188 protein-coding genes, 1 tRNA gene, 4 pseudogenes and 1 riboswitch are annotated in these 204,235 nt (G+C 54.8%); of the genes and pseudogenes, 139 read left to right on the top strand and 54 right to left on the bottom strand.

From position 1 onward, the window contains the following. Window positions 1-79 precede the first annotated feature (79 nt). Together FMM72_RS13905 and FMM72_RS13900 are read left to right on the top strand one after the other, a co-directional pair. Entirely contained in the window at window positions 80-823 is a 744-nt protein-coding gene (locus tag FMM72_RS13905) for a CAP domain-containing protein (RefSeq protein WP_162221758.1), read from the top strand. Between the two features lie 86 nt (window positions 824-909). Then, a complete protein-coding gene (locus FMM72_RS13900) occupies window positions 910-5,724 on the top strand; it encodes an MSCRAMM family protein (protein ID WP_162221757.1) in 4,815 nt (1,604 codons plus the stop codon). Window positions 5,725-5,746: 22 nt separating this feature from the next. Here the strand turns inward: FMM72_RS13900 and FMM72_RS13895 are convergent, their stop codons facing one another. Together FMM72_RS13895 and FMM72_RS13890 are read right to left on the bottom strand one after the other, a co-directional pair. Continuing rightward, window positions 5,747-6,139 (bottom strand): type II toxin-antitoxin system death-on-curing family toxin, encoded by a 393-nt coding sequence (locus tag FMM72_RS13895; RefSeq protein WP_162221756.1) that lies wholly within the window; start codon window positions 6,137-6,139, stop codon window positions 5,747-5,749. Continuing rightward, a complete protein-coding gene (locus tag FMM72_RS13890) occupies window positions 6,136-6,378 on the bottom strand; it encodes a type II toxin-antitoxin system prevent-host-death family antitoxin (RefSeq protein WP_162221755.1) in 243 nt (80 codons plus the stop codon). The genes FMM72_RS13895 and FMM72_RS13890 overlap by 4 nt, the downstream gene beginning before the upstream one ends. Window positions 6,379-6,465: 87 nt before the next feature. On the opposite strand from FMM72_RS13890, the gene FMM72_RS13885 reads away from it, so the two are divergent. The 14 genes and pseudogenes from FMM72_RS13885 (at window position 6,466) to FMM72_RS13810 (ending at window position 17,625) form a co-directional block, all read left to right on the top strand. Beyond that, entirely contained in the window at window positions 6,466-7,038 is a 573-nt protein-coding gene (locus FMM72_RS13885) for a hypothetical protein (RefSeq protein ID WP_162221754.1), read from the top strand. Then, complete coding sequence (locus FMM72_RS13880; RefSeq protein WP_162221753.1) at window positions 7,010-7,537, top strand: YodL domain-containing protein; 528 nt, start codon at window positions 7,010-7,012, stop codon at window positions 7,535-7,537. The genes FMM72_RS13885 and FMM72_RS13880 overlap by 29 nt, the downstream gene beginning before the upstream one ends. A 16-nt stretch (window positions 7,538-7,553) precedes the next feature. Beyond that, the gene (locus FMM72_RS13875) at window positions 7,554-7,892 is read left to right on the top strand and encodes a DUF3852 domain-containing protein (protein WP_162221766.1); all 339 of its coding nucleotides are present in this window, start codon (window positions 7,554-7,556) and stop codon (window positions 7,890-7,892) included. A gap of 21 nt (window positions 7,893-7,913) precedes the next feature. Next, on the top strand, window positions 7,914-8,489 hold the full coding sequence (locus FMM72_RS13870; RefSeq protein WP_162221752.1) for a hypothetical protein: 576 nt from the start codon (window positions 7,914-7,916) through the stop codon (window positions 8,487-8,489). A gap of 36 nt (window positions 8,490-8,525) precedes the next feature. After that, on the top strand, window positions 8,526-9,380 hold the full coding sequence (locus FMM72_RS13865) for a conjugal transfer protein TrbL family protein (protein WP_162221751.1): 855 nt from the start codon (window positions 8,526-8,528) through the stop codon (window positions 9,378-9,380). A gap of 13 nt (window positions 9,381-9,393) precedes the next feature. After that, a complete protein-coding gene (locus tag FMM72_RS13860) occupies window positions 9,394-9,729 on the top strand; it encodes a DUF4406 domain-containing protein (protein ID WP_162221750.1) in 336 nt (111 codons plus the stop codon). Beyond that, window positions 9,726-11,538 (top strand): annotated as a pseudogene (locus tag FMM72_RS17235) (DNA cytosine methyltransferase). Before FMM72_RS13860 ends, FMM72_RS17235 begins: the two are co-directional and overlap by 4 nt. 117 nt (window positions 11,539-11,655) lie before the next feature. Next, on the top strand, window positions 11,656-11,985 hold the full coding sequence (locus FMM72_RS13845; RefSeq protein WP_162221747.1) for a 4-oxalocrotonate tautomerase: 330 nt from the start codon (window positions 11,656-11,658) through the stop codon (window positions 11,983-11,985). 157 nt (window positions 11,986-12,142) lie between these two features. Next, the gene (locus FMM72_RS17000) at window positions 12,143-12,373 is read left to right on the top strand and encodes a hypothetical protein (protein ID WP_180322933.1); all 231 of its coding nucleotides are present in this window, start codon (window positions 12,143-12,145) and stop codon (window positions 12,371-12,373) included. A gap of 16 nt (window positions 12,374-12,389) precedes the next feature. After that, the gene (locus FMM72_RS13830; protein ID WP_306815400.1) at window positions 12,390-14,753 is read left to right on the top strand and encodes a VirB4 family type IV secretion system protein; all 2,364 of its coding nucleotides are present in this window, start codon (window positions 12,390-12,392) and stop codon (window positions 14,751-14,753) included. Next, window positions 14,753-15,541 carry a hypothetical protein gene (locus tag FMM72_RS13825; RefSeq protein ID WP_162221764.1) on the top strand — a complete coding sequence of 263 codons (789 nt, stop codon included), beginning with the start codon at window positions 14,753-14,755 and terminating at the stop codon, window positions 15,539-15,541. The genes FMM72_RS13830 and FMM72_RS13825 overlap by 1 nt, the downstream gene beginning before the upstream one ends. Window positions 15,542-15,556: 15 nt before the next feature. Next, window positions 15,557-16,648 carry a M23 family metallopeptidase gene (locus FMM72_RS13820; protein WP_162221746.1) on the top strand — a complete coding sequence of 364 codons (1,092 nt, stop codon included), beginning with the start codon at window positions 15,557-15,559 and terminating at the stop codon, window positions 16,646-16,648. 45 nt (window positions 16,649-16,693) lie between these two features. After that, the gene (locus FMM72_RS13815) at window positions 16,694-17,344 is read left to right on the top strand and encodes a hypothetical protein (protein WP_162221745.1); all 651 of its coding nucleotides are present in this window, start codon (window positions 16,694-16,696) and stop codon (window positions 17,342-17,344) included. A gap of 23 nt (window positions 17,345-17,367) precedes the next feature. After that, entirely contained in the window at window positions 17,368-17,625 is a 258-nt protein-coding gene (locus FMM72_RS13810) for a DUF6103 family protein (RefSeq protein ID WP_162221744.1), read from the top strand. A gap of 154 nt (window positions 17,626-17,779) precedes the next feature. Here FMM72_RS13810 and FMM72_RS13805 read toward each other — a convergent pair whose 3' ends face one another. Continuing rightward, window positions 17,780-17,995, bottom strand: a complete 216-nt coding sequence (locus tag FMM72_RS13805) for a hypothetical protein (protein ID WP_162221743.1) — start codon at window positions 17,993-17,995, stop codon at window positions 17,780-17,782. A gap of 196 nt (window positions 17,996-18,191) precedes the next feature. On the opposite strand from FMM72_RS13805, the gene FMM72_RS13800 reads away from it, so the two are divergent. Together FMM72_RS13800 and mobP3 are read left to right on the top strand one after the other, a co-directional pair. Further along, window positions 18,192-18,593, top strand: a complete 402-nt coding sequence (locus tag FMM72_RS13800; RefSeq protein ID WP_160209960.1) for a hypothetical protein — start codon at window positions 18,192-18,194, stop codon at window positions 18,591-18,593. A gap of 3 nt (window positions 18,594-18,596) precedes the next feature. Continuing rightward, window positions 18,597-20,549, top strand: a complete 1,953-nt coding sequence (gene mobP3 / locus FMM72_RS13795; RefSeq protein ID WP_162221742.1) for a MobP3 family relaxase — start codon at window positions 18,597-18,599, stop codon at window positions 20,547-20,549. On the opposite strand, the gene FMM72_RS13790 is transcribed toward mobP3, so the two are convergent. Next, complete coding sequence (locus tag FMM72_RS13790; protein ID WP_024731082.1) at window positions 20,546-21,568, bottom strand: PDDEXK nuclease domain-containing protein; 1,023 nt, start codon at window positions 21,566-21,568, stop codon at window positions 20,546-20,548. The two genes, mobP3 and FMM72_RS13790, sit on opposite strands and share 4 nt — an antisense overlap. Before the next feature lie 272 nt (window positions 21,569-21,840). Between FMM72_RS13790 and FMM72_RS13785 the strand changes: the two genes are divergently transcribed. The 3 genes from FMM72_RS13785 to FMM72_RS13775 are packed head-to-tail and all read left to right on the top strand — an operon-like array spanning window position 21,841 to window position 24,814. Beyond that, on the top strand, window positions 21,841-22,749 hold the full coding sequence (locus tag FMM72_RS13785; RefSeq protein ID WP_257431340.1) for a DUF3991 and toprim domain-containing protein: 909 nt from the start codon (window positions 21,841-21,843) through the stop codon (window positions 22,747-22,749). 10 nt (window positions 22,750-22,759) lie between these two features. Beyond that, window positions 22,760-24,535, top strand: coding sequence for a VirD4-like conjugal transfer protein, CD1115 family (locus tag FMM72_RS13780; protein WP_162221763.1), 1,776 nt, complete (start codon window positions 22,760-22,762; stop codon window positions 24,533-24,535). Between the two features lie 18 nt (window positions 24,536-24,553). Next, a complete protein-coding gene (locus tag FMM72_RS13775) occupies window positions 24,554-24,814 on the top strand; it encodes a helix-turn-helix domain-containing protein (RefSeq protein ID WP_024731080.1) in 261 nt (86 codons plus the stop codon). Window positions 24,815-25,005: 191 nt separating this feature from the next. Here the strand turns inward: FMM72_RS13775 and FMM72_RS13770 are convergent, their stop codons facing one another. After that, window positions 25,006-25,515: a hypothetical protein gene (locus FMM72_RS13770; RefSeq protein WP_162221741.1), complete on the bottom strand. Its 510-nt coding sequence runs from the start codon at window positions 25,513-25,515 to the stop codon at window positions 25,006-25,008. Between the two features lie 541 nt (window positions 25,516-26,056). Between FMM72_RS13770 and FMM72_RS13765 the strand changes: the two genes are divergently transcribed. The 39 genes and pseudogenes from FMM72_RS13765 (at window position 26,057) to FMM72_RS13585 (ending at window position 68,967) form a co-directional block, all read left to right on the top strand. After that, window positions 26,057-27,862, top strand: a complete 1,806-nt coding sequence (locus FMM72_RS13765; RefSeq protein WP_162221740.1) for a vWA domain-containing protein — start codon at window positions 26,057-26,059, stop codon at window positions 27,860-27,862. A gap of 47 nt (window positions 27,863-27,909) precedes the next feature. Continuing rightward, entirely contained in the window at window positions 27,910-30,096 is a 2,187-nt protein-coding gene (locus FMM72_RS13760) for a transcriptional regulator (RefSeq protein ID WP_160209955.1), read from the top strand. 63 nt (window positions 30,097-30,159) lie between these two features. Next, window positions 30,160-30,582, top strand: coding sequence for a hypothetical protein (locus FMM72_RS13755; protein ID WP_087303478.1), 423 nt, complete (start codon window positions 30,160-30,162; stop codon window positions 30,580-30,582). A 30-nt stretch (window positions 30,583-30,612) separates the two neighbouring features. Beyond that, window positions 30,613-31,032 carry a hypothetical protein gene (locus tag FMM72_RS13750; RefSeq protein WP_087303480.1) on the top strand — a complete coding sequence of 140 codons (420 nt, stop codon included), beginning with the start codon at window positions 30,613-30,615 and terminating at the stop codon, window positions 31,030-31,032. Window positions 31,033-31,129: 97 nt separating this feature from the next. Beyond that, window positions 31,130-31,543, top strand: a complete 414-nt coding sequence (locus tag FMM72_RS13745; protein ID WP_160209953.1) for a J domain-containing protein — start codon at window positions 31,130-31,132, stop codon at window positions 31,541-31,543. Between the two features lie 73 nt (window positions 31,544-31,616). Further along, complete coding sequence (locus tag FMM72_RS13740; protein WP_160209952.1) at window positions 31,617-32,099, top strand: hypothetical protein; 483 nt, start codon at window positions 31,617-31,619, stop codon at window positions 32,097-32,099. 19 nt (window positions 32,100-32,118) lie between these two features. After that, window positions 32,119-32,634, top strand: a complete 516-nt coding sequence (locus FMM72_RS13735; RefSeq protein ID WP_087303484.1) for an FHA domain-containing protein — start codon at window positions 32,119-32,121, stop codon at window positions 32,632-32,634. 12 nt (window positions 32,635-32,646) lie between these two features. Beyond that, on the top strand, window positions 32,647-33,486 hold the full coding sequence (locus FMM72_RS13730; RefSeq protein ID WP_087303486.1) for a PP2C family protein-serine/threonine phosphatase: 840 nt from the start codon (window positions 32,647-32,649) through the stop codon (window positions 33,484-33,486). Then, window positions 33,473-35,281 (top strand): PP2C family protein-serine/threonine phosphatase, encoded by a 1,809-nt coding sequence (locus FMM72_RS13725; RefSeq protein ID WP_087303488.1) that lies wholly within the window; start codon window positions 33,473-33,475, stop codon window positions 35,279-35,281. The genes FMM72_RS13730 and FMM72_RS13725 overlap by 14 nt, the downstream gene beginning before the upstream one ends. Window positions 35,282-35,305: 24 nt before the next feature. Next, complete coding sequence (locus tag FMM72_RS13720) at window positions 35,306-37,891, top strand: molecular chaperone (protein ID WP_162221739.1); 2,586 nt, start codon at window positions 35,306-35,308, stop codon at window positions 37,889-37,891. Window positions 37,892-37,908: 17 nt separating this feature from the next. Further along, complete coding sequence (locus tag FMM72_RS13715) at window positions 37,909-38,673, top strand: hypothetical protein (RefSeq protein ID WP_087303492.1); 765 nt, start codon at window positions 37,909-37,911, stop codon at window positions 38,671-38,673. A 15-nt stretch (window positions 38,674-38,688) separates the two neighbouring features. Next, window positions 38,689-39,204, top strand: coding sequence for an FHA domain-containing protein (locus tag FMM72_RS13710; RefSeq protein ID WP_162221738.1), 516 nt, complete (start codon window positions 38,689-38,691; stop codon window positions 39,202-39,204). A 68-nt stretch (window positions 39,205-39,272) separates the two neighbouring features. Then, window positions 39,273-40,484 (top strand): hypothetical protein, encoded by a 1,212-nt coding sequence (locus FMM72_RS13705; protein ID WP_162221737.1) that lies wholly within the window; start codon window positions 39,273-39,275, stop codon window positions 40,482-40,484. 20 nt (window positions 40,485-40,504) lie between these two features. Then, window positions 40,505-41,173, top strand: coding sequence for a hypothetical protein (locus FMM72_RS13700; protein WP_162221736.1), 669 nt, complete (start codon window positions 40,505-40,507; stop codon window positions 41,171-41,173). A 14-nt stretch (window positions 41,174-41,187) separates the two neighbouring features. Continuing rightward, the gene (locus FMM72_RS13695) at window positions 41,188-41,766 is read left to right on the top strand and encodes a hypothetical protein (protein ID WP_162221735.1); all 579 of its coding nucleotides are present in this window, start codon (window positions 41,188-41,190) and stop codon (window positions 41,764-41,766) included. A gap of 12 nt (window positions 41,767-41,778) precedes the next feature. Next, the gene (locus FMM72_RS13690; protein ID WP_162221734.1) at window positions 41,779-43,356 is read left to right on the top strand and encodes a hypothetical protein; all 1,578 of its coding nucleotides are present in this window, start codon (window positions 41,779-41,781) and stop codon (window positions 43,354-43,356) included. Beyond that, window positions 43,353-44,417 (top strand): hypothetical protein, encoded by a 1,065-nt coding sequence (locus FMM72_RS13685; protein ID WP_140400959.1) that lies wholly within the window; start codon window positions 43,353-43,355, stop codon window positions 44,415-44,417. Before FMM72_RS13690 ends, FMM72_RS13685 begins: the two co-directional genes overlap by 4 nt. 77 nt (window positions 44,418-44,494) lie before the next feature. After that, window positions 44,495-45,556, top strand: coding sequence for a hypothetical protein (locus FMM72_RS13680; protein WP_024731069.1), 1,062 nt, complete (start codon window positions 44,495-44,497; stop codon window positions 45,554-45,556). A gap of 21 nt (window positions 45,557-45,577) precedes the next feature. Next, window positions 45,578-46,957, top strand: coding sequence for a hypothetical protein (locus FMM72_RS13675; protein ID WP_162221733.1), 1,380 nt, complete (start codon window positions 45,578-45,580; stop codon window positions 46,955-46,957). A gap of 13 nt (window positions 46,958-46,970) precedes the next feature. Next, window positions 46,971-48,455 (top strand): hypothetical protein, encoded by a 1,485-nt coding sequence (locus FMM72_RS13670; protein ID WP_160209943.1) that lies wholly within the window; start codon window positions 46,971-46,973, stop codon window positions 48,453-48,455. 40 nt (window positions 48,456-48,495) lie between these two features. Then, a complete protein-coding gene (locus FMM72_RS13665) occupies window positions 48,496-49,059 on the top strand; it encodes a hypothetical protein (RefSeq protein ID WP_140400937.1) in 564 nt (187 codons plus the stop codon). Beyond that, window positions 49,056-50,435: a phage baseplate assembly protein V gene (locus FMM72_RS13660; protein WP_087303599.1), complete on the top strand. Its 1,380-nt coding sequence runs from the start codon at window positions 49,056-49,058 to the stop codon at window positions 50,433-50,435. The genes FMM72_RS13665 and FMM72_RS13660 overlap by 4 nt, the downstream gene beginning before the upstream one ends. 1 nt (window position 50,436) lies before the next feature. After that, the gene (locus tag FMM72_RS13655) at window positions 50,437-50,889 is read left to right on the top strand and encodes a hypothetical protein (RefSeq protein ID WP_087303600.1); all 453 of its coding nucleotides are present in this window, start codon (window positions 50,437-50,439) and stop codon (window positions 50,887-50,889) included. Between the two features lie 11 nt (window positions 50,890-50,900). Further along, window positions 50,901-52,553: a peptidoglycan DD-metalloendopeptidase family protein gene (locus tag FMM72_RS13650; protein WP_160209940.1), complete on the top strand. Its 1,653-nt coding sequence runs from the start codon at window positions 50,901-50,903 to the stop codon at window positions 52,551-52,553. A gap of 19 nt (window positions 52,554-52,572) precedes the next feature. Further along, complete coding sequence (locus FMM72_RS13645) at window positions 52,573-53,766, top strand: WG repeat-containing protein (protein WP_160209939.1); 1,194 nt, start codon at window positions 52,573-52,575, stop codon at window positions 53,764-53,766. 162 nt (window positions 53,767-53,928) lie between these two features. After that, entirely contained in the window at window positions 53,929-54,078 is a 150-nt protein-coding gene (locus FMM72_RS13640) for a hypothetical protein (protein WP_160209938.1), read from the top strand. A gap of 31 nt (window positions 54,079-54,109) precedes the next feature. Continuing rightward, entirely contained in the window at window positions 54,110-54,796 is a 687-nt protein-coding gene (locus tag FMM72_RS13635) for a hypothetical protein (RefSeq protein ID WP_162221732.1), read from the top strand. A 452-nt stretch (window positions 54,797-55,248) separates the two neighbouring features. Further along, window positions 55,249-55,785 carry a sigma-70 family RNA polymerase sigma factor gene (locus tag FMM72_RS13630; protein ID WP_162221731.1) on the top strand — a complete coding sequence of 179 codons (537 nt, stop codon included), beginning with the start codon at window positions 55,249-55,251 and terminating at the stop codon, window positions 55,783-55,785. A 497-nt stretch (window positions 55,786-56,282) separates the two neighbouring features. Then, the gene (locus tag FMM72_RS13625) at window positions 56,283-56,654 is read left to right on the top strand and encodes a type II toxin-antitoxin system PemK/MazF family toxin (protein ID WP_160209935.1); all 372 of its coding nucleotides are present in this window, start codon (window positions 56,283-56,285) and stop codon (window positions 56,652-56,654) included. 45 nt (window positions 56,655-56,699) lie between these two features. After that, window positions 56,700-56,864, top strand: a complete 165-nt coding sequence (locus tag FMM72_RS16995) for a hypothetical protein (protein WP_164488661.1) — start codon at window positions 56,700-56,702, stop codon at window positions 56,862-56,864. Between the two features lie 126 nt (window positions 56,865-56,990). Further along, the gene (locus tag FMM72_RS13620; RefSeq protein WP_243157817.1) at window positions 56,991-58,133 is read left to right on the top strand and encodes a recombinase family protein; all 1,143 of its coding nucleotides are present in this window, start codon (window positions 56,991-56,993) and stop codon (window positions 58,131-58,133) included. Window positions 58,134-58,276: 143 nt separating this feature from the next. Further along, window positions 58,277-58,582 (top strand): hypothetical protein, encoded by a 306-nt coding sequence (locus FMM72_RS17230; RefSeq protein WP_243151644.1) that lies wholly within the window; start codon window positions 58,277-58,279, stop codon window positions 58,580-58,582. Continuing rightward, complete coding sequence (locus FMM72_RS13615; RefSeq protein WP_162221730.1) at window positions 58,582-59,325, top strand: recombinase family protein; 744 nt, start codon at window positions 58,582-58,584, stop codon at window positions 59,323-59,325. The genes FMM72_RS17230 and FMM72_RS13615 overlap by 1 nt, the downstream gene beginning before the upstream one ends. Beyond that, window positions 59,322-60,962 (top strand): recombinase family protein, encoded by a 1,641-nt coding sequence (locus tag FMM72_RS13610; protein ID WP_160209933.1) that lies wholly within the window; start codon window positions 59,322-59,324, stop codon window positions 60,960-60,962. The genes FMM72_RS13615 and FMM72_RS13610 overlap by 4 nt, the downstream gene beginning before the upstream one ends. 207 nt (window positions 60,963-61,169) lie before the next feature. Further along, window positions 61,170-63,116 carry a DNA methyltransferase gene (locus tag FMM72_RS13605; RefSeq protein ID WP_162221729.1) on the top strand — a complete coding sequence of 649 codons (1,947 nt, stop codon included), beginning with the start codon at window positions 61,170-61,172 and terminating at the stop codon, window positions 63,114-63,116. A 13-nt stretch (window positions 63,117-63,129) separates the two neighbouring features. Then, window positions 63,130-66,249 (top strand): type III restriction-modification system endonuclease, encoded by a 3,120-nt coding sequence (locus tag FMM72_RS13600; protein ID WP_160209931.1) that lies wholly within the window; start codon window positions 63,130-63,132, stop codon window positions 66,247-66,249. Between the two features lie 256 nt (window positions 66,250-66,505). Then, window positions 66,506-66,892 (top strand): annotated as a pseudogene (locus FMM72_RS17620) (DUF1016 N-terminal domain-containing protein); the annotation flags it as partial. A 91-nt stretch (window positions 66,893-66,983) separates the two neighbouring features. Next, window positions 66,984-67,445 carry a low molecular weight protein-tyrosine-phosphatase gene (locus FMM72_RS13590; RefSeq protein WP_024731055.1) on the top strand — a complete coding sequence of 154 codons (462 nt, stop codon included), beginning with the start codon at window positions 66,984-66,986 and terminating at the stop codon, window positions 67,443-67,445. A 280-nt stretch (window positions 67,446-67,725) separates the two neighbouring features. Then, window positions 67,726-68,967, top strand: coding sequence for a HipA domain-containing protein (locus tag FMM72_RS13585; protein ID WP_243151642.1), 1,242 nt, complete (start codon window positions 67,726-67,728; stop codon window positions 68,965-68,967). 368 nt (window positions 68,968-69,335) lie between these two features. Here FMM72_RS13585 and FMM72_RS13580 read toward each other — a convergent pair whose 3' ends face one another. Then, on the bottom strand, window positions 69,336-69,860 hold the full coding sequence (locus FMM72_RS13580; protein ID WP_162221728.1) for a hypothetical protein: 525 nt from the start codon (window positions 69,858-69,860) through the stop codon (window positions 69,336-69,338). A gap of 259 nt (window positions 69,861-70,119) precedes the next feature. On the opposite strand from FMM72_RS13580, the gene FMM72_RS13575 reads away from it, so the two are divergent. After that, on the top strand, window positions 70,120-70,467 hold the full coding sequence (locus tag FMM72_RS13575; RefSeq protein ID WP_162221727.1) for a helix-turn-helix domain-containing protein: 348 nt from the start codon (window positions 70,120-70,122) through the stop codon (window positions 70,465-70,467). A 243-nt stretch (window positions 70,468-70,710) separates the two neighbouring features. Then, window positions 70,711-70,947 carry a helix-turn-helix domain-containing protein gene (locus FMM72_RS17225; protein WP_162221726.1) on the top strand — a complete coding sequence of 79 codons (237 nt, stop codon included), beginning with the start codon at window positions 70,711-70,713 and terminating at the stop codon, window positions 70,945-70,947. A 395-nt stretch (window positions 70,948-71,342) separates the two neighbouring features. Here the strand turns inward: FMM72_RS17225 and FMM72_RS13565 are convergent, their stop codons facing one another. From FMM72_RS13565 to FMM72_RS13555, 3 genes are all read right to left on the bottom strand, one after another. After that, window positions 71,343-71,591 carry a helix-turn-helix domain-containing protein gene (locus FMM72_RS13565; protein ID WP_162221725.1) on the bottom strand — a complete coding sequence of 83 codons (249 nt, stop codon included), beginning with the start codon at window positions 71,589-71,591 and terminating at the stop codon, window positions 71,343-71,345. 168 nt (window positions 71,592-71,759) lie between these two features. After that, entirely contained in the window at window positions 71,760-72,170 is a 411-nt protein-coding gene (locus FMM72_RS13560) for a hypothetical protein (protein WP_162221724.1), read from the bottom strand. 46 nt (window positions 72,171-72,216) lie between these two features. Further along, window positions 72,217-72,522 (bottom strand): helix-turn-helix domain-containing protein, encoded by a 306-nt coding sequence (locus FMM72_RS13555; protein WP_162221723.1) that lies wholly within the window; start codon window positions 72,520-72,522, stop codon window positions 72,217-72,219. An 823-nt stretch (window positions 72,523-73,345) separates the two neighbouring features. Here FMM72_RS13555 and FMM72_RS13550 point away from each other — a divergent pair. From FMM72_RS13550 to FMM72_RS13525, 6 genes are all read left to right on the top strand, one after another. Continuing rightward, entirely contained in the window at window positions 73,346-75,259 is a 1,914-nt protein-coding gene (locus FMM72_RS13550) for an NAD(+) synthase (protein WP_162221722.1), read from the top strand. A gap of 252 nt (window positions 75,260-75,511) precedes the next feature. Then, a complete protein-coding gene (rpoN, locus tag FMM72_RS13545) occupies window positions 75,512-76,855 on the top strand; it encodes an RNA polymerase factor sigma-54 (protein ID WP_162221721.1) in 1,344 nt (447 codons plus the stop codon). 101 nt (window positions 76,856-76,956) lie between these two features. Continuing rightward, window positions 76,957-78,102, top strand: a complete 1,146-nt coding sequence (locus FMM72_RS13540) for a hypothetical protein (RefSeq protein WP_162221720.1) — start codon at window positions 76,957-76,959, stop codon at window positions 78,100-78,102. A 78-nt stretch (window positions 78,103-78,180) separates the two neighbouring features. Continuing rightward, complete coding sequence (locus FMM72_RS13535) at window positions 78,181-79,410, top strand: FUSC family protein (protein ID WP_162221719.1); 1,230 nt, start codon at window positions 78,181-78,183, stop codon at window positions 79,408-79,410. A 389-nt stretch (window positions 79,411-79,799) separates the two neighbouring features. Continuing rightward, window positions 79,800-80,390 carry a hypothetical protein gene (locus FMM72_RS13530; protein ID WP_162221718.1) on the top strand — a complete coding sequence of 197 codons (591 nt, stop codon included), beginning with the start codon at window positions 79,800-79,802 and terminating at the stop codon, window positions 80,388-80,390. A gap of 225 nt (window positions 80,391-80,615) precedes the next feature. Beyond that, window positions 80,616-82,637 (top strand): methyl-accepting chemotaxis protein, encoded by a 2,022-nt coding sequence (locus tag FMM72_RS13525; RefSeq protein WP_162221717.1) that lies wholly within the window; start codon window positions 80,616-80,618, stop codon window positions 82,635-82,637. Window positions 82,638-82,688: 51 nt separating this feature from the next. Here FMM72_RS13525 and FMM72_RS13520 read toward each other — a convergent pair whose 3' ends face one another. Continuing rightward, complete coding sequence (locus tag FMM72_RS13520; RefSeq protein ID WP_160211001.1) at window positions 82,689-83,435, bottom strand: hypothetical protein; 747 nt, start codon at window positions 83,433-83,435, stop codon at window positions 82,689-82,691. A 201-nt stretch (window positions 83,436-83,636) separates the two neighbouring features. Between FMM72_RS13520 and FMM72_RS13515 the strand changes: the two genes are divergently transcribed. From FMM72_RS13515 to FMM72_RS13500, 4 genes are all read left to right on the top strand, one after another. Continuing rightward, complete coding sequence (locus tag FMM72_RS13515; protein WP_162221716.1) at window positions 83,637-84,785, top strand: aldo/keto reductase; 1,149 nt, start codon at window positions 83,637-83,639, stop codon at window positions 84,783-84,785. Window positions 84,786-84,882: 97 nt separating this feature from the next. Further along, window positions 84,883-85,389, top strand: a complete 507-nt coding sequence (locus FMM72_RS13510) for a flavodoxin family protein (protein ID WP_162221715.1) — start codon at window positions 84,883-84,885, stop codon at window positions 85,387-85,389. Next, the gene (locus FMM72_RS13505) at window positions 85,386-86,021 is read left to right on the top strand and encodes a hypothetical protein (RefSeq protein ID WP_160210998.1); all 636 of its coding nucleotides are present in this window, start codon (window positions 85,386-85,388) and stop codon (window positions 86,019-86,021) included. The genes FMM72_RS13510 and FMM72_RS13505 overlap by 4 nt, the downstream gene beginning before the upstream one ends. A gap of 149 nt (window positions 86,022-86,170) precedes the next feature. Beyond that, complete coding sequence (locus FMM72_RS13500; protein WP_162221714.1) at window positions 86,171-86,866, top strand: Crp/Fnr family transcriptional regulator; 696 nt, start codon at window positions 86,171-86,173, stop codon at window positions 86,864-86,866. A gap of 127 nt (window positions 86,867-86,993) precedes the next feature. Here the strand turns inward: FMM72_RS13500 and trxA are convergent, their stop codons facing one another. From trxA to FMM72_RS13485, 3 genes are all read right to left on the bottom strand, one after another. After that, window positions 86,994-87,305 (bottom strand): thioredoxin, encoded by a 312-nt coding sequence (gene trxA / locus FMM72_RS13495; protein ID WP_160210996.1) that lies wholly within the window; start codon window positions 87,303-87,305, stop codon window positions 86,994-86,996. Between the two features lie 484 nt (window positions 87,306-87,789). Then, entirely contained in the window at window positions 87,790-89,457 is a 1,668-nt protein-coding gene (locus FMM72_RS13490) for an FAD-dependent oxidoreductase (RefSeq protein ID WP_162221713.1), read from the bottom strand. Window positions 89,458-89,641: 184 nt separating this feature from the next. Then, window positions 89,642-90,220: a TetR/AcrR family transcriptional regulator gene (locus FMM72_RS13485; protein ID WP_162221712.1), complete on the bottom strand. Its 579-nt coding sequence runs from the start codon at window positions 90,218-90,220 to the stop codon at window positions 89,642-89,644. A gap of 201 nt (window positions 90,221-90,421) precedes the next feature. On the opposite strand from FMM72_RS13485, the gene FMM72_RS13480 reads away from it, so the two are divergent. Beyond that, on the top strand, window positions 90,422-93,640 hold the full coding sequence (locus FMM72_RS13480; protein WP_162221711.1) for a response regulator: 3,219 nt from the start codon (window positions 90,422-90,424) through the stop codon (window positions 93,638-93,640). Then, complete coding sequence (locus tag FMM72_RS13475) at window positions 93,633-94,736, top strand: HD-GYP domain-containing protein (protein ID WP_160208787.1); 1,104 nt, start codon at window positions 93,633-93,635, stop codon at window positions 94,734-94,736. Before FMM72_RS13480 ends, FMM72_RS13475 begins: the two co-directional genes overlap by 8 nt. A 115-nt stretch (window positions 94,737-94,851) precedes the next feature. Here FMM72_RS13475 and FMM72_RS16990 read toward each other — a convergent pair whose 3' ends face one another. Continuing rightward, window positions 94,852-95,076, bottom strand: a complete 225-nt coding sequence (locus FMM72_RS16990) for a hypothetical protein (protein WP_180322932.1) — start codon at window positions 95,074-95,076, stop codon at window positions 94,852-94,854. 338 nt (window positions 95,077-95,414) lie between these two features. Between FMM72_RS16990 and FMM72_RS13465 the strand changes: the two genes are divergently transcribed. From FMM72_RS13465 to FMM72_RS13450, 4 genes are all read left to right on the top strand, one after another. After that, the gene (locus FMM72_RS13465; protein WP_160208788.1) at window positions 95,415-95,624 is read left to right on the top strand and encodes a FeoA family protein; all 210 of its coding nucleotides are present in this window, start codon (window positions 95,415-95,417) and stop codon (window positions 95,622-95,624) included. A gap of 11 nt (window positions 95,625-95,635) precedes the next feature. Then, window positions 95,636-95,857 (top strand): FeoA family protein, encoded by a 222-nt coding sequence (locus tag FMM72_RS13460; RefSeq protein ID WP_160208789.1) that lies wholly within the window; start codon window positions 95,636-95,638, stop codon window positions 95,855-95,857. A gap of 105 nt (window positions 95,858-95,962) precedes the next feature. Then, a complete protein-coding gene (feoB, locus tag FMM72_RS13455) occupies window positions 95,963-98,122 on the top strand; it encodes a ferrous iron transport protein B (protein ID WP_162221710.1) in 2,160 nt (719 codons plus the stop codon). A 23-nt stretch (window positions 98,123-98,145) separates the two neighbouring features. Beyond that, window positions 98,146-98,313, top strand: coding sequence for a FeoB-associated Cys-rich membrane protein (locus tag FMM72_RS13450; RefSeq protein WP_162221709.1), 168 nt, complete (start codon window positions 98,146-98,148; stop codon window positions 98,311-98,313). A gap of 98 nt (window positions 98,314-98,411) precedes the next feature. Here FMM72_RS13450 and FMM72_RS13445 read toward each other — a convergent pair whose 3' ends face one another. Beyond that, window positions 98,412-98,618 (bottom strand): GNAT family N-acetyltransferase, encoded by a 207-nt coding sequence (locus tag FMM72_RS13445; RefSeq protein WP_180322931.1) that lies wholly within the window; start codon window positions 98,616-98,618, stop codon window positions 98,412-98,414. A 222-nt stretch (window positions 98,619-98,840) separates the two neighbouring features. On the opposite strand from FMM72_RS13445, the gene FMM72_RS13440 reads away from it, so the two are divergent. The 3 genes from FMM72_RS13440 to FMM72_RS13430 are packed head-to-tail and all read left to right on the top strand — an operon-like array spanning window position 98,841 to window position 102,269. Continuing rightward, window positions 98,841-100,604 carry a hypothetical protein gene (locus tag FMM72_RS13440; RefSeq protein ID WP_162221708.1) on the top strand — a complete coding sequence of 588 codons (1,764 nt, stop codon included), beginning with the start codon at window positions 98,841-98,843 and terminating at the stop codon, window positions 100,602-100,604. Between the two features lie 4 nt (window positions 100,605-100,608). Next, the gene (cobJ, locus tag FMM72_RS13435; protein WP_243157816.1) at window positions 100,609-101,358 is read left to right on the top strand and encodes a precorrin-3B C(17)-methyltransferase; all 750 of its coding nucleotides are present in this window, start codon (window positions 100,609-100,611) and stop codon (window positions 101,356-101,358) included. A gap of 32 nt (window positions 101,359-101,390) precedes the next feature. After that, window positions 101,391-102,269 (top strand): sirohydrochlorin cobaltochelatase, encoded by an 879-nt coding sequence (locus FMM72_RS13430; protein WP_162221706.1) that lies wholly within the window; start codon window positions 101,391-101,393, stop codon window positions 102,267-102,269. 186 nt (window positions 102,270-102,455) lie between these two features. Here the strand turns inward: FMM72_RS13430 and FMM72_RS13425 are convergent, their stop codons facing one another. Together FMM72_RS13425 and FMM72_RS13420 are read right to left on the bottom strand one after the other, a co-directional pair. Then, window positions 102,456-103,997, bottom strand: a complete 1,542-nt coding sequence (locus FMM72_RS13425) for a recombinase family protein (protein ID WP_162221705.1) — start codon at window positions 103,995-103,997, stop codon at window positions 102,456-102,458. Continuing rightward, a complete protein-coding gene (locus tag FMM72_RS13420) occupies window positions 103,994-104,137 on the bottom strand; it encodes a hypothetical protein (protein WP_160208797.1) in 144 nt (47 codons plus the stop codon). Before FMM72_RS13420 ends, FMM72_RS13425 begins: the two co-directional genes overlap by 4 nt. A gap of 661 nt (window positions 104,138-104,798) precedes the next feature. On the opposite strand from FMM72_RS13420, the gene FMM72_RS13415 reads away from it, so the two are divergent. The 4 genes from FMM72_RS13415 to lpdA all read left to right on the top strand — a co-directional run bounded on the left by FMM72_RS13415 (window position 104,799) and on the right by lpdA (window position 110,208). Beyond that, a complete protein-coding gene (locus FMM72_RS13415; protein ID WP_162221704.1) occupies window positions 104,799-105,797 on the top strand; it encodes an MBL fold metallo-hydrolase in 999 nt (332 codons plus the stop codon). A gap of 136 nt (window positions 105,798-105,933) precedes the next feature. After that, window positions 105,934-106,941 carry a UDP-glucose 4-epimerase GalE gene (gene galE / locus FMM72_RS13410; protein WP_162221703.1) on the top strand — a complete coding sequence of 336 codons (1,008 nt, stop codon included), beginning with the start codon at window positions 105,934-105,936 and terminating at the stop codon, window positions 106,939-106,941. Between the two features lie 146 nt (window positions 106,942-107,087). Further along, window positions 107,088-108,641 carry a cardiolipin synthase gene (gene cls, locus FMM72_RS13405; protein ID WP_160208800.1) on the top strand — a complete coding sequence of 518 codons (1,554 nt, stop codon included), beginning with the start codon at window positions 107,088-107,090 and terminating at the stop codon, window positions 108,639-108,641. Between the two features lie 160 nt (window positions 108,642-108,801). Beyond that, on the top strand, window positions 108,802-110,208 hold the full coding sequence (gene lpdA / locus FMM72_RS13400; protein ID WP_162221702.1) for a dihydrolipoyl dehydrogenase: 1,407 nt from the start codon (window positions 108,802-108,804) through the stop codon (window positions 110,206-110,208). Window positions 110,209-110,425: 217 nt separating this feature from the next. Here the strand turns inward: lpdA and FMM72_RS13395 are convergent, their stop codons facing one another. Beyond that, complete coding sequence (locus FMM72_RS13395) at window positions 110,426-110,992, bottom strand: uracil-DNA glycosylase (protein WP_162221701.1); 567 nt, start codon at window positions 110,990-110,992, stop codon at window positions 110,426-110,428. Between the two features lie 213 nt (window positions 110,993-111,205). On the opposite strand from FMM72_RS13395, the gene FMM72_RS13390 reads away from it, so the two are divergent. Continuing rightward, entirely contained in the window at window positions 111,206-111,778 is a 573-nt protein-coding gene (locus FMM72_RS13390) for a PduL/EutD family phosphate acyltransferase (RefSeq protein ID WP_024731002.1), read from the top strand. A 56-nt stretch (window positions 111,779-111,834) separates the two neighbouring features. On the opposite strand, the pseudogene FMM72_RS13385 reads toward FMM72_RS13390, so the two are convergent. Then, window positions 111,835-112,507 (bottom strand): annotated as a pseudogene (locus FMM72_RS13385) (CatB-related O-acetyltransferase). A gap of 300 nt (window positions 112,508-112,807) precedes the next feature. Here FMM72_RS13385 and FMM72_RS13380 point away from each other — a divergent pair. The 4 genes from FMM72_RS13380 to FMM72_RS13365 all read left to right on the top strand — a co-directional run bounded on the left by FMM72_RS13380 (window position 112,808) and on the right by FMM72_RS13365 (window position 117,267). Beyond that, entirely contained in the window at window positions 112,808-113,482 is a 675-nt protein-coding gene (locus tag FMM72_RS13380; protein ID WP_006873975.1) for a response regulator transcription factor, read from the top strand. Further along, entirely contained in the window at window positions 113,466-115,028 is a 1,563-nt protein-coding gene (locus FMM72_RS13375) for a sensor histidine kinase (RefSeq protein ID WP_162221700.1), read from the top strand. Before FMM72_RS13380 ends, FMM72_RS13375 begins: the two co-directional genes overlap by 17 nt. A gap of 179 nt (window positions 115,029-115,207) precedes the next feature. Further along, a complete protein-coding gene (locus tag FMM72_RS13370) occupies window positions 115,208-116,536 on the top strand; it encodes a sodium-dependent transporter (RefSeq protein ID WP_160208805.1) in 1,329 nt (442 codons plus the stop codon). After that, entirely contained in the window at window positions 116,536-117,267 is a 732-nt protein-coding gene (locus FMM72_RS13365; protein ID WP_160208806.1) for a DUF1638 domain-containing protein, read from the top strand. Before FMM72_RS13370 ends, FMM72_RS13365 begins: the two co-directional genes overlap by 1 nt. Window positions 117,268-117,431: 164 nt before the next feature. On the opposite strand, the gene FMM72_RS13360 is transcribed toward FMM72_RS13365, so the two are convergent. From FMM72_RS13360 to FMM72_RS13345, 4 genes are all read right to left on the bottom strand, one after another. Continuing rightward, the gene (locus tag FMM72_RS13360; RefSeq protein ID WP_160208807.1) at window positions 117,432-117,746 is read right to left on the bottom strand and encodes a hypothetical protein; all 315 of its coding nucleotides are present in this window, start codon (window positions 117,744-117,746) and stop codon (window positions 117,432-117,434) included. Between the two features lie 433 nt (window positions 117,747-118,179). Then, a complete protein-coding gene (locus FMM72_RS13355; protein ID WP_162221699.1) occupies window positions 118,180-120,432 on the bottom strand; it encodes a hypothetical protein in 2,253 nt (750 codons plus the stop codon). Then, on the bottom strand, window positions 120,407-121,306 hold the full coding sequence (locus FMM72_RS13350; RefSeq protein WP_162221698.1) for an ABC transporter ATP-binding protein: 900 nt from the start codon (window positions 121,304-121,306) through the stop codon (window positions 120,407-120,409). Before FMM72_RS13350 ends, FMM72_RS13355 begins: the two co-directional genes overlap by 26 nt. After that, window positions 121,303-121,674 (bottom strand): GntR family transcriptional regulator, encoded by a 372-nt coding sequence (locus tag FMM72_RS13345; protein WP_162221697.1) that lies wholly within the window; start codon window positions 121,672-121,674, stop codon window positions 121,303-121,305. The genes FMM72_RS13350 and FMM72_RS13345 overlap by 4 nt, the downstream gene beginning before the upstream one ends. A gap of 267 nt (window positions 121,675-121,941) precedes the next feature. Between FMM72_RS13345 and pyk the strand changes: the two genes are divergently transcribed. After that, window positions 121,942-123,741 (top strand): pyruvate kinase, encoded by a 1,800-nt coding sequence (pyk, locus tag FMM72_RS13340; protein ID WP_162221696.1) that lies wholly within the window; start codon window positions 121,942-121,944, stop codon window positions 123,739-123,741. 87 nt (window positions 123,742-123,828) lie between these two features. Further along, window positions 123,829-124,746, top strand: coding sequence for a class B sortase (locus FMM72_RS13335; protein ID WP_162221695.1), 918 nt, complete (start codon window positions 123,829-123,831; stop codon window positions 124,744-124,746). A gap of 75 nt (window positions 124,747-124,821) precedes the next feature. On the opposite strand, the gene FMM72_RS13330 is transcribed toward FMM72_RS13335, so the two are convergent. From FMM72_RS13330 to rsmA, 6 genes are all read right to left on the bottom strand, one after another. Continuing rightward, window positions 124,822-126,672 carry a YgiQ family radical SAM protein gene (locus tag FMM72_RS13330; protein ID WP_160208813.1) on the bottom strand — a complete coding sequence of 617 codons (1,851 nt, stop codon included), beginning with the start codon at window positions 126,670-126,672 and terminating at the stop codon, window positions 124,822-124,824. Window positions 126,673-126,738: 66 nt separating this feature from the next. Then, window positions 126,739-129,432 (bottom strand): FtsK/SpoIIIE family DNA translocase, encoded by a 2,694-nt coding sequence (locus FMM72_RS13325; protein ID WP_243157815.1) that lies wholly within the window; start codon window positions 129,430-129,432, stop codon window positions 126,739-126,741. Between the two features lie 78 nt (window positions 129,433-129,510). Continuing rightward, window positions 129,511-130,383, bottom strand: coding sequence for an undecaprenyl-diphosphate phosphatase (locus FMM72_RS13320; RefSeq protein ID WP_160208814.1), 873 nt, complete (start codon window positions 130,381-130,383; stop codon window positions 129,511-129,513). Between the two features lie 39 nt (window positions 130,384-130,422). Beyond that, the gene (locus tag FMM72_RS13315) at window positions 130,423-130,629 is read right to left on the bottom strand and encodes a YlzJ-like family protein (RefSeq protein WP_160208815.1); all 207 of its coding nucleotides are present in this window, start codon (window positions 130,627-130,629) and stop codon (window positions 130,423-130,425) included. Next, entirely contained in the window at window positions 130,626-131,348 is a 723-nt protein-coding gene (locus FMM72_RS13310; protein WP_160208816.1) for a ClpP family protease, read from the bottom strand. The genes FMM72_RS13315 and FMM72_RS13310 overlap by 4 nt, the downstream gene beginning before the upstream one ends. Window positions 131,349-131,689: 341 nt before the next feature. After that, window positions 131,690-132,547: a 16S rRNA (adenine(1518)-N(6)/adenine(1519)-N(6))-dimethyltransferase RsmA gene (gene rsmA / locus FMM72_RS13305; RefSeq protein ID WP_162221694.1), complete on the bottom strand. Its 858-nt coding sequence runs from the start codon at window positions 132,545-132,547 to the stop codon at window positions 131,690-131,692. A gap of 121 nt (window positions 132,548-132,668) precedes the next feature. Between rsmA and FMM72_RS13300 the strand changes: the two genes are divergently transcribed. Both FMM72_RS13300 and FMM72_RS13295 read left to right on the top strand, forming a co-directional pair. Further along, window positions 132,669-133,160 carry a deoxycytidylate deaminase gene (locus FMM72_RS13300; RefSeq protein WP_160208818.1) on the top strand — a complete coding sequence of 164 codons (492 nt, stop codon included), beginning with the start codon at window positions 132,669-132,671 and terminating at the stop codon, window positions 133,158-133,160. Window positions 133,161-133,169: 9 nt separating this feature from the next. Continuing rightward, a complete protein-coding gene (locus tag FMM72_RS13295; RefSeq protein ID WP_162221693.1) occupies window positions 133,170-133,661 on the top strand; it encodes a gamma carbonic anhydrase family protein in 492 nt (163 codons plus the stop codon). 47 nt (window positions 133,662-133,708) lie between these two features. Here the strand turns inward: FMM72_RS13295 and FMM72_RS13290 are convergent, their stop codons facing one another. The 6 genes from FMM72_RS13290 to ychF all read right to left on the bottom strand — a co-directional run bounded on the left by FMM72_RS13290 (window position 133,709) and on the right by ychF (window position 138,532). Continuing rightward, window positions 133,709-134,365, bottom strand: a complete 657-nt coding sequence (locus FMM72_RS13290; RefSeq protein ID WP_162221692.1) for a redox-sensing transcriptional repressor Rex — start codon at window positions 134,363-134,365, stop codon at window positions 133,709-133,711. A gap of 82 nt (window positions 134,366-134,447) precedes the next feature. Further along, the gene (locus tag FMM72_RS13285; RefSeq protein WP_162221691.1) at window positions 134,448-135,614 is read right to left on the bottom strand and encodes an isocitrate/isopropylmalate family dehydrogenase; all 1,167 of its coding nucleotides are present in this window, start codon (window positions 135,612-135,614) and stop codon (window positions 134,448-134,450) included. Window positions 135,615-135,710: 96 nt separating this feature from the next. Next, on the bottom strand, window positions 135,711-136,019 hold the full coding sequence (locus FMM72_RS13280) for an RNA polymerase sigma factor (protein ID WP_162221690.1): 309 nt from the start codon (window positions 136,017-136,019) through the stop codon (window positions 135,711-135,713). Then, the gene (locus FMM72_RS13275) at window positions 136,012-136,236 is read right to left on the bottom strand and encodes a hypothetical protein (RefSeq protein WP_160208838.1); all 225 of its coding nucleotides are present in this window, start codon (window positions 136,234-136,236) and stop codon (window positions 136,012-136,014) included. The genes FMM72_RS13280 and FMM72_RS13275 overlap by 8 nt, the downstream gene beginning before the upstream one ends. Window positions 136,237-136,758: 522 nt before the next feature. After that, window positions 136,759-137,481: an immunoglobulin-like domain-containing protein gene (locus FMM72_RS13270; protein WP_162221689.1), complete on the bottom strand. Its 723-nt coding sequence runs from the start codon at window positions 137,479-137,481 to the stop codon at window positions 136,759-136,761. After that, window positions 137,435-138,532 carry a redox-regulated ATPase YchF gene (gene ychF / locus FMM72_RS13265; RefSeq protein WP_162221688.1) on the bottom strand — a complete coding sequence of 366 codons (1,098 nt, stop codon included), beginning with the start codon at window positions 138,530-138,532 and terminating at the stop codon, window positions 137,435-137,437. The genes FMM72_RS13270 and ychF overlap by 47 nt, the downstream gene beginning before the upstream one ends. A gap of 354 nt (window positions 138,533-138,886) precedes the next feature. Here ychF and FMM72_RS13260 point away from each other — a divergent pair, with 354 nt between their 5' ends. The 5 genes from FMM72_RS13260 to FMM72_RS13240 all read left to right on the top strand — a co-directional run bounded on the left by FMM72_RS13260 (window position 138,887) and on the right by FMM72_RS13240 (window position 144,499). Beyond that, window positions 138,887-139,579, top strand: a complete 693-nt coding sequence (locus FMM72_RS13260) for a response regulator transcription factor (protein ID WP_160208841.1) — start codon at window positions 138,887-138,889, stop codon at window positions 139,577-139,579. A gap of 126 nt (window positions 139,580-139,705) precedes the next feature. Continuing rightward, entirely contained in the window at window positions 139,706-141,178 is a 1,473-nt protein-coding gene (locus tag FMM72_RS13255) for a sensor histidine kinase (RefSeq protein WP_160208842.1), read from the top strand. A 147-nt stretch (window positions 141,179-141,325) separates the two neighbouring features. Next, a complete protein-coding gene (locus FMM72_RS13250; protein WP_162221687.1) occupies window positions 141,326-142,912 on the top strand; it encodes a S1C family serine protease in 1,587 nt (528 codons plus the stop codon). 200 nt (window positions 142,913-143,112) lie between these two features. Then, on the top strand, window positions 143,113-143,547 hold the full coding sequence (locus FMM72_RS13245; RefSeq protein WP_160208844.1) for a hypothetical protein: 435 nt from the start codon (window positions 143,113-143,115) through the stop codon (window positions 143,545-143,547). A gap of 25 nt (window positions 143,548-143,572) precedes the next feature. After that, window positions 143,573-144,499, top strand: a complete 927-nt coding sequence (locus FMM72_RS13240; protein WP_162221686.1) for an alpha/beta fold hydrolase — start codon at window positions 143,573-143,575, stop codon at window positions 144,497-144,499. A gap of 392 nt (window positions 144,500-144,891) precedes the next feature. On the opposite strand, the gene FMM72_RS13235 is transcribed toward FMM72_RS13240, so the two are convergent. Both FMM72_RS13235 and cysK read right to left on the bottom strand, forming a co-directional pair. Next, on the bottom strand, window positions 144,892-145,356 hold the full coding sequence (locus FMM72_RS13235; RefSeq protein WP_160208846.1) for a hypothetical protein: 465 nt from the start codon (window positions 145,354-145,356) through the stop codon (window positions 144,892-144,894). Then, window positions 145,356-146,285 carry a cysteine synthase A gene (gene cysK, locus FMM72_RS13230; protein WP_160208847.1) on the bottom strand — a complete coding sequence of 310 codons (930 nt, stop codon included), beginning with the start codon at window positions 146,283-146,285 and terminating at the stop codon, window positions 145,356-145,358. Before cysK ends, FMM72_RS13235 begins: the two co-directional genes overlap by 1 nt. 207 nt (window positions 146,286-146,492) lie before the next feature. On the opposite strand from cysK, the gene ylxM reads away from it, so the two are divergent. The 23 genes from ylxM (at window position 146,493) to FMM72_RS17220 (ending at window position 169,016) form a co-directional block, all read left to right on the top strand. Beyond that, a complete protein-coding gene (gene ylxM, locus FMM72_RS13225; protein WP_162221685.1) occupies window positions 146,493-146,855 on the top strand; it encodes a YlxM family DNA-binding protein in 363 nt (120 codons plus the stop codon). 43 nt (window positions 146,856-146,898) lie between these two features. Continuing rightward, window positions 146,899-148,278, top strand: coding sequence for a signal recognition particle protein (gene ffh / locus FMM72_RS13220; RefSeq protein ID WP_160208849.1), 1,380 nt, complete (start codon window positions 146,899-146,901; stop codon window positions 148,276-148,278). Window positions 148,279-148,341: 63 nt separating this feature from the next. Further along, a complete protein-coding gene (gene rpsP / locus FMM72_RS13215) occupies window positions 148,342-148,584 on the top strand; it encodes a 30S ribosomal protein S16 (RefSeq protein WP_006873857.1) in 243 nt (80 codons plus the stop codon). A gap of 21 nt (window positions 148,585-148,605) precedes the next feature. Then, window positions 148,606-148,839, top strand: a complete 234-nt coding sequence (locus FMM72_RS13210; protein ID WP_160208850.1) for a KH domain-containing protein — start codon at window positions 148,606-148,608, stop codon at window positions 148,837-148,839. Window positions 148,840-148,915: 76 nt separating this feature from the next. Continuing rightward, window positions 148,916-149,428, top strand: coding sequence for a ribosome maturation factor RimM (gene rimM / locus FMM72_RS13205; protein WP_162221684.1), 513 nt, complete (start codon window positions 148,916-148,918; stop codon window positions 149,426-149,428). After that, window positions 149,424-150,185, top strand: a complete 762-nt coding sequence (gene trmD, locus FMM72_RS13200) for a tRNA (guanosine(37)-N1)-methyltransferase TrmD (protein WP_257431472.1) — start codon at window positions 149,424-149,426, stop codon at window positions 150,183-150,185. The genes rimM and trmD overlap by 5 nt, the downstream gene beginning before the upstream one ends. 307 nt (window positions 150,186-150,492) lie before the next feature. Then, window positions 150,493-150,756: an HPr family phosphocarrier protein gene (locus FMM72_RS13195; protein WP_006873852.1), complete on the top strand. Its 264-nt coding sequence runs from the start codon at window positions 150,493-150,495 to the stop codon at window positions 150,754-150,756. Between the two features lie 196 nt (window positions 150,757-150,952). Continuing rightward, a complete protein-coding gene (uvrC, locus tag FMM72_RS13190) occupies window positions 150,953-152,806 on the top strand; it encodes an excinuclease ABC subunit UvrC (protein WP_180322929.1) in 1,854 nt (617 codons plus the stop codon). A gap of 8 nt (window positions 152,807-152,814) precedes the next feature. Further along, entirely contained in the window at window positions 152,815-153,432 is a 618-nt protein-coding gene (gene rsmD, locus FMM72_RS13185) for a 16S rRNA (guanine(966)-N(2))-methyltransferase RsmD (RefSeq protein WP_257431395.1), read from the top strand. Between the two features lies 1 nt (window position 153,433). After that, window positions 153,434-153,946, top strand: a complete 513-nt coding sequence (gene coaD, locus FMM72_RS13180; RefSeq protein ID WP_160208938.1) for a pantetheine-phosphate adenylyltransferase — start codon at window positions 153,434-153,436, stop codon at window positions 153,944-153,946. A 15-nt stretch (window positions 153,947-153,961) separates the two neighbouring features. Continuing rightward, a complete protein-coding gene (locus tag FMM72_RS13175) occupies window positions 153,962-154,417 on the top strand; it encodes an ATPase (RefSeq protein ID WP_160208855.1) in 456 nt (151 codons plus the stop codon). Between the two features lie 1,752 nt (window positions 154,418-156,169). Beyond that, window positions 156,170-157,354: a recombinase RecA gene (gene recA / locus FMM72_RS13170; RefSeq protein ID WP_160208856.1), complete on the top strand. Its 1,185-nt coding sequence runs from the start codon at window positions 156,170-156,172 to the stop codon at window positions 157,352-157,354. Then, on the top strand, window positions 157,351-157,980 hold the full coding sequence (locus tag FMM72_RS13165) for a regulatory protein RecX (RefSeq protein WP_160208857.1): 630 nt from the start codon (window positions 157,351-157,353) through the stop codon (window positions 157,978-157,980). The genes recA and FMM72_RS13165 overlap by 4 nt, the downstream gene beginning before the upstream one ends. A gap of 68 nt (window positions 157,981-158,048) precedes the next feature. After that, on the top strand, window positions 158,049-159,374 hold the full coding sequence (rimO, locus tag FMM72_RS13160) for a 30S ribosomal protein S12 methylthiotransferase RimO (protein WP_162221682.1): 1,326 nt from the start codon (window positions 158,049-158,051) through the stop codon (window positions 159,372-159,374). Then, window positions 159,371-159,973 (top strand): CDP-diacylglycerol--glycerol-3-phosphate 3-phosphatidyltransferase, encoded by a 603-nt coding sequence (pgsA, locus tag FMM72_RS13155; protein WP_160208859.1) that lies wholly within the window; start codon window positions 159,371-159,373, stop codon window positions 159,971-159,973. The genes rimO and pgsA overlap by 4 nt, the downstream gene beginning before the upstream one ends. 101 nt (window positions 159,974-160,074) lie before the next feature. Continuing rightward, window positions 160,075-160,782, top strand: coding sequence for a hypothetical protein (locus tag FMM72_RS13150; protein ID WP_162221681.1), 708 nt, complete (start codon window positions 160,075-160,077; stop codon window positions 160,780-160,782). A 501-nt stretch (window positions 160,783-161,283) separates the two neighbouring features. Next, window positions 161,284-161,979, top strand: a complete 696-nt coding sequence (gene epsC, locus FMM72_RS13145; protein ID WP_180322928.1) for a serine O-acetyltransferase EpsC — start codon at window positions 161,284-161,286, stop codon at window positions 161,977-161,979. Between the two features lie 126 nt (window positions 161,980-162,105). Then, on the top strand, window positions 162,106-163,494 hold the full coding sequence (gene cysS / locus FMM72_RS13140; RefSeq protein WP_160208862.1) for a cysteine--tRNA ligase: 1,389 nt from the start codon (window positions 162,106-162,108) through the stop codon (window positions 163,492-163,494). A 153-nt stretch (window positions 163,495-163,647) separates the two neighbouring features. Further along, window positions 163,648-163,878 (top strand): helix-turn-helix domain-containing protein, encoded by a 231-nt coding sequence (locus FMM72_RS13135; protein WP_160208863.1) that lies wholly within the window; start codon window positions 163,648-163,650, stop codon window positions 163,876-163,878. Beyond that, window positions 163,875-165,959, top strand: coding sequence for a ComEC/Rec2 family competence protein (locus FMM72_RS13130; RefSeq protein WP_162221680.1), 2,085 nt, complete (start codon window positions 163,875-163,877; stop codon window positions 165,957-165,959). The genes FMM72_RS13135 and FMM72_RS13130 overlap by 4 nt, the downstream gene beginning before the upstream one ends. Next, the gene (gene holA, locus FMM72_RS13125) at window positions 165,956-166,996 is read left to right on the top strand and encodes a DNA polymerase III subunit delta (protein WP_162221679.1); all 1,041 of its coding nucleotides are present in this window, start codon (window positions 165,956-165,958) and stop codon (window positions 166,994-166,996) included. The genes FMM72_RS13130 and holA overlap by 4 nt, the downstream gene beginning before the upstream one ends. After that, window positions 166,990-167,658, top strand: a complete 669-nt coding sequence (locus tag FMM72_RS13120) for a toprim domain-containing protein (RefSeq protein ID WP_162221678.1) — start codon at window positions 166,990-166,992, stop codon at window positions 167,656-167,658. The genes holA and FMM72_RS13120 overlap by 7 nt, the downstream gene beginning before the upstream one ends. Window positions 167,659-167,681: 23 nt before the next feature. Then, window positions 167,682-169,016, top strand: coding sequence for an MBOAT family O-acyltransferase (locus FMM72_RS17220; RefSeq protein ID WP_160208867.1), 1,335 nt, complete (start codon window positions 167,682-167,684; stop codon window positions 169,014-169,016). On the opposite strand, the gene FMM72_RS13110 is transcribed toward FMM72_RS17220, so the two are convergent. After that, complete coding sequence (locus FMM72_RS13110; RefSeq protein WP_162221677.1) at window positions 169,013-169,255, bottom strand: hypothetical protein; 243 nt, start codon at window positions 169,253-169,255, stop codon at window positions 169,013-169,015. The two genes, FMM72_RS17220 and FMM72_RS13110, sit on opposite strands and share 4 nt — an antisense overlap. Between FMM72_RS13110 and FMM72_RS13105 the strand changes: the two genes are divergently transcribed. Further along, window positions 169,254-170,342: a DHHW family protein gene (locus tag FMM72_RS13105; protein ID WP_243157818.1), complete on the top strand. Its 1,089-nt coding sequence runs from the start codon at window positions 169,254-169,256 to the stop codon at window positions 170,340-170,342. The two genes, FMM72_RS13110 and FMM72_RS13105, sit on opposite strands and share 2 nt — an antisense overlap. A gap of 182 nt (window positions 170,343-170,524) precedes the next feature. Next, window positions 170,525-171,169: a hypothetical protein gene (locus FMM72_RS13100; RefSeq protein ID WP_162221675.1), complete on the top strand. Its 645-nt coding sequence runs from the start codon at window positions 170,525-170,527 to the stop codon at window positions 171,167-171,169. Window positions 171,170-171,352: 183 nt separating this feature from the next. Here FMM72_RS13100 and FMM72_RS13095 read toward each other — a convergent pair whose 3' ends face one another. The 8 genes from FMM72_RS13095 to FMM72_RS13060 form a co-directional block, all read right to left on the bottom strand. Next, a complete protein-coding gene (locus tag FMM72_RS13095; RefSeq protein WP_160208870.1) occupies window positions 171,353-172,339 on the bottom strand; it encodes an ABC transporter permease in 987 nt (328 codons plus the stop codon). Between the two features lie 3 nt (window positions 172,340-172,342). Then, a complete protein-coding gene (locus tag FMM72_RS13090) occupies window positions 172,343-173,860 on the bottom strand; it encodes a sugar ABC transporter ATP-binding protein (RefSeq protein WP_160208871.1) in 1,518 nt (505 codons plus the stop codon). A 135-nt stretch (window positions 173,861-173,995) separates the two neighbouring features. Then, entirely contained in the window at window positions 173,996-174,991 is a 996-nt protein-coding gene (locus FMM72_RS13085; protein ID WP_162221674.1) for a substrate-binding domain-containing protein, read from the bottom strand. Window positions 174,992-175,152: 161 nt separating this feature from the next. Beyond that, window positions 175,153-176,007: a class II fructose-1,6-bisphosphate aldolase gene (gene fba, locus FMM72_RS13080; protein ID WP_162221673.1), complete on the bottom strand. Its 855-nt coding sequence runs from the start codon at window positions 176,005-176,007 to the stop codon at window positions 175,153-175,155. 46 nt (window positions 176,008-176,053) lie between these two features. Continuing rightward, complete coding sequence (locus FMM72_RS13075; RefSeq protein WP_162221672.1) at window positions 176,054-176,983, bottom strand: 1-phosphofructokinase family hexose kinase; 930 nt, start codon at window positions 176,981-176,983, stop codon at window positions 176,054-176,056. 13 nt (window positions 176,984-176,996) lie between these two features. Continuing rightward, window positions 176,997-177,644 (bottom strand): dihydroxyacetone kinase subunit DhaL, encoded by a 648-nt coding sequence (dhaL, locus tag FMM72_RS13070; RefSeq protein ID WP_160208875.1) that lies wholly within the window; start codon window positions 177,642-177,644, stop codon window positions 176,997-176,999. Between the two features lie 5 nt (window positions 177,645-177,649). Continuing rightward, window positions 177,650-178,660, bottom strand: a complete 1,011-nt coding sequence (locus FMM72_RS13065; protein WP_160208876.1) for a dihydroxyacetone kinase subunit DhaK — start codon at window positions 178,658-178,660, stop codon at window positions 177,650-177,652. Next, window positions 178,657-179,463 carry a DeoR/GlpR family DNA-binding transcription regulator gene (locus tag FMM72_RS13060; RefSeq protein ID WP_160208877.1) on the bottom strand — a complete coding sequence of 269 codons (807 nt, stop codon included), beginning with the start codon at window positions 179,461-179,463 and terminating at the stop codon, window positions 178,657-178,659. Before FMM72_RS13060 ends, FMM72_RS13065 begins: the two co-directional genes overlap by 4 nt. A gap of 309 nt (window positions 179,464-179,772) precedes the next feature. Between FMM72_RS13060 and FMM72_RS13055 the strand changes: the two genes are divergently transcribed. Together FMM72_RS13055 and FMM72_RS13050 are read left to right on the top strand one after the other, a co-directional pair. Further along, on the top strand, window positions 179,773-180,267 hold the full coding sequence (locus FMM72_RS13055; RefSeq protein ID WP_160208878.1) for a DsbA family oxidoreductase: 495 nt from the start codon (window positions 179,773-179,775) through the stop codon (window positions 180,265-180,267). Beyond that, complete coding sequence (locus tag FMM72_RS13050; protein WP_162221671.1) at window positions 180,264-182,957, top strand: translation factor GTPase family protein; 2,694 nt, start codon at window positions 180,264-180,266, stop codon at window positions 182,955-182,957. Before FMM72_RS13055 ends, FMM72_RS13050 begins: the two co-directional genes overlap by 4 nt. A gap of 319 nt (window positions 182,958-183,276) precedes the next feature. Here the strand turns inward: FMM72_RS13050 and FMM72_RS13045 are convergent, their stop codons facing one another. The 6 genes from FMM72_RS13045 to deoC all read right to left on the bottom strand — a co-directional run bounded on the left by FMM72_RS13045 (window position 183,277) and on the right by deoC (window position 189,753). Beyond that, window positions 183,277-184,005, bottom strand: coding sequence for a nucleoside phosphorylase (locus FMM72_RS13045; protein ID WP_162221670.1), 729 nt, complete (start codon window positions 184,003-184,005; stop codon window positions 183,277-183,279). Between the two features lie 76 nt (window positions 184,006-184,081). Continuing rightward, window positions 184,082-185,035, bottom strand: a complete 954-nt coding sequence (locus tag FMM72_RS13040; RefSeq protein ID WP_160208881.1) for an ABC transporter permease — start codon at window positions 185,033-185,035, stop codon at window positions 184,082-184,084. Next, complete coding sequence (locus tag FMM72_RS13035; RefSeq protein ID WP_162221669.1) at window positions 185,032-186,147, bottom strand: ABC transporter permease; 1,116 nt, start codon at window positions 186,145-186,147, stop codon at window positions 185,032-185,034. Before FMM72_RS13035 ends, FMM72_RS13040 begins: the two co-directional genes overlap by 4 nt. Then, the gene (locus FMM72_RS13030; protein ID WP_160208883.1) at window positions 186,144-187,679 is read right to left on the bottom strand and encodes an ABC transporter ATP-binding protein; all 1,536 of its coding nucleotides are present in this window, start codon (window positions 187,677-187,679) and stop codon (window positions 186,144-186,146) included. The genes FMM72_RS13035 and FMM72_RS13030 overlap by 4 nt, the downstream gene beginning before the upstream one ends. 97 nt (window positions 187,680-187,776) lie before the next feature. Continuing rightward, window positions 187,777-188,943, bottom strand: a complete 1,167-nt coding sequence (locus tag FMM72_RS13025) for a BMP family lipoprotein (RefSeq protein ID WP_162221668.1) — start codon at window positions 188,941-188,943, stop codon at window positions 187,777-187,779. Between the two features lie 165 nt (window positions 188,944-189,108). Next, window positions 189,109-189,753: a deoxyribose-phosphate aldolase gene (deoC, locus tag FMM72_RS13020; protein WP_160208885.1), complete on the bottom strand. Its 645-nt coding sequence runs from the start codon at window positions 189,751-189,753 to the stop codon at window positions 189,109-189,111. Window positions 189,754-190,135: 382 nt separating this feature from the next. Between deoC and FMM72_RS13015 the strand changes: the two genes are divergently transcribed. The 3 genes from FMM72_RS13015 (at window position 190,136) to FMM72_RS13005 (ending at window position 193,944) form a co-directional block, all read left to right on the top strand. Continuing rightward, window positions 190,136-190,915, top strand: coding sequence for a DeoR/GlpR family DNA-binding transcription regulator (locus tag FMM72_RS13015; protein WP_160208886.1), 780 nt, complete (start codon window positions 190,136-190,138; stop codon window positions 190,913-190,915). Window positions 190,916-191,069: 154 nt separating this feature from the next. Next, complete coding sequence (locus tag FMM72_RS13010) at window positions 191,070-192,848, top strand: DUF342 domain-containing protein (RefSeq protein ID WP_162221667.1); 1,779 nt, start codon at window positions 191,070-191,072, stop codon at window positions 192,846-192,848. A gap of 379 nt (window positions 192,849-193,227) precedes the next feature. Next, window positions 193,228-193,944, top strand: coding sequence for a hypothetical protein (locus tag FMM72_RS13005; RefSeq protein WP_160208888.1), 717 nt, complete (start codon window positions 193,228-193,230; stop codon window positions 193,942-193,944). A gap of 78 nt (window positions 193,945-194,022) precedes the next feature. Here FMM72_RS13005 and FMM72_RS13000 read toward each other — a convergent pair whose 3' ends face one another. Then, window positions 194,023-195,147, bottom strand: a complete 1,125-nt coding sequence (locus FMM72_RS13000) for a hypothetical protein (RefSeq protein ID WP_162221666.1) — start codon at window positions 195,145-195,147, stop codon at window positions 194,023-194,025. A gap of 72 nt (window positions 195,148-195,219) precedes the next feature. Between FMM72_RS13000 and FMM72_RS12995 the strand changes: the two genes are divergently transcribed. Then, window positions 195,220-195,432, top strand: a complete 213-nt coding sequence (locus FMM72_RS12995; RefSeq protein ID WP_160208890.1) for a hypothetical protein — start codon at window positions 195,220-195,222, stop codon at window positions 195,430-195,432. Here FMM72_RS12995 and FMM72_RS12990 read toward each other — a convergent pair. Beyond that, window positions 195,421-195,507, bottom strand: a tRNA-Leu gene (locus FMM72_RS12990). The genes FMM72_RS12995 and FMM72_RS12990 overlap by 12 nt on opposite strands. Window positions 195,508-195,747: 240 nt before the next feature. Between FMM72_RS12990 and FMM72_RS12985 the strand changes: the two genes are divergently transcribed. From FMM72_RS12985 to FMM72_RS12945, 9 genes and pseudogenes are all read left to right on the top strand, one after another. Beyond that, window positions 195,748-196,536 carry a bactofilin family protein gene (locus FMM72_RS12985; RefSeq protein WP_162221665.1) on the top strand — a complete coding sequence of 263 codons (789 nt, stop codon included), beginning with the start codon at window positions 195,748-195,750 and terminating at the stop codon, window positions 196,534-196,536. A gap of 200 nt (window positions 196,537-196,736) precedes the next feature. Further along, window positions 196,737-196,964 (top strand): hypothetical protein, encoded by a 228-nt coding sequence (locus tag FMM72_RS12980; protein ID WP_160208892.1) that lies wholly within the window; start codon window positions 196,737-196,739, stop codon window positions 196,962-196,964. Between the two features lie 82 nt (window positions 196,965-197,046). After that, window positions 197,047-197,151: riboswitch (TPP riboswitch) on the top strand. A gap of 140 nt (window positions 197,152-197,291) precedes the next feature. Next, a complete protein-coding gene (gene thiC / locus FMM72_RS12975) occupies window positions 197,292-198,596 on the top strand; it encodes a phosphomethylpyrimidine synthase ThiC (protein WP_162221664.1) in 1,305 nt (434 codons plus the stop codon). Window positions 198,597-198,623: 27 nt separating this feature from the next. Continuing rightward, the gene (locus FMM72_RS12970; RefSeq protein WP_160208894.1) at window positions 198,624-198,983 is read left to right on the top strand and encodes a hypothetical protein; all 360 of its coding nucleotides are present in this window, start codon (window positions 198,624-198,626) and stop codon (window positions 198,981-198,983) included. A 286-nt stretch (window positions 198,984-199,269) separates the two neighbouring features. After that, a complete protein-coding gene (locus FMM72_RS12965) occupies window positions 199,270-199,644 on the top strand; it encodes a rhodanese-like domain-containing protein (protein WP_369883369.1) in 375 nt (124 codons plus the stop codon). 155 nt (window positions 199,645-199,799) lie between these two features. Further along, window positions 199,800-200,444 (top strand): AAA family ATPase, encoded by a 645-nt coding sequence (locus tag FMM72_RS12960; protein ID WP_180322934.1) that lies wholly within the window; start codon window positions 199,800-199,802, stop codon window positions 200,442-200,444. A 316-nt stretch (window positions 200,445-200,760) separates the two neighbouring features. Further along, window positions 200,761-201,957, top strand: a complete 1,197-nt coding sequence (locus FMM72_RS12955; protein ID WP_162221663.1) for a hypothetical protein — start codon at window positions 200,761-200,763, stop codon at window positions 201,955-201,957. Window positions 201,958-202,581: 624 nt separating this feature from the next. After that, entirely contained in the window at window positions 202,582-203,334 is a 753-nt protein-coding gene (locus FMM72_RS12950; RefSeq protein ID WP_160208896.1) for a hypothetical protein, read from the top strand. A 398-nt stretch (window positions 203,335-203,732) separates the two neighbouring features. Continuing rightward, window positions 203,733-204,235, top strand: a pseudogene (locus FMM72_RS12945) (hypothetical protein); the annotation flags it as partial.

Genomic DNA, 204,235 nt, shown 5'->3' with positions numbered 1-204,235 from the left:
TTTCTTTCTTGTTAGTTTTGGTGAATAGCTTTTTCTTGCCTTTGCTGATATCCTTTGTGACAAAGGGAGGTAATATCAAATGAAAAAGATATTTCAAACAATACTCGTTACTGCCATGCTGCTGGCCTGTACCGTCACCGCCCATGCCGCGCCCTCTGGATTGGAGGGGTATCCCGTCACCGTCGACGACTGGACGACCCCCGCCGTCTTCGCGGCTGGCAAGGACTGGCCCATCACCACCTGGTACCTCTACGCCGAGGATGGTACGGCGCTTGGGAGCATCCCGAACCGGACAGTGATGGAGCTTTCAAGGCAGCATCCCACCGGCAGCATCCAGTGGGAAACCTGGCTGGCGGAAGCCTTCAACGAGTACCGGCAGATCAGTGGCTTTGTACAGGACAGCAAAGCAGAGGGAAAAGAGCCGGTCATCGGGGTTGGCTCACTGATAGAATCCAAGGAGGGTTTCGATGCCGAAGCCCTTGCGCTGGAAGCCTTCAGCCTCATCAATGAAGCCAGGGCGGAAAACGGGCTGCATAAGGTGGAGCTGAACGAGGAGGCGATGGAGCTTGCCCGGATGCGGGCGCCTGAGCTGGAGGAACAATACAGCCACATCCGTCCGGACGGCAGCCGGATGTCGCGAACCTACCGGTGCGGAGAGATCATCAACCGCAGGGCCTCCACCCCGCAGATCGCGGTGGATTCCTGGCTGGACTCGCCGGCGCATCGGGAGATCATCCTGGATGAACGGTATAACAGCGCGGGGATCGCTTGCTGGAAGGGTGCGGACGGCGTCACCTACTGGTGCATGCTCTTCTACAAATAAATCACCAACCATATCAATCGCGGGCTCCCGAAAGGGAGCCCGTTTTTTGTTTCTACAGATATTTTTTCAGAAAGGAAATATGTACTATGTGGAAGAAAACAAGGCGGATTCTCAGCATGGTTCTTTCCATTGTAATGTTGCTGGGCATTATCCCCGTGCAGGCGTTGGCGGCAGCGACCATTGACGCTGGGGGGATGATCGCCCCGCAAGAGGTTTCGGATAGTACAGCGGAAACTCCCCCCGGCTCGGGGCTGACAGCGGGGCCTGGGACAGAACCCACGCCCGGCCCCTCCGCTGGGCCGGATGCCGCTCCTCCCGCTGAGAAATCGCCAGCGGAGGTCACAGACCCCGGTACACAGCCGGAGGAAGTGGAGGGAAATCCAGAGGAAGAATCCCCCGCCGAGCCGGCCATCGGAGAGCCGGACGAAGAAAAAAAGCCGGAGGAACTAAAGGACGATGGCCCCATCCACTGGCTCCAGCAGTACCAGCAAGCGGCGCTGGAAGCGTCCCGAAGCCCCATGCCGCGGTCACGTTCCAACAAAGCCGCAACCGGTTCCCCCTTCTACTCCATGATTGAATGGAGCGGCGGCAATCTGGAATTTGCCAATGGTGCCTTTTTAGGCAGCCCCATGCCGAAGATCTATCTGGATGGGGAAATCGCGTTCTGCGCCGAATGGAACGGACAGCACCCCTCCGGCGATTATGTCCAGTCGGGCGAGGGCAGCGACCCCGCCATCAAACAGATATTAGCCAATTATGACAATTCCGGCAAATCGAAGGCCGACTACGCGGCGACGCAGGCGGCGATCTGGGCCCACATCATGGGGACGTCGGTCAGCTCCTGGGGCGGCTGCCCTGGTGCGGCATCTGCGGATAAAATCATGAACGGCAGCGCCGATACTGGTAGCTTCAAGTACAATTATATCTCTTGGAAAGGAGGTACCCAGGACCTCATCACCTATAATATAGGAGAAAAACCCGATCCAAAACCGGATATCGACCCGGATGACTATCCGGAGGATGAATACCGCATCGAGGTAACGACCGACACCCAAACCGAAACGGAGGTGCGCAACCGCAAGAGCTATGAATACAGCGACGCGATTGGCCAGATCACCATCCGCAAGCACGACCAGGATGAAAAAAGTTTGGACGGGGCGCTGTTTGACATCGATGTAGCCTTTTCGGACGGCACCCACACCACTGTGGAAAACTGGGAGGTGGACAACGGAGCGAGATTGTTCACCTGGACGCATCCCAAGGACAACCATGATCCGGCAACGGTGACGGTGACCGAGGTGCGCCCGCCCCACGGCTATGAGATGGACCCCACCCCGCGGACGGCGATAGTGGCTCCCACCTACACCCGCGTCACCCATGTGGAGACCTGGACGGTGACGATTGTCACCGAGACCACCAGCTCCACCGTCATTGAGATCGCTTCCGGCGAGGTGGTGGCGGAGTCGGAATCCTCCTCCAGCGCGGAGACTGAGAGCGACCCCCAGGTGGAGGAATTTACCGACTTTATCGAGGGCGACAGAGAGACAACCATGACCTTTGTGAATACGGCCATGCCCTGTTCGCTCACCATCTATAAATATGAGACGGGTAAGAAATCGGTAGCACTGGAGGGCGCGTCCTTTCGTATCCGCTATGCCGACCCTCACGTCTCCGCCCAGGTTTGGACACAGACCACCGATAAAAACGGTGAGATCCGCATTTCACTCCCGGCCGAGGGCGCGCTGATCATCGAGGAGCTATCCGCTCCGGATGGGTATGTCATGGGCGCGAAAACTGCCTATGATGTGACGGTCGCCAAGGGGGAACACAAGGTGGTCGATATCCCCAATGACAAAAAGACCCAGCTTATCGCCGTCAAAAAGGACGCCCAGTCGGGGGAGCTTCTGGAGGGAGCCACCATCCAGGCAACCCTGCTGCGGGCTAATACGGAACCGTTTGAGGCGGGGCAGGTCTACACCCTCACCACCGGCAAGGACGGACGGGCGGTGTTCTCGAACCTGATTCCCGGCGAATACCGGGTAGAGGAAATCTCCCCACCCCCATTTTATCAGGGGACTGCCCTGGTCCACACCGTCAATATCCTGGAGGGCAACTCCGAACCGGTCAGCGTCCAGTTTGAAAATGAACCGTGGACAGGGCTGACCATCCGCAAGGTGGACGCCTCCAATGGCAAGGGGCTGGCGGGGGCTGTTTTCAAAATCTACCGCGGCAGCGCGGAGGATTCCAAAGCATACCTAGGCGATTGGGAATCGAGCGCAAACGGCAGCGTGGTGATCCAGGATTTAAAACCGGGCTATTATACCATTGTGGAATCCCAGGCGCCCTATGGATACCTGCTGGACGAGGAACACCGTGTCCAGACCATCGAGATCAAACCGGATGCGGTGAATGAAAACCTCACCGTCTTGTTCCAGAACCAGCCCCGTCCCAAGCTGCTCATCAAAAAAATTGACGGAGACACTGGCGCGCCGCTGGCTGGAGCTGTTTTCCGTGTGGCCCAGCGCGGGAGCCAGGAGTATACCGACGCCGTCACCGGCCCGGATGGGACCGCCCTGCTGGAGAATCTTGAGGTGGGCTGGTATCAGGTAAGCGAATTGCGAAGCCCAACCGATTACACCCCGGTAGGAACCCATTATGACATCGAGCTGGCGGCGGGTAAAACGTCGGAGCTGATTGTGCAAAACCGCAAGAAGCCCACCCTCACCATCGAGAAGATCGACAGCATGACCCTGCAGCCGTTGGATGGCGTTGTGTTTGAGGTGCGTATCAAAAACGGAAAGTCCCTCGGCCAGTTCACGACGGATGCAAGCGGCAGGATCATCGTTGAATCCCTGGAACCCGGCCAGATCTATGAGGTGCGTGAAGTAAGGGCTTTACCAGGTTACCTATCGGATGAAACCGTCCACGAAATTAAGCTGGATGAAAACGAGAACCCTGTCCTCAAGCTGAAGAATGTCCCGGAACACCCCATCCTCATCCAGAAGCGTGACGCGGTCACCGGCGAACCTATCCCCAACACCACCTTCCTGGTCACTCACTCGGACGGACGGCTGGTGGGTGAATTTACCACAGGGAAAAACGGCATGGCGACGGTGGCGGGGAAGGACGTTGTCCCCGGCTGGTACATCATCAAGGAGGCGCGGGCAAATCCCGCCTACATCACCAGTGATGAAACCAAGCTCATCGAACTGAAATATGAGACGCCCGCTGTTGTGGAGTTCTTCAACAAGCCCCGGACAGGGCTGCAGATCCGCAAGGTGGACAGCGTCACCGGCAATCCCATCCCCGATGTGGGCTTTTATATCGAGGAGATCGACGGCCGCGCCATTGGGACCTTTTATACGGATGACGCGGGCGTCATCAACCTGCCGGATCAGGAGGAAATTTGGGTGCGGGTGACCGAAACCAAGCCGGCCGGGGGCTACAAGCCCGATCCCACTCCAAAGACCATGCGGCTGGAATCCGGCAAGCTGAACGTTATGGAATGGCGCAATCAGCCTTGGCCCACCCTCAAAATCGTAAAGCTGGATGCGGAAACCAAACAGCCGATGGAGGGCGTCAAGATCCGTGTCTATGATAAATTCCATCGGGAGGCGGGAACCTTTACCACCAATAAGCTGGGCGAGATTCTCCTATCCGGCATCGACGGCGGCGAAACCCTCTACCTGCAGGAGATTGAAACCTTGAAAGGGTATCAGTTGGATGAAACTGTCCATGAGGTGACGCTGGAGTGGGGCAAGACCAGCGCGGTGGAACTGCTCAACAGGCCCCTCTCCACTTTGCGGCTCACCAAAATTGACAGCGAAACCGGGGAACCCATCTATGGCGCGGTGTTCAACCTGTATGACGCAAAAAACAATCTGCTGGGCGAATTTACCACCGGCCAGAACGGTGTGATCGAGTTCCCGCGGGAGCTGGCAGAGGGCAAATACAAACTAAAGGAGGTCAAGTGCGATGGGTATGTGGTGGACCCCACCATCCGCACTGTGGAGCTGAAATCAGGTGAAACCACCGAACTGACGGTGGAGAACCGCCCGATGAGAGGACAGATCCAGATCGTCAAAAAGGCCGGGGCGGACAATCCCATCACCAAGGACAAGGCGGGGGCGCTGCTGGAGGGCGCAGAATTTACCATCTACAACGACAAGCTGGAGGTAGTGGACACCATCACCACCGATTCCAGAGGCGTTGCCACCAGCAAGCCTCTGCCGCTGGCCACCTATGCCATCAAGGAAACCGCCAGCCCGGAGTATTACCTCACAGACGGGAAGGTGTTCTACGCCACTCTAAAGATCGCGGATGATCTGGTGCGGTTCGAGGTGCAAAACCAGCCTGCCGATGTAAATGTGACGGTGGAAAAGCGCGGCAACATGGAGGTGCTGGCCGGGGACATCATGTCCTATACTTTCTCCCAGATCAAAAACCATTCCAACGTGGCGTTGGAGGAATTCTACTGGCGGGATATGCTCCCCGACGAGGCGCGGCTGGGCAAGATCGTCACCGGGATCTGGTCGGAGCGGCTCACCTATTCGGTGGAGTACAAGACCAACCGGAAAAACCGCTGGCGCACTCTGGAGGACGGGCTCTCCAGCAAGGTGAGCTATACCCTTGACTGCAGCAGGGAAAGCCTGAAGCTGGCGGCGGATGAGTATGTCACCGAGATCCGGTTCAATTTCGGGACAGTGCAGCCGGGCTTCTGCGAGGAAACCGGCCCCACTATCTTTGTCACCACTCTCGCCAACCTGAAGGACGGATATCGCATCGTCAACCGCGCCGACGCGGGCGGCAGGACCGGTGAAGAATGGGTGATTGGGAAGGACAGCTGGATTACAGTGATCTGGAACAAGGACCGGGGAAATCTGCCCAAGACCGGCGTCTAGGACGCAAAAAAGCAGCGGCGGTTTAACCGTCGCTGCCCTGCAGTTTATGATGATTAATCCAGTTTAAAATCCCCTCATAGCCGAGGGAGCCATCCGCCACAGAAAACCCGAGCCGGATCAACTCCTGTTGGCTGTAGCGGATCTGCACCTGGTTTAAGCGCAGAGTCATCAGCATCACCAACATAGCGGTGCGCTTGTTCCCATCCAAAAACGGGTGGTTTTGCGTGATGGAGAAGGCAAGGCGGGCGGCACGCTGTTCCGGCGTGGGATAGGCTTCCTCATTGCCAAAGCCCTGTAGCACCCCATACAGGGCGGACTCCAACAATCCAAGATCCCGCGTCCCGGCAAGGCCGTCTGTGATGTTCAGCAGTTTTTCATGGAGCAGCAGGACTTCCTCCAATGTCAGATTGATCATTTCGCAAGCTCCCGGAACGCCTCAAGGTTTTCCGCAATGAGCGTATCCGCGGTTTTGCCGATGAGGGAACGGCGGTACTCCTGAAAGCTGTCATATTCCGAAAAATCCACCACAGCATAACGCGGCTTGTTGTTCTTTAGGATCACGGCCGCGCCCTGCTCGTCAACCAGCCGCGCGACCTTGGAAAAATTCTGGTTCGCCTCGGTCATGGCGACCAAAGCGTTGGTATTGATCATCATCGTTATCACCTCAAGAATAGTATACCCCAAATATAGGATAAATGCAACCTATAAAATCATCTTATTTTAAGCAGAGGAGGAGTGGATATGCCAACCATTCAAAACATCCTCCACATCCAGGGCGGCGGCGCAAAAGCCGCCGCCCTTTTGGATTTTATCGCGGATCGGAGGTATGGCCGGGGTTCCATCGATTTTAACCGGATCACCCCCATGCCGCCCTGGGTCTACCGCCAGCCCACCAATCAGGAGCTGCTCCGGCAGTACGGCGAGGAAAACTGCTCCCGCGGCTGGTGTCAACAAAACTGGGGCACAGCTCAGAACGCCTTGCGCCCAGAACGCTGGGCCAAGCGGTACGACGGCGGGGAAACCATCCGCTTCGACACCGAGGACAGCGATGTACGGGAGCTGATCCGAAAGCTCTCGCTGGTGTTTAAGGATCTGTATCTCGATTACCTCTGGGCCAGCGAGGATGTGGGGAACCATGTGGGGGCTGTGCAGTATAAGGACGGGGCCGCCCTCATTGAGTTCATCCCCACCCCGGCGACCAGGGCGGCCATTGAGAAATCGCTGGATATCCTGGGGGCGAAGGCGGCGGAATATGGCCTTGTCTATGATCCGGCATCCAACAACTATGAATACAAAGGAGGAGAGCGTTATTAAAGAGCGAAAACTGATCTATCAGGGCAGCGTCCCTATCGGTTATTTTGAAGAAGAATCGGCTGTGTTGGACAGCGACTTCATGGGATGTAACACTGGCAGGGAGCTGACCCTTGCGGGTGTTCCCATCCGGTGGCTGGATGGGATCGCCCGCACCCTCAAGGATGAGCTGGAGGGCCAGAGGAAAAAAGGCGGCAGGGTTTGTGTTTACCAGCTCATGTCCGGCGCCCCGCCGGAGCGGAAGTTCCTGCCCTACCGGCAGATAGAGGAACAGTACGGCGGCGCAGACCGGATGGATTACCACCTCATCTTTGATGGGATGGTGGAATATGACAGCCTGGGCAGTCTCTGTGAGCTGTTCAGCGTCAAAACGCCGCCCAAGGGCTACGTCGGACGGCCGCTGTCTATGTCGGATGTGATTGAAATCTATACCGGGGACGGTTCCATCCTCTACTATCTGGATGCGGAGGACACAGTTGAGATCCAGTGGAAGGAACACTGATAAAGAAATGGAGGAAATGAAGATGAACAAGAAGATAGCCTCACTGCTCTGTGCCGCGGGGTTAATGGTATCCCAGGCTGTCCCCGCGCTGGCTGCTCCCAGCGGGGATGTGTCCGGCGTGATTGAACAAACCTGGACCAGCGCCGCCACCCAGATCAAGACGGTAGTAAACAGTGTGGTGTTCCCTGCGCTGGACATGATCCTGGCGGTGCTGCTGTTTGTTAAGCTAGCGTCGGCTTACATGGATTACCGCAAGCATGGGCAGATGGAATGGGCGCCAGTGGCGATCCTTTTCGCGGGACTCATTTTTTCCCTGACCGCGCCCCAATATATTTGGAGCATCCTGGGGATTTAGACAAAGGAGGAAATGAAACAGATGAATCAGAAAAAACCGCTGCCCGGTGCGGGAAACCCCTTAATTGACGCGATAAACAGGGCGGAAGAAATCGATACCTGTACAGTGGGCTATGGTCCGTTTGGAATCGGCGTGGGCAGCGAGTTCCCTCTGGGAGTTGGGATGTTCCTGCGTGTGGAACCGGATCTTTATTACGGCACATATATCCCCGAGCCAGAACAACCGGAGACGTTTACTGCCCGTTTTACCGCCTATACCTTTGATAACACCGGCATAAGCTGGGGGCAGCGCCTCACCCAAGAGGAACACGACCGGCGGCAGCATATCCTTACAGCGGAGGAACTCGACCAGCTCGCCTGCTTGACAGACGACGCCCACGAACGGGAAATTATCCAGGCGATCAAAGAATTGACCTCGTTCCAAATAGAACTGAGCAAAGAAGAATACAAGCAGGCGGAGGACGCCGTCTATGACCGGACGGTGAAAGAGTCCGAGGAGGTTGACGAATCCCCGCAAAACGGCGAAAAGCCCGAGGACGCTCTCGAGATGGAGGAAACAGAGGAGGTGGGGCCGTCCTTCACCAATCTGAGCCTTTGAAAGAAGGCCAGAAAACCGTAAGGAGGTGATGCTTTTTTGTTCATATGGGATTTTGTGGCGGACACGGTGTTGGGACAGATCTTCGATTGGGTTTACGCCAGGATTGTGGAATTTCTCGGAGAGTTCTTCACCATGATGAACGGCATGGGGACCGAGCTGTTCGAGCTGGCCTGGGTGCAGGCAGTGGTGGAATTCTTCGGATATTTTGCCTGGGCGCTGTATGTGGTGGGGCTGGCAGTCGGTGTGTTTGAAGCGGCAGTGGAATATCAATCGGGCCGCGCCAGCGCCGTGCGGGATCTGGCGCTGGGATCGGTGAAAGGCTTTCTGGCTGTCAGCCTGTTCACCTCCATCCCAGTGGAGCTGTACAAGCTCTGTGTGGATCTGCAGGGAAGCTTGTCCAAGGATATCACAGGCGTGTCCCACATCGACGGGATCAGCAGTTATACCCAGGCGGCAATGGGGGCGCTTAATGGATACGGGACCTTTATTTCCCTGTTCCTGCTGATTCTCATGGGCTATGCGGTCATCAAGGTTTTTTTCGCAAACCTCAAACGCGGCGGCATCCTGCTCATCCAGATCGCGGTGGGGAGCCTGTATATGTTCAGCGTCCCGCGGGGGTATATGGACGGCTTTTACAGCTGGTGCAAGCAGGTGGCGGGGCTCTGCCTCACCGCTTTTTTACAGTCCACCATCCTGATTGCCGGGCTAATGGTTTTTAACCAAAACATGCTGTTGGGCTGCGGGCTTATGCTCTCAGCCTCTGAAATTCCCCAGATCGCCCAGCAATTCGGGCTGGATACCACTACGCGAGCGAACATCATGTCGGCGGTCTACGCCACCCAGACGGTGGTCAACCTCACCCGCAATCTGGTGACAGCCGCCGCGAAATAGAAGGAGTGATTTTTTGAAGCTGGTTTACATCGCCTCCCCCTTCGCGGGGGATGTGGAGCGGAACATTGAAAATGCCAGGGGCTACTGTCTCGAGGCGATGGAACAAGGTGTCACGCCAGTGGCTCCCCATTTAATCTATCCGCAGTTTCTGGATGATAACGATCCCGCCCAGCGCAACATGGGGATACGGGCAGGGCTGGAGCTGCTCTCCCGCTGCGATGAGCTGTGGGTATGTGGGCCGGAGATCTCAGCCGGGATGCAAAAGGAGATCCAGCTCGCAAAAGGGCTTGGCATCCCCATCCGGCAGATAGAGCCGGTCCAGCAGGCGGGACCGGCCTTGTCGCTGTGACGCTGGGCAGCCTCTTTGACGGGATCGGGGGATTCCCTCTGGCTGCTGTGCGTAACGGCATCACCCCTTTGTGGGCCAGTGAAATTGAAGCCTTCCCCATTGAGGTGACCAAGCTGCGTTTCCCTCAGATGCTCCATGTGGGGGATATCACCAAATTGGACGGGGCGAAGCTGCCGCCTGTGGATATCATCTGCGGGGGCAGCCCCTGCCAGGATTTATCAGTGGCCGGACAGCGCCGTGGGCTGGCCGGCGAACGTTCCGGCCTGTTCATGGAGCAGGTACGGATCGTAAAGGAGATGAGAAATGAAGATATCCGGCGCGGCCGAACAGCTCAGTTTATTCGGCCACGATTCTTATTGTGGGGAAATGTGCCGGGAGCCTTTTCCAGTGGAACGCCTAAGGGAGAGGACTTCCGCATTGTCCTCGAGGAGATCATCCGTATTAAAAACAGTTCCTGTTCAGTGCCTCGACCTAACACCGGGGCATGGGGACCTGCTGGGGCGGCCATATTGGGAGATGAATTCAGCCTGGCTTGGCGATGTATGGACGCTCAATTCTGGGGCGTCGCCCAGAGAAGAAAGAGGATCTTCCTTGTCGCAGATTTTGGAGGACTCGCCGCACCCCAAATATTATTTATCCCCGAGAGCCTGCATGGGTATCCTGCGCAGGGCGCAGGAACGAGGCAAGGAGCTGCCGGAGAAGCTGGAACAGGCGTTAATGCTGCAATCGGGCCTCATCCCACCCCATGATTGGGATAGGCTCAGAGAAACGCTTGCCTTTGCCGCCAACCAGAGAAACGAAGTACGTGATCTGCATGATGTGGCGGGCGCTTTGGGATCGCAGCCCGGTATGAAGCGGCAGCCCTTCATCGCCGGTTTTTCCGCAGGCGCGGGTTCCTCCGCCGGGAGCGTCGGCTATGGCGAAGAACTTGCTCCTACGCTGAAAGGGAGCGCCAGCGGAAACTGTATGCCCACTGTTCTCTGTCTCAACGACCAGGGTGGGCAGCAGATGGGAGTTTCCAAAGGGATCACCGAAACCCTGCGCGCACAGATGGAGGGGCATCCTCCATTGGTGCTCGCGTCACAGCAGGGCGGCGCTGACATAGGGGTTGGGATATGCCCGGCCATTACCGCTGCAGCCGGCATGAGTGGGGACGTTTGCGACCGCTCCCTGTGGGAGATAAAGGGAGCAAAAAGGAGCGGCAGTGGTCAAAATTTGGTGAGCGGCAGCGAACAACAAATTTTGGGTACCACAACAGGAAACAATCAGCCTGTATTGTTTGAAAACCACGGTGTGGATTCCAGATATACCGGGCCGCACAATGTTTCCCCCACCATCTCCGCGAGAGCCGGCACAGGGGGAAATAACCTTCCGCTGGTGGAGCAGGAACCCATCTATTGTATCACCGGAAACGCCATCGGCCGCCAGCCGCAAAACGGCGGGAACGGCATCGGGTATCAGGAGGATATCGCGTATACCCTGACTGCGACAGATCACCACGCAGTCTACAACCGCCAGCGGGTGGACATGTTCCAGGATGGCGATGTTGCCAGCACCCAAAGCGCGAGGCAGCACAAGGACGCCACCGACCTTGTCCTCGAACCGGCATCGGAACAATTTGCCGCGCGGCTCATCCGCCGCCTGACCCCACTGGAATGCGAACGGCTCCAGGGCTTCCCGGACGGCTGGACAGATATTCTCGGCGTGTCCGACTCTGCCCGGTACAAGGCGCTGGGCAATTCGGTAGCCATCCCCTGTGTGGAATACATCATGCGGGGTGTGGCTCTGGCGCTGCGGGCAGCTGGATAGGGTCTTGTTGGTTGTGCACTGGTTTCGTCCAAATCTTCGTTGGCTTTCGTGAATAGCTTTGTCATCCCCTTTGGAGTATGCTTGCTTTGTAATCAAACAGAGAAGGGAGAAGATCAAGTGGAAAACCGGCGAAACCTATGCGCACAGATTCCCGAGGAACTCCATGCGCGGGTGCGAAAGGAACAGGAGTCCCTGAACCTGACTCTCAGTCAATATGTGGAACAGCTCCTGACCGAATACTATGAACAGAAAGAAGGAAACAGCAAAATGAGCGAGAACACCAGAACCCTTGCATTCCAGATCCCGGAGGAACTGTTTAACCGAATCCAGAACTATCTGGCCGCCCAGCGGCAGCAGACCGGCCAAAAACTCACACAAAAGGCTTTCATCATCGGCCTCATCGAGCAGGCGCTGGAGGAGTGGAAGCATACACAGGATGAAAACTAAAACTACCGGAGACAGCCCCGCGCAAGCCGGGGCTGTTTCTGCTTTTGGGAGGTGATTCACTATCTATATATACCCCGACAACCTGAAAGCCGCCCCCACCCTGGGGCTGTGGCGGCTGTGGGATCTGGCGGCGGGCGGGCTGCTGGCTGTACTGGGTGTGGTGCTGTTCGTCTACGCCGGCTCCCTCCTCTTTGCCGCCATCGCCGCCCTGTATCTGTTTTTAACCATCCGCTTTGACGACGCCTGCATCCTGGATTTTCTCCGCAAAGCCGCCGTCTATTTCATCCTGCGGCCCCAGTCCTACCGCTGGGGCCGGAATACTTTGGAGGTGACGCATCATCAAAAGAAACAACCTGTTCAGAAAAGAGAAAAGCAGGCAAAGCGATAAAAATACCCGCAAGCTCATGAACATCCGAAAGATTACGGATCACAGCCTCGTCACCCTGCGCGGGGACGAGGTTGTTCTCTTTCTCATCCAGCCCACGAATGTGTCGGTGCTGTCCAGAGAGGGACTGAAAGCCCGGGTCAACGCTTTGATGCATGTCCTCAAGGGCTTCGCGGAGGTAGAGCTGCTCTGCCTCGGCTCCCGCGAGAGCTTTGAGCACAACAAGCGGTATCTGGCCGGGCGGATCGAGCGGGAGGAGTCCCCCGCCATCCGGCGTCTGCTGGAGCAGGACGCGCGCCATCTGGACGAGATCCAGAGCCGCGCCGCCACCGCGAGGGAGTTTGTCCTGCTTGTCCGCCCCCGCAACATCGGGGAACGGGAGCTCTACCCCTACCTGGGACGGCTGGAACGGCTCATCCGGGAGCAGCGGTTCTCGGTGCGGCGGGCGGGCTACGACGACCTCAAGCGTATCCTGGCAGTCTACTTCGCCCAGGACGTCATCAGCGAAGGATACGACGATTTCGACGGCCAGCGGTGGCTGTTCAAAAATGGGCAGAGCGACTATAAGGCCGCCAGCGTTATAGACGACGAGCAGGTGCTGCAAACCTTCCTTGACCTCATCGCCCCCTCCGCCGTCAGGTTTGAGGCGGACCGGTATCTGGTGGGCGGGAGCTGGCGGTGCGTCTGGGCGGTGCGGGGCTACCCCGCCTCCACCGAAGAACAGGCCATCCTCCAGCGGCTGGGGGAACGGGCGGGCGTCACCCTGCGCATTTACACCCGGCTGGTCACCCCCAGTGAGGAACGCAGAATCCTTCAGGCGGCGGACAAGGCCAACCGATATAAAAGCAGCAGCGCCGATATACAGCAGGTGGTGGAGGCCCAGAGCAATCTGGAGGATGTTTCCCACATGATCCGCGCCGCCCAGCGCAACCGGGAGCCGTTCTTCCACACCGCGGTCTACATCGAGCTGATTGCCCGCACCGAGCAGGACTTTACCGAGCTGCGGGACTGTGTGGAAACCGAGCTTGGCAGGGCGAAAATCAGCGTGGACAGGCTGTTCCTCTGCCAGCAGGAGGGGTTTCTCTCGGTGATGCCCTCCGGCTGGAATGTGTTTGGGGAACAGTTCGAGCGGATGCTCCCCGCCTCCAGCGTGGCCAATCTGTTCCCCTTTGCCTACACCGGCAAGACCGACCCTGGCGGCTTCTACATCGGGTATGACAAATACGGCAGCTCCATCATCACCGACCTGGACCGCCGCGCCCAGGACAAGAGCAACGCCAATTTTCTCATCCTCGGCAACTCCGGCCAGGGCAAAAGCCACCTTCTTAAGTTGCTGCTCATGAATATCCTCGAAAGCGGCAAACGGGTGTTGTGCCTCGATCCAGAGGGGGAGTACCGGGAGATTACCGAAAAGCTGGGCGGCAGCTACCTCGACCTGACCGGCGGCAGATACCGCATCAATGTGCTGGAGCCGCGGATGTGGTCGGCAGAGGAAAAGGAACCCGACCCCGAAGCCCCCGCCGCCTTTCAAAGCGGCTCGCTGCTCTCCCAGCACATCGCCTTTCTGCGGGACTTCTTCCGCAGCTACAAGCCCTTCACCGAAGCGGAGATCGACACCATCGAGATCATGCTGGGGCGGCTCTATGATAGCCGCGGGCTACGGGACGATACAGATTATTCCAAACTTTCATCACAGGACTATCCCATTCTCTCTGACCTCTACGATCTAATGGACGCGGAATACCGGCGTATCCGTAACGGCGCCGGCGGCAATGAGCTCTATACCCCGGAACTGCTGCGATCCGCCTGTTTGGGGTTGCATTCCATGTGTAAGGGGGCGGATTCCAAGTTCTTTAACGGTCACACCAACATCCGGGACTCCCGCCTCATCACCTTCGGGGTCAAGGATCTAATGGAGGGCGGCAAAAACATCAAGGACGCCATGCTGTTCAATGTGCTTTCCTACATGAACCACGCCCTGATCGCGGGCGGCAATACAGCGGGCATTTTTGAGGAGCTGCATGTGTTCCTCAGTAACCCAGTTGCCGTGTCCTATATCCGCAGCGCCATGAAACGGGTGCGCAAGCGGGACAGCCTGATTGGATTGGCCAGTCAGAACATCGAGGACTTCCTGCTGCCCGGTGTGGCCGAGATGACCAAGCCCCTGTTCTCCATCCCTGCCCACCACTTTTTATTCCATCCTGGTACCATTGACAAGCGGGGGTACATGGACGCTTTGCAGCTGGAGGAGACAGAGCATCAGCTCATCCTCGCCTGTCAGACCGGCTCCTGCCTCTACCGGTGCGGCGCCGAGCGGTACAACCTGGTGGTCAAGACGCCGGAACACAAACTGGAACTATACGGCTCGGGAGGAGGAAGATGATGAACATTGTAGGATACGGCGGCGGGACCAATTCCACCGCCATGATCATCGGACTCTATCAGCGGGGCGTCCCCATCGACCTGATCCTGTTTTCGGACACTGGTGGAGAGCAGCCCCACACCTATGAGTACCTGCCCATTATGGACAAATGGCTTAGGGAACATGGCCTTCCACCAATTACAATACTGGAATACATCGACCGAAATGGCGAGCGGCTGACGCTGGAGCAGGAGTGCCTGCGTTCTGGGAATCTGCCCGCCATCGCCTACGGCAACAAAGCCTGTTCCCTCAAGCACAAGGTTTCAACCCAGGAGAAGTTCTGTAACAACCATCCGGAATGTCGAAAGGTGTGGGAGGGCGGAGAGCGCGTTGTTAAATTTATCGGATTTGACGCTGGTGAGGAGCGACGCCGCACCCATGCCATTGTCTATGACGCCCAGGATAAGAAATATAAAAACGAATACCCCCTCATCGACTGGGGATGGTTCCGGGAGGACTGCATCGCGGCCATCCAACAGGAGGGCCTGCCTTTGCCTGGCAAGTCCTCCTGTTTCTTTTGCCCCAGCATGAAGCGCAGCGAGATCCGAACCCTCTACCACAACCATCGGGATCTGTATGAACGGGCTATCGCCATCGAGCGAAACGCAAAGCCAAATCTTGTCTCGATCAAAGGGCTGGGGCGCAGTTGGTCCTGGGAGGATTTTGTACAGGCGGACAAGGATCAGACAGCCTTTTGCGGGCTGTTCCCGGAAAACGACATGCCCTGCGGCTGTTATGACGGGGAGTGATGGAGGTGGTGCAGCTTGGCAAATCCCGCGCTCATCAAGGCCGCTGTCATGCTGGCGACCGACAAGCGGACCTGGAAGGCTCTTGCCGTCCTTCTGGCGGCGATCCTCACCCCCTTCATCCTGATTGTAATTGTGATCTGTTCCCTGCTCAGTGGGACGGCACGTCATAACAACACGGCGGTAGAGCTGACCTTTTACGGCGGCAGCATTCCCGCCGCCATGCCAGGGGAATACAGGGATTACATCACCGAGATGCGCGCCTGTTTTGCTTCTCTGGACAGCGCCATCGCGGACGTCGAATCAGAGATGGAGGATGGCGACAGCCTTGACTCCAACCGGGTCAAGGCTGTTTTCTATGCCCTTTATTTTGGTTCCGACCACCTGCGGCTGCGTTTTGCCGCCGCCAGAGAGTTTGTGGACTGCTTTGTTTATTATGAGGAATGTGTTCACCCAGCAGAGGAGGAAGATGAGGAGGACTATGTTCATCTGCGGGCCTATCCTATCAGCGATCTGCCCACGATCTATCGGAATGTGGGCGCTTACGCCGGGAGAGCTGTAACCCCAGATGATATGACGAACATCACCGAGATCTACCTGCGGGTGGTTTACCAAAACTTCGATGTGGGCGCGGATATGCCGCTGGAGGGCGGCAACGGCACCCATGACCTGATTGGTGAGATGACAAACGGCTCGGACGTCATTCCCTCTGAGGGGGGATTCGTCAGCCCGCTGGAGAATGGATGGCGGGACAAGGTAACCTCAGAATTTGGGTACCGGAACAATCCCACCGGCACGGGCAGCGAGGGACACACTGGGCTGGATATGGGGGTTCCCCTTGGCACGCCTGTGCGGGCGGTGAAGGATGGTCGGGTGCTGTTCGTCCGCTACAAACAAACCGGGTATGGGTATCATCTGGCCATTGACCACGGCGGCGGGCTGGTTACCCTCTACGCCCACTGTTCTGAAATTCTAGTGACCGAGGGACAGGAGGTGAAGGCTGGAGACATCATCGCCAGAAGCGGCAGCACTGGCAGAAGCACCGGGCCTCACCTGCATCTGGAGGTGATCCAGGACGGTGTGCCGCAGAACCCGAGAAACTATCTATAAGGATTCACGTTACCCCAAAGATCAATCGTTTGAATGAGGTGGACTATGAAGATTAAAGCTGGAATGGAACAGGAATATCAGACATTTTTGAATGAGAACAGCGTAAACGGCCACAGCGGTATCGTAGTCAGATACATGGAACGCTGGGCGGAAATGATGGAGGCTGAACTGGAGGCTGGCGCATCGCTCAAGGATATTGCAAAGCGCACCAGCTACGCAGCAAACACAGACCAGCTCTCGCTTTTCCAATACGGTATCGCGGTCAGTAAGCTTTCCCATTTTTGGTTATACGGCGAAGAACTGCAGTTGTGGCAGCGCCATCGGTATGACGAAGAACCCCAGAAATTATCTGGAACAGAAAACATCCCATCGGAAAATCCACACAAAGAGACACAGCCGCAAAGCAATACGTCTCTTAACGAGTTAAGCCAACAGGCGGTGGAAACCGTTGTGCAAAAGGGCCTTCTGGAAACCAAAAACGGCGGCTGGCATCTGGACCGCGCCGCGTTTCAGGAATTGACTGGGATCGGCCTGAGTACAGAGAAAGGGCGGGAACTGTTTTTTGACGCGCTGGACAAACGACCAGAGGTCATTTCCTGCTTTTACGACTGTGACTTCGGCGGGATTGGGATCGAGTTTGATCCCGCCTGCTGTCCAAATCTGGAGGAAACGGCTGGCATGGAAATCCGTCTGTAAAAATCAAAAGGAGGAAAGCGATTGTGAACAAGACAGAACTGACACTTTCCATTGAGGAGGAAAAGCTGGAGGCCATGACTTTCTGGCTGAAAAAGGAGAATGCCACCGTCCAGAAAAAGATGGACGAGGCACTCCGGGAGCTGTATGAGCAAACAGTCCCGGAGGCGGTGCGGGAGTATCTGGACCGCAAAGCCGTCCCCGCCAGGGATCGTCCCAGGCGGCCGGCCAGAAACACCGGCGATACCGGCAGGGACGGAGAAAAGGTCACAGGAATGAGGTGATAGCTGCTGAGGACCCAACGATTTGGAATCGAAATTGAGATGGCCGCCCTCGACCGGGTGGTAAGGGAAAACGGCCTCTCTTACACCGAATGTTGTTTTGAGCAACTTGAGGGAAAGACAGTGAAAAAGGAACCAACCACGCAGGATGGGTACATCATGCAGACCTGACAGACGGATACCCCGCCGCTGCCGCCTGTGCGCCCTGTGTGCCGCTGTCGGGCAGCGGGCTGCATCCCTGCCCCACCCGGTCGCGGCAACGCCCTGTCGGCGCTTTGTGCCCGAGGTTTGGAACGCGGTATTCGGACAGGATCACCCGCCTAACGGGGGTGATCCCAGGGGTTGAAAATCCAGCAGGATAAAGCGGCGGCATCACCGTCCCTCACACCGTCCCGCAACGCGGGCCGGGAATCCGCATGAACAGCGGCTTTGTGGGGATAGACGGTCCCTTGCTTCTGTGGCATGTCAAAAAGCGATTTGGCATCAAAGGCGGCATGGCCCTGCCGGAAAACCGCATGGCTGCACAGTTTTTAGGGGGTTTCAATGCGACATACAGGAGGAAAATCGATATGGAAGAAAAAATCCGCTTTCAGATGCGTATTTCACCGGAAACAGATCAAAAGATCAAAGCGGCGATCCCGCTTACAAACTGCCAGAGCCAGAATGAGTTTGTGGAGCAGGCTCTGCTCCATTACTGCGGCTGCCTGCAGGCGGCAGAGGCCGCTTCCATCCTCGCGCCGGAACTCGCCGCCGCCCTGCGCATGACGGTGCGGGACAGCGAGACGCACACCTGCCGCCTGCTCTTCAAGCTGGCGGTGGAGGTGGACATGATGATGCATGTGCTGGCCTCGGGGATGGAGATCGACCCGGCAGTGCTGGATAAGCTGCGCGGGAGATGTGTCCAAGAGGTAAAGTCCACCAACGGCGGGATCTCCTTCAAGGATGCGGTCAACTACCAGAACGGGCTGTAACAGATGCCCCGCCTCATCTTCAAGTGCCCGTACATCAAGGGCAGCGCGCAAAACGCGGCGCGGCGGGAGAACTATATCCGATACATCTCCACCAGGGAGGGCGTCGAGCCGGTTCGCCCGGAGAATGCAGACAACCCCGCAACGTCAAAACAGAAAGCGCTGCTCTCAAACCTGCTGCGGGATTTCCCGGACAGCCGGGGGATGTTCGAGTACGAGGACTATCGTGCGGCGCCCACCAGAGGCCATGCCTCGGAGCTGATCTGCCGGATCGTTGAAGAACATCTGCACCAGATGTCCGGTGGGGAAAAGTATCTGGACTACATCGCCAACCGCCCCCGCGCCGAGAAGCTGGGGGCGCACGGCCTGTTTACCGCCGGCGCAGATCCGCCGGCGCTGTCCCAGGTAGCGGAGGAGGTGTCCAACCACGCCGGAAATCTGTGGCTGCCCATCCTCTCCCTGCGTCGGGAGGACGCTGTCCGGCTCGGCTATGACAACGCCGAAAGCTGGAGACGGCTGCTCACCTCCTTTGCGCCGGAGATGGCCAAAGCTATGAAGATTCCGTTTCAGGATTTCCGTTGGTATGCCGCCTTTCACAACGAGAGCTACCACCCCCATGTGCATATGGTCTGCTACAGCGCAAAGCCCTCGGAGGGATTCCTCACCAAAGCTGGGATCGCGCAGATCCGCTCCCAGCTAGCGGGTGAGATATTCCGGCAGGAGCTGACCGCCGTCTATCGGGAACAGACCCATCGTAGAGACGAACTGGGAACGGCTGCAAGGGACGCACTGGAAGAACTCATCGGGCGGATGCAAACCGGCGCGGTGGAAGATGGGCAGCTTGGCCCGCTGCTGGAGCAGCTCTCGGAAAGGCTCTCCCACACCACCGGTAAAAAACAGTACGGCTATCTCAAGGCCCCGCTCAAAAAGCTGGTGGACGAGCTGGTGGACAAACTGGCACAAATCCCGCAGGTGGGAAAAGCCTATGCACTGTGGTATGAGCTGCGGGAGGAGGTGCTGCGCACCCACCGGGACAATCTACCGGAGAGGTTGCCCCTCTCAAGGCAGAAGGAGTTTAAACAGATCAAAAACATGGTCATCCAGGAGGCGGTGCGGCTGGGAGAGCTGTCTGCTGTTTTCCGTAGTGAGAAAATCTCAGACGAACCGGAGGACGACCCAGTTCCAAAGGGAGAGCAGCGTCTCTGGCGGCAGGCCGCCCGATACCGCGAGGCTAAGAAAATCCTTTATGATGGAGAAACGCCGCCCGAAGAAAAGCGGGCGGCATTGGCGAAGCTGGAGCAGCTCTATGACGGAGGCTTCTCTGTGGCGGCACATCTGCTGGGAAAGGCCTATCTGGATGGCGTTGGCGTCAAGGCCGATGAAAAAGCTGCCGAGCGGTGGTTTTATAAGGCGGCGGCGGCAGGCAACGGCTATTCCGAATACGCCCTTGGCAAGCTGCTGGAACAGCAGGAACGGTTCACCGAAGCGGCGGGGTGGCATCGGAAAGCGGCGGAGCAGAATAACCAATACGCGCAGTACCGTCTCGCCAAGCTGCTGCTCGATGGCGAAAAAGTTTCAAAGGACACGGAGAAAGCTGTCCGTCTGCTCACCGCTGCCGCAGGGCAGGATAACCAGTATGCGCAATATACGCTGGGCAAGCTGTATCTTCTCGGAAAAGAGATACCAAAAGACCGGGCGGCGGCGGTTTATTGGTTTACCCAGTCTGCGGAACAGGGCAGCGAGTACGCCAAATATTTTTTGAAGCATCTGGATGACTGGCGCAAGGCAGCCATTTCCCAAGGGGTGGGGCGGCTGCTGCACCATTTGGGAACTCTGTTCCGGCCGTCACCACCCGGCCCTGCCAATATCCCGCAGATCACTGACCGCAAGCTGCTGCGAAAGCTCAAAGCAAAGAAGCAGGCGATGGGGTTAAAATCAGGCGGGCAGCAGCAATATTAATCTTCTCTTTTTTGAAAGCCCTCCAATTTTAGTTCCCGGCGCAGTTCCTCCTCGGTGGGAAGATAGGTTTTATACTTGGATGTAAAAATTTGTGTATTCCCTTCCGGGAGAGTATATCGGACAACCGCGTCGTTCTTCTCGGCGCAGAGTACAATTCCAATTGGAGGATTGTCCCCCTCGTTCATCAGCTCCCGCGTATAGTAGTTGACGTACATCTGCATCTGCCCCAGATCCTGATGTGTCAGCGTATCCGTTTTCAGGTCAATCAGCACGAAGCATTTCAAGATATAGTTATAAAAAACCAGGTCGATAAAGAAGCTCTGGCCATCCAGCGTGAAACGCTTCTGCCGGGAGACAAACGAAAAGCCCCGGCCCAGCTCCAACAAAAACTGCTGCAGATGGTCGATCAGTGCCTGTTCCAGATCACTTTCATAAACATGGGTGTCCGGCTGGATCTGGAGGAACTCCATCACATAGGGATCCTTGATGATCTTTTCATATTCCGGCTTGGGCTCTGACGTTTGGATTTCAGCCGCCACCGGACCCTTATCCCGGCTCGCTAAAATGCGCTCGTAGAAAAGGGTGTGGATCTGGCGCTCCAGCTGCCGCACACTCCACGCGGACTTGGCGCACTCATCCAAATAAAATGTCCGTGCTCTTTCGTCCGGCACACGCATCAGAAGCCGGTAATGGGACCAACTCAATTCGCTACACAGTGTGTATCGAATTGGGAAAGCGTTATAAAACTGGCGCATATTCCGTAGGTTTTGGACGCTGAACCCCTTGCCAAATTCAGCGGTGAGCCGTTCGGAGAGATATTCCAACAGTCGGGCGCCGTATTCCGCACGGTCATTTTCTCCACAGGCGCGCTGGATCTGCTCCCCGATCTCCCAGTAGGCGATCACCATACTGGAATTGACGGCGGAAGCTATTTTGTGCTGCGCTGTTACAATGGAGCTGCGGATCGATTCGTAGGTCTGTTGGGACTCCGGCTCCAAACGGTTGATATCATTTCGCATGGGACTTCCTCCTGTGCGTTTTTTCTTCATTGTACACGGTTTTAAAAACGGATTCAATCTCAATTTACAGCGGCAAATTTTACATTTGCGGGAGCAGCGGATAGCATTGCTTGGACAGGGGTGCGCCATCGTGGCCATTATGTATCCCCAGAAGAAATCAAAAATCGGTGGGAGTACACGATCAAAAAATAGCAAGACACAGTATGAATATCAAAGTGGGGTGAAGAAATATAGGCGGGATCATCTACTATGGAAAATACACCAAGGACCAGGTGGAACGGGCCAACCAGATCGATCTAGAGGAGCTGCTGCGCCGAAACGGAGAACATCTTCTCCCATCCGGCAGAGAGAAGCGGTTGGGGAACGACCACAGTGTCACCGTCCGCGGGAACCAGTGGTTCGACCACGCTGCCGAACAGGGCGGGTACGCGCTCAGTTTTGTGCGCCGGCACTATGGGCTGAGTTTCTCAGAGGGGATGCGCCTGCTGCTGGGCGAGGATGGGCAGCGTCCCCTGCCTGTCGCAGAAGCCAAACCGAAACCGGAGCCGAAGCCTTTCGCGCTGCCAGAGTCCGCAGGAACAATGCGGCGGGTGTATGGGTACCTGCTGGGGCAGCGAAAGATCGACCGTGGAGTCCTCTCTGCATTTGTCAGAGCCAAGCTCATTTATGAGGACGTCCCATATCACAACGCCGTATTTGTCGGGTACGATGAACATGGCGTCCCCCGCCATGCCCACAAGCGCAGCACCAACAGCGAGGGAAAAGCCTTCCGCATCAATGTGGAGGGCTGCGATCCGGCATACAGCTTTCATTGGGTGGGTAAAAGTGAAAAGCTGTATGTGTTCGAGGCCCCCATCGACCTGCTCTCCTACATCTCCCTGCACCCGGAGGGCTGGCGGGAACACAGCTATGTGTCCCTCTGCGGGGTGGCGGAACATGCGATGGTTAGGCAACTGGAAGTCCAGCCATCAATCCGCGAGGTGTACCTCTGCCTGGACAACGACAAAGCAGGGCACAGCGCCTCAGAACGATTGACCGCCCGGCTCGATGAGCTGGGCGGTTATTCTGTCCAGCGGTTGTGTCCACAGCTGAAGGATTGGAACGATGACCTGAAAGAAGAAATCAAACAGCAGGAAACGTTTGAGCGGGAGCAGGAAGGAGGAATGAGCCTTGCCCTTTGATTTTTCTCAGATGGCCCCCCTGCTCTGGACAGTGGGCGGCATGGTGGCGGTGTTCGCCTTCATCGCGGTGTTTTCAGACAACACCGGCATCAACGGTATCAAATCCCGGCAAGTAGGCGACGGCCAGCACGGTACAGCGCGGTGGGCGACTAAAAAAGAGATGGAGAAAGCCTATCTCCATCTCCCCTTCCTGCCCGAACAGTGGCGCAAGGGCGAAAAACGGCCCAAAGAGCAGGGATTGGTGGTGGGCTCAGTGGTGGGCGGTCTGCCCTGGAAGCAAAAGACCACCGCCCTCATTGACACCGGCGACGTCCACTGCCTGATGATCGGCGCCTCCGGGGTGGGAAAAACAGCCCACTACCTTTATCCAAATCTGGAATATGCCTGCGCGTCCGGCGTCAGCTTTTTGGCAAGTGACACCAAGGGGGACGTCTACCGTAACTACGGTACCGTTGCGCGGGAGTGTTACGGCTACCAGGTATCGGTGATTGAACTGCGCAATCCCACCAGAAGCGATGGGGCGAACATGCTTCACCTCATCTCCAAGTACGCGGATCAATATCATGCGCACCCCGATGACCTCCGGGCAAGGGCAAAGATGGAGAAGTACGCCAAGATCTGCGCCAAGACCATCATTCAGGCGGGCGGTGAACAAAACTACGGCCAGAACACCTATTTTTATGACGCCGCGGAGGGGCTGCTGGCGTCGGTCATGATGTTGATCGCGGAGTTCTGCCCGCCCAAAGAACGGCATATCGTTTCAGTGTTCAAGCTCTTGCAGGATCTGCTTGCTCCCAGCAAGGTCAAGGGCAAAAACCACTTCCAACTGCTCATGGAACAGCTCCCACCGGAACACAAGGCGCGATGGATGGCGGGGGCGGCGCTCCACACCGGGGAGCAGGCAATGCTTTCCGTTCTCTCCACCGCTATGAGCCGTCTCAACGCCTTTCTGGATACCGAGCTGGAGCAGCTTCTCTGCTTTGACAGCGCCATCGACGCCGAGAGGTTCTGTGGGGGAAAAACCGCCCTGTTCATCGTCATGCCGGAGGAGGACCCCACCGCCTATTTTCTCGTGAGCCTCATCATCCAGCAGCTCTATCGGGAGCTAATGACAGTGGCAGATGAAAATGGCGGCAAACTTCCCCGGCGCTGCATCTTCTACTGTGACGAGTTCGGGACCATCCCAAAATTGGAGGGCGCGGAGATGCTCTTTTCCGCGGCCAGATCCCGCAGGCTGAGTATTGTCGCCATTGTGCAGGGCCTCATCCAGCTGGACAAAAACTACGGCAGAGAGGGCGCGCAGGTGATACGGGACAACTGCCAGCTCACCATCTTCGGCGGCTTCGCTCCCGGCAGCGAGACAGCAGAAACCCTCTCCAAAGATCTGGGAGAACAGACCGTCCTCTCCGGTTCGGTGAGCAAGGGCAAGGACAACAATTCCCGCAGCCTGCAGATGATGGGGCGGCGGTTGATGACCCCGGACGAGCTGAAAAGTATGCCCAAGGGCCAGTTTATCACCATGAAAACCGGGATGCACCCGATGAAAACCAAATTTGCTCTGTTCTTAAGGTGGGGTATCCGCTTTGGGAAGCAGTTTGAACTGCCGGAATATTCCGCCCGCAAGATACAGTATGCCGGGCGGGAGAAGCTGGCGGCGGCTATCGCCTATCGATACCCAAAGGCAAAGCCCAAACAGGAAATTGCGCCGGCTGCGGAATTGGCCGGGGAGCCGGTTCAAGAGTCCTTGGAAAAGCCTCCCCACAGGCGTCCGCCCCGCACCGACTAAATAAGAAGGAGGGAATCTTTGCGTAAGCTGGAACAAATCTATGAGGACGACGCGCTGTCCCACCGGGCAAAAGCCGTTTACATCTATCTGTACGGCCGGGCGGATCGGGAGGGAAAAAGCTGGCCCTCCCTCTCGACCATTTCCAAAGATCTTGCACTCTCCAAGTCCACCGTCAAGCGGGCTGTTGCCGATCTCAAGGCGGCTGGATATCTGGAAACGGAGCAGAGATGGCGGCGAAACGGCGGCAGGACCAGCCTGCTTTTTAAGCTGCTGAAATGATTGATGGCTGAAAAAATCACAGTCCACGCCAAGGGCGAATTGCGCCCTTGGGTGGACTGTGGTATGGGCCATTGTGAGCCGTGAAGTAGAACCATCCACCTGAAGATGTTTATACAGAGAAGAAACAAAGCCCTCCGTAAAAAGCAGAGCATCTTAAAGCCTGCATTCCTTTACCTGCCGCACTTCTCTTGTCAGTCCTCAATCGCACAGAAATTCTCGATCATCCGATAACGTTCCGGCAAAAAGAAGCGAGTTCCACCATCTATCCACATCATATACTTCCCATTCTTGCTCTTATAAAGCGGAACATCTCTCCCTGCTGAAAACCATGATGCTCCACTGAATATGGTACACGGATCAAGGCTCTCAAGATCCTCTGGTTTTAAGTCCTCCGTCCGATAAATATAAAAATATGCCGAGGGGCGTCCTCCCGGAAGGTCCGTTGCGTAACCTACAGCCTTGCGATTGTTCATACTTCCCGTTTTAAAGCTGCTAGCCAGCAGGGAAATCACGATGCAGCATACCGCTCTTTTTCCACTCTCTATCAGCGGCCGCGCCTTCAGCGCACACTGCCGGATACCCTCCCGAAGACCTCCCTGATGCTCCGCCGCATACCCGCTGATTTCATTCATAAGGCGAGGGAACTCCGCGTCTATCTGGGGCTGGATGCTCCTGATCATTTCCGCTTTTCTTTTATTCACCTCAGCGCCTCCCCACTGTCTTCTCTGTAATCATACTGATTTCCACTGTCAAAACACCAGAGGCCCGCCGCTCATAACCGCATCCGTTGCCAGCACTGGCTCGCTGGCGCCCCGGCACTCAGGCCGACGCACCCACCGCTGTGCCCGCCAGAATCCCCAGTGCAATTTTTCTCCAGTTAAACGTGACTTTCCGCAGCGCGGCCTCAAACTGTTTTAGTAGTTCAGCCTTAACTGTTTTGTAAAACACATATTTACAGTATCGTCAATTATACACTATAAACAATATATCTATTGAAAATTTATAAGTAATTATTCATAAAAATTGTTGATTTTTAGAATAATATGAAATAAAATATACCATATAAAGAAATAATTGGAAAACAACAAGCGCAATCATTAAAAAACAACAACGTCATACTCATCCAATAATATAGGTATCCTTTTTGTGCTGCCGTCTTTGGTTACCCGGTATTCCTGCTATCTGTTATTCAGTGTCTCCTGATTTTTTGTTGTTAGAAGAACCGTACTGGAGGGCAGGCAAATGAGAAGTAAAAAATGGATACAGCCCATTTGTATCGCGGTAATTTTACTTTTGACGATGGGCAGCATATCAGTAGAGGCAAAAGAAAAATTCAGGGATAAAGAAAAAGTTGTCCTGGTGGTAGATCTGAGCGGATCTATGGCGGAGATTAACCGTGAGTATGGGGTGGCTGACGCGTTAAAATTGGCTGGATATCTAGCTCCTGCGGGAACAGAAATTGCATTAATCGGTGTACATTCACAAGTAGCTGTGGAATCAGGATTTTTTGATCCATCTACTGTGGAGGGAATGGACGGATATTTAAATACGGTAAATACCTTGCCATATGGTGGAAATACCTGTCTTGGAGCAGGTTTGGAACGGGCGGTGGAGCTGCTGGACGCAGGGGGCCGGATTATACTGGTCGCAGATATATCAGAAGGTGGGCTGGTTCCGGCTGTGGAGCCTGGACTAAGCGAGTGGGCGGACCGGATCGATGCTCTCAATACAAAATGTAAGGAAAATGATATAAAAATAAAGCAGCTTGTATTCCACCAGCCAAAGACACAAAATCGATTGGGACAAGCCATACAATCTCTTTCAGCCCCGGATGAGATCAATGAAGTATCAGATGGAAACGAACTGACTGCATGTATGTATCAGGTTTTACGTTCATTTGGCGGGAGTATTGAAGATACGATCACAGTGGCCAGTGCTGACACAGATATGCAAAGTGTTCCAATTGAACTTTTAGGGGATCAGATTCCCCGTGTAAGGCTTTTTATTCCTCAAAATGTTTCTGTGCAGGCGTTTTATGCAGGTGCGGGTCTGGAAATACAAAAGGAAGACACATATACAGTTTTAGATTTGAGACGGCCGTCGAGGAAGGGGCTATCGCTCCAAATTGGTTCAGAGGGAAAAACTGAAATTCAATTGCTTATGGATTTAGACCTCGAAATGGAGGTTGACGTAGATTCAAGACTGGCGGGAGAACTTCCAGAAACGCAGACGACAACCGTTACAGTCAGGCTTTTTGATAATGCTACAGGGACGCCCTTCCCTGCTGCTGGCTATAGTGGGCAGCTTAAAACGACACTCCTTCTGTCAAAGCCAAATGGAGAAACATCTGAGGTGTCCTGTATGCTTACAGATGATGGAACCTTGACCGGTTTATTTGAACCAGATACATTTGGAATTTATCAAATAAGTGTGCAGATCTCCACACCACAGTTCACGCTTCCTGCTATTACAGCTGAAACACAGGTCCTGGATGTACGGCCGCCACTGCCAGCAGAACCCAAACAAAGGCTATCCGTTTTTATGGCGGCTATAATTGGCGCGGTTTTTATTATAGGCGCGGCTATTATAGCGGTTTGGCAAAAGCGCAGGAGGAATCATAATCCGAACATCAGCTTGCCTGAAGCGGGAGGCTTTTTTGGAAAAGTACAGATTTCTACTGTGAAATCCGGAAGTTCTGACGAAATACGGCCTTTTACTGTGGAATTAGACAGGTTCGGAAACTGCCGGGAAATTACGCTGAGAGAATTGTATGAAAGCTGCGGAATTGGATGTCCATTCCAGCAAGCTGGGCAGATTCGCATATTGCCGGGTGCGGATGAAACGTTGCGGGTTCAAAACCTGTCTGAAGGGAAAATCTTTTTTATGGGCCAGGAGCGGGGCTTTGGCCAGGAACTGCGGATCTATTATAACCAGAAATTCTATATTGTTTTGAAAGAAGGTTGCGAGGAAGTGGAAATTTATTTCCGTCAGATGGCTGGCTCTCGGGCAAAAGACAGCGCCAAAGCTCTCGCGGTCAGCGTGCGTTGATAAGAGCTTTTGCATAGACAGAGAAAAGAAAGGCGGCACGATGCGACATGGATTTGCAGCAAACAAATTTCACCATGCTTTGGGGTGTGGTAGACCCCGATCTCAAAGATTTGCTTACTTTGGTGGGCAACACGCGGGATTTGTCTGCGCTTCCGGATGAACAGATCGACGAGATTATGACGGCGTTATGTGTCAACAGTTATTCCGAGTTTGAGCGGAAGTTCCCGTTAAAGGCGTATGGCTTTTTTGATGCAGAGAATCAAAAGATGCACTTCCAGCTGAACCGACCGGAACATCTGCCGCCGGAATTTGTGACGGAATATCCATTGGATAGAAACTCTCCGACAATAGGTGTGCTGTTTGACATGATTGCTGCGCGCAGCAGGCAGGGCGCGCGGACAGTGGAATTCGATTTTGAAAGCCTGACAAAGCAGCTCAGTCCGGAAAAGATGCGCGCTTCCATTCAGCAGATCCGCAAAGAGATGAATTACAATTATGGAAAATATGCCGCTCTTCCGGAGGAAGATCCTGTTCGTGACGATCTGGCGCATAAGCTGAACGCCCTGTTTGCCGATGCACGGGAACATTACAATAATCCTGTGCAGATGCTGGCTTTGGCTGCCGATGATTGTGAACAGCGTCTGTTGTTGAGCGGCGCGGGTGACGGGGATGCTAAGGGTGCAAGAATTACAGCCGGATTGCTTGCGCTCAAAGAGGATGGAAGCCTCGAGGTGAAAGCGTTGCCGCCTGCAAATGAAACCGCGTTGGCAGCGATGGATGACGCAGGCAGCGCGCAGCTGGCAAAAGTTTTGAGCGAGGACTATGAATCAAACGCAGGAGATTATGCAAGCTCGTATGTAAAGGATCTTGTGGTACGGACCTTCTCGCCACTGGCAACCACGGTCGGCAGCAAAGTAGATTACCAACGTGAAGTTGAAAACCACAACGCTTATCTCTCGCTCTATACCCAAGCGCAAAAGGACTTTATGGAATGCGTAAAACCAGTATGCGAGATACTGCTGGGCGTACATCTGTTCTTTGAACAGTACGAGGATACCGTGAAAAGTAAAAGCGCCATGCGGCCGCGGCTGCTGGTTGCCAATTGCGATCCCGAAATGGCGGCCCGTAGTGGAAATCTTCCCCGTGTTCAGACTTTCTTGAATACCACAAATCTGACAAACGATATGGACAATCATATTTGGCAGGCAATTTTCCCGAATCTCAGCTTTTCCAAAGCAGGAGATCAAAAAGAAATCCGGCAGGTATTCGCGACTGCGAAACAGAAAAAGAAAACAGATGTATATTCAATGGAAACACTCAGCACATTGACAGACGCCCTTGCGGATTATGGAATAAAAACCTTCTTTTCATTTGAAACCGGGGAAGATACGACATTCGATAAGGTGGCAAAAGAAGGGATAGGCGCGTTTATAGATCGTTGCGCTCCGCTGATGAACAAAGATTACAGTGCTTGCGCCGTGCCCTGCCTGCCGAATGTGACTGTGATTCCAAAGAACAAGTCCGGGGTTATCACTGGAAAGCTGATGACAACGGACGGCGAAAATGCGGCATATTCGGACCGGCAGGAAGATGTGCAGCGGTTTTACTTAAATGGGATTTATATCCCGGCGGCTTTCATTGCAGCAGGAATCATGGCTGCCTGCCAAGATCCGGATTTCCTGCGTGAGAAATTCATCAGAAGCGTCGATCCAACTCTGCCGGGGGTACGGTTTGACATTGAATCAGGAGACAACGCCCTGCTGGTCCCAACCACCCTTGCGAGGGAGGTTGCGGGATGGACAAGATCTGTTAAAGAGGAAATCAACAGGCAGGGTTTTGGATTCATTCTGTCAAGCGAGGTCCAGAGTCTCAAAGGAAAGCCGGTGAATAACCTGACTGTCTATAAGGCGCGAAGTCTCGCCCATGACGGATATCAATATGAACCGATTTTTCAGCAGACAGTGTCAAGCTATTTTGAGTGCGTACTGCGCAGGGTCAGTTCTGACTTTAAAAAAGATGCGGTTGAGTTTTTCTTTTCTGCAAATCCGTCCAGTCAGATGCAGCAGTGGATGAACCGTAAGGATTTTATAAATGCGGTTATAAAACCGGAAGACGCGGTTACATACGATCTGGACGAGCGGGCCGGACATTGCGAGATCCACTTCCAATTCGGCGGCGTGCAAAAGAACGTCAAAGTGAGATTGCGGCGGACAACTGCGGGAGCCGGCGTTTAAATTGTGATTTGGGAAGCATGCGATTCAAAAACATTAAAAATTCAGACAACAGGAGGAATTGACATGACTCAGTTGGTTATCACAGGGGCGGAAAACATCACCATCGACGAAAAACATATCACAAAAATGGGCTACCGGATCGTCACACCGGAGGATTCCAATGCACGCTCCACCGATGTAAGCAAAATTCTCTGGATTGAGGGGCGTATCATTCCGGAAATTGCGGGCACATCAGGTGAGCCGGTCGCAAAACTGCAGCAATGGAGCTATAAAAACAAGGGTGTAAGCGTTTACTGTAATGCGGTTGCACAGTATGACGCAGACGCTACAACAGTACGCAAGTATACGTTGCCGAAGGCTTTTGTATATGATTACCACGAGTCGTTCAGTGACACACAGGGGACAGGCACGTTCCGTCTGGAACTTTGTCAGAAAAAAGATGAAAACAACAAAGTGACGGTCGAAGGCGGCTTTGCAGCGGAATAAACCAGAAACGGAACGGAAGGAGAAAGCAAAATGTATGAGCTGAAAATGGAAGGTGCGTTTTCAAGCCAGCTCGGTGAGGAAACCGTAAAATCTTTTGAGAATACAACAGGCATCCCGAAGAATACAGAGGGACGGGCGCCGGATACCTCCGCGACTATGAAATCCACAGGGAAAATTCGATCTGCGGCGGATGGCGGCCTTGCCGATGGGACAGTTCAGGTTGCTCAGTGGGCAAATAACATGGATGATGCAAAGGCATATCAGAAGGTTACTGCAACCGCGAACGCAGCCGGACAGGTGTTGCGGCGGGTTACATTCCCGAACGCTTTCGTTGTAGGGTACAGCGAAGAATTCGACGTGACAGCCGGAGTCGGTTCGTATGAGTTAACCATCCGCCAGAAAAAGGATTTACTGGAGAACATTTTGGTCGAAGGCGGTTTTACACTTTAATAGACAGTTCTCGCCCTGCCACCAGCAAAGGCGGAAAATGGATGGGCGTGCCCTTTTCATGGGCACGCCCATCTTTTATGAAGGGGTGTTTATTTATATGAGGACTTACTATGAAACATTGGGAGTGTCCGCAGACGCAAAAACAGATGAGATCCGCAAGAACTACCGGCGTTTAGTGAAAGAAAACCATCCGGACTTGCATCCCGGCGATAAGGCGGCCGAGGAACGGTTTAAGGAAATCGCCGAGGCGTGGGAAACATTAGGCGATGAAGAAAAGCGTAAAAAATATGACGCGGAGATTGCAAAGGTAAAAAAGGGGGAAAAGCCCAGGTATGCGGCTGCTCATTCCGCACCAACCGGAGGCAAGGTAGATATTGGCGCAATGATGGAACAGTTCAGCAAGATGTTTACTCCAGAAGGAGTTGCATCGCAATCGGAACGCACAAAAGCAGGCTCCGCACCGATTGATACAGACGAACTGTTTTTCAGATTTATGGGGCTGAAAAAATAGTGGGGATAGTGATATGAGGGGAAGGGCTGCTATCTGCATATTGCTGGATGCCGTTATTGCGGCAGCATCAATCATGTGTGTAATTCTTACATGGATATATGTGGAAGGATTCTATTTACAGATTGCATTGACCGTGGTATGGACGTTTTCTGCTATTGGAATTATTGGGCGTGAAATTTCCTGCTGGAGAAAGCGCAGAAAGAAAAAAGAAACAGCGACGTGTCCACAGGTTATCTGCCTGTTGGGAGAAAACGATAAGACAATCCAAAGCTGGCCGCTGGAGGGGCAAACAGGGCTGCTGATCGGAAAGGAAAATCCAGATTATACCTGCCTGATTGATCTTACGGGCAGCTCGTACAGCGACTATATAGACCCAATCCATATGTCGTTAAATTATACCAATGCAGGGTGGTGGGCTCAGGATCTCTCTACCCGCGGCGGAAGCGCGATCTGGCGCGACGGAAAGGAAATCTTTCTGGTGCCGGGGCATCCGGTATTGCTGCAATGCGGCGATCTGCTGGAACTGTCGCGGAGCGTCCGGTTGGCAGTAAGGTAGGGAGGCAGGAGAAATCAAAATGAAAACTATAAGCAGGACGAATATGGCGCAGTGTCAGATGGGGCACTTATTTGACACACGGATGCATGGAAATAAATGCCCTTATTGCGGGCGGGTGGTAGGGCGTCCAGAAAAAAGGGAGCCTTTGCCGACGATAGAGGAATTGGAAGACGAACTTTTATATTTACCGATTGAGCCGGTATGCGGCTGGCTGGCATGCATCTCAGGTCCGCGCATAGGGCAGAGCTTTACATTGCACGCGGGCAAGAATTTCATAGGCCGGGCGGATGACATGGATGTGCAGATATTAGGGGATATGGGCGTTGCCCGCCGTAATCACGCAAGTATCGCTTACGATCCGCTAAACCGGCAGTTTGTATTGGTACCGGGGGATTCGGAAAAATTGGTTTATATGAATAACCAGAGCATTTATGAACCAGTCCGGCTGTTAGATATGAGCAGTATACGGCTGGGGGATACGGTGCTGATATTTCGCCCATTGTGCGGCGACCATTTTGCGTGGGAGGAACCTTGAGGAGGGACGGGGTTGTCATATCTCATTCTATGCAGCAGTTTTTTGGCCGCGCTTTGGATCTTGCGCTGTGCAGCGGGATGGCCAAATGGCGGAAAGCTGTACACAGCAATAGCGCAAACGGCGGGGAAACGGGAGGTACAGGCGGATATAGGCCGGACGATTGTCAAAGATGGGGAAGCGATGTTTTTGCTGGCCGATGGAATTGGCCGGGGAGAAAAGGGCAGGTATGCGGCGCAAATCGCTGTCGACAGCGTATCCCGTATGTTTGAGGCCGCGGGTACGGGAGAGTATCCGAAATACTTTTTTTCTGATGCGTTCCGGGCCGCCAATGCCGGTATCCTCCGTCACATTCCAGATGCATCTGCCGGAGCGAGCCTGTTGTGTGCGGTTATGAAACAAGGTTATTTATATTATGCGCTTGCCGGAGACTGCCGCCTCTATCTGATGCGCGGGGGCAGGCTTTGGCAAATAAGCGAAGGGCAAACGATTGGCAGCCTTGCAAGACAGGCATACCGGCAGGGAAAACTTCCACGTGAATATGCGCTTCGTGTGGCGAATGATAACCGTACCTGTAATTTTGTCGGAAAAGATGGCTTTTCCCAACTGGAAATCTGTGAAGTCCCGGTTTCCTTAAAGCGAGGAGACAGAATATTACTGGCAAGTGATGGAGTTACACAAGCGTTAACAGAACAGGAGCTGGCTGCCGCTATGCGAAAGAGGTGGAGCTGCAACTTTTGCGCACATTGGCTGATCGCAATTGTGGATGGAAAGAAGGAACCGGAACAAGATAATGCAACCGTGATTGTGGCAAAAGCTGTTATAGATCAGGAGGTATGGTATGCGAAAGAATAACAGCGCGTTTGTTGCACGTTATCTCAGCAAAGAGGGCGCCTTTCTATATAACAACGATTTTTATGCAAGCGCGGAAGCAGATGATTTCGCCTGTTACCTTGTAATAGATGGGTTAGAACCCGGCGAACGTGAGGACCTGTCTATCCGGCTGGCGGCGGAAGCGGTGATAGAATGTTTTGAGCAAAAACCGTCCATTGGGAAAAAAGCGTTGAAAAAATATGTCAGGAATGCGCAGGCCGCTATGAAAAGCAGCCGGCTGCGTTTTGCGGGCGCATCTATTACAGTGGTTGTAACCAACTACCAAAAAGTACGCTGCGCATGGCTGGGCAACAGCCGGTTCTCTCTGCTGCGGCATGGCAGGGTTGCGTATGGCAGCAAGGATCATTCCCTGAGCGCAGATCTGTCCACAAAAGGGAAACTGCCTAAAGACCAGATTGCTTTGCATGAGGAACGCAACAATTTATCGCGGTTTTTAGGCGGGAAATATGCCCGCCCTCAAGTCAGCAGGAAATTGCGGCTTCAAAATGGGGACATTCTGGCTTTATACACAAGGGGCGTATGGGAAAACTGTGATGAAAGTGATCTGCTCGCCAGCACAGCGGAGGCAGGCAATGATCCGGACAAGGCGCTTGAGAATATCGAGCGTTTGATTCTTGATTCAAACCCACAGATATTGGACGCGGAAAGCCAGCCGGAGGCAAACGGGATCCTCACAATGCAAAAAGCAACGACTGATATCGAAAATTATACGATTGCACTAATCTTTATCGACAAAGTATATCTTGATCCCCGAAGGGCCAAACGGATCCGGCTGACCATCATGATATTGATTGTTCTGGCAGTGGTATTGCTGGTTTTGGGGATCGTTTTATTTTTGTATTTCAAAAAACAGCATGAAAACCGTGTGGAAATGGAATTTGCATTTGAAAGTGCAATACAGTACATAGCCGACAATAATTTTGTCCGTGCGCAGAATGATTTGGATACAGCGTTTGATTTGGCTGGAAAATTGAAAGATAATGAACAGAAAAACCGGATTGATGCATATCGGAAACTTACAGAAACGATTGTCACCGCAGATGGGCTGATGGAATCGGGCGAATACACAGACGCGCAGGAAGCGTGGCTGCGCGCGAGAAGCCGCAGCCGGCAGACCGATTTTGCAGCCCAAAAATATATTGAGCGGGGGCTGGAACAGGCGGCGGGCTATCTGAGCGTTCAGGATTATATTTCGCTGGGCGATATGCTGGCGGACCGCGGGAACTACGCTGCGGCAGAGGAAAAGTATCTGGAAGCGCGGCGGCTCGCAGCAGGACTTTATTATGAAGCGGGAAAACAGTCTGCACTTGAAGCACTGGACTCCTTATACGGCAAAATGCAGGGGGAAACCGAGGCTGTAAAGGAACAGGCGGCAGCAGAATCTGCAGCGGCAGATTACATTGTGCAGGGTGATAAAGCGGTAAAAGAAGGGGATCTTACTGCGGCGAAACTCCTATATACTTTAGCGAGGGAGCAGTATGCAGCGTTGGGGAATGAGATTGTGCTTGCGTCGATTGATGAAAAGCTGGCGGCATTAACCCAAAAAGAAGGTGAAAACCAGCAGCAGACCGAAACGGCAGAGCAGTATATGTCTGAGGGGGACGCCCTTCTGGACAAGCTTGAATATGCCGACGCAAGGCAAAGGTATATCCTTGCCAGGGGGATTTACGCTGATCTTGGGGATGAGGATGGTGTGAATGAGGCACGGGACCGGATAGATACAGTGGACGGCTATATCAGCCCAAAAAAGAATTAGCGTTTCAGAATGGGAGTTTTGAAAATGAACAGACCTTTGCAGAATCAGCCGGATGAAACAAAAATCTTGATCCGCTACCGGCAGGAAGAACTTGAACGGATGACGCTGCTTCAGCTTAGAGATATTTGCGAGCGGCAAAAAATTCTGCATGGAGGTCTGTATCAGCTGGACAAAGACCGGCTTATCCGATTAATTCTGCGGTTTCGCGGCAGTTATGGACCGTTGCTGATTCAGCAGCCTGCGGATGGCGGTGGGGAACGCATTGAACAGGCATTGCGGGGTGTGAAGTTGCATTTGCTGCCCGACGCTCTTGAAATCCCGGCAAAAATTGTGGTATGGGAGGGGCTTGATACAGGTTATTTTGACGGGTACACCCTGCCAATGCGGCAGGAAATCGAAGGGGTAAACGCAGTTGTGCTGGACCGGGAGGGCGGCGTCTGTGCAATCTTCAACATAATTGCCGCACAGGAGCGGGAAAAACTCTATTTGGCCCGGAACGGACAGCTCCCATGTCGGCAGGCAGAGGCGCGGGATTATATGCTGCTGGTCTTTCCAAGGCAGCTTTCAGATCGCATTTTTGCACTGTACGGTGGTCAGGATATATCCCTGCCGCCTGAAATTGAGGTGTATGGCGTGCGGCTGCTGGATTTTGTGGTGCGCAAACCTGTACAGGCCCCAATGCCTTTGTGTATTGACTTTGGAACGACGAATACCGCGGCGGGTATCCACGCAGATCCGTTGTTCTGCGAACAGTTCGGCCCGGAACTTGGGCAGGTTGGTTTAACACAAAATAAAATCCACTATGTCCAATGGCTGGATGAGGAGGGGAGTAAAGCCCCGGTTTTGCCGACGATCATCGGGATTGACAGGATCGAGGATGGCAAGCCGGTCTGGCTGATAGGCCGCGAGGCGGAAAAACTGGTTATGGACGGCTTTTTCGGGGAAGGGGTTTCGGTCTGGTACGATATCAAGCGGTGGCTGGGAGACTGTGAACAGAGTGAAGAATTATCCGACCATCGAGGCAACCGGATTATGGCAACGCGCCGGGAAATTATCAGAGCGTTTTTGACCTATGTGATCAAAAGCGCGGAACAACGGTTTAAATGCCATTTTCAAAAGCTGTATCTCTCTTGCCCGGTTAAACAAAAAGCGCGTTTCCTGGCATTTTACCGTGAGATATTTCCTGAATATGATTTGCTTGAACAGGATATGGTGGACGAAGGCGTGGCGGTGCTTTATAACACCATCCACAGCTATATTGAAAATAATTATTATGAAAATGGGATATGGTACAAAGCCTTGATTGTCGACTGCGGCGGCGGAACCACAGACCTTACTTCAGCAGATTTTTCAATAACGAACAGCCGGATTTCTTATAAAATATCGATTAAAACCTCTTATGAAAATGGAGATACGGATTTTGGCGGCAATAACCTTACCTTCCGGATTTTACAGATGTTAAAACTAGAAGCGGCCAGGCGGCTGACGGGGGAAGGACAAAGCCTTTATGAGATTACGGCGGGTATGGAGCAGGAATGTTACCGTACAGTGGATGAGCAGGGACCGGCGCCGCTTTATCAGGCGCTTAATCAGGCGTATGAACAGGCCGAACAGGTGATCCCAACCCGCTGGCAGGAGTATGAAAATGCAAGCCGGGACGAATATCATCTGGTCAGGGGGAACTATTATTATCTGTTTACTTTGGCCGAGCGCATCAAAAAGGCTTTCTTTTCTGACAGCCGCCTTCAGGCGGTAACGATTTGTTCCAATCAGGCGGCCGCATCAGAAAATACGGAAAATCTGTGGCTGGCGGCTTCGCGGTGGAAGCTGGCGGCATTTATGAATGGGAAACTGGAATTGCAAAAGGAATTCCCGACTGTGCATTTAGGGGCGCCGACAGTGCGCGTAGTTTTGAACCCGGATATCTATGACCTGATCCGCCGTTTTTTCGGAAACTTAAAATTGGAGGAGTATTCCGCAATCAATCTGACAGGTCAAAGCTGCCGGATCCCATTATTCCGTGATGCGCTCAAGGAGTTCATCCCAGGCCGGTATATCCGTACAGGCGGTAAGGCGCAGGAGGATTACCGATTGAAACTGAGTTGTTTGGATGGGGCCATCCGGTATATTACCGACCATCAGCTCGGCTTGAGCAGCGTAACCATTAAAACCGGCGATATGTCGCTGCCATGGGAACTGTTCGCTTACACCCATACGAACCTGAAGGCTGTGCTGATCCCCCGCCTTAGCAGAAATTCGGGTATTGGCACAGTATCCCGGCCAATGCAAAGCAGCCGTTTGCAGCTGTATCTGGAGGATGTGCATGGCGCAGTAAAGCATATTTTTTCGGTAGCCTGCCCACAGGAACAATTCCAATCTGTTACCTATGAAGAACTTGCGGGAATATATGGGGACATCATCCCGCAAGCTGAGATAGATATTATTGAAAATGGAGAAATCCGCTATTTTGTTTGGGCGGATGCGGCTCAATGGGGCTTTCATGTTCTTCCGGCTGCACGCAGGGAGGAAACGCTGCTCCTGGGGCATCCACAGCTTTTCCCCTTCGAGAACGATAGCTGGACAGTAAACTTTTTCGACGGGAAAAAATGATGTGAGGGGGGTCTGCATTGTCCTTTATCAGTAAGATACCAACCTTTGCGCCTGGTCCCCTTCGCAAAGAAATCCTGTTTGCGCTGCGCGATTTGACTTGTGTGGAACAGGAATTGCGTTATGGGGAATACAGTGATGGAATTCTGTCGGGATGCCGTCTGTACGAATCAGGGATGAGGATCGGCGTGGAAAAAGGGATGGTCAAATATACGGGGCGCGTCTATATGCTGCGGGAGAAAACCAGCGTACCGTACCGTCCGACCGATCAGTGGATGATGTTGAAAATCCGTTTTGCCCCGCAGATTGCTATGAAAGAGTATATCTTTCATACAGGGGAACTTGTGTTGGAGGAAAACGTGCAGCTTATGCCAAACGAGTTGGAATTGGGAAGATTCAAGTTGAAAAAAGGATCTTCGTTAAGAACCGAATATAAGGATTTCGCCGACTTGCAGACTGAGTACGATACAGTAAATCTGACGTTTGTGCGTCAGGCGGGGATTGGGAAAGCAACATTACGCCCGGAAGTGACGCACCGGTTTGCACATGAGGCTTATCCTCTGGCACAGGACCCGCTTGATATAGCGTTTTGCGCAACCGCGCTTGAAGCAGCCCCGGTCCCAAAGGATTATTTGCAGCATTATATCTGCCGGCGGCTGGGGACGCCTTACAGGGAAATGGCTCATGAAGAACTGCTGCCGGGGCTTGCACAAGTATTACAAATGCTGTATGGGTGTACGCACCGTCCGATGGATAAATTGCCGGGGATCCGGCTCTTTAACTAAAAAAGGGGATAGGAAATGCAGACGGAAAGCCAATTAAAACCGATTGAAACCTGTCCGAAGGGGCACCGTTATAACACGATAAAATATGGGGATACTTGTCCGGTTTGCGGCTCGAAGATTGCCAATGCTCCCAAAACGGAAGATGAGTGGAAAAAAGAGATAGAACTGCCGCCTGAACAGTGGGCCTGCGGGATATTGGTTTGTATCAAGGGGCTTAATAAAGGGCGCGGCTATCTGATCCATGAGGGCAAAAATTATATTGGCAGCGACCCAAACAGTGATATTTGTATTCGCGGAGATGATAAGATACAGCCCCGCAGGCATCTGGTGATCTTGTATGAGCCAAGAAGCCGGAAAACCATGCTGCTGCCGGCAGAATCCCGGGGGATGATCTATATGGAAAGACAGGCGGTTTATGAACGCAGGGATTTGCAGCATCAGGATCAGTTTGTAATTGGTACGAGTACATTGCTGTTTTTGGAAATCTGTTCAGAAAATTTCGGATGGGATGATTTGCAGGCAGGTGATTGAATATGGATATGCGGCGCTATCTATCGGAAAAACTCTCCTTAATCCCGGAATTGGGCGAACGGGAAATAATGCGGAAAACAATGGAGCAGGTATTTTTACCGCTTTATGACCACATGATGGAAAAATATGATGGGCTTGAACGGCGAATTTATGAAGAAATGCCCTTCCTGCCAGGGCTATATACAATCTGCGCTACATTGCTCCCATATAAAAACGCTGGAGATTATCCGTGGCTGGTTCCGATGGACGGGTCAGATTTGGAACAGGGACAGAAAAGCTGGGGAACCGCTATGGAAATGCTGAAAGAAAAGCATATGGCTATTCTTGATACGGTTTTCCTGAAGGACGATTATCTTGTTTGCCGGCAGATAGAGAAATCGGATCAAAGATATCCTGCCTGTTTAAAAATAGGAGAACAGGAGATCGCCGTTCGGGTTAAATTAAAACCCGCAGTTCGTTATCGGGAAAAAATTCGGACACTTTACCGCCACTTTCAATCAAATGGGATCCCGTGGGTAACGCCCAATATCCCCTATTGCTACAAAATGTTTGACGTCGTTTTGCCGGAAAATGAAATCAAAGGGGATTACCGGCCGGAAGCGCCGCTGGAAATCCGCTTCGAATTTGATGGTAAGGAGGGCAAGTTTCAAACAGGCTTTCTCCCTGTCTGGAATGTACATACAATCAGGGCCGGACAGTCAGCGTTTCCCATGCCGACGCCTGATCGTATCAATTATGAATACCGGTTTCAATTCCCTGATTTCGATGAAAGCGGGTATCTCGTCGATTTGGATAACCCGGAATTGATCTCCATGCGCCGGGAAAAGGATGCGCTGGTTGCGGTTTCTCCCAAAAAAGGAGGGCTCTCATGGGATATCCTGCAAATTTTACAGCATATACCTTCCGAGACAGAGCAGTTCCCTTTCCCTCTTACATCTAACCGGCAGGAGGATGGTTTTTCAGAGCGGTTGCTGCTTTGCCATGGGGCGCAGATCAAAACACGCGCCGAGCTTGCCCGGCGAATACACTCCTTTGATGCTGCAAAAGAGGTACGTTTTGACTCATTTCAATTAAGCAGCCAGCTTATTGCAGGGGAGAGCTACAGCATAAACGACTTCATTGAGGATGAAATCCGTGACAGCCAATCTCTGAAAACCATGATTTTAAAATTCCGATCCGCTGGATTCCCCAATTATTTAACAAGGGACTATATGAGTATGCTTGTTTCTCAGGTGCAGCTTGCTTTCCCGGAATTTCACTGTGCAGGGGTGCTCTTATGAATTATGCATGGGAGGCGCTGTTGCTGGCTGAAGAATCGGGCGTTAAGGAGGAGCAGGTTGTTTTTGCACAGGCTTCGGCAATAAACCCATATTTAGAAACTGCGTTTGAAGATCTTAACTTGAAGGGGCTTGAAAACGCATGTGTTCCTGTAAATCCTTTGTATCGGTTTGGGCCTGTTTTCAGCGCGCTGATAGATGAGCAATTCGACCGGTTCTCAGCATCCAGAGGCTTTCTGATCGATGTATTATTTCACTTTCTGGCACAGATGGATTTGATGGATGGGATGTCCAGATTGGAATATCATCGAAAGTTTATGCAAAAAGAGGTTGTGAATGGCCGATATGGCAAAGGAACAGGAGAAATCTTTTTTACCTTCCCACATGCGCAGCGCCTGCATATTGTGGATCACCTGCTTGAACTATATAAAAATGGGGCGTCAATTGCTTTACTTACCTCGTTGCTGCAAATTCTTTATCGAAATTCCATTATCTACCTGGACACCACATACAAAAGGGAATTGCTGATCTATATTGGCAAGGAAAAGACGCGGCAGTTGGAAAAACAGATTGGTTTTCTTATGGATTTATTTGTGCCGTTGGATATCTCTGTGCAGTTGTTTTGGGATATGCATTTCGGGATTATATCGGTAGAGGAAACAATGGAACCGGATGACATTATGATTTATTAGGATGGAGGGATACTATGCCATACGGAGATGAAGAAAACATTACAGCACGACGGGCGGCACAGCTTAGAAGCAAACTGGATATTTCAAAGGAAGTCGAAATAGGCGAGCATATTTATTCATTTAAAACACGTCTCTTTCCGGACTTAAAGTTTTCCATGGCAGCGCCGGAACAAATGGAGGAACTTACAGGGGATGCCCTTATTTTAAAATATCCATCTCAATTCCGTCCGCAAATGATTTTAACCACTCTGGATGGCGCTTTAAATTTAACATTAGAGCGGCTGGAAAGTGAGCGGATAGAATCAGAAGGCATTTTGGAAATGGTTCAAAATCTGCGTATGGCTGCAAAACGGATGAATCCTTCAGCCATCTACACACCGGTTGACTGGATAGACGCGGATATTCCAGTTGCCTGTTTTGAGAGCTGGGTGGATTTATTTGATGGTGAGATATGGCAAATAACCTTTGGCGCATCAATCAAAGGGGTGCTTTTAATGGGCGGCTTCTGCGCTCCGAAAGAACAGTCGCAGCCGTGGTCGGTTCTGGCAAGACAGATGATAGAAACGCTTCATATACTGCCGGATGAAGGATAGGGAGGATTATTTATGGACGGGATTTCGCAAAGACTGATGCTTGCGCTGCAAGGCATGACCCCGATGTTTGTGGGGAAGGATTTTCACAGCCAGTCGAAGTCTCTGGCAAAGGATCTCACAACGATGATGATACAGATGGCCCGGACTGAGTTTCCTGCCAGCAGCGGCGCGCAGACGCAGGCGCCGCCCACGCAGGCTGAAACAGAAGTGATAGATGAGGTTGTACATATCCTGCCGTTTTACAGCGACTATTATGATTATGATGATCTGGGACTTAAAACAGGTATGAGCGATTCAGTTTCTATTGTCCATGATATGATAAAGACAGCAAGAAGGCTGGAAGGGCTTGAGGATATTGACGCAAAGTACCGCGGTGAAGAATCGCTTTATACCTATCAGTCCGATGAATCCGTTCCGGCTTGGGAAATGTATCTGCCCTTTGTATATAAGGATTTGCCTACTAGAAGGACAGTTGAGATTGAAACAAGCGTAACGGGAGAAAAAACAGTTGAAAAGCGTCCCGAACAAGATCAGTTGGAAGAAAAATTAAAGCGGCATCGGGAACAGGTGGAGAGCGCCTGCAAGCTGGCCTGCATGATTTATTATGGCGGCTCCACAGAGACTACGCCGCAAGCCGCTTATGAAACAAAGTTCGATGATATGACGAGAATATCCAGCTACGGGATGTGGGGGAAGTGGTATGATCTTACAAATGGATGGCACCGGGGGATCGATATGTGCTTAGGGCCAGGGCGAAATATTTATGCAATCTGTGACGGCTATCCAATTCAGAAAAAAAGCTATTATTTTAATGTTTTTATTCCGGAATTTAATATTACGGTAACTTATATGCATCTTGCGGTGAGCAGCACAATTGGAAACCTGATCGATGAAGTAAATCAGAAAATAGCGTCAAATAGTTCAAGTAAACAGGAGCCGCCAGTTAAAACACTTTTGGACAACTACGAAGCAATTTGTGAGGGTATCGAACAGGGTTCTATTCCGACAGGCGCAGAAGCAAAATTTCAAGAATTGCAGGATGAGCGGATGGAAGCGTTGCGGGAGCAAATGCGTCAGGGAATTCCCAAAACGCCATCACAATTGGAAAAAATATTAAGAGATCTGGAAACGATCCAAATGCAAACAAAACGCCTTGAGCAGATTAAAGCAAGGATACAGGAAATGCAAAGTTCAGGCAGAATATTGCCTGGGTCGCAGGAGGAACTGAAAAATTTATCTGCGGAGCAAGCTTCTTTGTATGGGGAACAAATGGCGGCGTCTATGGTTTGCTTAGGCGTCCCCAAGCTGCAGAGAGGGCAGTTGGTTGGAACAGAGTCCGATATTGAAACGGCAGGCGTCCCACATACCCATGTGGAAATTAATAAAGGCTTTTTTACAGCCGATATTTTGCGGCCGTGGGCCAATGGACGAGCAGCATATAAAGATCCAGCAGGAGCTGATTTCAATACTATAACAGGTCCCCGGATTACCTCGATTCAAGAGGGCAATCCAGAAGAAAGGGGATTTTCCATGAATCCGTACCCCTATATAGACGCATGGTTTGAAGCATACAGGGAGGAACGAGCATGAAAAAAATGATTCTGTTGTTACTGCTTTTGTGGCTGTTTACAGGCTGCGCATCAACTGAGCAGACGGTTTCAGAAGCAGAAAGCTCAGGTAGTGAACAGCTATTATCCTCCTGCGAAAGTGAGAGTTCCGTACAGGAATTGGAAGCAGAAGAAAACCCGACGCCATGGCTTGCTGAGGAACCGATCAGATGCGGGGATGAACAGATACAGCTTTCTTTCGATGAGTTATACCAAACAAGGGGATTTTTGGTCGGAGAATACTGGGTGTCTATACGATGGAATAGTGTAGAGCGAACAAATTATATAGATGATAGAAGCTTCAGACTATTCCCACCAAATTATTCTCTAGGGAGTTGTAAAAACGCTGGTGCAATATTGGGAGAGGATTCAAGGGGCGAAGACTATCTGGTTGGATTCAAGGAATCGGGTAATTACGAGGAATATTTGGCGGCATATGACGAAAAACGACCGGTACATTATGCGGAATTGGAATGCTTTATCTTTCAAGATGGGGAATTTCGTTCTTATCCTGTAGAAAGCTGGCATCAGTCCGATAGTTCCCTCGATCCACCATTGGAGATTTCTTATGACCCCGATACTCGAACAGCGGAAGTATCTTCTATTTTAATGACAGCAAAGGTGCAGATGGATACCGGAGAAACGGCTACAAAGTTTTCAACCGAACGGCTCAAAAAAGCGAACGAAGAAACACAATATGGGGTATATTCTATAGATGAGGCGCTGCTAGCCTCATCTGATGGAAAGTATGAAATAGGCGCAATTGGTATTGAGGTAAGTAGCTTTGTTTATTTTTCCAGAAACACGCAAACTGGAGAGGAAACGTATCTTGCATATGGTTATATACCTGAGTCGGAGGCGGCTATTCTAAAAGATTTTTTTATAAAGCAAGGAAGGGAAGAAGAACTATATGAAAAGGAAATGACCGGGCGAAGGTTTGAACTTGCAAGCATGGACAATGTTATGAGGCTTGACGGATATACGCTTTATTTCCCCTATTGGGATATCGCATATAACATTGAAACTGGAGAACAGATCGAATAACCAGAAGAAAGAGGATTTTCCATGAATCCGTACCCCTATATAGACGCATGGTTTGAAGCATATGGGGAGGAACGAGCATGAAAAAAATGATTCTGTTGTTATTGCTTTTGTGGCTGTTTACAGGCTGCGCATCAACTGAGCAGACGGTTTCAGAAGCAGAAAGCTCAGATAGTGAACAGCTATTATCCTCCTGCGAAAGTGAGAGCTCCGTACAGGAATTGGAAACAGAAGAAAACCCGACGCCATGGCTTGCTGAGGAACCGATCAGATGCGGGAATGAACAGATACAGCTTTCTTTTGATGAGTTATTCCAAACAAGAGGATTTTTGGTCGGAGAATACTGGGTGTCTCTACGATGGAATAGTGTAGAGGGAACAGGCTATCTGCGTGATGTAAGCTTCAAACTATCCCCATCAGATTATTTTCCAAGGAGTTGTAAAAACGGTGGCGCAATATTGGGAAAGGATTCATGGGATGAAGACTATCTGGTTGGATTCAAGGAATTGGATAATCACGAGGAACATTTGGCGGCACATGACGAAAAGCGACCGGTACATTATGCGGAATTGGAATGCTTTATCTTTCAAGATGGGGAATTTCGTTCGTATCCTGTAGAAAGCTGGCATCAGTCCGATAGTTCCCGCGATCCACCGTTGGAGATTTCTTATGACCCCGATACTCGAACAGCGGAAGTATCTTCTATTTTAATGACAGCAAAGGTGCAGATGGATACCGGAGAAATGGCTACAAAGTTTTCAACCGAACGGCTCAAAAAAGCGAACGAAGAAGCGAAGTATGTGCTATACGCCCTGAATGAAGCGGTGGTGTCCACATTAGATGGAAAGTATGAGATAGGGGTGATCAATGATGACATAAATAGTCATGTATATTTTTCTAAAAATACCCAAACAGGAGAGGAAACATATATCGCATACGGCAGCATACCAGGATCGAGTATCGCAATTAGCAATGTTATTGAGAAGCGCGAAGGATATGTGTATCGGGAGATGACGGAAAAAGAACGCAGAGCAAGGATGGGGCCAGATATAACTGAGATTATGAGGCTTGACGGATATACGCTTTATTTCCCCTATTGGAATATCGCATATAACATTGAAACTGGAGAACAGGTGGAATAACGAGATGAAAGAGGATGCAAGATGAAAAAGCATAAGCTCGCATGGCTGCTGGCAGGGGCGCTTTTGCTGACCGCCTGCAAGGGGGCGGAGCCGGATCCGGGTACAAGCGCATCCAGCGCAGAGCCGGCATATTCCGCCCCTGAAAGCTCCATCCCGGCCGGGCCGGAAGAAAATCAGCCGGAACAGGCTTTGAAAAAAGGCTATTATTGGGTAGATCCCGAAGGAGGAAAGGAACCGGAAGCAGCAGAAGGAATATACAGTTTCGAACTTTATGGACCCCTCTGGGGAGGGCCTTATGGAACCTTCTGGACAAATACTGTAGGGGAGGATAAAGAATATCGGTATAATGCATATTTCAGCAACACTGACGTAACAATCAAATCAAAGGACTTTGAAGAGGATGGATTGGATTGTTTTTTCCCATTTCATGTTTTTTCCTATCTGGACGAAGACCGCGTCATCTGTATCTATCCGATAGATTCCAGATACATTGGAGAAAGTGATATCTTTGATGTCAATGTATGGCTTGTAAAAAGCGACGGTACGATGCAGCAGACACACCTGATATACGACCTGTATCAAGCTCTGAAAAAAGAGGATGAAACGCTTGCGCTGGACAAATTTCATGGTTTTTTGGAAGGTGTTGTATTTGACCGGGAGAGCGGCCTGCATTATGCATTGATAAGGAAGTCTCTCCCAGAGGACGATTCCCAGTATGTCCGGTATTTTGCAATTTTTGATAAAGAATTCAACTTCTTGGAATACCAGCCGGTAGACGGCGCTTTGCAGAAATTCGGTGAAGAAACAATATACTATGACTGGAGCGATATACCGTTAGAATGTTCCCTTTCCATAGACTATATCGGCGCGCATAAGATCCTTGTGGCCCAAGATTTTCCCTCCAAAAATCGTATTACTGCATATGCGATTTATGACCTTGAGAGTAAGGAGTTCTGGGAGCTGGGTGAAGGACTTCCCTTTACCGCAACGCCATGGGGATATGGGTACAGCGTTTCTGCTGGTGAAAATATATGGGAAAGTGAAATCGAGCTGACCTGGCTGGACAGCGGCAAAACAGAAATCTTAACGCCTTTTCCAAAGGAAGAAGGAGGAAAGCTGGAAACGCCGTTTGGGGAAATCACAGTGAAGAAGATTACTCGTTGTCCAACTGCTCCAGACCAGAGCTTTATGCTTTTCGTGGAATGTGAAGAATATGCGTGGCAGCCGCCTGAAGCGAACAAGAGGATATGGCCGGAAGGGACCTACACACAGGCTATTGTAAAATACAATATGGACGGAACAAAGGAATTTGTAGCGCCCGATAGCGAACAGACGCTATTGAGAGGTATGGATCAGGCGGGGCGGCTGCTGATCTATTGGGACGGCGAAAACAACGGATAGGAGGCGGCGGTCGATGGCGTGGATGACAAGACAGGACATCACCATAGGAGGATATCAGCTGATGGAGCTGTCCCAGTTCCAGATACAGGCTGAGGTAAACCAGCACGGAAAGCTGTATCTGGAAGGGATGCTCAGTGAAGATACCGTGCGCCGGCTGGAAACAACGGATCAATCCGGGCAAACGATTCAAATAATTGCCGCCGGTAAGGTGATCTTTACCGGACAGCCGGAGCGGATAGAAATACATACATTTAACGGCTGCCACACCATGAAATTGGAAGCCGCCGGTTTCAGCAATCAGCTTTCGCTGGTTCCGCATAGTTACTTTTACCAGGATACCGCGCAAAGCTATGAAGATATGCTCAGGAAAGCGGTAGAACATTGCGGCGGGAGCCTGATCGCTGTGCAGGGACAGGAGCGGATACCGGCGCCGGTTCTGCAATACTGTCAGAGCGCATGGGATTTTGGCCTGCGCACAGCTTCTATGCTGCATACTGTAATTGTACCGAATCTTGCAGCCGATTATCCCCAGATTTGCCTTGGCCTGCCGGAAGGAACCCGTTATGAAGTGAATCCGTCCGCCTTGGAAAAGCGCGTCGCTTTTTCCCGGCAAAGATATGATGAGGCTGCTCAAACAGGGCAAAACCACACCCGGCAGGAATATATATCTTACATCTGTGAGGACGAGCGTATTTTTTGTTTAGGGGACCGCATAACCGCAGATGGCGATGAATGGGCGGTTATGTCATTGTCCCATTCTTTTAAAGACGGCGTGCTGATTAACCAATACATATTGGGAGCGCAGGCAGGTTTTGCGCTTCCCTACAGGGGCAATCCGGTGCAGACCGGCCTGATGCTGGAAGGGACGGTCAAGGCTGTTGAAGGAGAATCTGTACAAGTTTGTTTACAGATCCCGGACGACGCGCAGGAAGGAAAAGCCTCGTGGTTTGAATATGCGCCCGCTGCCAATAACGGGATGTATGCCATGCCGCCTGCCGGGACAGTGGTATCGCTTGAATGGATGGGACAAAAGGATGGGGAATGCAAGGCAGTCCGCACCGTGCGCGGCGGTGAAAAACTGCCGGATTATGCAGAAAGGTCAATGATTACCGAGTATGGTAAACAGATGAACATGGGGCCGTCGGCGCTTTCATTTTTGTCCGACTCCAATTGGATCGGGCTGGAGGATGGAATCAAGCTGAACACAGCCGGCCGGCTGAAACTGTCAGCCGGCCGGAATATCAGCATTCATTCCAGGAAAAGCGTTTCTCTCAGGATGCCGCAGCAACTGTTCATGTCCATAAAAGGGATCCCCTCAAGTATTTGGATGGAGGGCGGGCGGATACACATAAAATCGGCCCAAAGCAGCCTGAAAAGTAACAACAGTAAGGCAATGACTGCCATGCCATATCGCGAAATTATTAATCCAGTGGCGCTTCAAGCCGGGACGGTATTGGCGCTTGCCGGAATGACGCCGGCAACGGCTGGCGGCAAATAAATTCGCGGATGTGGAAGATGAAGGGATGTGAAAAAGGCAGATGAAATATTTCAGGATTCGTCAGGAGGACAGGGATGGACAAAATTGCCTGATAAGAGGATTGATAACGCTTCCCTGCGCTGAAGATCTGCGGCGCGGAGAAATCCGGGGCCTTCCGCTTTCGAGCAGCCACTATATCACATCCTCTTTTGACGTCCTTCCGGAAATTCTCTGCAAACAGATTTTTATGGTATCGCAGGGCTTATTTGATTTGGTGACCTTATATCTTGGAGAAACGGAATACCGGAACTTTTTTCTTGAGGATGATCAGGGGCGGCAGGCTTTTTATTATATCCCACAGCTCCCTTTGATGGACTGCTTATCTGAACAGAGCCGGTCAAACCCTGATAAAAGCCGGATAGAAAGAACAATTATCAAAGCAGGGCGGGATTACCCGGACATCTTTCAGATCTCCGGGATACGGGACCGGGCCTATATCCTGTCCCTGCCGTTCGCGGAAAGCCTGCTGCGCAGAGGAGCCGGGGGATTCTTTCTGGAGGAAGCGGCAGTTGAGGAAAAACCGGATACGGAGAAAAATCTGCATATGGGAGGGCGGGAGCTATGACAATCAATCAAATCAAAATCAATGGATTCCCATTCATCGATTTGCTGGAGATGGAATTGGAGCAACAAGTGAATATGCATCCAACAGCAGTTGTTAAAGGGCACATTGCGCAGCCGGAAGCGTCCTTGTTTTTGCAGCAGGCGACCGCTGAAAAACTTCTGGTGATCACGGCAAATGACTCTGAAGGTACGGGGCATACGTTGTTCAGCGGTGTTTTAAGCGGCCTGTCCTGTATAACTGCGAACGACGCTTCCACTGTTGTGCTTCAGGGGATCGGGCACAGTTCCCTCTGCGACGTCCGCAGGGAGATCCGCGTATTTCAAGATGGGGGCATGACCTATGAACAGGTCTGCCAATCTCTTACCAGTCAGCCGGGCGCCAGCTTTATTGTACCGGAAAATGGGGCGGATGCTACCGGCGGCATGCTGGTGCAGTATGAAGAAACGGATTGGGAATTCGCCAGACGCATAGCCGGTAGATTGGGAACAGTCTTAATAGCGGACGCCCGGCTGGACTTTCCCAACATTTCAATTGGGATCCCGAGTGGAGGAAAGGTTTACCAGGAGGACCCTCTGGAATATACAATGGTGATGGATGTGGCGGCCTATCGCGATTTGAAAGAAAATGGCGTGAGGGCTGTGGAGGATGGACAAAGAGGGATTTGCTATAAAAGCCGCCAATTTTACAGTCTGTGCGATCAGGTTGTTGTGGATGGCGTCGGCAGGCTGGTATATCGCCGGAAAATTTCTTTAGAGGGCAGCGAACTGATTGCAGCCTATGAGCTGCGAACCCGTGAAGGATTCCAAACACGGGAACAGCACAATATGCATCTGATAGGCGCATCCCTGGCAGGAAGCGTTGAAAAAGTGGAAAAGGATCAGGTCCAGGTGAGTCTGGCGTATGATGTGGAAGGCGGTGGAAAGCGGTGGTTCGCCTATTCCACTCCTTACAGTTCCCCGGATGGGACAGGATGGTATTTTATGCCGGAACCGGGCGATGAAATCCGCCTGCATTTCCCAACCCAGGAGGAAGACGCGGCTTATGTAGTCAGTTCCACCCATATCACACATGGGAACCGCAGCGATCCGGAGGTGAAGTTCATCCGCACCCAGCGCGGGCAGGAGATCACATTCGCGCCTGATTCGATCCATATTACAGATGGGAATGGCTCCAGTATCCGTATGGATAAGAAACAGGGGATCACCCTGAAAACCAGAAAGGGAATTAAAATTGATGCTGCGGATGATATTTCTATAAAAGGAAAAAGCGGGGTTGTGGTAGAAGGCGGCAAGAGTGTACAGATCCGGCAGAATGACAGCCTGGTTCAGGTGCAGGAAACCATTGATATCACAGCGGCCCATGTGCGGGTACAGTGAGATGGAAACAGGGCTGTTGGAAAAAAGCATAGCGGATTTAGCTGCCGGTTTCGAAAATGCTTTTGAAGCTGCATGGGCAAGGTATGCAATTTTGCAGGGAGCAGAAAAGAAGGGGACGTTAAACACGATTTGGATTTCCTATTTGCGTACCGGCGTTTTAATGGATACGGCATGGCTTCAAATTGACCTTCTGGATGAAGGCGGATGGGGAGCTTTGGAAGAATGCTGTACGGATTGGGATATAAGGCCGGCTGTTGCTTCTATATATGAATCAGCCCAGAGAAAATATGGGCAAACAGAAGCGGAAAGAGAAAAGCAGCTTTTGGAGAAAGCGGAACAGTTTATCGGAATGTTGAAAAAACACCTCCCCACAATCATTCAGACTGTGCGGGAGGAATATCCGCAGGTCCAGTTCCGGTTTGGAGAATATATGGGAACCAGTCAAACGATATAGGAGGCGGCGATATGGAAATCATCTATCCAGTCAGCGGGGCGAAACTTGTTTGCGATAAGGGAACAAGGTATGCGCATTTTTACGCCGGATCACGCTTTTCAACAATGGGAACAGGGAGGGTAGGCATTGAAACCGACTCTTCCCCTGAAAATGTAGCCGGGAATTTTTTCAAATGCACCGTAACAGGCGCAGAGTGTGATAAATGCTTTTCGGGGGATTGGCAAAATGTCTCCAGAGAAATCACGCAGCAGGATGGGGACGGTTCTCCGCGCGGCTTGCTCACAATGCGTTCCAGCCTGCATTGCGCCCGGATGGGGACCATCACCTTTTTGACCGATGGGCAGGAAATGATTGACAATATAAAGATGCAGGAATTGCAGATGGGGAATCTGCGTGAACGGGTCAGGCGGACAATCTACGCCCATTATGGCTTTACAGCACCGACAGAGGAAGATATTGAGGCGGCAAGACAAAACGCCGCAGCAGCGGCAGACACCAGCGGGATGACAGAGGAAGAAGCCGCAAAGGCGCGCGAGGAAGCGGGCGATGCGGCGGCGGAAAACATGAAGTCAATGGATGATAAGCTGTATGAGGAATTACGGGAGCTGGGCGCCACGCAGGAACTGATTGACGCGATTAAAAAAAACGGAAAAAAGGTTTGCGAAGGCGGCGATCAGGGCTACAAAGACGAAAGGGAGGCTTTCGAAAGACTAAGAAAAGGTAACACCAGGTTAATGGAACAAGTACCTTTTGTACATCGTGCTGGGTACCAAACGCTTTTGAATTCATTAAAAGACCGTCAGGAGGCCCTGATCAGCGAACGGGACTACGAAAAAGCAAAGGCGGATATAGCAGCGGAGCTGGCCGGCATGGACGAGGCCCAATCGCTTAAAATCAAGCGGAGAATCGAAACCAGGCAGCTTGCGGATAAAGTGATCGAGCTGTTCAAAGTCAATGAGGACAACCCTGCTAAAGAGCAGGACCCCTGTACCCTGCTGGCGTGGCTGGTACTGCTCAGGGAGAATTACGAGGGAGAGGTAACGACGCTGGAGTCTCTGGAGGAAGCCGTGGCTGCCGGGGATTACGAGGCTTACGGCCTCATGCCTTCACACAGAGGATTCTTTCGCGAGGAAGCTTTTGAGGGCTATTTGAACCGTGTGAAAGAACTGGCTGCGCAGGTACCACATCAGATGCCTATGGATGGAGAAAATCAGGACACATGGGAAGGCGATGGCTCCAATCCTGCATATGGAATGGCTTGGTCGCATGCAGGTACGGATTTTTCTGTAGTGGTATCGCACATGGAGATATATGCCACAACCTCGGGAGAAGTGGCAAGCGTAGAATCTTCTTATAATAGAAGCACATTCTATGATAATTGGGAAACAAATGGTTTACCTCCTGATAGAGGACCAGGAAATCATGTCAGTATAAAAGATATAGATGGAAATCTACATATATACGCACATTTGACTGCGCCAAGTGTCGAATTAGGTTCATTCGTTTTGGCAGGCGCTTACATAGGGATTTCTGGAAATACAGGAAACTCATTAGGAGAACATTTGCACTATGAAATCCAAGGTCCAAATGGAACATGGGGAGGAACTTATGGAAACTGGGGTAATACACCAAACAGCCTAAATCCAGATTTGTTTTTACCATAGCTTTTGGGGGTAATAATTTGTGAAACCGATTATACGAATTTTTATATCTGGTTTTATTCTAATTTATGCAATAGCAGGATGTTCAAAAAATCCAAAGGTTATTATTTTAGAAACTGATGGATATATAAATCAACAAAATGAATCCTCCTCTATAAATGAAAAATCTTTGGAGAACGCCTCATCACAGAATTTGCAAGTTGATACTGTAAATGCGGTTCCATTTTCCGTTGCCATGAGCGCAACAGAAGATTTAATGATTGTGTATTCCGAGAATTCGATGAAAGAAACAAAATTTGGAATTGCAAATTTGGAGGGAAAAATTGTAGTTCCCATAGAATATGACAATATAACCTATTACCCAGATAAAGGCTATTTTCATATTTTAAGCGGTACAAATTGGAAGGGTAAGTATGGTATTGCAAATCAATATGGCAAAATGATCTTGCCAGTCGAGTATGATTTTATTTTATCTTTGGACGGCAGCGTATTTACTTGTATGAAAGATGGGCTATGGGGTGCGGTTGACCAGAATGGTAAAGTCGTGGCATCATCGGAATATGAGTATATTTCGCAGGGAAAGGATGGTTTGTTAACACTGAAAAAAGAAAATTTGTGGGGAGCAATTAATCAGAACGGCGAAACTGTAATTCCAATCCAATATGAATACCTTTCTGAATTTTCAGAAGGGCTGGCAGTGTTTGGACAAAATGGTTTGTTTGGTTATATCAATCAAAATAATGAAATTGTTATCGAACCGATTTATCAGCAGGCATATCCTTTTGTTGATGGAGTAGCGGCAGTTTTTCCATTTATGGAGTTGGTTTGGATTACAGATACTGAAGGTGAATTGCATGAGCAGCCGTCTTTTACTTTATGGGGGGTAGAATACATTGACATTACTGGAAAAAAACTTTATAGCGGAAGTCAAATATTAAAAGATGCAGGGGTTTCCCCTTTTGTATCACTGAACAAATATACTTCCTCCGGATTGTGGAGGATATTTGATTTATCAGAACAAGCAGTTGTAAAAGTAGATATCAATGGACTTTATGGGAGGAGCAAAGAGAGAAAGTATGATCTATGGGGCTCAGGCATATTTAGACGGGAACAATTCCGAAACAGGCCTGTGTACGAGGCAGTGGAGTGGAATGAATCTATACCGTATAAAGATTATACATCTGCTGAACTTATAGAATTTGCTCAAAATTCTTGATGATTTTAGCGCCGGTTAAATAACTTTCTGAATGGAGAGGGTTGGTATGGCGATGAAAAAATACAGTAAGATTTTGACTCTTTTCCAGACCGTCAGGAGGTCCTGATCCGCGAAGGAGAATATCATGAAGCAAGGGAGCTTATAGCAGCGGAGCTGGCCGGCATGGACGAGGCCCAATCGCTTAAAATCAAGCGGAGAATCGAAACCAGGCAGCTTGCGGATAAAGTGATCGAGCTGTTCAAATGGATATGCAAGAGAAAACAACTTTTGCTGAACGTAAAGCTTCGGGAATTCATAAAAGATGTGGCTTAAAGTTTTTTTGAGTGAAAGGGTATCTTAGAACATGAAAAAACTAATTTGCATAATAGCCATGATTATAGGCATTACAGGATGTACAATTGGTGCAGATGGCAAAATGGACCTCTCAGAACCGATCTCAAAAAATAGCACAATTGAACCAATAGAGCCTGCATCTTCCATAGCTGAAAGCGCCCATTTGGAGGAGGCTGAAGCCACCAGCTCAGAAAATCAACAGAACATCTCAGCACCACAATTTCGTTCGCATGATTCAGTGTGGTTACAGACTATTTCCCAAAACTCAGAACCGGTGGAGGTTTCTGTTGGAGATACTTTTCAAGGGCTGAAGGTTGAAAGCCTTATATATGAAGAAATGCTGATTGATGAGGAGTGGAAACTAGATAGATTGGTTGTACAGTTTTCAGGAGATATTGAAACCAGTGGCGTTTACTTTATAAATGACCCTGATTATTTTCTGAATGACTCAACCTCCAATCTTCCAACACTGGCGGAATTTCCAATCAGTACAATGGTGCTGGTTACTGAGGATGATGGCCCTGTGTGTCCAGACACACTAAAAAAATATTACGAAGACTTTAAGGAAACTCAAAAACCTGTAGAAGTGCGGATAAGCCATTTGCTCATTTCAAATTATTGTATTCGATATCTCTACGGATCTGATGGACTGCCTTCCGCTGAAGTAGTTTCGATGACTCTTGCAGAGGATGAATAGAATAATCCAGCAGCCACTTACAGCGCGCCGGGTACCAAACGCTTTTGAATTCATTAAAAGACCGTCAGGAGGCCCTGATCAGCGAAGGGGAATATGATGAAGCAAGGGAGCTTATAGCAGCGGAGCTAGCCGGTTTAGACGAGGTTCAATCGCTTAAATAAGCAGGACAACTGAATAAAAACGCCTGCGCTGTACCGAGCCACGGGTCCCTGGGATGGATGCCCATGAGTCACCAAATTGCCGGACGCCGGGAATGGAGGGAGGATACCCTCTATTCCCGGCGCCCGGCTTTTTATTTTGGCTGCTGCTCGAAATGAGGGGCAGGCATGGTAAAGAGAGAAACCCGCTGGGTTCCCCAAAAAATTGCATTTGTGCAGCAGTATCGCTGCCGGTCCCCTCCGCTTCATGTCATTTCACCAAGAGAAATGACATGAAGAACGGAGGAAAGGTTCATGGCAAAACATGACCAATACCACATTGACTATGAGAAGCTCTATCCCGGCATTGGAAACAGGCCCGAGATCTTGAAAGTCCTGGAGCAGAGCGACCGAAAAATGAAATACATGGAATATGACCTGAAGACAGGACAGCCCCATCGCAGCAGGGAAACCGGAAACCGTATTGTTCTGCTGGCACGGGAAGATTCTCTGGAACGGCTGCAGGAGGAAGGGCAAGAGCAATTCCCGGATATAACTACTTTGGAGGAGCTGACAGACGTCCGGGAAGATATCCGGCTGCTGCGCCACGCACTGCTTGAATTAGAGGAAAAGGAACTGAATCTGATTATTTCCCTATACTACAAGGGGCTGTCTGAACGTGAATATTCCCAAAAAACAGGTATTCCACAGCGCACGATCAATGACCGGAAGCATCGTATCCTTGCAAAATTAAAAAAATTCTGGAAAATCACAAATAAAATCCGCTCAAACCTCTTTCTCAACGGCTTATATAGTGAAGGGTATTTTCAAATGCCCCTGACTGCAGCTTGAAAACAGAATATCCGAAGGTTGAAATACTTTCCCTGACGGGCCTCGAAAACCGGGGCAAGCGACGCCGGAAGATGCGCTGGGACTCACCTGCGGCAGCGCGGAGTAAACAAGAAAGCACCAGCTTTCGTTCTTTGGGTTTCTCCGCCTCCTGCCGTCAACGACGGCCAAAATAAGGTGACGAGCGGGTCCATCTGTCCGAAAAACAGCCTGTGGCGGGTTGTTTTGCCAAGACGCCGTCAGCACACAATGATACTCCTGCCCAGCCACAGCCGCAAGCAATGGGGGCAGCTCGCAGAGAACCTGGGAGGGGTGAAAGCCCCGTGAAGCGGTGAAGCCAGCCGCTGTTTCAACCATTCGCCCACGCCTGGGGGAGTTGTGTCGAATACAGGCAATGAAGATAAATGACAGAAGCGGCGGGGGCCGTATCCAATTGGGAATTTCTCCATGATCCGTACAAGAGACGCGGCCCCCGCCTACATAAAATACAGGAGGAGAACATGAACCTGCAAAGAAAAACGCGCCAAATCCAGCGCGGCGATATCTATTGCGCCGATCTCTCGCCGGTTGTCGGTTCTGAGCAGGGCGGCAATCGTCCTGTCCTGGTCATCCAGAACAACACCGGCAACCATTTCAGCCCCACGGTAATCGCCGCGGCCATCACCGGCCACACCAAGCGGGACAGGCAGCCCACCCATGTCCGGATCAATCATTCAACCTGCGGGCTGTTTCAAAATTCTACCATCCTGCTGGAGCAGATCCGCACCCTGGACAAATCGCGACTGAGTGAATATATGGGCCGTGTGGATGATGAGAAGATGCGGGAAGTAGATACGGCCCTGGGCGTAAGCGTTGGGCTGCAAAATACATAGGCCGCCCCAACTGCGGCGGCCTTTATCTTTATAGGGGGAACTATTATGGATCAGACAAAAATCAACATCGACTACTGCGGCATCCAAAACCTTCTCCGCATACTGGAGCAGCACGGATTCAGCAAAGCGGAGCTGAAGAAGATCTCCGCCCGGATCGCCGCACAGATGGGCGCGGACATTATTCTCAGAAACAAAAAACAGGCGGCATAGCCAGCCGGCCCCTATGTATATTTTCCCGCATTTTGAGGGAAAAACTTTGGCAGGTATTTTTCTCCCTTTGGGTAGCTATTAAAAGCAAGGTGTGGTAATGTATACTGCTGAAAGGAGGTGAACACCATGAGCAGGCACAAAACTGAGGGCAGCTCGGCGCTGCAGGAAAGGAAAGTCATCGTCATCGAGGCGGCAAAGAGGCCGGAAGCCCAAAAGCTGCGGGTAGCGGCCTACTGCCGGGTCAGTTCCGACTCCAGCGACCAGCTCAACTCCTTCATGGCGCAGACCCGTTACTACACCGATCTCATCTCCAGCAACGGAAGCTGGACGATGGCGGATATCTACGCCGACGAGGGCATCTCCGGGACTTCAATAGAAAAGCGCCCGGAGTTCCAGCGGCTGCTCGCCGACTGCCGCAGAGGGCGGGTCGACCGGATTCTTGTAAAGTCTATCTCACGCTTCGCCCGCAATACCAAGGAATGCCTGAAAACCATCCGCTCTCTGAAAGCCATTGGGGTGGGGGTCTGCTTCGAGGAACAGAACATCGACACCTCGCAGATGAGCGGCGAACTGCTGGCGGCGATGTTCGCCGCCATCGCGCAGAAGGAGAGCGAGAGCATCTCCGAAAACCAGCGGTGGAGCTATCAGTACAGAATGGAAAACGAGAAATTCATCACCTGCAAAGCGCCTTTTGGATATCGTCTGCACGAAAATACATTGGAGGTTTATGAGCCGGAGGCCAAAATTGTAAGGGAAATCTTTAGCCGGTATCTTCAAGGGGACAACAAGGATGAGATCGCGCAGTGGTTGTCCACACTTGGAGTGAAAACCAGGGATGGAAAAGACCGCTGGCAACATACAACCATCTCATATATGCTTCGCAATGAGCGATACATCGGGGACTCGCTCCTCCAGAAAAGGTATACCACGGATTCGTTTCCCCATCAAAAAAAGCGCAATCTTGGGCAACGGGATCAGTATTATCGTACCGCCAGCCATCCGGCCATCATCGACAGAGAGATATTCAATGCCGCCAAAAAGCTGCTGGAACTTCGGGCAGAAAAAGTTACCGCAGGAAAAGCTGCCAATGACCCGCTGGCTCAAAAGATCTACTGCGGCGCGTGCGGTACAATGTTTCGAAAAAAACCTACGGGGGGATCACCTATTGGGGGTGCCGGAATCATGACCGCGGCAAAGACAACTGTCCCATCACCCAAATCCCCCAAAGGGAAATCCATGCAGCTTTCCTGCGCCTCTACCACAAGCTGAAGCTGCACGGCGAACCCATCATCGGGGAACTGCTCTCCAACCTCCAGACGATCCGGGAACACAGGCTGCTCTGGAGCGAGGATATCATCGAGCTGAACAAAAGAATCTGTAACCTTACTGATCAGGACCATACACTGTCCCGCATGAATCAATGCGGGCTTGTAGATCCTGATATTTTTATCTCCCAACGCAATGAGCTGGCCCGGCAGCTCATTGCGGCAAAACAGGAGAAGGGACGGCTGTTGGCGGCGGTCGGCGACAACAGCATTCCGAAAACGATGGAACTGCTGGAAATGCTGGAATCGGCGCCCGAATACCTGTCCCAGTTCGATGGGGAGATTTTCGGGGATTTGGTAGAGAAGATTGTTGCGGAGAGCAGTACCAGCCTGCGGTTCATCCTAAAGAATGGGCTGGAACTGACTGAGAAGATTGAAAGGACGGTGCGGTAATGGCAGCAAACAGGAAACTCCCATTTGGATACGCTATGCGGATGGGCAAAATCTGTATCCAGGAGCAGGAGGCCGGGCTGGTCAAAGAGATTTTCTCAGACTACATCCGCGGGGCGTCCTTCCTGCGGCTCACCGGGAAGCTGAACAGCCAGCCGGTAGCATACAACCCGCAAACCCAATGGAACAAGAATATGGTCGCCCGAATCCTGGAGGACAAGCGGTATGTCGGGGAAAAGGATTTTCCGCTGATTATTGAGCAAGACTTGATGAATGCCGCACTCGCAAAGAGGGCAGCCAAACAGATAGCCTCTCAGCCAACCGAACTGCAAAAGACGCTGCGCCGGCTGAGTGGCCAGAAGGCCATGCAACAGATGGAACAGGAAGTGCTTACACTCCTTGACCGGCTGATCCGGCAGCCGGAATGTGTACAGTTTCCCTCTCCTGTCAAGGTCAGTCCAGAGGAAGAAAGACGGCTCGGTCAAGAGCTGGACGTCATCATGAGCCAACAGCCGATGGGGGAGGAAAACGCCAAGCGCACCGCATACGCCCTTGCCGCCGCCCGGCTGAACGCCATCGGTTCGGAGGACTATGAAACCCTGCGGATCAAAGAGGCTCTCACCAGCGGGATGCCGCCACACGACCTGTTAAAAAGCATCGCGTCCGCCGTCCTCATCCGACCGGATGGGGCTGTGGGGCTGCGGCTGAAAAACAAACAGATCATCGAAAGGAGCAAAATATCATGACCGAAACAGCCCCAAATATCATTGTCATCCCCGCCCATCCGGAAACGGCAAAGGGCAGGGCTGCCCAGCGCCAGCTGCGGGTAGCCGCCTACTGCCGGGTATCCACCAAGGACGAGGAGCAGCTCACCAGCTACGAGGCCCAGCAAGCCTACTACACCGATATGATCATGAAGAACCCCAACTGGACGATGGCGGGCATTTTTGCGGACGAGGGGATCACCGGCACCTCCGCCGCCAAACGCCCTGAATTTCTCAAAATGATTCGCAAATGCAGGCAGAGAAAGATCGATCTCATACTGGTCAAGTCCATCTCCCGCTTTGCCCGCAATACGGTGGACTGCCTGGGATACGTCCGCGCTCTCAAGGAGCTGGGCATCGCGGTGGTGTTCGAGAAGGAGAACATCAATACGATGGACACAGAAAGCGAGATGCTGCTGACCTTAATGGGCGCGTTCGCTCAGGCAGAGAGCGAATCGATGAGCGCCAATATCAAATGGGGCAGGCGCCAGGCCATGCGGGAGGGGAAGGTCACCTTCCAATACAAATGCCTTTATGCCTACGAGCGTGGCGAGGACGGCGAGCCTTGCGTCATCCCCGAGCAGGCGGAGGTGGTTCGGCAGATCTTCGACAGCTTCCTCATGGGACACAGTATCCGCATGATCAAGGCCGAGCTGGAGGGGGACAAGATCCCAGCCGCGGCTGGAGGGAAAAGCTGGTCGGAATCGGCCATCCGAAATATCCTCAAAAACGAAATATACTGCGGGGATGTGCTGTTACAGAAAACCTATGTGAGCGACTGCATCAGCAAAAGGACCATCAAAAACACCGGACAGCTCACCATGTACCTCATCCAAAATCACCATGAGGGAATCGTCAGCCGGGACAAATTCAACGCGGTACAGGCTGAGTTTGCCAGGAGAAACGCCGGCCGCACCCCAAACAAGCGGTACACCTCCACTGGCCGTTCCTGTTACAGCGGCAAATACGCCCTCACCGAGCGGTTGGTCTGCGGCGGCTGCGGCACCCTCTACCGCCGCTGCATGTGGAACAAGCGGGGACAGAAATGGGCGGTGTGGCGCTGCGCCAGCCGGGTGGACTATGGGACGAAATACTGCAAACACTCGCCAACCATCTATGAGAAGCCCCTCCAGAGGGCGATTCTCGCCGTCCTCAACTCGGTGATGAGCAAAAAGGAGGAGCTGGCCGGGCAGATCACCGACGCCATGCGGATAGAACTGCTGTCTCTGCCTGGCGGGACGATGAGTATGGCGGACATCGACCGTAGGCTGGCAGAGCTGGAGCAAGAGTTCCAGGCCATGTTTCAGCGGTCCAGAGAAAAGCCGGATGGGTTTATGGAATACGCGGAGAGTTTCCAGAGGATCAATGAGGAAGCGGCCAGGCTGAAGGAACAGAGGAAATACCTTCTGGACCAGCAGCAGAGCGATTCGGCGACAAACGGACGGATCGCGCATGCGATGGACGTCCTGAGTACCGGCGCGGCGGAAATCACCGAGTGGGACGAGAGCATGATCCGCCAGCTGGTGGATACGGTGACGGTGCTCTCCGAGGACAGAATCCGCGTCCGTCTGTATGGCGGCATAGAGCTCGAACAGGAACTGGATAAGGAGAGAAACTGATATGGCCTGTGCGGCTGGAGACGCCCATGGCGATTTTAAATGCACTCCATAGTAAAGAAAAGGGCGGCAGCCTGCCGCTTTTTTCTTTGCTATGGCCTATGTTTCATACAATTTTTAAATGAGAACATCTCTCATTCCTCGACTGCCCGCTCTCTTCGTGCTATACTAAACAAAAGGGCTGCAAAAAGCAAGTTGGAGGACTGAAACGTGACTGATAAAGTAGATGGTTTGAGCATGGATATAGAGGCTGAAAACAAGGCCCGTTTGCAATCTGTTTTTCCGGAGTGCTTCACCGAGGGCAGATTGGACATTGACAAGCTGCTTTCTCTTTGCGGGGAATATATCACAGACGATTTTGAGAAATATGAGTTCAAATGGAAAGGCAAAAGCGATTGTTTGCGGTTGGCGCAGCGGCGCAGTACGGCCACCTTGCGCCCCTGTCCGGCAGAGAGCGTCAACTTTGATGCAACCCAAAACCTCTATATAGAGGGCGATAATCTGGAAGTGTTGAAGCTGCTGCAAAAATCCTACTTCCGCAAAGTCAAGATGATATACATAGACCCGCCGTATAATACGGGCAGCGATTTTGTGTATGAGGACGATTTTTCCGACCCCATGCGGCGGTATGTGGAGGTTACGCAGCAGACCACAAAAAGCAATCCTGAAACAATGGGACGCTATCATACAAACTGGCTGAACATGATGTACCCTCGCCTGCGACTTGCCGCTAACCTCTTGCGGGACGATGGGATTATCTTCGTCTCCATTGACGATGTAGAATTGGATAATCTCAAAAAGCTATGTAATGAAGTATTCGGGGAAGAAAACTTCATAGCTTGCCTTGTATACGACAAGAATAGAAAAAATGACGCAAAATATTTTTCTATTGGACATGAATATATGCTTGTCTATTTCAAAAGTACAGCGACAATGAATGAACGCGGCACTGTTTTGAGAATGACAAAAGAGGGCATAGAAGAAGTTAAGGCCGAGTTTGAACGATTGAGAAAACTATATGATGACGACTGGGGAAAAGTAAACGAGGGCTTGAAATTGTTATATAGTTCATGGGATAAGGACGACCCGCGTAAATCATTGGCGCGTTTTACAAGGGTTGACGAAAAAGGCCCATATCGTGATGATGGAAATATTAGTTGGCCCGGTGGTGGTGGGCCGCGATATGACGTTATGCACCCTGTTACTCATAAACCTTGTAAAGTACCGTCGAGAGGTTGGATTTACCCAAATCCGCAGAGAATGAAAGAAGAAATTGATCGCGGGCGAGTTGTATTTGGACAAGACGAAACGACTACACCACGCATAAGGACTAATCTTTTTGAAGCAGATAAAGAGGTTATGCGTAGTGTGCATTTTAGTTATGCACAAACAGCGTCCCAAACGTTTAATGCCATATTCGATAATAGGCGGGTTTTTGAAAATCCCAAAAGCATTGATGATATTAAAAAACTTGTAGAATATGTTACTGTAAAAGATGATTGCGACATAATCCTTGACTTTTTCAGCGGCAGCGCAACCACCGCCCACGCCGTCATGCAGCTCAACTCCGAGGATGGCGGCAACCGCCGCTTTATCATGGTGCAGCTTCCCGAAGTGTGCGGCGAGAAAAGTGAAGCGTTTAAGGCCGGGTATAAAAACATTTGTGAGATCGGCAAGGAGCGTATCCGCCGCGCCGGAAAGAAAATCCTTGAAACGCTTGACAGGGATAAGCAGCCCGTTGACGTGGGCTTTAAGGTATTCAAATTAGACACATCCAACATGAAGCTGTGGGACGATACCCCCATTGAGGACGGCGATCTTGCGACACTCTTTGACCGCATCGACGGACACATCGATGGCCTCAAGCCCGACCGCGGCGACGAGGACTTAATCTTTGAAATCCTCTTGAAGATGGGCTATCCCTTGAGCGCTGATCTTGCCGCTATTGATGTGGGCGGACTGACCGTTTACAAGGTGGATAATGGCGAAATGCTCATTTGCTTGCAGCCGGGTATCACCGCCGGGCATATCAAGCAAATGGCCGCCCTGTCCCCGCAGAAGGTTGTCCTTGCTGGACACAGCCTTGCGGACAGCAGCACAAAAGCCAACGCCTTTTACCTATTGGAAAACAAGGGGATTGAGTTAAAGACTGTGTAAAGGGGGCGGCATTTTGAAGCTAAAGTTTAAGCAACAGGACTTCCAAACTGACGCGGTAAATGCGGTTTGCGCCCTCTTTGACGGGCAACAGCGGCAGACTTCCACTTTCAGCATGGAGCGAAGCGGCGGGCAAATGGAGCTGTTCGGAAGCGTGGGCGTTTCAAATGCCCTTTACATCGACGACGGGCGCATCATCGAAAATATGCAAGCAGTACAGCGGAAAAACCTGTTGCCACAGACCGATGATTTACAGGGGCGGCAGTTTTCTATCGAGATGGAAACCGGGACCGGCAAGACCTATGTTTACACCAAAACCATTTACGAGTTAAACCGCTTGTATGGCTTTACGAAGTTTATCGTCGTTGTGCCGAGCATCGCTATCCGCGAGGGCGTCTATAAATCCTTGCAGACGACAGAGGAGCATTTTTCCGCGCTCTATGACAACGCCCCTTGCCGCTATTTCATTTACAACAGCGCGAAGCTGTCCGACGTGCGGCAGTTTGCCACTAGCGCGAATATTGAAATTATGATTATCAATATCGACGCTTTCCGCAAGGCTGAAAATGTGATCAATCAACAGCAGGACAAGCTGAACGGCGACGCGGCCATCAGCTTTATACAGGCCACCCGCCCCATCGTTATCATTGACGAGCCGCAGAGCGTGGACAGCACCCAAAAGGCAAAGGACGCTATCGCGTCCCTTGCGCCCCTTTGCGTTTTCCGCTATTCTGCTACCCACAGGGAAAAAGTCAATCTGCTCTACCGTCTGACCCCTGTTGACGCTTACCAAATGGGGCTTGTTAAGCAGATATGCGTATCGAGCAACCAAGCGGCGGGCGGCTTTAACAGGCCGTATGTCAAGCTGCTTTCCGTTTCCCCTGAGGATGGATTTAAGGCGCGGCTTGAAATCGACGTTGCAGGAAAAGACGGGAAAGTGGGCCGCAAGGCCGTTACCGTCAAACCGGGCGCGGACTTGCATAAACTGTCCGGCAATCGCGGGATTTACGAGGGTTACGCCGTTTCCGGCATTGACTGTACGCCGGACATGGAACAAATCGAATTATCCAATACCGATGTTGTGCGGCTGGGACGCGCCATAGGCGACATAGACGAAAACCTTATTAAGCGTATGCAGATACGCCGGACGATTGAGGCGCATTTGGATAAGGAATTGCGCTATACCGAAAAGGGTATCAAAGTGCTGTCCCTGTTCTTCATCGACGAAGTAAAGAAATACCGCGAGGCCGAGGGCGGCAAGGGCATTTACGCGCAGATGTTTGAAGAACTCTATGCCGAATTGATGGGCTTGCCAAAGTACGCTCCCTTGCGGGAACGCTTCACCATCGACGCGCAGCGCGTCCATGACGGATATTTTTCGCAGGACAAAAAGGGCAACTATAAGAACACCAAAGGCGACACGCAGGACGATTACAGCACCTACAACACCATTATGAAAGATAAAGAATGGCTGTTGTCCTTTGATTGTCCCTTGCGCTTTATCTTCTCTCATTCCGCGCTAAAAGAGGGTTGGGACAATCCGAATGTCTTTCAAGTCTGTACCCTTATCGAGCAGAAAAGCACCTTGACCGCAAGGCAAAAGGTGGGACGCGGCTTGCGTCTTTGCGTCAACCAAGATGGGGAACGTATTGAGGACAGGAATATCAATCTGCTGCACGTTATGGCAAATGAAAGTTTTGCGGAGTTTGCCGACACGCTGCAAAAAGAGATTGAGGAAGAAACGGGCGTGAAGTTTGGCATTTTGCAGCTTGATTTGTTCAGCGGCATGGTATTTGAGGAAACCAAGACCGAGGAAAAGCCGTTGACCGAACAGCAGGCCGCAACGCTTATTTCCCACCTTGCGGGCGAGGGCTTTATTAAGACCGACGCGCCCGCGCCGGAGGCCGCCCCCGAACTGCCGAAAGAACTTGAAGCAGCGAAGAAAAAGGCCATTGAGGTGATCGCCCGCGATGGGGACATTACCCCCACAGCGGTTACGCAGCTTACCGCGCAAAAAACCGTTGTCGTCCAAAGTGCCTTGACCTACGACGACGCGCAGCAGCTTATGACACATTTTGAAAATAAGGGCTATATCACGAAATCCGGCAAAATCAAAGACAGCATGAAAACCGCCATGCGGGACGGGACGCTTGACTTGCCCCCGAAGTTTGAAACGGCGCGGGCGCAGCTTATGACCACCATACGCCGAGCCGACACAAGGCCGCCTGTCCGGGACGCTTCCCGCGACGTTACGGTAAGACTGAAAAAGGAAGTTACCGTATCGCCGGAGTTTTTGGAGTTGTGGGACAAGGTAAAGCAAAAGACCACATACCGCGTCCAGATAGATGAAGCCGAACTGATACGCCGCAGCGTCGCCGCCTTGCAGAGCATGGAGCCGATACCCAAAGCGCGGATTGTTACGCAGACCGCAGATATTCAAATCGACCACCCCGGCGTAACCTACACCGAGCGCGGCATTAAGACCGCCGACCTTGCGGACAGCTATCCTTCTTTGCCGAATATCCTTGCTATCCTTGATGGACAGACGCTGGCGCGGCGCAGCGTGATAGCGGAAATCTTGAAGCAAAGCGGCCGGGGGCAGGACTTTTTGAATAATCCGCAGATGTTCATTGAGAATGCCGCCGAAATTATCCGGGACGCTTGCTATTCCCTTGCAATAGACGGTATTAGCTATAAGAAGCTGTACGGCGCAGAATACTATGTGCAGGAGATTTTCGACAGCACGGAACTTATCGCAAATCTTGACCGAAATGCCGTAGCTGTAGACCACAGCGTATATGACTATATCGTTTATGACAGCGCGATAGAAAACCGCTTTGCCCTTGACCTTGACGACGACCCGGACGTAAAGATGTTTTTCAAGCTGCCAAGCCGCTTCCAAGTGGACACGCCCATAGGCACGTATAATCCAGACTGGGCTGTTTATATTGAGATAGATGGAATGAAAAAGCTGTATTTTATTCTTGAAACAAAGGGCAGCACAAACGAGTTGGATTTACGCGGACGTGAGAGTTTGAAAATCCGTTGCGGCAGAGCGCATTTTAAGGCCGTTGACAGCGGCGCGGAGCTGCACACCGCAAGCAGATGGAAAGATTTTAAGGCGAGCAATATCTAATCCAATTTCTGCGGTTTCGAATGACATCGCTTGTCAAGTAAACTCTACTATTCCCCCACAATACACACATGCCCCGCAGCTGTACTGAACAGCTGCGGGGCATGTGTCAACAGTTCCCCTTTTCTATTCCACATGGATTGTATTTGTCCTACAGCTATTGTATCACGGATATCTCATAGCCTACTGATATTCAAAAATGAACTAAGCGGACTCACTTAAAACTGTCCGCAAATCTTACGATAGGAGGAGAACCGGAATGAACATCCGAAAAGAGATCGACTACAGCGCCATGTATACCGCGCTGGACAACCTCATGGAACAGGAACAGCCGCAGATGGATCTGTATAGCGGGATCGGCAGGATTGTCTATGACAGGGCCGAGAAAGGCGCCGCAGTCGCCGCGGCGGAATACCTGCGGGCGAAGTACCCGGATGCGTCCGGTTTTTCCCCGCGCAACCTGCGCCGGATGCGGGAGTTTTACCGCGCCTATGAAAATAGCCTTGCCCTGCTGGGTGAGGCCATGAGGATCAGCTGGACGCAGAATGTGGTGCTCCTGGAGTCCGGCCTGACACTGGAGGAAATGGGCTGGTATATTCGAGCTGTCCATAGATGTGGATGGACGAAAAAGCAGCTGATTGATGCGATTTCTGCAAAAGAACACATCTTCTCCCTCGACTGTCCTCTCTCTTCATGCTATACTGAGGAGGAAAATGAAACTATGGAGAACGAGGTACATGATCAAAATACTGTTTATCTGCCACGGCAACATCTGCCGCAGCCCAATGGCGGAGTTTATTATGAAAGACCTGGTGAAGAAGGCCGGGCTGGAAAAAGAATTTCTCATCGAATCCGCCGCTGCCAGCCGGGAGGAGTTGGGCAACCCCGTTTATCCACCGGCCAGACGGAAGCTGGCCGAGCATGGGATCAGCTGTACCGGCAAGACGGCCCGACAGCTGCAAAACCACGACTACGAGAAGTTCGACCTGCTCATTGGGATGGATCGCCGGAACCTGCGCGATATGCAAACGATCTGCGGCGGGGACTTTGCGGACAAGATGCACCTCCTGCTGGACTATACCGACTGCCCTGGCGATGTAGCCGACCCGTGGTACACCGGCGATTTCGAAACAACCTGGCGGGATGTGGAGGCTGGATGCCGGGGGCTGCTTGAAAGAATTAACCGCAGGGAAGCGTAACAAAAATTGAGAAATTGGTTGTTCATGGAACGGAAATCAATGTGCAGCGGGCTCTCAAACGGGACGATTGTCTTAGCTTGACAGATATCGCAAAAATCCAAAGATAGTGGCAATCCGCGGTATATCACTCAAAACTGGCTGCATAACAGAAACACGATTGAATTCCTTGACGTGTGGGAAACGCTTTACAATTTATGAAGAAAGCGGTTGCCGTATTGACTGTTTGCACTGTTTTATGGTACACTAATATGAAAAATTATACGAGAACGGAGGGATACCGATGAAATGTAATCTGATGCACAAGCGCATCGCTGTGGCGGAACTGCTGCTCGATGATACGACCAGCTTTATTCAAAAAATAGACAGGGTGTTTCAACCCGAACATTTGCCCGTCGGTGTCTCTGTGAACAAAGGGATCGTTGACCGCGCTGCCTTAAACGAATGGTGGACAGATCGTTCCATCCCCGCCAGCCGTTCGGGAATCCGAGAGGCGCTGGAAACGCTGGATGTGACCAGCACCAAAATGCTGCTGGTACGCTGCTATGGCTTAAGCCTCTCCGATCAATACTGGATTTACCCGGAAAACTCGAATCTCACATGGGATCAAATCAATTTCTTTGAAAACCCATTTTCGGACGATATGGGCGATGTGCTGTTCGGCACACAGAAAAAGGCGGACGGTTTCGATTTCAGTTCGCCCGACAATACCTCAGACGGCTGTCTAAAAAAAAGATGGAAAATCCTGAACGGTAAGCGTTGTCTCATCAAAGGCGGCAGCAACCCGTTCCGCCAGCAGCCTTTTAACGAGGTTATCGCTGCGGGGATCATGGAACGGCTGGGCATCGATCATATCCCCTACACAGTAATGTGGAAAGAGGACGCTCCTTACAGTGTGTGCGAGGACTTCGTCACAGCAGATACCGAGCTGGTCAGCGCATGGCGGATTATGCAGACACAGAAAAAGGAAAACAGCACCTCGGTCTATCAGCATTTTGTGAATTGCTGCAAGGTGCTGGGTGCGCCGAATGTTGTGCCAAGCCTCGATCGGATGATCATCCTTGATTATATCATCGCCAACGAAGATCGGCACTTGAACAATTTTGGCTTGCTCCGCAATGCCGAAACACTGGAATGGCTTGGGTTCGCCCCTATTTTCGACAGCGGCTCCTCGCTGGGCTACGACAAAGTGGCAGCGCAGATTCGTGCTGGACGGGATATCGCCTGCAAACCCTTTAAAAAGCACCATGCCGAGCAGCTCAAGCTGGTTTCGTCCTTTGACTGGATCGACTTTGAGAATCTGAAGGATGTAGAATCCATGATTACAGCAGTGCTGTCTGATGAGAAGAACGGTGAATTTATCGATGAAAGCCGAATCTCTGCCATCGCTTCTGCGGCAGTCGGCCGGGTACAGACGCTTCGTGAGATCGCCCTGACGCACGCGCCGAACCTCGCAGAGATCACTACAGAGGATGATGTGGAAGAAAACATCGCAGAGGACTATACCCCGAAAATGGGAATGTAAATTTGAATCAGTCGTTTTGCAGACAAGACCTTTTCTTATGTCCAAAACGAATGCACAAGGTCAAGGTGGTTCCAAACTGGGCAAGCTTGCCAAAAAGAATGCCCACTTTGGATACCATCGGCAGAAATGCCGGTGGTATCGGGTTTTTCAGGGGTTTTTGCCCTCAAAATTCAGAGGTAAAACAAAAGATCCAAATGGGGGTTTCACAGAAGCTGGCTGGATTTGAACCCCCAAATTCTTTAGAAATCTACAGCGCCCTTTTTGAAATGGGATTTTTCAAAAAGGGCGCTATTTTCATACCCAGCAAAAATCAGAGTGCCAAATGCGTCAATCTCTCAGCCAACAGGCTGAAGGGTTGGCGCCTTTTTTCATATTCCGAAAAAGGGCGCTTCGGACACGGTATAGCCCGCCCGTTTGAGCAATGTAACCATGATTTCATATCCAGCTAAATAATAGTATTCCTGGGAATCCTCAATGGCGCGTTTTCTTCTTTCAAACTGCTTGTTAACTTCCTCGCGCGCCTCTGGCGGAAGCTCTTTTATAAATGATTGGCAAACCTGTATCAATTTCTGTTCCTTATCCGCATGGCCAGGAATTTGCTTCAGACCGGCTGTTTTAACAATCTGTTCGAGCAGATCCCCAGCTGCGCTCAGAAAACCTTGTGCAAGATAATAATCGTTGATGAGTTCTTCATAATCAATAAAAGCATCTGTGACGGAAGAATAGCTGCCTCGCAGGTCGTATTTTTTGAGACAGAGGCAGGAAGAATGATAATGCTCCTTATACTCTCGATAGATAGGGGAATACCGTTTCTGATAGGGTATCACTATAGAGGAAAGCTCGCCCAATATACCTTCTATAAATTCTTCTGTGATTAGATGTCTTTGAGACATTGCGCGGCCCCCTTTCTATTTTAACGTGTGGCGCTCAATCTCCTGCGCTATAATACCCCGGATGCTGTCGAGACCGCTAATAATCACAAAGCTTTTTGTTGGGCTTGATCCGTTATTTTTTCCAACATCCATTTTTATCGACCTTTCGCAAATTTATTAGAATCAAATTCTATATTGCCTTTAATTGTTTTATAACAACAAATGGCAATTTACGAGGTGTAAAAAAGCCTCTATAATCACAAAATATAGAGGTGGTTTTATGGGAAAAGAAAAAAATGAATTGGCCGTTGAGATCGGCCGTCGGATCGCGACCCGACGAAACCAGCTCGGCTTAACACAGGCGCAAGCAGCAGAACTTGCTGGTTTGACTCAACAATTTTTTGCCAGTGTAGAGACTGGTTTGAAAAATATAAGAGCTGAGAGTATTATTAAAGTGTCAAAGGCGCTAAATATAAGTACAGATTATTTGTTGACAGGTATGGTAACCAACTTCGAACGGCATGAGTTGATGGGGCTGTTGGAAACCTTGGATGAAAATCGGTTTTTTGAAATGGAAAATATTATTAGAGATGTTCTCAAATTTGGCGGATATGATACCAATTTGTAAAAGGCTCACACTATTTTGTGTGGGTCTTTTATTTATAACCTACGCGCTTTTCAAAGCTCTTATTTCAAAAAATATCTCTGATTACTGATATGATGAATATTCTTATGCTCATAACAAGAAAATATTTTTATGTGTATCTTAATTAGATATTAAATATCTAATTAATTACCTATTATATCTTATTTTGAAATAAAATCAATTATATATAGAAATTTGTACATAAAGAGTTGAAGATGAGAAAGTATGTTCATTATAAAAGGCAATCTTTGTGCAGATCGTGTCCGCCTAGGCCGAGCTTTACAGAAACCTCCCATGACGCAAGAGGATTTGGCACGCAGAATACAACTGATGGGTGCTTCTAATATCACGAAATTAACAATTTCCAGAATTGAGCAGAATCAGCGCCACGTTTGCGATGCGGAGTTACGCATATTAGCGAAAGCATTGAATGTTTCTATGGAGTGGCTTGTAGGAGATTAAGATCAACAGACAAAAAGGCCACAGCGAACCTTTAAGGTGTGCCGTGGCCTTTTTTTGTTTCCAAAATGGCGCTCAATGTGGCAATGTGGATTGCAGCTTGTAAAAAAGGGCGGTACATGGTAAAATAAGGCTGGCGCTGTCGCAAACGACAGGCGGTTAGCCACTCCCTTGCGAAAGGGGGTGTTATGTATGGTTGAGTTGTTGCTCGCGATTTTATTGGTCGTGGCGATCACAGAAGCCGTGAAATACATAAAAAAGTAACCGCCCTCACGACCAAATGAAGCGGTTACTTTTTCCTCTTTATTTGGGCTAACCGTCTGTCGACAGCGCCTCTTTGTTTTTATTATACCCGTACCAGGAATATCTGTCAAGCCGCAGGACTTTTGGCCTGCGGCTTATTGATTGGAAGCCAGGGGAATGTTTTGATAGAGGGGCGTCAATAGCTGGGCGGGTGTCATGCCCGTTTCCCGACTGATGCGATCAAGGATTTTCAAATTTGTATAAACCTCCGCCCGTTCGATTTTTGCATAGCTTTTGACTTCGATACCGATTCGAAGCGCCAGCTCCTCCTGGCTGATTCCATTGATTGTGCGGTATTCGAAAAGATTACATGCCAAAATAACTCTACATTCATCATACTTCACAATTATTTCCTCCCACCTCGTTTTATAATGGCTTATGGAAATAATTGTATAAGTCAGTCGTGTTTTGTCGCAAGGGTGTTATGACCCTTGATAAACTTGTTTAAATATGTATTTAAACATCCAAAACAGGGTGGCGCGCGCCACCCTGTAAATTTGATGTCCTGTTTATTATTGCGCTTTTTTAAGCTCCATGATCTGTGTGGTATGAGTCTTTACGGTGCCTTCCAAGGTGCTCACGCGCCCTTTCAGGCTGTCGACCTCGCTGGTGACAGACAACTTTTCAATAATTTCGCTGTGCTGCTCGGCGATCAGTTTGATTTTATGATCCTGATTTTCAATAAGTACGCGGGTGTGCCGGGCTTCCTCCTCGATTTTGTCCAAGCGTGCATCCATCGTATTCAAGCGTGCATCCATCGTATTCAAGCGTGCATCCATCGTATCCAAGCGTGCATCCATCGTATCCAAGCGTGCATCCATCGTATCCAAGCGTGCATCCATCGTATCCAAGCGGGTATTGATAGGTTCTAGCTTAGTGTCCATAAGCTTTGCAATTGCAAGCAAATCGTTCTGATCCAGCATCCGGCTCAACTCCTTTTCTTTACTATAGCATATCCATAGGCGGGTATCAAGACTGGGGCTCTTCTTCCGGGGTATATTCCAAAATGTCTCCGGGCTGGCAGTTTAACAAACGACAAATCGTGGTCAAGTTTTCCCACGAAGAAACAGCAAAACAACTGGAGATCGAGGAAAGGAATTTCATCGGCTTTCTGTTGAATAAGAAGTACATATACCGGAGCAAGTGCGGAAAACTGCTGTTCTGGATGTCAACTTTTAGCTCGGTTGTCCTGGCTGAGATTTGCTGCAACAACTTATCTTTCACGATATCCTCAACGGAAAGTTCAGGCACATGATTCATCTTCTGCACAATCATGCCAAAGGCCATCCGCTGTTGAAACCGCTTTCGTGGGCGGGACGGCGGCGTTATAATATGGGGGGCAGGCGGTTTTTTTGAGGCGAAAAAACCGCCGCCTGAATCCAATCGGATTCAGGCGGCGTTGTGGGGGAAATTGCTCGAAATGCACTGGCCCGCGGTAGAGGGCTGATGCGCGCGGCTGTTGCGGGTACAAAGCCGTCCTGGCCCGTTGCCTGCGCAGTCATGATGCCGATGACCTCAAGGCTGAACAGCCCAATGGCGACAGCGATGGGGGCGCCAACGGCGACATGCTTGCTATTTTTTGCATAGCGGCATACATCGGGGGAGACAATACAGCCGAAGATCCAGGCGCCTTCGCTGCTGGAGCCTTATATTATTTTGTTATAGATGTTTCAAACAGAAACTATGGAATGGCTGAGGCAAGTTGTGTGGATTCTGGCTGCAAATTGGCGGAGAAATTGGCCGCTGTTACAATGTATGCGCATTTTGGCAGCGGTTATCTGCACACAATCAGATATTGATAAAATATATGAAACGCCTTTTCGAGCCGTCCGTGTGCTTTATAAAGCCGGCCCTGTGTGATTTCGCCCTCTCCGGCTTTTGGGGCTGTGCCGTTTTTGCAGGCAGGTTGCTCTTGTAATCACAGAGGGAATATGCTATCATGAACGAGCCATACTTTATCTGTAAAAAAGCATGGCTGCATCGATATAAAACGAATGAGCCGGCATGACGCTGGACCCGGCCTGCGGCTGCGGCCCAGCGTTGTTTTTTTGCCCGCGCCGCTTTTGCGGCGGACAGCAATACGCGGGGAGGCGTTCTTATGCAGGATGGTTTCATCAAAGTGGCGGTTGCGACTCCAAAAATCCGTGTGGCGGACTGCGTTTTCAATACGGCGGCGGCTGTGGATATGGCCAAGCGCGCCGCGCAGTGTGGCGCGCGTCTTCTGGTGCTGCCGGAATTATGTTTGACAGGTTATACGTGCGGCGATCTTTTCCTGAGCGAAACGCTGATTGAAGGCGCGCGCGCCGCTTTAGCGTCGCTGTGTGCGCAGACGCGCGCGCTTGCGCTGCTGATTGTCGTTGGACTGCCGGTCATGTCCGGCGCGAAGCTCTATAATTGTGCGGCGGTCGTCTATCAGGGGCGTGTGCTTGGCATTGTGCCAAAAACGCATCTGCCCAATTACGGCGAGTTTTACGAACAGCGATGGTTCGCGCCTGCGCCGGATGGTCGCTGCGGCACGGTGCGCGGCTACGGCGGCGGGGAGGTGCCGTTCGGCCGGATGCTGTTTCAATGTGAGGAGATAGGCGACTTTTGCCTGGCTGTCGAGCTTTGCGAGGATTTGTGGGCGCCGGTCGCGCCTTCGGCCGCGTACGCGGCCGAAGGCGCGACCGTGATCGCAAACCTGTCCGCCTCGGTTGAGACGGTCGGAAAGGATGACTACCGCCGCGCGCTTGTCACCGGACAGTCGGGAAGGCTCGTGTGCGGATATCTGTACGCGAATGCGGGCGAGGGCGAATCGACGACCGATCTTGTATTTTCCGGGCACAGCATGATTGCGGAAAACGGCTCGATGCTTGCGCAGACAGGCCGGTTTGAACAGACGATGGCGGTCAGCGAGATCGACGTGCAGCGGCTGACGTTTGAGCGCCGCCGCCTGACCACCTTCCCGGCCAGGGATGCGCAGGCGTTTTTGACGGTCCCGTTTTCCATGCCGCCTGTCGAAACGAAGCTGACGCGTCCGGTCCCGGCGCTTGTGTTCGTGCCGCCCGAGGGGGACGGGCGTGACCGGTGCTGTGCCGATATTTTGCAGGTGCAGGCCCACGGGCTGAAAAAACGGCTTGACCATTCCAAAGCGGAAACGGCGGTTGTCGGTATCTCGGGCGGGCTGGATTCGGCGCTCGCGCTGCTCGTCTGTGTGCGTGCGGTGGAGCTGCTCGGACGGCCGCGCACCGATGTACATGCGGTGACGATGCCGTGCTTTGGTACGACCGCGCGCACCCGCAGCAACGCGCAGATCATCTGCGAACGGCTTGGCGTCACGTTTTCGTGCGTCGATATCACAGCGTCCGTGCGGCGCCATTTTGATGATATCGGGCACGACGAGGCTGTGCGCGATGTGACGTTTGAAAACGCGCAGGCCCGTGAGCGCACGCAGGTATTGATGGATATCGCAAACCAGATGAACGGGCTGGTCGTCGGCACGGGCGATCTTTCCGAACTTGCGCTCGGCTGGGCGACCTATAACGGCGATCAGATGTCGATGTATGGCGTCAACGCGTCAGTGCCGAAAACGATGGTGCGCCATCTGGTTGCGTATGAAGCGCGTCGGGCGTGTGACGACACGCTGCGCGCCGCGCTCTGTGATATTCTTGATACGCCCGTCAGCCCCGAGCTGCTTCCGCCGGACGACGGCGCGATCGCACAGAAAACGGAGGATTTGGTCGGCCCGTATGAGCTGCATGATTTCTTCCTCTATCATATGCTGCGATGGGGCTTTTCACCGCGCAAGACGCTGCGCCTGGCGCTTTGTGCATTCGGACAGGCATACCCGCGCGAGACGATTCTTTATTGGATGCGCATTTTTTACAGACGCTTTTTCGCACAGCAGTTCAAACGCTCCTGTATGCCGGACGGACCGAAAATCGGTTCGGTATCCCTGTCGCCGCGCGGCGATTGGCGCATGCCGAGCGACGCGTCGGCTGCGCTGTGGATTTCTGAGGTGGAAAAGCTCTGACGGACAAAGCCCGGCGGCGGTTTGAAAACCGCCGCCGGGCTTTGTCCAGATGCGGCGCCTGCCGATTGCGCCCAAGATGTGCGGGTGCTATAATGGTGGTAGCGGGACGATGTTTATCCTGACTGGGACAGTGTGGGCGCGCGTGTCCTGGCCGCCGTCCTGCCGGCACGCTGCGGTCGGACAGAAAGCCAGGGAGCCGGCTTCGTAAAGCGCTGCCTGAAATCAAGAGCGGATCAAAGGGCGGGGATGGGCATGGAACTGGGCGTCAGGCTGGAACAGAATCAAGTATTAGCGCCGCGTGTGGAGCAATCCGTGCGCATTTTACAGATGGACGGCGTACAGCTTGGGGAATACCTCAAGGAGCTGGCGCTTGAGAATCCGGTCGCTGAGGTGGAGCCGCCGCCACGGCGCGAGCAAAAGGAAAAGCTGGCGCAACGCAAGCTGGAATGGCTGGAGAACCAGACGCGCCGCGAGCAGGAGAATATGGGCTATTACGATGACGACGGCGATCTGACGCCGGAGCAGAACACGCCCGCGCCGCAGGAGGAAAGCCTGGCGGATCATCTGCTGGCGCAGGCGGAGCTGACGGCCGTTCCAAAGGCGTTGGCCGCGGCGGTCAGGTATGTGATCGGCTGCATTGACGACAACGGTTATCTCAAAACCAGCCCCGGGCAAATGTGTGCTGAGGCCGCGGCATCCGGCGCGCTTTTGGAGCAGGCGGTCGCGCTTATACAGAGCTTCGACCCGCCGGGCGTCGGCGCGCGCGATCTGGCGGAATGCCTCTGCTTGCAGATACCGGCCTCCGATACGCTCGCGCGCCGGCTGGCACGGGATTTTCTGCCCGAGATCGCTAAAAACCGTGTCGGCGCTCTGGCGTCTAAAACCGGCGCGTCCGCCGCGGACGTAGAGGCGGCCATCGCGCGCATCCGCCGGCTCAATCCGAAGCCGGGCGCGCTTTATGGAGCGCATAGCATCCCGCACTATATCACGCCTGATATTGTGGTCACAGGCTTTGAGGATCATTATAATGTGATGCTTTGTGAATTCGCTTATCCACAGGTGCGCCTTTCGGAAAGATATCTGCAAATAGCGCGCGAGACAACCGACCCGGAGGTCATCCAATATATCTCCGAAAAGATCGACCAGGTCAATTGGGTGATCAAATGCATTGAAAATAGGAACAGGACGCTTGTGGAGGTGGCGCGCGCGATTGTGCGGAGGCAGGAGCGCTTTTTCCGCTATGGGCCGCAGCGCCTCGGCGTTCTGCGCATGCGCGAGATTGCCGGTGACGTAGGCCTGCATGAGTCGACGGTCAGCCGCGCTGTGCGCGGGAAGTATCTGCAATGCGCGCACGGTGTCTATCCGCTGCGATATTTCTTTGTCAAGGGACCGGAACACGGCGGTACGGTCAGTTCCGAAGCAGTCAAATACAAGCTGCGCGCGCTTATCGATGCCGAGGACAGGGCGCATCCGTTCAGCGACCGCGCGCTCTGCGGGCTTCTGACGGCCGACGGCGTTAACGTATCGCGCCGCACCGTCGCAAAATACCGGGCGGAGATGGGTGTGGCAGGCTCATCAGGCAGAGCTCGCGGTTGAAGGGTTAACAGGCATACGTGTCCCTTTTGGCGTTTGGAACTGGTTGTTACTGATACAGATATGCATGTGAAAAAATACACGTGACAAAAGGAGACGGCATCATGGATCAAATCAGTCTGAAAATCAGGCGCGGGTTTTGCACGGCGCTCTGCTGCGCGGCAATTCTGGCGGGCTGTGCGCCGCAGGGCGGGGCGCCGGCTGCCTCCGCCGGCACAGCGCCTGTGGAGGCAGCCGGCGCGGCTTCATCGGCCGCGTCCGCGCACGGTGCGATCGATCTGACCGATTACAATGCGCTGACCGACATATATTTGCGCCAGCCGTTTTATTCTGGTGTGACCGCGCAGAACTGGGATACGCCTCGGGACATCGACGGCGGGGCGCTGGTCGATTTTTACGGCGTCTATTGGACAAAGGAGCATCCCGATGAACAGAGCGGCGGCTTTTTCCCGGCGGCCGAGGCGGAGGCGTATGTGCGCCAATTTTTCACCGCGGACCCGACGGAGACGATGCGCGCCCACGCCCGTTATGACGCGGAGCAGGACGCCTACGAATTTACGGGGCTTGGCGGCGGCGCGTCCGGGCGCGTCGTGGGCGCGGCGCTGAACGGCGATGTGCTGACGCTCGATTACGAGGTTTACAGTGCTGCGGACGACCGGACTGTCATACGCAGCGGCGCGCTGGCCGTCGCGCTCAGGGAGGACGGGGGCTTTCAGTATATGTCGCATAGGGTGCGTTATCCCAAGATTGAGACGTCCGCCACACAGGAACGCCTGGACGAACTGACTGAAACGTATATAAAGCCGCTTAACCCAAACGGAGCGTTGGTGTCGCGCACGTGGGCGTCGGTCAGCGAATTGACAGCTGATGAACTGATCGGTTTTTGCGCCTTCAACAATTTTCTGGAACTGCCGCGCGACTTTGAAGGGCTGTACGAGCAGGGGCCGGTCGCTCCTGCCGCCGAGGTAGAGGCCGCGGTGACGCGTTATTTCGCGGTGGACGCCGCGTTCCTGAAAACCTCGCAGTTTTATGACGCGGCGGCGGACGCCTACGCGCTGCCGGGCGGATTTGGCGGCGGCTGGACAACGCGGGCGTTCGACGAGCGGGAGCGGGACGGCTTTCTGATCATCACAACCGGGGTAATCGGTCCGGATGACGAGCCGGACCGCCCAAGCCGAACGGCGACGCTGACGGTTGCGCCGCAACCGGACGGCGGGTTTTGGTATGAATCATTTATTATAAACGGCTGACCGGGCCTGTTTGCGGAAAAAGACGGTATTTCCGATTTTAAAAACAGACCCAAGCTGCTTTGCAAAAGGGGGCGCCTTATGCCGCACATCGGGATGCGTATTATTAAGTCGGCTGTAGCCGTCTTTCTGTGCTTTATGATCGACCTGCTGCGCGGCGGCGCGGGCGCGCCGTTTTATTCGGCGATCGCCGCTGTCCTGTGTATGCAGCCATACGTATCGAACAGCATTAAGGTTGCGCTCAACCGCGTCGTAGGTACGCTGATCGGCGGGTGCGCGGGCATGGCGTTGCTGCTGTTTGAACGCGCGTTTCTGCCGCGGGACTGGCCGGTTGTACAATATCTGCTTGTTTCGCTTATGGTGATCGTGCTGATCTATATCACAGTGCTGCTTCGGGAAACAAGCGCGTCGTATATCACCTGCGTGGTCTTTATGAGCGTCGCGGTTTCGCACGGCATGGACGTTAACCCCTATCTGTTCGCGCTTAACCGTATTCTTGATACATTGATCGGTATCGGCGTATCGTTGGCGGTCAACAGCGCGCACCTGCCGCTGCCGCGCCGCCGGGATGTCGTATTTGCATGCGCGCTCGACGGCGGGCTGCTTGGGAAAGATGGACGCATGACGGCCTATACGCGTATCCGTTTGACCCAGCTTGCCGAGCGCGGGGCAAACATCGCCATTGTGACGGACCGGACGCCGGCGTCGTTTTTGCCGCTGCTGGACGGTGTACAGATGCGCCTGCCGGTCGTGTGTCTCGATGGCGCAGCTTTGTACGATGTCAAAAGCGCGCGCTACTCCGGCCTGCGCGCGATGCCGGAGCAGGCTGCGCGCGCTGTGGCCGCCGCGTTTGAAAAAGCGGGGCGCGGATGCTTTATTTACAGTGTTGTGCGCGATATGATGCACGTCTATTATGGGGATTTTTTGAATCCCGCGGAGGAAACATTTTATGAGCAGCTCTATGCCAGCCCGCACGAGGCGTATGTCTGCGGACCGCTGCCGGACGGCTGCGGCGCGCTGATGATTACCGTGCTTGAGACGGACGGAGCCGCCGCTGCGCTGCGCGCCGCCGTTGAGGCGCTGCCGCAGGCGGAATATCTGCGCGTCCGCGCGGTCCCGGCGCGGGGATGTCCGGGGTATACACGCCTGGAAATTTCAAGCGTGCAGGCCACGCCGCATTGTGCGCTTGAAACGCTGCGGGCGCGCTGCGGCGCGGCGTCCGTACAGACAGTCGCGCAGCCAACCGGCGAGAACGGCGCCGCGCTTGCGCGCACATTGGCGCGCGCGTTTCACCAGCGCGCGCCGCGGTGAGGCGGACTGTAAAAAAAGGGCGTGGGAGCCGGGGCTCCCACGCCCTTTTTTGTTTATGATTGACAGACCTTGTGCGGATTGAAGATGCCCTTTGGGTCGAAGGCGTGTTTGAGGGCGTGATGGCCAAGTATCCTGAGATCGATTTCAGTATCCGCATTGTCAGCTGCTTTACAGGTTGCGCAAAAAATCTGCGGGAGCTTTGCGCGCGTCATGAAATAGGCTTTTGTATTTACATACCGCGCATAATGCATCGGCAATCCCGCTATTCTTAAGCAAGCCCTTGATGAGAAATGTTGGAAGTGTTATAATAGAAACCGTCAAGGCCCTGAAACAGCCCGCTGTTTAACAGCGGGCTGTTTCAGAGAAACGGAATGAAGGAGAAAAAACACATGAAAACAAAATGGTTATCACTGTTGGCGGCAATGATGATGCTCATCGCACTTGCGGCGTGCGGCGGGGCGGACATGCCGATGGAGGCCACGCTGGATGGCTATACCATCGTCCTTGGACAGACAACCGTACAGGATCTTGTCGACCGCGGCTACGAGGCGCACCTGGAGAAGATGCCGGATGTCGCGCGGGACGGGGATAAATACATTTCGTTTCATTATAGTCTGGACAGGGGTGCGGGCGATCAGATTTTTGTGACTGTCAGCGTGCCGTGGAGCGGTAACACGGATATTACTGCGGAGACGAAGCTTTCCACTTCAGCGGGGATTTTGCAGGCCGTGACGTTTACCAAGACAGCGACTGAAAAGGTTGAAGCTCTGTATAACGGCGTAAGCGTACAGGATCTGTCGTTTGATTTTGCCGCGCAGGAATGGGGTGCGAAAGAGAAAAAGGACGCGTCCAAAAAAACCTATATGCTTCAGGCGAAGCGGGGATTTGTCCAGTTTCAAAGCCATCTGACCGGCGATGAAGATTTCCATTCCGTTTCGGTCACGCTTTCTGATAAAGAGTTTGAAAAGATGCAGAAGTGAAAAGCCGGCGCGCGGCGTTTTTCGTTGTCAGGTATCGCATTGTATAACGCCGCTGCGCTTGATATCGCGTGGTATTTGCAAATATGTGTACATTTTGTGATGCCTGAGTATTGATTTAAATTGTATTATGTTTATAATGGTAATAGAAAGGGAGAAATTTTCTCCTATATAGAAAGGCTCTTCATCCGCTGCGGTTATAGGAGGAAGGGGCGGGAGGGAAAACACATGAAGTCCATCAAATCAAAAATTCTGGTCAACATGCTGCCGGTCGTATTGATTGGATCCATACTCATTGGAGTAGTTTCTGCGATCTTAAACTACAGGGGAACGTATGCGATTCTGGAATCTACGATCGGCCCGGCTGCGGACATTGCGGGCGAAGCAATTAATGAAAAGCTGAACGGATACTGGGCTACTCTGACCGAGGCTGCGGCGCTGGACGTTTTCCACACCTCCAAGCCGAACGACAAGGCGCTGATCGAGCAGTCGGAACAAATCGCCTCGCGCAACGGGTTTATACATCTTGGCAAGATCGACGCGCAGGGGATCGCGATGTCCGGGAGCAATTTGAGCGATCAGGATTATTTTAAATGGTGTAAGGAGCGCGTAGCCCCGGTTATTTCCAATCCAATCCGCGATGGTAACCAGGTGGTTTTTCTCATGGCTTCTCCAATTTTGACAAACGGAAAATTCGACGGACTTGTTTATGGAGCGGTGGACGCGTCGTTTTTAACGGAGATTGTAAGCGGCCTGCATATCGGCGAAAGCGGACAGGCATACATCCTTGACGAATACGGCGATGTGATCGGGCATCCCGATCCGTCATATGTCGTCGACGGCGTCAACATCATCGACCAGGCCAAAAGCGACAGAAGTGTTGCGGATATCGCGGCTATCCATGAGCGGATGATCCGTGGCGAATCCGGCTTCGATACATATAAATTTGACGGAGACAGTAAAATCTTCGGCTATGCCCCAATCGTAGGTGAACAGGGCTGGAGCATCGGTATTGAGGCCAGCAAGTCGGAATTTATGGCGTCGCTCAAAACGAGCATCATGATTACGGTTCTCATTGTTCTGGCCGTTATCATTGTCGCAGTCTTTATCGCTGTGCGGTTGGCACGTTCGGTTGCCAATCCGATCAAGGCATGCATGGAGCGCCTGGATTTGCTCTCGGCGGGCGACCTGCATACGCCGGTTCCACAGATCTATTCCAGGGATGAAACGGCCGGCCTGATGAACGGCCTGGATGTGACGGTTACACGGCTGTCCGATGTGGTGCGCGATGTCTCCACGCATCTTGGCGAGATGGCCAAGGGCAATTTTACAGTGGAGATAACGCGTCAGTACAGGGGCGATTTTGTCACTATTCAGCAATCGATGAAGCAGATCAACACCTCCATCAACGATACGCTGGCCCAGATCAGCATAGCTGTCGACCAGGTCGCCAGTGGTTCCGACCAGGTGGCTGCGAGCGCCCAGTCGCTCAGCCAGGGCGCGACCGAGCAGGCCAGCTCGGTGCAGGAATTGGCCGCGACCATTGCCGATATCTCGCATAATGTGCAGCAAAACGCCGACAGTGCAAACAGCGCCAACGAGAATGCGCAGCGCGCTGGAACTGACATGCAGCAGAGCAATGTCAAAATGCAGGATCTGGTTGCCGCGATGAATGAAATCAACAGCACATCGGACGAGATCAGCAGGATTATCAAGACTATTGAGGATATCGCGTTCCAGACGAATATTCTGGCGCTCAACGCGGCTGTCGAGGCGGCCCGCGCCGGCGCAGCCGGCAAGGGCTTTGCCGTTGTTGCGGACGAAGTACGCAACCTGGCCGGCAAAAGCGCCGACGCGTCCAAGAGCACGGCAGCGCTGATTGAGCGTTCGCTTCAAGCAGTTCATAATGGTATGAAGCTGGTGGACGAGACGGCTGGATCATTGGTGCGTACCATGGAAGGGGTTAGCGCTTCCGTGGAGATGCTCGACCGGATCGCGGAGGCATCGCGCCAGCAATCCGAATCGATCGAACAGGTCAGCCTGGGCATCGACCAGATATCCTCCGTGGTACAGACAAACTCTGCGACCTCCGAGCAGAGTGCCGCAGCCAGCGAGGAGCTGTCCAGTCAGGTGGGGGTTGTCAGATCGCTGGTCAGTCAGTTCCGGCTGCGCGGCGCCGCCGTCCAAGCACCACCGGACAAATTAGCGGCGGAGCCTGACAGCTTTGCATTTACGGATTCAAAATATTAACCGGTTAAAAAGAGGCTGGCGTCGCAGGGACGCCAGCCTCTTTTCTGTAATTCACAGGCCGTAGCAGGACAGGATATGCTCGTATTTTTGCAGTAATACGCGGCAAACGCCGCCGGCCTTTTCAAAGTCCATCGCAGACTGGTAATACTGCTCTAACTGATCGTGCAGACGCTTGGCTTCGGCCAGCAGCTTGCCGGCCTGTTCGATCATCTGCGCCGCCGCCTTGCGGTTGAAAGCAATACGCTTGCGGTGCGCACGCAGCTGTTCGGCATCAGTAAAGCGGCGCGCACGGATAATCTTATACGGTTCGATCTGTGGCTTGTGGAAATCGTTTGAGGTTATAAAGCCGATTTTGAGCGCGGGGATAAACAGGTGATCGATCTTTTCGAACGGGAACAGCGGGCAGTAGCAGGTGATGACATCCCAGCCCATTTCAAGAGCATGACTGCGCAGCGCGTTTAACATAAGCCGCGAGGCTGCCCCGTATACGTCGTCGATCAGATAGAGACGGTCGCATAGCGCGCGGGCCGTATCCTCAAACATCAAAACGCCTTTGTTGGTCACACAGGAAAGGAAGCGCACTGATTCACGGCCGCGCCCCTCTGGCCCGCCTTTGAAGGCTCCAAGCGCCAGACGGCGCGCCGCCTTCGCCACCTTGGAGACGGAGGTGGCGTCAAGCGCAATGCGGTATGTATCGCCGGTAAGGCTGCCGGCCGCACCCAAAAAGCGGCAGCAATGCTCGTGGCAGCGGCTGATTCGCGTCGAAAGCGCCATAATTGATTCACGCGATTCGAACAACACATGTTCATCCCAGCAGGCGGACAGATCGACAAGCTGCTCAAATGCGCCCGGATATTTTGGCTCGATGACATGGGATGCCGCGCATAATATAAGAACTGATCCGATTTACTTTTCCCCTGTTTCGTATTATGATAAAGACAATGCAAAGCATCCTTCCAGGGATTGTTTGCAACAGAAGGACGGAAAGGAAGATGTACTTTGAACAAACGGCGATTGGGAAATACCGGACTGCTTGTCGGCGAAGTCGGTATGGGCTGCGAGGGCTTCCTTGAGAAAACGCCCGGGGAGGTTTCGGCGATGATCGGCCTTATGGAGGAGCGCGGCTGCAACTGCATCGACCTGTATACCCCGAACCCAGAGATGCGCACAAGCCTTGGACAGGCGTTGCGCGGCCGGCGCGACAGGTTTATTTTACAGGCCCATCTTTGTACGATCTGGAAGGATGGTCAATATAAGCGCACCCGTGAAATCGGTGAGGTGAAAGCTGGCTTTGTAGATTTATTGACGCGCATGGAGCTTTCATCCGTGGAAATTGGTATGATCCATTATGTTGATTCAATGGCCGACTGGGATGAAGTGTACAACGGTCCGGTCATGCGTTATGCGCAGCAGCTTAAGGCGGACGGTGTGATTGAACATATCGGGCTTTCCAGCCACAACCCCGCCGTTGCCCGCAAGGCTGTTGAAAGCGGGTTGACCGAGGTGCTGATGTTCAGCGTCAATCCGTGCTATGATTTGCAGCCCGCCAACGAGGATCTGGAGCTGTTGTGGGCTGAACAGAGCTATGAGAAACCGCTGGTCAATATGGACCCGGAACGCGAGGCGCTTTATGAAGCGTGTCAGCGGATGGGCGTGGGGATTACTGTGATGAAAGCGTTTGGAGGCGGCGATCTGCTCGATGAGACGCTTTCCCCAGCCGGGCGCGCTCTGACGCCGTACCAGTGTATGAACTACGCGCTGACACGGCCGGCCGTCGCCTCGGTGATAGCCGGGGCGCGCACCCTGGACGAACTGCGCGATTGCCTTTCCTATTCGGACGCTCCACAGGAGCGGCGAGACTATGCCGCCGCGCTTGCCACGTTCCCAAAGATCAGCTGGCAGGGGCACTGCATGTATTGCGGGCACTGCGCGCCCTGCCCCAAGGGGATCGACGTTGCGTCGGTCACAAAATTTCTAAATCTCTGCAAGGCGCAGGGCGGCATACCGGAGACGGTGCGCGAACACTACGCAGCGCTGCCACAGCGCGCATCGGCCTGCGTGGCGTGCGGCGCGTGTGAAAAGCGTTGTCCGTTTGGCGTGCCAATTATAGAGAATATGAAAAGCGCCGCCAAGTTATTTGGGAAATAATCTGGCTGTTCAATGCCGCATGCGGGCCGTTATACCGGCGTTTATGCGGTATATATATCAATGATGCGGTATATATATCAATGAAAGGGGAAATGAAGTGGATCTGCTGATTCATGATGTGAAGGGACCGGCGGCAAAGGCTCTGGCCACTGGAGCATTTGCGGGAGCGCAGGTCATCGCAGACGATGGGTCTGCGCGTCCGTGCGCCGGCTGCTTCGGCTGCTGGATCAAAACACCCGGGACCTGTGTAATCCAGGACAGCTGTGCGGATATGGGCGCGCGGCTTTCACGCTGCGACAGGCTGTTTATTGTCAGCCAGTGCGTTTATGGCGGGTTCAGCCCGTTTGTAAAGACAGTGATCGATCGCAGCATCAGCTATGTGCATCCTTATTTTGTCTTTAAAAATGGTGAAATGCATCATCAGGCGCGCTATGAAAACAGGATGGATTTGACGGTTTGGTTTTATGGAACCGACCTGACGGAAGCCCAGCGCGCGACAGCACGCAAATTTGTTCAGGCTATGGCTGTTAACTTCTATTGCAGGTTAAACCAGGTCTGCTTTGTCGATGCTCCCGATGATATAAAGGAGGCGCCGGCAAAATGAAAGCAGCACTGATCAACGCCAGCCCCAAACGGACGGGCAGCACCTCTGGGATGCTGCTCAATGCGCTGCGTCCAAGACTGGAGGGCTGTTCATGTATGGAGTTCAGGCTCGGGATCGAAAAACCGGATCCGCAGATTTTAGAGACGCTTACGGATTTTGACGCCTTGGTATTTGCCTTCCCGCTTTATGTAGACGGCCTGCCGGCGCATCTGCTGCGTCATTTGCAGGCGCTGGAGCCGCTGCTTTTGCAGCGTCCGCGCCCAGACAGGCGCGTTTATATGCTGGTCAACTGCGGATTTTACGAAGGGCGGCAGACTGCCTGCGCGCTGGAGATGATGGAGCATTGGCGGTTGCGGGCCGGGCTTTCGCGCGGTATGGGCCTTGGCATCGGCGCCGGGCCAATGATGCTGGAGCTTGCAAGCGTTCCGCCCGGGCGCGGCCCCAAGAAAGCGTTGGGGGAAGGTTTGGACGGATTGGCCGCGTGCGTTAAAAACAGCGCGTCAGGGGAAGACCGGTTTTTGTCAATCAATTTTCCGCGCTTTGCATACCGTCTGGCAGCACAGGCGCATTGGAGGCGTTTGGCGCGCACCAACAATCTGTCGGCGCGCGACTTATTCCACAGGCCCGAATAGGAACGGCACAATCGGCCCGGGCAATATGCCCGGGCCGGTTCGTTTAAAAAGGGCTTGATTTCCAGCCCTGGATGCGCCACAATAAGAGAAAAGCGCCCGCCCTGTTGAGGGCGGACCATACAGATGGAATATATGGGGAGGCGTTGTCAATGGAACAGGAGGAGATTCGCAGGTATTTAGCGCGGTCGTTTCCAGTGTGGGAACGGCTGAACGCGTGCGAACAGGCCGGTCTGGTGGAGCATACGGCGCCGGTCCATTATGAAAAAGGCGCGCGCCTGCATGGAGCGGGCGCCGAGTGTATCGGCGTGCTGATTGTCATGCGTGGGCGGTTGCGCGCATATATGCTCTCGCAGGAGGGGCGGGAGATCACGCTCTACCGATTGGGAGCAGGGGAAATCTGTATCTTGTCCGCGTCGTGTGTGCTTTCGGCGATCACATTTGAGGTGCACATTGACGCTGAAGAGGACACGGATGTACTTTTGACTGGCGCGCCGTACTTTTCGGCGCTTTGTGAGCGCAGCATTTATGCGGAATGTTTTTCATATAAGCTGGCGGCGGAACGTTTTTCCGACGTGATGTGGGCGATGCAGCAGCTTTTGTTCATGCGTATGGATCAACGGCTGGCGATCCTTTTGTGGGATGAATTTTCCAAAGAGGGCGGCGACGTCATCCGCCTGACGCACGAGCAGGCGGCACGCTATATGGGCAGCGCCCGCGAGGTTGTAACACGTATGCTCAGATATTTTGTCGCGGAGGGGATCGTCTCGCTTTCGCGCGGCAGCATCCGTCTGCTCGACCGCAAAAAGCTGCGCGCGCTGGCGTTTTCGGGGGAGGAAGCCATATGAACATGTTTTCGGTGATGCTGCCGCTATAGACATTACGACCGGCTCGCCGCCGAAGTCAGCAGCGGTTTCCTTCGTGGGCGCGGCCATTGGCCGCGCCCACCCGCGTTTTATCCCATATCAACGTCCATTATACGCCGAGCATCTGTAAAATCTGCGCCTTTGAGCGCACGCCGACCGACGTGCCGGTCAGTTCGCCGTCCCGGAAGGCTGCAAGCGTCGGGATACTCATGACCTTGAAGGTCTGCGCTAGTTCCGGCTGCTCGTCGACGTTCACCTTGCATATCTTGATCGACGGCGTTTCCTCGGCAATTGTATCAAGAATGGGGGATACCATGCGGCACGGACCGCACCATGGCGCCCAGAAATCCACGAGGACCGGGCGGTCCGCGTTGAGGACCTCGGCTTCAAAGTTATCGGAAGTTATGGTAATAGTTGCCATAATCGAATCGTTCCTTTCATATTAAAAACATATTGGAGTTACACGGCGGGAGTCCGCCGGGGGCGCGCGCAATCCGTGCGCGGATTGCTCACCGCCGGGGGGCGCGCGTGACCCGTGCGCGGGTCACTCACCGCCGGGCGCTGCGCTTGCCCGGCCGGCTATTCGGGGCTTTCCGGCGCTATAGCGCCGGGCGCGGACAAGCCGCGGCAGCGCCCCTCAGCGCGCCTCACAAGGGGAGGGTCGAGCGACCCCTCCCCTTATGTTATCCCCACCTCTGCCTGGCGCGATCGTATCGGGCGCACGCCAACACGTCCGAAGGAAGATCGTTTAACTGCGCCTGCCCTGGGATTGGGGCGCCGCCTGTAAAAATACTGGAACCTGCCCCACTATTCGCGGCGCAGCCGAACTAAGTTTTTCGCTGAGGCCTTTTTTCAAAAAGGCCGGAAAGTTTTTTGGCTTACCTTTTTTTCAAAAAAGGTAAGTTTCAAAAAAGCGGGAAGTGAGTGGAGCGGTAAAAGTGCGTGCCGCCGGGATAGACGAGGACGTTTTTAAATCCATGGGCTGAGAGGATACGCGCCGCGTTGTAAGCGCGCACGCCGACGGCGCACAGTACGACATAACGGCGCGCAGGGTCAAGCTCGCCGATGCGTTCACGGAGCTGCCCAAGCGGGATGTGAACCGAGCCCGGCAGCGCGAACGCCTGACGTTCCATGTCCTCGCGCACATCGAGCGCAACCGCGCCGTTTTTTTGGTCGAGCGCGTCCCAGGAGGAGAACGCCACCTTGCCTGTTAATAGATTTTCCGCCACATAACCCGCCATGTTGACCGGGTCCTTCGCGGAGGAGTACGGCGGCGCATAGGCCAGCTCAAGCTTTGTCAGGTCCGAAACGCCCGCGCCGAGACGGATGGCCGCCGCAAGCACGTCGATGCGCTTGTCGGCGCCGTCGGTTCCGACAATCTGCGCGCCGAACAGCCGTTTGCCGTCCATGGAGAACAGCAGCTTTAAAACGAGCGGAGCAGCGCCGGGATAATAAGCGGCATGTGAATTCTGCACGATCAGGATGCTCTCATAATCGCTGCCTTTTTTCATCCCGCGCCGGATCAGCGTCTTTTCGTTCGCGCCAGTACTGGCAGCCGTAAGTTCAAAGATTTTGGCCACGGAAGTCCCCTGCGTGCCGTCATAGCTCTGCTGTGCGCCCGCAATGTTGTCGGCGGCAATACGGCCCTGCTTGTTGGCCGGACCGGCCAGGGGAATCATCGTGCGTTCACCGCTGATGAAGTCCTCAACCTCGATCGCATCGCCCACCGCGTAGATCGCGGGATCACTGGTGCGAAGAAAACGGTCGGTGACGATGCCGCCGCGCGCGTTCAGCTCAAGTCCCGCGTCTTTGGCAAGCTTGCTGTTCGGGCGCACGCCGATGGAAAGGATGACCAGATCGGCCGTGACGGCGCGGCCGCTTTTCAGACGGACTGTGACGGTTTCGTTCGCGTGCTCGAAAGCATCCACGCCGTCGCCCAGACAGAGCGAAACGCCCTGCTGTTCCAGGTGCTTGTGCAGCATAAGCGCCATCTCATAATCGAGAGGGGCCATCACCTGATCGAGCATCTCGATGATTGTCACCGAAAGACCAAGCTGGCGCAGGTTTTCCGCCATCTCCAGCCCAATGAAGCCGCCGCCCACAACAGCCGCCGATTTGACGCCGCGCTTTGCGATAAAGGCTTTGATTTCGTCGGTGTCGGGTACGGTCCACAGTGTGCGGATGCGGTCGCTGTCAATGCCTGGGATGGGCGGCCGCAGCGGCGATGATCCGGTTGAGAGGATCAGTGTATCATAGTTTTCTGTGTAACGCTCGCCCGTAACACGGTTTTCGACCGTGACTGTCCGAGCCTCGCGATCGATGGAGACGACCTCCGAACAGACGCGTACGTCAATATGAAACCGGGAGCGCATCACCTGCGGCGTCTGCAAAAGCAGCGCCTCGCGCTTTGGAATAGCGCCTCCCACATGGTAGGGCAGGCCGCAGTTTGCATACGAGATATATTCGCCGCGTTCAAACAAAATGATCTCGGCGTTTTCATCGAGCCTGCGCAGGCGCGCCGCCGCGCTGGCGCCTCCGGCCACGCCGCCCACAATCAATACCTTTTTACCCATTAAAAATCCCCTCCGGCTGTATGATCTGTTAGATTCAGTATACTGGCGATCCGTATGCCGTTCAGTGACCGCGTCACAGTCGGGACGCCTAAAAACGCGGTTATCCCAAATTTCCTTCCAATAAATGAATCATATTCAGTAACCTGAGAAAAAAAACGCCGCCAGGCGGCGTCCGAATAAAGGCTCAGCGAGCAGGGGCGGCTGCATCGAGCCATGCAATGACCCATCTTTGCACACGGCGGAAACGCTCCCTGCCAGGCAGGTCAAATCGAGTCAGCAGACCAAGCTGACCCCAGATCAGAAATGAAGCGTCGGACTCAGGGTCGTTTGAAACGATTTCGCCCGCTTTGATTGCGTGCTCCAACTGCTTTTGCACAAGGGGCGTGAGCAGCTCGCACACGCGCACGGATAAGATCTGATGCATACGGCGCCCGCTTTCACTGTGGAACGCGTCGTAAAAACCGCCTGTTTCGTAATGCCCGGGCGTGGGCATATCAAGCATCCGCTGCCGCAGCGATTTTGCCGCGTCGCACAGAACAGGGGAGAGCATGCGCACCTGCTGCTGGGCGTACTGGTCGACGGCACAGTCGAGCAAGGCCCGTTTGGAGGGAAAATAGCGATAGCACAGTCCCTGTGAGATGCCGAGGCGCCGCGCCAGGTCGGCTATGGAAGCGCCCTCATAGCCCTTTTCGCAGAACAGATCCAGCGCAGCCTTCAGGATCTCCTGCCGGCGGACCTCCGGCTGTTTGACAGTACGTCCCATGAAAGCTCCCCCCATCCAATGATGCAGGAAGTATAACATAAATTGGAAACCTTGTCAATGAATTTGATTCAATGAATGGGTGCGCCACACATAAGGATCCATTGTTTTTGGTAAAAAACACTAGAAAAGTAGTTGCACTTATCTGTCAATATGATATGATAAAAGTAAGATTTTAGAGAGGAATTTTGCGAGGAATTTTGCATGGATTTATTTTTTTCAATGGGATTTTGTATCACCACGACCATTCCGATCACCTGCATCGCGCTCATCTATATGGAGCCGTCTCCCAAAAAACGGGGGCACTATTATTTTTTAGCCATGTGTATCCTATCTATGCTCTGGAACATCGGATATGCAGGTATGTTCATCTCGCAAAATCTGGGTTATACACGCAGCTTCTACCGGCTTGTGCTGATTGGCTCGCTGTTTATTTTTCCGTTGCTGTTTAAATTGATGGAAGAGATCAGCGGGCGGAGGTATTGTCCGCTTCAGCGATTTGAAATTTATATGATCACGCTTGCCGCCATGCTGTTTGGGATTGTGGCGCGTGACAAAAATCTGATGCTGGTGCATTGGGATTGGGGCGGGGTTAATTTTTGTGTGCCCGCGGCTGGTGGGGCGACGATCCTGCTGATCGCTTATTATACGATCATCGGCCTGGTGTTTCTGTACTCGTTGTATCAATGGGTCAAGGCTGAGGGCGAAAAGCGGCGTGTGCGCGAACAGGCAGGCTGGTTGTGCCTGTACGTTTTCGTGTGCTTTCTGGGCCTAGCGCTGGAATACGGCAGCCTGTTTGTCGGGATGCCGTCGATTCCGGTCGGGGGCCTTTTGAACTTGCTGCTGCTTCTGATCACATTTATCATGGTCCAACGCTACAATACAATCCAAATCAATATGCATAATTTCGCGGAATACATCTATTCATCAACCAAAACGCCGATCCTGATTTTTGACAATGAATGCCGGCTTGCGCTGGCCAATAAATGCACGCCCCTTTTTTTTGATTCGTCGGCCGACGCACTGATAGGCCGGCGCCCGGAGGAGCTGTTTGTGCGTGTGCCCGATGACGGTTCGGGTAAGGCGGAATGCGGTTCGCCTGTACAGATGACACGGTTCAACTCAGCTTGCTGCTTCAATAAAAAGCCCTGCGACATCACAGTAACAAATGTATACGACGCGTATGGTGAAGTGATCGGCACGATCTATGTGGTGTACGATATGACCGAGAATATGCGCCGCATCCAGCTGCTGGACCGTATGCGGCGCGCCGAGGTTGAAGCAAACCGCCTAAAGAGCACATTTTTAGCGAATATGAGCCATGAAATCCGCACGCCCATCAATGCGGTAATCGGTATGAGCGAAATCCTCATGCGCAAGAAACTGTCAGACAACCTGCGCGCCGATGTCAACGTCATACATAGCGCGGGACAGGGGCTTTTATCAATTGTCAACGAAATCCTTGACTTTTCAAAGATTGAGTCGGGCATGTTCGAATTGATTGAGACGGACTACACATTACCGTCTCTGGTGAAAATGGTCTCGCATATCATCGGCGTTCGCTTTTCACAAAAACCAGTGTGCCTGCTGATGGATATTGAGCCTGGCACGCCGGCCAATCTGTCGGGCGACCATCAGCGTATCCAGCAGATCCTGTTGAATCTTCTGAGCAATGCTGAAAAGTTCACCCGGTCGGGTTATGTCCGCCTGTACTGGCGCTGGGAGGACGCAGACGGGGATATGGTGCGCATGATCGTTTCTGTGGAGGACACCGGCAGCGGCATAAAGGCGGAAAATCTCGAAAAGATTTTCGAACAGTACCAGCAGGTGGATTCGAAAGCTAACCGCGCCCTGGTTGGCACGGGGCTTGGCCTCACGATCGGACGTGAGATGGCCCGTATGATGGGCGGCGATATCACGGTCAAAAGCGAATACGGCAAGGGGTCCGTGTTCACAGTCACATTCCTGCAAAAGGTTTTGAACGACCATCCATACTCCCATATACCCGAGGGCATGCATGCCAATGTGCTGATCTGTGGAGAAATCAGGTGCGTCAGCAAATCGATTGAATTTTACTTCCCACGTCTTGGCATCGATTACACGCTTTGCAGCTCCTCCGTGGACGCCTTGGCCTTGATACAAACAAAGGCGTATACCCATGTGATGGCGCCTGCGGCTGAGATTCGCGCCCTGCGCGCGATGGATGGGTGCGCGCACATCCGCTTCATACAGATACTTGAGCCGGCTGAATATGTCGAGATGCTTGACGGTGACGATTGTATCCGCCTGCCTTTGCTGAACGACAGGATTATACGCGCCCTGTTCGGAACGGACAACGATGGATCCAGTGAACATATATGGAAGCCCGAGACTATGGAGGGGGCTGACGTGCTGGTTGTCGACGACAGCCCCGTCAATCTTCAGGTGGCCGTCGGGCTGTTGGAGCCGTACGAGATGACAGTCGATCTGGCCGGGAGCGGCCCGGAGGCGATCAGGATGGCGGAGAAGAAGCGTTACGATCTGGTGCTGCTTGACCACATGATGCCTGAAATGGACGGTGTAGAGACGGCACAGCTGCTGCGTGTGCTGCCTGATTACCAGAAAGTACCAATTGTTGCGCTCACGGCCAACGTCACCAGTGTGGCGCGCAAGATGTTCTTTGAAAATGGGTTTGATGACTTTTTAGCTAAGCCGATTAATCTTTCGAGGCTCGACTTAGTGCTGAAGAAGTGGGTCGGCAGCAAGCTGCATGATCCGCAAATTGCCGACGCGCCGCCTGAGTCAGGCGGCAAGCCTGCACGATCTGCGAACCCGCAGATCGATACGCCTATCCTGCTTGATACGTGCGCAGGTCTGGATGCAATGGGCGGCAAACAGTCGGTTTACATACATGTGCTGGAGGCGTTCTGCATAGACTCTGTACAGCGCGCGGATGGGCTTGAGAAGCTGGCGGCCGACAATCTAAAGGACTTTACAATTTCGGTGCACGCACTCAAAAGCGCCTGCCGTTCAATTGGCGGCGCGCTTGCCGCTGATGAAGCCGCGCGCCTGGAGCAGGCGGGCAAGGAGGGTGACAAAGCTTATATCGAGAGCGCATTGCCGTCATTTTTGGCGCATTTGCGCGCGTTGATTACCGAGGCGCGCAAATGGCTTGAAGAGAACAATACGCAGGATGTATCAGGGAAACCGGCGGAACAAAGGAGCACGGAAGAAATCCGCAAACAGTTGGAAGCCCTGCGCCAGGCGTGCGAACGTGCGGAAATCAACCGCGCGGAGCAGCTTGCGGATGAGCTGTTGGCGGAGGATTTCGATGAGCGGACGCGCTCCGCAGTCAAAGCTGTGCGCGCACTGCTTGGGCAATTTGACTATATCCAGGCCGTCGATCAGATCGATCAGCTTTTGAAGGAGGAAAACCATGTCTAAAATCATGATTGTTGACGACGATATCACCAGCCTGAGTATGGCGCGAGCGATTCTGGAGAGCGAATATACAACGATTCCGGTTCGTTCGGGCTATGAGGCGCTGCGCCTGCTGGCAGCCGGAGCCGAGCCGCCGGATCTGATTCTGCTCGACATCAATATGCCGGTGGTAAGCGGTTATGAGGTGCTTGAAAAACTCAAGGAGGACCCAAAGCTGTGCAATATTCCGGTTCTGTTCGTGAGCGGCGAAGACACTTACAGCAATGAGGCGGAGGGTTTTTCCAGCGGCGTCAAGGACTATATTTCCAAACCTTATATCGCAAGCACGCTGCTTTCGCGTGTGCGCCACCATCTGTCGGAATGTGAACAGCAGACACGCCTGATTGAGCAGATGGACTTACTCACAGAGGAAAAGCTCAGCGAGCTTATGAATCTGTTTGATACGCTGATCAATGCGATGGCGTATCTCAACAGCCGCCGCTGCCCGCAGCTTTCCTGGCATTCCAAGCGCGTTTCCCGATATATGCGCATCCTGGCAACCGCGGTGGCGGCCAGCCAGGGCGACCTTTCGGCGGGCGATATCGACGCGCTCTCGCGCTGCGCGGGCCTGCATGATATGGGATTGCTGGCGCTTACTGACAGCGATTTGGAGAAATATCGAAATGTAGAGCTCGCGCGCACGCGCGGGGCAAATATTCCGCAGGAGCCTGTGGCGGAGGAATCTGAATTTTATACAAAGCATGTGGATGCCGGGCGCGATTCGCTCCAGGTGTTTATGGAGGCTCATCCGAACAACCTTTACCTGACATACACGCTGGAAATGGTTACGCATCACCATGAATGGTGGAACGGGAAAGGCGCGCCGGATGGTCTGGAGGGCGAAGCGATCCCGCTGTCGGCGCGTATGATGGCCATTGTGGATAACTATGACATCATTACGGCACGCCGCGCCTATAAGTTTGAATATACGCATGAGGACGCCGTTATTTCCATCCGGCGCAACGCGGGCACCCGGTTCGATCCCGCGCTTGTGGAGATCTTTTTGAGTGTTGAGGACCAGATGAAGGCGTGTCTGGGACACATTGTACAGAATACTTAAACAGTGAAAAACACCTGGAGGGCCTGGCCTTCCGGGTGTTTTAAAGTCAGATTTAAGAGCCTGTTCAGCTTCTCCCCGCGCATGGCTTGACGGCGTATTTTCCGCCCCGACTGTGTTAAAAATTCTTGCCGCCCGTCAGGATGGCTGCGGTTTTTTGCCTTGCAGGGCAAAAACCACTCGCCAATCCATACGCGTTGAGAGGCTGAGCAGGCTCTAAAAGCAGTTCCTGGTCAAGCGAGGGATAACACAAGGGATCACAGCAGATCAGGTTGGACGGCTTGATTCCAGCAAGCGCAGGCGCGCAATGAAACGCCAGCGTATGCTCCAAAGAACCGTTCATAGGAACGCCTGCCTTTCTGTTTGATCGCCGTTGGTTTATGCGCTTGGCCAGCCAAATAAACGGCGTCCGAGGCGATGCTGGATCTATAAGTTAGTGATAACTAACTTTCTGCCAATCGTATCATCCAAACCTTCATTTGTCAAGATGCGGACAAGCAAAAAGTTTGAATCTCATATTTTTAACAAACTTTTTTTGTCAAACTCAAAAAAAGAGGGCCAATCCCATTGACAAAATTGGTTAGCAGTGGTAAACTAACAGGCGTCAACAGGTTAGCTGTTTCTAACCTGTTTTTACAGCGCAATGGTTAGCGAATTCTAACTTTGGAGGGGGTTAAAATCATGCCGCTTACGATGGCCCGTTCGGGCGAAGCGACTACGATCCGCGCGGTCCGTGGGAAGGATGAAACCCGCCGCTTTCTGGAAAGCCTCGGCTTTGTGGAGGGCGGCTCTGTTACCGTTGTATCGGAGATGGGGGGCAACCTGATCGTCAATGTGAAGGATACGCGCGTTGCGCTCAGTAAAAGTATGGCCAACAGGATTATGGTATGAGGGGGTACAGCATGAGAACACTCAAGGAAGCCAAATGCGGCGAGACGGTCACAGTCACAAAGCTTGGCGGAGAGGGCGCGCTCAAGCGCCGGATCATGGATATGGGCATCACAAAGGGCGCGTCTGTTTTTGTACGAAAAGTGGCGCCTCTGGGCGATCCGGTTGAGGTGACGGTGCGCGGCTATGAGCTGTCGCTGCGCCGGGGCGACGCGGAGAATATTCTTGTCGATTAGGTTTTGTTTGGAATCTGTAAACAGCCGAGGGCCGGTCAGCCGGCCGCCCGACTTCAAAGGCCGCATGGCGGCCAGCGGGAGAACCCGCAGAGGAGGTAATCAGGAATGTCAATCAAGATCGCGCTCGCAGGCAATCCAAACTGCGGCAAAACCACAATGTTCAACGATCTGACAGGCTCGTCGCAGTATGTCGGCAATTGGCCCGGCGTCACTGTAGAAAAGAAAGAGGGCAAGCTGCGCGGACAGAGAGATGTCATCATCACGGATCTGCCCGGCATTTACAGCCTGTCGCCCTATACGCTTGAGGAAGTCGTCACGCGCAACTATATCATGGACGAGCGGCCGGATGTCGTCATCGACCTGGTCGACGCGTCAAATATCGAGCGCAATCTGTATCTGACAACGCAGCTCACCGAGATGGGCATCCCTGTGCTGATCGCGTTGAATATGATGGATATCGTCAGGAAAAACGGCGACCGCATCGATACGAAAAAGCTTTCCGAACAGCTTGGCTGTGAGATTGTTGAAACGTCGGCCGTCAAAGGCGAAGGCTTGAAGGCGCTGGCAGACCGCGCGGTCAAGATGGCGCAGTCCGGTGTAAAAACCACGCCGCAGCACACGTTCGACCAGCGCGTTGAGCAGGCCCTTTCCGAAATCGCGGCTCTGATCAGCGATGCTGTTCCGGCTGAAAGCCTGCGCTGGTACAGCGTCAAGCTGTTTGAGCGGGATGGAAAGGCGATGGAACGCTTTTCGTTCGCCGCCGATACAAAGGAGCATCTTGAGCGGATCATAACCGGCTGTGAAAAACAGTTTGACGACGACAGCGAAAGTATCATTACAAACGAACGCTATCAGTATATCGGCACATTGATGCAAAGCTGTGTACATAAAAAGAAATCCGGCATGACATCGTCGGATAAGATCGATCAGATTGTGACAAACCGCATCCTGGCGCTGCCGATTTTCGCGGTGGTCATGTATATTGTTTATTTTGTGTCGGTTTCCTGGCTTGGGACCATTGCTACAGACTGGACGAACGACACGCTGTTCGCTGAAACGATTCAGCCGGCTGTGGCAGGCGCGCTCGGGAGCATCGGCGCGGCCGCCTGGCTGGAGGGGCTGATCGTCGACGGCGTCATCGGCGGCGTGGGCGCGGTGCTCGGCTTCGTTCCACAGATGTTTATCCTGTTCTTCTTTTTGTCCATCCTGGAGGACTGCGGCTATATGGCGCGCGTCGCGTTCATTATGGATCGCATTTTCCGCCGCTTCGGGCTCTCCGGCAAGAGCTTCATTCCGATGCTGATTTCCTCGGGCTGCGGCGTGCCGGGCGTCATGGCGACGCGTACCATCGAAAATGAAAAGGACCGCCGCATGACAATCATGACGACGACCTTTATCCCCTGCGGGGCAAAGCTGCCCATCATTGCCCTGATCGCTGGTGCGATGTTCCCCAATGCCACCTGGATGGCTCCGGCCACCTATTTCTTTGGTATCTTTATGGTCATTATCTCCGGCATCATCCTCAAGAAAACAAGGATGTTCGCCGGCGACCCGGCTCCGTTCGTCATGGAGCTGCCGCAGTACCATTTCCCGGCGCCAAAGGGCGTGCTGATCCATATGTGGGAGCGCGGCAAGGCGTTTATCATCAAAGCCGGTACGGTCATCTTTGTGGCTTGCGGCGTAATCTGGTTCCTCCAGAACTTCGGCTTTGGCCCCGATGGATTTGGGATGGTCGATGACGAGAACATGAGCATGCTGGCCGCTATTGGCAATGTGCTCGCTCCGATCTTCGCCCCGCTTGGCTTTGGAAACTGGCAGGCGGCTGTCGCGAGCGTCTCCGGCCTTGTGGCTAAGGAGAATGTCGTCGGTACCTTCGGCGTCCTGTTCGGGCTGGGCGAAGCAGGCGAGGACGATCCGGCCCTGTTGGCCGCCCTGCCCACATTGTTTGCCACACATGCGAGTGCGCTCGCGTTTATGGTCTTTAACCTGACCTGTGCTCCTTGCTTTGCCGCCATCGGCGCGATCCGCCGCGAGATGAACAGCGCCAAATGGACATGGTTCGCCATTGGCTATATGACGGGTATGGCCTATGTGATGGCCTTCATCATCAATCAGCTCGGCGGCACGATTTTCTACGGCGTTCCCTTTGGGATCGGCCAGGTGATTGCGATTGCGCTTGTAGCCGCGCTGATGTGGCTTTTGTTCCGCAGCTATAAACCCGCCGGAATGTCCAAGCGTCCGGCTACTGTCGGCGCGCGTGCGTAAACTGGCAAAGGAGGCGCCTTTCTATGGTAAACTGGATGATTGGCGGCATGATTGCCGCAGCAATGTTCTTTGCTGCTCGTTACACTTGGCGGAAGGCCAAAAACGGCCAGTGCGTCGGCTGCTCCGGCTGTAAAAGCGGCTGCCGCTGCGGCCGCAGTGAGGACAGCGCGGATCACGCCAAAAAATTCTGACAATAAAAAAACAACCGCGGACAGCTATTGCTGCCCGCGGTTGTTTTTTGCCGGTTTCTTTTTAGGCTTGTTTGAAAATGGAGGAATTGCCGGATTTTTTAAACAGCCCCTAATGAACCGGAAACAGTTTTTTCATATGCCAGCCTGTCGTCCCCCTGGAAAACGATCGTTCCACATTTTAAAAATCCGTTTTTCTCGAGAATATGCTGCATACGTTCGTTGGAAAAATCCGTATCGGCCCGAATACCTTTGACGCCCCGCGAACGGCACAAATCTTCAATCAGGCAAAATACGGATTCCGTCAATCCCATGCCCCTGAAAGCCGCGTCAAACGCCATTCTTTTGAGTATATCAGAAAATAACAGCGAATGAAATAAAAAACGCCCCCACGGCATGGCATAAAAGCGGTCGTGCCGCGCTTGTAAATTGCCGCGCGGTATAGTAAAATAAGCATCGTGCGGTTATGATACCACGGAGGATATAAACCGCAAGCCGTGCGGTGCGCACGGCCGGAGAGGAGATTGCATATGGTGCATTTTAAAGCAGCAATTGCAGCCGCCGCATTCGCGGCCCTGTTGATATTGGCAGGCTGCGCCCCGCGCAGTGCGGACAAGCCGCAGCCGCCGCCGTCGGACACAGCCGCTCCGCCGCCGCTTTCAGCCGCTGGCGGCCCTGCGCAGCAGGAAGGGCAGGCTGCTATGGGGCTGGCTCTTAAAACGCCCGGCATGGCGACGCTCTGCCGCTTTGTGGCGACAGGACCGGATGAGGATGATTATGTTTATACGCCGCTGGAGCGCGAGGCGCCGGACGGAATGACGGCCGCGCTGCTTGATACAATCGTGGGCGGGAATGATACGCTGCCCGCCTTTACGGTATTGTCGCTTGAGCAGGAGGGCGCGCGCGCCGTGGCGGCGGTTCGGTCGAACCTGGACGCACAGACGGCCCAAACAGAGCGGCGGCGCTGGCTTGATACAGCGGCGCGGACACTTTTGGAGAGTTGCGCCGGGATTGATGAGGTGTCGTTTGAGGAGGATGGCGCGCCGGTGGCCGAACAGGGCTTTGCGGACAGCTACACCCCGCCGCCGTTCGTGCTGCCTGCGCTGACGCGCAAAGAGATCGCCGCGCTGCGCGCAGAGATCTCCTATGATAAGCTGGTTGAACAGACGCGCGTTTATGAGATGCAGGCGTTCGGCGAACATGGGACGCCGCGCGACCGATGGGATATTGCCGGTGATGAGGAGCGCGGCCGCGCGCTTGATTTTATCGCGGACGTTACAAATCTCAATATCCCCACAGAGCCGTTTGATACGGCCGCAAAAGCGCCGAACCGTTTTCTTGTCCGGGCGGCGGTGCTCAACACGCCGCCGGTCAATTGGGGCATGTACGGCGACGAAACTTATGAAGGTGTCCCAACCTATCCCTCGCTGGAACCGCTGACCGGCCTGGTCGGCGACAGTACATGCTTTTTGCAGGACCATGTTGAAATTACCGCCAAAAGGCTGTTTGGGGACAGCGTGCCTCTGGTTCACAGCGGTGCGGGATTAAGCCCCTGGCGCTACCATGAATACGCCGGCGTCTATACGCCGCCGCACATGGGGACGCCATACCCTGATTGCGTACTGCTTGATTACAGCGCGTCAGGGGAGACGGTCGAGGCGACCGTCGGCTATTTCAATGAATTTGATTTTGCCGATTCGCGCTATGGCGAGGATGAACAGACCTATGCGAGGACGCGTCTGCGCCGTTACCGTTACCGTCTGGAGCGCGCCGGGAAATCGTTTATTATGACGGCGTGCGAATTTCTTGACGACGATGTATCAGCGGCGGCGCGCGATCCGGAACGGATTGCGCGGGCGGCCGTCGACGCGGGGCTGACGCTTGCGGACTGGGACGGTCCCGGCAGCCTGACGGGCGACCAGCTTTATGCGCTTTTTTATGCGGAGGCGGACGGCATGTATACGACGCTCGGTGAGACGCATGTTCCCTGGGAGCGGATCGCCGGACGTTTCCCGGGCCGGGAGGCGGCGCTGCACGACAGCCGTTATTACAGTGAAACCGCCGTGAACAGCGACGGTTCAGACGGGGGCGCGTTCATTGGCACGCCGGACGCCTATGCTGCGCGCTGGTGCGATTATGGCGAACTGACTTTCACTGGCGGTGCGGCCAGCCTGCCCATGACGGTGTATGCCGACGCGCAGCACGCGCAGGCCGTTTCAAAGGGCGTGATGACTTTCGCTGCGGATGAGTCGGGATGGACGCCTGTTGGTTGGCGAATGGATGGAGAGGAGTAAAAAAATGGCGACCCTTTTTGTAGTGGGGCTTGGTCCGGGCGGCGCAGCCGGCCGGACAGAGCGCGCCGAACAGGCGCTCAGGCAGGCGGAACTGATCTGTGGATATACGGTGTATGTCGATTTAATCCGGGAGCAGTACCCTGATAAACAGGTGCTCACAACACCGATGACACGCGAGATCGAACGCTGCCGCGCCGCTTTGGAGGCGGCGGCCGGCGGCCGCAATGTTGCGATGGTGTGTAGCGGCGACAGCGGCGTATACGGCATGGCAAGCCCGCTGTGTCAGCTTTTGCCGGAATACCCCGGCGTACAGCTTGAGATCATTCCGGGTGTGACGGCGGCGCTTGGCGGTGGCGCGGTGCTCGGCGCGCCGCTGGCGCTCGATTTCGCGGTGATCTCCCTGAGCGACCAGTTGACGCCGTGGGCGGTGATCGAAAAGCGCCTGCGCGCGGCGGCGGCCGGCGACTTTGCAATGTGTCTTTACAATCCCGAAAGCCGCAAACGGCCTGGTTATCTGCGGCGCGCCTGCGACATTCTGCTGGAATGCTGTAAGGGGGAGACCGTCTGCGGATTGGTGCGCAATATAGGGCGCGCGCAGCAGAGCGCACAGATTATGACGCTTTCACAGCTGCGCGACACGCCGGCCGATATGTTTACAACCGTGTTTATCGGAAATAGCACAACCTGTGTTATCGACGGGCGTATGGTGACGCCGCGCGGGTATGAGCAGCGGTTCGGTCCGGATTTGCGCTGATTGGCCGGGCAGATCGACGATAAAGGGGTAAGATGATGGAAACAAGATGGTTGACGAACTCCACAGTGATCCGCCATCGCGGCGGAAGCTGTACCGCGGCCTGCGGTCTAAATCGAAAGGCGCTCCTTGCCGTATCGTTCGGCACAAGCTACAAAAAAACGCGCGACGCTGCGATCGGCGCGATCGAATCCGATTTACAGGCGGCCTATCCCGATTATACTGTGCACCGCGCATTTACAAGCCGGATGATCCTGAAAAAGCTCAGGGAGCGCGACGGCCTGCAAATCGACACAGTTGGAGAGGCGTTGGAACGCCTTGCCGCCGAAGGCGTGGGGACGCTCGTTATTCAGCCGACGCATGTGATGAACGGCATTGAATACGACCGGATGATGGCCGACGCCGCGCCGTATCTTTGCAGGTTTGCGGCGGTATCGTTCGGTGCGCCGCTTTTAAACAGCGCGGCCGATTATGACGCTGTGGTAAGGGCGCTGATCGCAGAGCTTGCGCCGGCGGACGATACGGCGCTTGTACTTATGGGGCATGGGACGGAGCATTTTGCGGATTCGGCTTATGCCGCGCTTGACTACCGCTTCAAGGCGATGGGGTATCCGAATGTGTTTGTCGGTACGGTTGAAGGGTATCCGATGCTGGAGCATGTGTTGGCCGGAATCCGGGCGGGAGGGTATCGAAAGGCGGTACTTTTCCCGCTGATGGTCGTCGCGGGCGACCACGCGGCAAACGATATGGCCGGCGACGAGCCTGATTCCTGGAAAAACCAGCTCCTGCGTGCGGGCTGCCAAGTACAATGCGTGCTGCGCGGCATGGGTGAATACAAAAGTATACGCGCGTTGTATACAGCGCATGCGGGCGCTGCAATCGCGGCGCTTGCCAGCGCGACCGAGCCTGCTTGAAATCCGTATTGTGATCAGATTCTGAAAAAGCGCCCGGCCGTCCAATAAAAGACGGCCGGGCGCTTTTAGGAAGCTGTGCCAAGGGGAGACGCACAGGCCTTGGCGGAAAAATTCCCGTCTGAACCGCCGTCAGAAAAGCTTGAAATTCGCCGGGATTCCTGCGCTTCCCCCCAATTGGCGCAGCTTCTAAAACTTCCAGAAAATACGGATAGCCTGCGTGGCCTGTTGGGGATCGCGTTCGTCGATTTCGATCCGGTCGATCAGCAGCGCCGCGAGCGGGCGGAAAAACCGCGCGGGCGAAAGCAGATCTTGGATCTGCTGCGCCATACAGACCGGCGGGATGTCGGGCGCTTGAACGGCTTGCGTCTCAAGAGCCGCCAGGCGCCCGCGCAGCGTGTCGGACTCCGCTTGGAACGACGCGCTCAGCGCAGAGAATTGCTCCGGGGTGATCGTGCCGTCGGTGCGGTCCAGATAGAGCGCTCGCAGAGCCGCCTCACGGCGGGCAAGCTGCGCGCGCAGCGCGGCGGCCTGCCGTCTGTCGCACCCTGTTTTCCCACCCGGTTTTTCCGGATATAACCGCGCAGGTTCGCCGGGATCGTACCATTTTGCAATCTGACCGCACAGCGCGTGCTCCACTGCGTCTGTCAAGGCGTCCAGACGGGTGGAATGCCGTGTGCACGGTGCGCCCGCCCGGTCGGACGCATAGCGTCCGCATTGCAGATAGGAACGCTTTTTCCCTTTATAGGTATGTGAAACGCGGATCATCGCCGCGCCGCACGCGCCGCAGCGAACGAGTCCGGCGAGCGGATGCGTTTGGCCGCTCCCATCGCTGCGTGCGCGCCGTGCGAGCAGGGACTGGACCGCATGGAAAACCTGCGGCTCAATGATCGCCTCGTGCGTGCCCGGTACCCGGATCCACGCTTCGCGCGGCACGCTGACGCAGAGATCCGATTTATAGCTGATTTTATGCTTGATGCCCTGCACCATTGTGCCGGTATAGAGTTCGTTATGTAAAATCCGTCCAACCGTCGCGCGGCTCCACAGCGTGCTTTTGCCGCCCGGACAGGTCCAACCGCGCGCACGCTTATAGGCGGTCGGATTTGGAATGCCGCGCCGGTTAAGCTGGGCGGCGATCTTCTGCTTACCCATTCCGGAAAGGCAGAGCGAAAAAATGAGCCGCACGGTTTCAGCTGCCAGCGGATCGATGATCAGATGGTTATGATCCGCAGGATCCTTCTCATAGCCATACGCGGGAAAGCTGCCAATATACTGCCCGGCGCGACGCTTTTGTGCAAAAACAGCCCGGATGTTTTCTGACAGGTCCTCCAGGTACCATTCATTGACAAGCCCGTTGATCTGACGGGCTTTTTTGTTGCCGCGCAGCGCCGTATCTACATGGTCGACAACTGCGATGAAACGAATCCCCCACAAGGGAAAAAGCCCGTGGATATATTTTTCCACAAGCTCCAGATCGCGTGTGAAACGCGACTGTGTTTTGCACAAAACGATTTCAAATTTTTTATCGCGCGCATCGCGCAGCATACGGTTAAAGGCTGGACGTGTGCGGTCGGCGCCGGAGCAGTCGTCGTCGCAGTAGGCTGCGTAGACCTTCCATCCGTGTGCCGCCGCGTATTCGGTCAATAGGGCGCGCTGATTTTGAATGCTTTCGCTTTCCCGCACGCCGTCGCCGTCCTCCCGGCTCAGACGGCAGTAAACGGCGCACGTCATGGCTCGCCATCCGTTGCCAGCCCTTCGCTGAGCATGGCGCGCAGATATTCATCGAGCAGCGCGCGAATCTGTTCACGCCGCGCCTGTTCCTCGACCGATTGATAGATGCTTGTAATCAGCAAGGCCGCCTTGTCCGCCATAGCCATCCCTGCCGCATTGTATGCGCAAGGGGAATCGGATATGCCCCGAGCGCATGTGACCCGCACACGGGGCACGCGCCCCCCAGCGCCCGGCGGTGAGCAATCCGCGCATGGAATTGCTCACGATCAAAAAGAAGGAAGCCCACAGCCGCTGTTTGCGGACGGCTGTGGGCCAAGCGGAGAAACCCGATTCGCGCTGGCCGCCAATTCGCGCCCAGCGCGAACTGTGCGGCGCGGCCGGCGCTCGTGGCCAGCTCCGCAGGATAGGGATTGGCGATCCCGTTTGCAAGAAAAACGCTGCCCGTCCGGTTTGCCACCGGCGAACGGACACAGACAAGAAAGAGGAGACGCCCGTGCTGTGTGTGCACAACACCAGGTTTTCAGCCTGACCAAAAGGCACGGGTCAGGAGCACCGCTCTGGACAGACTTTGAGAGGAAACTCGTTCCCATGAGCACATCTGTTGGTTAGCATTAACTAACCAAATATACTTTACCACCCTGAAGCAGGTTTGTCAATAGGGTTTTCAAAATTTTTTCGACGCGTTGCGGTTGCATCTTTTTTTCTGCATGTTATACTTAAATTCCAGACGATTCAGATGGAGGATTTTGCTGTGAAAAAAATAAAGCATACAGGAAGGCCGTCCGCTTCCAAGGAGGCGCTGTGAGCCGGCGCCGTCGCCGCGGACGCGGCGGGCAGGCTCCAATACTTCCGTTTCTGTGCGCAGGCGGTATATTTTTTGCGGCCTTTTTGGTCGCCGTGCTGCTCAACGATGCGATGGGCGGTCAGCTCCCGCTGCCGACGGCGGTGCAGATCGAATCGGCCGCCACAGACGCGCTCGACAAGCTGTATGGCGCCGCGGACCTTGTCCCGCAGCCGGTACACGTGGACGGGGAGGTGTCCGTCCACTTTATAGATGTGGGACAGGCTGACTGCGAGCTGATCCGAACGCCGGAAAGCACTGTCCTGATCGATGCGGGCGACATTGGCGGCGGAGACGCTGTTGTGGCATATCTCAGAGCGCAGGGCGTCAGCCAAATCGATCTGCTGATCGCCTCACATCCGCACGCCGACCATATCGGCGGGATGAAGGAGGTGGTCGAGGCGTTCAATATAGGGAAAATCATCTTTTCAGATGTACCCGATAAACTGATTCCGACGAGCAAGACCTATGAAAGCCTGCTCGACGCCATTGCCGCGCGCGGATATAAAATTACGAAAGCCAGGCCCCGTGCCGTCTATGATCTGGGCGGCGGCGCGTCGCTTACGATTCTGGGGCCTGTCGCCGCGTATGACGATTTGAATGAAACCTCTGTCGCGTGCCGCTTCGATTTTGGAAAGACATCGTTTTTGTTTACAGGCGACGCTGAAAAGGAAAACGAAAACGATCTCGTAGCGGCGTATGGCCCGGCACTCAAGGCGGATGTATTTAAACTCGGCCACCATGGAAGCAATACATCAAATCAGCAGAAGTTTTTGAACGCGGTCGATCCTGGAATTGTTGTCTGTGAGGTGGGGTATGATAATTCCTATGGACACCCGCACGCAGAGACGCTCGAACGGCTTGAAAAGATGGGCGTTACGCTCTATCGGACCGACCGCGACGGAACGGTTGTCATCGGCTCCGACGGCGAGACGCTGTCTGTTGTGACAGAAAGATAGCAGGTGCGGCGTTTGTTGCGAATTTATGGATAAATGTTGCATGCTTGTCGTGAAGCATTGACACACCTGATACATCGATTTATACTGGAATCAGGCAAAAAATAACGACGTCGCAACTTTAAAGGAGTGATTGCACATGGCAATTTTGGTCACAGGAGGCGCCGGTTATATCGGTTCCCACACCTGTGTGGAGCTGCTCAATGCCGGTAAGGAAATTGTCGTCCTCGATAATTTCGTCAATTCTAAACCGGAGGCGCTCAAACGCGTTAGCGACATCACCGGAAAATCGTTTAAATCGTATGAGGTTGATCTGCTGGATCGCGACGGTGTGCGCCGTGTGTTTGAACAAAATCGGATTGACGCGGTCATCCACTTCGCCGGGCTGAAGGCTGTTGGCGAATCATGCAAAATCCCTTTGCGTTATTACCATAACAACATCACCGGAACACTGATCCTCTGTGAGGTGATGGCCGAGGCGGGCTGTAAAAAGATCGTTTTTTCCTCGTCGGCGACCGTTTATGGAATGCACAATCAGGTACCGTTTCGTGAGGACATGCCGCTGTCAACGACGAATCCCTATGGCACGACCAAGCTGTTCATTGAACAGATTCTCACCGATATTCAAAAGGCTGACCAGGAGTGGAGCGTTGCGCTGCTTCGTTATTTCAACCCGATCGGCGCGCACAAAAGCGGCCTGATCGGCGAGGACCCGAACGGCATTCCAAACAATCTGTTGCCGTATATCGCGCAGGTCGCAACCGGAAAGCTGTCCGATCTGGCGGTTTACGGCGACGATTACGACACGCCCGACGGCACCGGCGTGCGCGACTATATCCATGTGGTCGACCTGGCAGTTGGCCATCTCAAGGCGCTTAACTATATTATGGACCGCACCGGCGTTGAGGCGATCAACCTTGGTACAGGCAAGGGATATTCGGTGCTCGATGTTGTCCATGCGTTTGAAAAGGCATGTGGCAAGCCGGTCAAGTACCATATTGCGCCGCGCCGCGACGGCGATATCGCCACATCCTATGCCGACGCCTCCAAGGCGAAGGAGATGCTCGGCTGGAGTGCCGGGCACACGCTTGACGAGATGTGCGCCGATAGCTGGAATTTCAGTAGGAACAATCCAAACGGCCTTTAAACACAACACAAGCCCGCGCACCGGCTAAAGCCGGTGCGCGGGCTTCGTTACTTCTGTGGACGGGCTTGCATTTTATGGGAAAAACTGATAAACTGAAGATATTCTTTGTATAAATCGTTCAATAGCTGGCAAAAAGAGGTTCAAATATGCCCACTACGCACAAAAAAAATATCCATGCCAAATCGATTTTCAGTCTGCTGTTCAGCAAGATGGTCATTGTGGCGCTGTTGATTTTGATACAGATCGCCATCCTGATACTGCTCATGCTGTTTTTGAGCGACTACTTTACCATTGTCTATGGTATTTTGTCGTTTTTAAGCATTGGTATTACAATTTGGATTGTCGGAAAGAATGAAAATCCTTCGTATAAACTGGCCTGGATCATCCCGATCATGTTGTTTCCGTTGTTCGGCGGGGTGTTTTATCTGATGTTCGGCAACCAAAGTATGCCGAAAAAGCTGGTGGACCGCATCCGGGAAGCGGAAAAAAACGAACATCGCGTCGCGCCGCCGGACGAGCCATGCGCCGGCGAGCTAAATACAAACGACCCGCAGCTCGGGCTGATTTCCAATTATATCACGCGTACCACCGGATCGCCAGTGTGGAAAAACACGCAGGCGCAGTATCTGCCGATCGGAGAAACTATGTGGGCGCGCCTGCGCGAGGAGCTGCCAAAGGCCGAACGCTTTATCTTTATGGAATATTTTATCCTTGAGGAAGGCGAAATGTGGGAGCCGATTTTTGAAATCCTCAAGCAGAAGGCGGCCGAAGGGGTCGAGGTGCGGTTCATGTACGACGACCTCGGCTCCATTATGACGCTGCCCGTCAATTACGACGTCCAGCTGCGCAACGCGGGCATACAATGCGCTGTGTTCAATCCCTTCAAGCCGCATCTGAACGCGACCATGAACTATCGCGACCACCGCAAGATCACTGTTATTGACGGCAATGTCGGTTTCTGCGGCGGCATCAATATTGCGGATGAGTATATCAATGCCTATGAAAAACACGGTCATTGGAAGGACACGGGCGTATTGCTGCGGGGAGACGCCGTCTGGAACCTGACGGCCATGTTCCTGTCCCTGTGGAACTTTACCCGCCCGACGGACAAGCTGGTTGGACAATACCGTCCAACCAGGCATTATGAGAGCGACGGTTACGTGCAGCCCTTCGGCGATTCGCCGCTTGATCATATCAATGTCTCTGAGGAGACATATATGCAGATCATCAACCGCGCCACGCGCTATGTTTATATTACAACACCGTATCTTATTCTTGACAATGAGATGGTTACGGCGCTCCAGGTGGCGGCGCGCAGCGGTATTGATGTGCGTATCGTCACCCCGCACGTCCCCGACAAGTGGCTGGTTCATCAAACGACGCAGTCCTTTTATCAGGTATTGCTCGACGCGGGTGTGCACATCTATGAGTATACGCCCGGCTTTGTCCATGCAAAAATGTATGTGTCCGATGATACAGTCGCGATTGTTGGCACAGCCAATATGGATTACCGCAGCTTTTATCTCCATTTTGAATGCGGCGTTTGCTTTTTCCGGTCGAGCGTGGTACAGGATGTGCGCGCCGATATCGAGCATTTGCTGACGCAATGCTTTGAAATTCCCAAAGATTATATCCGGCATGTGCGCTTGTGGAAACGTATTGTCCGCGCGTTTTTGCGCCTGTTCTCCCCAATGATGTAGACGATGCCGGTCCGGCGGCTTTTGGCGCTCCGCTTTTGTGGCGGGGCGCTTTTTGTAAAAAATTTTGGGGCGCCGCGGCCCTTTTCTTTGTTGGATTTTTCTGGTACAATATATTACAAGGATACGGTGGGTTTGAACCGGCCGGACAGGGGGACTGATCATGGAACAAATGTATGATCTTGCGGTCATCGGGGCGGGACCAGGCGGCTATACGGCCGCGCTGACAGCGGCAAAGCTTGGTATGCGCGTCATCGTTTTTGAAAAGCGGGCGCTTGGGGGCGCATGTTTAAATACTGGCTGCATCCCGGCAAAGGCGCTTGCCTGTTCGGCGTCGCTGCATCAGGCGTTTCAAAATTGCGCGTGGTTTGGGTTGTCGGCGTCGCAGACGGGCTTCGATTACGCAAAAATACACGCCTATAAGGATCTGTGTGTTTCGCAGTCCCGCGAGGATATCCGCGCCCAGTTTGAGGCGCAAGGCGTTGTTTATGCCGAGGGCAAAGCTGTTGTCGCGGGCGCGCGTTCTGTGCGCCTCACCGTGGCGGACGGCGCGGAACGGATATATAATGCGCGCAATATCCTGATTGCAGCGGGCGCGCGTCCAAACAGGCCGTTATTTCCGGGCGTGTTGCTGCCGGGCGTTGTGACAAGCACCGACGTTCTGACAGACAGCCGGTGGCATTACGATCGGGTGGTTGTTATCGGCGGCGGCGTGGTAGGCGTCGAGCTTGCGACCATTTTAGGCGCGCTTGGCGCGCATGTGACGATTGTGGAAAAGAAAGAACGACTGCTCGCGCCCATGGACGAGGAGCTGTCCGCCGAGCTTGAAACGCTGCTGTGCCGCCGCGGCATCGAGGTGCTGACAAACGCCAGCGTTGAGCGTGTCGCAGAAGCGGATGATGGATTGACCTGCACAATCCGTCAGGGGCAGGAGTTGTCCGCACGCGCGGTTCAGCGCGTGCTGGTGGCGGTCGGACGAAAACCGCGCGTCGAGGGGCTGATCGATGATAAAGTGCCCATCCGCGCGGACGACCGGGGTATCTTTGTTGATGAAAACTTTATGACAAGCGTGCGCGGCATCTATGCCGTCGGCGATGTGCTGGGCGGCGTTCAATTGGCGCATCTGGCGGCCGCGCAGGGGATGCGCGTCGTGGAAAAGCTGTGCGGCAAAACGCCGTCGGTGATGCTCTCAACCGTGCCAAGCTGCGCGTTTGTCGATCTGCCGATCGTGCCGAGCTGTATTTATATCGATCCGGAGATCGCGTCTGTCGGCATCACCGAGGCGGAGGCGCGCAAAAACGGCATCGCCGTGCGCTGCGGAAAATCGCAGATGAGCGGCAACGGCCGCGCAATTATTTCACATGAGGAAAACGGGTTTATCAAGCTGGTGTTTGAAGCGCACAGCCATATGTTGATCGGCGCGCAGATGATGTGTCCGCGCGCCACAGACATGATCGGCGAAATGGCGACCGCGATTGCAAATGGGTTGACCGCACGCCAGCTCCGTTATGCCATGCGTGCGCACCCCACCTTCAACGAGGGCGTCGCCAAAGCGATTCTGCCCCTGTAAAAACGGATATGTAAAGGCGCCGGACGCGCAGCCTGTAAAAATACCGGGACCTGCCCCGCTGTTCGCGGCGCAGCCTGTAAAAATACCAGGACCTTCCCCGCTGTTCGCGGCGCAGCCGACTAAAGTTTTTCGCCGAGGCCTTTTTTCAAAAAGGCCGGAAAGTTTTTCGCCGAGGCCTTTTTTCAAAAGGCCGGAAAGTTTTTCGCCAAGCCTTTTTTCAAAAAGGCTTGAGAGAGTCGAGGCGGGCGCGCAGGTTGATAAAGTCGTCGAGCGCGCCGGGCTTGTTCACAGGGTTGCGCAGCAGGGCGGCCGGGTGAAAGGTACCCATCATCATAAGGCCGTCCTTATCAAAGAATTCGCCGTGCTGGCGTGTGACCTTGAAATTCGGGTCGATCAGCGCGCAGGCGGCGACGCGTCCAAGGCAAACGATGATTTTTGGCCGGATGAACTCAATCTGCGCGTGCAGATATGGCATACAGGCTTCGACCTCGTCGCGTTCCGGGTCCCTGTTTTTAGGCGGACGGCATTTTACCATATTGGTGATGTAAACGTCATTCTGACGCGACAGCTCGACATGCGCCAAAATCTTATCAAGAAGCTGTCCCGCGCGCCCAACGAACGGCTCGCCCTGCAAATCCTCATTTTCGCCTGGACCTTCCCCGATAAACATGATTTGGGCTTGCTCGCTGCCGGCGCCAAACACAACATTGCGGCGCGTCTGGCACAGCTTGCAGCCCTGACATGTAAGCGCGGCGCTTTGCAGCGCCTGAAAGCTTTCATACATGGCGGCTCCTCCATTTTATCCCTGAATTATCTTTGACCGGGCGGCACCCTTTTCCTTCCATTGAAATGGAGCGTAGTCAAAGCTTTGCTTACAGTTTAATTGTATCGGGAACAAATGTCAAATCGCTGATTTTCATAAAAAACGCTTGAAAAAAAAGTGAACAAAGCGTACAATGAGGTTATACCATAATTTCGCAGTTGGAGGATTAAGAATATGGCAAATACGTTTATTGTTGAGACTTCCGCACGTCATCTGCATGTGACGGAGCAGGACTTGGAGACGCTGTTCGGCAAGGGCGCGAAGCTCCACTATAAAAAGGAATTGTCGCAGCCCGGCCAATATGCCTGTGAGGAGCGCGTCGATGTTGTCGGACCAAAAAAGACGATCAATATGTCCATTATCGGACCATGTCGCCCTGCAACGCAGGTTGAGGTCGCTTTGACCGACGCGCGTGCGCTCGGTCTGACGCCGCCGATCCGCGAATCCGGCCATGTTGAGGGCAGCGCCCCGTGTAAGCTGGTTGGTCCGTGCGGTGAGGTTGAATTAAAGCAGGGCGTGATTGTCGCCAAGCGTCACTGCCACTTCGATCCGGCGTTTGCCGAGCAGGTGGGGGTCAAGGACAAGGATATTGTCTCCGTTAAGATCAATACGCCCGAGCGCTCGCTCGTGTTTGGCGATGTGGTGATCCGTGTCAGCCCGGCGTTTCGTCCGGCGATGCACATCGACACCGATGAGGCCAACGCGGCCGGCTGCGCGGGCGAGGTGCTCGGCGAGGTTGTTAAATAAGCGTTCAAGGGATAAATTCGGCGGGACGGTATGGATACATGCCGTCCCGCTATTGTTTATTGTCCGCTGAGCATCGCGGAAAAGGCCCGTTTGACGCCGTCCAGGTCGGGACTGCACAGCAGCGGCAGGACAGAAACGAGCCGCTTCGGCTCGAAATCCCACCAGCGCAGGCGCAGAAGAATATTGATCAGCTCGTCGTCAAACCGCTTCTTGATGAAACGCGCGGGATTGCCGCCCACAACACAATATGGTTCCACATCCCTTGTAACGACTGCGCGTGTGGTAATGATCGCGCCGTCGCCGATTTTGACCCCGGGCATGGATGACACATTGGCGTCCAAACCAGACATCGTTGCCGACAATCGTGTCACCCTTGCGGGGCAGCTCGGATAGATGCGGCTGCGTATTCGCTTCCCAAGCGCCGCCAAAGACATTGAACGGATAGGTGGTCACGCTGCTGATGCGGTGGTTGGCCGGACCCATTATAAACTGTGTCCCCGACGCGATGGAGCAAAACTTTCCGATTACCAGCCGGTCGCCGAAGCCAGGCCAGTTAAAGAGCACATTGTTCTGTTCAAAGCCGGTCGGATCGTCGGTATCGTCATAATAGGTGTAGTCGCCTATTTCAATATTTGATGCAGTCACGACATTTTTAATAAAGCACGATGTTTTCGTTTCGTTTAAAAAGACTGCGTTCGGGTCCGGTATCTGGCTGCAATTTGGAAACATTCTAAAAACTCCTTTATCTGTTGTGATTCACCTCCTGGATATATTTATTTCTGCGGTTGCGACCGCACGCTTCTTTCGGATCTCTTTCATGAAGAACGCTCCCCGATTGATGGTTTTGCAGCGAAAAACCGCTTCAATTTTCCCGCTCACGGTTCACCTGCAAAATCATTGCAAATCGGATTGTGCCAGGCGTCAACCGTTCGGCGGCCGATCTTTTATCGCCCTGTCATGGATTCCACACATTTACAACACATTTTTCCTCCATACTGAACCACAGCAAGCTGTGAAAGGGTGCGCATTATGGACAATAAAATTCTTGTGGCGGAGGACGAGGAAAAAATCCGCCGCCTTGTTTCAAGCTACCTTGTGCGGGAGGGCTTTAAAGTTGTGGAGGCTGCCGACGGACAGCAGGCGGTCGAAAAATTTGAGGACAACGAGGACGTTGTACTGGTGATGCTTGATGTTATGATGCCGAAAAAGGATGGTTATGACGCTTGCCGCGAAATACGCGGCAAATCAAACGTGCCGATCCTGATGCTGACGGCGCGCGACAGCGAGCAGGATGAAGTGGCGGGATTCGGCGCCGGCGCCGATGAATATATCGCCAAGCCGTTTTCCCCAACCATTCTGGTGACGCGCGTTAAAAATTTGCTGCGGCGCACAAGCTCCAATGATATGAGCGATGTATCGGCCGGCGGCGTAAAGGTGCTTTACCGCGAGCGCACAGTGACGGTCGACGGCAAAAAAATCATCACAACGCCCAAAGAGTTCGACCTGCTTTATTATTTGATCCGCAACACAAATATCGTTTTGACACGGGATCAGATCATCTGTACAGTCTGGGATATGGATTATGCCGGCGACGACCGAACGGTTGACACACACATCAAATGCCTGCGCGCCAAGCTCGGTCCATATGCCAAATGCATTGTTACCGTGCGAAAGGTTGGATACAAGTTTGAGTGGCTGGAATGACTGGGGCCTCAAGCGGAAACTGTTTACAATCATCATTTTTATACTGATTGTAAATATTGTTGTGCTGTTGTTCATGGGCTCCACACTGTTTGAACGCTTTTATATCGGCAACAAGCAGGCGGAGCTTCAGCGCAGCGCCGAAAAAATCCGTGAAACCTATGAGCAGAACAGCGCCGATTTCTACGATGAAATTGAACTGATCGAAAACGAAAACGCCACTGTGACGCTGTTCGAAATCGATCCCAATGGTTCGCTTGCGGTCAAATACCACTCGCGCGCCGGTAAGGACAATATGCGCCCATGGGGCGACAAGCCGGACATGCCTGTCCCGCGCAGCGATGGGATCAACCGTTTTAAAAAAGATATGCTCGACCGCCTTCTGCGCACGGATGATGGCTACAATATCCGTGTAGAGACGCCCTTTGGACGCGACGATGTCGATGGTTCGATTACTCTGACAACACGGCTTGACGACAATCTTTACCTGTTTATGGATTCGCCGCGCGGTTATATCAAATCGAGCGCCGATCTGGCTGTGAAATATACTGCCTTTTTATCCATCGTTATTTTGCTGATCGGCTCGTGGCTGATCTATCTGGCTGTCGACCGCATGACAAAGCCGATCCGGAATATTCAGGAGGTCGCCGGCAAAATCTCCCGCCTCGATTTTTCCCAAAGCTGCCTGGCGCGCGGCAGTGATGAGGTCGCGCGGCTTGCAACTTCGATCAATAATATGTCGGATGAATTGCAGTCGAATATCAGCCGGCTGGTGGAGGCCAACGACGTCCTCAAAAGCGACTTGGAACGCCAACAGCAGACGGAACTGATGCGCCGGCAGTTTATCGCGGATGTTTCGCACGACTTTAAGACGCCGCTGACCCTGATGATCAGCTATGCGGAGGCGCTGTCCGAACAGGCGCGCGGCGAACAGGCGCAGGAATGCTGCGAGATCATTATCGGCGAGGGGAACAAGCTGTCTGCGATGGTGGGCCGTCTGCTCGAGCTGTCGCGCCTTGAAAGCGGCGTGGCCCGCGCTGAAAAGTCAATCTTCTGTTTAAGCGAGGTGCTTGACGAATCTGTGCGCAGCCTGCGTATCCTGACCGAGCGGCGCGCCATCCAGGTGCGCCGCTGCCTGGACGAGGAATTTATCGTCTGCGCCGATTACACCAAGATTGACCAGGTGGTGACAAACCTGTTTGAGAACGCCGCGAAGTATGCGCCGGAGGGAGCTGTGGTTACGCTGCGCGCGCAGCGCGCTGGAGGGGACGCCTGCCGCATTTTTGTGGAAAACACTGGTTCGCAGATTCCGCAGGAGGATATCAATGGCTTGTTCGACAGTTTTTACCGCGGCGACAAGGCGCGTTCCAACGATGGGCAGAGCTATGGCCTGGGCCTTGCGATTGTACGTGGGATTATGGATGTGCACGGGCGGCCGTACGGTGTGGAGAATATTGAGGGCGGCGTGCGTTTTTGGTTTGAACTGGAGCTGGCCGACATTGACGATGCCGATGACAGCGGCGAGGATTTAGCGGAGAGAGAACCGTAAACATCAAAAGACATCCTGAAGGAAGCGCCGGGATGTCTTTTTTTCTTCAGTTGAGGCAAAAAGTTGACATCCTATGGAATTTTGAATCGTCCTGCGCTATAATAAATCCATATAAAAGACAAAAGCGGTACAGCGTCAAAGCGCAAAAGCGCCGATGCTGCGCAGTCAAGAGGTGTATTATGCAGGAACATCACGGTGCGCGCAGAGCGCAGTTTGGCAGCAAGATCGGCTTTATTCTGGCCTCGGTCGGTTCGGCGATCGGCATGGGAAATATCTGGATGTTTCCCTACCGCGTGGGGCAGTATGGCGGCGCGGCATTTTTAATTCCCTATTTTCTGTTTGTGGCGCTGTTCGGCGCAGTGGGACTTTCGGGCGAATTTGCGTTTGGGCGGCTGACGGGGACAGGGCCTGTCGGTTCCTATGATTATGCGATGCGCTCACGCGGTTTGCGCGGTGGGAAACTGCTTGGCGCGATTCCGCTGCTTGGCTCGTTCGGTATCGCGATCGGTTATTCCGTCATTGTGGGATGGGTGCTGCGTTCAGCCGCCGGCGCTGTGACAGGCGGGTTGTTTGCGGCCGATTCGGAGACGTTTTTTTCTCAGATGACGGGACGCTTTGGAAGCGTACCGTGGCATCTGATCGTTGTGGCGCTGACAGTGCTGTTTTTAGCGGGCGGCGTCATCAAGGGGATTGAAAAAGTCAACCGTGTAATGATGCCGGCGTTTTTTATTCTGTTCATCATCATTGCTGTGCGTGTCGCATTTCTGCCGGGAGCGGGAGAGGGATATCATTATCTGTTTGTTCCCAAATGGAGCGCCCTGCTTGATATGCGCACCTGGATCATGGCGATGGGACAGGCGTTTTTCTCCCTGTCGATCACCGGGTCCGGAATGATTATCTATGGCAGTTATCTGGCCAAAACAGAGGATATCCCCCATGTCTCCGCGATGACGGCCATCCTCGACACACTGGCCGCGCTGGTCGCGGGTTTCGCGGTGATCCCGGCTGTTTATGCGTTTGGCCTTGACCCGCGCTCCGGACCGCCGCTGATTTTTCTGACGCTTCCCAAGGTTTTCGCGCAGATGCCTGCGGGGAGGGTGTTTGCGGCGCTGTTTTTTGTATCGGTATTTTTTGCGGGCGTCACTTCGCTGATCAATATGCTGGAGGTGTGCGGCGAGGCTCTCAGCCGCCATCTGCGTCTTGGGCGCCTGCCGGCTCTGCTTATAACGGGAGTAATTGTGTTCGGCGCGGGCTTGTTTATTGAATATGAGCCGTATCTCGGCCGATGGATGGATGTGGTCACGATTTATATCGTACCGATCGGCGCTCTGCTCGGCGCGATCATGATTTATTGGGTGCTTGGTATGGACAAGATCGGCGGGGAGCTGATGACAGGCCGTAAAAAGCCGCTTCTGCGCGGGTTTGCATTTCTGGCCAGATATGTCTATATTTTTCTTGCCGGCGCGGTAGTCGTATGCAGCTTTACAATCAAGGGAGGCATCGGCTGATGCGGCTTGCGGCGATCGCCTGCCGTGTTTTCACACGTGAGCTGAGCGCGGTTGTCGCCAGGTGCCCGCATCCGGTCGAGGTCAGTTGGCTGCCGCAGGGCTTGCACGACACGCCCGATTTGCTGCGCGCGCGGATTAACGGGACAATTGACGCGATCGAACGCGCTGACGCCGAGGCGCCCGCCCGCCGCCGGTTCGATGCAATCGTGCTTTGCTATGGCCTGTGCGGCGGCGGACTTGACGGTGTGCGCGCGGCCCGGTTGCCGTTGGTTGTGCCGCGCGCCGACGATTGTATCGGTATATTGCTTGGCTCTCAAAAGCGGTATCTTGATTATCTGGCCGCGCGCGCCGGGATCTACTGGTATACGCCCGGTTGGATCGAATATGCGGACACGCCCTCGCGCGTCTATTATGACGCCAAGCTGCGCGACTATACCGCACGGTTTGGCGCGGATAACGCGCATTGGCTGTTGGAGCAGGAAAACACCTGGATTGACGCCTATGAGAGCAGCGTTTATATTGCGCCGCCTGCCTGCCCTTCCAGTGCGTTTGAAGCGTTTGCGCGTGACGCCGCGCGCACATATGGCTGGCGTTTTGAGACGGCTTTGGGCAGCGCCGCCTGGCTGGAGGCCCTGCTTTCCGGCGACTGGGATACGCGCCGCTTTGCCGTCTGCCCGCCGGGCAAAACCCTCTCCCGCACCTACGACCCGCAAATTTTCCCGCTTTTTTGAAAAAGCTTGGCAAAAAACTTCATACCTTTTTTGAAAAAAAGGTATGCCAAAAAACTTTAGTCGGCTGCGCCGCGAATAGTGGGGCAGCCGCTGCGTTTATACAGGCTGCGCCGCGAACAGCGGGTTTGGAGCTGCGTTGGCAGGGTTTTGCGCCGCTTGGCGGCTCAAAAATTATATTGCGGTGCGCCGGCATGGGGCGGCGTACCATCCGCAATCGAGGTTTTGATATCTGGCAAGATCACACCGTCAAGCGAGTCGGCGTCAGATGAACAGTGGATCAATTCGATCTGTCCGCAGCGGTCCGCCGCAAAATCAGCTACCTGCTTCATCAGCGTCGATTTTCCGGCGCCGGGGCCGCCCTTGATCACAAATTCACGCCATCCGTCCTCAGGATCAGCGAGCTGGTCAAAGCGGGAAACGAAGCCCTGCGGCGTGTTTGCTCCGAGAAAAAAGCGCAGGGGCTTTGTGGTATCACTCATATAAAGACCCATTCCTTTCGCATCTTGATGAAAGCCGCGGACGGCCGGCGCGAAGCTGCTGCGCCTTTTATAACCGCGCGTTTTTCTGCGTGCACCGCCCAAAACAGCCGTTATTTCATCGTATTCCCACATGTGAAATTTGGTTCGTTAAAAAAACAGATCAAAGCCAAAATCCCGGAGAAGGGGCGGGACCGCCGGCCTTTTTCCGCTGCTTTCCGGCAAAAGGCTCCCGTATCACGGTAGCGTGATACGGGAGCCTTTCTTTATCCGTTTAGGGCTTGTTTGAAAGTAGAGGAATTGCCGGATTTTTCGCAAACAGCAGGAGAACGCAAGGCAAAAAACGAAGGTATCCTTTCGGATTCTGAGGCTTTTTAACGCGGCGTTCGCTGCTGTTTGTAGAAAAAGACGGGTATTTTGATTTTTCAAACGGCCCCTAGTCGTATGGACGCCAGACGCGCGCCCGCAGATCATCGGGCAGACGTTCGAGCGGAACCAGCACCGAGCCAATACTCGCATCGTCAAACCACAGGGTCACATATGCGACAGGCTCGCCGTAAACCCAGCGCGGGACGGCGGCCTGTAGGAAGGCCTGGATATCATCCGGGTCCTCAAACAGGGAAACATTCGAGCTGTCCAGGCTTTGCGTCTGCCCGGCGGCGGAGTCGGCAGGCGCAGCCGTGTCCGCCGGCTGTTGCAGCTCGTCGACCAAAGCCTTGAACTCTGCGTAATTTTCAGTGGAGCCGACCGCGTTATACGTCTGAATATACGCGCCGCTGCCTCCCATAAAGGCCGTATCGGCGAAGGCGCCTGCCGCAATACACCGTGCAGGGGGGAGCGCGATTTCATCGAGCACGCCCTTTTCACGCAAAAAACGCAGCGTATTCGGCATTTTGTCAGTGACCGCGAACACGCCGCTGCTGGCAAAACGTTCGGCGCCTTCGGGCGGGAGGTCGGCGAGAAACTGAATGTTGGCGATCAGGGAGCCCTGCGGGCGTGCGATTTCCTCTGCTGTTCTGGCCAGAAGGTCGGCCTGCATGGCGTCAAAGAGCGCCTGCGAGTCGGCCGCCGGCCAGCTCTTTTGGACATATTTACTTTTATACGCATTGGAGATGGTCCATGAGGTCACGTCACTGCCGCGGTTAAAGAACGCAGGCTGCGTCTGTGCGAGAAACTCCGGCTGTGTCTCCAGCGGGAGCAGCTCCAAAAAGGCGCTGACACTTGCGCCGTAATAGCTGCGCTTGACCGTCCGTCCGTTTTTAAGGCGGTAGGTGATGTTTGTATACCCGTATACATACGGATCGTCCGGAGCGTCCTCCAACCAGGAATCCGAGTACTGTTCGCCCTGTTCAACAATCCGTTGGTGAAATGAGAGCACACGGTCGATGCCTTGCGGCTCTTTGAGCAGGACATAGCCGATATACTCCGTTTGAAGCGCGGCAGGATTGCTAAACGGTTTCACGCGCATCACGCTTGACTGCTCGCCGTCGGCGCCATGATAGCTGATTTCGACGGCCGACACCCCGCTGGCGTCAGGCACGCGCTGCTCATATCCAAGACCGCCGGTGATCGGGATCAGCGTCAGCAGAGTAACGGCGGCCGTCATGGCGGCGCCGGCCGGCAACCGCCTGACAAGCGATTTAAAGCCGCGGCTCAGCACGGACTCCAGCACCATGTAGGAGAGAAAACCAGCGATTGCGGTCCACATCACCATATATGGGGCGGCGCGCTCCGGGTCCTGCACAAGATAAGTGAACAGCCCGGCCATACCACCGCAGACAGCCACGCCGAACAGCTTGACAATGAGCTGAAGCACGCCGCGGGAAGCAGTCGTTTCGGCGATTTCCGTGCGGCGCATGCGGTAGAGCCGGCGGGCCGCCAGAAGGACAAGCGCGCCGGCGGCGAGCCAGACCAGCAGGGCCACGCCGCCTTTGACGGCTATAGCCCCCCGCTCGGATCCATACGTCATACCGTCCAGGATGCGCATAGCCGCGAGCGTAACCGGCGAGAGGTAACCCGGCACGCGTATCCCGCCGCCGCCCCAGCCGAACAGAAACGAGTCTGCCAGCGCCAGGCCGATCCAGGACACGACCGGCGGCGCGACAAGCAGCGCCCCGGAGAAGATAAAGGAGTCGAACACCGTGCCGGTGCAGACGCAGACGAATGTCGTCACAGCGTAGATGGCAAAGGTGCAGACGAGCCACCCGAACAGGTCGAGCAGCAAAAAGGCCAGGTGGCTTGGATCCGGCCCAAACCGGATCGCCTGCATCACGCCGACGAGCAGCGTGGAGCCTGCCAGGGGGACGGCGATAATTGTCATGGCCGTGGCTGCGTGGACCAGCAGCAGCGTGCCGCGTGTGACTGGCAGCGCATGATAGACGTCGGCCGCCTTTTTCGAGTGCATATAGCTGTTGAAAGCGAGCGCCAGCACAAGCGGCGCGAGCAGGACAATGGGCGTGAGGATCAGGCCCGTCAGGATCGTATAATTTTCAGCGAAGCCATACAGTTGATAGATGGAGGTGACTGCGTCTGTGCGCAGAGGCTTAAACGCCTCCAGCGCATACTGGAGCGGATAAAAAACGGCGACCAGCGCCGAGAGCAGGTACAGATAGCCGCGGCTGCGCCGCAGGGTCATGCGGTACAGGCCGAAAAAACGGCCGGACTCAGAAAAGAATGCTGTTGTAGTCATAACCGACCGCCTCCATTTCATGAATAAATACTTCCTCAAGCGTCAGCGGGACACCCTCCGCAAACACAGCGCCCCGCGCGAGCAGAAAATCGGCGGCGCTGCCCGAGGAGCCGCGTACCACCAGGCTGATCATACTGCCGCTGTGGGAGGACTGCAAAACGTCAAGCCCGCGCAGCGTCTCGTCGCTGACGCCCTGTGGGAATACTGCCTGCACCTTGCAGAAGCCGAGACGCAGCTCGTCGATCTCGCGCTCGAACAGGATATGCCCCTGATGCAGCAGGCCGACATGGTCGCACAGGTCCTCCAATTCACGCAGGTTATGGCTTGTGATAAGCACGGTCATCCCATATTCGGCCACACCGTCGGAAAGAAGCCTGCGCGCCGCGCCGCGCGCGACCGGGTCAAGCCCGTCAAACGCCTCGTCGAGCAGCAGAAGTTTCGGACGGCAGGCAAGCGCCAGCACAAGCGCCGCCTGACGCTTCATCCCCTTTGAAAATGTCGCCAGCTTTGCGGCCGGATCGAGCGGAAATACGCCGAGCAGACGCTCGAACCGCTCCTGTGAATAGCCGGGGTAGGATTGGGCGTAAAAGCGCGCCATATCGCGCAGGCTGCTCTGCGGCAGAAAATACAAATCGTCCGCGACAAAAAAGATCGTCTGCTTGACCGCGGTATTTTCATAGACCTTCTGTCCGTCGACGGCGATGCTGCCGCCGTCCGGCATATAGACGCCCGCACAGAGCCGTAAAAACGTCGACTTGCCCGAACCATTGGAGCCGACAAGCCCATAGACACTGCCGCTTGGGATACTTGTGCTCAGAGATGAAAGCGCAGTGAAGTCGCCAAAGCATTTGAAAAGGTTTTGCGCCTCTATCATACGTTCGCCTCCTTATAGACATGTTCAACCGTTTCGAGCGCCTGTGCGCGGGAGACGCCGGCACGCCGGCCGCTTTCGAGCGCGTCGCGGATTTTCTCCAGGCTGCGCATGCGCAGCGTATCGCCGGCGCTGTCGCCGCCGGCGATAAAACTCCCCTTGCCGGCCACGGAACAGATGACGCCGCGACGCTCCAGTTCCTGGTAAGCCTTTTGGACTGTATTGGGGTTGATGCCCAGATCGCGCGCCAGCGCGCGCACGGATGGAAGTTGCTCGCCCGGTGCGAGCGCGCCAAGCGCCACAAGCTCCGACATGCGGTAAATAAGCTGCTCATAGATCGGCTGGCGGCTTTGCAGGTCGATGGTCAGCACGCTGCTGCCCCCCTTTCAATCGGGTGTATTTAGTGTACTAGATCGATTAGTACGGTTTGAGTATACCACATCCCGCGCACCGTTGCAACCACTTTTTTCACATGCCAAAGGATCCTTTTTAAAGCTTTTATGAATTTTTTCCAATAGGTTTGACAGCCGTGAAAATGATGGTATACTTTAAAAAGATAATTGGCAAATTGATTTCCTTTTCCATGCCGCGCCCTCTTGAAAGCGATGCATGGAGAGGGTGTGAGGTTGGATTTTCATATGAGAAAAACAAAAATTGTCTGTACGCTTGGCCCTGCTTCCGACAGCGAGGAACGCATCGCGCAGCTCATCAGTGCGGGCATGAACGTGGCGCGCTTCAATTTTTCGCACGGCACGCATGAAAGCCATCGCGCCACCTTTGAACGCATCTGCCGCCTGCGCGAACAGATGGGCATTCCCGTGGCTACGCTGCTTGATACGAAGGGGCCTGAGATCAGGCTCGGCCTGTTTAAGGGCGGAAAAGCGCAGCTTGACGCGGGAAGCCGTTTTACGCTGTGCGCCGGGGAATGTGAGGGCGACGCTTCACATGCGTCGATCACCTTCCCGGGGCTGGCTGCGGATGTTAAGGCGGGCGGCACAATCCTGCTCAACGACGGCGCGATTGAGCTGCGCGTCGTGGGGGTACGTGAGGGCGCCATCGAATGCGACGTTGTCAACGGCGGCGTCATCTCCGATCATAAGGGCGTCAACGTTCCCGGCGTCCATCTGTCAATGCCGTATGTCAGTGAGCGCGACCGCGCGGATATCATGTTCGGCGCCGGGCTGGGGTTTGATTTTATTGCGGCTTCGTTTGTGCGCTGCGCCGATGACATCCTTGAGATCCGTCAAATACTGGAGCGCCAGGGCAATGAAAAAATCCGCATCATTGCAAAGATCGAAAACGCTGAGGGCGTGGGCAACATCGACGATATCCTGCGCGTCAGCGACGGCATCATGGTCGCCCGCGGCGATATGGGCGTCGAGGTTCCATTTGAAGAGGTGCCGATCCTTCAAAAGATGCTGATTTCCAAGTGCTACAACACCGGCAAGATGGTCATCACGGCGACACAGATGCTGGAGAGCATGATTCACAGCCCTCGTCCCACCAGAGCCGAGGCGGCCGACGTGGCCAACGCGATCTATGACGGGACAAGCGCGATTATGCTTTCAGGGGAAACGGCCGCCGGCGATTACCCGATCGAGACTGTTTCCACAATGGCGCAGATCGCCGAGCGCACCGAGCGCGACATCAATTATCAAAAGCGGTTTTTCGCCCGCTCGGGCGAACGCGTGCCCGACATCACAAACGCAATTTCACATGCCACCTGTACGACGGCTTATGATCTGGGCGCGGCGGCGATCATTACAGTCACCTGGTCCGGGACGACGGCCCGTATGCTCTCCAAGTTCAGGCCGGATATCCCGATCATCGCCTGCACGCATATGCCGCATACTTACCACCAGCTCGCGTTGTCGTGGGGCGTCACGCCGCTGCTGGCTGACGTCAAGCAGAGCACGGACGATCTGTTCGCTCATGCGGTAGAACGCGCCCAGGACGCCGGTTTTGTGCGCGACGGCGATATTGTTGTAATCACGGCAGGCGTCCCGCTGGGAATCAACGGAACGACCAATCTGCTGAAGGTACATGTTGTGGGCGATATCCTTGTAAGCGGGCAGGGCGTCAACGGGCGTTGCGCGTTCGGCAGGCTGTGCGTCGCGCGTACCGACGAGGAGGCGCTCTCCTCCTTTAACGACGGGGATATCCTGGTGGTGCCGCAGACTTCAAACGAGCTGCTGCCCATTATGAAAAAAGCGTCCGGCATTGTGACCGAGCGCGGCGGGCTCAATTCACACGCCGCGATCGTCGGCATGGCGCTTGACATCCCGGTGATTGTGTTTGCGGAAAATGCGACCTCGATCCTCAAGTCGTCTACGATTGTTGAGATCGATGCGGCCGCCGGCACCGTCAGCAACCGCACACGCACGGAGCGGGGCGGACAGAAAAAGGATAACAGCCCTGTGGCCTGTTCCCGCGCGTAAGCGGGTTCTGGGGCCGGGGCATATGGAAAAAAACATAGGGCGCGCCGTAAAATAGTCCGCTGCGCCCAGTATAAAGGAGTTCAGGCTATGAAACAAGTACATGCACCGAACCGTTTGATTGCGCTGCTGCTGGCTGTGACCATGCTCCTGTCGGCCGCGGCGTGCACAGGCCATGAGGATTCTCCGGATACAGGCAGCTCAACGCCGCAGGATACATCGCCGGCAGGCGTACCTGTATTTGTCAACCCGCTTCCGGACGCCGATCTGTCTGCGATTGCAGAGCCTAAAAAGCCGGAGGGCGATCTGCTCGAAAAGCTTAACACCGCCTACAACCAAAATAACGAGGTCGTTGGCTGGCTCAGTGTGACGGACACAACGATGGACGATCCGGTTATGTTCTGTGAGAATGATATCAATACACAGACCGATCCGGATCCGGAGAACAGAAACTTTTATCAGCGCCGCGATATCAACAAGCAGTACGATTGGTACGGCTCTTATTGGGTTGATTATGAGTGCAAGCTCGGCGACCGCAACGAGCTTTCGCGCAACACGATCATCTATGGCCACAGTATGGACGACGACCCGGAAGGGCTGAAAATGTCGCAGCTTAAAAAGTATAATGATATTGAGTGGGCCAAAAAGCATCCGTATATCTATTTCTCGACCGCTGAGGATGAAATGGTATGGAAGGTATTTTCCGTTGCTACGGTTGATACAAACCTTGCCTACAATCATCCCGACCTGTCCGACGCTGATTTTATGAAACTGATTGCAGAGCTGAAGGACCGTTCCGCTTATGACATCGATGTGGATGTCAAATCGACCGACAAGATCCTGTTGATCTCCACCTGTACATACCCGACAAACTACACGAACGTCCAGCTTGACGAGAGCACAAAATATCTGATCGTCGCGCGCCTGCTGCGCCCCGGCGAGGAGGAGACGGCTACCGCTGAGATGACCGTCAACCAGGACGTGAAAAAGCCGCAGTACAATTTCTGATCCACGCGCTCTTATAAGATCGGTATGGGTAAAATAAAAAAGCAGGCCGCGCTCTGGCGCGGCCTGCTTTTTTATTTAGCGGCGGATATTGCGGCCCTTTGGAGTATGGCCGGTCCGCGGCGCTTTCGGCCGTCTGCCTGTTTTGTCCGGGACGGGCGCGGCGCAGGCCAGCCCGAAGAAGGCGAACAGGTCCGTGCGGCCGGCACGGCGCAGCGCTGTTTCAACCAGGCGGCGGTTTTCGGGCTTATAGTATTGCAGCAGCGCGCGCTGAAGCTTTTTGTCATCCGGGGCGCGCGGTACAAAAACCTCTTTGAGCGTGTAAGGGTCGAGACCAGTGTAGAACATACAGGTCGAGATGCTGCCAGGCGTGGGATAAAAGTCCTGTACCTGCTCCGGACGGATGCGGTGTTTTTTGAGGAACACCGCCAGATTGACCGCGTCACGCAGTGTCGAGCCCGGATGCGAGGAAATCAGATAGGGGACGAGATACTGTTCCTTGCCGATCTGTTTGGTCAGGCGGTAAAAGCGGTTGGCGAACCGCTCGTAAACCTCGATGTGCGGTTTTCCCATGCAGTCGAGTACATGCGCGCTGCAATGCTCCGGCGCGACCTTGAGCTGACCGCTTACATGGTGCTCAAGCAGTTCGCGCATAAAAGTGTCGTCCTTCTCAAGCATCATATAGTCGTAACGCAGGCCGGAACGCACAAATACGCGGCGGACGCCTGGAATCTCCCGCAGCTCGCGCAGGATGGAGAGGTATTCCCCATGGTCGGCGCGCAGCGCCGGGCACGGCGCCGGCGCAAGGCATTTGCGGCCGGCGCAAAGCCCTTTTGTGAGCTGCTTTTGACAGGAGGGGTGACGGAAGTTGGCCGACGGGCCGCCAACGTCGCTGATAATGCCTTTAAAGCGCGGATTTTTGACAAAGCGTTTGGCCTCCGCGACGACAGATTCATGGCTGCGGCAGGTGACGGCGCGCCCCTGATGAAAGGCGATGGAACAGAAGTTGCAGCCGCCGAAGCAGCCGCGGTTGTGCATAATTGAAAATTCGACCTCCTTGATCGCGTCGACACCGCCCTGCGCCTCATAGGAGGGATGATACATACGCTCGAAGGGCAGGGCGAACACGGCGTCAAGCTCCTCGGTTGTGAGCGGCGGCATTGGCTCGGTCTGGACAAGAAATACATCGTCGGCCTGCTTTTGAATGATTTTGCGTCCGCGCACAGCGTCCTGTTCATCCATAAGCGTGCGCGTCGCTTTGGCGAAAGAGAGTTTATTGTCGCGCACCTTGGCGTAAGAAGCGACTGATACGGCGTCGGTGGGCAGATCAAGCTGATTTGTGAGATAACAGACGCCGCGGCAGCGAATCGCGCGCGCCGGCACACCGTCCGCGAGGGCGCGCGCAATCAGCTCCGTCTGCTTTTCACCCATGCCGTAAATGAGCAGATCAGCGCCGCTGTCCACAAGGATAGAGGGCATGACCGTGTCGGACCAGTAGTCGTAGTGCGCGAAACGGCGCATGGAGGATTCAAGCCCGCCGGTCACAATCTGCGCGTCTGGATACAGCGCGCGGATTTTGCGGCAGTAAACGGTCGCCGCACGGTCGGGACGACGGCCCGCGCGGCCGCCGGGCGTGTAGGCGTCGTCCGACCGGCGCCGTTTGGCGGCCGTGTAATGCGCGACCATGGAATCGATGTTGCCGCCTGTCACCCACCAGCCGTATTTTGGCGCGCCAAAACGCATATAGTCATTGTCCGTGACAGGCTGCGCGATCATAGCGACCTTATAGCCGAGCGATTCCAGCAGGCGCGATACAATGGCAATCCCAAAGCTTGGATGATCGACATATGCATCGCCGGTTACACAGATGAAATCGGCCTGCTCCCAGCCGCGCGCCTGCATTTCCTGCGGCGTCAGGGGTAAAAACATAAACGTCCTCCTTAAAAAAACGGCCGCCGCGTATGCGGCGGCCCTGCCTGTATATCGCCGGGAGATTTATTCCTGGCGGTTCAGCTTCATTTCAGCCCAGCGTTCCGGTGAAATAAGTACCTGACGCGGCTTGCTGCCCTCGAACGGGCCAACAATGCCGCGCGATTCCATCTCGTCGACAATCCGTGCGGCGCGCGCATAGCCGAGCTTGAGGCGTCGCTGCAAAAGCGAAGTCGACGCCATACCGGCTTCCACGACGCATTCAATCGCGGGCATGAGCATTTCATCCTCGCTGCTGTCGGAATCAGCGTTTTCAGAGGCCGCGCCGCCGCCCTTGGAGCCTTTCCCGGCGACAACATGGCTGTCGATCTCCTGGACGATTGATTCGTCATATGCGGCGGACGAATCGTTTTTGATAAACGATACGACGCTTTCGATCTCCTCATCGGTGACAAAGCAGCCCTGCACACGGATCGGCTTGGGCGCGCCGACCGGGCTGAACAGCATATCGCCCCGGCCGAGCAGTTTTTCCGCGCCGCCCATGTCGAGAATGGTGCGTGAGTCAACCTGTGACGACACGGCAAAGGCGATGCGCGAGGGGATATTCGCTTTGATGACGCCGGTGATGACATCGACGGAGGGACGCTGCGTCGCGATGATCAGATGCATCCCGGCGGCGCGCGCCATCTGCGCCAGACGGCAGATATAATCCTCAATTTCATTCGGCGCAGCCATCATCAAATCAGCCAGCTCGTCGATGATGATGACAACCTGCGGCATTTTTTCCATACCCTCGGTGCGCTCGGCGAGGTGGTTGAACGATTTCAGATCGCGCACGGAATGATCGGCAAACAGCTTATAACGCTTGAGCATCTCAGTAACAGCCCATGACAGCGCTCCGGCGGCCTTTTTCGGATCGGTGACGACTGGAACGAGCAGCTGCGGAATGCCGTTATAGACGCCAAGCTCAACGACCTTCGGATCAATCATCAAAAAACGGACTTCGTCGGGCGTCGAATTAAAGAGCAGGGAAATGATGACCGAATTGATACACACCGATTTTCCGGAGCCGGTCGAGCCGGCGATCAGCAGATGCGGCATTTTGCCGATATCGGCTATCGTTACATTGCCCGCGATATCGCGGCCAAGCGCGACAGACAGCTTGCTTTTCGCCTCGGAAAATTCGCGCGCATCAAGGATTTCACGGATGGAAACGGCGCTGACGACCTTATTGGGCACCTCGATGCCGACGGCGGCCTTGTTGGGAATCGGCGCTTCGATGCGCACGCCCGCCGAGGCGAGATTGAGGGCGATGTCGTCGGCAAGACCTGTGATCCGGCTGATTTTGACTCCGGCCGATGGCTGAAGCTCATACCGCGTGACTGCTGGACCGCGCGAAATATCAACGATGCGCGTCTGCACGCCGAACGACGCGAGCGTATCGACGAGACGCTGCGCATTTGCCTTCATCTCCTCTGTGACATCCGATTCGCTCGTGCGGCGCGCCTCATGAAGCAAAGAGAGCGGCGGTTTGCGATAGGCGGGCGGCGCGGGCGGCGGCGCTGCCTCGGCGGGAGGGGCCGGGGCATGCTCCTGTTCCTGCCCCGGCTCGTCCCATGGGGCAGTCTCCGGGGACGGGTCCTCAGGCATGGCGTCCAGTTCATCCGGCGGATCGTCGAGAATCGGCGGCAGATTGATTGCAGTGCCGGATACAGCGTCATTGTGCGGTTCTTCCGGCATGGTGAAGCTGTCAAAGGAGGGCGTTTCTTCGGCGGAGAAGGAGAAGCGCCCCGTATCAGTCGCGGCCCTTGTCACAAGCTCATCGATCGACGGCTCCGGAGCGGCGACAAACTGCATCGCCTCGTCGGCCGTCATCAGGGAAAATCCGGCTTCCCGGGCCGGGTCAAACGGTTCGTCCAGCGGGATATCGATCGAAGGCTTTGGATGGTGCGGCGCATCCGCGCGCGCCGCCGCTGCCGGAGCCGCAGGCTCCGGGGCCGCTTCTGCGGCCGGCTCCGGCTGGGCCGGAGTCAGCGCGGCGCCCGTGCGATCCTCGCTCTCAAGCGGGATATCAATGCGCGCCGGCCTGCGCTGGCGCGCCGGTTTTGGCGGCGCGGCCGCGCGGGCGGCGCGCCGCTGCTCCTGGCGCTCCATCTGGTCGGCGTATGTCTCGCCGATCTTCTGCACGGGCTTATGCGCCGCCCGGACGATGCCAATCAGCGTGCCGCCGGTCGTCAGCATCAGGAACACGAAGATCAGAAGCACGATGATAATGCCCGCGCCGATCTTACCGCAGAACTTGAGCAGCGGCACGCCGAACAGAGCGCCGGCCAGGCCGCCGCTTTTGACGTCAATGCCCGCTACAATGCATTCAACAAGGATCTCAAGGATATTTTCATCAGCGGACTGGGGCATACCCATCACAAAGATCTGGAGCGCCGCGCAGAAGAACAGGATTAAAAACCCGCCCATCCAGGCGCGCCCCTTGACAGGCTTGTCCATCGTAAGCAGAGCCGCTATGTAGATCAGCAGAACGCACACAAAGATTGCGCCCCAGCCAAACAGGCCAAACAGGGCGTTGTGAAGCCAATTCCAGACGCTGGCGCCGGGAATGAGCGTAAGCGCGCCGGCCAGCACGCCGGTTGCAAACAGGATCACAGCCTGCATCTGACGTCTGGCGCGCTTTTGAGCGGCATTGTGTTTGCGCGCGGCGGCGCTGCCGCCTTTGCCGCGCGAACCGGATTTTGGTTTTGTTGCCATGATAACCTCCTCAAACACGGGCTGCCGGCAGATCAGGCGTTTTGCCGGCAGCCGAAAGGGTAGAAAGCCGGCTTGGACTCAGCCGATCAAAAACTGCTGAATCGCATGGCCGGTAAAATTGTCAATTGTTCCAATGATGAGTACAGCCGCGCCAAGCGCAAGCGTATACCAGCCGAAATAACGCAGCTTATTGCCCTTGACGACCCATTGAACCAGCTTGATGGCCAGCACGCCGAATATCGCGGAGCTGATCAGGCCGGTCAGGATCACGGGCAGCGGGAGCGTCATCCCTTCGGAAACGGCGTCAGGAATTTCAAGCACAATCGCACCGAGCACGGCGGGAATGCCAAGGATAAAGGAATAAGATACAGCGAATTCACGGCGCAGCCCCCACAGCATACCGGTGCAGATTGTTGAGCCGGAACGCGAAATACCCGGCATCGTCGCCACAACCTGCGCCACACCGATGGCGACCGCATCCTTCGCTTTCATATTGGAAGCGTCCTTGCGTCCGCGGTCGTGACGCGAGGCGCAGGTTAGCAGGATGCCGGTGAACAGGAAACAGAGTCCCTCTACTGTGACATCATTATCCGTGGAAAATGCGGAGATCCAGTCCTTGAGCAGCACCATCAAAAACAACGGGCAGACCGACAACAGCAAAAACAGAAGCATACGCCGCTCGGGACGCATATCGCGTGTGGAAAAGCGACGTGAAAAAAGATCGCCGATCAGAGAAAACGCTTCGGTGATCAGGCTGACGATCGTCCGCCAGAATACGATACATACAGCAATCAGCGTACCGGCGTGCAGCAGGATGGAAAAGACAAAGCCGGTTTCGCTGTTGTTGCCGGTGAAATACTGAAACAGGGATAGATGTCCTGAACTGGAAACAGGCAGAAACTCTGTAAGTCCCTGAATCAAACCTTGGAAGAACGCTTCAAAAACACTCATAATCGGGCTCCTTATGTATGGGGCGCCGCAGGCGTCCCGTCATTTCTGCTTTCCGATACGCCCGCCGGGGGCATAACGCGGATCAAGATACAGCTTTGGATCGGTGGAAATCAGCCGTGAGACAGTAAAGATTCCATTCATATTTACGCCCTGTATAAAGTTGTTATGCATACGGCGGCATTCGCTGCCCTGGGGCGCGTCGCCAGGAAAGATCTGTTCGGGCGGAATAATCGTATGCAGGATCATTTAACATCCCCCTCGATCATCTCATAAAGTGCTGCAATGACATCGGAGACGCCGCCGAGCGAATCGATCAGCCCTTCGTCCACTGCCGCCTGTCCATCGAGTACAGTACCTACATCCATGACCAGCTCATCCTTGTTCATCATAAGCTGCCGGAAGCGTTCAGGCGAAATGCGTGAGTTATCTGTTACAAATTTGACGATGCGCTCCTGCATACGGTCAAAATATGAGAGCGTCTGCGGCACGCCGAGTACAAGCCCGTTCATGCGCACCGGATGGACGGTCATTGTAGCGGACGGCACAATGAAACTGCGCCGCGCCGATACGGCGAGCGGTACGCCGATGGAATGGCCGCCGCCGAGCACAAGCGAAACGGTCGGTTTGCGCATCCCGGAGAGCAGCTCCGCGATTGCAAGCCCCGCCTCGACATCGCCGCCGACGGTGTTGAGAATGACGACCAGCCCTTCGATTTCAGGATCCTGTTCCACAGCGAGAAGCTGCGGGATTACATGCTCATATTTGGTTGTCTTGTTCTGTGCGGGCAAAATATAATGCCCCTCAATCTGGCCGATGATGGTCAGGCAGTGGATGACGTGTTTGCCCTTGCTGGCGGTGACGCCGCCGATCTGAATGATTTGATCGGTCTGCTCGGGCGAGCCGGTTTCAAATTCGTCAGGAGCGTCCTGCGGCGTATCCGGCTGGCTGTTGTCAAGCTTTTTCAAATCGTTTCCCCTCCCTATCAGACTGGTAACGATTCTAGCATTGACAAATCTTCGCCCGTTATGCCTTGCGCAGAAAGAAGCGGCCCGCTGACGAAGCAGGCCGCCCGCGCCATGGTCCTGTCTGTAATATGATACCACAGCAGCAAGCCCTTGCGGACTTGCCTGCCGCTTTGCGGCAGTAAAACCGGCAAAGCCGGTTTTAGCTGTGGTGTAACATATGCGGCCTGCTGCTTTGCAGCGTTTGCCCTGCGCATATTATAGCATCTTTGCCCTTGACGGACAAGAGCCAACACACTCCGCCGGAGATTGAAATCAGAACAGGCGGTCCGGCTTTTGCGCCGTCAACCCGCCTGCATGGCGCGCGCAATGGCGGCAAACTGCTCCATGGAGAGCTGTTCCGCCCGCGCGCCGCACGGCACGCCGGCGCGCGTGAGCAGCGCGGCCGTATCGTCCTTAGGCAGGCCGAGACCGCCCGCAAGGCAGTTGAGCAGCGTCTTGCGACGCATGGAAAAGGCCGCGCGCACCACCTTGAAAAAAACAGCGGGTTCGCCCGCATCGACAGCCGGCGCACTGCGGATATCCAGGCGGATCACGGCGGAATCGACATCCGGAGAAGGAAGAAACGAGCCGCGTGAAACAGCGAAAAGCATATGCGGCTCGCTAAAGTAGCGCACCGCGACCGACACGGCGCCTACGCCGCGTGTACCAGGCGGCGCACAAAGCCGCTGCGCGGCTTCTTTTTGGACCATGACCGTGACCGATTGGACGGGCAGGCGTTGTTCGAGCAGCGCCATGATAACCGGCGATGTGATATAATAGGGCAGGTTCGCGCAGACGACGACATCCAGCCCGGCAAACTGTTCGGCGATCAATGTATGCAAATCCACCTGCAAAACATCGGCGTTGATGATTTTTATATTGTCAAGACCGGCGAGCGTTTCTGCAAGGACCGGTAAAAGGCGCGCATCGATTTCCACGCAGACAACGCGGTCGGCGCGGCGCGCAAGCTCGGCGGTCAGCACACCGACGCCCGCGCCAATCTCCAGGACGCCAACGCCCGGCCGCGCGCCGCCCTGCTCGGCCATGCGCGGGCAAACGGTTGGATTAATCAGAAAGTTCTGTCCAAGTGCCTTGGAAAATGTGAAACCATGCCGCCCAAGCACATCGCGGATCACGCCGATATTGGTCAGGTTGTCCATTGCAGTCGGTCCCCTTTCTATATGAGACGCCGTAAAAAACAGTTGCGCCATACATGAAAACAGCGTAAAATAGGAAAAACAGCAGAAAGCCATTTGCTTATTATAAAGGATGTGGAGAAAGATGACAAGACGGGACAAGATCAATTATTACCTCGATATCGCTGAAACCGTCGCGGAGAGGGGAACCTGCCTGCGCCGCAATTTTGGCGCAATCATCGTTAACAACGACCAGATTGTTTCAACAGGTTACGTCGGCGCGCCGCGCGGCCGTGAAAATTGCTCTGATATGGGCTACTGCACGCGCGAGCGGCTCAAGGTCCCGCGCGGCGAGCGGTATGAGCTGTGCCGTTCCGTACACGCTGAAATGAATGCGATCATTCACGCCGCGCGCAGCGAAATGCTTGGCGCGACACTCTATCTTGTCGGACGCGAGGTTTCTGATGGAAGTTATGTGAAAAATGCGTGCCCCTGTTCCATGTGCACGCGCCTGATTATCAATGCCGGTATAGCGACGGTGATTGTGCGCGACGACAGGGAACATTACAGGATCCTGGATGTTTCGTCGGAGTGGATCGAGAACGACGAATCGCTGCACGGTATGTCCAATTATTGAGGGACGCGGATGGAACAACGACAAAATACGCCCCGGATTGCTCCAACGGCGCATGTTGCGCCGGGCGCAGTCGTTTTGGGAGATGTGACGCTCAAAGGACATGCGTCTATTTGGTATAACGCCGTTGTACGCGGCGATGTCGAGCGCATTGAAATCGGTGCGGGCACAAATATCCAGGACTGCGCCGTTATCCATGCGGACAGCGGTTTTCCGGCCGTGATTGGCAGCGGCGTCACCGTAGGTCACGGAGCGATTGTGCACGGCTGCCAAATCGGGGACGGCACGCTGATTGGCATGGGCGCGATTATTCTCAACGGCGCGAAAATCGGCCGCGGCTGTATAATCGGAGCCGGTGCGCTTGTCACACAGGGCGCCGTCATTCCGGACGGTATGCTCGCGCTCGGCAGCCCCGCGCGTGCACGCCGCCCGCTTACGCAGGAGGAGATAAAAGCCAACGCCGATTCCGCCAGGCATTATGTCGCGCTTTCAAAACGATTGTAAAAACAGAGGGACCGGGTCATCCGGTCCCTCTGTTTTATAGTGCCCAATCAATCTGTATTTTCTGTTTCCGGATACGCCTCGTTGATTTGATAGGACAGGGTCATGAGACTATCGCCCAGATGGACGTTTTCAACGATCACGCCTTCAAAATCGAGCGACAGATCGTAATGGGAAAAGTTCCAAAAACAGTTGACGCCCAGTTCCATCAGGCGCTGCGTCGTCTCAAAGGCGACCTCCTTGGGGATACACAGCACGGCAGCGCGCGGCATGTGTGCGCGGCAGAAGTCCTCAAGTCCCGCAGCGTCGCGAACGACAAGATCGCGGATCGTCTGACCGACGATATGCGGACTGTTGTCAAAAATTCCGATCAGCCGGAAGCCGCTGCTTTCAAAATCCATGTGGCGCGCAATGGTGCGCCCAAGGTTGCCCGCGCCGATCAAAATCATTGGCATATGGCGGCCCAGCCCCATGATATTACCGATTTCCTTATGCAGCGCAGCCACATTATAGCCATAACCCTGCTGCCCAAACCCGCCGAAGCAGTTTAAATCCTGACGAATCTGGGATGCGGTAAGCTGCATCATCTGGGCAAGCTCCCGCGAGGAGATACGGGTGACATCGCGGTTTAGCAGCTCTCCAAGAAAGCGGTAATATCGTGGCAGCCGCTTGATTACAGACAATGAAACGCCTTCACGCTTGGGCAATCAGAATCACCTTCCTTTCGCGTCCTGACGGCGTATATACAGACCCGCACATATCAGGCCGCGCGCAAAACACAGCCGTTTTTTACAGGCGCGCGACCGTATCCATAACATAATTGCCGAATTCCTCACAGGTACAGCCGGTATCACGCCCCGTGACGGCCATCTTCTTTTCCTCATACATACAGATATCGAGCGCGCGCTCGAGCTTGTCGGCCTGCTCCTGATACCCGATGTGGCTGAGCAGCAGAACGGATGCGCGCAGCATGGAACAGGGGTCGGCGTATTGGCCGCGGCCTTCCGAAATCATCCGCGGCGCCGAGCCATGAATCGCCTCAAACATCGCGTAGCGTTTGCCGATATTGGCGCTGCCGGCCGTGCCGACGCCGCCCTGAAATTCAGCCGCTTCGTCGGTGATGATATCGCCGTACAGATTTGGAAGAACAAACACCTGAAAGTCGCGGCGGCGTTTCTGGTCAATCAGCTTGGCCGTCGTGATATCTATGTACCAGTCGTCTGTTGTGATCTCCGGATATTCCGCTCCGATCTGCTGACAGAGCTTGAGGAATTTACCGTCGGTCGTTTTAATGATGTTGGCCTTTGTGATGATCGAAACACGGTTTTTATGATTTTTGCGCGCGTAATCATATGCCAGACGTGCGATTCGCTCGGTGCCTTCGGTCGTGGTGACGACAAAATCAAACGCCAGTTCATCGTCGATATTGACGCCGCGTGAACCGACCGCATAACCGCCCTCGGTATTCTCGCGGAAGAAGGTCCAGTCGATACCCTCGCCCGGCACCTTGACAGGGCGCACGTTTGCGAACAGATCAAGCTCCTTGCGCATAGCCACGTTTGCCGATTCAACATTCGGCCAGGGATCTCCGGCGCGCGGCGTTGTGGTGGGACCCTTTAAAATCACATGACACTTCTTCAGCTCGGCGAGCACGTCGTCCGGGATGGCCTTGCGCTGCGCCGCGCGGTTTTCGATTGTCAGGCCGTCGATCGTGCGAAATTCGATCCTGCCGCTTTTTACGTCGCCGGCAAGCAGATGCCGCAGCACGCGCGCCGCTTCGTTTGTGATGATGGGACCGATGCCGTCGCCGCCGCAGACGCCGACGATGATCTTGTCAAGACTTTTGTAATCTGTAAATTCCTTTTCAGCTTTGATCCGTTCGTTGCGCTCGAGCTGCATCTGCACAAGCGCCGCGAATTTTTCAGCAGCTTCTTTGATTTTCTGTTCCAATTGCATTTCCCCCTGTTGGTTTATTGAACAAACAGCTTATTATGACATTTTATAACAGCTAGTATCAATTGTCAATCAATAGGGGAAATTTGCCTGCCCGCATCAGGTGAGAAATAAACCGGCGTCCATACAGACTGCCGCCATTTCCCGCATGGCGCCCTGTGCGGCGGCCAGACGGCGGCCGACGGTCGAGGGATGAACGCCAAGCTGCCGCGCGATGGCGCTGCGGCTTTGCTTTTCGAAAAAATACAGCTCTACAACCGTGCGCTGTTTCTTTGGCAGACAGCGCACCGCGCTGCGGGCAAAGCGCGCGTACCGCGCGCGCATGGCTGAGTTGTCGCCGCCGGCCTCCTCCCACAGTGAGCCTGCAAAGTCCGCGGGAAAAAAGCCTTCCCCGGACCGTTCAGACAAGGCGGCCCCCCCTTTCGCCCGGCTCATAATAATGAAGCAGATAGGCGCGTACAGCGCGCAGGTCGGTCAGCTCGGCGCGCATTGTTTCAATGCGGCGCTGGAGCGAAAAGGCCTCGTCTCCGCGCGCTGTTTTAAGGAGCGCGCGCAGTTCCGCGAGACGCTTGGAAAGGGCGTCCGCCGCCGTGCGGTACTCCTCGGATAAGCTGATCAAATGCATAAAATCCCCCTTTTTGCATGTTTGGACATCTTTTTCTTTCCGGGGCAATGCCCCTCTTATCTCCAAAGTAACATGCAAAAAGACGCACGGCAACGAAAGCGGCTCACGCCGCTGAAAGTGGAATGACGCGCGCAACCAACTGTTCATTTAATGGGACTATATGCAGCGGATGTAACGGGATGGGCGCAAGCCTGGCCCGCCGTTCGCGGCGCAGCCTGTAAAAATGCCGGGAGCTACCCCGCCGTTCGCGGCGCAGCCTGTAAAAATGCCGGGAGCTACCCCGCTGTTCGCGGCGCAGCCTGTAAAAATGCCGGGAGCTACCCTGCTGTTCGCGGCGCAGCCTGTAAAAATGTTGGGAGCTGCCCCACTGTTCGCGGCGCAGCCGACTAAAGTTTTTTGGCATACCTTTTTTTCAAAAAAGGTATGAAGTTTTTTGGCATACCTTTTTTTCAAAAAAGGTATGAAGTTTTTTGGCATACCTTTTTTCAAAAAAGGTATGAAGTTTTTCGCCGAAGCCTTTTTTCAAAAAGGCTGGAAAAGCTCGAAGGAGGCTTCGATACCGGTGCAGGCGAGCGCCTGGCCGTTTGTATCTGTAAAGCAGGCGAGCTGTACAGCCATGTATGTCCCGGCTGTGAGCGGCTCCTCATAGATGTCGAGCGGGACCTGGAGCGTGACCGTTTCGCCGGCAGGCAGGATCAGCGACTCGTCCGGCTGTGAAACGGCTGTGCGCGGCGTCAGCGGAATAACCTGTCCGTCCTCCAGACGCCGGATATCAAACGCATGTGTGTAAAGCAGACCGCTTTCCGAATTGTTTGTAACAATCAGCTCAATCTGCGTCGTTCCGACCGGATAACGATTGGCGGCGCGCGCGTCAACGCTGCCCTGCGCGCTGGCGCTTTCCGGAAGGGACAACCCGTCTTTCGGCGGGGGAATGTCCGTACCGCCGCCATTCGCACCTGGCAGGCCAATGACCGTTGTGAACCGATCGTTTGCCGCTTCGGGCAAAAACAGCTCCTTTTCCCCGGCTGAAGCGGGTCCGGAGGCTGAAGGAAGGGAACTGGTCGCGCCCGGCGCAGGCGGCTCGCTTTGCCCGGACCTGGACGGGGCGGACGAAACCGCGCCCGCGCCGCCGTTGTGCGCCGCACAGCCGGTAAAAAGAACCGTACAGAGCAGCAGCGCGCCCAAGGCGCGCGGCAGCTTAAACATTGAACCGGAACAGGACGACATCGCCATCCTGCATGACATAGTCTTTGCCCTCCGAACGGACAAGCCCTTTTTCCTTGGCGGCGGCCATCGAACCGCACGCCATCAGCTCGTCAAATGAGACAATTTCAGCGCGGATAAAGCCTTTTTCGAAGTCGGAATGGATCTTGCCCGCGGCCTGCGGCGCTTTGGTTCCTTTTGTGATTGTCCAGGCGCGCACCTCCTGCTTGCCGGCGGTCAGATAGGAGATCAGCCCGAGCAGGTCGTAGCTCTTTTTTATCAAACGGTCAAGTCCCGATTCATGCAGCCCCATTTCCTCGAGAAACAAAAGCTTGTCCTCAGACGACATATCGGTGATCTCTTCCTCGATCCTTGCGCAGATCGGCAGCACCTCGGCGTGCTCGGACGCGGCGATTTCCTCGACTTCTTTGTAGAATTTGTTCGATTCTATACCAGATGTAAAATCAGATTCGCTCATATTTGCGGCATAGATGACCGGCTTGGCCGAAAGAAGGGGCATGTCGTCGAGCGCGGCGCGCTCCTCCCCGTCACAGTCAAAGCTGCGCGCCGGCTTGCCCTCCTCCAGATGCGCCTTGAGGCGGCGCAGCGTGTCCGCCTGTGCGGCGAGCGCCTTATCCCCGCCCTTGGCGGCTTTGAGCGAACGGTCGATCTTGCGGTCGACGATATCAATATCGGAAAAAATAAGCTCAAGCCCGATTGTTTCGATATCGCGGCGCGGGCCGATCTCGCCGTCGACATGGACGATTTCTCCGTCCTCGAAGCAGCGCACGACGTGGACGATCGCATCGACTTCGCGGATATGCGAAAGGAACTTGTTGCCCAATCCCTCGCCCTTGGACGCGCCGCGCACAAGACCTGCGATATCGACAAACTCGATGACAGCGGGCGTGAACTTATCGGGATCGTACAGTTTGGCGAGCGCGTCGAGGCGGCTGTCGGGGACAGCAACCATGCCGACATTTGGCTCAATGGTGCAGAACGGATAGTTTGCGGACTGCGCGCCCGCGTTGGTGATGGCGTTGAACAGGGTGGACTTGCCGACATTGGGCAGCCCGACGATGCCTAATTTCATGGATTTTTACCCTCCAGAGCGCCGGATGGCGTATATTGATGGCGCACTGCGGCTGAAAATAACAGGACGCTATGATTCCCGTGCCGGGGAACAAGCCGAAAACGGTGATTGACGGCCGCGCAGCCGATCCCATTATACACCAAAATCCCCCATGCGGCAAGCATAGGCGCAATTAACGGCGCGTGCATGTCCCGTTCAAAAAATATTCACCAAAAGAGGTGATTTTATTGTATAATCGTGGTAGGATATAAAAAGGAGTTTTGAAGAGCCGCGCTGTGAAGCCGGCTGCTGAAAAAATCAGGAAGGGGCGCCGCTTTTTGGCGCGCGGCCCGGCAACAACGAGGGGGAAGCGCCGTGTCAATCGGAAAAATTCTGGTCTGTGACGACGACCGCAATATTTGTGAGCTGCTGCGCCTTTATCTTGAAAAGGACGGGTATACGGTTTCAATTGCAAACGACGGCGAGGAGGCGCTCACCAAATTTGCCGCTGAAGCGCCGGATCTGATTTTGCTCGACATCATGATGCCCAAGCTTGACGGATGGCAGGTCTGCCGCGAAATCCGCAAAAAATCGGACTGCCCGATCATCATGATTACGGCAAAGGGCGAAACATTCGACAAGGTGCTCGGCCTGGAGCTTGGCTCCGACGATTATGTTGTAAAGCCCTTTGACCCCAAGGAGATTGTCGCTCGCGTCAAGGCGATCATGCGCCGCGCGAGCAAATCCTCGGCGGAAAACGATGTCAAGGAGGTCGCCTATGACAAGCTTGTTGTCAATATGACAAAGTATGAGCTGAAGGTCGATGGCCGCGTCGTCGATACGCCGCCAAAAGAGCTTGAGCTGCTTTATCATCTGGCCAGCAATCCAAACCGCGTCTACACACGCGACCAGCTCCTTGACGAGGTGTGGGGATTCGAGTACTACGGCGACAGCCGCACGGTTGATGTACACATCAAGCGTCTGCGCGAAAAGCTTGAAGGCGTGTCCGACCAATGGACGCTCAAAACGGTTTGGGGCGTCGGATATAAATTTGAAGTGAAGGAATAGGGCTTGCCTGACAGACTGTTCAGACAGCCCAAAATCAGGACGGCGGCCCGATAACGAACCCGGTTCGTTATCGGGCGCTTTCCGAAAAGGCGTCTGACCGCCGGCCGTCCGGAGAGGAAGCGTTCCATGCAGAAAACCTTGTTCAGTAAACATTTTATCACAGTGGCGGCGATCATCCTGCTCAGCATCACAATTCTGGGCGCGGTGCTGCTTGCGTTTGCGACGCAGTATTTTAAGCAGGACCGCTTTCGCCTGCTGGAACACAATGCGCAGCAGGCGGCGGAGCTGACTTATTCCGATTTTCGTGAGAACCGGTACCAGGGGGTCACGGTGGCCAAGGTGCTGCCGCGATACCGCATCGTTGCCGATGCGATCGAGGCGGACGTCTATCTCGTGGGGATCGACGGTTCGATCAAGATGCTGACCAGCGGAACAGGCGGCGGTTACAACGATATCATCATCCCCCAAAAGATCATTGAAGCGGCTGTTTCCAAGGGCGAGTATCAGGAACTTGGAAGGATGGGCGGCCTGTACGATGAAAGGCATTACACTGTGGGCATTCCCGTTTCAACAGAGGAGGGCGTCCCGGCGGCTGTGATCTTCGCGTCCGCCCCGGCCGGCACGCTGATGGTGTTTTTATCGGAAATCCTCAAGATGTTTGTCGTAAGCTCCCTGGCTGTCCTGATTCTCGCATTTGCGGCCGTTTATTTTATCACGGCCGATCTGGTGCGGCCCCTGCGCAAAATGGTCGCGGCCACGCAGGCGTTTTCAAAGGGCGATTTCACCGCGCGCGTTCCTGTGGAGAGCTACGATGAGATCGGGAAGCTGGCGATTTCGTTTAACAATATGGCGACCTCCCTGGCAACCACGGAGGTGACGCGCCGGTCGTTTACGGCCAATGTCTCACACGAGCTGCGCACGCCGATGACCACGATCGCCGGCTTTATCGACGGAATTCTCGACGGGACCATACCGCCCGAAAAGCGCGACGATTACCTGCACATCGTCTCCGACGAGGTCAAGCGCCTTTCGCGGCTTGTGCGCTCGATGCTCAATATTGCGCGCATTGAAGCGGGGGAACTACAGATCAAGCCTGATCTGTTTGATGTCAATGAGACGGTCATCCGCACGGTGTTTACCTTTGAAAAGCCGCTTGAGGAGAAGGGCATCGAGGTGCGCGGCCTGGATAACGGCAAGGTCATGGTCGAGGCCGACCCGGATCTCATCCACCAGGTGGTCTATAACCTGATCGAAAACGCCGTCAAGTTCTGCAACGGGCACGGCTATATCGAGGTCAGCTACCGCGACGACGATGCGTATACCTATGTGGGCATTAAAAACAGCGGCGACGGAATCGCCAAAGATGAGATCCCGCATATTTTCGACCGGTTTTACAAAACGGATAAATCGCGCAGCCGCGAAAAGGGCGGCGCGGGGCTTGGGCTTCATATTGTGCGTTCCATTGTCAATCTGCACGGCGGCGATATCGTTGTGCGTTCTGTCGAAGGGGAATATTGTGAATTTGTTTTTTCGATTCCAAAGCCGCAGAAAGGAAAAAAGGCGCAGCCGGCGATCGTTGCCGGCGGCGGAAAAATGTAAAAGCTTAGAACCTGTATTCACAATCACTTCAACGGATTTCAGCAATCTTTTCAAACCGCGTCTATTTTATCTTAACAATTTTCCGGTATACTAACGTCAGAAAACAAAGCGATTCATCAAAAATAATCCGGAAAGGTCTGACGATCTATGAATGATAATTATGATCAAAATCAAAACGCGCCGGACGAGCAAAACCGGCAGGACAATGGCGCGCGCGATGTAAACGGCGGGCATGTCTGGAATGTGCCGCCGCAGGAGGGCTCCGGCGATTACCGTCCGCCTTACTACTCCGATGCGGGCGGGCAGTCCCCGCGCGCGCCTTTACCGCCGCAGCAGTATTCGGCCAGCGACGGCTGGCAGAGCCGCGACGGACGCGACGCGCATGGAAAGACGCCGTATCAGTGGAATTTTTCAGAATATGAACAGGCGGCGGGCGCCGCGAAACCAAAGCGCCGCCGCGGTTTGATGGTGTTCGGCGTCATCCTGGGTTCCGTGCTGGTCATTTCGCTTGTTTCCTTTGCCGGGATCGGTATTTACAGCACCCTGAGCCGGGCTTCCGCGCCGCCCGCACCGTCGGCGGAGGGGCCGACGCTCCAGGTACCGGCGGACAACCTGCCCGGCATTACAATTCAGAATAAGCCCGAGACCGTTGAGGAGACGCTCCCGGACGGCAAGCTGACGAGCGAGCAGATTATTGAAAAGGTTTCGCCTTCCGTTGTAGCGATCACCACATACGTCAATTATCAGAATTATCAGGCGGAAGGCATGGGCAGCGGCATCATCATCCGTGAGGACGGATACATTGTGACGAACGCCCATGTGATTGAAGGCGCCAAGGGCATTACCGTACAGCTAAGCGACGGAACGTCGTATGAGGGCCGCGTTGTCGGCAGCGACACGCAGACGGACCTGGCTGTCGTTAAAATCGGCGCGGCTGGCCTGCCCGCCGCGGTGTTCGGCAATTCCGGCCAGGTGAAGATGGGCGAAAAGGTCCTTGCGATCGGCAATCCGCAGTCGATGGCGTTTGCCGGCAGCGCGACGCAGGGCATTGTTTCGGGACTCAACCGCGAGGTGACTGCCGGCGGCCAGAACGGCACGGCCGTCACACATTATACGGATCTGATTCAGACGGACGCGGCGATCAATCCCGGCAACTCCGGCGGCGCGCTCGTCAATGAATACGGCCAGGTCATCGGTATCAACTCCGCCAAGGTCGCCGCGACCGGCGCGGAGGGCATGGGCTTTGCGATTCCGTCCAACCAGGCCAAGGAGATCGTCGACGATCTGATCGCCTATGGCCGAGTGACCGGCCGTGTGCGTCTGGGCATCTATGCGGTCGAAGTTGACGAGGTGCTTGCGCGCCTCAACCATGTGCCCACCGGACTGCTGGTCCAGTCGACCGAGGAAGGCTCCGATATCTCCAGCAGGGGCGTCGTGCCCGGCGACATCATTACCAAGGTCGACGGTACGGAAATTGCCGGAACCAGCGATTTGTCGGAGGTGATCAAGGACAAAAAGCCCGGCGATACAGTTGAACTTGAGGTCTATCGTCCGAGCCAGCGTCCGAATGGTGAAGGCCGTTTCTTTAACATCACAGTCGCACTGATGGAGGATATGGGCGATACCGCTGCGCAGCAGCCTCAGACGCAGCAGGTTCCGCAGCAGGAACAGCAGCCGTCTGAGGATCAATATTATAACGATATGGAAGACTTTTTCAACCGCTTTTTCGGCTGATATCCTCCCCCTGCATAGGGCTGGTCCCGCGCCGTGTGCGGCGTGGGACCGGCCCTTGTCCGTTCGCCGGCGGATGCCTTTAAAATCTGAAAAAACAGCCGCGAAATCATAATTTGTTTACAATTTTGGTGTATACTGTATCTATGGAAATGGCCGCGGCCGCACGCCGCAAAAATTGCAACGCTTTAAAGGAGACCGCTATGAAACAGCAGCAGCCGTCCGTTTATCATACGCTTGTTCTTGTGACCGATCAGTTCGCGTGCGAACGCATCATCAAAGCCGCGCGCGTGATCGCAGATTTGTCAAAAACAAACCTTCTTGTGCTCAGCGTGATGCGGGATGGCGTCTGTACAAATCCGGCCGCGCTGGAGCATTTGTTCGGCGTCGCCAAGGAATACGGCGCGCAGATGACCGTCGAATTTTCTGACAATCCGCAGAGCGCCATCACGCATTTTATCCGCGACAACAAGGTGATCAACGCGATTACAGGTATGCCGAACGATGAGAAATCGATTCTTGTCCGGATGTGGAAAACCCTGCGCAACGTTACATTTTTTACTGTTACGGAAAAAGGCGAGCTGCATGAGGTCGCCGGCCGGGAATACCACAAAGATATTGTGAATACGATCGTATGAACCTTCAAAAGATTGGGGTGCGCATATGAATATTACGGTTAAACAGATTGAATATAGAAGCTCCGCCGCCGGCAACACGATTTTTGGTTGGATTTATATCCCGGCGGAGCCGGCGCGCGCCGCCGTTCAGATCGTACACGGCATGTCGGAGCATATGGAGCGTTACCATGATCTGATGCGTTTTTTGGCGCAGAACGGTTATGTCGCATGCGGAATCGATCAGCTTGGGCATGGCCGATCCGCGCCGGATGACGAGCATTTGGGCTTTTTCGCCGAACAGGACGGCTGGAAACGCTTGATCGATGATCAGCACAAATTCGCGCGGATTGTCCGGTCGGAGGCGCCCGGCCTGCGCACGGTGCTGCTTGGGCACAGCATGGGCTCGTTTGTTTCGCGCGTCTACGCCTCCAAATATTCGCAACAGATCGAGGGGCTTGTACTTTGCGGCACAGGGCGCGGAGATCCGCGCCTTGGATTTGCGCTGGCGGCAGCACGCCACTCAATCCGCAAAAATGGTCCGCTTTACCGCGACCGCGGTCTGCATAAGCTGGTATTCGGCCATTACAACGACCGGTTTCAGCCGGTGCGCACCGGCGGGGAATGGCTCTCGCGCGATGAAGCCGCCGTTATGCGTTATTCCGATGACGCCCGCTGCGGATTTACGTTTACAGCTGCCGGTTTTCACGACCTGTTTATGCTGGTGCGCGAAAGCAATTCGGCCGCTTGCTTCGAAAGCGTGCGCAAGGATCTGCCGGTTTTGATCCTGTCCGGCTCTATGGACCCGGTCGGTGAGTTTGGAAAAGGGCCGCAGACAGTCTGCCGCCGGTACCGCAGAGCGGGGCTGGATCATGTTCAGATCACGCTCTATGAAGGGGCGCGGCACGAGATCCTCGGGGAACTCAACCGCGGCCAGGTCTGGAACGACCTACTCGCCTGGCTCCCGCTTTTTTGAAAAAAAGCTTGGCAAAAAACTTTAGTCGGCTGCGCCGCGAACAGTGGGGCAGGTCCCGGTGTTTTTACAGGCTGCGCCGCGAACAGTGGGGCAGGCGCTTCGTAATCAATTTTTACGCCGCGGCGATCAAAAGTTTTCGCCCGCCTTTTTTAAAAGGCGGCGGGTGAGAAAAAAGGCAAGGCCCCTCGCGGGTCTTGCCTTTTTTTGAGGGCGGAGCCCTTTTCCCGGGCCGCAGCCCTCATAAAAGCGCGGCCCGCAGGCCGCAAGACGCCTGTTCAGGGGCAGGGCTTTGAGTCCGCAAAATCCATGACGGACGCCGTGCGGCGGGCATGGATTTTGCAAACGCGTGCCTGCCGGGAAGGCCCTGCCCCACCCTCCATATACCGCCGCCCTTAGAGCGGCCGCGTCTCTTTTTTGGAAAGCTGTTCGGTCAGCTCGGCAAAAAACAGAAACAGGAAACACACAGCGGCCATCATGATCAGCGGAAGGGCGACGCCAACGAGCGAATAGAACAAAGACACCTCCAGGGAGGCGGCGTTTTGAAACTGCTGGCCTGCGTCAAGCAGCATCTGCATTTGCTGCTTTTGATTGAAATAGCTTTGGAAGGTCAAAAGCACCTGGCAGAGCAGGTAGAAAAATGTGAGCACAAGTCCGGCGATATGAACGCGGTAAAGCGTGCGCGCGGTGCGGTTTTCATAACGGGCGCGGCGCGGCGGCAGGTCCAGTTCGTCGGAGGGAAGCGCCCTTGTAAGCAACCCGCCGCCTTGCTCCTGCGGGTTTTGATCCGCCTCTGCAGATGTGGCGGACTGTGCGTCCGCGGAAGTTTCCTGGGTCGTGTCTTTTTCAAGTTCTGGCATCAGGCGTTGTCCTCCTTTGTTTCATAAAGTCCGGTTGAGAGATAGCGTTCGCCGCCGTCCGGACAAAGCGCGACGATCAGTTTCCCGGCGTTTTCGGGCCGCTGTGCCAGCCGTCGTGCGGCAGCGATGGCCGCGCCCGAGCTGACGCCGACAAGCAGGCCGCTGTCTTTGGCGGCGCGGCGGCTGGCTTCAATGGCGTCCTGTGTCGCAACGGTGACGATCTCGTCAATCACGCAACGGTCGAGGTTTTTTGGCACGAAGTTGGCTCCGATCCCCTGGATTCCATGTTTGCCTGCATACCCTTCAGTGACAAGCGGCGATTCAGCCGGCTCAACGCCAATGATGCGGATGGCCGGATTGGCCGCTTTCAGCGCGCGCCCAACGCCGGAGATGGTGCCGCCGGTGCCAAAGGACGCGACAAACAGATCGACGCGGCCGTCCGTATCGCGCAGAATTTCGCGGGCGGTGACCGCCTCGTGAATAGCGGGATTGGCCGGGTTTTCAAATTGGCGCGGCATAAACGCGCCGGGATGCGCCGCAGCGATCTCCTCGGCTTTTTTGACAGCGCCGGCCATCCCCTCGGCGCCGCTTGTCAAAATAAGCTCGGCGCCAAGCGCGGCGAGCAGCATTCTGCGCTCAGTGCTCATGGTTTCAGGCATGGTCAGCACAAGACGGTATCCGCGCGCAGCGCAGACAAACGCCAGCCCGATGCCGGTATTGCCGGATGTCGGCTCGACGACGAGCGCGCCGGGCGAGAGCGCGCCGCGCTTTTCAGCGTCGGCGATCATTGCGAAAGCGGCGCGGTCCTTGACTGAGCCGAGGGGGTTGAAGTATTCCAGCTTGACGGCGACGCGCGCGCTTTGTTCACCGCTTAAGTACATCAACGGCGTGTCGCCGATGAGCTGCGTCAGATTATCCTTGATGTTCATGAGGTTCCCTTCTTTCTCCGGCAGCGCGCCGGCTGGTATGTGGGGGATTCCTTTTTATATTATACACCCGTGCGTCGTCGAATCTTGAACAAAAAGAAAATATTTTGTCATGTAAAGAAAAACGCCTTGACATCCGCTGGCACTCCCTGTATAATACACAAAAGGGAAATGTGTAAAGCCATGCGCTTTACAGAAAGGAGCAGGATCGTGGCGAAGAATCTGGAAATTTCCATATTGCTTGATTTTTACGGCGAAATGCTGACGGAAAAGCAGCGGGATGTCGTGGAACTGTATTACAATGAAGACCTCTCGCTTTCAGAGATCGCGGCGCACAGCCAAATTACCCGTCAGGGCGTGCGTGATTCCATCAAGCGCGCCGAGGGAGTCCTGCTCGATCTGGAGGGGCGTCTCGGCCTGGCCAAACGGTTCCACCGCATCCAGGAGGGGTTGGATATGATTATCCGCGATGCGCGCGATATCCGCAATTACAACGACCGGTTCGGTACATTCCGCGAAATCACAGATAAAGCAAACGAGATCATCGAAATCGCAAGCACGATCAACGACTGATCCCGATTGGTCGATCGGTTCCAGGTCAAAAGGGGGTGGCGCAGTGGCGTTTGAAGGGTTGTCCGGCAAGCTGTCGGCGGTCTTTAAAAAGATGCGCAACAAGGGTAAGCTCAAAGAAAGCGATATCAAGGAAGCGATGCGCGAGGTGCGCCTCGCGCTTTTGGAGGCCGATGTCAACTATAAGGTCGCAAAGGACTTTGTCGCCGCCGTTACGGAAAAAGCGGTCGGGGACGAGGTGCTTGAGAGCCTTACGCCGGCGCAGATGGTCGTCAAGATTGTCAACGATGAGCTGACAAAGCTGATGGGCGAGACAGGTGCGCGCCTGAGTTTTTCGAGCAAGCCGCCGACCGTCGTGATGATGTGCGGTTTGCAGGGTTCCGGTAAAACGACGCATTCAGCCAAGCTGGCGCTGCATTTTTGCGAACAGGGCAAACGCCCGCTGCTTGTCGCGTGCGATGTGTACCGCCCGGCCGCTATCGAGCAGCTCAAGGTTGTCGGCGAAAAAGCCGGCGTCCCGGTGTTCGATATGGGGCAGGGCGATCCAGTTGAGATCGCGCGGCGCGCGGTCATACATGCTAAGGATCATGGCAACGACCTTGTGATCCTCGATACAGCCGGCCGCCTGCATATCGACGAGGCGCTCATGGACGAGCTGAAACGGATTCGCGGCGAAGTGTCGCCGCAGGAGATCCTGCTCGTCGTTGACGCAATGGTCGGTCAGGATGCGGTCAATGTGGCCTCGGCGTTTGACGAGGCGCTCGGCATCAGCGGCGTGATCCTCACAAAGCTTGACGGCGATACGCGCGGCGGCGCGGCGCTCTCCGTGCGTGCCGTGACAGGCAAGCCTGTCAAATTCGTGGGCACGGGCGAAAAGCTCGGCGACCTCGAGCCGTTTTATCCCGACCGTATGGCTTCGCGTATCCTCGGCATGGGCGACGTACTGACGCTGATCGAAAAGGCCCAGAGTGATTTCGACGCGAAGCAGGCCGCCGAAATGGCGCAGAAGATGCGCCAGAACACCTTTAATTTCAACGACATGCTCGCGCAGATGCAGCAGCTTAAAAAGATGGGACCGCTGTCGAGCGTGATCAATATGCTGCCGGGCGTCGCCGGTAAACTGGACGACGAGCAGGCGGAGCAGGGCGAGCGCGAGCTGCGCCGCACGGAAGCGATCATCCAGTCGATGACGCCTGCGGAGCGCGAAAAGCCCTCGCTCATCAACCCCGCGCGCAAGCGGCGCATTGCGGCCGGCAGCGGCACGCGCGTCGAGGACGTCAACCGCCTGCTGCGCCAGAACGAACAGATGCAAAAGCTGTTCCGGCAGGTGTCGGGCGGAGGCAAAAAGGGTAAGCGCCGGCGTATGCCGTTTGGCGGGATACCCCCGGGCATGGGCGGCGGTATGCCGCCGGGAATGCCGTTTTAAAAGGTTCGCTGGTTTTCCGGCTTGCCGATAGAGCTTTGTCAATAATCATAGGAGGTGACATAAATGGCTGTTAAAATCAGACTGAGAAGGATGGGCGCCAAGAAAGCCCCGTTCTACCGCATTGTTGTCGCGGATTCCCGTTATCCGAGGGACGGCAGGTTCATCGAGGAGATTGGTACGTATGACCCGACGAAGGACCCCTCCGTCATCAAGGTCGACGCTGAAAAGGCGAAAAAATGGCTCTCCAACGGCGCGCAGCCCACGGACACGGTCAAGGCGCTGCTGAAGATCGAAGGCGTGCTCTGATGCGCGTGGAGGTGATCCGTTTTGGATAAGCTGATTGTCACGATCGCGCGGGGACTTGTCGAGGACAAGGACGCCGTCAGCGTCACCGTGGACGAGCCGAACGAGGAAGGACTGGTTGTTTACCACCTTCACGTCGCCCCCGACGATATGGGACGCGTGATCGGCAAGCAGGGGCGCATTGCCAAGGCGATTCGCACTGTTGTCCGTGCTGCGGCGAACAGGGCCGACCAGAAGGTCGCCGTTGAGATCGACTGAAAAAAGAGGGGCTGCGCCCCTCTTTTTTGCTATGGAGACAACCCATCCGCGGGATGGACGAGCAGAAGGAGCAAGCATGAAGAAACAGTATTTGGAATCGGGTAAGATCGTCACGACGCACGGTGTGCGCGGTGAGGTGCGCGTGCAGCCTTGGTGCGATACGCCTGATTTCCTCACACAGTTTGAGCGCCTTTATCTGGATGCGCGCGGCAGCCAGGCGCGCGTGGTGGAGCGCGCGCGCGTGCATAAGAATATTGTCATTGTCAAGTTTGAGGGCGTCGAAAACGTGGAGGACGCGGCGGGCCTGCGCGGGAAAACCGTCTATATCGACCGCGCGGACGTTGAGCTGGAAGAAGGGGAGTGCTTTGTGCAGGACCTGATCGGCTGCACTGTGCGCGATGCGGATACAGGGGCGGATTACGGGCAGGTATACGATGTGCGCGCCACCGGCGCCAACGATGTCTACTATCTGCGGGACGCAGCGGGCCGCGAGCGCCTTGTCCCGGCGATTGCGGACGTGGTGCTCGCAAAGGATCTCGACGCCGGCGTGATCACGATCCGTCCGCTGGAGGGGCTGTTTGATGATTAAGATTGATTTGGCGACGCTGTTCCCGGCGATGTGCGAAACGGTGCTGTCGGAAAGTATTATCGGCCGCGCGCGCAAGGCGGGGCGTCTTGATATCCGGTGCTTTCATATCCGCGATTATACCGTGGACCGTCACCGAAATGTCGATGATACGCCCTATGGCCCGGGCAAGGGGATGCTGATGCAGGCCGATCCGATGTACCGCACCTGGGCCGCGGCCTGCGAAGCGCGCGGCGGCAGGCCGCATGTGATCTACATGTCGCCGCAGGGCCGGACGCTGACGCAGCAGCGCGCACGGGAGCTTTCGCAGATGGAGCATTTGTATATCATGTGCGGACATTATGAGGGCGTCGATCAGCGTGTGCTCGACGAGATTGTCGACGAGGAAATCTCCATTGGCGATTATGTGCTGACCGGCGGCGAGCTTGGCGCGCTTGTGCTGATCGACTGTGTGGCGCGGCTTTGTCCGGGCGTGCTCGCGGATGAAAGCTGTTACGAGCAGGAAAGCCATTGGGACGGGCTGCTGGAATATCCGCAGTATACAAAGCCCGCCGTATGGCACGGCGTGGCCGTGCCGGAGATTGTGACGAACGGAAACCATGCGGCAATCGCGCGGTGGAGGCGCGAGCAGTCGCTCAAGACGACGTATGAAAAGCGTCCGGAGCTTCTGCGCGCCGCGCCGCTTACTGAAAAGGACAAGTGGTATCTGCGTACAATCGGCTGGACCGATGAGCAGGATGGTGGCAACCAGGGGGATTGAACCGCCTTTACCCTTATTTCGACAGGATGCTCCGGTTATGTTGCTATAATTGTTGAAAACTTTATGGGTAAGTTGCACAATCACCCCTTGGCTGCTGCCAGAGTATCTGGAAAAGCAACAGAAAATATGGCTGGGACAAGAAAGAAAAGCAAAAATTGTTGACGCTTTCCTGCAATCCGCTTATAATAATACTAACACACGCCAATTAGATCAGTTTGGAGCTGACTCCTGGACAAATCCAAGCGCCGACCGGCAGATGGTTTTGTTTATGGATACGTTCCGATTATGGAAGCAGAGGGGTATTGAAATGTTTGTCAAAGAAGTCGCTGTTCAGAACCAGGTTGGCCTGCACGCGCGTCCCGCTACGTTCTTTATTCAGAAGGCGAATGAATACAAATCCTCCATCTGGGTCGAAAAGGAGGAGCGCCGCGTCAACGCCAAGAGCCTGCTCGGCGTTCTGTCGCTTGGCATTGTCGGTGGCACATCGATCCGCATCATTGCTGACGGTTCCGATGAGCAGGCCGCTGTCGAGGGCCTTGTCAAGCTTGTGGAGTCCGGCTTTACAGAGTAAAAACAGTTTGCCACAAACGGTTCGCGCCGCATTGGGCGCGCGCCCCGCAGATTCGCATGTATTCGCTGACTGAAACCCCCTCGCCGGGCCGTGGCCCCGCGGAGGGTTTTTAGTTGTTCCCCCTTGTTTTTGGGGGCGCTGCGGACGGGCGCGCGGCCGGCGGCGCATTTTTTCGCGGCGCGGCCGATGGAATTTAATGGGGGTGGACGCTGTCGACAATCCGCGTCTTTTATTTCTGGCCGAAAAGGCGCGCCGGCTTCCGCTTTTGCCGGGCGTCTACATTATGAAGAATAAAAGCGGCGAGATCATTTATATCGGCAAGGCCAAGGCGCTGAAAAACAGGGTCAGCAGCTATTTCCGCGCAGTGGAAAAGCACCATCCCAAGGTGTATAAAATGGTCAGCCATGTATACGATTTTGATTCCATTGTCACGGATAGCGAGTTCGAGGCGCTTGTGCTCGAATGCAGCCTGATCAAGCAGCACACGCCCAAATATAACATCCTGCTCAAGGATGACAAAGGATACAGCTACATCAAGGTCGCGCCCAGGCAGTATGGCCGTATCACGCATGTATTTCAGAAGGAGGACGACGGCGCGCAATATATCGGGCCGTATATCTCCTCGTTTGTTGTAAACGAGACGGTCGACGAGGCGAACCGGGTATTCATGCTGCCGACCTGCGGCAAAAAGTTTCCGCAGGAGTTCGGCAAGGCGCGGCCGTGCCTCAATTACCACATCAAACGGTGCATGGGCGTCTGTATGGGGAAAATTTCTTCTCAAGCATATGATGAAATTCTCGAGCAGGCACTTGATTATATCCGCGGCGGCAGTGCGCGCGCCGTCGAACGGCTGACCGAGCAGATGGAGCTGTGCGCTGAAAACATGCAGTTTGAAAAGGCTGCCCAGCTTCGCGACCGTATCCGGGCCGTGACGCGCATCAGCGAATCGCAGAAGGTTGTGTTTGCAAAGGTAGCTAATCAGGATATTATCGCGCTCGCGCGCAGCGAAAGCGAAACGTGCGCCGTGGTGCTCAAATTCCGCGGCGAACGCTTGGTGGACAAGCAGGACTTTTTGATCGGCGCGACGGACGATATCGACGCCGCGCGCCAGGAGTTTTTGCTGCGCTACTATACGACGCGGCGCGGCGACCTCCCGAAGAAGATTCAGCTTGACGGCGATGTTGCAGACGCACAGCTTGCCGCGCGCCTGCTCTCCGAGCAGGCGGGCTATAAGGTGGAAATTCATATCCCACAGCGCGGCGAACAGCTCCGCCTGGTCGAGATGGCGCGCAAAAATGCTGTCGAGCGCCTTTCGCAGACTGTGCGCCGCGCGGGACGCGAGGTCGGCGCGCTCGATGAATTGGCGCGGCTGCTTGGGCTGGAACGTCCGCCTGTGCGCATCGAGGCATATGATATATCAAACATCGGATCGGATACGGTCGTCGGCGGAATGGTCGTTTTTGAAAACGGGCGGCCCCTGCGCCGCTGCTATAGGAAATTTACGATCAAGACGGTCATTGGGACAGACGACTACGCCAGTATGGCCGAGATGATTGAGCGCCGGTTCGCACATTATAAAAACGACGAGACGCCGGATGAGGCGTTCGGCCGTCTGCCCGATTTGATTTTGCTCGACGGCGGGCGCGGCCATGTCGGCGCGATCGCGCCGGTACTCGCGTCGATGGGGATCGCCGTGCCGCTGTTCGGCATGGTCAAGGATGATAAGCACCGCACCCGCGCCATCGCCCAAAGCGGCGGAGAAATCGCCGTGGCGCCGCACCGCAGCGCGTTTACGCTTGTTTCCACGATTCAGGATGAGGTTCACCGCTTTTCTATCAGCTTTTCACGCGCGCGCCATCAGAAATCGTCGTTCGAGCTGTCGCTGACCAAATGCGAGGGAATCGGCCAAAAGCGCGCGGCCGAAATCTTCCGCCACTTTAAGACGATCAAGGCAATCCGTGCAGCGGATGTCGACGCGCTTGCCGCAGTCAAGGGCGTGAGCCGTCCGGCCGCTGAAAAGCTTTATGAATTTCTGCATACGGATGATTGACAAAACGGATGAAACAGGCAATAATATGCATACAAGACCGCCTGCTGAGGGCGGTTCAGACGGGAGGAACGTCTATGAGGGTGATCACGGGTACAGCGCGCGGCACGCGTCTGGAGGCCCCCGAGGGACTGCAAACCCGCCCCACCTCGGATATGGCCAAGGAGGCCGTTTTCAGCATTCTGCACTTTGAACTGACCGGGGCGGCTGTGCTGGATCTGTTTGCCGGCAGCGGGCAGCTCGGGATCGAGGCGCTCTCGCGCGGCGCAAAAAGCTGTGTGTTTGTGGATCATTCGCGCGCCGCGCAGGAGGTCATTCGCCGAAACCTTGCGGCGGCCAGGCTCGCGCCGCTCGCGCGTGTAGCCGCGATGGATGCGTCATCCTTTTTGACGGGGTGCCGCGACCGTTTTGATATCGCGCTGCTTGACCCGCCGTATGATGGCGGTCAGCTTGCGGCGGCGCTCTCCGGCGTGGCTGCGCTGATGAATGACGGCGGCGTTATCATCTGCGAGACGGACCGCCGCGCTGAGCCGCCCGCTATGGCCGGCGCGTTTTGCGTGCACAAGGTCTACCGGTACGGCCGGGCAAAAATCACGACCTATAGAAAACGACAGGAAGAAGATGACTGATATGGAGCGTCTGGCGATCTGCCCGGGAAGCTTCGACCCGATTACAAAAGGACACGAGGACATCATCCGGCGCGCTGGTACGCTGTTTGACCGGGTCATCGTCGTCGTCAGCTCCAATCCCGATAAGCGGCCGATTTTTTCGCTGGATGAGCGTGTCGGCCTGATTCGGGATGTGTGCGGCGATATGCCAAATGTGGAGGTCGATAAATTCAGCGGCCTTTTGATTGATTATGTGCGTGCGCGTAAGGCGGTTGCGATTGTAAAAGGATTGCGCGCCGTGTCCGATTTTGATTATGAGTTCCAGATGGCGCTGACAAATAAAAAGCTGTATCCATACGCTGAGACGGTTTTTTTGACGCCAAACAGCGATAATATGTATCTAAGCTCCAGCATGGTCCGGCAAATCGCACGGTTCGGGGGTGATGTCGGCAGCTTTGTGCCGGCGGCGATCCTCGATACAGTGACAGAACGTCTGCGTGCGCAGTATGCGGCTGTTGGAACAACGAGTGAGTAAGGAGGCGTTTCCCCAATGAATATTGATGAGATTCTGGATGTGATCGACGAGCTGCTCGACCGCGCATGGAGCCTGCCGCTCTCGGGCGGCCGTTGTGTGGTGGATGCGGACAAGGTGCGCGACCTGATCGATGATATCCGGTTGAATATTCCCGGCGAGATCAAGCAGGCGAAAGCGATTGTATCTGATCGTGCCGAAATTATTGACGGCGCGAAAAAGGAGGCCGAACAGATCGTGCGTAAGGCCGAGGATCGCGCCCGCGCGCTGATCGCGCAGCAGGAGGTCACGAAGGCCGCGCAGGCCAAGGCGTCCGAGCTCCTGTCCCAGGCGCAGATTAAGGCGCGCGAAATCCGTCAGGCCGCGCAGGAATTTTCCGACAACTGTATGCTCAAGACTGAGGAAGTGCTCGTCAAGTCCCTGACCGAGATCAAGGCGACCCGCCAGGCTTTCCGTAACGCCACGTCCCGATAATCCCAAGCCTTTTTGAAAAAAGGCTTCAACGAAAAACTTAGTTCGGCTGCGCTCCAGCCTTTTTGAAAAAAGGCTTCGGCGAAAAACTTAGTTCGGCTGCGCTCCAGCCTTTTTGAAAAAAGGCTTCGGCGAAAAACTTTAGTCGGCTGCGCCGCGAACAGCGGGACAGGTTTTAGCGTTTTTACAGGCTGCGCCGCGAACAGAGGGACAGGTTTCAGCGTTTTTACAGGCTGCGCCGCGAACAGTGGGACAGGCGCATCGCAATCAAAAGTTTTCGCCCGCCTTTTTCAAAAGGCGGTGGGTGAGAGAAAGGCCAAGGCCCCTCGCGGGTCTTGGCCTTTCTCGAGGGCGAAGCCCTATCCACGGGCCGCAGCCCTCATAAAAGCGCGGCCCACAGGCCGCAAGACACCTGCTCCGACGCAGTGCCTTCCGCCAGCAAAAGCCATGACAGACGCCGCGCGGCTGGCGTGGCACCTGCTCCGACGCAGTGCCTTCCGCCAGCAAAAGCCATGACAGACGCCGCGCGGCTGGCGTGGCTTTTGCAAGCGCCCGCTTTCCGGCCTTTTTGAAAAAGGCCTCGGCGAAAAACTTAATTCGGCTGCGCTCCAGCCTTTTTGAAAAAAGGCTTCGGCGAAAAACTTTAGTCGGCTGCGCCGCGAACAGCGGGACAGGTTTTAGCGTTTTTACAGGCTGCGCCGCGAACAGTGGGACAGGCGCATCGCAATCAAAAGTTTTCGCCCGCCTTTTTCAAAAGGCGGTGGGTGAGAGAAAGGCCAAGGCCCCTCGCGGGTCTTGGCCTTTCTCGAGGGCGAAGCCCTATCCACGGGCCGCAGCCCTCATAAAAGCGCGGCCCACAGGCCGCAAGACACCTGCTCCGACGCAGTGCCTTCCGCCAGCAAAAGCCATGACAGACGCCGCGCGGCTGGCGTGGCTTTTGCAAGCGCCCGCTTTCCGGCCTTTTTGAAAAAGGCCTCGGCGAAAAACTTAATTCGGCTGCGCTCCAGCCTTTTTGAAAAAAGGCTTCGGCGAAAAACTTTAGTCGGCTGCGCCGCGAACAGCGGGACAGGTTTTAGCGTTTTTACAGGCTGCGCCGCGAACAGTGGGACAGGCGCATCGCAATCAAAAGTTTTCGCCCGCCTTTTTCAAAAGGCGGTGGGTGAGAGAAACATCCACGGGCCGCAGCCCTCATAAAAGCGCGGCCCACAGGCCGCAAGACACCTGCTCCGACGCAGTGCCTTCCGCCAGCAAAAGCCATGACAGACGCCGCGCGGCTGGCGTGGCTTTTGCAAGCGCCCGCTTTCCGGCCTTTTTGAAAAAGGCCTCGGCGAAAAACTTAATTCGGCTGCGCTCCAGCCTTTTTGAAAAAAGGCTTCGGCGAAAAACTTTAGTCGGCTGCGCCGCGAACAGCGGGACAGGTTTCAGCGTTTTTATAGGCTGTGCCGCGAGTATCGCGCCAAGCCGGCGCGCTAAGATTGTCCGCAAAAAATGAAATCTCTTCACGGTTTTGTTTTGCTTCTATGATACTATGCGGCCCGGATTTTATCAGTCGTTGATTCTGTATAACCTGTAAAGAACATTTGTTCTATTTGCGGATTGCATTTTTTGGAGCGATCATGTATAATAACCGCAGGGCGGTTATTATACCGGCCTTATGGCCAGGGCGATACGCGGGCGCAGCCCGCTGCCGCCCCGATGGCCAATTATACAATGAGTATTACATAACGGGTATTACATACGGCGGAGGTCATATGCATGGCGGATAAGGACAAAAAGCTCGGTTCAGTGAGCGCACGCAAGAGCGGCGTCTCGTCCGAGGATCGGAAAAAGGCGTTGGAGACGGCGCTTGGTCAGATTGAAAAGCAGTTCGGCAAGGGCGCGGTGATGAAGCTTGGACAGGACAGCACGCTCAATGTGGAGGCGATCTCCACCGGATCGCTGTCGCTTGATATTGCGCTTGGCATCGGCGGTGTGCCGCGCGGGCGCATCATCGAGATATACGGGCCGGAAAGTTCCGGTAAGACGACTGTCGCGCTCCATGTAGTGGCGCAGGCGCAGAAGGAGGGCGGCTCGGCTGTTTTCATCGACGTTGAACATGCGCTTGACCCGGTGTATGCGCAGGCGCTCGGCGTGGACATCGACTCGCTGCTCGTTTCACAGCCGGATACTGGCGAACAGGCGCTTGAGATCTGCGAGGCGCTTGTGCGCTCCGGGGCGATCGACGTTGTGATTGTCGATTCGGTCGCCGCAATGGTCACAAAGGCCGAGATTGAGGGCGATATGGGCGACAGCCATGTCGGTTTGCAGGCGCGTCTGATGTCGCAGGCGCTGCGCAAGCTGACTGGGGCGATCGGCAAATCAAACTGTGTCGTGATCTTCATCAACCAGCTCCGCGAAAAAATCGGCGTCATGTACGGCAATCCCGAGACGACGCCCGGCGGCCGCGCGCTCAAGTTTTACGCGTCAGTGCGCCTGGACGTGCGCCGCGTCGAGGCGCTTAAAAACGGTTCCGAACTGATTGGCAACCGCACGCGTGTTAAGGTTGTTAAAAATAAGGTGTCGCCGCCATTTAAAGAGGCTGAGTTTGATATTATGTACGGCGAAGGGATCTCAAAGGTTGGTGAAATTCTGGACCTTGCGACAAAGCTAGACATTGTTATGCGCAGCGGATCGTGGTTCAATTACGGCGACACACGTCTCGGGCAGGGGCGCGACAACGCGAAGGAATTTTTAAAGGCGAATCCAGAGACCGCCCAGGAGATCGAAACAAAGGTGCGCGAAAATGCCGATAAGCTGCTGAAGTCTACGAAGACCGCCGGTAAAAAGCCGATGCGCGCGGGCGCGTCGGCTGCGGAGCCGGAAAAGCTCGCCGCCGCTCCGGATGCGCCGCCCGTGCCCGCGCCGCGCGTCAACATTGATGTGGAGACGGACGACGAATGACGCTGACAAAAATCGCGATGACAAAACGCGGCCGGGTGGCTCTGTATGCCGACGGCGCGTTTGTGATGAGCCTGCACCCCGATGTCTTTGCGGCGTCGGGGCTTTCAGCCGGCTCACAGATTGATGAGGACGCCCTGCGGGAGCTGTCGGACGCGGCCGAGCTGCGCGAAGCGCGCGAGCGCGCTCTTTCGATGCTTTCGCGGCAGGATTATACGGCGCATGGCCTGCGCGACCGTCTGACGCGCCATGTGGGCGAAGAAGCGGCCAGGCAGGCTGTGGAGCGTATGAAAGAGCTTGGCCTGGTCGACGATGAACGCTATGCGGCGCGCTTCGCGCAGGAGCTTTCAGAGCGGCGCCATTACGGTGCCGCGCGCATCCGGCAGGAGCTTCGCCGCCGCGGCATCGATTCGCAGACGGCCGCGCAGGCGGTCGCCGCTCTGGAGGAAAACGATCCGCAGGCGCATATTTTAGCGGTGCTCCTGAAAAAATATCCGCGGGCGGCCGGGGACGAAACCGTCCGGCGGCGCGCCTGGGGTGCGCTGCTGCGCCTCGGGCACAGCCCTTCCGATGTACGGCGGGCGCTCGATGCATTCTGCGGCGGGCGCAGCGGATATGATTTTGATTGACGACATAATTTCACACGAAGCGGCGCGTCTGCTTATGCCGCTTCGGATGCTGCAAAGGAGCTGGCTGTATGTCGGTAAAGGTCGGGATGGTATCCCTGGGATGTTCAAAAAATCAGGTGGACGCGGAGCGGCTGCTTGCGCAGATAGAAAAGGGCGGCTATGAAATCTGCGCCGATGCGTCGCAATGCGATGTGGTTATTATCAATACATGCGGCTTCATCGAGGACGCCAAGCGTGAAAGCATCGAGACCATCCTGGAGTTTGCGCAGCTCAAAACGGGCGGCGCGCTCCGGGCGCTCGTCGTAACGGGCTGCCTGGCGGAGCGGTATCGCGAGCAAGTCGCCGCTGAAATCCCGGAGGCGGACGTTGTGCTCGGCATCGGCTGTAACGCGGATATCCTCGGCGCGATTGACAGGGCGCTGCATGGCGAAAAGACGGTGGCGTTCGGTAAAAAGGAAGCGTTGTCGCTGGAAGGGGAGCGCGTGCTTGCCAACGAGCCGTATTTTGCGTACCTCAAGGTGGCAGAGGGCTGTGACAACCGCTGTTCCTACTGTGCGATCCCGCTGATCCGCGGGCCTTTTCGCAGCCGGCCGATGGAGAATATCGTCGCAGAGGCCGCGCGCCTTGCAAAGCGTGGCGTCACGGAGCTGAATGTCGTGGCGCAGGATACGACACGCTATGGCGAGGACCTTTATGGGCGGCTGGCCCTGCCGGAGCTTTTGGAAAAGCTGTGCCGGCTGGATGGCGTGCGGTGGGTGCGGATGCTGTACTGTTACCCGGATCGCATCACGGACCGTCTGCTCGATGTGATGGCGCGCGAGGAAAAGATCGTCAAGTATATGGATATCCCGATCCAGCATGTAAACGGGCGTATCCTGTCGTTGATGAACCGGCGCGGCGATGGCGAAAGCCTGACCGCGCTGATGGAAAAAATCCGTGCGCGCGTGCCAGACGTTGTGCTGCGCACAACGCTGATTACGGGCTTTCCGACGGAAACGCAGGGAGAGTTCGAGGAGCTGTGCGAATTTGTGCAGCGCGTGCGCTTTGAGCGGCTCGGCTGTTTTGCCTACTCTGTCGAGGAGGATACGCCGGCCGCGCTGATGGACGGCCAGCTCGACGAGGAGGAAAAGCGCCGCCGTGCGCAGATCATTATGGAGCAGCAGTACGGCGTTATGGAAGCTTTCAACCGATCCCAGATCGGACGGCGGCTGACAGTCGCCGTGGAGGGGCGCGAGGGCCGGCTTTGGTATGGGCGCAGCTATATGGATGCGCCCGACATCGATTCGCGCGTCTATTTTTCAGGGCATGGGCCGTACAACCCGGGAGATTATATTGAAGTTGAAATCAACGGGGCGGAGGGCTACGATTTGAAGGGAAAGGCGCTGATCCAATGAATCTGCCGAATAGACTGACGGTCATGCGTATGGCGTTGATTCCGGTATTTCTTGTCTTTATGCTGGCGGAGTCGATTCCGCACAGCTATTTGATCGCGGCCGTCATCTTTGCCGCCGCGTCGTTTACCGACTACCTTGACGGACATATTGCCCGCCGCGATGGGCTTGTTACAAATTTCGGCAAGCTGATGGACCCTCTGGCCGATAAACTGCTGGTGTTTTCAGCGCTCGTCTGTTTTATCGAGCTTGAGATGAGTTCCGCTCTCATCGTGTTTATCATTCTGGCGCGTGAATTCCTTGTGACATCGGTGCGTCTGATTGCCGCCGAGCAGGGCACCGTGATCGCCGCCGATATCTGGGGCAAGATGAAAACCGTCTCGCAGATCATATGGGTGCTGGTTGCTCTGATCGCGCTCTGGCTGGAGGAGTGCTGGCCGCTTTTCATGACAGTCCCTCCCGGCAATTCTGCGCCGCCCGCGCCGGTAATTTTTCTGATCGGCCTGTCGTTTGTCGTGCAGACAATCGTTGTGATCCTGACGGTTTTTTCGGGATTTAATTACATTTGGAAAAACCGTTCGCTTCTTGGAGATATTAAATAACGCTTGCATCCGTGCCTGTATTGTGGTATCCTCAAATCAATACAGCTCATAATATGGAATGCACTTGCAAGATCAGTTTCTATCAGAAAAGGGATCTTTCCATGAAAAAATATGTTATGCTCTTGGCAGCTTTCGTGCTTGTGGCTTGCTGCACTGCCTGCGCTGCTCAACCAGCAAACCCATCTGCTCCGGAAGCTTCATCTATGCCATCTTCGTCATTTGCCGCCCCTGCATTGGAAAGTGAGGAAGAGCAGTCAAAAGTGATTGAGGTCGGCGGTGAAAATCTTTATGATACATTTGCAGACCTCTGGTTCAAGGCAAACCGCATTTACGATGTGGATGACTTTAATTTTCTGGAAAGCGCCGGCTCTTGCGACTTGGGGATCGGGCCTGAATTTTACGAAATTACCAACTATGACACGGTGGTTCCAACAGTTTTCAGTGTGAAAGGAATCGAGCAGCTGGAGCAGGCGACAATAGGTAATGCTACGGTCACATTTATTCAGAAAAAGGATGGAAAAACATATCGTATGGGACCGTGGAAAACTGGATATGCTTATCAGGATGCACTGGAGAATATCCGCCTGAAAGAAGCCGCCGATAACAGAGTGACTCTGGAAGTGCAGTACAGGCAATCCCCCGGCTATGCAGGAGCGAAAGAAAACCCTGATTATGTCCCGGAATATGCTTTTGTTGATTTTACAGTGGTCAAAGAAAATGGGCAGTGGCTGGTTGAGGACTATATCTTCCCGGAAAATAGAAACGCCGGGACAGCGCAGGACAGCTTTCAAAAATCCGGTGAAAGCTGATTTTGCGTCCCAGCCGCAGGGGCTTTTACAATATCGCCAACCCCTCAATTCAAAGAGGTGCAGACCTTTGTAAGATTTCCCGTTGAGATAGGTTCGTTTTGAAATTGTTTATGCACAGACCGCCTGCTGGCCGCATAGACTATATAGCATAAATGCGTTGATCGGGAGAAGTATCCGCGAAGCCACGCGACAGAGAAGACGCGCCGAAGCGCCGCGCCCGCCCAGGCGGGACGGCGCCGGGCTGCAAGCGCGTCCCGTGCAGGCCGCGGCGAAATGCGCCCGTGAGCACGCCGTCCGAACGGTTTGGAGCCGGGTGGGGCGGCGCGTTTCCCCGCGTTAAGGGGTATGGGGTGGATGCCCCTGAGTGATAAACCGAAGTGGAACCGCGGGAATACCGCCTTCGTTTGGCCTGGGGCCGGACGGGGCGTATTTTTATATCCCGGATATGGATAAAAATGGTTCCGCGCATTCATGTTCTTCTCCAAAGGAGGTATCATAAGGATGTTTGATGAGTTGAAGAAGGATATACAGGCGGTCAAGGAACGCGACCCGGCCGCGCGCAGCAGCCTGGAGGTGCTGCTGATCTCGAGCGGCCTGCACGCGCTGATGCTGCACCGGCCGGCGCATTGGCTTTACCGCCACAAGGCGTTTTTGCCCGCGCGTCTGATCAGCCAGGCGTCGCGCTTTTTGACCGGCGTTGAAATACACCCGGGGGCGAAAATCGGTTCCGGTGTGATGATCGACCACGGCATGGGAATTGTAATCGGCGAAACGGCCGAGGTCGGGGACGGCTGCACCATTTACCAGGGCGTGACGCTCGGCGGAACGGGAAAGGATAAAGGCAAGCGTCATCCGACGCTCGGCAAAAACGTCACGGTTGGCTGCGGGGCGAAAATTCTTGGGCCGTTCAGGGTTGGCGACGGCGCGAAGGTTGCCGCCAACGCGGTGCTGCTCGAATCAATTCCGCCGCAGTCGACGGCGGTCGGCGTGCCTGCGCGCGTGGCGCGCGTCGGCGGGCGAAAACCAACGACGCTCGACCACGTCCACATTCCCGACCCTGTGGCGCAGGAGATCTGCCGCCTGCGCTTTGAGATCGGCAGGATGGAGCAGCGTATCCGGGAATTGGAAAAGAAGGAGCAAAAACAAACGCAGGCGTCCGCCCGGCCGCCGCAGACAACCACGGCGGATGGGCGGTAAAACGCGCACGGGGCCTGCGCCCCGTGTACATACTGCGCGCGGCGGCATGGGCCTGACAGTGTGCGGCCAGGCCCGTGCCGCGGGAACTGCTGGTCTGCCGATCAGTTTATTTAGGAGGAAAAAGGTATGAAGATTTTTAATACATTGACGCGTCAAAAGGAAGAATTTGTCCCGATTGAGCCTGGCAAGGTTAAAATGTATGCCTGCGGGCCGACCGTCTACAATTTTATCCACATCGGCAACGCGCGTCCGATCTGTGTGTTCGATACGCTGCGCCGTTATCTGGAGTACCGCGGCTACGATGTGACGTTTGTACAGAACTTTACAGACATTGACGACAAGCTGATCAACAAGGCCAACGAGGAGGGTATTACGGTCCGCGAAGTCGCCGAGCGGTACATCGGCGAATATCTGGCGGATACAAAAGGGCTTGGCATCCGGCCTGCCGATATCCACCCGCGCGCGACGGAAAATATCGATACGATCATCGATATGGTCAAAACGCTTGAGGAAAAGGGCTTTGCATATGAGCGCGATAGCAGCGTTTATTTCCGCTCGCGCCGCTTTGGGGAGTACGGGAAGCTTTCGCATCAGCCGCTTGAAGAGCTTGAGGCGGGCGCGCGCATCGATGTCAGCGACAAAAAGGAGGACCCGCTCGATTTCGTCCTCTGGAAAGCTGCCAAGCCCGGCGAGCCGAGCTGGCCGTCCCCGTGGGGCGAGGGCCGGCCGGGCTGGCATATCGAGTGCAGCGCGATGATCCGCCGTCATCTTGGCGACACAATCGATATCCACTGCGGCGGTCAGGATTTGATTTTCCCGCACCATGAAAACGAGATCGCGCAGAGTGAATGCTGCACGGGCGCCGAGTATGTGCGCTATTGGATGCACAACGGCTATATCAACGTGGATAACCGCAAAATGAGCAAATCGCTCGGCAATTTTTTCACCGTGCGCGAGGTGGCGGAGAAGTTCGGTTATGAGCCGATCAAGTTCATGATGCTACAGGCGCATTACCGCAGCCCGATCAACTACAGCCTTGAGGTGATTGAACAATGCCGTGCGGCGCTGGAGCGCCTGCACAACTGCCGCGACAGCCTCGATTTCGCGCTCGAAAGCGCGCTCGGGGAAGGGGACTGGCGCGCGTTCCAGGAAAAAATCGACGCACGCGCCGCGCAGTTTGTCGAGGCGATGGACGACGATTTGAACACAGCCGATGGCATCGCGGCCCTGTTTGAAATGGCGCGCGATATCAACACATATATTACGCAGCCGCAGCCGAAGGAGGCTGTCGCCTATGCGGTCAAACGGTTTGACGAGCTGTGCGGCGTGCTCGGCCTGCTGTATAACCGCGCGTCAAAGGATCTCGACGGCGAGATCGAGGCGCTGATCGCCGAGCGGCAGTCCGCGCGCAAGGCGAAGGATTTTGCCCGCGCAGACGCGATCCGCGATCAGCTTGCCGGGATGGGAATCCTTCTGAAGGATACGCCGCAGGGCGTACAGTGGAGCAGGAAGTGATGATGGTCCGCGCGCTCCCTTGTTGAAAAACGCGCGGCGTGGGGACGCATGGAAGCGTGCTGAAAAGTCCAAACTTGTATGAAGGATTGCTTGAGGGAGCAAGGCTGTGGAAAGGCTTTTCAAACCGCTCCTGGAGGCTGAAAGGAGAACGGCATGCGTTTTGAACGGATCCGCGATCTGCGGGAGGATCGCGATTTAAACCAGACGGTCGTGGCTAACTATCTGGGAATCGATCAGCCGGGGTATTCGTGTTATGAGCGCGGGATACGCGATATCCCCATCGAGCTTTTGATGAAGCTGGCTGATTTTTATGAGACGAGCGTTGATTATCTGGTGGGACGTACTGATATCTACAGGCCGTATCCCAAGTCGCATTTGCTATGAACCGTGCGTTTCACATCGGCGCGATCGCGTGGATATGCGCGGTGCTGCTGTCGGTGCCGCTTGGGTTTGATCCCCGCGCCAAAGCGGCGGTCGGAGCCTGCCTGCTGCTGTCAGCGGCCGTCATGAGAAAAAGGCTGCCGTTGTGGCTTTGCGCTGCAACGGTGGCTTTTGGTCTTTCCCTGGCATGGCTGGCGCTGTACAGCAGCCTGACGTTTTCAGCCGCGGCCCGTCTGGAAGGCGCTTTTGTGGATTTACGAGGGTTGGTTCTTGAACGCGTGGAATACGGCGATTACACGCGTCTGACGCTGGTCACAGAGGACGGGCCGCTACCGTCCGGGATCCGCGTGTCGGTCGGGGCGCCCGGCGCGCTTGATGTTTCCCCAGGCGATGTGGTAGAATGGGAACTGATAATGGACAGCCCTGACGCGGCGTCGCGGGCTAAGCTCTATGCGGACGCTGTTGGGCTCAGGGCGTCCATGGCCGGCGCGCCGCGGCTGATTGAAAAGCGCCTGAACGACGGGCGCGTCTTGTTCGCCCGGTACCGCGACGCGGCCGCTTCGCATATCATGCGTTATCTGACCGGACCGGAGGGCGGCGTGCTCGCCGCGATGGCCACGGGCCGCAGCGAGCTGATCGCTGCGGATCTCCGCGCCAGTTACGCCCGGGCGGGGCTTTCGCACCTGTTGGCTGTATCGGGGCTGCATCTGACCGTGTTCGCCGGGTTGTTCGACGCGCTTTTGTCGGCGGCCCGCTGCGGACGCCGCACACGCGCCGCCGCCGGGATCGCGGCTGTACTGCTCTTTATGCTGATGACCGGATGCACGCTTTCGGTCGTGCGCGCGGCCGTCATGGCTGTGATCTGCCGCGCGGCGCTGCTGCTTGGACGTGATTCGGACACGCTTAATTCACTGGGCTTCGCGCTGATCGTCATTCTGCTGCAAAATCCATACGCCATATTCAGCACAGGCTTGCAGCTTTCCTATCTTGCGACCATGGGCATCGCCGCCTGTGCCGACCCGGTTTGCGCGTGGTGCGCACGCCGGCTTTGGCGGACAGATGCGCGCAGCCTGCGGCGGCTGCATCCGTTTGGCTATGCGGCGCTTCTGGCCTTTTCAACCTCGGTCTGCGCCGGCGTGTTTACAGCCCCGGTGCTTTGCGTTGCATTCGGACAGCTCTCGCTTGTCGCGCCGGTTGCGAATGTGCTGGCTGCGCCTTTTGTGATGCCTGCACTGGCGGGCGGTCTGCTCTGCGGCCTGCTCGGTTTTATCCCGCCGTTTGCTGTTTTGGCGCGCGCCTGCGCGCTGGCCGGCGGCGCGTCGATCCATGCGGTCAACGCGATTGCATCTCGGTGGAGTGTCCTGCCGTTTGCGTCTGTTCCAGTGCGCGCCGGGCTTGTGACGCTTTGGATGGCCGCCTGTATTCTGGGCGGCGCTCTGCTTGCGGCAAACCGCGCGCCGCATACGGTGCGCCTTTATGCGGCGTCTCTGGCGGTTGTGGCGCTGCTGGCCGGGATGTTGGCGCGCGCCGTTGCTTGGGGCCCAACAGTGGAACTGGCTGTCTCGCAGAGCGCGGGCAGCGTCGCGCTTGCCTGCGGCGGACAGGGAGCTGTGATCGGGGAGCCGGACTCTGTCGCGGATGCACAGAATCTGGCCGCGTTTTTAAAGGACAATGGTGTGAAACGCATTTCCCTTTATGCTGTGCGGGAAGACGGCGCGCTTTTCTCCAACAGGACGCACGCGCTGTCGGAAATTCTGCCGGTCGATACGGCGTTCGGCCTTGACCAGACGTATGGCTTTACGGCGGAGCTGCCCGGCGCGCATGTTTCGGCTGAGGGAAAGGACGCAGAGATCGTTTCGATCGAGATGGGCGGGCTTCGGATTGTCAAGACGTTTGACCAGACGCCCGCAGCCGCCGACGTGTTGATCAACGCGCGTGGACAGATTGTCGCCGCGCCCGGCGTCAGGCTGAAAACAACAGCGCGTTATTATAACTGTGAAATCATGACGCTGCGCCGCACCGGCGCGGCCGGACCGGACGTATTACCGCGCGCCGCGGCGCGTCAAACGGAGGGGATGCCTTGAAATATACGATGGAAAGCGATTTTGCAAAACATGTGAAAAGCGCGGAACAGCACAACGTCTATCTGCTTTACGGAATGCAGGCATATCTGATCGCGCTTTATGAAAAGATGATTGTGAAAAAGGCGCTCGGCGGAGCGGACGAAGCGTTTAACCTGCGCCGTTTTGACGGCGATGCGCTTGATCTGCAAGCCTTTTATGACGCGGTCGAATCGGTTCCGCTGATGGCGGCGGGCTGCTGCGTGACGCTTTCGCTCGACCCAGAAAAGCTTGATATGGGCCGTATGAAGGAGCTGTGCGCCGTGATCGGTGATCCGCCGCAGACAACCGTCGTCGTCATTACGGTCAAGGAGCCGCCCGCGCGCCGGGAAAAGATGAACCTGCTGATCAAAGCGTGCGATAAGGCGGGCTGCGTGATCGAGCTTGGCAGCCGGCGCGGCGCGGACACGCTGCGTTTTCTGCGCGACCGTGCACAGAAAAACGGCTGTACGCTCGAAAGCGGCGAGGCGTCCTACATGGTCGAGCGGTGCACGGACGATTTACAGCTTTTGGCCACGGAGCTTGACAAGCTGTGCGCTTATGCGGCCGGGCGCAAGATCACGCGCGCTGACATCGACGCCGTTGTAACAGTCGTTTTACAGGCGCGTGTATTCGATCTGTCCAAGGCGATTCTGCGCAGCAATTTTCCCAGGGCGATGGAGCTGATCGGCCAGCTTGACGATTTGCGCGAGCCGGCGGCGCGCACACTGTCGATCCTGTCGGGCGCATTTGTCGACCTGTACCGCGGGTTTGCCGCCAGGCAGGCGAACGTACCCGCCGGGCATGCCGCGCCCGAGCTTGGGTATGCCAAAAACCGGGAGTTTGCGATCAAAAACGCGATGAGCGACAGCGGTGCGTACACCGCTGGGCAGCTTGGCGCGATGCTCGAGGCGCTGGCCGAGGCTGACATGCGCGTCAAGAGCAGCGGCGGCGACGACCGCGCCCTGCTGGAGGAGACGGTTGCAAAGCTCTTTTTGATCGGCGGCCGGCAGACATGCTGAGGGTCCGCCAGGCGATCATTGTGGAAGGGCGCTATGATAAAGCAAAGCTGCATACGCTTGTCGAGGCGACCATCGTGACGACCGACGGCTTCGGCGTGTTCCGTGACCGTGAAAAGCTCGCTTATATCCGGCGCCTGGCCGCGCAGACCGGCATCATCATCCTCACCGACTCCGACGCGGCCGGCTTTCGTATCCGCGGCTTTCTGGCGGGCGCGGTCGATCCGTCGCAGGTGACGCATGTTTATATTCCCGACCTGTTCGGCAAGGAGCGGCGCAAGGCGCAGCCCTCCGCAGAGGGAAAGCTCGGCGTGGAGGGAATCCCGGCCAAGACGCTGCTGGCCGCGCTGCGGCGCGCGGGCGTCGCTGTGGAGGAAACGTCTGCGCCGGCCGCCGCAAGGCGGCAGGCCGAGCCGCAGGCCCGCGCGCGCCGGCTGACCAAGGCCGATTTTGTGACCTATGGGTTGTCCGGAGCGGCGGACAGCGCCGAAAAGCGCCGCACGCTGCTCCGGCGGCTCGGCCTGCCGGAGCGCATGAGCGCCAACGCGATGCTCGCCGCTGTCAACGCGCTGTACACGGCGGAGGAATTCGAACGCCTGCTCGCCGGGGCGCCGGAGGAAAACGGAACGCATCAGAATTTTTCGGACCATTCAGGACAACCATAAACCGGAGGGAGGGCGCCAAGCACGTGCAGATTTACAGCCTGTCGTTTCTCTATTTATTCTTGCCGGCGGCCATTTTATTGTGCCTGTTCGCACCGCACCGCGCCCGTGCGGCGGTGTTGCTTGCGCTGTCGGGTGCGTTTTATGCGATGCTGGAGGGCAGCAATCTGCTGCTTGCGGCTGCGGTGATCGCCTTTGATTATGGTATGGGGCTTTTGATGGAGCGCAGCGCACCCTTTGCGCGCCTGCGCTGTGCGATTATGATCTGTTCAGTGGCCAAAAGCCTGACTATCCTGACGCTGTACGGTTTAGCGCAGGAGCTGACAGGCGCGCACAGCCCATTTGGACTTGGCGTTATCTGCCTGACCTCATGTGGATATGTGATGGACTGTTATTTCGGCTATACGTACTGTGAGCACAGCCCGGTTCAGCTTGGGCTGATGACGCTGTTTTTCCCAAAGCTGTATGCCGGACCGCTTGTCTATCACAGCAAAATGATTTTGCAGACGCGCTCGATGCGCATGACGCTTGAAAAGACCGGCGAGGGTGCGCGGTATTTTTTGCAGGGTCTGGCGAAAAAGGTGCTGATCGGCGACACAGTTTACAGGCTCTATGGGACGTTGCGCGCGCTGCCAATGGCCAGTGTGACAATGGCCGCCGCGTGGACAATGGTTGTGACGCTGGCGCTTTCGGTCTATTTCATCCTCGCGGGCTTCTGTGATATGGCGCGGGGGCTTGCATTGATCTTTGGCTTTGAGCTTCAGGATAATTTTCATGCGCCGTTTGGTTCTATTGGCATTAACGACTTTTTTTCGCGTTTCAATATCACAGTCAACCGTTATGTGCGCCGCTATGTCTATGTCAATCTTGGGGGCGCGCAGGGCAGTGTGATTTCGGGTGTTTTCAATATCCTGCTGGTTACGATTTTGATGGGACTATGGTTTCGCATCAGCCTCAACCTGCTTTTGTGGGGCGTTTATTTCGCGCTGTTTGTAATCTTTGAGCGGTACTGCCTGGGTCGCCGCATCGACCTGATTCCGCCGCTGCTGCGCTGGATTTACAGCACGGCGGTGATCATGGTGTCGTTTTGCTTTCTTGCGGGCGATACGCCAGAGCAATCGATCTCCTACCTGCTGCGCCTGTTTGGCCTGCGGGGGACCATTTCGCCGGAAAGCGGCAGCAGTATCCTGTATCTGTTGGCTTCGAACTACCTTGTGCTGCTGATCGCTGTCTTTTCATCGACCGGCCTGATTGAACGGGCGGCCAAGGTGATTCGTAAGCATGCGCCGCGGCTTTACTGGTTTGGGACGGCGGCGCTAACGGCGGCGCTGCTTATTGTGATTACGGCGTTTCTTGTTTAGGGCTTGTTTGAAAATAGAGGAATTGCCGGATTGTTCGCAAACAACCAGAGAATACAAGGCAAAAAACGCAGGAATCCCTTCAGATTACGAGGCTTTTTAACGCGGCGTCCCCCGCTGTTTGTAGAAAAAGGCGGGGCTTTTGATTTTTCAAACAGCCCCTGTGCAGAGGCTTTACCAGTTTTGAAAGGAGGCGGCGGATTGCTTGGTAAAAAATTGACGGGAGCGGTGTTTTTGCTCATGCTGTTTGCAGCTCCATGCCTGATCGCGGCGGGCGGCGGGACGCGCGCGCTGCTGCGCGCCGCCGGTTCGATTTACGCGCCGCTTGGCAAGCTGGAAACAGCTATGACCGAGCAGTTCCCAGCGGCTGACCGGCTGCGCAAGCTCGAGGTTTCCCTAAGCTATATGGGCGGCCAGAAGGAGCAAAACGGCGTCTTTATTTCTGGCGATTCCCTGACGCTTGACGTGCAGCCAAAAAGCCTGTCGGTCATCAACGACAATACGCTTGCAATGATCGATTTTGCCGACGAGCACCAGATACCGAGTTATGTCATGCTGATTCCTACGGCGTGCGCTGTCCAACAGAGCAAAGTTCCCTACGACAAGGTCGCGCCGCTTTACAACCAGCGCCAATTGATTGACGACGTATACCGCCGCGTATCGGGCCGTGTGACCGCCATCGACGTTTATCCGACGCTCTTTAATCATCAGGATGAATATATTTATTATAATACCGACAACACAATTACCGGTCTGGGCGGGTATTATATTTACTCTGCGGCTGCTAAAAATCTGCTGCGTTCCAACCCGCGCGGGCTTGACCAGTACGAGGTGGAGCATCTAGATTACAATTATTACGGCGATCTGTACGCGCTGTCCCCCTATCGGGAAGTTTCGGCCGACCGCGTGTCGGTATACTCCTATGTGTCACGTTTTCAGCGCGACTATATTGTCACGCACTACGACGCATCCGGGATCCGCAGGTATTACACACTGTATCCGCGCTTTCGGGCGGAGCTTGGCGATTCGATGGCGGTTGTGCTCGGCGGCATGTCGCCGGTGATCGATATCAGCATCATTGGCAACACGACGAACAGCAAACGGCTGCTGCTGTTTGGCGACCGGTCTGTACAAGGCTATGTGCCGTTTTTGCTTGCGCATTATGAGCGCGTCACAGTTGTCGATACAACGCAGGCTGCGCCTGAGCAGCTCGGCAGGATCAACCTGCGCGATTACAGCCAGGTGCTGTTCGCTTGGTCCGTCGACCACTATGTTACAGCCGATCAGCTTTCCCTTTTAGACAGCCTTGACGCAGCGCGGGGTTCTTAAGGCGAGGCGCTGCCCACAGCTTTTGTCAGGAGAGGTATCCAGAAACCGGATATTCCAAAACGGCGAGGAAAAAATAAAACCAGTTTGGGAGATTTTATTCAATCGGCCGTATAATAAAAGGTACGTTTGGCCGTTTGGATGCGGTCGAACGTTCTATCAACAGCTCGGGAGGTTTCTGGTTTATGAAACAATTCGCACCCCTGATTTTGGCGGCCGTTTTGGCAGTATCCCTGGCCGCCTGTACGGACAGGGATACTGCCGCGCCGTCCTCATCCGCGTCCGCTGGGGCGGTTTCCTCCGCGCCGCATGGGCAGAGCGCGCCGGAGCAGGCGCCGTCCGCTTCGTCCGCGCAAACGTCCTCAGCCATAGCGGGAATGGAGCGTACTTTGTATATCGGCGCCGGCCCATCCATGAAGGAATATCCGTGGACCTTTGAAAGCGATCCGTCGCCCGACGGCTTGATCGCGGCCATCGCTGAGACAACCGGCTGGAATCTGACGCTGGCTGAACCGGTCAGCAGCGGCCGCGGCGGCATGACGGTTGTTTTTGGCCGGGAAAGCTCTGTTTTCACAGGCCCGCCCGATCCGCAGAAAGATGAATTTCACGTATTTGATACGCAGGATTTGGTGTTCCACATTCTTGACAGCATTCAGAAAACCTTACAGATGAACACCATTGATCCGGCGCTTGGCGATCCGGACAACCTTGACATCTATTTTTCGACGGAGGACGGAGCTATATCGCTGCCCGATGTCGGAATTGAGATCCCGCTGGAGGAGCCATACCCGGGGTCTGCCGCGCTGTCCGAAGCGTATGCACAGGGCTGACCAGAAAAAACGAAACGATGGGGCGCATTCCGAAAGGAATGCGCCCCATCGTTTCGTTGTGATGCATACGCGGTACATGCGCCGGCCGCGCGTGTACCACGCAATCTGAAAATAGGAAAGAAATAAAAAGCAGGGCAGAGAGAATGATTAGGGCTTGTTTGAAAATGATTTTTCAAACAGCCTCTAGTCCTTTTTAAACTGGTCGATTACAACCGCGATCAGAATAATGACACCCAGCGTGATGGTCTGCCAGTAGGAGGAAACGCCAAGCAGGCTTAAAGCGTTGTTGATGACGCCGATGGCGACCAGGCCGAAGATGGTCTGGATGATGCCGCCGCGTCCGCCCGACATGCTCGTACCGCCCATGGCGACCGCCGCGATGGCGTTGAGCTCATAGCTCTGCGCGGCGTTTGGCTGGCCGCTTTGCAGCTTGGAGGAGAGCACGACGCCGCCAAGCGCCGCAAGGATGCCGCAGATGATATAGACAAGGTATTTGATCTTTTTAACATTGATGCCGCTGAGCTTTGCAACCTCCGCATTGCTGCCGACGGCATAGATATAACGCCCAAAGCAGGTGCGCGACAGGATGATATAAGCCGCGACCAACACGATGATCATGACAATGACAGTGACGGGAATCGGGCCGATGCTGCGCAGGCCGACCCAGCCGTATGAATCGGGCAGGTCAAAGACCGGCTTGGAATCGGTATAGACAAAAGCAAGTCCGCGCGCGATGTTCATCATGGCGAGCGTCGCGATAAACGGCGGGACATTGAGCTTTGCGACGGAAAACGCGTTGATCGAACCGCAAATACCTCCCACAACAATCGCGGCAAGCAAAATCACAAGCACACTCAACCCGCGCCCCGCATCCGGGAACATCTTGATGGTGGCGGTTGCGACAATGCCGGCCAAAGCGGCGACGGAGCCGACCGAAAGGTCGATGCCGTCGGACAGGATGACAAACGTCATACCGGTTGCGATCAGGGCGTTGATGGCGATCTGAATCAAAACGTTCATCAGATTGCCGGGCGTGGCGAACCGGTCGACAAACAACATACACGCGATGACCAGCACAATGACGAACAGGAGCATGGTATATTCCTTCGCGAACTTGCGCAGGCCGCTTGTTGTGGCGTTTTCTCTTGTATTGGAAAATGACTGACTCATTGATTACACCCCTGTTTCCGTTTCACTATTGAAGCTGGCATATTGCATAACTTCCTTTTCGGTTGCGCCCTCGGCTTCCATGATCTTTGTGACAACGCCGCCGCGCATCACCATGATGCGGTTGGAGACGCCGAGCACCTCCGGCAGCTCGGAGGAAACCATGATGATGCTGCCGCCATTTTCGGCGAACTCCTTCATCAAGGCGTAAATCTCTGCCTTGGCGTTGACATCGATGCCGCGCGTCGGTTCATCCATGATCAGTATACGCACCTTGGCGGCCAGCCACTTGGCGATAACCACCTTCTGCTGGTTGCCGCCGGAGAGGTTGCGCGCCAGCGCCCGGTCGGACGGCGTCTTGGTGTGCAGCTTTTCAATGTATTCCGCCGCAATGGTGTTTTCCCATTTGAAATTGATAAAGCCATGGTGTGAATTTGCCATCAGGCTGGCAAGGGACGTGTTCTGCCGCAGGTTCTTTTCCAGCAGGAGCCCCTGGCCGCGCCGGTCCTCCGGGATCAGCCCAATACCGGCTTTGATGGCCTGGCCCGGCGTTTTAAATGCAACTCTTTGGCCGAACACCTCGATCTCGCCGCTTGTAAAGCGGTCCGCACCGAAAATGGCGCGCATGACCTCGGTGCGCCCGGCGCCGATCAGGCCGGAAACGCCGAGTATCTCGCCCTGATGCAAATCGAACGAAACATTCTGGAAAACGCCCTTGCGTGTGAGATTTTTGACCGAAAGCACCACTGGACTGTCCTTGGGGGCCTCGGCCTTGTAGTAATACTGCGTGACCTGGCGGCCGACCATCAGGGCGATCATCGTTTGCTCGTCCGTTTCGGACAGCGGCATTGTTTTGACCACCTGACCGTCGCGCAGGATGGTGATATTGTCGCCGATTTCAAAGATTTCCTTCATGCGGTGGGAGATATAAATGACAGCGACATTTTCGCTTTTGAGCTTATTGATGACGCGGAACAGCGCCTCAACCTCGTGATCGGAAAGCGAGGAGGTCGGTTCGTCCATGATCACCATGGAGCTGTTCTGACTGACGGCGCGTGCGATTTCAACCATCTGCTTGTCTCCGTTTGTCAGCGTCCGGATCACCGCGCGCGGATTGATCTTGACGCCGATGGAGTCAAGCAGTTTTTTTGTTTCAGCGAACATGGTCGCTCTATCAATCAAACCTGTCTTGGCAATTTTCGGTTCCCTGCCAAGAAAGATATTTTCTGCTACAGTTAAATCGGGGATAACGCTCAGTTCCTGGTGGATGACGCTGACACCGTGGGCCAACGCCTGCCGGGTATTTGTAAACGTATATTCCTGACCACCGACAAGCAGCCTGCCGGCATCGGCCTGATAAACACCGGAAATAATTTTGATGATTGTGGATTTTCCCGCCCCGTTTTCACCGAGGAGAACATGCACTTTTCCGGGATAAAATGCAATGGAAACGTCAGACAGCGCCTTGACGCCGGGGAAGGACTTGCTGATATCCACAAGCTCCACAAAAGGGTTCGTGTTCACTGTTTCACTCCTCTGCCAAAATTTTGGGGCGTCCGTTTGCCGGCAGCCCCGTGTCGCCTGAAACCGCCGGAACGCCGGCGGGGAAGGGGGATCCCTCCCCGCCGCCGGCATGTGGGAAATGAATGGATAGAAAGTTTATTCAGCGTTGGAAGCGTCGATGATATACGGAGCGATCGGGATGTTGGGCTCAACCTGGGCGCCGCCGAGGTAGTCGACGATCGTCTGAAGCGTGGTCTCGCCAATCGCGGCCGGATCCTGCGCGACATCGGCAACCCACAGGCCGCCGGATTTGATCGCATCGATACCCTCGGGGTTGCCGTCGAAGCCGATAACCTTGCACTGGCTGTTGGCGGAAGTGATGGAGGCCATCGCGCCGGTAGCAGCCGGGTCGCCAACGCAGAAGACAGCGGCCAGATCGGGGGTCTTGAGCAGCATGTTGGCCATCACATCGGCAGCCTTGGACTGGTCGCCCGAGTAGTTCTGAATATCGGCGACAACAACGTCGGGAGCATTGGCGGCAATCCAGTCGGTGAAGCCCTTTTCACGCTGCACGCAGCTTTCGATCTCGGAATAGGTGATGACGCCGACATTGCCCTTCTTATCGGTCAGCATGTTGTTGACCATGTACTCGGCAGCCAGTTCGCCGCCCTTGTAGTTGTCGGTCGCGATATGCGCAACTGTTTCACCATCGGAGGCGATATCCATCGTGAAAACCGGGATGTTCGCAGCAGTGGCAAGCTCCACCATGGATTTGCTACCGGCGGAGTTGGTCGGGCAGACAACAATGGCGTCAACATCCTGGGTGATGAAATCCTGAACCTGGCTGAGCTGCTTGTTCGCGTCGCCGGAAGCATCCTGAACGATCAGCTCGATATTCAGATTTGGAGCCTTGGCGACCATGGCGGCCTCAATGTTGTTGTAGAAAACATGCTGCTTGTTGAGCAGGCTGACGCCGACGCGGACCGGTTCGCCGGAAGCGGTGTCCGAGGCGGTGGAAGCCGCGTTGGAAGAAGCGGGAGCCGGCTCGCTGGCCGCCGGAGTGGATGGGGTGGTTGTGCTGTCTGCGCCGCAGGCTGCGAACGAAAGGCACATGGCAGCCGCAAGGGCTGCGCCGAGAATGCGTTTGAACATAATTCTTTTCCTCCTAATGACTTTGATTCAGAGCTTTCTCAAGCCTGCCTGAAAAACAGGGAAGCGCCAGAGCGCGCACAAGCGGTTGTGACCGCTTGTGCGTGAGAGACATTCCCAGCCTTCCACACATGCTTATCTAATCAAACGGCTTTTGCCGTTGATTATGCTTTTCCCTGGCTGCCGCAGACGGTGATCTTGCGCTTGACAAGTTCCACCACAGCGGCACGGCCAGCTTTTCCATAGACCTTGGGGTCAAAGACCGAGGCGTCGTTTGCAAGCACCGGGCGGACAGCCTTTGTATAAGCGTCGCGCAGCTCGGTTGCAAAATTGACCTTGCAGATGCCCAGGCCGATTGTTTTCTGCACAGCCTCGTCTGGAACGCCGGAAGCGCCGTGCAGCACCAACGGGACAGAAACAACCCTGCGTATTTCGGCGAGGCGGTCGAAATCGAGCCGCGGCTCGCCTTTGTAAAAGCCGTGCGCCGTGCCGATGGCGACCGCCAGCGAACTGACGCCTGTGCGCTCGACAAATTCGCACGCTTTCTGGGGATTGGTGTACATCGCATCGGCGTCAAGTACGACATGGTCGTCCTCCTTGCCGCCGACCGTGCCAAGCTCGGCCTCGGTCGGGATACCGCGCTCTTTGGCCATTGCGGCCGTTTTGGCGGAAACAGCGATATTTTCCTCAAATGAGAGCTTCGAGCCGTCGATCATAACGGACGTATAACCCGCGCCGACGGCCTGCTCGCACAGCTCATAGCTGCTGCCGTGGTCAAGATGCATTGCAATCGGGACCGGGGAGGACTCAGCCAGAGCCGCGACGATCGCCCGGTAGACGGTCAGGCTCGCATATTTGACCGTGGACGAGGTGGTCTGGATGATGACCGGGGCGTTTAACTCCGTCGCGGCCTGGATAACGGCCTGTGCCATCTCCAGGTTTTCCACGTTGAAAGCGCCGACGGCATAATGCCCCTCCTGCGCCTTCTTTAAAAATTCGGTTGTTGTAACAAGCGGCATAACGATTCCCTTCTTTAAAAACAGTTGTGTATAGTCGATATGGTTTTCAGACCTCTCTGACGGAAATCAATCCCATCATCTGTTTAAAATCCTCCGGCATACACATCTGTGTGCCGTCGTGGATCAGCGAGCCGTGTGCGACCGCCACGCCGTAACGCAGGATCTCAGGCTCGCTCACGCCGTCTAAAATTGCCATACAGATGCCGGAGACAAGCGAGTCGCCCGCGCCCTGCACGCCGCGTACCGGTACGTCGGCGCCTTCGGAGAACCACGCCCGATCGCCGCCGACAAGCAGCGCGCCCTCCTTGCCCATGGAGATGCAGATGTATTTGACGCCGTTTTCCGCGATGATTTTGCGCGCGATGGCGATGGCATCACCGAGCGAATAGATTTTGCAGCCGAACGAGGCTTCAAGCTCGTCGCGGTTGGGCTTGATCAGAAACGGCGCGGCCTTGATGCCCTCGGTCAGAAGCGGACCATAAGCGTCAAGAATGGCTTTTTTGCCGTGCGCGTTCGTTTTTTCAATCATGCGCTTATAGAGGTCCGCCGGTACGCCCGGAGGCGCGCTGCCATTGATGACCATGATATCGGAACGCTCAATATATGCATCCACCCTGTTCATCAAAGCGTCGACGTCCTGTGCTGAAACAGGCCCTCCGCCCTCGTTGAACTCGGTCATGATATGCTTTTCGGCGTCGAACGCCTTGATATTGATGCGCAGCTTGCCGGGCACGTCGACCAGATCGTACGCAATGCCCATCCTGGAAAGATCCTGTGTCAGCGTGTCGTCTCCGCTGTAATTAAAACCGGCGCACAGCGTTTCACGCCCGAGCTGATGCAGCGCGATGCTGACATTGATGCCCTTGCCGGAGATATCGCTGCGCACATTTGTGATCTTATTTGTGCCACCGTAGCGAAAGCCGTTGATCGTGATTGTCCGGTCAACGCACGGATTCAGTGTTAAGGTCGTTACCATGCTTACCCTCCGATTAACCCTTGAGATGATCCTGCGCCCAATCCGCTATTGACTGGTAAATCAGCCAGACGGAGGTCGCGCCGGCGTCCTGCAAGCCGATCGCAGCCTCGCCGTAGGATTTTGCGCGTCCGAACCGTGCGACACACTGCTTTGTATACTCCATACCGCCTTTGGCGGCGGCGGCCGCGTCGGCCAGGCCGTCCTTTAAGTCCTTGCCGGCGTCTGCGGCCTTTTCCAGCGCCACAACAGCCGGTTCAAACGCGTCAACCATCGTTTTGTCGCCGGCCTTCGCCTTGCCGCGCCGCTTGAGCGCGTCGAGCGAGGCTCGGAAAATTTCGGCGAAGCCGCGCAGATCGATTGTGGGCGACGGCGTGCGTTTGACAATACCGCTGATAAACATGGTGCCAAACAGCACGCCGGATGCGCCGCCCATCGTATCGAGCAGGATATTGCCGACCTCATGGAAGGCGTCCTCGGCGTTTTCCAGCTTGGCGCCGGGCAGGTCCTTGAGCACATTTTTAAAACCGGTCGCCATCCCGATGCCGTGGTCGCCGTCGCCGATTTTGATATCGATTTCGGTGAGGAAATCCTCACTTTCAACCATCTTGTGCGCAACGAACAGGAACATGTCGCGCAACTGCTGTGCATTCATTGTAAGCATTGCAGTCAGCCTCCGATCGCTTCTTTTTTGAAAAACGGCGAGTAGGCGGGCATATCATAATACTTTTTCAACTCGTCATCCAGCCGCATGATCGAGATGGAAAGGCCGCCGGTGCCCTGCGGACGGAACAGCTCGTCGATAAAGATGTCGTGCACGCGCGCGTTTTTCTCCGCGAGCAGCGAACGGACGCGCCGCCCCAGGATGCACAGCTCCAGGGGGCTTGTGAAGCCGAACCCATTGATCATGACGGCGATTTCGTCCTGCTCGGTCAGCTTCATGTCGTCGCAGAGGTATCTCATCATCGTCTCAGCGATTTTGTCGGCGCTGGTCAGCTTTGTATGCAGCACGCCCGGTTCGCCGTTAAAGCCCATGCCGTACTCGATCTCGCCCTCCGGCATTTCAAACATGGCGCGCCCGCTGCCCGGCATGTAGCCCGGCGAGGTGGTCACGCTGAAGGTATATGTTTCCTGCTTGGCCTTTGTCGCAACGCGCACGACCTCGTCGAGCGAAAGCCCGGCGTCGCACGCCGCACCCGCCACCTTGATCACGAGCGCAATACCCGCCACGCCGCGGCGCTCGTCCTTGCGTTCGATTGGCTCCGAGGTGATGTCGTCGGTGACAAAGACGCATTTGGCGGTGATGCCTTCAAGCTCGGCCAGCTCGCTGACAAGTTCAAAGTTGAGCACATCGCCCGCGTGGTTCGTACAGATATAGACAACTCCCCGCTCGTGGGGGACAGCCTTTGTAACGTTGAGGATTGTGCGCGAAGGCGGCGCGGTGTAAACATTGCCGAGCGAAGCGCCGGTCGCAAGCCCGCGGCCCACATAGCCCATAATCCACGGTTCGTTACCGGCGCCGCCTCCGACAACGATGGAAACCTTGTCGCCGTGGTCATGCACCATAAGCCCGTTTGTGTTGGGGGCGTCGACCTTGTCGAACAGCCCCGGATAGATGGAGAGATAACCCTCCAGCATCTCCTTAACCATATCGTCGGGATGATTGATAATCTTATTCAAACCGCTTTCTCCTTTTCCCGCGCCTTGGATTCGTCCTGCGCGATCACAAGATGAACGTTGGAGTCCAGAATTTCCTTTGCAAGCGCCTGAGGAATACGCCAGTCTGTGATAATCGACGAAAACCGGTCGAGCGGGCAGATGCGCGCCATTGTAACTTTGCCGAATTTGGTGGCGTCGCAGACGAGGATCGCCTGGCGCGAAACCTCGATCACTTTGCGCTTGATATGCGCCTCGGTAAGATTGGGCGTTGTGACGCCCATTTCCAAACAGAGGCTGTTCGTACCCATGAACACCTTGTCGAAACACATGCTCTCGACAGCCCGCTCGGCCAGCGGGCCGACGCATGACATAATCTTGTGCCGGACGCTGCCGCCGATAAACACAAGGTTGATATCATAGGAATCAATCAATTCCGTGACAATATTGAGCGCGTTTGTAACGACAACGATGTTTCGTTTGTTTCCGTTGCGGATCAGCTTGACGATTTCAAGCGTTGTGGAACCAGCATCAAGATAGATGGTGTCGGCGTCGTCGATCAGATCGTAGGCCAATCGCGCGATCGCCTTTTTTTCACGGATATTCAGCCGTTCCTTTTCGCGCTCGCCGCTTTCGCGCAGCGCGACGGAAAGACTGACGGCGCCGCCGCGCGTTCGCCGCAGACAGCCCTGCTTATCCAGGTCGTTGAGCATCTTGCGCACGGTGACTTCCGAAACTGCGAGCTTGCCGCTCAGCTCTGTTACGGAGACAGAGGACTGCTCGTCAAGCATTTTCAGTATCATATTTTTACGTTCCACAGTCATCATTTTCAGCAGCGCCTTTCAATTTTGGTTTCATTGTATATTCAAAAACTTCGATTTTCAAGAGAAATCTTACAAAATTGATACGATAGAAGTCAATTTTATAGCATTGTCCAAAATAAATGATCTGAATTTAGGCAAAATAACTGTTTGTTTAGAGATGGAAGTTTCAAAATCTTTCGAAATAGGCGTCGATTGAAAACAAAATGTAAAAAAGCGCGATGCCTTTGAAATGCTTTCACAGGCATGTTCCATCAATATGGTTTTGTGTTATACTATAACCTATAATGATCTTTCAATTCGGAGGAACTCTCTATGCGACGCTTGGAAATTTTTTTTGATTATGCCTGCCCGTACTGTCTGCGGGCGCACGAGCTGCTTTTGGAGCTGCTGCCGCGATATTCTGATATTGAAGCAGACTGGCGGCCGTGTGAATCGCATCCGCGTCCCGACCGCTACGGTCCGCACAGCGACCTTTGCATCCGCGGGATGTATTTTGCGCGTGGGTATGGCGCCGACCTTTTGGAATATCACCGGCTGATGTACCGCGCGGCGCTGATCGAGCGCGCGGATATTGAGGACCCGGCGGTTGTCGCCCGGGCGGCAGGCTCGCTGCTGGATGCCGGGGCGCTTGAGCGGGCGCTGCGCAGTGGGCGATACGAGCATGAATTGAAGGAAGCGAACGCCTATGCCTTTAACCGTTCAGGCGTCTGGGTGGTGCCGGCTTATCGGATGGACGGGCGCAGGCTCGACGCGCGTGAAAATATCGGTGTGACGCGCGGCGAGCTGGCGGCATTTTTGGCGGGATGAGCGCGGCAGATAAAAAGCGGCTGGCTGTTGGGATTCTCGCCCATGTCGACGCAGGAAAAACAACCCTGTCGGAGGCGCTGCTTTACCGCAGCGGCGCGCTGCGGACGCTTGGCCGGGTAGACCATGGGAATGCGTTCCTTGACACCGACGCGATCGAGCGGGAACGCGGTATCACGATCTTTTCAAAGCAGGCGGTTCTGACGCTCGGCGGGACGGAATTGACGCTGCTCGATACGCCGGGGCATGTCGATTTTTCCAGCGAAATGGAGCGCACGCTTTCCGTGCTTGATTATGCGGTGCTTGTGATCAGCGGGACGGACGGCGTACAGGGCCATACGCTGACCCTCTGGCGCCTTTTGGAGCGCAGCCGTGTGCCGGTGTTTTTGTTTATCAACAAAATGGACCTCCCTGGGGCGGACCGTGCGGCGCTGCTTGACGAGCTGCGCCGCCGCCTGGATGGCGGCTGCGTCGATTTTAGCGCGCCGCGCGAAACGCTTTGCGAGGAGGCGGCCATGTGCGACGAGTCCGCACTGGAGCAGTATCTCGAAAGCGGAATGCTTTCGGACGGGGTGATTACCGAACTGATCGGCGGACGGCGGCTGTTTCCGTGCTTTTTTGGGTCGGCGCTCAAGCTCGACGGCGTGGATGAACTGCTCGCGGCGCTTGCCCGTTACACGCGCGCGCCGGATTATCCGCAGGCGTTCGGCGCGCGGATTTTTAAGGTGTCACGCGATCAAAACGGTGCGCGTCTGACGCATTTAAAGGTGACGGGCGGTGTGCTGCGCGTCAAGGCGGTTTTGACGAACCGCCGGGGCGGGATTCCGGACGAGCAGATTTGGGAGGAAAAGGCCGACCAGATCCGCGTTTATTCCGGAGCGAAATACAGGACGGCCGACGAGGCTCTGCCTGGGACGGTCTGCGCTGTGACCGGCCTTGGGAGAAGCCGTCCTGGCGAAGGGCTTGGATGGGAGGCGCAGGCGCAGCCGCCTCTGCTCGAACCGGTGTTTGCATACCGCGCGCTTCTGCCCGACGGATACGATGCGCACGCCGCGCTGCTCAAGCTGCGCCTGCTTGAGGAGGAGGACCCGCAGCTTCGAATCACCTGGAACGAGCAGCTTCAGGAAATCTGCATCCAGCTGATGGGCGAGGTGCAGATGGAGATCTTAAAGCGGCGGATTCTGGAACGCTTTGGGCTTGACATATCGTTCGGGGCGGGCGGTATCGTTTACCGCGAGACAATTAAACAGCCGGTGCGCGGCGCGGGGCACTTTGAGCCGCTGCGCCATTACGCTGAGGTCCATCTGCTGCTGGAGCCGGCCGGGCGCGGCGAGGGGATCACATATGCCAGCGCGTGCGGCGAGGATATGCTCGACCGCAATTGGCAACGGCTGATCCTTTCACAGCTTGCGCAGCAGACGATTCCCGGCGTATTGACGGGCGCGCCGGTTACAGACGTGCGCATCACACTGTTGGCCGGCCGCGCCCATGAAAAGCACACCGAAGGGGGCGATTTCCGTCAGGCCGCCCTGCGTGCGGTGCGTCAGGGTTTGATGCAGGCGGAAAATGTTCTGCTCGAGCCATGGTACAGCTTTCGTCTGGAGATTCCTGATACATGTGTCGGCCGGGCGATGTCCGATTTGCAGCGTATGCACGGGAGCATATCCGCGCCGGACACAACGGCCGGCGAGGCGGTGCTGACCGGGACGGCCCCCGCGGCGTGTATGCGCGATTATGCCGCCGAGGTCAGCGCCTATACAAAAGGGCGCGGGCGGCTGTTCTGTACACTGAGCGGCTACGAGCCGTGCCACAACCAGGACGAGGTTGTGGCGACAGCCGGCTACGATTGCGAGCACGACCTCGATTTCCCGGCGGATTCCGTATTCTGCGCGCACGGCGCGGGATATACGGTCAAATGGGACGAGGCGGCCGCACATATGCATGCCGCACCCGGCAGGCGGCCGGATGCGCAGGACCATAAAACGGATGATGCCGCGGCGCGCGGCTCTGCGCGGGAACCCTATTCCGGTACGCTGGAGCAGGACCGGGAGCTGGAGGCGATCTTTGAACGCACCTATGGCCCAATCCGGCGGGGCCCGGCCGCGCAGGCGCGCGGCGTGCGAATGCCGGATGCCGGATCCCCGTGGGACGGCGCAGCCGGCGCGGGGCCGGAATATCTGTTGGTGGACGGCTACAACATGATCTTTGCATGGGAGGATCTCAAGCGGATGGCGCGCGACAATCTGGACGCGGCCCGCCAGGCATTGATGGATCTGCTCTGTAATTATCAGGGATTTCGCAAATGCGCGGTGATTTTGGTGTTCGATGCCTACAAGGTGCCGCGCGGCACAGGGGCTGTGAGCCGTTATCACAACATCCATGTCGTCTATACAAAGGAGGCGGAGACGGCCGACGCCTTTATTGAGAAGGTAACCTATGAGATCGGCGGGCGCCGCCGCGTGCGGGTGGCCACATCGGACAGCGCGGAACAGCTGATTATCCTCGGCCACGGCGCGCTACGCGTGCCGGCTGACCTGTTCCGTATGGAGCTTGAGCGTACCAGCGGGGAGATCGCTGCTTTTCTGGAGAAAAACAACCGCCTGAAAAAGTCCCTGAACGTTAAGGCTGCGTTGGAACAGGCGGACAAGGCTGTTGAAGCGTCAAAACGAGTGCCGGATTCCCCTGGAAAATAAAAAGCGGGGCCGCCGGAAAACTTCCGGCGGCCCCGCTTTCAGACTGTCGAAAAAGGCTGGAAAACACAGCGATATCCTGCCGCTCTCAAAATTCATTTTTGTCCGGACATGTGCCGGACAAAAATACATTGAAGCGCAAAACCGCTCTGCGAGCGGTTTTGCAAGAGGAAGGGTGGGACTGGCGGGAAAACGGATGAACAAGGCGAGCCTGCGAGCCGCAGTAATTTCTGGTTGCCCGCTTTCAGCGTGTCGAGAAACTCGACACGCTGAAAGCGGGGCCGCCGGAAAACTTCCGGCGGCCCCGCTTTTATGGATGCCTTCAGGTGTTTCGATCCTGCTCGATCAGTGTGCGCAGCGCCTCGCAGGCGACCTCGACGGTTTTGCGCATCTCGGTATATGCCATGATAGACGACGCGCGGCAGCCGCGGATGGAGGAGATGACGAAAATTGCCGCGGACTCCATCTCTGACGACATGACGTTGCCGCGCCGCCAGGCTTCCCAACGCTCCTTCAGACGGCCCTCTGCGGGCATGGTTTCAGGCTCGTGCTGGCCATAGAAGGAATCCTTGGACTGGGTGATTCCCTCGGCGAAGTTGTAGCCGAGCCTTTTGGAGGCCCGCGCGAGCGCGTCGACCACATGCCGGTCCGCGACGGCCGGGTATTCGATCGGGATGTAATGGACGGTCGTACCCTCGTCGCGCACGGCGGCGGTGTTGATGACGCCGTCGAGCGTCTCGTCATACGCCTTGTCACAGACGCGCCCGGCGGTGCCCACACGGATGAACGTATCGGCTCCGCATTTAATCAGCTCCTCAACCGCAATGGCTGCGGACGGGCAGCCCATGCCGGTGGAGGTGACGGAAACCTTGACGCCGTTTAATGTACCGGTCCATGTTTTATGTTCGCGGTTGTGTGCGACAAGCTTGGCGTCGTCAAAGTAACCAGCGATCAGATCGGTGCGGAAGGGGTCGCCCGGCAGCAGCACGTAACGGCCGACGTCGCCCGGCTTGCAGTGGATGTGATAGAGCTTTCCGTCTGGAGTTAACATTTATAATCTTCCTTTCCTGCCGGAGCGCCCGCAAAAGCGGGCGTCCCGCGGCGTTTAAAATTGCGGCGCCGTGCGGTCAGCGCGCGCCCTTGTCGTAGGGCACGCCCGCTGCGGCCGGACCGGGGGAGCGCGAGGAGGTGATGGTCAGGACCAGCAAAGTCGCGATATAGGGCAGCATTTTGTAGATCGTATCCGGGATACCCAACCCAAGCAGGAACGGGATGCCGGAATAGGCCGCGGCAATGGTTTTGGTAAGCCCGAAAAAGAGCGCCGCGAAAAAGATGCGCGAGGGTTTCCACTGGCCGAAAACAAGCACTGTCAGCGCGAGAAAGCCGTAACCGGCGACCGTGGAATTGAACATGGTGGTGGACGGGATGATGTAGACAAGCCCGCCAAGCCCGCCGAGCGCGCCGGAGAGCAAAACGCCGGTGTAACGCATCCGGTAAACGTCGATGCCGACGGAATCGGCTGCCTGCGGATTTTCGCCGCAGGAACGCAGGCGCAGGCCAAAGCGCGTCTTATACAGCACATACGAGGAGACGAGCAGGATCGCGACGCCAAGATACGTGGTGATATACGCGTTTTGGAACAGCATGGGGCCGATGACCGGGATATCGCCTAAAAGCGGGATTTTATCAATGCGGAAGGTGTTTTTAAAGGACACCTGCTCAACCTCCTGGACAACGCGCGCAAAGAAAATGCAGAACGCGGTTGAAAAGGTGTTGAGCGCCGTGCTGCTGATGGTCTGGTCAGCTTTCAGGTTGATCGATGCAAACGCGTGCAGCAATGAAAGCAGCATCCCCATCGCCATGGAGATGACGATAGCGGCCGCAAGGCAGAGCCAGACCGGCATGGACGCCTGGAACTTGCTTACAAATAAGATCCCCCAAAAGCCGCCGAACACCATGATGCCCTCCAGCGCGATGTTCAGCACGCCGCTTCGTTCGGAAAACAGTTCGCCGAGCGCAACGATCATAAGCGGGACAAAGAAAATCATCGTCTGCTGGCAGAGAAAATAAAACGAGCTCATACCTTTTTTCCTCCCTTCGCGGCAGGCTTGCCCTGCGGCGCGCTGCGAAGCTGGAAGGAGCGCACCGCATTGCGGATGACCAGCGCAAAGGCGCTGAAGTAGATAATGACCGAGATGATGATATTGACGATCTCCGGAGAGAACCGGTAGGTCTGCATATAGAAGCCGGACACCTGCATGTAGGCGATGAACACTGCGGTAAAGATGATGCCGACCGGATGGTTGGAGGCGAGCAGTGCGACGGGGATGCCGTTGAAGCCTTCGGCGGCAAGCACGTCGACGGGCTTGATGTATTTACCGGCGGACGACAGATACATCAACGCGCCGCCAAGCCCGATGAGCGCACCGGAAATCATCATTGAAAGGACGATGTTGCGCTTTTCATTGATACCGGCATAGCGGCTGGCGTCACGGTTTTTGCCGCATGCTTTCAGCTCAAAGCCAAAGGTTGTCTTATTGAGCACGATATACACAATCACCGCCATGACGACCGCGATTAAAAAGCCGATATTGGCCATACTGCCCGGGAACAGCTTGTCCATACCGGCATATGGCAGCGTGTGCCCGGCGGGGACGACCTGCGACTGGCCCTTGAGCGGGTCGTAGATGGCCTGCTTGACAATATGGTTGGCCAGGTACATGCCGATGTAGTTCATCATAATGGTGGCGATGACAATATTGACGCCCAGATGCGCCCGCAGCAGGCCGGGGAGCAGCGCCCAGAGCGCGCCGCCAAGCATACCCGCGAGAAGCGGGACGATCCAGCCGAGCGGGCCGGGCAGGTTGAAGCGGATCGCCACAAAGAGCGAACAGACCGCGCCGACGATGAACTGTCCCGGGCCGCCGATGTTAAAAAGGCTTGTCTGGAACGCAAGGCCAACGCCAAGACCCGTCATAATGATGGGCGTCGCGTAGTACAGGACGTTGCCCAACCCCTTCATACCGCCGGTGAAGCCGCCGAGCATCAGTGTTTTAATGCCGTTGGCCGCCTGCGGCGGATTGCACAGCGCCAGCACGAGGAAACCGAGCAGCAGGCCGATGACAATTGCGACCAGAGAGGCCAGCAGCCCGGTATAATTGCGCCTGGGCACAGGGCCGTGTAATCTTTTCATTGCTGCGGCACACTCCTTTTTGAACCGGACATATACAACCCGATGTCGTTGACTGTCGTTTCGCCGGGCAGCACGTCCGCTACGATCTCCCCTTCATACAGCACAAGGATGCGGTCGCTGAGATTCATAACCTCGTCAAGCTCAAACGAGATAAGAAGGATAGATTTGCCCGCGTCGCGCTGCGCCAGCAGCTGCTTATGGATATATTCGATCGCGCCCACGTCCAGGCCGCGCGTCGGCTGCACGGCGATGATCAAATCTTGGTTCATATCGATTTCCCGCGCGATGATCGCCTTTTGCTGGTTGCCACCCGACATACTGCGCATATGCGTCAGGGGCCCCTCGCCGCATCGGATGTCAAACTGTTTGATCAGCTCGCGCGCGTACTGGCTGCGGCGGTTGAAACGGATAAAGCCGCAGTGCTGAAATTCGGGGGTGAAGTATTTTTTTAAGGCCAGGTTTTCCTCAAGCGTATCGTCAAGGATCAGGCCGTGCTTGTGGCGGTCCTCCGGGATGAAGGAAAAGCCGCCGGTGTTGCGCGCGCGGATAGAGGCGCGCGTCATGTCGCGCCCGTCCAGGACGATCTGGCCGCCGTCGGCCGGGATCAGCCCGGAGAGACAGGCGGCCAGCTCGCTTTGGCCGTTGCCCTCGATGCCCGCGATACAGAGGATTTCGCCGCGGTGCAGGTCAAATGAAACGCGGTTGAGGATATTCCGGTTTTTATTTTCGCGGCTGGCAACACACAGATCACGCACGCACAGCGTCGTCTCGCCGGGGTGAAATTCCTGCTTTGCAAGACGCAGCTCAACCTTGCGCCCAACCATCATCTCCGACATCTGCTCCGGCGATACGCCGGCTGTTTCAACGGTGCCGATATACTTGCCGCGGCGCAAAACCGTGCAGCGGTCCGCGACCTGCTTGATCTCGTTGAGCTTGTGCGTGATGAAAATGATCGCCTTGCCCTCGCTTTTCAGGCTGTTCATAATTTCCATCAGCTCGTCGATCTCCTGCGGCGTTAAAACGGCTGTCGGCTCGTCAAAGATCAGGATATTGTTTTCGCGGTAAAGCATCTTGAGAATTTCAACGCGCTGCTGCATACCGACGGAGATATCCGACACATTGGCGTCCAGATCGACCTTCATGTTGTACCGCTCGCTTAAAGCGAGTGCTTTGGCGCGCGCCTGTTCCATCTGTAAGCGCCCGCCTTTGACGGTTTCGGCCCCGAGAATGATATTTTCAAGCACCGTGAAATTTTTGACCAGCATGAAGTGCTGGTGCACCATCCCGATGCCAAGGTCGTTGGCGGTGTGCGGGTTCTGGATCTTGACGGGCTTGCCGTCAAGAAAAAGCTCCCCCTTGTCCGGCTGATACAGGCCGAACAGGATGCTCACCAAGGTCGATTTGCCGGCGCCGTTTTCCCCCAAAAGCGCGTGGATTTCTCCACGGCGGACCTGAAGGACAATGTCGTCGTTTGCGACAACGCCCGGAAACAGCTTGGTGATATGCATCATTTCTATAGCATATTCGCTCATATGTTTCACCCTGCGATTCTTGTCGGTTGTATGGGCGGCCGCAAAATCAGCTTGAAACTGATTTTGCGGCGCGCGGCGGATGCATGGGGCGCGGCGGTCAGTTGATCACCTCGACGCTGACGTATGAAAGACCGGAAACGACTGTTTCAAGATCAATGGAGTTGCCGCTCTCGTCGACATCCTTGACCATCCCGGAGACGACGCCGCCCTCGTCGGCGGTCATCTTTGCGGCGATCGCGTCGTAATCGGCCTGCGTGAAGCTTTTAAAGCGGGAGGTTTCCATCGGCAGGCCGACCGCGTTGTCCTTGATATCAAGGCGCGCGTTGACGCCGCCCGGGAATTCGCCGTTATAGAACATGGTGATGCCGTCGTAAACCGCGACGGACAGGTTTTTCATCGCGGAAGTAAGGACCGTTTCAGAGCTTGCCGACTGGTCCAGGTCGACGCCGATCGCGACGCAGTCGCCTCCGACCGATTCACACGCCGCAAAAACATTGTCGGGCGTGCCGCAGCCGAAGATGCACTGCGTGCCGCTTTGATACCAGGAAGCCGCTTTCGTCTGATTTTCCGGCAGGATGTCGAACGTGCCGGTGTAATGGTATTTGCAGGAGACGGATCCCGGCTCAAGCCCAAGCTCCTTGCCCGCAAATTCGGCGCCCTGGAGATAGCCGTAGCCATAACGGACGACGGACGGGACCGCCATTGCTCCGAAAAATCCGAGATCGCGGTAGCCGTCCTTCACAGCGGCGTAACCGGCAAGGAATCCGGCCTGCTCCTCGGCAAAAACGATCGAATAGGTGTTGTCCGCCGTCTTGTAGTCGGTATAGGTGCCGTCCTGCGGCGTGCCGTCAAGGATGATGAATGAAACGTCGGGATACATGTCCTGCGCCTTGTACACAGCGGCTTCAAACAGATAGCCAGGGCAGACGACGAGCTTCGCGCCGTTGTTGACAGCCGATTCGATCGCGACCAGATAGCCGTCTGTGGATTGGTCGATGGGACGGTAATACTGATGCGTGATGTTGTTTTCCTCAGCATATTTTGCAAGCCCCTCCCATGCGCCCTGGTTAAAGCCGCGGTCGTCGATGGAGTTGGCGTCGGTGACAACGGCCAGCTCATAGACAGCGCCGCCGCTGGAAGCGGCGGGCGTGGAAGCCGCGCCCGATGCCGCGCCGCCGCCGGATGAATTGCCGCAGGCCGCCAGTGAGAGCATAGCGCTGGCTGCAAGGAATGCACAGAGGATGTTTTTCAGGCTTTTTTTCATTTCAAAACCTCCAAAAATGATTCTTATGTTCATGGGTGCGGAAGGGCCGCACACAGTTTCCAGAATTTTGGAATCGAATTCCCACGTGGGAATAGCGGGAAAAGGCCGCCATGGCGGCCTTTTAATCCTTCTATAGGGACAAGAAGGGCGCTTGGATATCAAAAATCAGCCGAGCAGCTTGACTGCGGAGCTTGTACCAATGCGGTCGCAGCCCGCGTTTACAAAGGCTTCAAGATCCTCGGGCGTGCGGATGCCGCCGGCAGCCTTGATTTTGACCTGCGGGCCGATATGCTTGCGGAACAGCGCGATGTCCTCAAGCTGCGCGCCCGCGGTGCCGAAGCCGGTCGAGGTTTTGATGTAATCGGCGCCCGCGTCCGTAACGCAACGGCACAGGGCAATCTTTTCCTCCCCGGTGAGATAGCAGGTTTCAATGATCACCTTGAGGATATGGCTGCCCGCGGCCTGCTTGATCGCGCGGATTTCCTCTGTGACCTTGTCGAACGCGCCGCTTTTAACGTCGCCGAGATTGACGACCATATCCACCTCGACGGCGCCGTCAGCGATGGCCTGGCGTGTCTCCGCGACCTTGATTTCGGTTGTGTTGTACCCGAGCGGGAATCCGATGACCGTGCAAATGGCAAGCGCATCGCCGTATTGGTCATGAATGCGCTTGATAAAGCACGGAGGCACGCAGACGGAAGCGGTATGGTGCTTGACCGCCTCATCGCAGAGCGATTCGATTTCGGGCCAGGTGGAAACAGCCTTGAGCAGGGTGTGGTCGATCATTCCCAAAACTTTTTCTTTGTCCATAAAACCCTCCGTTAATCTGAAAGTAAATTGGTTTTGTGATAAAATAACCGCAGGGCGTTTATTTTATCCTTTTATGGCCAGGGCGATACGCGTGCGCGGCCCGCTGCCGCCCGGATGGCCGATTTTATCATGCCGCACTCTGTGTATTTGATAAAATACTAACATTTCACAAATGATGTGTCAATCTGTTGCGGGGTGATTTCTCCAGTTTAAACATAATTGATACTTTAAATTTATTGATTGTGCGCATAGACTGTTGTGCAAACGAAATTGAAGAACACTTTTTATCAAAAGTATCTTTTGCTTTTTGATAAAAAGTGTTAATATGGGATTGGGTTTTTGATAACAGCAGGATGCAGGGTGCTTGAATGGAGGCTATAGCGTGGGTAAGAAAAACGACAGACTCAACCAGCTCATCAGAATTTTGAAAATTCGCGGTGCGGTCTCGATCAGGGAGCTTGCGCAGATGCTGGAAGTCTCAGAAATGACGATCCGCAGAGATATGAAGCTGCTCCAGCAGAATAAGGTGGTCGAAAATGTTGATGGCGTTATGGTCTACAATCCCGCGCATACACTTGTTGAAACGGACAAGGAGTACAGCCTTGCGCTGGAGGGAGAACGCAGGAGTGCGGAAAAAGCCGCGATCGGTGCATTTGCAGCTTCGCTGGTGGCGCAGGACGATATGATTATCATTGACACAGGGACGACGACGGTCCACATCGCGCGCAATCTGCCAACCAACTTGCACCTGTCGGTTCTGTGTTACAATATCAACATTTTGATGGAATTGAGACGAAAGCCGAATATACAGCCGCTGTTTGCCGGCGGTTATTATCACGCAAATGCACAGATGTTTGAAAGCAAGGAGGGCGTTGAATTCATCAGCGGAATCCGTGTGCAAAAGGCGTTTGTTTCGGCGGCAGGCGTCCACTGCCAGTTGGGCGTAACCTGCATCAACAATTATGAGATCGAGACAAAACGGGCGATTTTGCGATCCTCGCTGGAAAAAATTCTTGTAGCGGATTCCAGCAAATTTGGCCGGGTCTGTGCGGCCTACTGCTGCGATATGAATGATATTGATACAATCATCACGAATGAGGACCTTTCGCCCGAATGGATCGACCTCATTCGCAGCAAGGGGATCAAGCTGCACCTTGTTTGACTAGTGAGTATGCGCCGAAGCACATATGGCTTTTGATTTTTAAAACAGCCCCTGATATAGATGAAAAATTTATGTGAAGAATCTGAGTTCCTATTGGACAGCGCACAGGGTTTGGAGTATAATAGAATCAATCACACCTATGGGAGGTTTTAGCATGGCGGATAAGAAGCAGTTTGACGGCTCAAAAACACCAGAGAAATCTAAAAGCCTGCTTTTCTCTCTCTCGCAGGCAAAGACGTTATCCCCCGACGAAGCGGAAGCGGAAACGTCGGCTAATCAAAGCTTACTGTACTCGCTTTGGAAAAGTGTCTCGGGAAAGTTTGCAAAGCCTGTGGAGCCGCAGGCGGAAGAGCCGGCTGTTCAAGAGCCGGAGGCGGAGCTGTTTGAGGATAATCATCCGCTTGCAAAGCTGCGGCGCGCCTGGTGTCAGGAACGGGCGGCGTCCCGCGGGGACGATGCAGATTCGGATCAGGCGCCTTTTGGACCGCAGGATCTGCTGCCCGGAGAGGAGCTGTTGCCCGTTCATCGAAGGCTGATCGAGCAGGCTGCCCGGTCGGCCGCGGAAATGCTCGCGTCGTTTCATGGCAGCGGTGGACAGCTTCAGGCGGTCAATGGACATGTCGGGGTGCTTGAATCCGAGGATGGATTGAGCGCCTGGATATTGTTGCTGCCACCGCTGTATGGAGGCGGCGATGTAACGCTGGAGCATCTGCATACCGCGCTGGTTGAGCGTGGCGTTACATATGGCGTCGACACGCAGGCGCTTGAGACGTTGGCGCAGCCTGTGTATTTTCGTATGGTTGAGGCTGCGCGGGGCACGCCGCCGGTCGACGGCGAGGATGGAAGCGTTGAGGAGGTCATCCCGACCAGCTCCAGCGTCCGGTTCGTGGAAAAGCAAAACGGCATCATCGACTTTAAAGATATGAACTGGTTCCACAATGTCAGTGAGGGCGAAGTCCTTTGCCGGATGCTCCCGCCCACCCCGGCAAAGAATGGAACCAATGTTCATGGCGCAGCGATTACTGCCAAGGAAGGGCGCAAAGCTGTACCGCCGGCAGGAAAAAATACTGCTGTCAGTGAGGATGGGCTTACGCTCGTGGCCAGAATTGAGGGAGAGGTTGTTTACCGGTCCGGTCAATATCATGTGGAGCAGGCGCTCACCATCAATGGCAACGTCGATTTTTCCACGGGCAACCTCGACGTAAAGGGCGCGGTGGTTGTGAGGGGTGATATCTGCGAAGGATTTACAGTCAAGGCCAGCGGCGATATCACAGTATATGGGATGATCGAAGGCGCGACGCTGATTTCGGGCGGCAACATCTTCGCCAAAACCGGCATGAACGGAAACGGAAAAGGCTCAATGACAGCCAGGGGAGAGATCCGCTGTAAATTTATTGAAAACGGATCCGCTGACGCCGAGGGGAATATTTATCTGGAGAGCGCGGTCAATGCGCGGCTGTCGAGCCAAAGCTCCGTTTTGGTCAAATCAGGCCGCGGTGCGCTGATCGGCGGGGAAACTGTCGCGATGAAAACGATCGAGGCCACGTCGGCCGGCAATAAAAACAATTACCTGACGGCTGTTTCCATCAAAGCGACTGAATCGTTCCAAATAAAGCAAAAGCAGGTCGAGGACGACCTCAGAAAGACATTTGAGGAGCTGGATGAGCTGACCGCATCAGAAAATGGCGCGGCTTTGACGAATGAGGCGCGGCTGCGCAGCAGTACGCTGAAAATGAAGGAGCGAAAGCTCCGCCAACAGCTCGAACAAATGCGCACGCAATGTGAGGAGCTGGATTCGGCTGTCATGCGTTTTGGCGCGCTATATCCAAATACAGTGGTTGGAATTAGCGGCGTGATCGCGACTTCAAAGCAGGAGCATACCCACTGTCTGATTTATCAAAAGGATCGGGAGATTGTGTTTGGCACCGTATAGGGCTTGTTTGAAAAAAGAGGAATTGCCGGATTCTTCGCAGACAGCAGGGGAATGCAAGGCAAAAAACGCAGGAATCCTTTCGGATCCCGAGGCTTTAAAAAAGACGGACGGGGCGGGCTGTATTTACAGCCCGCCCCGTCCATTTCACATTTTGGATATCCGCCGGCGGAGACGATTACAAGATCGGCCCGGCGCGTTTTCTATAAAATTATAGCAGGCATACATTTGGGAATCGAGCTGGGACGTCCACTGATAGGTACCGGCGGGCGGCAGCGATATCAGGCAGCTTCTGTAATGATATACAAAAGTTGACAAAGCGCATAGCGTACCCTATACTGAAGCTAAGGCTTTTGATCCGGCTGAAGGGGAGGGCGCTGATATGGAAAGAACCCAAAACAAGCGGCCGCGCGGTATAGACCACTTTTGGAGAGGCGCCATCTATGCGGTGGGCATGATTTCCCTGGCAATCGGGCTGACCTTGTACACCAAGACAGGGCTTGGCGTTTCCCCGGTTGTTTCGGTGTCGTTTTCCATCACGGAGATTTGGGGGATCAATTACGCGCTGTCAACCTTTGGCGTCTACATGCTGTTTTTGGCGGTTCAATTATTTCTGAAGGGAAAGGATTGCCGCCCGGGCGATCTGCTGCAGATCCCATTCAGTCTGGTGTTCGGCCTGCTGCTTGACTGGTTCAGTCTGGCACAGATCGGTTTTAATACGCTGTGGCAAAATCTGCTGTTGCTTTTGGCTGCGATGACGTTTACAGCGGTGGGGATGTCCATGATGGTGGACATGCGCCTGGTGTTAAGTCCAGCGGACGGCCTGGCCGACACGATTGGAAAATGCTCGGGCAGGGGCGTCGGCTTTGGAAAAAATATTGTGGACCTGTCCTGTGTGGTTGTTACCTGCACCGTCAGCTATCTTTTCAGCGGCAGGATAACAGCCATTGGCCTTGGCACGCTGATCGCAATGATCTGCGTGGGCAGGCTGGCCGCGCTGTTTCAACTGCTGTTTTGTAAGCTGCTGCTCCGCCGCGCAGGTTTGTCCAAAGCGCACCACTGCGGCGCTTTGGAACAATTGGCGGAGGAATCCGGCTGATTGGGGCTGTGATCTCGATTCAGGTATGCTGGGACATAAACAGATGCTCCATCATCAGATGGGACCACAGGGTATCATTTACACAACTTCCTTCATTGAGAGGTATCGGAAGGTTCCATCTGGTTTGTTGCGGACAGTGATAAGATAGCCTCTGTCCATATCCACATCTCCTGTTATAGCATCCCGGAGCCTGCAAAGAACGGCCGTGGTGTCCCCGCTTTTCTGCACGTCAAAGACCAGCGCCTGGGGGTAGGCCCCGCCCAGGCCGCCTTCATAGCGGATGGTATCGCCGTCAACCATGAAATTTTTGACTTTGTGGAGAACGGCATCCCTGTCCACCTCAAAATATTTGCTTATCTGCCGTATCATTTCATCCACTGACAGCTCCCCGTCCGGATAAACTGTCCAGAAGCTCTCGCCGTCGGCGCATTCCATACTTACAATTCTCTCCAGGATAGCGGGCCACTGGGTAATCTCACTGGGATTGGAAAAGGTATCCGACTGGACCACGCACAGATAGATGGGGGAAACATACTGCCGGGCAAGTTCCACCATCCTGTCGTAATCCTCAAACAAATCATAGTCGCTGACCACCTGAGTGTAGAATGGTTCACTGGAGGCCTCCCCTGTGATACAAATACAGCCAAATTCCGTGAAGGATATGTGATCGACAGCATAGCGGGATTCCTCGCCCCAATGCAGGCCGTCTGCCGTCTCTACGACAGAGCGGTGGAGTTCGTACAGCTCGCCGGTTGCGCTGTCATAGCAGATTCTGTTCTCCCAGGGATTCCATTGAGCAGGAAAGTGATAGATGTTTAACTCGCAGCTTTCCCCAGCCTGATACTGTTTAAAAAAATTCATCGCTGCATTTGCGGATGTGATGACGGTTCCATCAACCAGAATGACTGCGTGCCCGTCCCGAGCCGCCTCCTGATAGAACGGACTGTCGGTAAACTTGTCGGTAACAAACTGCGGATACCGGATGTCCGCAGACATCCCCGCTTCAGATTCCGGCATTTGATCGCTTTCTGACTTGCCGTTATCCGATGCAGCTTCGGAAGAAGGAAGCGGCGGTTCACTTTCCGAGGACACACCATATCCCGATGCATCGAAATTTCCGGCGCAGCTTTGCTGGCCACAGCCCGACAGCAGAGCTGTCAGAATAAATATTGCGGTGAATGTATGCACCAAAAGTTTTTTCATGGCAACCTCCCAAACGGACGCAACTGCTTATGGTATTAGAAATCATAATACTTCATTGCAAGAGAGTTTTCAATGAAAATCGATATTTCCCCGCGATACGTTAAAACCGCCGCGCGGCAGGGGCACAGCAAAAAGATGGCAGAGAACAAAAGCCAACCTGGACAGGCGGGCCGAACGCGCCCTTTTGTGGAAAAGGAAGAACAAGGGAGCGGATGGGCTTATTTTCTGCAAAAGGCAAAAAGAAGTCTGAGCAAAGCGAGCTTTGCTCAGACTTGGTGCCGCTGACCGGGATCGAACCGGTACGGTGTCGCCACCGAGGGATTTTAAGTCCCTTGCGTCTGCCTGTTCCGCCACAGCGGCATAAATTCTGTTACTCTCTAATGATAAACGATTGTTGGCTAATAGTCAAGCTGTTGGAGCAATTCCGGGTATGGTTATAGGTTTATTGGAGAGGGGGTACGAATAAGGTGTACCGGCATATTTTGAAGGAATAAATTTGGTTGTGTTGCTTTCATATAGGAATTTTCTGCCGAATATCTATAATATAGATTATTGGTTGGAATAACGGGACAGTCAAAAACAGATTATGGGAGGCAGACGATGATTTTCAAAAAGAAGTCGTATTACGATGAGATGCCCGAGACAGAAACAATAAACGGGGATACGCCCGCGCAGGCGCAACAGGAAATACCGGCTGAGCCGGCGCCGGCCTCCGTTGCGTCCACTGGGCCGGCCGAGTCTGGGCAGCACGGCAAGGAGGATGGGAGCATGAATGAATCGGATCTGACCGCTTCAATCTCCAAGAATACGGTCGTCAAGGGCGATGTTGCGACCAAGGATAATCTGGAGATTTTCGGCCATGTTGAGGGCGATGTGATCAGCAAAGCGGTTGTGAAGGTTTACGGCGTTGTGCGTGGTAAGATCTGCTGCGAGACGTTTGTTGCAAGCGGCGCAAAAATCTGTGGCGATATCACCTGTACACATTCGGTTGTAGTGCGTACCAATACGGAGATCGAGGGCGACATTAAGTGCGGATCGGCCAGCATCAGCGGCGCGATTTTGGGCAATGTAATCGCTGGCGAGATGGTTTCTCTCAGTGAGACAGCGTCTGTAACGGGCAATGTCATCGCTGCCGGTATCGAAGTCAGCAAGGGTGCGATTCTCAATGGTTCTGTTGAAACACAGAAAAAGGAGCCGCCCAAACCAGTGGAAAAAGCAAAAGCAGTGGAACAGAAAGAAAAAACGGAGACAAAAATGGAATCGAAAACGGAACCGAAAACGGAGACAAAAACAGGGCCGGATGCTGCGCCTTCGGTTGAGAAACCGGCCGGAGAGGCGCAGAAGACGGAGGAAAAGATTCCAGCCACTACGGCCAATGGCTCCATATAGAAAAAGAACCGGCGGTTTCCCGCCGGTTCTTTTTCTATATCATTTTCACGACTTTTATTTACAAAATGTGCTTTACATTTGATATAGAATTTTATACAATAAATTTATTCATATTTTTATATCCGGTCCCGCTGTGCACCGTGCTTGTATATCCAGAAGCAGCCGGGCAGGGCGCGGACCACAAAGAGAGGGGGGTTATTATGCCGCGTGGACGCAAAAAGACGGTCCATTTAACCTACGAGCAACGTATTGAAGAAATCGAGGGAAAGATCGAAGCGCACAAAAATGCAATCGCCGACTTGAAAAAGGAATTAAAACGGTTGATGGCTGAGAAAGAGCAGGCCGATTTGGAGAAGATTTGCGCGCTTGTGAAGGCGTCTGGAAAAACGCCCGAAGAGGCCCTGGCTGTTTTAAAAGGGGATGCATAGGAGCTAGACGGTCAGTGGGGACCGCCTGGTTCTGCTTTGTGCCGGTTTTTATTGACGGATAGCTCGATTTCTGTTATAGTCAAATAGAAAACAGGGGAGCCAAAAGGCTGAGAATGAGTGCACCGCATTCTAAACCCTCAAACCTGATACGGGTAATGCCGGCGTAGGAAGCATATCGACACGATTTTGTGCCAGTTTGTTGTTTTACAAGGGGCCGTACCGGGGGGTACGGCCTTTTGTTTTGCCCCGCTATGCAGTCCGCCCGGGCCCGCGCCGCCGCGCGCCGGTTGAATGGGCAGGCGTCGAAACAGAAAGGAAGGCTTTGCAATGGGGTACACAACGCAGATGAATGCCGCAAGGCAGAAAATCGTCACAAAGCAAATGGAGGCCGTCGCCGCCTGGGAAGGGATCGGCATGGACCGGCTGTTAAAGCTCGTCGCAGACGGGCAGGCCGTCATCCCGGCCAACAAGAATCATAAATGCTTAAAGCCTTTTGGCATCGGCAGCGCCCTGAAAACGAAGATCAATGTCAATCTCGGCACCTCCCGTGACTGTATGAACATAGATATGGAACTTGAAAAGGTCATGAATGCCGTTAATATGGGCGCAGAGGCTATCATGGATTTGAGTTCATTTGGCGATACACGTATATTCCGCCGCAAGCTGACTGCACAGTGCCCGGCAATTCTCGGCACAGTGCCCATTTATGATGCGATTGTCTATTACAACAAGCCGCTCAAGGATATCACCAGCCGGGAGTGGATCGACGTATTCAAAATGCATGCCGAGGATGGGGTCGATTTTATGACGATCCACTGCGGGCTGAACAGAAGCACGGCCGCGCGATTCAAACAGTCCAAGCGGCTGCTGAACCTGGTTTCACGCGGCGGAAGCCTGATCTTTTCGTGGATGGAGCTGACAGGCAACGAGAACCCGTTTTTCGAATTTTATGATGAGATTCTGGAGATTTGCCGGCAATATGATGTGACCCTGAGCCTTGGCGACGCGTGCCGCCCCGGCTGTATCGCTGATGCGGGCGATGTTTCCCAGATCGAGGAGCTTGTTGTGCTCGGCGAGCTGACGGCGCGCGCCTGGGAAAAGGATGTACAGGTCATGGTGGAGGGGCCGGGCCATATGGCGCTGAATCAGATTCAGGCCAATATGGAAATCCAGCAGACAGTCTGCAAGGGCGCGCCATTTTATGTACTCGGTCCGCTCGTCACAGATATCGCTCCCGGTTATGACCATATCACAGCGGCGATCGGCGGGGCAATCGCCGCTACATATGGAGCCTCTTTCCTTTGTTATGTCACGCCGGCGGAGCATCTGCGCCTGCCGACTGTTGAAGATGTAAAGGAGGGTATCATCGCTTCCAAGATCGCTGCGCACGCGGCCGATATCGCAAAAGGGCTGCCCGGCGCGGCCGATTGGGATTACAGGATGGGGCAGGCGCGCCGCGCGCTTGATTGGGAGCGCCAGTTCGAACTGGCAATCGATCCGGAAAAGGCCCGCCGTTATCGCGCCCAGTCGCAGCCAGAGCACTTGGATACCTGTACCATGTGCGGCAAGATGTGTTCTGTGCGCAATATGAACAAAATTTTAAACGGTGAGAATGTCGACATCATGGAATGACCGCTTTTTCACCGGGAAGGAGAGCCAATGGACAAGCTTCTGGCCCGGTCGGGGCTGCTGGATGGAATCGATGAAAGGGATCTGACGCATTTGTTTGGCTGTACAGGCGGCCGTGAGCGGGTGTTTAACGTTGGAGAGCCGGTCTGCGAGGAGGGCGGCCGCCCATCGGTCTGCGTGCTGCTCACGGGCCGCGCGGTGTCCAAAGCGGAGGGTGCGTCCCGCACGCTTGAACCAGGCGGCGTGTTTTTAAGCAGCGGCGGTTTGGTCCGCGCTGAAATTGCGTCGCGCGCCCTGGTGTTCCGCGAGGACCGCTTTCGATGTGTGTGCGGCGCTTCATGTGCCTATCATCGCCGGCTGGTCGAAAATCTTGGACGTTTGATTCGATAGCAAATGGGGGAGCAGATCCGCGCTGGACTTGCTTCCCTGTTTTATAAGAAGCTGCGCCAGGGGGATCGCATGGATTGGCGAGAAAATCTTTCGCCGGGACGTGTGCGCTTCCCTATTGGGGCAGCTTCTGAGTCCGGCGTAGGTTATAATGGATAACAGCAGGGGGCAGACGCCATGCCGCCGACGGTGACAAGATCACAGTCGGCGGCATGGGCTTGCGGTATCATGATAAAAAACAGTTGCTGCGCAACTGTTTTGTGCGCCTGCCCGCTTTGCAGGCAAGCGCATGGGAATCAAACGGCCGCGCGGCGTTTCATTTTTATTTGCGCCGCGCATTGCAATGGAATGGAGAGTTTTTATGAGTCTGTTCAGTAGAAGGCCGTCCTTTCAGCAGGGGCTGGAGACGTTTCGAAAAATGCCGGGCGCGGTGCTTTTGGATGTGCGCACGCCTGAGGAATTCGCGGCGGGCCACGTTCCGGAGGCGGTCAACGTGCCGCTCGACGCATTGGGGCGCATCGATTACCAGTGGGACACGCCGCTGTTTGTCTATTGCCACAGCGGCGCGCGCAGTGGACGGGCGTGTATGCTGTTGGAGGAAAAAGGGTATCGCGCCGTCAATATCGGCGGGATCGCAGGATATAACGGCCGGCTTGACCGCTGATCCGGCTTTTTTGTTTTCAACAACCTGAAACGCTTGAGAATTTCCGCTTTTTGGTGTATGATAGATTTATCCGAAAACGGAAGGGACGGCGTGTTCGGCTGCTCCAGCTTGAATTGTTTGGAGAGCGGCAGGCGGTTTCGGAGCAAAAGACTGCTATGATCAGAGGGATGATTGTGAAAAATTATGTGATCACGATTGCAAGGGGATATGGAAGCGGCGGCCGGACCATCGGCAAAATGCTTGCCAAGGAGCTTGATATTCATTACTACGATCAGGAGCTTCTGCGCATGGCGTCCGATGAAAGCGGTATCAGCGAATCGCTGTTTGCGCGTGCCGATGAAAAATTAAAGACGCCGGTGCTCTTTAAGGCGGGACGCAAAAGCGCCTATACGGGTGCAATCATCCCGCCTGACAGTGTGGATTTCACCTCGGAACAGAACCTGTTCAACTATCAAGCCAAGGTGATCCGCGATCTGGCTGAAAAGGAGTCGTGTGTCATTGTCGGCCGCTGCGCTGATTTTATCCTAGGGGAACGTGAAAACGTCCTGCGTTTGTATGTACATGCACCGTTTGAATATTGTGTGAAAAAAACGATGGAGGTGCACGCTTCGTTTGACGAGGAGGAGGCGCGCAGGTATATCCGCCGCATTGATAAGTACCGGCGGGATTATTACCGCTATTTTACAGGGCGCGACTGGAACGCCGCTGAAAATTATGACCTATGTATCAACAGCAGTATGCTTGGATGGGATAAATGCGTCGCGCTTGTCAAGGCATATTTGGAGATTAAAATGGCGTAATCGCTTTGTCATGAAAAAATCGGGCGTCCGGACGCCCGATTTTTTCATGCAGTTGGCATATAATCCTATTTGTATAACAGGTTTTCAACCACGTATCGCCGTGTTGGGACATAAATGTAGGAATTGGCCAGCTGTTTTGTTCAAAGATTATTCATATTTCTGTATAAATGTGTTTGATAAGTGGAATAAAAATTACAAATTGGTTACAAAAAGCGGATGAAAGATTACAAATTGGTTACAAAATCCGTTGACTTTTTTTGTATCCCTGGGGTATAATAGGAACAGGGAAGGCCTGGACTTTCCTGGGGAGGCCCATATGAAACAATTGATTTGTCTGCTGCTGGTTGTTGTGCTGGCATTTGGCGCCGCGCCGCTGGGCGCGGCTGCCGCATCCGCCGCCAACGGCTCGGTGGCATTACAATTGAATAACGACGGTGCGGCGGAGCTGCTTGACGCCGGCGGTGTGGTTCGCGCTGTCAGTGATCCGGCCTCCGCTGACGCGGGCGGTTTCAAATTTGAAGCCGCGCCCGACCAAACGCTGTATTTGTGCCTGGGTGCTTCTGGTGGAGGCGATACGTCCATGCTGTGGAATGATTCCATGGGCGATTTGACCGGTGCGGCGTCGCCCGGCGAGCTGGCGGATCAGGAACTGTTTAAGCTCAAGGTCAGCCGCGACGGAAACGGAGCGCGCCTTGTGCGCGTTTCCCAGCACAATGAACGTTCCATCGGCGGCAGCGCGCGCAGCGCATGGCTGAAAATCAGTATTGCGGCGAGTGATTCCATCGACGAGCAGAAAGCGGTCGTCGATCTGACTTTTACAGCACGTGGTGACGATGAGGACGGCAAATGGGAGAAGGGCGATTATGCACTTTTGCGTCTGACTTTTTGGATTGGCAGCGCTGTTGAGGAAGGTGGGGACGCCTTGCGCGCCGCAGGCGATTCCTTTATCTATAAACCGGATGCCAACGCTGAGAATATGGTGGTATGGGAGGATGTTGCGTCTCTGTCATTTTCTGCCAGTGACGATGCGAAAAAGTTTTACGCCCGCCTTTCTACCAAGCACGATCCAATTTATGCGGCGTATGAGGACAGTGCCGATCTGTTTTTCCGCAATTTTACCGGCGCGCCTACAATTTCGGCGTCCTCACGTGCGACGTTGACGTTATACTATCCATGGGAGGATGGAGGTCCCGATCCGGCGGCTTGCCATATCTATCTAACGGATGCGAACGGCTCTCTGCGTGATGTCACAAAGCTGTTTACCTATATTGGAGAAGATGAAGACGGCAGCGTGGTTAACGGCTGGCGGATACGCACACGCACGCTGGGATGTTATATTATCACGGACCGCGCGCTGGATTTGACCGCGCAGCAGGAAGAGGATATCCAAACACAGCCAAAGACCTCCTCAGCGCCGGAACAGGTTTCTGCGCAGTCCGCTTCAGCGGATGCTGCGGCATTGCCGTTTGATATCAACCGCAACGCAAAACCGATCCCCAATACGGGTATTTAAAAATAACCGCAGGACGTTTATTTTATCTTTTATGGCCAGGGCGATACGCGGGCGCGGCCCGCTGCCGCCCTGATGGCCAATTTTATCATGCACGCAAAGCGCGACGCGACATAATAAAATACAACGTGCTTGGTCCAGCCATGCGCGTTGTATTTTTTTATAGATTGCGCTTCGCAATCTATAAAAAATTGGCCATCCGCGCCATCCCCGGCGCGGGGCCGCTTGATTAAAATGCGCCTGCCCGCAGAGCGGGCAGATGCGCAAAAAAATAGTTGCAAAGCAACTATTTTTTATTGTGAATATGGGCCTGTGGATTTTCATTCTGGTGCATGAGGACACTTTTTTTGAAAAGCTTTTAAAAATCCACCCTTGTTTTTGAGCCGGATTTGATGGCGAAATGGTTGCTTTTTTCCGGGCGGTATGCTATAATCCATATATTTCACAGAATGATTGATTGGTTCATAAACGCCTGTTTAAAAGATTTTTACCCTTCTGCCCGAATTTGCTCATAGCAGATCGGAAGCGGACCACCTGAATCTGATGAGGGGATCGGCTGCAAATAATGGGGGCATCCTTTAAACAGGATTTTTTTATTATGGACTCGACTTGAAAGGAGGCCTGGCTATGAAGCGTTTGTCATCCTGGATAATCGCGGCTTGTATGGCTATTTGCGCAGCCGGCGTAACTGTCCTGGCTTATGCGATCAGTACGACAATTGATCTGACGGGCACGGTGTATGATGATAACGGGAAGGATGTAACCGTAAAATATGAGGTCTTGTTCGATGGGGGAAATGTAACAATTGATCGGGCGCCTGTCGGTGAAAAGCTTTATTTTGAGATTGGCAACGGAACAGATTTTCGTGTTGCGGAAGGGATGACTGTCGACGCCGCGACGCTTGCAAACAGCGATCATTTTTCCTATACGCTTGAACGCGGCGAAAACGGAGATCTGCTCGATTATGCCCGCCTTGTGACCAAGCGGTTTGATGATGGAGAACGCAGGCGTTACTTTGAAATTGCACTTGTGGTTCCACAGGAGGATCAAAAGCAGGCTGTTGCATTTGATCTTTCCTTTAAGGCGAAGCATACGGAGGATCATTATTGGCAGGCTGGGGATGCGGCGACTGTGCATTTTGAATTTTGGATTGGCGATGTTGTTCATCAGCCGTCGTCCGAGGATTCCCAAACGCCTGCGTCAAGTTCCAGCCCGGCCAGTACGCCGGCAGCTTCGCAGGCTACGTCGGCGCCCCCCTCCCCTCAGAGCACGCCTGGGGAGGCCCCGGCTCCAACCGGATCGTATGACTTTACGGTTGCGGCTGTGTCCATGATGGCTGTTTCGGTCGTGGCCATCCTGTTGGTGAATAAGCGCCGTTAAGGATATACGCGCGTGCGCGTATATAGAAGTATCGCAAATACATGATCCGCTGGACTGTATGGTCCGGCGGATTTTTGTATGAAGGCGCATCTGAAAGCGGCAAAATACGGCTCCACAGGAAAAATTCAGGGCAAATTCGCAGCGGTTGTATCGACTTGGAAGCAGAGTTTTCTATGCGCATCCAAACATAACGGCCATATCATGGRTTTTTGATTTTTTAAATATAAGTTTTGATAATATGTTGATTATTTTTATTTAATTTTGATAATAATTATGACAATTTGGTAACAAAAACCTCTTGAAAAAAGCTTGTTTTGCAGATATACTAAGACTCGTTCCAAGCGGCTCGGATGCGCCGGGCCGGAGGGCAAAACGATTTTTCAGGAGGAACCCCAATTATGAAAAAAATGCTTGCAGTTATGCTTGCCGCCGCCACCACCATGTCTGTTGGCGTGACAGCTTTTGCGAATGACGAAATCGGCAACGGTACCGCCGTTGTTTCCAGCTATGCCGACCTGCTTCTCGATTCCGGCAATCCGGGCGACACATCGAGCGACGCGGAGGACAACAGCTCCTCGAGCGGTTCTTCTTCCGAAGACGAGTCCATCTCCCTCGAGAACGCGACCGATGTGAAGATCGGCGCTGACGAAGACGGCGTTGTGCTCGGCGACGATATCCTCGAGCCCGGCAAGGAGTACAAGTTCCCGGTCAGCCTGACGGTTGACGGCAAAGACACCAAGATCACAGAGGACCTGATGAACGGCTACAAGTTCAACTATTCCAAGATCTCCTCCAAGGGCATGAGCCGTTTTGAGATCGAGGAGTACAAGGGCCAGTACTACCTGTATGTTGAGGCGCGCGACACTGTTGTGACCAAGCCGGTTGACGTGAAATACAACGT

The organism is Anaerotruncus colihominis (assembly GCF_010206195.1).
Taxonomy (GTDB): domain Bacteria; phylum Bacillota; class Clostridia; order Oscillospirales; family Ruminococcaceae; genus Anaerotruncus; species Anaerotruncus colihominis_A.
This window is presented reverse-complemented; position numbering and strand designations above follow the sequence as displayed.

Bases quoted from the DNA above. Each gene is read 5' to 3' on its own strand.
- FMM72_RS13905 (WP_162221758.1), top strand. From the start codon at position 80: ATGAAAAAGATATTTCAAACAATACTCGTTACTGCCATGCTGCTGGCC.
- FMM72_RS13900 (WP_162221757.1), top strand. From the start codon at position 910: ATGTGGAAGAAAACAAGGCGGATTCTCAGCATGGTTCTTTCCATTGTA.
- FMM72_RS13895 (WP_162221756.1), bottom strand. From the start codon at position 6,139: ATGATCAATCTGACATTGGAGGAAGTCCTGCTGCTCCATGAAAAACTG.
- FMM72_RS13890 (WP_162221755.1), bottom strand. From the start codon at position 6,378: ATGATGATCAATACCAACGCTTTGGTCGCCATGACCGAGGCGAACCAG.
- FMM72_RS13885 (WP_162221754.1), top strand. From the start codon at position 6,466: ATGCCAACCATTCAAAACATCCTCCACATCCAGGGCGGCGGCGCAAAA.
- FMM72_RS13880 (WP_162221753.1), top strand. From the start codon at position 7,010: ATGAATACAAAGGAGGAGAGCGTTATTAAAGAGCGAAAACTGATCTAT.
- FMM72_RS13875 (WP_162221766.1), top strand. From the start codon at position 7,554: ATGAAGATGAACAAGAAGATAGCCTCACTGCTCTGTGCCGCGGGGTTA.
- FMM72_RS13870 (WP_162221752.1), top strand. From the start codon at position 7,914: ATGAATCAGAAAAAACCGCTGCCCGGTGCGGGAAACCCCTTAATTGAC.
- FMM72_RS13830 (WP_306815400.1), top strand. From the start codon at position 12,390: ATGAACATCCGAAAGATTACGGATCACAGCCTCGTCACCCTGCGCGGG.
- FMM72_RS13825 (WP_162221764.1), top strand. From the start codon at position 14,753: ATGAACATTGTAGGATACGGCGGCGGGACCAATTCCACCGCCATGATC.
- FMM72_RS13815 (WP_162221745.1), top strand. From the start codon at position 16,694: ATGAAGATTAAAGCTGGAATGGAACAGGAATATCAGACATTTTTGAAT.
- FMM72_RS13805 (WP_162221743.1), bottom strand. From the start codon at position 17,995: ATGCCGCCGCTTTATCCTGCTGGATTTTCAACCCCTGGGATCACCCCC.
- FMM72_RS13800 (WP_160209960.1), top strand. From the start codon at position 18,192: ATGGAAGAAAAAATCCGCTTTCAGATGCGTATTTCACCGGAAACAGAT.
- mobP3 (WP_162221742.1), top strand. From the start codon at position 18,597: ATGCCCCGCCTCATCTTCAAGTGCCCGTACATCAAGGGCAGCGCGCAA.
- FMM72_RS13790 (WP_024731082.1), bottom strand. From the start codon at position 21,568: ATGCGAAATGATATCAACCGTTTGGAGCCGGAGTCCCAACAGACCTAC.
- FMM72_RS13780 (WP_162221763.1), top strand. From the start codon at position 22,760: ATGGCCCCCCTGCTCTGGACAGTGGGCGGCATGGTGGCGGTGTTCGCC.
- FMM72_RS13765 (WP_162221740.1), top strand. From the start codon at position 26,057: ATGAGAAGTAAAAAATGGATACAGCCCATTTGTATCGCGGTAATTTTA.
- FMM72_RS13760 (WP_160209955.1), top strand. From the start codon at position 27,910: ATGGATTTGCAGCAAACAAATTTCACCATGCTTTGGGGTGTGGTAGAC.
- FMM72_RS13755 (WP_087303478.1), top strand. From the start codon at position 30,160: ATGACTCAGTTGGTTATCACAGGGGCGGAAAACATCACCATCGACGAA.
- FMM72_RS13750 (WP_087303480.1), top strand. From the start codon at position 30,613: ATGTATGAGCTGAAAATGGAAGGTGCGTTTTCAAGCCAGCTCGGTGAG.
- FMM72_RS13745 (WP_160209953.1), top strand. From the start codon at position 31,130: ATGAGGACTTACTATGAAACATTGGGAGTGTCCGCAGACGCAAAAACA.
- FMM72_RS13740 (WP_160209952.1), top strand. From the start codon at position 31,617: ATGTGTGTAATTCTTACATGGATATATGTGGAAGGATTCTATTTACAG.
- FMM72_RS13735 (WP_087303484.1), top strand. From the start codon at position 32,119: ATGAAAACTATAAGCAGGACGAATATGGCGCAGTGTCAGATGGGGCAC.
- FMM72_RS13725 (WP_087303488.1), top strand. From the start codon at position 33,473: ATGCGAAAGAATAACAGCGCGTTTGTTGCACGTTATCTCAGCAAAGAG.
- FMM72_RS13720 (WP_162221739.1), top strand. From the start codon at position 35,306: ATGAACAGACCTTTGCAGAATCAGCCGGATGAAACAAAAATCTTGATC.
- FMM72_RS13710 (WP_162221738.1), top strand. From the start codon at position 38,689: ATGCAGACGGAAAGCCAATTAAAACCGATTGAAACCTGTCCGAAGGGG.
- FMM72_RS13705 (WP_162221737.1), top strand. From the start codon at position 39,273: ATGCGGAAAACAATGGAGCAGGTATTTTTACCGCTTTATGACCACATG.
- FMM72_RS13695 (WP_162221735.1), top strand. From the start codon at position 41,188: ATGCCATACGGAGATGAAGAAAACATTACAGCACGACGGGCGGCACAG.
- FMM72_RS13690 (WP_162221734.1), top strand. From the start codon at position 41,779: ATGGACGGGATTTCGCAAAGACTGATGCTTGCGCTGCAAGGCATGACC.
- FMM72_RS13685 (WP_140400959.1), top strand. From the start codon at position 43,353: ATGAAAAAAATGATTCTGTTGTTACTGCTTTTGTGGCTGTTTACAGGC.
- FMM72_RS13680 (WP_024731069.1), top strand. From the start codon at position 44,495: ATGAAAAAAATGATTCTGTTGTTATTGCTTTTGTGGCTGTTTACAGGC.
- FMM72_RS13675 (WP_162221733.1), top strand. From the start codon at position 45,578: ATGAAAAAGCATAAGCTCGCATGGCTGCTGGCAGGGGCGCTTTTGCTG.
- FMM72_RS13670 (WP_160209943.1), top strand. From the start codon at position 46,971: ATGGCGTGGATGACAAGACAGGACATCACCATAGGAGGATATCAGCTG.
- FMM72_RS13665 (WP_140400937.1), top strand. From the start codon at position 48,496: ATGAAATATTTCAGGATTCGTCAGGAGGACAGGGATGGACAAAATTGC.
- FMM72_RS13660 (WP_087303599.1), top strand. From the start codon at position 49,056: ATGACAATCAATCAAATCAAAATCAATGGATTCCCATTCATCGATTTG.
- FMM72_RS13655 (WP_087303600.1), top strand. From the start codon at position 50,437: ATGGAAACAGGGCTGTTGGAAAAAAGCATAGCGGATTTAGCTGCCGGT.
- FMM72_RS13650 (WP_160209940.1), top strand. From the start codon at position 50,901: ATGGAAATCATCTATCCAGTCAGCGGGGCGAAACTTGTTTGCGATAAG.
- FMM72_RS13640 (WP_160209938.1), top strand. From the start codon at position 53,929: ATGGACGAGGCCCAATCGCTTAAAATCAAGCGGAGAATCGAAACCAGG.
- FMM72_RS13635 (WP_162221732.1), top strand. From the start codon at position 54,110: ATGAAAAAACTAATTTGCATAATAGCCATGATTATAGGCATTACAGGA.
- FMM72_RS13630 (WP_162221731.1), top strand. From the start codon at position 55,249: ATGGCAAAACATGACCAATACCACATTGACTATGAGAAGCTCTATCCC.
- FMM72_RS13625 (WP_160209935.1), top strand. From the start codon at position 56,283: ATGAACCTGCAAAGAAAAACGCGCCAAATCCAGCGCGGCGATATCTAT.
- FMM72_RS16995 (WP_164488661.1), top strand. From the start codon at position 56,700: ATGGATCAGACAAAAATCAACATCGACTACTGCGGCATCCAAAACCTT.
- FMM72_RS13620 (WP_243157817.1), top strand. From the start codon at position 56,991: ATGAGCAGGCACAAAACTGAGGGCAGCTCGGCGCTGCAGGAAAGGAAA.
- FMM72_RS17230 (WP_243151644.1), top strand. From the start codon at position 58,277: ATGAATCAATGCGGGCTTGTAGATCCTGATATTTTTATCTCCCAACGC.
- FMM72_RS13615 (WP_162221730.1), top strand. From the start codon at position 58,582: ATGGCAGCAAACAGGAAACTCCCATTTGGATACGCTATGCGGATGGGC.
- FMM72_RS13610 (WP_160209933.1), top strand. From the start codon at position 59,322: ATGACCGAAACAGCCCCAAATATCATTGTCATCCCCGCCCATCCGGAA.
- FMM72_RS13590 (WP_024731055.1), top strand. From the start codon at position 66,984: ATGATCAAAATACTGTTTATCTGCCACGGCAACATCTGCCGCAGCCCA.
- FMM72_RS13585 (WP_243151642.1), top strand. From the start codon at position 67,726: ATGAAATGTAATCTGATGCACAAGCGCATCGCTGTGGCGGAACTGCTG.
- FMM72_RS13580 (WP_162221728.1), bottom strand. From the start codon at position 69,860: ATGTCTCAAAGACATCTAATCACAGAAGAATTTATAGAAGGTATATTG.
- FMM72_RS13575 (WP_162221727.1), top strand. From the start codon at position 70,120: ATGGGAAAAGAAAAAAATGAATTGGCCGTTGAGATCGGCCGTCGGATC.
- FMM72_RS17225 (WP_162221726.1), top strand. From the start codon at position 70,711: ATGTTCATTATAAAAGGCAATCTTTGTGCAGATCGTGTCCGCCTAGGC.
- FMM72_RS13560 (WP_162221724.1), bottom strand. From the start codon at position 72,170: ATGCTGGATCAGAACGATTTGCTTGCAATTGCAAAGCTTATGGACACT.
- FMM72_RS13555 (WP_162221723.1), bottom strand. From the start codon at position 72,522: ATGATTGTGCAGAAGATGAATCATGTGCCTGAACTTTCCGTTGAGGAT.
- FMM72_RS13550 (WP_162221722.1), top strand. From the start codon at position 73,346: ATGCAGGATGGTTTCATCAAAGTGGCGGTTGCGACTCCAAAAATCCGT.
- rpoN (WP_162221721.1), top strand. From the start codon at position 75,512: ATGGAACTGGGCGTCAGGCTGGAACAGAATCAAGTATTAGCGCCGCGT.
- FMM72_RS13540 (WP_162221720.1), top strand. From the start codon at position 76,957: ATGGATCAAATCAGTCTGAAAATCAGGCGCGGGTTTTGCACGGCGCTC.
- FMM72_RS13535 (WP_162221719.1), top strand. From the start codon at position 78,181: ATGCCGCACATCGGGATGCGTATTATTAAGTCGGCTGTAGCCGTCTTT.
- FMM72_RS13530 (WP_162221718.1), top strand. From the start codon at position 79,800: ATGAAAACAAAATGGTTATCACTGTTGGCGGCAATGATGATGCTCATC.
- FMM72_RS13525 (WP_162221717.1), top strand. From the start codon at position 80,616: ATGAAGTCCATCAAATCAAAAATTCTGGTCAACATGCTGCCGGTCGTA.
- FMM72_RS13505 (WP_160210998.1), top strand. From the start codon at position 85,386: ATGAAAGCAGCACTGATCAACGCCAGCCCCAAACGGACGGGCAGCACC.
- FMM72_RS13500 (WP_162221714.1), top strand. From the start codon at position 86,171: ATGGAACAGGAGGAGATTCGCAGGTATTTAGCGCGGTCGTTTCCAGTG.
- trxA (WP_160210996.1), bottom strand. From the start codon at position 87,305: ATGGCAACTATTACCATAACTTCCGATAACTTTGAAGCCGAGGTCCTC.
- FMM72_RS13490 (WP_162221713.1), bottom strand. From the start codon at position 89,457: ATGGGTAAAAAGGTATTGATTGTGGGCGGCGTGGCCGGAGGCGCCAGC.
- FMM72_RS13485 (WP_162221712.1), bottom strand. From the start codon at position 90,220: ATGGGACGTACTGTCAAACAGCCGGAGGTCCGCCGGCAGGAGATCCTG.
- FMM72_RS13480 (WP_162221711.1), top strand. From the start codon at position 90,422: ATGGATTTATTTTTTTCAATGGGATTTTGTATCACCACGACCATTCCG.
- FMM72_RS13475 (WP_160208787.1), top strand. From the start codon at position 93,633: ATGTCTAAAATCATGATTGTTGACGACGATATCACCAGCCTGAGTATG.
- FMM72_RS16990 (WP_180322932.1), bottom strand. From the start codon at position 95,076: ATGAACGGTTCTTTGGAGCATACGCTGGCGTTTCATTGCGCGCCTGCG.
- FMM72_RS13465 (WP_160208788.1), top strand. From the start codon at position 95,415: ATGCCGCTTACGATGGCCCGTTCGGGCGAAGCGACTACGATCCGCGCG.
- FMM72_RS13460 (WP_160208789.1), top strand. From the start codon at position 95,636: ATGAGAACACTCAAGGAAGCCAAATGCGGCGAGACGGTCACAGTCACA.
- feoB (WP_162221710.1), top strand. From the start codon at position 95,963: ATGTCAATCAAGATCGCGCTCGCAGGCAATCCAAACTGCGGCAAAACC.
- FMM72_RS13450 (WP_162221709.1), top strand. From the start codon at position 98,146: ATGGTAAACTGGATGATTGGCGGCATGATTGCCGCAGCAATGTTCTTT.
- FMM72_RS13440 (WP_162221708.1), top strand. From the start codon at position 98,841: ATGGTGCATTTTAAAGCAGCAATTGCAGCCGCCGCATTCGCGGCCCTG.
- cobJ (WP_243157816.1), top strand. From the start codon at position 100,609: ATGGCGACCCTTTTTGTAGTGGGGCTTGGTCCGGGCGGCGCAGCCGGC.
- FMM72_RS13430 (WP_162221706.1), top strand. From the start codon at position 101,391: ATGATGGAAACAAGATGGTTGACGAACTCCACAGTGATCCGCCATCGC.
- FMM72_RS13425 (WP_162221705.1), bottom strand. From the start codon at position 103,997: ATGACGTGCGCCGTTTACTGCCGTCTGAGCCGGGAGGACGGCGACGGC.
- FMM72_RS13420 (WP_160208797.1), bottom strand. From the start codon at position 104,137: ATGGCGGACAAGGCGGCCTTGCTGATTACAAGCATCTATCAATCGGTC.
- galE (WP_162221703.1), top strand. From the start codon at position 105,934: ATGGCAATTTTGGTCACAGGAGGCGCCGGTTATATCGGTTCCCACACC.
- cls (WP_160208800.1), top strand. From the start codon at position 107,088: ATGCCCACTACGCACAAAAAAAATATCCATGCCAAATCGATTTTCAGT.
- lpdA (WP_162221702.1), top strand. From the start codon at position 108,802: ATGGAACAAATGTATGATCTTGCGGTCATCGGGGCGGGACCAGGCGGC.
- FMM72_RS13395 (WP_162221701.1), bottom strand. From the start codon at position 110,992: ATGTATGAAAGCTTTCAGGCGCTGCAAAGCGCCGCGCTTACATGTCAG.
- FMM72_RS13390 (WP_024731002.1), top strand. From the start codon at position 111,206: ATGGCAAATACGTTTATTGTTGAGACTTCCGCACGTCATCTGCATGTG.
- FMM72_RS13380 (WP_006873975.1), top strand. From the start codon at position 112,808: ATGGACAATAAAATTCTTGTGGCGGAGGACGAGGAAAAAATCCGCCGC.
- FMM72_RS13370 (WP_160208805.1), top strand. From the start codon at position 115,208: ATGCAGGAACATCACGGTGCGCGCAGAGCGCAGTTTGGCAGCAAGATC.
- FMM72_RS13365 (WP_160208806.1), top strand. From the start codon at position 116,536: ATGCGGCTTGCGGCGATCGCCTGCCGTGTTTTCACACGTGAGCTGAGC.
- FMM72_RS13360 (WP_160208807.1), bottom strand. From the start codon at position 117,746: ATGAGTGATACCACAAAGCCCCTGCGCTTTTTTCTCGGAGCAAACACG.
- FMM72_RS13355 (WP_162221699.1), bottom strand. From the start codon at position 120,432: ATGACTACAACAGCATTCTTTTCTGAGTCCGGCCGTTTTTTCGGCCTG.
- FMM72_RS13350 (WP_162221698.1), bottom strand. From the start codon at position 121,306: ATGATAGAGGCGCAAAACCTTTTCAAATGCTTTGGCGACTTCACTGCG.
- pyk (WP_162221696.1), top strand. From the start codon at position 121,942: ATGAGAAAAACAAAAATTGTCTGTACGCTTGGCCCTGCTTCCGACAGC.
- FMM72_RS13335 (WP_162221695.1), top strand. From the start codon at position 123,829: ATGAAACAAGTACATGCACCGAACCGTTTGATTGCGCTGCTGCTGGCT.
- FMM72_RS13330 (WP_160208813.1), bottom strand. From the start codon at position 126,672: ATGTTTTTACCCCTGACGCCGCAGGAAATGCAGGCGCGCGGCTGGGAG.
- FMM72_RS13325 (WP_243157815.1), bottom strand. From the start codon at position 129,432: ATGGCAACAAAACCAAAATCCGGTTCGCGCGGCAAAGGCGGCAGCGCC.
- FMM72_RS13320 (WP_160208814.1), bottom strand. From the start codon at position 130,383: ATGAGTGTTTTTGAAGCGTTCTTCCAAGGTTTGATTCAGGGACTTACA.
- FMM72_RS13315 (WP_160208815.1), bottom strand. From the start codon at position 130,629: ATGATCCTGCATACGATTATTCCGCCCGAACAGATCTTTCCTGGCGAC.
- rsmA (WP_162221694.1), bottom strand. From the start codon at position 132,547: ATGGACAACCTGACCAATATCGGCGTGATCCGCGATGTGCTTGGGCGG.
- FMM72_RS13300 (WP_160208818.1), top strand. From the start codon at position 132,669: ATGACAAGACGGGACAAGATCAATTATTACCTCGATATCGCTGAAACC.
- FMM72_RS13295 (WP_162221693.1), top strand. From the start codon at position 133,170: ATGGAACAACGACAAAATACGCCCCGGATTGCTCCAACGGCGCATGTT.
- FMM72_RS13285 (WP_162221691.1), bottom strand. From the start codon at position 135,614: ATGCAATTGGAACAGAAAATCAAAGAAGCTGCTGAAAAATTCGCGGCG.
- FMM72_RS13275 (WP_160208838.1), bottom strand. From the start codon at position 136,236: ATGCATTTGATCAGCTTATCCGAGGAGTACCGCACGGCGGCGGACGCC.
- FMM72_RS13270 (WP_162221689.1), bottom strand. From the start codon at position 137,481: ATGTCATGCAGGATGGCGATGTCGTCCTGTTCCGGTTCAATGTTTAAG.
- ychF (WP_162221688.1), bottom strand. From the start codon at position 138,532: ATGAAATTAGGCATCGTCGGGCTGCCCAATGTCGGCAAGTCCACCCTG.
- FMM72_RS13255 (WP_160208842.1), top strand. From the start codon at position 139,706: ATGCAGAAAACCTTGTTCAGTAAACATTTTATCACAGTGGCGGCGATC.
- FMM72_RS13250 (WP_162221687.1), top strand. From the start codon at position 141,326: ATGAATGATAATTATGATCAAAATCAAAACGCGCCGGACGAGCAAAAC.
- FMM72_RS13245 (WP_160208844.1), top strand. From the start codon at position 143,113: ATGAAACAGCAGCAGCCGTCCGTTTATCATACGCTTGTTCTTGTGACC.
- FMM72_RS13240 (WP_162221686.1), top strand. From the start codon at position 143,573: ATGAATATTACGGTTAAACAGATTGAATATAGAAGCTCCGCCGCCGGC.
- FMM72_RS13235 (WP_160208846.1), bottom strand. From the start codon at position 145,356: ATGCCAGAACTTGAAAAAGACACGACCCAGGAAACTTCCGCGGACGCA.
- cysK (WP_160208847.1), bottom strand. From the start codon at position 146,285: ATGAACATCAAGGATAATCTGACGCAGCTCATCGGCGACACGCCGTTG.
- rpsP (WP_006873857.1), top strand. From the start codon at position 148,342: ATGGCTGTTAAAATCAGACTGAGAAGGATGGGCGCCAAGAAAGCCCCG.
- rimM (WP_162221684.1), top strand. From the start codon at position 148,916: ATGAAGAAACAGTATTTGGAATCGGGTAAGATCGTCACGACGCACGGT.
- FMM72_RS13195 (WP_006873852.1), top strand. From the start codon at position 150,493: ATGTTTGTCAAAGAAGTCGCTGTTCAGAACCAGGTTGGCCTGCACGCG.
- uvrC (WP_180322929.1), top strand. From the start codon at position 150,953: ATGGGGGTGGACGCTGTCGACAATCCGCGTCTTTTATTTCTGGCCGAA.
- rsmD (WP_257431395.1), top strand. From the start codon at position 152,815: ATGAAACAGGCAATAATATGCATACAAGACCGCCTGCTGAGGGCGGTT.
- coaD (WP_160208938.1), top strand. From the start codon at position 153,434: ATGGAGCGTCTGGCGATCTGCCCGGGAAGCTTCGACCCGATTACAAAA.
- FMM72_RS13175 (WP_160208855.1), top strand. From the start codon at position 153,962: ATGAATATTGATGAGATTCTGGATGTGATCGACGAGCTGCTCGACCGC.
- recA (WP_160208856.1), top strand. From the start codon at position 156,170: ATGGCGGATAAGGACAAAAAGCTCGGTTCAGTGAGCGCACGCAAGAGC.
- FMM72_RS13165 (WP_160208857.1), top strand. From the start codon at position 157,351: ATGACGCTGACAAAAATCGCGATGACAAAACGCGGCCGGGTGGCTCTG.
- rimO (WP_162221682.1), top strand. From the start codon at position 158,049: ATGTCGGTAAAGGTCGGGATGGTATCCCTGGGATGTTCAAAAAATCAG.
- pgsA (WP_160208859.1), top strand. From the start codon at position 159,371: ATGAATCTGCCGAATAGACTGACGGTCATGCGTATGGCGTTGATTCCG.
- FMM72_RS13150 (WP_162221681.1), top strand. From the start codon at position 160,075: ATGAAAAAATATGTTATGCTCTTGGCAGCTTTCGTGCTTGTGGCTTGC.
- epsC (WP_180322928.1), top strand. From the start codon at position 161,284: ATGTTTGATGAGTTGAAGAAGGATATACAGGCGGTCAAGGAACGCGAC.
- cysS (WP_160208862.1), top strand. From the start codon at position 162,106: ATGAAGATTTTTAATACATTGACGCGTCAAAAGGAAGAATTTGTCCCG.
- FMM72_RS13135 (WP_160208863.1), top strand. From the start codon at position 163,648: ATGCGTTTTGAACGGATCCGCGATCTGCGGGAGGATCGCGATTTAAAC.
- FMM72_RS13130 (WP_162221680.1), top strand. From the start codon at position 163,875: ATGAACCGTGCGTTTCACATCGGCGCGATCGCGTGGATATGCGCGGTG.
- FMM72_RS13120 (WP_162221678.1), top strand. From the start codon at position 166,990: ATGCTGAGGGTCCGCCAGGCGATCATTGTGGAAGGGCGCTATGATAAA.
- FMM72_RS13105 (WP_243157818.1), top strand. From the start codon at position 169,254: ATGCTGTTTGCAGCTCCATGCCTGATCGCGGCGGGCGGCGGGACGCGC.
- FMM72_RS13110 (WP_162221677.1), bottom strand. From the start codon at position 169,255: ATGAGCAAAAACACCGCTCCCGTCAATTTTTTACCAAGCAATCCGCCG.
- FMM72_RS13100 (WP_162221675.1), top strand. From the start codon at position 170,525: ATGAAACAATTCGCACCCCTGATTTTGGCGGCCGTTTTGGCAGTATCC.
- FMM72_RS13095 (WP_160208870.1), bottom strand. From the start codon at position 172,339: ATGAGTCAGTCATTTTCCAATACAAGAGAAAACGCCACAACAAGCGGC.
- FMM72_RS13085 (WP_162221674.1), bottom strand. From the start codon at position 174,991: ATGTTCAAACGCATTCTCGGCGCAGCCCTTGCGGCTGCCATGTGCCTT.
- fba (WP_162221673.1), bottom strand. From the start codon at position 176,007: ATGCCGCTTGTTACAACAACCGAATTTTTAAAGAAGGCGCAGGAGGGG.
- FMM72_RS13075 (WP_162221672.1), bottom strand. From the start codon at position 176,983: ATGGTAACGACCTTAACACTGAATCCGTGCGTTGACCGGACAATCACG.
- dhaL (WP_160208875.1), bottom strand. From the start codon at position 177,644: ATGCTTACAATGAATGCACAGCAGTTGCGCGACATGTTCCTGTTCGTT.
- FMM72_RS13060 (WP_160208877.1), bottom strand. From the start codon at position 179,463: ATGATGACTGTGGAACGTAAAAATATGATACTGAAAATGCTTGACGAG.
- FMM72_RS13055 (WP_160208878.1), top strand. From the start codon at position 179,773: ATGCGACGCTTGGAAATTTTTTTTGATTATGCCTGCCCGTACTGTCTG.
- FMM72_RS13050 (WP_162221671.1), top strand. From the start codon at position 180,264: ATGAGCGCGGCAGATAAAAAGCGGCTGGCTGTTGGGATTCTCGCCCAT.
- FMM72_RS13045 (WP_162221670.1), bottom strand. From the start codon at position 184,005: ATGTTAACTCCAGACGGAAAGCTCTATCACATCCACTGCAAGCCGGGC.
- FMM72_RS13040 (WP_160208881.1), bottom strand. From the start codon at position 185,035: ATGAGCTCGTTTTATTTTCTCTGCCAGCAGACGATGATTTTCTTTGTC.
- FMM72_RS13035 (WP_162221669.1), bottom strand. From the start codon at position 186,147: ATGAAAAGATTACACGGCCCTGTGCCCAGGCGCAATTATACCGGGCTG.
- FMM72_RS13030 (WP_160208883.1), bottom strand. From the start codon at position 187,679: ATGAGCGAATATGCTATAGAAATGATGCATATCACCAAGCTGTTTCCG.
- FMM72_RS13025 (WP_162221668.1), bottom strand. From the start codon at position 188,943: ATGAAAAAAAGCCTGAAAAACATCCTCTGTGCATTCCTTGCAGCCAGC.
- deoC (WP_160208885.1), bottom strand. From the start codon at position 189,753: ATGGACAAAGAAAAAGTTTTGGGAATGATCGACCACACCCTGCTCAAG.
- FMM72_RS13010 (WP_162221667.1), top strand. From the start codon at position 191,070: ATGGCGGATAAGAAGCAGTTTGACGGCTCAAAAACACCAGAGAAATCT.
- FMM72_RS13005 (WP_160208888.1), top strand. From the start codon at position 193,228: ATGGAAAGAACCCAAAACAAGCGGCCGCGCGGTATAGACCACTTTTGG.
- FMM72_RS13000 (WP_162221666.1), bottom strand. From the start codon at position 195,147: ATGAAAAAACTTTTGGTGCATACATTCACCGCAATATTTATTCTGACA.
- FMM72_RS12995 (WP_160208890.1), top strand. From the start codon at position 195,220: ATGAAAATCGATATTTCCCCGCGATACGTTAAAACCGCCGCGCGGCAG.
- FMM72_RS12985 (WP_162221665.1), top strand. From the start codon at position 195,748: ATGATTTTCAAAAAGAAGTCGTATTACGATGAGATGCCCGAGACAGAA.
- FMM72_RS12980 (WP_160208892.1), top strand. From the start codon at position 196,737: ATGCCGCGTGGACGCAAAAAGACGGTCCATTTAACCTACGAGCAACGT.
- thiC (WP_162221664.1), top strand. From the start codon at position 197,292: ATGGGGTACACAACGCAGATGAATGCCGCAAGGCAGAAAATCGTCACA.
- FMM72_RS12970 (WP_160208894.1), top strand. From the start codon at position 198,624: ATGGACAAGCTTCTGGCCCGGTCGGGGCTGCTGGATGGAATCGATGAA.
- FMM72_RS12965 (WP_369883369.1), top strand. From the start codon at position 199,270: ATGGGAATCAAACGGCCGCGCGGCGTTTCATTTTTATTTGCGCCGCGC.
- FMM72_RS12960 (WP_180322934.1), top strand. From the start codon at position 199,800: ATGATCAGAGGGATGATTGTGAAAAATTATGTGATCACGATTGCAAGG.
- FMM72_RS12955 (WP_162221663.1), top strand. From the start codon at position 200,761: ATGAAACAATTGATTTGTCTGCTGCTGGTTGTTGTGCTGGCATTTGGC.
- FMM72_RS12950 (WP_160208896.1), top strand. From the start codon at position 202,582: ATGAAGCGTTTGTCATCCTGGATAATCGCGGCTTGTATGGCTATTTGC.